Raw genomic sequence first — 225741 nt, 5'->3', positions numbered from 1 at the left:
TACTGGGCCTACTGCTACTCTCGGGGGTCAGCATGGGGAGCATTATAGGCTCCGGGATCTTCTCGACGCCGGGCCTACTAGCGTCTGTCGCCGGGCCTTCAGCGGTGCTGGCAGTGCTGCTCATGGGCTTCCTCACCCTCGTCCTGGGCCTAATTTATGCCGAGCTCGGCTCAATGCTCCCGAGAGCTGGAGGGATATATTATTTCCCGCGGGAGGTTCTGGGGGACTTTGCGGGCTTTATCACCGGGTGGGGCTACTACATCTCGTGCGTCGTGGGCACAGCGGCTATAGTCTACGCCTTCGTGCTCTACTTGTCGTTCTACATCCCCTGGCTCGCATCAGGGCTCACGCTGACGCCGCACGGCGTGGCGGTAGCCCTGGCCATACTGGCCGTCGTCACGTACGCTAACGTTAGGGGGGTTAGGGTTGGCGCGGGCGTGAGCCTCGCCCTGACAGTGGCTAAGATCCTCGCCCTGGCCGCAGTCGCCCTAGCCCTCCTCTCCTCCTTCAAGCCCCAGAACTTCACGCCGGTAGCCCCCTTCGGCCTCCAGGGGGTGGCGCTGGCCATAGCCTTCGGGTTCTGGATGTACGCTGGCGTAGAGTCTGTGACCCTCGTGGGGGAGGAAGTTAGAGACCCTGACAGAAACATCCTAAGGGGCCTACTCTTGACAGTGCTCCTCGTGACGCTCGTCTACGTGCTCGTCTTCACGTCGTTTGTAGGTAGCATAGACTGGGCGCGCCTCGGCCTCAAAGAGGGGGACTGGGGGTCTCTGGCGAACCTCTCGTCACCGCTGGCAGACTTGGCCGGGGCTCTGGGCCTCGAGCCCGTAGCGCACCTAGCGTTCATCGGGGCCTCTCTCAGCACGCTTGGGTGTTTCTCGGCCTGGGTTCTGCTCCAGGGCAGGGTCGCCTTCGCGCTCGCCCGGGAGTCCAGGCTCTGGGGCAGGCTCGCCGAGATCCACGGGAAGTACGGGACGCCCGCCAACGCCATCGTCTTCTCGTCCGCGCTGACTGGGCTGGTGATGCTCGCCGTCCCATCCTTCCCGAACGTCGTCCTCCTCTCAATGATGGCCTCCTTCCTCGCTTACGCCACGGGCTCGCTGTCCCTGCCCGTCTCGCGGAAGACCATGCTGGACAGGAACAGGCCCTTCGCCGCGCCAGCCCCCCTACTCCTAGGGTGGGTGGGCTTCGTGTTCGCAACCCTGTACATGTACTGGGCTTGCTGGCCGTGGACGCTCACGGGGTCACTGTTGATGCTCCTGGGAGTACCAGTGTACCTGGCCTACTCGAAGCCGGAGGGCCGGGCTAGAGAGGCGCTGTGGCTCCCAGCGTACATAGCCTTGGTGCCTCTCTTCTCGCTACTGGGGGACAAGACATTCACGTACAACAACTTCCTGCCCATAGAGCCCCTCGGGATCCTCGCAACGCCCCTAGACGCGCTAGCCCTAGTGGCCGTGGCTTCGGCGTTCTACGCCATAGGCTACTACTCGGCAGTGAAGAGTTCGAGGAAAACGGCCTAGAAAACTAAAGATATTTCTCGTTTAATGCCGTCAGGCCGTGCCGGCGTACTTGTTCAGGACTCTAGCCACGGCTTCGAGGTCTTGCCGCTCTATCTCCCCCATCAGCCCCACTCTAACCACCCTGTCCCTGAGGGCGCCCATCCCCCCGGCCACCGCGTAGCCGTTCGAGGCTAGCTCCCCTATGGCCTCCCGTGCCCTGGCAAGCTCGAACGCTGCCACTGTGCGGCTGCGCGCGGCCACGTCCTTCACGAGGGGCTTAGCCCTGACAAGGGAGTATACCGCCTTGGCCCTCTCGGCGTGTAGCTCCTGGTATCTCGTGACTCCCATCTCGAGTATGTACTCGGTGGAGGCTCTGAGCGCGTAGAGGGTGTTTATGGGCGGCGTGTAGGGGGTCTCGGAGGCAGCCCTGCTCTCGATGAATTTGTCCAGCCTCATGCTCGGAGGTACGCCCTTACTGCTCCTGGGCTTCGCCGAGACGTATAGGATGGACGCGCCGGGTGTAGCGAGCATGGCCTTGTGTGACGCCGTGGCGATGACGTCTATGCCCGGGGGTATTGGCTCTGCCGGGAAGCCCGAAACGCTGTCCACGAGCAGGAGGGCCCCCAGGCCGTGGGCCAGGTCTCTGAGCTTGTCTAGGCACCTTACAGCGACGCCAGTACTGGTCTCGTTGTGTACTACGGCTATGGCCTTCAAGCCGCGTACCCTCAGGGCCTCCTCCTCGACGGCCTCGTACGGGACTGACTCTCCGGGCCTCGACTCGAGGACGAGCACCTCTGCCCCCCTGCTCCCCAGGGCCTCGACGAGCCTCTCCCCGAAGACCCCGTTTACGACGGCCAGGACTTTGTCGCCGGGCTCGACGTAGTTGTACACCATGGCATCCACGGCTAGGGTGCCCGTCCCGGGGATGACTACTGGCTCGCTGCCCGGGTAGAGCTTTGAGAGGTTCTCGAGAACCTCCCCGAATACTCTCCTGAACTCCTCGCTCCTGTGGAACAGGGGCTGTCTGGCTAATGCCTCCAGCACCCGCCTAGGAACCTGTACGGGCCCGGGCGTCAGGAGCTTCATAGCCTCTCCACCGCCTCCCTTATGGCCACGGCGAGCTCCTCGCCTATCCTCTCCTGGGCCTCCAGAGTCTCGGCGCCTATGTGGGGCGTTACGATGACCTTCGGGTGCGCTATAATCCTGAGTAATCGCTCGCTCCTCGGGGGCTCCTCCTCCAGGACGTCTAGTGCCACGCCGCCCAGCCTGTCCAGGTTCGCGAGAAGGGCCTCGGAGTCCACGACCTCCCCCCTGCTCGTGTTGACCAGGAAGGCCCCCTCCCTCATTATCGAGAACTCCCTCCAGCTGATCATGCGGTGCGTCTTCGGGGTCAGCGGGACGTGGAGCGTGACTGCGTGCGACGAGGACAGCAACTCCTCGAGGCCGACCTGCTCCGCCCCCACTTCGCTGGCTTCCCGGGAGACGTCCCTCACGTCTGCCACGAGGACTCTCATGTTCAGGGAGGCGGCGTACCTCGCAACGAGCCTGCCGATTCTCCCAAAGCCAACGACGCCGAGCGTTTTCCCGTGTAGCTCGCGGCCCACGAAAGCCCCTTTGCTCCAGTAGCCCTTCTTGACCGAGTCTACGTGCTGGTAGAGGTTTCTGAAGAGCATTAGTAGGAGGCCTAGTGTCAGCTCAGCAACGCTGACGGCAGAAGAGCATGGTGCGTTCACAACGGCTATACCCCTGCTGACGGCGTAGTCCACGTCGACGTTGTCCAGGCCGACCCCGTACCGCGCGAGGACTCTAAGGCTCGTTGCAGAGTCTATTAGCTCGCGGTTTACCCGTAACCTGCTCCTGAACACGAGAACCTCGTAGCCGTCCAGCATCTCGACCAGAGCCTCCCTGGACACGCCCGGCCTGTAGTCGACACTGAAGCCCAGGGAGCTCAGCCTCTGCAAGAAGCTCTCGGGGACACTGTCCGCTACAAGTACTCTACTGACAAAGGCGAGGCACCACGTCTCCCTCTTTTTAAGAAATTCTATTTAAGCTTTTCTGCCTCTACAATGAAACATTTTCAGGGCTGGTAGGCTCTACGAGAGCCTCCTCCTAGTAGCGAGCATGTAAGAGGCTGTGCCCGAGGCGGACAGGATCGCCGCGGAGGCGAAGAGCAGGGCTCCAGTCACGGCCAGGGCGTTCAGCGAGGCTGTAGCACCTAGCCTGACCGAGAGGCCCCTCGCCAGGCTCTGGCCTGCCGGCGTGAAGAGCACAGCTATTGAGGCTACGGCTAGCAGTAGAGCCGCGAGGAACTGTATGGTGGCGAGCCTCTTGCCCTCCTCGAGCGTGAGGGGGCCTGGCTTGAAGTAGGTGATCGATGGGAGGGAGGCGGCCAGGGCCTTGGCGACTGGCGGGATGAATACCAGCAGGAAGGGGTACTCGGTCGCGAAGAACCACACCCAGAGCCCCGTCGCGAGGAGTAGGAGCGGCTCGGGGGGTAGGGGCGGGATTATCCCGAGTAGCACGATTACGGGGACGTAGAGGAAGGCTACTATGAAGTTCCCGAGGGCCATTGCAACTAGGGATGCCAGGATGAAGCCGCTCCACGTGCTCCTCCTCTTCAGCAAGAGGCCGAAGACGTAGAAGCCTATGAAGTTGCCCGGGACGGCTGCCAGGAGGCTGGGCAGGTATAGCGTGCCGTGCTTCCACGAGTCGGCGATGAGGGTTCCCAGGGCGGCCCCCGCCGAGGCGGCTAGGGGGTCTATTAGGGCGAAGGCTGCGGGTATAGCTACAGCTGGCCGGAACTGCCCGCGGCCCCAGGGGGAGACGATCCAGCCTGTTGCGTACGCCCCTAGGGCGTAGAGCACTGAGCAGACTACCAAGACCGAAAACCTTAGGGATCTTGGGATCCTCTGCGCCACGGGAAAGGAGAGAGCCTGTCCAGGTAAGAACATTGCGCTAAACGTGTTTAACTCTTTTAACACTTCTCCGTCAAGGTACGGGGTTGAAGGCACTAGCTGCTAGTAGGGCTGGAGGCTACTCCTGTTGGCCTGTAGCGCCGGAACTATTCTCCTGAGCGTGGAGGCGTGCACGATTACTAGGGTTCCCCCCGGGGCACTTGGAGTATCAATGCTGGTACGAGGCATTTGGCCCTGAGGAGTAAGAAGCAGTCAGTGTCTGAGTATTCAAGCGCGGCCTCGTTCGCTACTCCCTTGGCGAGCGTGGGTCGGCACTTATTTCCATCCCTTAGAAAAGCGAATGTTTTACGGCCGCCGGGCGCTAGACTACGGCCTCCTGGGCATGGTGCCCGGTTCTGGGGTTTCGACAGAGAGAAAGCCATCGTGCTCCAGCCTTACAACTGCATAGCGGGCTGCAATAACTGCGAGGTCAATTGCCCCCGAGGCGCCATCAGTTCCCCAGGCCTTGAAGTTCTCAGGGGAGGAGCTCTCGAGGGTCAGTCCAGGCACCGTGGCAACAGGGCTCGAGGAGGAGCTTAGGAAACTTAGGGGGAAGCCCGGGGAAAGCAGGCTGGCAGCGTTTAACACCTGTTTGGGTGGGCTTGTGGGAGCTGCAGGCAAAGGTTTATTGTGTGGTTTCCAGCTGTTTAGTTCAGGGCGGCATGGCGCTGGATAAGGCTGTTTTCGTTCTGGGCTCCCCCTCCTACACCTTCGAGTCGGGGGCTTCTAGCGTTGCGCGTGTCCTGGAGTCGTTTAGGGTTGGAGAGGTGGAAGTCTTCTATAGTGGCTTTGCGGAGGCTGACGCTCAGAGGCTGAAGGGCTTCATTAACGGGCTCTTCGGGGTAGACGTCTCGCTCAGGCCCCTGCCGGGCACGCTCTCGGGGGCTATAGATGTCCTCGTCAAGGCGCTCACTGCCGACAGCATCGCGGTGCCGACAGCCGGCTCAGTCCTAGGGGCAGTTGCCCTCACACACGCCGCGGATAGTGTTGGCGCGCGGGTGGCGCACGTGATGTTCCCGTTCGGCCCGTGGAGCGGCTTCTTCTACCCCTACGTCCCCAGGTATCTCCAGCCGATACTTGTCCTTGGCGGCCCCGTAGACACTGCCCTGAGCCGGTTCGATTCGAGGAAAGCTGAGAACTTCCTGGGGACTAAGGACAACACCTATATCAACACGAAGCTCTCACGAGCAATAGCGAGGGTGTGCCTGAAACTAAACGCCTCCCTCCAGGGGCTCTGGGTTAATGACACGAGCACCCCTGAGCTGGCGCTCGAGCTACGGGAGGAGCTCGGCGAGAAGGAAGTCCTAAACTTAGTGTACCTCCGGACGCCGACTTCCAGCGTAAAGATTTGCGAGCTCGCTGAGACCCCGCGCCAGCAGGGCTTGAGAGGGCTCCCCGTGCCCCCCTCGATGCAACAGAGCGTTAGAGCCTCGATAAGCGCTGGCTCCCACTCCCCTGAGGCGCTCCAGCGGCTCCTGCTAGAGGCCTTCTACGTCCTCGCTGGGGGACGCGACGCCTGCCTGTACAGGTACGAGGCCTTCAAGGAAGAGGCCTTCAAGAAGAGCCTCGCTGAGTTCTACAGCCTCCTGGGGTTCGAAGTCCTGAACCTCGACCCTCGCGGCGTCTACGTGGTTGACACGAACATGGTGTACAAGGGCGTGCACAACCTGGCTAGGCCGGGTGGGCCGAGGGTAATGGTACCGTATTGCGTGAGGTACGAGGTGCTCGACAAGCTCGCCCGGAGCAGGTCGCCGTGCGTGAAGTACCAGTTGATCTGCGTCAAGCTCGCGCTCGAGATGCTCGAGAACTACGCGTCGAGGGTGCCAAGCAACCCGGTGAACTGCGACATGGCAATACCAGCAATAGACCCAGAGCTACTCAAGGAGGCGACGATACTGTCTGCGGATCGCCACGCCGTCGACCTCTGGGAGGGCATGGTTCTGAGCAGGTACACAGACATAAAGCACGTTGCTAAGGAGAACTTCAGGCGGGCTACGACCCCCGAGGCACACTACGCAGTTGTACAGCTAGCCGCCATGCTGTGCCACTTGAGGAACTACGCCAGGAAAAAGAAGTAATTTAGGTTTACTCACGGCACGTACACTGCTGTGGCGTAGCCGCCGTTGAGCCAGATGTGGTTGCCTTCAGCCCTGTAGGGCTCGGGGTTATAGAAGTACGCCCAGTCTACGTACACCGTGTAGCCCTTGGAGGAGGCTATCGAGGCCAGGTCTCTCTCGGCGTACTCCGTGTACCCGCTCCAGCTCTCGAGGGGGTATTGGTCGTAGTGCGCCGTGGCTATGACGTACTTGCCCCAGTAGCTGTTGCCCATGTAGTCCGGCGGGTTCGGGGCGTACACGCGCATGTGGAGGTACACGTACTGGTTAAGATAATTCGAGTAGAATACCCCCTTCGTCCCCCTATCTGTGTCCCAAGCCCAGCCCGAGCCGTCGTTGAGGTACGCGTACATCGGGTTTGCGAAGATAGTTACACCCCAGTAGATGTTCTTGACTTTGTCGACGTAGGCGTTCCCGTAGAAGACTAGGCACACAGGCCAGTCTACACTGCCCGGGCTTACATACTGCGAAGTGAAGTCGTAGTTGTAGAACCTGTCCTCGGCGATGGCGAGCACCGTTAAATTGTTCGTAGTGGCCTCGCGGGAAGCTACAGCTACAAGTAGAAAAGGCAAGAGCAGTAGTACGGCAACATGCCTCAGCTTCACATCCATCACTTCTTAATCACAGGCCCGGATGCTTCCCTCACTACGACGCCCCTCGCGACGTCGTAGGAGACTACGTATTCACCCCCCTCGAACTCAATTTGGAAGACTGCAAGCCCTCCAGGGTACTTCCCGGTCTCGTATACTGCTGCTAGGGTCACCTTCAGCGGCTTAACCCCCAGCGACGAGACAAAGCTACTACACCTAGCCTTTGCAGGAGCAACCCATTCAGCGCTGACGACATCAGAGGGGGGCTTAGCCAGTGAGGGGTCTATGGCCTCAACAGTGCCCGAGGCAAAGTTGACTTTCACTGTGATAGTCTGGGTCCATAGGTGTGCCCTCACCTTCTCGCCGTTCATCAGGGTGAACTCGCCTGACAGCTTTACAGGCTCAGAGAGTGACAGTACGAGTACGGCCCCGACTCTAGCCCCACCCTGCACTACTGGGCCGGAATGCAGGACACGCCAGCTAGTCTTGCCGAGAACCTGCGAGAGCACGGGATCCCTCTGGGCTACTTCAAGGGCCTTGGAGAGCTCCGAGCTGTCAAGCTGAGCCGGTGGCTGGCCTCCCTGGGCATAGCTGACAGGCGTAGGCGGTGGGGGAGGTGGTACCGGTTGCTGGGGGGCCTTGAGGCTAACAGCCGCGAAAACTATCGCCAGCGACGCTACAACCCCTAGGACGATAGCTAGCACTCTCTCGGTGATCATCCGAGACAAAACTCGGCGTGTCTCCGTAAAAGCTTTACGCCCAGGCCCCCTTCGCCGGACTTCTCAGGGGAAGAGCTGCGGGACGACCCCCACAACCGTCAGGGGGTTGTTTACAGGCTTCTGGGAGCCGCTCCCCGGCTGTCTCCCCAGTATAGTAGTCTAGCTCCATTACTGCGTCAGTACAATGCTACGTTTGTTGCCTATAAAATATTGCTTTGGGCCTGAGCTACCTGCTTGCGAGAGCGGCTAGCAGTTTCTCAGCTAGGCTCTCTCCGGCTCTCCGGACTCTAGGCGACATGCGGGAGCCGAGCTCGGTGTCCTCGACCTGCACCCCAAGGAGGTAGGCCCTAACGCCCAGGGCCTCGACGAGTAGCGAGAGGGGGATTGCGTGCGTGCTGAGCGGGGGTACCCTAGCCTCGCCGCCCGGGATGGGGGCCACAACCACGCTACCTGGCGGCAGGCCGGCGTCTACGGCATCCAGGAACACGACGAGCTCTGGCTCCCTCGAGGCTATCTCGCGCACGAAGAACTCGGGGTTCGGGCCGGCTACGACCACCTTGTCCTTCAGCCCCCTCTTCGCGAGCCTCCTGGCTATGAACACGCCTACGCCGTCGTCACCCCTCAGGGTGTTGCCGAGGCCGACGAGCACTACTCTCCTAGCAGACCTCACTTCTTCCAGCAGGCTATCCAGGGCTGTCGACATCAACCGGCTGATACAGGTTGGCCGGACTATATAACTTACCGTGCCCCCACGCCTGCTCTCCGTCTACCGTCGTAGTCAAATTTAACTCGTTGCCCAAGATTTGGTTTTTGTGACTGTCCAGGACTGGCTGAGGCTAGCCAGGGTCGGTAACTGCCTTGTAATAGCCCTCGGAGTTCTCACGGGCTACGTGGCCGGAGGGGGCTCTGTCTCGGATCCGCCGTGGCTTCTAGTGGCCTCGGCTCCCCTCATAGCCGCTGGGGGGAACGCACTAAATGACGTCATGGACGTCGAGGCCGACAAAATCAACAAACCCTGGCGGCCTGTTGCCCGCGGCTACATCCGGCGGGAAGACGCACTGGCCTTCTCGGCGGCAACTGTGTTGGGTGGCACTGCTCTAGGGTTTGCCCACAGCCTGCCTGCAGGTATTCTGGCGGCTCTTGCCTCTCTCCTCCTCGTGCTTTACGACGTCTCGCTCAAGGCCACGGGCGTCTCCGGGAACATCACAATAGCTCTTCTCTCGAGCCTGAACATCGTCTATGGGGGCCTCGCGGCGCCAAAGCCCCTCTGGTCGCTACTGCCGGCCCTCTTCGCCTTCCTCCTAGTGCTCGGCAGGGAGTTTATGAAAGGGCTAGAGGACATCTCGGGAGACCTGCGTGCCGGCTACAGGACGCTGGCCTCCACGCGGGGACCCCGAGCGGCATTTACGGCCTCAGCCCTTACGTTGCTGTCCGTGGTGGCCCTCAGCCCCCTACCCCTGCTCTACGGCTACGGCGCCCTGTACCTCTTACTGGCGGTTCTCGGGGTGGACGCGCCGGTAGCTCTTACTCTACTGTACGCGCGCAGAGACCCCGTCTCCAGGGCCTGGCGCTCCACGAGGCTCCTGAAGCTTCCCATACTCATGGGGCTGCTGGCCTTCTCGCTGGGGCGGTGCGCGTGAGGGAGGAGGTTGTAGCCGAGATCAGGAGGAAGTCTATACACGCGATTCCCGGCTTCATGGCCATACCCGTCGTAGTGTGGCTTGGAAACCCCTATGCCACGGCCATCGCTTGCTTCTTCCTGGTGCTCTACGCGCTGAATGAAGCCTCCCTCCGCCTCAAGCTCAACTGGAGGATCCCTATCGCGTGGCACACGTACAGGCTCATGGCTAGGAGAGATGAGCTGGAGAGAGGCTACTTCACTGGCACTGTGTACTTTTGGGCTGTGACTACAGCTGTAGTGTGGCTCATGGAGCCGCACCTCGCTGCCGCCACCGTCATGGTGTCGAGCTTCGGCGACGCCGCGGCCGCTATCTTCGGTAAGGCTCTGGGTGGGCCTAGGGTTCCCCTAAGCAACAAGACGCTCACGGGGTTTGCCGGGATGTTCCTCGCCTCCATGGCCTCTACACTCATTTGTGGCGTCAGGGTAGAGGCGGCTCTTCTAGCTTCTCTACTGTCTGCCGCGGTTGAGCTCGCCACGCCTCTGTCGACCCTAGACGAGCTTACGGTTCCTGTCACAGCAGCCCTCTCGCTCCAACTACTAGCTGGTGCAAGATAGCCCCGGCCACATGCAGGCCTACGGGGTGTGCGCCAGGCCTCGGCGGCTAGTCCTGCCGCTTCACCCTGGAGTCGAGGAAGCTGCGGAAGAAGGGCTTTCCCTGTAGGTAGCTCAGTCTCCCGTCGCGCAGCATTACGTTCAGCTCCCAGCTCCTGAGCGCTGGGCACATATAGCACCCTATCCTGAAGAAGCCGTACTCATAGAGGGGGTTGACGGGAACCTTGTTCAGGGCTAAGTACAGCTGCACGTGCACTGCGCTCCACAGCTTTATGGGGGCCGCCTCCACGTGATCCTCGTGCTCTATGATGGCCGGCCTCTCGAGCCTCGAGGGCGACTCTGCCTCCCTGTCTCCGACCACGACCAGGACTCTACCGCTCCTGGCATACTCCCTTATGAGGCTCTGCACGGCCGAGACCTTGAGCTTCGTGCACCACCTGTCTGTCACCGTCGGGAGAGACGCCCCGGCCTCCAGCGCCTCCCGCACCGTCGCCCGGACGCGTACGGGGTCTACCCCCAGGAGCTGCGAGACACTGTCTACGTGCTTCAGCGTCTCGTCGAACTCCATGCCCGTGTCCACGAACACTGGCGTAGCCTTAGCCCCGAACGCCTTCCTGGCCAGCAGGAGCGCCGCCGTGCTGTCTTTCCCACCACTCCAGGGCACGAGTACGTAGTCCGCGTCGAGGCCCTTCAGGAAGTCGACGCTCCCGCACTCCAGTTTCTCGAGGGCTTCCCGGTTCAGTAGCGCCTGCTCCTCTATGCTCGCGCAATCCGACTCAGCTTGCGAGAGCTTCTCGAAGGGAACCCCTAGGCCCTCGTAGCTCATCTTGACCTTCGCCACCACCCTCGGGCCAGAGTAGAGGTAGTGCTCCCCCTCAAGCCTCTTAAGCACCAGCGTAGGCTTCACGCCGAAGATCCTCCCGGCTAGCTCCCTCATCCCAGCGGTCGCGAGGTAGGCGTCGAACCTCGGGTTCGGCTCCCAGCCCTCGAGGGGCCTGCCGCCCCCAATGGCGTAGGATCTCTTCTCGTCCAGCCACCCTATCGACAGCCTGAAGACGGCTTTCGCCTTCAGGTAGTGCTCTAGCAGCTTGTGTATGTGCTCGTTCCTCGGCTTAGCCTTGGGAACCACATAGAACACGTAGTTGAAGGGGTACTTCCCCTCGAGCACCCTGAGCCTCTCGTCGTCTCTCCCGAGCATGACGATTGTCAGGCCGTTGAAGCCCCGGTCTAGCAGCTTCTCCGCCTCGCTAGGCTCCCTAGCGCCCCCTAGCGTCTCGACTCTAGCTTCCAGGCCGACGTACCGCCCGAGGGCGTGCTCCAGCGCGTCTGCGTCGCTTCTAGCTCTAACGACGACCCTGACGAGCGGGTGGGCTGTACATTCACGCCTAATAGTTCTCTGCCCCAGAGACTCTCTATTAGGGAGTCTCAAAAACATTGCCCGCCCGGCGCCACAAGCCAGACCCGCGGGAACAGGATAAGAGTTATTTAAGGGATTGCTGGAGACCTGATATAGTGGTTGTGCTTGAAGTTTAGGCTGCCGTGGATCGTATCCATGGGCGAGGGCGCCTTCGAGAGCCTCCCCGAGGCCCTACACGACGTGGGTTGCTCCTCGGCGCTGGTAGTCACGGACTCTACCGTCAAGAAGCTCTTCGGCTGGAGAATCGAGGGGCTCCTGGGCGGCAACTCTATCAGGGTAGGCTTCGTGGAAGTAGCCACTAACCACCAGCCCACGCTCGACAAGCTACATGTAGAGATCCCCTGGGGCGACTTCGGCTGTGTGTTGGGCATGGGCGGCGGTAGGCCTGTCGACGTGGGTAAGTACCTGGCCTACAAGTCCTCTAAGCCCTTCGTCAGCGTTCCGACGTCGATAAGCCACGACGGCTTCGCGAGCCCCATCGTAGCCCTCAAGGACGACGGGGGCAACCCCCTCTCCCTCTTCACAGCGCCCCCGAGGGCCGTTATAGTCGACCTGGAGGTAGTCTCGAAGGCCCCCAGGAGGCTCCTCGCGAGCGGTGTTGGGGACATCGTAGCGAAAGTGACTAGCGTCGCTGACGCCAGGCTGGCTATCCGGGAGAGGGGCGAGGATATACCCGAGTCCTCCCTGAGGCTCGCGGAGTCAGCCGCCTCCATGGTGCTAGAGAACATCGAAGAGGTTTCGAGGTGGTCTACGCGGGGGCTACGCGTCCTGGCCGAGGCAGGCCTGATGGCTGGTATGGCCATGTCTGTAGCTGGCAGTAGTAGGCCCTGTAGCGGGGCAGAACACCTCTTCAGCCACGCCGTCGACAAACTCTACCCCGAGAGAGGCGGGCTGCACGGCGAGCAGGTGGGAGTTGGCTCCATCGTGTCGGCCTACCTCCACGGGATTGACTGGAGGAGGCTTAGAGATGCGCTGAAGAGAGTAGGCGCCCCGACGAGCGTAAGGGAGATAGGCCTGTCCGTCGAGGAAGCCGCCCGCGCGCTCCTCGAGGCGCCCAGGCTGAGGCAGAGGTACACAATACTCCACAAGTTGAACCTGAGCGAGCGGGAGGCGCGCGAGGCCATCACGGCGACGGTGGGCTCAGAGTAGCGCTGAAAGGACTACTACAATGCCCAGCGCTACGAAGAGGGCGCCCGAGGCCTTCCCCAGCACGTCTAGGCTTACTCTACGCGATACACGGGACGACACGAGGACACTCATGGCATTTGCGGCGAGGTAGCCCAGCACGCCACCGATTAGCGTGGCGTGGGGGTTTCCAGAGGCTAGAGCCACAGCTATGGTCGCCAGCTGGGTCTTGTCCCCGAGTTCTGAGAGTAGTAGCGCCGTGAAAGTCGCGCCCAGGCTCTCGCACTCAGACGCCCTCACCCTCGAGAAGAGGCTGGCGATTCCTAGTGCGACGAAGAGCGCCCCTGCCAGCACTCTGAGTAGCCAGGCGTAGCTGGATACGAGGGAGACTAGGCTCGACGCGGCAAACACCGGTACAATGTTCGCAAAGGAGTATGCCAGTAGCGACGCGGCGAGTACGTGTACCGGGTTGTGGCGTAGGGCCATAACAGCCGTAGCGAGCATAGTCTTGTCCCCCAGCTCGGCGAGGAATACTGAGACACATGACTCCCCAATAGCCCCGACAAACCTCTCTGACACGGCTCCTGAGAACAAGGCCACCTATATAGGCTTTTATGCGCGAGCCTGCTTCCACATAGAGCTAAGCTTCTAGGTGCGTTGCTCAGGGGTTTTTTCCTTCTTTCTCCTCACCTCCCTGCTGACTAGGTAGCCCCTAACGTAGGCGGCAGCCATAGCCAGCATGTAGCCCCTCCAGTCCCCGTCGTCGGCAAAGAGCCTAACTCCTATCTCGTATGCCTTCTCGGCCTCGTCTACCGTCACCTCGTCGACATTTCTCGACGCCCTAGCCAGAAACTCCTTCACGAACTTCAACTCCTCCTCTGTGAGCGGGTTCGCTCGCGGCAGCAAGGCAAACATCCCCTCGACTCTCTTGACCAGGTACTCTGCCTCACTCCTCTCAAGGAGGCCCTTAAGGGCCAGGAAGTCCACTACCGTCCTGTAAGCCTCACTAGACGCCTTAGACAAGCTACCTATCTTCCTCTCAATGCTCTCGAGCCTCGAGTCAACTTCTTTGAACCTTGAGTCAAACTCTGAAGCTAGCCTCTCGAACTTCGAGTCCACCTCCCTGAACCTGGCATCTATCTCCGAAAACTTCCTCCCGAGCCAGTACGCTAGGGAGACCGTGGATGTGACTACTGTTGCCACGACGCTCAATAAGCCGATCAGGAACTCTAGCTCCATCCCTAACCTAAGAACTGTAACAGGAAGCTTATTAATCTACTTACGAGCAAGACCCTCCCACAGTTCCCCCGCTCCTGAGAGCGGGGGCGTGACTAGATTGCTGTTTGGGGGTCTGAGTAAGGTGGACTGCTGGGGGTGAGACGCTGTGGCCGCCAACTGCTGAGAGAAGCCTGTTGAGTCAGGTGTATGGGCCTGCTGTGGTACTTCTCTTTAGAAGAACCAGCTACCAGCCGGTCGCCCGTAGCTCAACCACTGTGTACTGGTCAGCGTTGAGCAAGACTTTAAAAAACCACGTGTAGTGCTAGGAGTTGTGTGCAGGCTATTCGGCTACATCGCCAGGAGGCCTGTCAACCCTAGTTTCGCGTTCTTCTCCGGGGAGGCCAACCTCTACACTCTATCCCAGATCCACAATGACGGCTGGGGTGTCGCGTGGACTAGTAGCGCTGGCTGGGAGCTCTACAAAGAGGGTGTGGCGCTGTACAAGTCCGAGAACGCCAGGAAGGTGCTACAGCAGGTCAACTCGATGCTCGCCATAGCCCACATACGCAAGGCTAGCCCGGAGTTCGGCGAGGTGAACTACGAGAACACCCACCCCTTCGTAGCCGACGGCTGGGCTTTCGCCCACAACGGCACTGTTAGGAGCTACAGCGAGCTGAGACGGCTACTGGGCGACAGAGCCTCTAGGCTCCAGGGCAAGACAGACTCCGAGGCGTTCTTCCACCTCATCCTCAAGTTTGTCGAGGAGGCCAGGGATCCTGTTGAGGGCGTGGCGCTGGCGGTCTCGGAGGTTGACAGGCTCGAGTACACGAGCATCAACTCTGTATTCAGCGACGGCTCGCGGCTATACGCTCTAAACAAGTTCCGGAGCACGAATACGGAGTACTACACGATGTACATAGGGAGGTTCATGATAGAAGGAGTAGAGCTGGTGGCTGTAGCGTCTCAACCGCTCGGGGGGCTGGAGGGATGGGAGAGGGTTGGCAACGGGAAACTCGTGGTAGTCGACAGAACCCTGACCCCTACTGTCTACCACTTGGGCTGAACTCGCTGAGCCTAGTCTGGCGCCTCCAGAGCATGACGGCGGCAATGTGCGTGCAGATTCCTCTTTCCCGGGAATACCCGTGGGCGTGGTAGAAGCAGTCGCACTTGTACCTGCCGCCAGCCAGCCACACGTTGTAGAAGGGCCTCGAGTCCCCTAGCTCCGGGAACCCTTTCACGAGCCAGTGCCCCTCCCTGAGGGTCTCGACTCCAGCCAGAGCCCTGTAGACGGCCCTGTAGAACCAGCTCTCACTCTTCCCGGGGAACTCAGACCTGAGCTGCCTGTAGGCCAGGGCAAGCGACTCTAGTTCCGGAGGCGGGTTCCCCCTGAGAACCTCCCTGGCCTTCCTGGCTATCTCGTCCACCTCCCACCCCTACAACGCGACTGTGGTTCTAGCAGTCTATTATGTCTTTGTCCCAGCTTGCGGCTTCGCTGGGCCTCTACTCGTGGGCTAGTGCCGACCACAGGTTGTTGGCGTTAACCCCACGGGTGGAGACTTCTCTTGTTCCGGTGGGTTCCCACACAGGTTCTTGGGGTCTTCCCCAAATACAACCACCCCCGCAGAGACAGCTTCTAGGGCTATCTGGTTCCCTAAGGTGAGGGCCCCACAGAACTCCTCCCTGGACATGTACACCACGTTCACGTCGCCGAGTGATAGGCCAAAGGTTCTGGCCCTGCAGGGGGGCTCTCCGGCCGTCACCACCAACACGTCGACGTCGCTGAGCCCGCGCACGTACTTGCCCCTAGCGGCTGAGCCATAGACTGTTATCGAGAGCGCTCCCGAGGAGAGGGATCCGAGCAGCACGGAGAGCTCGCCGACGTCGAGAGACGGGTTTAGCTCCTTAAGCCTGTATATTCCCCTTGACGTACTCAAGGATCCTCACCGCAGCCTCGAGGGCTGCTCTGGCGTCGCTCTCCTTGAGGCGCCTGCTCGGGGAGCCCGACGGCCACGCGTTAGGGTACCTGGAGGGCACGTAGTACCTGTCCAGTAACTCGCCGTAGTCGAGTAAGTCGCCTGGCACGTCCACAGAGCGCCTGACCCTCTCTATTAGCGCGGCTATACTGTGCGTTCTCTCGTAAACGCCCAACCTCTTCATTAGGAGGGCTTTGAGAGCCTTCTCGGCGGCCTGCTGGGCTAGGAAGCACACCTTCGCGTACCTGCCGACTCTGAAGAGCTCCCGCGCGGCGGCTAAGTCGTCCTCGGCATCTTCCAGCCAGTCGACCCAGCGCTCCCAGCTACCCATAGCCTTAGATCTAACGAATCCATCCTAATAACGCTTTGCAGTTTAATTGAACGTTCAAGAAAGCCCTTATAGGGGCTCTGCTACGACAAGTAGCGTATGAGGGCTAGAAGAGCTGTGCTCGTAGCTGAGTCTAGCGTGATGGCCGCTCTCACGGCTGTCGCCACGATGATAGTCCAGATCCCGGTGCCCGAGACGCGCGGCTACATAAACCTCGGCGACACAATGGTCATGCTCTCCGGCGTTCTATTCGGCCCCCTGGTTGGGGCCGTGGCTGGGGGCGTCGGGTCGGCTCTAGCCGACGTGCTCTCGGGCTACTCCTGGTGGGCCCCCTTCACGCTCGTGATTAAGGGCTTGGAGGGCTTCGTTGTTGGCCTCATAGCGCAGAAGGGTGGTAGGTTGAGGACGCTGGCAGGCTGTGCGCTCGGAGGAGCTATAATGGTTCTGGGCTACTTTGCTGTAGAGTATGTCCTGTACGGCGCTGGGGCTTTTGCAGAGCTACCGGGGAACGTATTCCAGGCGCTTGCAGGCATCGCTGTGGCCAGCACTGTTGGTCCCGCGGTTAAGAGGGCTCTCAAGGGGGCGTGACTCCCCTTGTCTCTCCCAATAGGCAAGCTCCCCTATAGCGAGCTCAGGAAGCTTCTTTCTGTCATCTCCAGGCCAGACCCCTCGGTCATCCTCGGCCCAGGCGTGGGGGAGGACGCGGCCCTAATAGACCTCGGGGACCGCGTCCTCGTGGTGCACTCAGACCCTATAACTGGCGCCGTAGAGAGGATAGGCTGGTACTCTGTACACGTCTCCGCAAACGACGTCGCGACTAGGGGTGCCAGGCCCAGGTGGCTTACAACGGTAATCCTGCTACCCGAGGGTTCCACACCAGCGTACGCGCTCGGGATAGCGAGGCAGGCCAGGGAGGCTGCTGACGAGATAGGAGCAGTGGTTATTGGAGGCCACACAGAGGTCACCCCTGGTCTAGGCAGGCCTATAGTCGTGTCGACGGCATTCGGCGTCGCCGAGAAGGGGAGAGTGGTCTCCACGGCCAACGCCCGGCCAGGCGACGTGCTCGTGCTCACGAAGGGGGCTGGAGTCGAGGGCACCGCTATTCTCGCAGCCGAGTTCGGGGACAGGCTCGCGGGAAGAGTCAGCGAGGACACGCTCGAGAGGGCGAAGCTGTTCGTTCGGGAGCTCAGCGTCGTGCGCGAGGCAATGCTCGCTGTAGAGGTGGGGGGAGTCCACGCGATGCATGACGCGACCGAAGGTGGGGTACTCGGCGCAGTGCAGGAGATGGCTATTGCGTCGGGGCTCTCGGCTGTAGTCTTCGAGGAGCAGGTGCCGGTCAGGGCCGAGACCGCCGAGATCTGCCGCGTACTCGGTTGCGATCCTCTCAGGCTGATAAGCTCGGGGTCTCTGCTCATTGCCGTCGAACCCAGCCGTGCCGAGAGACTTCTCGGAGTGCTCTCGGAGGCCGGGGTGCCAGCAGCGACTATAGGGCGCCTCGAGAGGGGTGAGGGGCTTACCCTTGTCAGGAAGGGTGGAGTGGAGGAAAAGATCTTGGAGCCCGTAACGGACGAGCTCTGGAGGCTCCTATCGCAGGGCTAGACCACTTTCCTGGCGAGCCTTCTAGCTCCTAGTAGCTTCCAGGCTAGGAGTGCCAGTAAGGCTCTGCCGTATATGTCCGTGTTCTGGGTCACCCACGCGCCCAAAGCGCCATACATGTCGGCAAGAACCTGCGCTGGGATCGCTCTAAAGAAGACCACCGTGAAGCTATTGATGGCTAGGGGGAGCCAGACGCTACCCATTCCGCGCACAGCACCATAAACTGCGCTACTTACCCCGAGGCCCACTTCACTCGCGGCTGCAAGAAGCAGGTATACCTGGACTAACCTCGCGACCTCCGGGTCGCTCGTGAAAAGGGGGCCGACATAGGGGGAGATCAAGGACAGTAGGAGCGCGGCTAGGCCCATCCAAGAGGCGCCGACCTTGATGCTCTCTTTCAGGCTCCTCTCGGCCTCCTCAACGCTGTCCGACCCCGTGTTCTGGCCTGCCCTAACGAGCGCGGCCAGGCTTATGGCGAAACTCGGCTGTATCACCAGCATCTCGACTGTTATGCCTATGTTGTGCGCGGCTAGCGCTTCAGTCCCGGCCTTGGCTACGGCGCTTATGTAGATGTTCTGGGCTATGCTCGCGACGAGCCTCTCCAGCGCAGTTGGGGCTCCGAGGGCGATAACCTTGAGGCTCAGGAGGCTGGGCCTAGCAACTACTATCTTGAGCGGGGGCCTCCACACAGCGTAGGCCACCAGCCCCGCGTAGCTCGCTAGTGTCATCGCAATCCCCGCCCCCTTCAAGCCCATAGCCTGGATGCCGGGGCCTCCGAGCGTCAATGCAGGTATCAGCAGGGAGCCCGCAGCTACGCTTATTACGGAGGAGTACGCGCTCGGCCACGGCTTGTCCGCGCTCCTGTAAGCCGCACTGAGGCTCACGTTGAGCATCAGCGCGGGTAGCGAGAAGAGGCGCGCCACCGCGTAGTCTAGCGCCATGGCTGCAACCTCTCTGTTGCCTGAGGAGACGGCGGCTAGGTAGTGGGGGAGCCACAGGGACGCTGTCAGCATGAAGGCCGCGGACGCGATTAAGGACAAGGTGATAGTTTCGCCGGTAGCGCGTCCCGCGGTTCCCTCCTCTCCCGCGCCAATAGCCTGCGAGGCCACGACCATCAAGCCTCCAGTGAAGACTGTGGCTAGGGCGTTCACCAGGAAGAACAGGTAGGAGGCGAGGCCTGTGGCGGCAACGGCGGTTGTCGAGAGCCTGGATACTGTACTGAGCGCAACCACGCTTAGTAGCGAGTCTGCCAGGATGCTGATCGTTATGGGTAGAGCCAGGCTTCCGACGCTACGGCTCATCGCCCTAATCGGGGACTCGCAGGATAAAAAAATTTTTAATTTTTCACAGCTCGCGGAGCGCGTAGAGCGCATAGAGCCCGTCGATGTCCTCCCTGAGAGCCTGCAGGACTCGCGGCAGGGCATGCATGATGGAGGTCGCGGTCACCCCGTCTATGCCCCTCCTGGCTGCGACGTAGTCGCCTGCAGCTCCGTGGACAAATACCCCCATCCTGACTGCTACCTCTATCGGGAAGCCCAGACCGTACATGGCGGCAATAGTTCCGACTAGCACGTCACCAGACCCGGCTTTCGCCATGCCGGGGTTCCCGGACAGATTTATGTAGACCCTTCCGTCAGGCATCCCCACTAGGGTGTGAGCCCCCTTAAGAACTATTATCGAGTTGAGATCCCGGCAAGCCCTCCTGAGGACGCCTATCCTGTCCTGCTTTATCTCGTCTACACCCACGCCCGTAAGCCTCGACATCTCGCCGAGGTGGGGTGTGAGCACTGTCGGCTTGCTCCTCTTCCTGAGCACCTCTGGGCTAGCCGAGACAGCAGTCAGCCCGTCCCCGTCGATTACCACGGGCTTGTCCACTCTGGCAACGACTTCTCTCACAAGCCTAGAAGTCTCCTCCTCCGTCGTGAGGCCGGGGCCCACCACGACTATGTCGGCCCACTCTGCAAGTTTTAGTAGCCTCTCCAGGTTGGCGTACGCTACCGTCCCGTTGGCAGTTTCGGCTAGGGGCTCGTACACGACCTCGCTGGCCTTCGAGCCGAGGTGCGGGACGATGGAGGCTACCGTTGCGAGGCGCGAGTAGCCCCCGCCCGCGAGGAGGAAGGACATAGAAGAGAACAAGGGCGCGCCGAGGTACTGCCGGGAGCCTGCGACAAACAGCGCCTTGCCATAGTCACCTTTGTGGGTGTCGGGCCTCCTGGGGGGTATGAAGACAGGGTCGTTCGTCTCTACCTGTATGCTCTCATCCTCTAGCAGTGCCCGCGGGTAGGATATGCGGGAGACGAAGATCTCCCCGGCGTACTCTGCCCCCGGGTAAAGCAGTAGCCCCGGCTTTGGCAGGCCGAAAGTCACAGTATAATCTGCTCTCACGGCCACGCCCATGACCTGGCCCGTGTCGCCGTTCACCCCAGAAGGTATGTCTACGCCCACTATTATGGCGCCCGAGGAGTTTACAGCCTCTATGGCCTTCCTGTAGACCCCCTCAACAGGCTTGTTCAGGCCAATGCCGAACAGCGCGTCGACGACGACGTCCGAGTATTCGAGCTCGCTCCTCAATTCTGATATGTTCTCCTCGGACACGAACTCCACTGGTATGCCGGCGCTCCTCACCCGGGCTAGGTTGATTCTTGCAAGGTCTGTCATCTTGTCCTCCCTACCCACCACGAACACTCTGACCTCGGCTCCGTTGGAGGCGAGGTGCCTGGCCGCGACGAGCCCGTCGCCTCCATTGTTCCCGGTTCCCGCCACGACGGCCACAAGGAGATTCCGGACCCCAGCCACCATGTCCACGACTCTGGCCACGGCCGCGCCTGCGTTCTCCATCAGGATCTCGTGCGAGACCCCGTAGCGCGCGCTGGCTAGCTCGTCTATCCTCTTAATATCGGAGACGCTCGCAACTTTCATAGAGGGCGATAATCCCACCACGCTCAGGCTATTATACCTTCCACGCGTCCTGTTCGCTCCACGGGGTCTTAGTGTATGGCGAAAGTGAAAATGAACAACCTGGCGCGTGTGGTAGCCACTGTAGGGTATTACTCCACATAATTACATATCCTATTTCTAGTAGGAGTAGCCCCATAGAGTTGGTGTATTGCATGAGCTACTCTAGTGTCGGCAAACGCTTAAGGCTTAAGAGGATACTGCCCGACGGCAAGAGCTTGATATTCGCCTTCGACCACGGAGTAGAGCACGGGCCAGCAGACTTCCCAGGCGAGACTATTGATCCGAGGAAGATACTCGAGAAAGTCGTTGACGTGGTCGACGCCGTGATGCTCCTACCCGGGATGGCCTATCTCACGAGCGAAGTGTGGGCCGGTAAGGTTCCCCTGATAGTCAAGGTTACGAGCAAGACGAGCCTGAGGCCCGAGGAGGAGAAGCTCCTGCAGAGCCAGTTCGGCTGGGTGGAGGACGCTGTGAGGCTGGGGGCTGACGCCGTCGCGGCGACAGTCTACTGGGGTAGCAGATACGAGGACCAGATGCTGAGGCAGTGGTTCGCGGTCAAGCGGGAGGCTGAGGAGTACGGTCTACCCTGCCTACAGCTCTCCTACCCCAGGGGCCCCGCTATAAAGAACATGTACGACGTCGAGGTCGTCCGCTACGGGGTTAGAGCCGCAATCGAGAGCGGCGCAGACCTCATAAAGACCTACTACACGGGTAGCACTGAGACCTTCAGGGAAGTGGTCAGAACCGCGTCTGGAGTGCCCGTACTCATGAGTGGGGGTGCCAAGGCGAAGACGCTTCTCGACTTCCTCTACGTGGTGAAGAGCGTCATGGATGCCGGGGCTCAGGGCGTTGTTGTGGGCAGGAACATTTTCCAGCACGAGAACCCCCGCGGGGCGGCTAGGGCTATCTCCGCCGTAGTCCACGGGGGCTTGTCGCCGGAAGAGGCTTTGAAGAGGGCTGAGTAGGAATGTCCCAGGGCCTCTACGACGTGGTCACCGTAGGCCACATCCTCCTCGACTTGAGGTTCTGCGTCGACCGCTTCGCGACGCCGGACAGGGAGAGCGCCATAGTCAGCCAGAGCCACGGTGTAGGCGGCTCTGCGGCGAACGTCGCTATTGGCGTGAGGAGGCTCGGCGGCAGGTCAACGGTCATCGGGAAAGTCGGGTTCGACGACTTCGGTAAAAATGCTCTTGAGGATCTCGTCAGGGAGGGCGTTGACGTCTCGAACGTGAAGATACAGGCTACGAACGGTAGGACGGGGTTCACGATAGTAGTTATCGACGCGACAGGGCAGATATTAATGTACGGCTTTAAGGGGGTTGCAGAGGAGCTCCTGCCAGAGGAGGTTAACACTAACATCTTTGACAGAGCGAGGGCCGTCCACATTGCAAGCCTTAGGCTCGACACGGCTACGCACGCGGCGAGAGCCGCACGCGAGAAGGGAGTCTTCGTCTCATGGGATCCGGGCAGGGTTCAGGCCAGGCTGGGTCTCGAGAAGCTCAGGCCTATAATCTCCCTTGCTGACCTCGTTCTGCCAAACGAGGTCGAGGCACGAGAGATAACGGGGGAGGAGGACGTAAGGAGGGCTGCGGACGTGCTCCACGAGGCTGGAGCCAGGATAGTGGTGGTCAAGCGCGGGAGTAGGGGCGTCTACGTCTCTACGCGGGACGAGGAGTTCGAGGTTCCGGCGTACCTGCCGGGTAAAGTCGTGGACACGACTGGCGCTGGCGACGCCTTGGCGGCCGGGATCCTCGTCGGGTTGAGGAGGTTCCCCTTGCGCGAGGCAGTGAGATTCGCAACAGTTGTCGCGGGGATAAAGGTCACCAGGCTCGGATCCCACGAGATACCGTCGATGCAGGAGGTCGAGGCCGAGCTGAAGAAGATAGGCTTCAGCACTAAAGAATAAATTTCCCTTCTTCTAATTCTACGGCAGGTGCCATATGGAGCCGCAGGCAGGCCTAGCGGAGAAAGCTAGGGTCTACGCCCTGGACGAGCTCTTCGATTCAAGGCTCTACCGTGCCATGGCTGAGCGCGAGCGCGACCCTAAAAACAGGGCTGTCCTACTCAGGATGGCTGAGCAGGAGTACATGCACTACGAGTTCTGGAAGAAGTTCTGCGGGGACGCCGAGTTGAACCCTAGGGACGAGCTCAGGCTCAGGCTCTTCATGCTATCCTCTAGGATCCTCGGTAAAGTGTTCACAATAAAGTTCCTGGAGAGGCACGAGAAGAGCGTAGTAGCGGAGTACACCGAGATTCTAGAGTCTGGGGCTCTAAGCGGGGAGGACTCCGCAGAGCTCAAGAGAATAATCGAGGACGAGAAAGAACACGAAAGCGCCCTCGCAGACCAGATCGAAGAGTTCGCAGTGAGACACTTGGGTGCAATAGCCCTCGGGATGAGCGACGCTATAATCGAGCTCTCAGGCGTCCACGCGGGCTTCCTCGGGTACACTTCCTCCTCGGTATACACGGGGATTGCCGGGCTCATAGTAGGCGTGAGCGCGAGCATGTCCATGGCGGCTGCCGCCTACCTCCAGTCGAAGCAGGAGAAAGGGAAAGCCCCGGGCGCGACCGCAGCAGTGACCGGGGTCATGTACATGTTGACCGTGATCCTCCTGACTGCACCGTTCCTGCTCGGCCTGCCGATACTCAAGGCGCTGACGGCATCGCTCGTGCTGGCATTCATAGTCCTAGCCTTCTTCTCGTTCTACAGCTCCGTCGTGATGGACAGGGCGTTCGCTCGAGACTACCTGGAGAACGTCGGCGTAATATTCCTGGTCGTGGTCATAGGCTACTTATTCGGCGAGCTCGTGAAGAAGCTCACCGGGATAGCCGTCTAAGGCATGAGCTGCGAAGTGAGAGTAGACTGCCGGGGCAGAGCCGGGTTCTGCGCGAGGTGCTGCACAGAAAACCCCATCGTGCCGCTGCTAAAGGAGGACGTCGAGAGGCTCAAGAGGCGCCTGGGGGGGACATCGAGGGGTTACATCACGTGGGTCTACGGCGTGCCTGTACTCAAGACCGCCGATAACGCGTGCATGTTCCTGGACAGATCTACGGGTGCCTGTAAAGTGTACGAGGACAGGCCTCTGGCGTGCAGGCTCTACCCACTCGTATACTCGAGGGGGAAGTGGGTCTACGCCGACCCTAAGTGCCCTAAAGCTGGCACGATACCCCTTGACGTGCTCGTCAAGTGCGCGTCACTCGTCGAGAAGTTCCCCGAGATGCTTGAGAAAGACTGGAGCCCCAGGCGAGAGCCTAGACCCTCACTACAAGCTCGTCCAGGCTTTTCCTCGGCCTCTGTGGAGGCTTCTCCGCTGGGAAGCCAACCGGGAAAATGGCTATCGGGTAGAGGTTGTCAGGCGCCCCCAGGATCCGGCGGATCTCCTGGACAGCGTTAAGAGTGTATACCCAGACCGTAGCCAGGCCTACGCAGTGAAGGGCTAGCCACAGGTAGGTTGCCGCGATAGAGCCGTCTACGACGTGGGACTCGGGGGAGACCGAAGAATCCGAGAACACTACTATTGCGAGCTGGGCGCCCTCTATGGGCTTAGACCACCTGTGTATCTTCGCTAGCTCTGCAAGCTTGGCCTTATCACTGACCACGTAGAACTTCCAGGGCTGCCGGTTGTGCGCGCTGGGGGCGAAACGCGCGATGTCGAGTGCCTTCTCGACGAGCTCCTCTGGTACAGGTTCCTGCGAGAACTTCCTGACACTCCTACGCGAGAGGAGGAACTCTCTGCAATCGTGCATACAAATAACTCGAATAAAGACATATAGATTTAATCCATGTCCCAGTTTGAAAGTGCTTCCGGACTTGCAGCTCCCCTAGCCCTGGCAGAGCCTTATATACCCTGGTCTCCCGTATACAGTCCTTGATGTCTGGGCGCGAGTTCCCTACTTATGCCATCGCTGGCGTAAGCGCCCTAGTCATACGCAACGGGCGGATTCTACTGGTTAAGAGGGGCGGCCAGCCCGGTGCTGGCCTCTGGGCCCTGCCTGGCGGTGCCGTAGAAGCTGGCGAGAGTGTCGCCGAGGCCGCTACTAGGGAGCTCCTGGAGGAGACGGGTCTCTCGGCCCCCGTGCTCGGCGTCGCGGGTGTGGCCGACATCATCGTCCGGGAGGGTGGGGGTGTTAGGTTCCACTACGTCTTGGTCGCCGTGGCTTTCGACTCTTCAGGGCTCTCGGGGGAGCTCAGGCCGGGCGGCGATGCCGTAGACATTGGGTGGTTCGAGATGAGGGAAGTCGTCGGGAGGAGCGACGTTGCCAGGTCTACTAAGATGATTGTTGAAAACGTGATGCGTAACGGTCTAAGGTACGTCCCTATTTTTGGCTGAAAAGTGTTAAATAGTATGTTGAAAAGTATTTAGTGATGCTGGCAAAGAATCCTGTCGAGCTACCCGCTAGGAAGGTTTTCTCAAAGGAGGAACTCGCCCAGGCTTTGAGGCTTGCCATTATAGCGGAGCTAGACGCCATAAACCTCTACGAGCAACTCGCAAGTGCGTCAGACGACCCCCTGGTCAAGAAGGTTTTCCTGGACGTGGCTAAGGAGGAGAAGACCCACGTCGGCGAGTTCCTGTCCCTCCTCAAGAAACTAGACCCCGAGCAGGTTAAAGAGCTCGAGAAAGGGGAGAAGGAGGTTAAAGAGCTCTCCGGGGAAAAGTAACTATTTTTTCTTTCTCAGACTCACTGTTGTAGAGTTGAATACTGGGCCTCCCCCTATAGCCTGCGTCTCGGTGCTAACCAGCGCGTTTTGGGGGACTCCGTTAAGCCCTACGAGCTCCCTAGGGGACCACAAGACGCCTCTCGGGACATCGCTAGTTATGCGGACTCTTAGCTCAACTGAGCCGTTCTCGTTGTAGACTTCAACAGTGTCGCCCTCCGCCAAGCCCATATCCTTGGCGTCATCGGGGTTCACGTAGACTACGGGGGGTATCTCGCCGTACACGTCGCGGAACTGCGTGTGAGTGTAGAGCGAGTGAGCTGTGTTGAGGAGTATGAAGCCCTTGTCGGGCTCCCTGTGTACTGGGAGGGGGCTCATGCCCCGCTCGGCGGCTGTCGTTGAGTAGAACTCTATCCTCCCACTCGGCGTCTGGTACTCTCCGAGGGGCCTGTACTTTAGCCTGAGAACCTTGCCTTCCAGGAGGTCTTCAAAGCTTCCCTCGAGAGCCCCTTCTAGGGCCTCTTTTAGAGCTTCAAGGGGATCCGCACAGACGTCTCCTACACCTAGCTTCTCGGCGAGCCTACAGGTGAGCCAGACCTCATCTCGCGACTCGCCGAGCGGCTGGATTACTCTGCGGGAGTAGATGACGTAGCTGTGGCTATAGGGTATGACTACGTCCTCCTTCTCGTAGAACGTCGGCGCGGGTAGTACCACGTCCGCGAGCCTCGCTGTCTCAGTCCAGTGGGTTTCGTGGACTACGAGGAAGACGTCCTGCCGGGTAAGCCCTCTTACGAGCTTGTCTGCTCTGGGGAGCGTGAGCACCGGGTTGGAGTTGTAGACGTACACGAACTTGAACTCGCCCCTCTCGACGAGGTCTGCGAGCGCGACTTGGCTGACTACCCTTGACGGCTTGTACTTGTCCTCTAGAGTCAGCCTGTCTACTCTCACGTAGAAGCCCCTGCTGTTCGAGTAGTAGAAACCCCTATGAACCCCCACGAGTGCCGGGAGCAGGGAGACTGCCCTGGTGGTCTCGGCTCCGTTCCTGCTCTTCTGAACCCCAAACCCTATGAAAGTTATGCTTGGCTTTAGCGTGCCGTACGCCTCGGCCAGGCTCTTAACATCGGCTGCCCGGACGCCTGTAACCCGTTCTACTCTCTCCGGGGTCCACTTTAGGGCCTCTTCTCTGAAGGCCTCGAAGCCGAGCGTGTACTTCGACAAGAACTCCAAGTCTGCAAAGCCGGACTCGATTATCTCCCGGGCTACTCCATAGGCCAGGGCTACGTCTGTACCGGGCCTCGGCTGCACCCATAGGTCGCTCCTCTTAGCCGTCTCCGACATCCTGGGGTCGACGGCTACGATCTTGGCCCCTTTACTCTGCGCCTCTAGTGCCAGTCGCCAGAGGTGTACAGCGCTCACGGCAGCGTTAAAGCCCCAGAACACCAGGAGCCTGGACTCGGCTATGTCTTCGGGCTGCCTGCCATAACTCAACCCGTAGTGCAGCGATATTGCTTCGTGCCCGCTCTTGCTGCATATGCTGTAGTCTGTCCTGGCTGCACCTATCCTGTTCCACAGCCTCTGGGGGTAGTACCACGTCAACAAGCCCATGTGCCCCGCGTACTCAACGTGGAGGACACTCCCGGGCCCGTACTCTTTGATGACCTGCTCTAGTCTCTTGGCCACTACTTCGAGCGCCTCGTCCCACGTGACGCGCCTGAAGCTCGAGTTCTTGCCCTCGGGCCTTACGTGGGGGTAGAGCACTCTCTCCTTCGAGAAGACTCTAGCCTTATCGCCCCTGCCGCGCGGGCAGAGGAAGCCTTGAGTTATCGGGTTTAGGCTACTGGCTCTAGGCGTTAGCGTGTCCAGGTCGACGTCTATGAAGCAGGTGTCGTAGCAGTCCCTGGGACAGGACACTGTGACTGTCCTGCTGGAGCCCACTCCTTTTACGCCCGGTGGCCTGGCTAAAAAACTTACCTGCACGGCGAGTCCTGAGCCCAGCGGAGGGGGTCAGATGAGTATAATAACCCGGACACGCTTGTATCTCTGCATGGCGGCTATATCTAGTACAGCGGAGCTCATAGGCAAGACCCAGCTCCTCGAGGAGTCTTTTAGGAGGAACGAGCAACTGGCCAAGAGGATTGTAGACATCATACACTTGCGCTTCTCAGAGGTGAGGAGGGTACTCGGCATGGATAGGCTGAAGATAATGGACTTCTGCGGGACTCACGAGTGGACTATCGTCCACTTCGGCCTGCGCAGCCTCATGCCAGAGGGGCTCGAGCTAGTAGCCGGGCCGGGGTGCCCCGTGTGCGTCACGCCGTCTCGCTACATCGAGGAGGCTATCAGGCTGGCGCTAGACGGCGTGAGAGTGTACACCTACGGTGACACCTTCAAGCTGAGGACGATAAACGATGTCAAGGGCGTGTACTCGCTCGAGGAGGCGAGGACGATTGGAGGAGACGTGAAGATGGTTACAGGGCTCCTCGACGCGATAAGGGACGCCAGGAGGCACGGCAGGGACTCTGTGTTCCTGGGGATAGGCTTCGAGACAGTCGCTCCCGGCTACGCCCAGGCAGTGCTGAGCGGGCACGTCCCCGGGAACCTCAAGCTAATGAGCCTTGTCAAGCTCACGCCGCCGGCTATGTTCCACGCACTCGACGTCCTCCGCGAGAAGCCTCCGGAGCCGCCAGTCATGGGCGTAATTGCCCCCGGGCACGTATCCACTATAACGGGCGCTAAGGCCTGGGAGCCCGTCGCCGAGAACTACTCCATCCCCGTCGTGGTGTCCGGGTTTGAGCCGATAGACGTCCTCGCATCGATAGCCGAGGTTCTCAGGCAGCTCGTGGCGAGAGAGGCCGGAGTTAGGATTGAGTACACGCGGGCAGTAAGCTGGGATGGCGACCTCAAGGCACAGGCGATGATACACAAGGCTTTCTACGCCGTGGACGACGCGTGGCGCGGGATAGGCTTCCTGCCGCTGAGCGGGTTGAGGCTCAGGGATTCTTTCTCGGACATAGACGCGTTCAAGCAGTTCGGCGTACAGGAGCTCAAGCCCGAGGACTGGAGGAAAGACACGCCGCCGGGCTGCCGCTGTGCTGAGGTCACCCTGGGCAAGGCCAAGCCCACTGACTGCCCGATGTTTCTCAAGAAGTGCACGCCCGAGAAGCCCTACGGCCCGTGCATGGTATCCCTCGAGGGGACATGTGCTGTATGGGCCAGGTTTGGGGGCGGCGGGGTCGCGGACGAGATAGCCCGCGAGCTCGGACTAAAGTGAGCGCGAGCCCTCTCCACCACGGCTTGAAGTACTTGCTAAACGCTTATTACGTGGGTTGCGTAGAGTACATTGAGAGTGTCTGGGTTGGCTCTCGAGACGCCCCCTGAGCCCCTCGAGGTCAGAAAGCGGATACGCGAGCTCTACGAGGTTCTTTCCGGGCAACTCGGATCAGGGTCTGAGCGCGCAGCAGTGTGGAGTGGGAACCTCCTGGCGAGGTACCTCTGGGGCGAGTGGGGCGGGGAGCTCAAGAAGATGGGCTTCTCCTGGCCGACGTTCCTCTCAGCCCTAAAGGCGTATACAAGCCTGGTTGCCCGCTGGGCGATAACTGGGGATCTATCCTGGGAGGAGCTGGTGGACAGGATACGGGCAGGGCTAGCTTCCCGCACGAGAGGGGGGCTCGAGAGGTTTCTGTCCTAGCTCCTCTTAACAAAGCTCGCGATGAGCTCGCCGTACCTGTCGGGAGTGTAGATGTCTACTATCGACCCGCTGTGCATCCTGGCAACCCTGTTGCAGTGCCAGATTAGCTCTAAGTTGTGGGTAACCATGACTATCGTTATCCCCTTCTCTCTGTCTAGCTTCTTGAAGAGCTCTATTACCGCCTGCGAGTTTGCGGCGTCGAGGTTCCCCGTTGGCTCGTCTGCGAGCAAAACCTTAGGCCTTGCCACTATAGCTCTTGCTATGGCTACCCTCTGTTGCTCGCCCCCGCTCAGCTGGTTAGGGTACTTGTTCTCCACGCCCTCCAAGCCGACCATTCGGAGCGCCTCTAGGGCCATTTTCCTCCTGGCCTCTCTGGGGATCCCCCTCTTAATCAGCGGGAGCTCGACGTTCTCCACGACTCTGAGCCTCGGGACGAGGTAGAAGAGCTGGAAGACGAAGCCCACTGTCTCGTTCCTATACCTGCTCAACTCCGCGTCACTCCTCAGGGACGTGATTTCTACCCCAGCTACAACGATACTCCCCCTTGTCGGCCTGTCTAGACCACCCATCAGGTGCAACATTGTAGTTTTGCCGCTACCGCTCGGGCCTACTATTGCGAAGAACTCCCCCTGCTTCACGTTCATGGTGACTCCTCTAACAGCCACAACTTGCCCTGCCGACCCGTTGTATATCTTCCAGACGTTCTCGAGCCTTATTATCTCACTCATACCTGAGCGCCTCGACGGGGTTTAAGGACGAACCCCTCCTGGACGGGATGTATGCGGCCAGGACGTTCATGGCCAGTGGGAGTAGAGACGATACTGCCAAGACGTGGGGGGCGAGCGTCAGCCCTATCTCGAACGTAAACATGGGTATTTTCACCAGTAGGGATAGTACGAGAGATATTAGAACCCCACCGGCTATGCCTATGGCAGAGACTATAACTACCTCCAGCAGGAATATCAACAGTACGTCTCTACTAGTGTACCCTAGTGCCTTAAGTATGCCGATCTCCTTGGTTCTCTGGACAACGCTTATAGTCGTGCTGTCGAATATCCAGAGCGCTGTAACCCCTATACCTACAGCAGAGATCAGTGCTATAAACATCTGGAGTGCGTTTACTAGTGATGTAAACTGCCTAACCATGGCCGCTGCAGATATGACGTTGGAGCCTGGCGGTGCGAGAGCCCTTACTTCGCTCACTATATCGTCTAGCCTCTTCAAGTCAGACACGAGTATGATTACTCCGCTGTAGCTCCTCGAGTTCGAGATGTAAGTGAAGTAAGTAGAACTATCCATGTATATCTGGTTTGTCACAGCGTGGCCGCCCATTATGGTGGAGGTCTGCCTCATGAGCCCTACCACAACCAACGTGACGTCTTTCGAGCGCACGCGGACTATAAGGGGGGAGCCCAGGTCTAGGAGCTTCTGCCCAGTACTAGGATCCCTCCAGAGGCTGTTCGACACGAGGACACCAAGCCCGCTCGGCCTCAGCGACCCCTCCTCTACTGCTCGGCTCATGTCGGACACGCCCAGGTAGACTGGCAGGTGCTGGGGGTCTATAGCCACGATGGTTACGGGTTGCTCGCCCCCCGCTGTTATAACAGTCCCCGTTGCCGTCGCTATCCCGAAGGCGTCCCTTACGCCCGGCACCTTCTTGAAGTACGCTATATCCGCGTCTGTGAAGCCCCCGGCATACCCGCCCGTCACTATAATGCTGTTAGCCGCTATCGTCCTTTGCAGCTCTTCCACGAAGTTCTCCTGGAAGCTCTCGCCTATGCCCAGAGCAGCGCTGAGTGCGACGACGGCTATCATGACGCCGATGATTGCCCCAATAGCTCTCCCGCGCTTCTCCTTTATACTAGTCAGGGCGAGGTAGAGGTAGTCAGAGGGGTTCACCCGCCGGCACCCCTACTGCGGGTCTTCCTGTAGAAGTAGTACCCCCCTGCGGCCAGTAGAGCTAGTACAGCGACCCACAGGAAAACTCCCCCAGGAATGTAGGATCTACTCTTCAGAGTTTCGGGCGAGGCAGGGATTACTTCGACGACAGCTGTTCTCTCCACGTACGCTGTATTGCCGTAGGCATCTCTATACGTTGCCCTAAACTTTACCTCGTAGCTACCCTCCCTTGCCGCCTTGAACGTGAACGGTATGCTGGTGAGTACTTGGGGGTTTAACTGGCCCAGAAACGTGGAGGGAGACCTTGCGGGAGTAAGCCCCTCTGGGGGGTACGCCGTGACGTTGACAGCGTAGACCGGGTATGTCCCGTCGTTGATTAAGTTAACGGCGAACACTACGTTGGAGTCCACCGTAGCCCTGCTCGGGACGACCTCTATCGACGTTATCGATAGGCTCGAGCGCTGCAGGATGAAGAGAGTGAAAGAGCCTTGCGTAAAGGTAGGGCCGCTGCCCGGTATGTAGTAGATGGTCTGGTAGGAGACAAGCGTGCTGGCTGAAGCCGTGCTGGGTACATCTACGTGTACTGTGAAAGTCTTAACATCACCTGGCTTCAGGTCTCCAGAGTCTATGACTGCGGGGTTGATAGCCAGGGGGCTAGCCTGCAAGTTCAAGACGACCCGTAAATTCTTGGCCTCGACACTCCCAACGTTGACTACTTTGAGGGCCACCTCGCTACGGGTTCCCGCGACAACCGTGGCGGGGTCGGGGACAACTACTATGCTCTGACCAGGACTCGCGTACATCGGTACGTTGTATGACACTGTTTTGAAGTTCCCGGCACAGTCGACGTAAGACACTGTGACTGCGAGCGACGGGAAGCTCGACTGGGGTACGAGTTGGAGAGCTGCTGTGAAGCGTTTCCCGGGCGGGATCTCTCGTAGCTGGTACGATAGAGGCAGGGATGCGTTTATGAGGGTAGCGCCCTGGCCCGAGACTATAATCGTGACCTCCCTCATGCTCGAGGATCCACTGTTCAGCACGTCGAGGAGTACACTGTTGACAGAGTCCACGTATACTATCTGCGGGACGACGCCTACTCGCAAGTCTTCGAACCAGCAAGCCGTAACTGTAGCTTTTAGTGTAGAAGAGCCGCTCAACTGGGTGTTCATGCCGTACGCGTCGTCCCAACTGTCACTCCACGAGACTACGAGCTCTACGGGGCAACGAACCGTAGCCTTACTCGTGTCTACCGTAAACGAGGCAACTTTAACAGTGCCAGGCCTCCAGGAGCCGAGCTGGACAGGCTGATCCGACAGAACCGTCGCGTTACACTGGGGCTGCAGTGAGACAGCCGAGCCGAGGAGAGTATACCTCCCGTAGTAGGAAAGGGAGAGAGTTATAGTCCTCACTGATCCAGGGCCGCCCGACACAGCGACGGACTCCAAGTTGAACACGTAGACGTCCCCGCTTCTCTGGCTTAATGGGGAGGACTGGAGTAGCTGGGTGGAGTAGGTGGCCAGTAGGAGTACAGCAATAGCCGCGATGGAAACTAAACTCTTCCTCATTTGTTTGCAAGCAAGGGCTTGGGTGTACTTATGCTTATTGCAGGGGGCAGAGTAGTCCCTGGAGGTGTGTGATCACCTGGTGCTAGGGCGATAGGCTAAAGAGTGGGTTCTACGATGTTTTCGAGAAACTCGGGTGTAGGTGGTATCTGGGAGTGTACGCTGTCGAGGCTAGAGGTCTAAGAAAGTCGTTTATGACGCGGGAAGGCTCGGCGCTCTTCCGCGGTAGGAAGAGAGTAATTGAGGCTCTAAAGGGGGTGACGTTTGAGGTAAGGACAGGGGAGGTTTTCGGCCTACTTGGGCCAAACGGCGCGGGCAAGACCACTACAATAAAGATCCTAAGTACGCTCTTGCTCCCAGATGCGGGGGAGGCATGGGTAAACGGTTACAATGTAGTCAAAGAGGCCAGGAAGGTTCGGGAGAGTATAGGCGTTAGCCTGTACAGCGATAGGGGGTTTTACTGGAAGCTGAGTGGGCGCGAAAACCTGTTGTATTTCGCAAGCCTCTACCACATAGAGCCGGGGTACGCAAAAGACAGGGTTGACGAGTTGCTAGCCTTGCTCGGCTTGGAGGAGGATGCTGACAGGCTAGTGGAGGAGTACAGTACTGGGATGAAGTCTAAGCTCAACATTGCACGGGCACTTCTACACGACCCTCCTATACTCTTCCTAGACGAGCCGACTATAGGTCTAGACCCGAACTCTGCGAGAAAGGTCAGGGAAATCATCGTCGAGCTGAGAAAGAAGGGTAAGGCAATCCTCTTGACAACCCACAACATGTTCGAGGCTGACATGCTCTCAGATAGGGTTGCCATCATGAGTAGAGGCAGGATAGTGGCCGTCGGTAGTCCATCAGAGCTTAAGAGGAGCATAGCAGCGAACAACGTTGTTGAAATCGAAGTAGTAGGGTTGAGCGGAGACAACTCCCTGCCTCTGCTCGGCAAGATTAAGGGCGTCCTGGGGTACGCCACGCAGGTAGCCGACCCTTCTTCTGGGAGGGGAACTGTGAGAGTAATATTCGAGGGGGATGCAGGGCTCAAGAGTGTGCTTGACGTGCTGGTTGACAATAACTTGAAGATACTTAGCGTCAGAACTGCGGGGCCTACGTTAGAGGACGTTTTCGTGCGCTACGCGGGTGAGAGGCTTGAGGGCGAGAGTTAGGAGTGTACTCCTGGTCTTCACGGGCATCCTTGCCAAAGAGGCTAAACTCCTCACGCGGTATGTTGGCAGTCTGTTCACGATCCTCGCTCTTCCCTTCATGCTCTCGGGCCTCTTCGTAGGGATAGGCTACGCCATTGCAGGCCCATCATATACAGCCAACTTTGCTTCAAATACGGGAGTCCAGAGCCCCGTCCTATACCTAACGCTCGGCGGCGTCCTGATGATCGCGAGCATGGTTATGGTCGAGAACACTTCGAGTGTGATACGCGAGGAACAGTTGATCGGGACGTTCGAGCTACACTACTTGACGCCTAACAGCACTGTCGCGATATGGCTGCTACATGCCCTTGCACAGTCCATCCTCCTGATACTCGTGTTCACCCTAGACCTGACTCTTGCCGTCGCGCTAGGGGGGTCTCTCCTAACACCCTACGAGTGTGCTGAGGCGTCCCTAGTGATACTCCTCGGGCTACTCCCGCTAGCAGGGTTGGGGATGGTTGTTGCAGCTCTCACTATGCGCTTTAAAGAAGTGTGGGCTGTGACAAACACTGTAAATGCTTTCGTAGCGATGCTCTCAGGCTTCTACTACCCGTTGGAGGTTTTCCCCACCGTTGTCCAGGCGGTGTCAAACCTCCTCCCAACGTCGCATGCAGCTCAAATCCTAAGAGCCCTCGTGACTGGCACTGCCTCGGGGCTCGACTTCACGCAGAAAATCCTGGTTTTGGCTGCTCTCGGCTCAGTATACCTCCTCTTGGGCAAGACCGTCTACGAGGGGTGGGAGGATGAGGCGAAAAGGAGGGGGGAGCTCTCAAAGTACTAGGTTTGTCAAGGGGTTTAGGGCGCTAATCGTCGAGGCCACTTGGACTGCTAAAGCCGCCCTGAAGATATACTTCAGGTACTCCGCTTGGCTCGTCTCCGACGTTATAGCAACGCCTGCCTGGCTCGTCTTGCTCCTGTTCCCAGCATTGATGTTCCTGCCGAGGGATCAGTGGAGTAACCCTACTGTACTAAACATGTTTTTCTGGGCTATGATCCTCTGGGACATAGTCTCAGCTGGGCTCTGGGGCTTCGGGATGGCCATAAGGCGTGAACAGCAGACCGGGACTCTAGAGTACATACTCTTAACGAACGCTAACCGGGCTGTCCTCTTCTCCAGGTTTCTCGCCTCCAGGATTGTAAGCCTCGGGCTCACACTCGCCTACACGTACGTGTTCTTCGTACTGCTGTTCAATACCAGTGTGATAGCCCACGACGTGGCTCTTGTCGCCGCAGTACTCCTGGTGGGTTTATTTACGTCGATGGGTTTTGGACTTGTCTACGGCTCGCTCGTACTGAAGTTCAAGAACGTGGGACCTCTAAACAACATACTGCAGTTCGTGTTGCTAGGCTTAAGCGGCATTTTCTTCCCGGTCTCGAGCCTGCCGAGCCCGGTACAGTTGGTCTCGCTTCTAATCCCCTTCACGTACGTGTCAGAGCTCCTCAGATACCATGCGATGAGGTATCCTACGCTACTCCCAGTTAGCCTAGAGTGGTGCATACTTCTAGTGATGACCGTCTTACTGGACTTAGCGGGCGTGACGCTGATACGCGTCGTAGAACATAGACTCAAGAGGACAGGGGAACTCGCGCACTACTAGGCCGGCCTGGCGTGGGGCTCCGCCCTGCACGTCTGGATGGAAAACTTATTACGCGCGGGTTTTAGATTTAAGCCTACGCACGTGGGTAGTCTGGGGCATGGAGGCAAGGTTCCCGTACAAGCCCAGGAGGCACCAGTTGGAGGTCGCGGGGATAATCAGGGAGCAGTTGAGGAGGAGGAACGTTGTCCTAGAGGCGCCTACGGGCTTCGGCAAGACTCCAGTCGTCATCTACGCTCTCCTGCCCTTCTTGGAGCGCGGTGGACGGGTAGTGTGGACTGTCAGGACGGGCAATGAGACCGATAGGCCCGTGGAGGAGTTCAGGGTGTTCAGGGAGAGAAGCGGCGTGAAGCTTGTTGCCCTGAGCCTCAGGGGGAAGAGGGACATGTGCCTGCTCGCCAGGAGGTTTGGCGATAACCTCGACTACGACGACGTGTCCTACATCTGTAGCAGGGAGAAGAACAGGTGCCCCTACTATAGGAGGCTTAGGGAGGGCGTGAACCTACAGCCGTTCATCGATGCTGGGGCGCTCACCTACACGTATGTATACGAGAAGGCCAGCGCTCTGGGGGTCTGCCCCTACTTCCTACAACGAGAGCTCCTTAAGGTGGCTGACGTAGTGGCACTTAGCTACAACTACGTCGTGGACGAGGGGATGAGCTGGAGCATAAGGACAGTGTTCCCCTTCAAGGAGTCGATACTCGTGGTCGACGAGGCACACAACCTGCAGAACCTGAACCTGGGTGGAGACACCATAACAGAGGGGACGATGGAGAGGGCCTACAGTGAGGCGCTAGAAATCGGGGACAGCGACAGCGCCGAACTGGTCAGATACACGCGTGAACGAGTGAAGGAGAAGTACTCAGGGCTCCAGGAGGAGGAGAGCGAGGTCTTCGACCCGGAGGAACTTCTCCCCCAAGGGTTCGAAGATACCCTCGAGAACGCACTCAGATCCGGCGAGGCAATACGCGAGAAGAGGTTTAGAGAGGGGAAGAGGCCGCAATCGAGCCTATACCACTTTGCGAGCTTCTTCAAGGCTGCCGTGGAAGCTGAGGGCATCGACGGCATAGCACTAGTCGTCGAGAGGAACAATGGCAGGCTACACCTGAGTATCTGGGACATGCGCGCAGGCGAGATACTTTCTGAAGTTTGGAAGTCGTTCAAACGAGTGATCTTCATGTCAGGCACTCTTACACCGCTAGAGGCCTTCGCCGAGACTGTCGGTCTAGAGGACTACTACCCTATAAGTGTCCCAAGCCCCTATGACGAGACAAACGCGTCAGTGTACCTGGTGAGGGATCTCACAACTAGAGGGGAGGAGCTCAGCGACGAGATGGCCGAGAAGTATGTGAGAGCCATAGCCAAGACGCTCGGCAGGGTTAGGCGCAACACGGCAGTGTTCACGGCCAGCTACCGCATACAGAACAAGCTCCTGGAGAAAGGCCTGGTCGACACCGCAAGGAGCCTCGGCTACACGGTGTTCCTCGAGCGGCGCGAGATGAGCGGGGTTGAGGCGCACGCTACCCTCCAGAGGTTCAAGTCTCTCGCGGAGACGGGTAGCGGACTGCTCGTAGCGCCAATGGGCGGCAGGTTCGCGGAGGGGGCTGACTACCCGGGGGAAGAGCTCATGTGCGTCTTCCTCGTCGGCGTGCCCTTCGAGAAGCCTACGACCAAGACTAGGCTCTACATAGAGTACTACCAGAGACTGTACGGCGAGGAGAAGGGCAGGCTATACGCGTACGTCTACCCCGCTATCCGCAAGGCGTCGCAGGCCATCGGGAGGGCTCTCAGGGGGCCAAGAGACCAGGCTGTGATCGTACTAGGCGACTACCGGTACCAGCACTACATGCCCCTTATGCCCGACTACGTGCGGGAGCTAGCAAAGCCTATTACCCACGACACCCTAGACAGTATCGAGCCGCCCTGGGAGAGGATAAGACTGTAGGTGGTGTAGGTGTCGTACTACCAGGAACACGCCATAACGAGCGAAGCGGAGAGGCTCGCAGGCAGGCAACTCGCAGACATAGTCTTCGAGTCCCTGCTAAGGGCCGCAATGCTAGGCCTACCAATAGAGCCGGCGAAGACGAGTAGTAGGGGGGTCGTCGTACACTACGGGGGTAGGAAAGCGTTCTTCAGGGTGATCGCCGTCGTGAACCCTAACGGGGGCTACAGCGTGTGTCTCAGGCGCTACACCCTGGACTGCGGGGAAGTGGCAGAGATCAAGAACAGCGGCGAAGTCGAGCTGGTGTTGACGGGGATACCGGCTTACCTAAGCTCCCCGGGAGATCTCTACAACGGCCACGTCGCAGACGTGTGGCAGCGCAGGTTCCATGCCGTGATGACGGGACGGGTTAGAGAAGTCTCAGGGAGCGGTGTGCCGCCCCACCTCTCCCAGGTGATAGATAACGTGTACCGCGACTACGGCATTACCCGCAGGGCTAAGCTGTATTTCTCGCAGGACACACTGGACTATGCTGTCGGCTTACTGGAGCACGGTGTTCTACCTGTGTGGATTAACGCCGTGACGCTCACTAAATCGGTCTCGGCAAAGGCTCTGGAGAAACTCATAGAGGAAGTAAGAGTAGAGTAATTCCTGGGACTTCCCCTAGCCCCATCCACTGTGCCCGTAAGCTAGAGCCATTTAGAGCACAGTAGAGGCAGCAGTGGTGGCACGCAGGGGAACGGTGAAGCCGGGAAAACCAGGGCTTGTAGACTACAGCCTGTAGCCCTAGGAGGCCGAGATGCCGCGCAAACGGTACGTTAGCTTTTCGCCATAACAATTAATTTAATAACAATAGACGTGAATGCACTAACTGATGAAGAAGGCAACCATAGTGGCCATGATTGTTGCAGTGCTACTATTCTCCCTCATAACCCCAGCCCAACCAGCGCTACCGGGCCTCTCCCCGCTAGTTGTGACTGCGTACTCCAGCGACATCAGCCTGGGAAAGCCAGCGGCAGTGACCCCAGGCAGTAGCTTCACGTTCACGCTTACGGGAGGCGTGGGCCAGCCCAGCGCGGCCTACATGGTAACTGTTACGGTAATCGACGGGAAGCTGAGGCTCCTGAACTACTCGCTCAGCGTCAGCTACTCCGCGGGGAAAGTCACTGTCTCCGTGCCGAACAATGTAAGGCCTGGTGTCTACGACCTCGTACTCATAGGGCAGCAGAAACTCGAGATACCGAGAAGCGTCTGGGTAGTTAACGTCACTAAGACTACGCTGAGAGTAGTACACGTCTCTGACCAGCACTACGGGGCAGGGCAACCGGACATCCTCACGGGCGACATGAACCGCGTTGCAGGCTACCTCGTAGCCTCCCTCTTGAACCCCGACCTGATAATCGATACAGGCGACCTCGGAGACACGGCAAACGAGCCCCAGTACCGCTGGGCCTACAGCTACGAGAGAGCCTTCCTCTACGGCTTCCCCATATTCGCCGTACCCGGGAACCACGACACCCCTCCCGGCGCCTGGTCGAAGTACTACGGGAGCACGACGTGGTACAGGCTTATAGCAGACCGACTGCTTGTCATAGGGCTCTACTCCTACGAGCAGGGCTACCCGCCTCTCGACCAGCTCCAGTGGGCGGAGAGCGTTCTTAAGCAGTATTCCGGCACCCCCTTCAAGGTGATCTTTGTTCACCACCCCGTCTTCTACTACCAGGGCGAGCTCAAAACCACGTACGACGATGCGAGTGTAATCGCCCCATACGACCCGCAGAAGAACCCGAACTCGCCCCTCTACTCGTCCTGGAGCGGAAACATGGAGGCGACGAGGTACTTCCTGAGGCTTGTTGAGGGCTACAACGTGAACCTCGTCCTGTCAGGCCACGTGCACCGCGACCTCTACGTCAAGTACATGAGCACTAGAACCGGGAAGACCACATACTTTGTTACGACGACGACTCTCGGCATGGGCTCTGCCATATACGATGGCCTCGCGTTCTTCGAGATAAACCTCGAGAACGGCAACATAACCTTCCCCGTCAGGCCGCCCACCTTCAAAGGCTTCGCATACGACCCTAAGAAGCTAGCCCAGAACTCTATTCCCATAGGCATCTACCCGCCAAAGAACAACCTCGGGGTCTCGAACCAGGTGTTCACCCCATCTGCGTTCTTCATGTGGCCGCGCGCCTACGTGCTCACGGTCGAGAACAAGCTCGGGTACCTCGACCTCGACAACACGGTGGTCTGGTGCCTGCCCTGGTCCGGGGACTTCTCGCCGAAAGTAGTAGAGGCTAGCGGCGGGGCCCGCTTTGACGTCCTGGACGCTCTACGGGTGGGCGACTTGCTCTACGTTGCCGCTAGGGTAAAGCTCCCGCCTGGCGGCAAGCTCGTGGTCGCTCTGTCCAGTGGCCCGGACACCGAGCCGCCTAAGATACGCGTGAAGGTGCTTATCCCCGAGAAGCCTGCACCGGGTGGCCAGTTCCAGGCCTTCGTAGAGGCCAGCGACGGGGGTTGGGGTGTAGCCAACTTCACGGCATCGCTCCTCGTGGACGGGGTGAGGCAGCCGTTAACTGTTAGCCTCTATACTCCAGGCACTCTAGTCGACCCGATAGACAGCATGGCTTTCAAGCTCGTAGGGACTCTGCCCGCTAACGCGGGCAACGCGAAGCTCGTACTAAGCGCCACCGACTACGCAGGCCACTCGACCACGCTGGAGTACACTCTACTAGGGAAAGCCGAGGCCCAACAGCCAGTGCCTCAACCCGTAGCACAGCCAGTAGTGGTGCTGGCAGTACTCGCTGCAGCAGTTATAGCAGTCACAGTATTCTTGGTAGTTCGGAGGAAGAAGCAGAAGAGTTGAGCCTTACTCTAAACAACATAAATATTTATTTCCCCCAACCATTTTTATTCCTTGATGAAACAAAAACTAATAACACTTGGAATAGTGCTCGCAGTTCTCCTGGCCTTCTCCATCCTGAAGGCAACCACCCAGCCCGCTGTTGTCGTTGCCGTCGACTTAGGCCACGGGGAGAGCGACAAGTACCTGAACTACATAATGGGCAACATAACGTTTGTCAATTGGAAAGTAATCAAGGGCCCCATAAATGAATCAGTGCTGAAAGACGTAGACATTCTCTTGCTCGGACAACCGACAGTCGCGCTTAGCCCAGACGAGATGACGGCAATAAAGAACTGGCTTAACTCCGGTAACAAAGTCCTCTACATTGGGGGCGATAGCGACTACGGCCCGGGCGGGAAGACAATCACCCAGATCAACGACCTCCTCGCCGCAATAGGCACTAAGCTCAGGCTCGAGCACGGCGCAGTGTACAGCGACAACCCAGACGTTACTGCAAAAGCCTTCTACAGGATGCTAGTGTTCGTCGAACCCGACCCAGACACCCTGCTCCGCACAGACATGGTCAAGGAGAACATAAAGCTCCCAATCCTGATGCACGGCCCTGGCTGCGTCATCTGGGTTGACGAGCAGGGCAAGTACCACGACCCTGTCAAGGAGACCTACCCCGGGCTCATCAGGCTTGTCTGGGCGCACAAGAGCTATATCGGCGACAACACGCCGCCAACCCCATACCTGTACGACTTGATGACCTACGGGAAGGGTACCGGCGACCACGACTTCGTGATGTACGCCGCGGAGTACTGGCCCGACAAGAACGTCCTCATAGTCCTAGCCGGCGAATCCATCTACGGAGACTACGAGCCGGCGTGGTCGTCGCAGTACTATGGTAAGTCTCTCGACGGCCCGACCTTCGTGACGAACCTCGTTAAGTGGTGGGTATACGTGGTGAGAGAGGTCCCGAGCCAGAGGGCAGCCCAGCAGCAGCAACAGCTGATCCTCTTGACAGTTGGAGCAGTAGTTGTAGTCGCGGCTGTGGTTGTGGCTCTATTCCTAGTGAGAAAGCGGAGACCTCAGGCCAAAGCAGAACAAGCCAAAAGTTAAAAACTTTTTCCTATTTTCCTACCTCACTAAAAATATATAGTTTTGGGTTTCGTAAGAGTGACATGGTGGTAGACGTGAATAAAAGGTTGTTGCTCCTCCTTCTAGCGGTCGTAGTTGTCGTAGCTCTCATAGCCTTCTTCGCAGCTCTAACCCCTAAAGCTCCGCCCACTCAGGGAGTAGCCCCGCCAGCTCAGGGGGTTACTCTCTACGTGATCACGAGACATGAGCAGACAATCCAGGATGTCACGCGGAAAATGTTCCTCAACAGCGAGATCGCCAAGAAGTACAACATCGTGAACATTGTCTTCTTGCCCGTAAACGCGGAGCAGTGGCCCGAGTACATAAAGAACGCTGCGTCTAAGGGCCAGGGCATCGACGTTGCCTGGGGCGGCGGGCCCACGCTTTTCAACATAATCGACGAGCAAGGGCTTATAGAGCCCCTAGACCCCTCGAAGGTTCCCGAGTTCGCCCTAGTGCTCGAGGAGATGAAGAAAATCCCGTCGACAATTGCCGGTGCGCCCACCTATAAGGTTGGAAGCGACGGGCTGGTCCACTGGATCGGCGCTAGTGTGAGTAGCTTCGGTTTCACGGTGAACAAGGATCTGCTCTCCCGTTACAACCTCCCGACCCCCAAGAAGTGGGCAGACCTCGGCAACCCGGTCTACGCGCGTACGCTACCGGCTGTCCCGCTCGTGGGCATCGCGGATCCCACTATGAGCACTAGTAACACTAGGATGTTCGAGATCATCCTCCAGGCATACGGCTGGGATGCCGGCTGGAGGGCCCTCACCCTCATTGCTGCAAACGCGAAGGTGTATAGTGGGAGTAGTGATGTCCGCGATGCAGTCATCAGGGGGGACATAGCAGTTGGGACGACTATCGACTTCTACGGCTACACTGCGCAACAGCAGAACCCTGCCTGCCTCTACATAATACCTGCAAACGAGAGCATCGTTAACGCGGATCCGATAGCCGTTCTTAAGGGTGCGAGGCACCCACGGGAGGCAGCAGTCTTCGTGGCTTGGGTTCTCAACGAGACAGGGGGCCAGCTCGTGTGGTTTGACCCTAACATCAACAGGCTCCCGATTAACCCGAGAGTGTTTAACACGCCTGAGGGCTCAAAGAGGCCTGACCTCAAGGCTGCTCTCGCCGAAATTGAGAAGGCTGGCGGCATAAACTTCAACGAGACTCTCTCCTCACTATGGGTCACGGCAGTCGTCGACTACTTCAAGGCGACACTAGTCGATGTCCACGCTGACCTCCAGTCTGTCTGGGCCCAGATTGCGCAAGCTTACTTGAACGGTAAAATCACCAAGGATCAGTTCGGTAGGCTCATAGACTCGCTAACAGCCCCGATCACATTCACAGACCCTCTCACGAATACTCAGACAACGTTCACGCTTGAGTACGCGGTCAAGATTAGCAAGTACCTAGCCAGCGATCCCTCGATATACCAGAACCTCATGAACCAGTGGAAAGACGCCGCCAGAGCCAGGTACTTGAAGGCCGCAGACCTACTAAAACAGATGACGGGCTCTTAGATCCCACATTTTTAATTATTAAAAATTTAAGAACATGCATGTATTTCCTACTGAGGTTGACATGCGGGCTAGGCCTTGGTTTGTTTGGGTCGTCGGTCTCTCAGTAGCTCTGCTGTACCTTCTCCTCTACACGGCGTACCCGGAGGCCTCGGCCACAGCCGACCCCTTGCTCTGGCTGGCCTGCCTTGCCGCTACTCTAGTTCTTTACAGGCTAGGCTTCGACTACCGGTGGATAAAGTTCAGCTTCGGGCTCAGCTTTCTAGCCGTCTTCTCCCTCCTATACGACTTCTTCACAGTACTCATTGGCGCCGGGGGCGTACCGCGCTCGCTGGCATTCTTCCTAGCCCCCCTGGTCTTCGCGGCAAGCGCAGGCTACCTCTACGAGAGGCTACGTGGCTTCCAGGAGTCCAGGGGGGCGCGCAGAGGGGTTGTCTCGCTTTCCCGTCGCATACGGAGCACCCTCTACGAACTTGACCCGCTGATGTGGTTCTTCCTCGTTTTCGGCTCTGCGTTCCTCGTAGTTTTCCTCCTGACGCCGATTGGTTTCGTGCTCATCAACGCCTTCAGGGCTCCTACTGGGGCGGCTTGGTACTCGAACTTTCAGAGAATCTTCTCGGCCAGGGAGTACGTTAGGCTTGAGAGCCTGCCCGGTGAAATGCCCTGGTTCACTGTTCAGCTGGGGAACTACACGCTCTACGTGATCAAGGGGGTTAACTACGGCATCCTGGCGAATAGCCTAGTACTCTCGACTGCCGTAACCTTCACTGCAACACTTCTTGGCATAGCGATAGCTTTTGTCCTCGCGCGCTACAGGTTCCCCGGGAAGGAGACGCTGCGCATACTCTCGCTCGTCCCACTGTTCGTCACCCCGTTCGTCAACTCCTACGTCGTGAAAATCCTCTTCAGCGAGTACGGCCCCATCTCCATGCTCACACAAGCACTCTTCGGCTGGAGGATCAGGCTAGACGGGCTCGTGGGAGTCGCGCTAGCACAGATAATTTCCTTCTATCCCATAGTCTACCTCAACGCCTACAGCGCTTTCCTGAACGTCGACCCGAGCACCGAGGAGCAAGCCGAGAACCTCGGGGCGAGGGGCTTCAGGCTCTTTAGGACTGTAACGCTCCCACTCGCGCTGCCCGGGATCGTGGCTGGCGCCATTATCGTGTTCATATTCAGCCTCGAGGACGTGGGGGCTCCGCTCATCTTCCAGGAGTGGAACCTCATGAGCGCACAGATCTTCAGGGGGTTCGTGACACAGACTGGTATAGTTTCGCCGGAGTCAGCGGCCCTCGGGGTCGTCATGCTCTTCGTGGCTGTCGTGGGCTTCCTCGCAATCAGGAACTACGTGGGGATGAGGAGCTACGCCATGATCAGTCGCGGGGGACGTATAGCGCCCAGGCAGCGCCCTCTAGGGTTACCCGGCAAGGTGGTCGTCTACGCCGTAATCTTCCCCCTAGTGCTTTTAACATCTTTCCCGCAGCTCGGCGTTGCGCTCTTGGCCTTCAATATCATGCCGCCGAGGGGTTTCGAGATCAACCCGGGCAGATTTACGCTGAGCTATTTCGAGAACCTCTTCCTAGACCCCACGGTATTCACGTACATCAGGAACACTCTCACGTACGCCGCGCTCTCGGTACTCCTGGCCCTGGCGGTAGCAGTGATGGTGGGGTACGGGGTTAGCAGGATACGTGTCGCATGGCTCTCAAACCTGCTGGACACTCTGGCTACAGTGCCTCTGGCCATCCCGGGGCTGGTGATAGCCCTCGGCTACTACTACTTCTTCACGACTTTCTTCGCCGGGACACCTCTCGACCCTGCGTCTATCGGGGCTTTCCAGGCTTGGGTCGTGCTGGTCGTGTCCTACAGTGTGCGGAAGCTACCCTACGTCGTGCGCTCGGTCTACGCCGGCTTCCAGCAGGTTCACGTCGGCCTCGAGGAGGCCGCTATGAACCTCGGGGCCACACGCGCCAGGGTCGTCTTCGGCGTCGTGTTGCCCTACATCATCTCGTACATCTTCAGCGGCGCCGTTCTGGGGTTCATATACATGGCGACTGAGGTTAGCACGAGCATAACTATCGGCAACTTCAACCCCTCCCAGGCGCCTATGACGTACTACATGATGAACGTCTACAAGGGCGGGTCGCCCATAGGAGTGCAGATAGCAGCGGCGATGGGCGTATTGCTGATACTCATACAGCTGGTGGCTATACTAATCGTAGTAAGAGTATTAAAGCAGAGGTACGCGTTTATAGGGGTGTAGGGTATGGTCGGGATCCGGCTGGTCGAGGTTAGCAAGGTCTACGGCCGCGTCAGGGCAGTAGATCACGTCACGCTGGAAGTGAGGGACGGGGAGCTATTCACGATCCTAGGCCCCAGCGGGTGCGGGAAAACGACCCTGCTCAGGATAGTGGCGGGCTTCGAGGTTCCGGAGGAGGGCAGGGTGTACTTCGGCGAGGAAGACGTAACCTTCGTGAAGCCCTACGCGAGAGGGACTGCTATGGTCTTCCAGAACTACGCGCTCTGGCCCCACATGACAGTGTTCGAGAACGTGGCATACGGCCTAAAGGTCAGGCGCAAGCAGCTCAAGCTCACCGACGAGGATATCGAGAGGAAAGTGCGGGAGGCCTTGAGGCTAGTGCGGCTGGAGGGGATGGAAGACCGCTACCCGCTCCAGCTAAGCGGGGGCCAGCAGCAGAGGGTTGCTCTTGCCAGGGCGTTGGTCGTGGAGCCCAGGGTGCTCCTGCTCGACGAACCTCTAAGCAACCTAGACGCGAAGCTCAGGCTCCAGATGAGGGAGGAGATTAGGAGGATCCAGACTGAGCTTAAGATCACGGCCCTCTACGTCACGCACGACCAGGAGGAGGCAATGAGCCTTGCCGACAGGATCGCTGTCATGAACAGGGGCCGCGTCCACCAGGTCGGCCCGCCCAAGGAGGTGTACTCGAGGCCCAGGGACCTATTCGTAGCCACGTTCATAGGGCGGAGCACCCTACTGAGGGGCAGGGTCTTGGAGGTTACAGGCTCAAAGGCGAAGATTAGAGTCGATGGGACAGTAATAGAGGGCAACGTGGCGCACGGCTACAGCATGAGAGAAGGCGATAGCGTCGTCGCCATAATGCGCCCCGAGGACTTCAGTGTAACGGAGCCCCTCGATAACGTGATAGAGGGTACTGTCGAGCTCGCTATGTTCATCGGCATGTTCAACCAGTTGAGGATCGACGTAGGGGGCCAGAAAATAGTGGCCTACACTGACCCGGGGATAGAGTTGCAACCAGGCTCCAGGGTTAAACTCTACATCAGGGCGTCTGACGTGAACATCTACCCATCTACAGGCTGGGAAGAGGAGGAGTTCACCTAGTCGTTGCCCGAGGGGCTAGTTCTAACTCAGGTTTTTCCCAAGGTCCTGCCGGCTCTGAGAGCCCAGCAGGGAAGTGGGTAGAATTTAATATCTGGGCTTTTCTGGCCGCCTATACTGATGGACAAGGAGCTACTGCTCGCCTTAACGTTTGTAACAGTAGCCGCTCTAGCACTGGCTTCGGCTAAACCCTACAAGGAGGCCTTGAACCTCTACATTGCAGACCCCTCGCAAGCCGTGCCCATGCCCGTTTCGCCGGGCGGCGTCTTCAATATAACACTATACTCGGCCAGCAAAATCGCCGGAATACTCGGCGTGTGGGCGGAGGCCCCAGGCTACGTGGTAAACCTCTCGCTCACTCTACCCCCGGTGCAAGTGGGGCATAGCTATGTTATAACGGTTGGCGTGCCTTCTAGCACCAGGCCAGAGCTGTACGACCTCTACGTGAAGGTCTCGTTCGGGAGCAGTTCGCAGGCAGTCTCAGCTTACAGGAGCCTATGGGTCTTGAGCAAGTGGCCGAGGACACTCCGGATAATGCACCTCACAGACGTTCACATCGGGGCAGCGGCCTTCGGAGCACCAGCCGCAGACTGCTTCAAGAAGGCGATAGTACTGGCTAACGCTCTACCAGTCGACGTTGTAGTAATTACTGGAGACGACGTCGAGTACGGTGATGATACTAGAAGCCTCGAAACGCTTTCGAGCCTGCTAGACTATCTCAGGAAGCCGACGTTCATAATCCCAGGAAACCACGACTACTTCGGAGCGGCCGAGGAGAGCTTCGAGAAATACTTCTACGGTAGGTACATAGGGCCCGCCTACTGGTACAGGGCTTTCGGTGACTACTTGATAATTGGCCTGGACAGCGGGCTTGAAGGCTTCCTAGATTCGCAACAGCTTGACTGGCTTGAGTCCGTTCTCTCGAGGTATGCCGGCAAGACTACGGTAGTGTTTATCCATCACCCGCTCTTTAGCTCTTCAGGCGTAATCTCGTCGACCTCCTACGACGTAGCAAGCGACCCCAGCTCCAGGCTACTCTACTTGCTCGACAAGTACAACGCCTGCTTGGTTCTCGCCGGGCACATACACCGAGACACCGTTGCGATCTACAAGAACAAGATATACTTCGTAACGACGACTGCCGCGTGCGCCTGGACGCAGCTGTACCCGGGCTTCCGCCTCGTTACAATATCCTCTAAGGGTGAAGTCCTGGAGCTGACAGCCCCTGGAAAGAGGCCGTTCGACAGGGGGAGTAGCTACAACCTCATGCAGGCCTCTGTGAGCTGGGTCTCAGACGGGAGGGGTACGGCGTCCAGCTACCTTGTATACACCACGGGGAGGTTCGAGGTCAACCTGGCTACTGCCTCCTTCTACTTCTGGCTGGCACCGGGGCCCGGCTACAGCCTCTACGCGAGCGGTATAGACGCCTCCCTGGCCAGAATAGCCCCGTTCCGGGGAGGGCTCCTAGCAGAGGTCAGGGCACCGCTCAGGCCTAACCTGAACGCTACAATGACTGTGGCCTCCTACGTGGACAACGACAACCCGACAATCGAGATAGTAGGGTGGACGCCCGAGACGCCTGTCTCGGGCAGACAGCCGCTCACGATATTCGTAAGAGCCGTAGACAGGGGCTGGGGCATGGCGAGAGTAGTCGTCTACTACTCTACTGGGACATCCAGCGACTATGTGACCGCTACCCCAGTTCAGGGCAACATTTACAAGGCCGACATACCTCCTCTATTCACAAAGGAGCTCTACGTCAGGGCCGTAGCAGTAGACGTAGCCGGGCACACGTCTCAGGTAGAGGCGAAGATAACCTACGCTGTCCCACAGCCCCCGCAACCCCCACCACAGCAGCCCCCGCCCCAGCAGAGCCAGACGCAACAGCCACCGTACCAAGCACCACAGCAGACACAGCAACAAAACCAAACGCCACTAACTACTGCTCCAGCTCCTCCTGCTACGACAGCAAGGCTGGATTACACGCCGCTCGTAGCCGCTCTCGTAGCTGGAGCCGTCGGGGTAGCAGTAGCCCTGGCTCTCGTGGAGGCGGCGAGAAGGAGGCGATAAAAATTTTTCCCGGTTGCTTGATCCAGTCTTTGTGTCGCCCCACAGGCTTGCCGAGCTGTCGTACGTTGAAGTTAGAGAGCTCCTGCAGAGAGGCGTGGACACGGCAATTCTACCCGTAGGGACTGTCGAGCCCCACGGGCCGCACCTGCCGCTCGGGACGGACAACATCATCCCGGAGCTCATAGCCGAGAGGCTCGCCGAGAGAATAGGTGGAGTTGTACTACCAACAGTGAACTACGGAGTAACAAACAGCCTCTACGGCTACCCAGGCTCTATCAGGATAAAGCCAGAGACTTTCGAGAGCTTAGTCTACGAGATACTCTCCAGCCTTGCGTCTCAAGGCTTCGAGCTAGCCGTAATCCTCAACGGGCACGGGGGCAACACTGCCCCACTTGACAGCGCGGCTAGGAGGGCATGGCTGGATCATAGACTCGCAACCTTGCTCGTGGACTGGTGGAGGCTCGCCCGTGAGAGAGGGCTGACGCAGAGAATCCTAGGCAAGGAGGGAGGGCATGCCGCTACGGACGAGACTGTACTCGTAGCTCTCGCGAGCCCCGGGCTGGTGAAGAAGAACCTCTACAGCTCTAGCGAGATATTCGTAGCCTCTTCTGGCGTACAGGGCTACCCGCTCCCTGGGACGATTATAAACTACACTCCAGGCGAGGGTGACGTTTCCTTCGACACTTCGAGAGCGGCAGAATATCTTGACGCGATAGTCGAGGAGATAGCGGGCATATACAGCAAGTTGAGGCAGGCACTAGGATATGTAAAGCACTAAACATAAGCGTTTAAGACCGCGCGAGCTCTCAGTCTATCCGTGAATATAAGAGACTTTGCAGACTTTATCAAGGTTAGGCAGACGTTAATGGCTGTTCTAACTGGTGTAATTGCCTACGCTAAGGCCTCCAACCTGAACATTGACCCACTAGTGTTTATGCTTGTGACAGCGTCTCTGTTTCTCACTGTAGCCGGGTCTACGGGCTTCAACATGCTGTTCGACATGGATATCGACAGCATCATGTCCAGGACAAAACACAGGCCCCTTCCCTCTGGCAGGATGACACAGTTCCAGGCCCTATCGCTCTCCACAGCAACAGTACTTCTCGGCTTACTCTTAGCCGCCTTAGTGAAACTCTGGGTTTTACTCTTTGGGGTTTTAGGGTTCCTTATATTCAGCTTCCTGTACACGAAGGTTATGAAGAGGAGGACACCGTGGAGCGTTATTGTTTGCGGTAGTGCGGGCGCGATGCCTGTCCTCGGCGGGTGGGCGGCAGCGACGGGCAAGCCGTCTGTAGAGGCTGTACTACTCGGTGCCTTAGTTGTCCTCTGGAGCTACCTCCACATCTGGACGGCGGCGACCTACTACTCAGACGACTACAGGAGAGCTGGTGTCCCAATGCTTCCGGTAGTGATGGGCGAGAGAGCTGGAGTGACGGCCTCTTCTGTCGTGCTGTTACTCGTCCTCGCCGACGCGTTCCTACTGCATTTCTATCACGTGTACTCAGCTCCCTCAATCGCCGTCCTAACCGTCATGGCATCAGTCATCATGGCTGTCCTGTTGAGGGGTTTGGCAAGCAGCGAGTATAAGAGGAGTTCCTATGTAGCCTGGAAGCTGGCCACAGCCTACATCGCACTAGCCTTCCTCTTGCTTTTCTTCTAGAAAGCTAAAATACTCCCACGCCGGTTTCTCCGTGGTGATGAAAAGAGGGTCTCCTAACCCCTAGAAGGGATGAGGAGAACCGGCAATACTGATTTCCTTTTCTCCACGTAATCCTTAATAAAAAATAACATTTATTCATTTATTGACATATATGTTTATATGTAGCTTTTGTTGATAATATCATGCTGAGACCAATGTCAAAAGGTTTAGCAATAATAATGTTCTCGGGCACAGCAGACAAGTTCATACCCCTCGGTGTTCTCACGCAGACTGCCGCAAACCTGGGTGTACCCGTCAGGATCTTTGTGACAGGGTTCGCTACACCGTACTTTACGAAGAACAAGCCGAGCCCGCGCTTCCCAAAGGAGTTTGAAGACATGGTTCCGGGCCTTCTCAAGGGCCTGGAGAAGATGAAGGCGCCCAGCTGGTACGACATGATAAAGGAGGCAAAGGAGGTTGGTGACGTCAAAGTGTACGTGTGCTCGCTCATAGCAGAAGCCATGGGCCTCAAGAAGGAGGATCTAGACCCCATCGTAGACGACATTGTAGGCGCAACCTTCTTCATGAAGGAGACGGCGGAGTACGAGGTAATATTCGTCTAGGCGGGTAGCATGCCGGAGATCACGGTTGACGCCCGCGGGATGGCGTGCCCCGGGCCTATCTCTGCCCTCACAAGGGCCTACCGTAACGCCCAGAATGGAGACATTATAATCGTCCTGGCGACAGACCCTGGCTTTAAGCCTGACGTGCAGGCTTGGATCGAGAAAACTAGGAATGAACTCGTTTCCCTGACAGAGGAGGGAGGAGTCATAAAAGCAGTGATTAAAGTCACGGCTAAAAAATAATCCCTTTTTCTCCTGGTGGTGTTTTTTGGCAAATAGGGTTATTATTGTAGGAGGGGGCGGTGGAGGGGCTATTCTAGCTAACCTGCTCCAGCCCCACGGCTTCGACGTGACAGTCATAGACAAGAGCACGAGCCACTTCTTCCAGCCTGGAAACCTCTGGATAGCCTTCAAGGGCGTCTCCCCGGAGAAGTTCCTGAGGCCTATTCCGAGCCTGCTGAAGAAAGGAGTAAACTACGTCAATGACGAGGTCGTGAGCGTAGACCTGAATGAGAGGAGAGTCACGACGAGAAGCGGCAGGAGCTACGAGTACGACTTCGTCGTCCTGGCCAGCGGGGCTGAACTAGACTACAGCGCGGTGCCAGGGCACAGAGAGCTCCTCGAGCGGTTTGGGGACTTCTACTCGAGCCCGGAGAACTCCCTGAAGCTCTGGAACACGCTTAGAGGGTTGAAGGAGGGCAGTTTCGTCATTGGAGTGGCTGACCCTATATACAAGTGCCCGCCGGGGCCCCATAAGGGAGCCTTCCTAGCGAGCGAGCTCCTCAGGAGTAGGGGGCTTGCCGGTAAGGTTAAAGTAGTCCTCGCTGTCCCTGTCCCGCACGCCTACCCATCGAAGACCGTTGCAGACATACTCGAGCCTGAGCTTAAGGAGAGGGGGGTTGAGATACACACCTTCTTCACCGTCAACGAGGTAGACAACCGGGAGAACAGGCTGGTGAGCCTCGAAGGGGAGGATATAAAATTCAACGTGGCCGTCGTCGTCCCACCGCACAGGGGGCCGAGCTACAACATTAGCCCGGCGGAAGTTAAAGACCAGTCTAGCTACGTCAAGATAGACAAGTACACGAGCAACGTACAGGGCTTCGACGACGCGTACGCGATAGGCGACTGCACGAATGCCCCAACCTCGAAGAGCGGGGTGACAGCGCACCTGCAGGCTGAGGTCGTGGCAGCCCGCTTGCTGGGCTATGACGCTAGGTATAGTGGCAGGACTAACTGCCCGATAATCACAGACGGGAAAGGCACTTTCGTGATAAGCGACTATGACCACCCGCCCATAAAGGTTAGGTTGTCGAGGTTCAAGAGGCTAATGGAGGATCTCTTTGTCGCCACGTACTGGAGCGCAGTCAAGTACCCCGAGTTCTGGAGCCCTATCTTCAAGGCGTATTTCGACGCGACTGACGAGTTTATCAGGAGGGGCGAGGGGTGGTAAGTGTGAGCGAGAAGGTTGAGCTTAAACCTGAACACGTGGAGTCGGTAAACAAGGTGCTTGATGTCCTCGCTAGGATGAACGAGCTCGGCATCCTCGACGCAGCCAAGGATATCCTCGACCCAGAGGTTATCGGCAGGCTTTCCTCGCTGTTGCTCACGCCCGGGACTCTCAGGCTACTCGACCACCTCGACGACCTCCTCGACATGTTGGGAAGCGTTGACTACGAGGCGCTAAAGGAGAACCTCCCGCTACTCGTTGACGCGCTGAAGTCTATACCGAAGGAGCCGAAGCCTATCGGGCTAGTAGGCCTCCTCAAAGCCCTAAACGACCCAGAGGTTCAGAGGGGGCTCGGCGTAGCAGTCGAACTGTTGAAGGCCCTGGGCAGGAGGGGCAAGTAGCCTAGCCTCTAACCCTAACTTTTATCTTTTTCTCTGGGAACTCTCTTGGAGACATGGCCGTGAGTAGCTGTGAGACGTTGTTCCTCAGGTCTACGAGTGCTGTGGCTATGCTCTCGAGCTCGCTCTTGTCGTACTCGCGGTTCGGGAAGAGGAGCTTTAGAGCCCCCGACAGTAGCTTTTTAATAGCCTTCTCGTCGCGGATTGTCAGCCTCCCCTCTAGCTCGAATACTTCGTCCACCTCTTGCTCGAGGCTCACGTTCCTGTACTCGTGTAAGACTTCGGCCAGGTAGTCGGCGGCTATGCCGTAGCCTTGAGCCAAGTGCTCGTCGCTCTTCATTATCTTCGGCAACTCCCACCCGTGTAGGAAGCCGTGTATCCTGTCGAGGAATGCCGTGTCGTGCATGAACGCCGGCAGGTAGGACGCTACAGCGAGCGGTCTATAAGCTTCCCCGATGTCAATGTTCCCGATGAAAACCAGGGAGCACGTAGCCGGCCTCTTCGGGTGGTATCCCCCTCGCTCGAAGTAGCCGTCAACCATGTAGTCTTTGAGCTTCGCGACGACCTCGTCCCCACTCGCAAACTTTATCCTGTTTATCTCGTCGAATACTACAACGTCGTTCACTACCAGGTCTCCCGGTATCTTGCTCTTTATGTCGTAGAAGAGCCTCGCTGGGGAGACAGTACCTCCAGAGTGTATCCTCGAGTAGTAGGTGAGCTCTCGATAGGTGTAAGTTTTCCCCGTGGCTCTCGGGCCTAGCTCGAGGAGGTTTACGTTAGACTCGGCCATGGGTATGAGCCTCGCCACAAGCAGAGCTCTCTGCCTCAGAGTGTAGGCCTCGGGGTTTAGCCCCATGCTCCTGACGAGCATGCTGAGCCACTCTTCTAGCGTAAATTCGCCTCTAGCATCGCTGAAGAGCTCGAAGTCTATGTCGTACGCCTGGAACGGTTCAAAGTCGTCCATCACTACGGGCGTCACATCGCGAAGTCTTGACTGGAGCGGGGGCTCGTAGACGAGCACGCCTACGCCCCACAGGCCTGAGTAGAGCCTTTCATTGCCACGTACGATGTCGTCGCGGACGAGCGCGTCAGTTATGTTGAGTGAAGGTATCTGCAAGAAGAAAGCGTTCTTCTTGAGGTTCACCACGACTCTAAACTCGTCCAGTAGCTTCAACCTGCCCTCTTCCTTGAGCCTCCCGAGGAACCTCTCACGAGACCTCGGGTCTGGGTAGAGCTCGCTTACTTTCTGCGCTATATCCTCGAGACACCTGCTATCACCCTCCTGGCAGTACCGCGTAATGAGGTACTCCTTGATGAAAGTAGGGATCCTGGGGATGCTCCCAGACCGGGCCACCCTCTTGTCGACCGCGTACTCCCCGAAAACTCTCTTTATCTTCGCGTCGAGGGCGCTCACCGCTCCCACCTCCTAGAGTAGCCTCTCGATGCGGTTTCTCACGCGCCTCCTAGGAGGTGAGGCCGTCTTCGCCCTGGCTGGCGACTCTCCTCTTTCAGCGCTCTCTTTCCCAGAGCCTGCCAGGCTACTCATGCTGGAGCCTGCTCTACGCCTCTCGGAGAAGGACTCGGGGGGACGGCGAAGTTCAGCAAGCTCAGTGCCCGCTAGGCTCGGATTAAATATGCCGCTCACTTCAAGCCCCTTTCCTACCAGCGACACGCCTGTCCTCTCGCCGTATTTCGCGAAGCCCACACCAGGCCTGTGAGAGAGCTTCTCGACTAGAGCAGGCAGGTTTGACTCCTGAGGGACGCCTCTAAGGGCTATGCTCCCGTAACTAGTCTCCAGTACTAGATCTATATATCTCTTCTTGAAGATCCTGGAGAGCAAGGGGTAGCGGGTTCTTGCACCCGAGATCATGTAGTAGGGTACCTCCAGGGTGGTTATTCGCGGCAACAGCGAGTCACGCCTTATGCTTCTAATTCTTACCCCCGCCTCGGAGAGGACGTATTCCGTGAACGCTCTCTCAACCTCTATTGCTACCAGCATGACGGGTGCCACTACTAGCAAAGACAGGAAGATCGAGCCCTCCATAGTAGAGAAGCCTGTCAGGTATAGCGCGAGCGTGCATGCGTACAGCGTGAATGTGAAGAACCTCTCACTCCAGCCGACTTCAAGTCTTAGCAGGCTGTAGAGGCCGTAGACTACAAGGGGGGCTAGCCAGCTGTGCACCTCTAAAGCCTTAACATTCACCGATAGTAGAACCATGAGCGGGAACAGGTACCTTTGAAGCATCGACAAGCGCGTGGGCCTAGCCAACGCAGTGGTCATGACGACTCTCAGAGAACTTGAGAAGCTCTAGATAATATTCCTTTTTATGCCAGTGTGTTCTGTAAGCCTCTAGGAAGCCCTGCCCCGTAGCCCCTTCAAGGATCTTTCAACAGCCAGCGATAACGGGTAGCCCAAGACTACTATCGATATCACCGACCCTGGCAGAACCCCGGCTATGGAGAGTAGTACTGGGACGTCTGTTCCAAAAGCCCAGAGCAACAAGTACTTAAGGTACGACCCCACGCCCACAGATATCACGAGAACCTGGACTACCAGGGCTATGATCCTGTTACGCTCTCCGCCTTTCCTGGCAATCCTGTAGCCGGCGTAGCCTGCTACGAGGTTCATGAGGCTCCCGAGAAACGCGTCAAACGCGTTGAGGGCCGCGCTCCCCCAGGGAGCTGCCAGGATATTCCCGATGAAACAGCCCACAGTGACGCCTAGCACAGCCGGGTAGCCTAGTACTGTGGTTAGCGCTATGAGCGCGTCGGCTACTCTAACCTGCCACAGCAGGAAAGACATGAATGGCAAGAGGTACACGAGTACAGCGTAGAGCGCGGCGATGATGCTGGCTAAGGCTATTTCCCTTGAGTTCATACACTCTCTCTCCTGTTCTCACCGAATATAATTTTTGGTGGTTAGAAGTCCATGGCCCGGAGTATCTCCTCGGGTAGCTTCATGCCTAGCTGTTGTAGAACTAGCTTGCTGTACTCTACCTGGGCCTGTAAGAGCTCTCTGAACTCGCTCATACCGAGGTATGTTGTAGGGTCTAGCTCCTTCAGCCTATCACCTGGGATTCCCGGGACTTCCGCTGGGACGAGGACGCGCTCGCCCCACACCGGATGTGGCTTCCACTTAACGGCGCCCCGCGTTGCCTGGAGGAGGAATAGCTCCGTCTCCTCTATTGTAGGGCGAGTGCCGCCGACAGGCTTGGGGACTCCATCTCTTACCTCTAGCACTGGTTCAGGTATTCTCACTACTCTGTCCCCAACCTTAACCTCACTCCACTTGTACTGGGCTACTATTCTCCCGGTAGTATTCCACATGTAAACTTCGACCCTGTGGCCCTTCTCCTGCCACTTCTTCAGGAACTCGTAGAACCTTAGAACGTGGGCGTCATCCCCTACGCCTATGGTGAACTCCGAGTAGCGGGGGACAAACCTCACTCTGCCGACAAGTTCCCGTGCTTGCGCCGGGTGGCCTACAGTTCTCCCGTCTGCTAGCGCCTTAGCTATGAACTCCGGCGTGTTTAACTTGACCCACGCGTAGTCTGTGAAGTATCCCGGGGAGAGGAAAACTGCTGTGTTCAGTGGCCCGTCCGAGTCTATTTGGCCGTCGAAGTAGCCCGTGTCTTCGAGGTATATGACGGATCTAGCGTTCCTGTTTGGCATGCCGAAGTACTGGAAGAGCGCTCCCTCGAAGCTGGGGTTTCCGTCGGCGGAGAACTCTGTGTTCTCGTGTAGGGCTCTAGGGCTCATGCAGGCGTTCCAGAGGGCCTCCTGCTCCGGGGTTAAGTCTTCGGTCTTTACCCATGCTCCACGCTCCGAGCCGTAGACCTTGTCCTCGCAAATAGCGATGATGTCGTCATTCCTTATCTTCTGATCCCGGACGTACTCTAGCGGGTTGACAGCAAACTTCTCCACGTACACCTTCGCGTTACTCGGGGTCCACACGTAGAAGCCGTGTGTGGACTTGCCTGAGCCTGTGAGGCCCCATATCACTAGCGTCACTCTCTTCCAAGTGCCTTCAACTGTCTGAACAGTGAATTCCCTGAGGGCGGCGTGCTCCCCTGTACACCCCTTCCTGTACACGTGGTAGATCCAGTGGCGCAGCGACCCCTTCTTTATCTCCCCCTGGTAGCTCGACAGGGTGATTATAGTCAGGTTGTGGTGCGGGAAGACGAGTATAGCCATCAGCCTGTTAGTGCCGGGGATCAGTGGGTTGCCTAGGTAGTGGGGTATGACGAAGAGCTCGGCGTCGGGTTTCTCGTCCGGGGGCGCGGGGAATACTAGTTGCTTCCACCTGTAGGCGAGGTCTGGGAACTGCGGGTCAACGTAAACCGTCGTGTGCATCTGGACTTTAGTTCCCGGCCTCCCGTAGTACCCGTCTACCTTGATCAGGGGCCCTTGAGCCAGTATGTGCTCTAGGACTCTCTGCATGAGTAGCTTGTGCTCCTGCCTTAGCTCGCTGTCGCTGTTGACTACAACAGTGTTCGCCGCAGACCTACTCCATATGTTGCTAGCCCAGCCTAATGCACCGTTCCTGAACTGAGTCGCGTAGAGCTTCGCCCTCTCCAGGAGGTCGGGAGGGTTGTCCAGAATGGCCTTCAAGCCGGCCTTCTCCTTCAGTTCCACGATACGCCTAAAGGCCTCCCTGAATACCCGGGGGTTAAGCTCCTCGAGCGGGGGTATTACCCTATAACTGCTCCCACCCACATCTTTCTATTCGTCAAGTATTTATTAAAGAATTTTTTTATTACAGCGATTAGCCGTCTGAGAGCATCAAGTCGAAGATTGTTTTAGCGTTGTGCAGAGTTGCTCTTGGACATAAATACAGGGTGTCAGGCTCTACCGACGAAACCTTAATGCACTTATCCACGACGACCTCAGTGACATTGATGTTCACCTTCTCAAGAGATCTTAGCACTCTTTCTCCTTTGTCAAGTATTAGACAGGGAACGTGAACCCTACCCGTGAAGCTCACTGGTTTGAGTAACTCGGGCATTTCGAGTAAAAATGGAATCCCAAGGCTATGGGCAACTTCAGGAGACATAGCAACCGGGTCTCTATGCCTAAGGGTCTTCAACACTTTCCTTAGAGAGCTGATTTCAACGCGCCTTCCCTCAGTATAACGCTCTGTAATGCCTCTCACTACTGCGAGACCTAGTCCGTATTTTTCGGCTAGTTTTGTTCCTATGCTCTCTTCTAGGCCCTCAGAAACGACTAGAGTCGGTTTTCCCTCCTTAGCAATCGAGAGAGTTAGTTTAATGGGCGTATCATGAAATGTCTCTGGGAGAGGATAACCTAAAGGACACTCTCGCACGCACCTCCAACATTTTACACACTTCTCCCTCCCGAGATTTATGTTGCGAGAATAGCCTAGTGGGCTCATCGCAAGGTTGCCTGAAGCAAGAAAAGTAGGGCAAGCAGTTAGACATATGCCTGGACAGTAGAGACAGGGGTTCCTGACTCTATGTAAGGGGAGTAACATGAATCTCACTACAAGCGTTGGTGTCAGCCTTACTGCCTTCAGCGTTGCCAAACTCACCACACTCAGACACCCATCCACTTCCCGGGATTCGAAAGACCCCAGGGGTCTAGACATTTCTTTATCTTCCTAAGGTAGTCTAGGCCAGCTCTAAGCTCTTCTCCGACCCACTTGGCTCTCAAAAGGCCGATACCGTGGTGATGGCTTATTGTTGCTCCTGTTTCAAGTAAAGTTCTCATAGCTTCCTCCCACATGTGCCAGTAGGTTTGCTCGTCAGCTTCGTAAGTTAATGTGAAGTATATACATGCACCTGTAGTGTAAAAATGGGAGGCATGGGCCAGTACTGCGTAGACTCCTTTCACCTTCTTGAGCCTCTCCTTGAATACTCTATAGACTCTAGGCAAGTTACTCCAAGTGGCCGAGGTTTCAATAGTGTCGAACCAGAGGTTAAGTGGGACTACTAGCTTCTTCAGCTCAGATATTACGTCGAACCGTTTCTCAAGCCACTTTTCTACGGGATCTGTACCAATCGACAGCCCCCCGTGTTTAGTTATTATCCTTTCAGCCTCGGCAACTTTTGCTTTTAGAATCCCCTCAGAATTCTCCTCATATATTAGTAGGAGAATGTCCCTAGCATCGTGGAACCTTACGGTTGAGTCTTCCTTGTCGTATAATCTAGCAACTGCAGGTGTCGCTTCAGTAAGCATTATCTCACGCATCGCTCTCAATCCCGATTCGAAGTCAGGGAAGAAATAGGAGTTCTTCCATTGGTGCTGTGGTATTGGGAACGCTTTCAAGACAGCCTTTGTTATTATACCTAGCTGACCCTCGCTTCCTATGAACAATCGTTTAAAATCAGGTTCTGTTGCGGCTCTTGGAACTATATTCCTCCTTAAGGGGATAATGCCACCGTCTGGTGCAACAGCCTCTAGGTCAACTATGAGTTCTTCTATTCCCCCGTACTTCGTGCTAAACTGTCCTGTGCTCATTGTAGCTATCAGACCACCTATAGCTGCTTCAGGAAAAGATTGCGGAATATGTCTAAGCGTGAAACCCCTAGAGTTTAAAAACTCCTCCAATTTCTTCAGCATCACCCCGGATTCGACAAAAACCAGAGAATCTTCTTCCGAGAAGCTAAGAATCCTGTTCATTTTCTTTACGTCTATAACGAGGCACCCTTCACATATAGTTCCACCAATCACGCCCGGCCGAGGTTTAGTCTCAGGTAAAGTGCTACAAAGGGGAGCGCTAAAAGATGATGTATTTTCGTCGCAACAACAAGTGTACTCGTTCTAACATACCTAACTCCAAGCCTTTCGGCTACCTGCAATATTTTCTTATTACCATCGCGAGCCATTCTGCTCTTGAGAGATCTAAAGGGTAACTGGACGACGTGAATTATTGCTGCATGAGCCTTTGAAACACCCCAACCAGGCTCTGGATTTGCCTCCAGGACTAGAGCCTTAACCTTGTAGTGAGCCAAGTTATAAGCGATCATCAGGCCTACAATACCACTTCCTACTATGGTAACGTCGTACTCCTGCACGTCTAAAACATCATCGCCAGGTATATTAGGCTTAATGAGGGGTACCAGGATCTACTTACACTAGTTCGTCGGGTATCTCGTCCGGACTATAAGCTACTCTCGGCGACAGGCCTGCTTTCCTCAGGTTCTCGACGACGTGGGGGTACAGGAAGACGTACTCCTCCTCGAAGTCCTTCACGTAGCGGGGGTCTATCTCTCCAAGCCTTTCGAGGAGGCTCCTGTAGGACGCCTCTGATGAGAATGAGAGCATGACTGCGGGGTGCGCCGGGACTCCGTAGTCGGCTAGGTTCTTGAGAGCTGAGAGCTGGTACTCGTAGAACTCCTCTCTAGCCCCCGTTAGCTTGTGGAACTCCTCGTGCGAGGTTCCCTTCAGCGAGACCCGCACGTGCACGTGCGTGAACTTCGAGAGATCGCGCGCCTTGCTCTTGTCGGCGCCTATCTCTATGCCGTTAGTCTCCAGTATGAACGTGAAGAGGCCGTCCTCCTCCACGAGCTCGAGCACGCGTAGGAGGTGCTCCCACGCGAGTGTGGGCTCGTTCCCGGAGATCCTCAGCTGGGTGTAGCCCTTCTTCAGGGCAATCACCCTGATGCGGCCGTAGACTTCTTCGGGCGCGTAGAACCTCCACTTGCCTAGCCACGGCTTCTCCCTCGGCTCCCTGCTCCAGCAGAACACGCACCTCAAGTTGCAGCCGACGCAGTCTGCTGTCGATATGCCTCCGTACCACCTCCCACCCCTGAACCTGTAGTACTTCCTCTCGACCCCTCGGGAGACCATGCGCCTTACGGCCTCGCCGAGGAGTAGGGGGTTGTAGCCAGTACCTGCTGGCATGGACGGTTAAAGAAAGGATGACGAGAAAATAATACTTTTGGGGCCGCTACGGCAGGCCCAGGGCCTTGTTGACCGCTGCTATTGCGTCTACGAGGCCGTAGCCCGTGAAGACGTCGAAGCCTTTAGCGTTGATGTCTACAGCTGTACTCGTGAGTACGTCATACACCTGGCTGGGGGTGAGCAGTGACTTGCCCTGGGCGAGCCTTAAGGCCTGTATCAGCGCGACGACGCCGGACACGTGTGGGGTAGCCATTGAAGTGCCGCTGAGAGTGGCGTAGCCGTTCCTCAGGTACGTTGAGAGGATGTTCACACCGGGCGCGGCTACGTCTACTTCAGGCCCATCGCTACTCCAGGTCGGTACATTGTAGGAGCTGTCTACGGCTGCTACAGCTATCACCTCGGGGTATCTGGCTGGGTACGCGACGTTGTCCGTTGATGGGTCACCGTCGCCACTGTTCCCAGCGGCAGCCACTAGCACTGCGCCGTTCTGGTAGGCCCACTTCACCGCGTCGTACAGGATGTTACTGTCGCTCGAGCCTCCGAGGGACATGCTCAATACCTTTGCATCGTCGGAGGTGCCGACTACGCCGTCTGGGCCTTTAACTGCTTCAATTATCCCCTCTGCTATGTCTGTGTACGTCCCAGACCCTGCGTCGTTCAGAACCTTAATAATGTATATTGAGACGTTAGAGGCTACGCCTGTGACTCCGGCGTTGTTTATCAGCGCCGCGATGATGCCCGCTACGTGCGTCCCGTGGCCGTTCCGGTCAGTGCACTTTGAGAGATCCGTGCCCTTGTAAGTTTTCTTCAAGACGGTGTTTACGCACCAGACTACCCTTCCCTTCAGGTCTGGGTGCGTGTACAGGACGCCCGTGTCGAGAACCGCGACTTTAACCCCCTTGCCCAGCGCGGCGCCGTTGAGCGACGGGTAGTACGTGTCCCACACTTTAGTGGCGTTGATCATCTTCATGTTCCACTGGACGTCAGAGTAGGAGCTCAGCTCCAGCGCAACGGCAATCTTGTCCTCTTCAACGTACCTCAAGCCCTTCCCTACGTGGCCGCGGAGGTCTTCACCTGCGGGAACCAGTAGCACTGCCACCTTTATCTCGGGTATAGTCTTCACGACCGCTGCGGCGTGCTGCGAGGCTATAGTGTGGAGAGTTGAAAGATCTGTGTATCCTACGGCTAGGCGCTTGTACTGTGGCGGAGCCTGGACGAGCGCCGAGAAGCCGGCTACTATCACTAGGAGGGCTAGTAGCAGGGCTGTTGCCCTCATGTTTTTCACCGAACTTTCCAGGGGTTAGTATTTAAATATTATTGCGGGGTTTCCGTAAGAATTTTAGAGCTACCAGAGTTAGAGGTGGGAAAAAACTAGCAAGGTTTTACAGCTTATCCTCTCGTCTGGACGATAAAGCCCAGGATAAACACGGCTACCGCTACGAGCAGTGAGAATGCTGGCTGGACGCCGGCGGCTAGTAGGCCCCTGTAGACCAACCCTGCCCCTAGGAGGGAGAAGCCTAACGCCAGCATCTTCTCCATCAGCGCGTAGATTATAGCTGCAAAGGCTAGTGTTAAGACGAGGATAGCTGTCTCATTGTGTACAACGTATCCCGTGGACATGAGGATCTCCGACACTACGTATCCGGATAGGAGAGATACTACTAGCTTGAAGGCTGAGAAGCCTATCATTGCGCCGACCACGAAGCCTAATAGGAACAGTACTAGCGGGAGTAGTGTAGCTTTGAGGGCTGGCGTCGAGTAGGCGTAGAAGACGTAGCCCATTGCGAGGCCGAAGACGAGGGAGGCTAGCAGCCTCGCAAACTTTACGCCCCAGAAAGCTGTAATAACGCCGAGGAGAACCAGTATAGCGGAGTCCCAGAAGCCTATGGGTGACATCGGCCTCCCCCGTGTAACCGTTGGAGAAGCAAATTAACTTTTCCGCTTAGCAGTAAACCTCCACGCGAGGAAGAGCGCCAGCACGGCTACCACGCCGGCAGAAATAATCAACGGCAAGTTGTCCTGGCTACCTGTCCTCCAGACCGGCAAGGAAGAGTAGTCTACGGCTAGCGGGGCCGGACAGCCCCTCAGGGGCACGTAAATAGAGGACTCGTTGAAGGGCCTCCAGGCGCCGTTGTCGAAGACTAGCCTCCTATCCCACCCGGCTAGCCCTAGGCGTGCCGATAAGACAAGAGAAGACTCTAGTTCTTCGCTCAAGCCCTGGATAACCCCCACGCTTGTGAGCCTGTCCAGCTCTAGCTTTAGAGCCCTCCTCAAGTCTGCATCCGTAACGCCACTAGCACCCGGCAACACTTGGAGGCGTATCACGGGGTACTGCCTGCCTGTTGCCGGCAGTGCTTCGAGGCCTAGCGTGACCGCGATCCTCTCGTCGAATCCACTCCTGTAGGCGAACACGCCGGAGGCCACCTCCTTCACGGCGTAAGCGGCTAGCCTGGAAGCGTCTAGCCTAGCCCCAGGCGTGTTTATGACGGCTTCAAAGGCTCTCGCTTCTAGAGGCTCTGGGCACTGGGCGAGGAAAGTGCATGGAACAAGCACGAGTACAGCGAGTACGAGCAACACCACCCTCATGATGTATATATCAGGCGTTTGAGAGGTTAATATTATTTACATCCGCCTTAGCTCTTTGAACTAAAAGCTTCATATGACAGCTTAAGACGCCTCTAAACTGTGTCAGGCGAAAACATCCCAGAGAGAATAAGGGGGAGCGTAGTAAACCTGGTAGCATGGGTGGCCATCTATATAATCGTCAGCGCCCTGGTCTTCACAACTATACCCACGTTAATCCCCGGGGTGAAGCCCGTACTGGATCCGTATTCTTTGTACATAGCTATAGGCCTCGCCCTAGTCTTCGGCTACATGATAGTCAAGAGCGTCTCAAACCTAGTCTACTGGATGCTCAGGCTCAAGCACCCCCACAGCACTGCAGCCGCCGTGAGGAGTATATTCACCATACTCGGTATTGGAGCCCTGGCAGCCGGGATAGCGGGCGGGGCGGCTGGAGGCGCTGCCGGCGTAGCACTCGGGGGCTTTATAGGCATGGTGATAGGGTTCGCCACCCAGCAGGTATTGGGCCAGGCGATAGCAGGCCTCTTCGTGCTCATTGTCAGGCCCATAAAGATAGGCGACTACGTAGTCGTGGCTGGCGAGCAGGGAGTAGTCGAGGACATCTTAACGCTCTTTACTGTCGTGAAGAAAGACGACGGCACTCTAGTCTTAATCCCCAACAACCAGCTAATCGGCTCGAAAGTATACATCATTAAGAGGGCATGAGCCTACACGGGTAAGTTTTGTTAGAGTACTCTACTAATGATTTCTGAAATTCTGGGTAATAGGTTCTTTCTCTTAACTTCAACTACTGCAAAGGGCTCTCCCCCAAATACTTCCTTAAACATTACTCTTACGGCGTAACCCCTTGACTCCATGTAGGTCTTCAGAGAAGCCGCCATGCTCAGCACATAGCCTCTAAGCGTGCCAGGCCGCGACTTCTTCACTAGCTGGCCTTGAAGGGTTAACAGGAGGCCCATGCCCGAGGCCCAGTCGTACACGAGCCTTAGGGCTTCGCCCCTCGCTCTATGCTCGACAGCTATACCATGCATGCTGGGCTTGAATAGGAGTACGGCTTCAGGACTACGTTTGAGGAGGCTTGCTAGGAGTCTCAGCGGCATTACGAAAACTACGTAGAGTGCATAGCCAGCAATGAGAAGTACCATTCTGAGCGTGTTCGGCAAGGCTCCTCAGTTGCATATCGCCGCTATCCGATAATATTCCTTTCGGGCTAGGTGAATGTTTAATAAGCTAAACATGTTAACTATGTCGTGGAGACCCGCAGGGTAGTGAAGATCGGGGGTAGTTACTATGTTGCTCTGCCGAAAGACTGGGTTCTCGAGAGTGTAGGGGAGAGAGGCGTAGTTATCCTCGAGGCCGAGGAAGACGGGTCGCTGAAGCTAAGCCCCTTAAGGCTCAGCGGGAAGGGGGGAGGAGTTAAGAGTATAAGGATAGCGTGTGACGAGAACCTCTACAGGAACATTGTTTCTGCCTACTTAAGGGGGTTTGAGGTAATCGAGGTGTCTTTTAGCGGCGACTGCAGGGAGGAGGTTCTGAGGGTTATCGAGAGGGCCAGGCAGATACTCCTGGGGCTCGAGATCGTGGGCGAGGAGCAAGATTCCATGGTTCTCCAGTGCTTCACGAGGCCGGACTACGACCTCTACTCCATTGTCCAGAGGATAAATACAATCACGCTGGCCATGCTTAGGGTGGTGTTCCAGGCTGTGGAGACTGGAGACCGTGCTCTCGCTGAAAAAGTCCTGGCTATGGACGACATAGTCGACAGGCTGTACTTCCTCGCCGTGAGGGTGATCAGGAGCAGGGTTTCGGATCCCCTCTACCCCAGCTCCGAGAAGTCCCGGCTCGTCGACATCAGGCTCGTGGTGCGCAACCTCGAGAATATAGGCGACCTATACGAGAGGCTTTTCCGCGGCGAGTTTAGAGCGGAGAAAGTCCCCCACGAGATCTACTGGCTCCTCGAGAGCTTCCAGAGGACTGTCGTGGAAGTAGTTCTAGGCGAGGATGCCAGGCGCAAGGAGGCGTTAGAGCTCTACAACAGGCTAGAGGAGGTGATGGAGAAGGAGAGGCCCAACCTATCGCCCAGACTTGTAGAAGTCTTTGAGGGTGTCGCTACTCTACTCCGGGACATACTAGACCTCACATAACACAACATTTATTTTCCTGAGCAAGCACTCCACCCGTATGCACCACAGGCCCATCATAGTGGCCCACAAGGCTAACAGGAAGAGCTTACTGCTGAAGTACTTGCGCGTAGGCGTCGAGGTGGTCGAGTTCGACGTGACACGGGACGGGAACGGGGAACTCGTGGTCAAGCACGGGATGGAGACGGGGGTCAGGGGGTTGCGGGGGCTTGTGATGGACTATGGCTATTTGCTCATAGAGGGGCGTGACCCGCTTTTCAGGCCGAGCACCCTCGAGGAGCACCTGTCCCTCGTAGGCAGTAAGTGCGGCGTGTGGCTGGACTTAAAGACCAGGGGGATAGAGGTGGAGAGCGTTGCCCTCGCCAGGAAGTTCGGTGTGAGAGATGTTATCGTCAGCAGCGGTTTCCATAACACTATACGCCGTGCCAAGGAGGTAGACGGGAGTGTCACCGCTATTCTCGGCAATGTCCAGTACCGGCCGGCAAACCCTGTCAAGGAGGTCGAGCTCGCATCTGCCGACGGAATTTCTGTACACTACTACTTCGTGGACAGAGAGCTCGTAGAAGAGCTACACTCGGTGGGGTTCAAGGTTGCAGTCTGGACAGTCAATAACCCAGCAAAGGCTTCTGAGCTCGTTGAGCTAGGCGTAGACTACTTGATAACTGACGCCCCAGAGAAACTTCGACTCATAGCGGCTAAAGCTGGGGCTTTAGCCGGACAGGGCTAATTTCTAAGGTGAGGCCTGGACGCGTAATTTTTCAAAGTATACTCCGGGTAGCAGAATAAGTGTCCGAGTATGGATCTCATAGATGCATTGAAGGAGTTTAACTGGGAGAAGTATAACGTTGAGTTTGCAGTGTTCTACGGGTCTCAGGCTAGAGGTGTTTCTGATCCTCTGAGCGATATAGACATAGCGGTTAAGGGTGGCGTGGACTTAGTAGACCTCATACTTGCCTTGTCCGACTACCTGAGCGTACCCGAAGATAGAATCGACGTACCAACTGTAAATGATGAGATACCCTACTCGCTGTTGTATACTATTGCTACTCAAAGCATACTATTGTACGCGAGAGAGTTCCTCCTGGCTGGAGTTTGTTGTCAGAGCTATGGACTTGTACTTGGACTTCAGACTATTCGCGGAGAAAGTATGAGATGAAGTTGGTGAGGAAGTTTGTCGAGAATCATTGAATTGGCTAAGTCTATTAAAGAGTACATAGGGCTACTAGATAGAGCCACTAACATGGGATAACGAGTATATCTACTACTCAGTACTGCATCTACTCCAACTCTCTATCCAAGCACTAATCGATCTAGGAGCCCACGTAGTAATAGCGCTTGGAGGAAAACCGCCAAGCAGGTACTCAGACGTTGCCTTAGAACTCAGATTGGGGTATTATCACAGGCGGAGGGAGACCTCATGAGGAGGCCGATAGGCTTCAGGAATGTATTAGTACACGGGTACTTGCGGGTGAATAGAGAGTATGGAATCGACGTGCCCACTGAGCGTAAGTACAGAGAGATGCTGGACATAGCTAGGTCAATAGTCAAGCACGCCTCGGATAAGGGTCTAGACCCCTAAGGCTGGCACAGAGGACACACCCGTAGTTAGGCTCCCGGTTTGGTTCCTGCGTCGCGTTCGGCTCTTTTGCAGCGCGACTAGCTGCTCCCCTGCTACAGAATGGAGCCCAGGAGTACCCGCAGAAATACGCCCAGCTTTTGCCGTTACCACTTTGGTAACAAAACTTCTTATAGGTCGTGGGCGCCACTTCTGTTACATGTTGGATCACGACGAGTTTAACAGATGGTTGAACATGGCTAAGAGGACGCTAGAGTCTGCTAAGAGGGACATCGAGGGTGGCGACTATAACTGGGCCTGCTTCAAGGCGCAACAGGCCGCAGAGTTTGCGGTCAAGGCTTACCTGTACGGCGTGGGCCAGCCCAGGGCAGGGCACGCTGTTAGTCTTCTGCTCAGTCATGTAGGCGCCCCCGAGGAACTCATCGACAAGGCTAAATACCTCGACAAAATGTACGTGCCCACCAGGTACCCTAACGCGTGGAGTGAGGGTGCCCCCTACCAGTACTACACGAGGAAGGACGCCGAAGAGGCGATAGAAATATGTAAAGAGGTAATAGAGTATATCGAGGCCAGGTGGAGGGCTCTGGGGTCATCAGGAGAAGGATAGAGGAGAGGAAGAGAGTGATCGAGGAGGTTAGGAAGTTTGCTGAGTCACTCAGGGGCAGGTACTCAGTATTCCTGGTGGGTTCCTACGCTAGGGGCGACTTCAACGTGTGGAGCGACGTGGACGTGGTTGTCGTGGGTGAATTTAAGGGCAACCCCCTTCAGAGGCTCAGAGAGCTGGACGCGCCGCCGGGCTTCGAGTTAATACCACTTACAGAGGAGGAGCTCATGGATAGAGTTACGAAAAGAGACCCACTAGCACTCGAGCTAGTAAACTATGGCGTACCCGTGAGAGACGACTTCCACCTCGCCAGAAAACTAAAGCCCTGGGAGAAAACGTGAAGCCGCGCGTCGGGCTCTCTGCTTCCAGTGGGTAAAGCCTGCCCCTACCATTCCTTGTTGCTCAGGCTTCTAGCTATAGCTCTCGAGCTTCAACAGGATCTGCTACAAGTCACTATTCTCAGGCGTGTCCCGGCTCGCTCTAGTAGACCAGTTATTAACAACACATATCTATAACTTAGTTATAAAATATAAAACAAAAGTTTAAATAGATGGAATTTTATCTTTACGAGGAATCCATAACCGGTGATTAGAAAATGGCAGAAGAGTTTAGCATAGAGCCTGTCTCCAAGCGCGGGCTGAGAGCGTTCGACGTGGGGGTTCTCTGGTTTGACTTGAGCATAGGCCTGTTGGTCTTCCAGGCCGGTGCGCTCCTTGCAGGGCTAGGCTTCTGGAACGCGCTACTCGTCTCAATAGCGGGGTCAGTTATCGGTAGCCTAATACTCGCACTCACAGGCATCCCCGGAACCCGGAAGGGCGTGCCCACAATGGTCTCCCTCAGGTTCCTGCTGGGTGACGTAGGCTCATACCTCCCAACAGTACTGAACGTCGTTCAGTTAGTAGGGTGGACGGCTTTCGAGCTCTTCATAATGGGTGAGGCTGCTTACAGGATAACGGGCTTTGACAGGGCTCTTTGGATTGTTGTATTCACTTTGTGGTGCTGGCTTCTAGCAGTGTGGGGGCCTCTTTCGGTGATAAAGCACTACCTAGAGAAGGTTGTTGTGTGGCTTGCTATCACCGCATCGGCGTGGTTGACCCTGCAGACTCTCAAGAAAGTTGGGGCTACGCAGGGCAGTGTTAGCGAAGCCTTGCCCCTGCTCTACGCGCTCGACCTCGTAATAGCAATGCCCATATCTTGGTGGCCACTAGTAGCAGACTACAACCGCTTCGCTGTTAGCAACAAGGAAGCTATCCTAGGAACGCTTGTAGGCTACGCGCTGGGCAACGCGTGGTACTATGCTGTCGGCGCGGCGATGGCTATTGTTACAGGAGAGGTATTAACGCCAGCTTCAATAGCAATGATGTTCTTTGGCACGCTCGCGCTTCTTCCGCTCGTCGTAGACGAGACAGACAACACGTGGGCGGACATATACTCGGCTGCAATCTCGCTCAAGAATATTCTGCCCCGGGCTAGTGGGAGGTTGCTAGCGTCGGCTACCGCGCTGGTAGGGGGTGCTTTGGCTCTAGTCCTCTCGCCTGAAACTTACGAGTGGTTCCTATTGATGATAGGGGCTCTCTTCGTGCCGCTTTCCGGTGCACTCATATCGGACTACATAACCGGTGAAGCCCCTTCAAGGAGGGTGCGCTGGGAGTCGTTGGCTTCGTGGGCTATGGGAGCTGCGGTGTATCTGCTCGTCATTAATTACTGTAGTTGGCTTGGCGCGTCGCTCCCATCGTTTGCAACGGCCTTCCTCTTGCAAATCATCTTCAAGAAGCTTCTTAAGAGGTGAGGGGGCATGAAGGTGATACCCGTTGCCTTGACTATAGCCGGTAGTGACTCTGGAGGCGGGGCCGGCATACAGGCTGATCTGAAGACTTTCGCCGCTCTGGGCGTCCACGGCACCTGCGCGATTACCGCGATAACAGCCCAGAACACGTACTCGGTTACTGGCGTGCAGGAGATAGACACGGCGTTAATAGAGAAGCAGATCGAAGCTGTGGCGGAAGACCTCGGAGTTGACGCTGCGAAGACGGGGATGCTGAGTAGCTCGGGGATAATCACGGCTGTTGCCAGATCCGTGAGGAGGTATGGCTTCCCCCTAGTCGTTGACCCGGTAATGGTCGCCAAGAGCGGCGCGCCGCTGCTCCAGGAGGAGGCTGTAAGCACCCTCGTAAGCGAGCTGCTGCCACTGGCTAAAGTCGTGACGCCAAACATACCCGAGGCTGAAAGGCTCTCCGGCAGGAGGATAGAGGGCGTCGAGGACATGAAGGTCGTCGCGAGGCTACTCGCTGAGGAGTATGGTGCTGAGGCTGTCGTGATTAAAGGAGGCCACTCCGCCTCTGCTACGGCCATTGACGTCCTGTACTACAGGGGGAGTTTCTGGGAGTTCTCTGCCGAGAGGATAGAGACAAAGAACACTCACGGAACCGGCTGTACGTTCTCCGCAGCAATAACAGCCGAGCTCGCTAAAGGCAAGGACATAGTAGAGGCCGTTAAAAAGGCGAAGGATTTTGTTACCATGGCGATAAAGTACTCTTTGCCGCTCGGCAGGGGGCACGGGCCTGTAAACCCAATAGCCGCCCTAGCTATCGATGCAGAGAGATACAGAGTGCTACACAACGTCTCGAGCGCTCTCAGGATCCTCGAGGAGCACGGCAAGAGCGTCGCGAAGCTCGTCCCCGAGTGCCAAATGAACATTGCGATGAGCCTGCCGAAGCACTACGCAAGGGGTGTAGAAGATGTTGCAGGGGTTCCCGGTAGGATAGTAAAGCTCAACGACTCAATCAAAGCTTCAAGCGCTCCTGCGTTCGGAGCATCGCGGCACGTGGCAAGGGCAGTCCTGAAGATAATGGAGTACGACCCAGAGGTGAGAGCGGCAGCTAACATAAGGTTTTCCGAGGAGGTGCTCAGGATCCTGCAAGAGCTCTCGTACTCGGTATCGTACTACGATAGGAGAGAGGAGCCCCCCGAGGTTAAGAGAGTCGAGGGCGCGACTATACCCTGGGGGGTGGAGACTGCTGTGAGGAGGGCTGGGGGAAGGGTTCCAAGAGCCATATACCACACGGGCGATTGGGGGAAAGAGCCCATGATCCTGCTCTTCGGAAAGGACGCTGTCGAAGTGGCGAACATGGTCGTCGAAGTAGCTAAAAGACTAGGGGGTGAGGGTAGTGAGGCTGACAGTTAAGTTGGCTCTCTCCTCTGTACTCGTAGCAGTAGCGGTGGTGCTGTCCCCGCTGTACTTTGTGTGGGGACCTACCAAGGCTTACCCGGCACAGCACATGGTAAATTCAGTGGCAGGGGTAATACTCGGCCCTCTCTGGGCAGCACTTATCGCCGCAGTGGTCGGGACTATCAGAATATCGCTTGGCACAGGAACTATCTTCGCGTACCCCGGCGGGATCCCTGGCGGGATTGTAGTGGGATTAGTTTACAGGCTGGCTACCAGGCTCATTAAGAAGCGCAGGCTAGCAATACTCGCAGCATCCCTCTCGGAGCCCCTGGGCACGATCCTGGTAGGCGGGACGTTCTCCTGGTACATACTGGACCCCCTACTCGGGGGCTCTATGCACGCCAAGTTCGGAGCCATCGTATGGTTCTTGAGCGGCTGGGCTCTGAGCTCTGTTACGGGATGCGTCCTCGGAGCCCTGTGCCTTCTCGCGCTGGACAAAACGGGGCTGCTGAACGTATTGAAGGGATGATCGAGGCCAGGACAGTCCTCGGGAAGAGGACGGTAATAGTCGGCGAGACAGGCAGCGGCAAGACTAGGCTTACGGCAAGGATTCTGGAAGGCTTGCTAGAACTTGTAGACGCTAGTGAAGTAACAGTAATAGATATGGCTCCAACCACAATCCCCGGTCTCGGCTACAGGTTATCGCATTATACGAGTGCGGTGCACAGAGTGAGGTACCTAGCACCTAGGGAGGTGAGAGCGCCCAGGTTGGAGGGGAGAAGCGTCGAAGAAGTCATCCAGTTGGCAGAGTTTAACAGGAATGTGCTCGAATCCCTCCTAGAGCTATTCAGGAAAGACCCCACAAGAGTCTTGGTCGTGAACGACATGACTATGTATTTTCACGCGGGAGACCCGAACAAGCTTGCAGAGTGTGCCCTCCTAGCAGAGACCTTCCTCGCCAACGCCTACTCTGGATTAAAGCTCTCCAACGATAAGGGCTCTGGCCTGACAAGGCGAGAATCAGAGGCGTTGAAATACTTCGTAGAGCGTGTAAATGCAGACGTCTACTACTTGTAAATAAAAGTACTGCTACTGGCATTGGGAAAGGGGAAAAAAGGCTTTAGAGGAATAATGTCTTTCAGAAAGGTAGTACTATTCCTGGTACTCGCGGGAAAGGTTGGACTTCTGCTATGTGGGAGCGTTTTGTAAGCCACAGGACAAGCCTCTCAACTCCTATGCCTGCTCCCGCACTGGGGACGAGTAGACCCCTCCTCGCTAGACCCAGGTAGTACGCGTAGGCGTCCACGCTGACCCCGTCCCGCTTGATCTTGTACAAGATCTTGTCGTACTGCCACTCCCGCTCGGCACCCGAGAGAACCTCGCCATAAGTGGGGAGGTAGAGGTCGTAGTTGCGCCACTCGCCTTTTTCGAGATCCTCGTAGTCGTAGAACTCCCTAGGTATGTCCGTCACCCAGAAGGGCTCCTCCGCTTCCAGGGGGGCCAGCGTCTCCCATCTCTTCCCGTATTTCTCCTCGAGCTCCCTCCTCGTGTAGACTTTGAACGGGGTTCTCGGCTTCTCGGGCTCTACGCCGAGCTGGGAGAACTCCTTCCTGCAACAGTCCTCGAGGTGCTCCACGGTCTCCACTATCACGTCTTCCACGAGCCTGAAGATGTCCTCCCGCTTCGCGCCCCTCACCTCGAAGTCCAGCTGCGTGAACTCGTAGGCGTGCCTCCCGGTCTTCGCGCGCTCGCGCCTCTCGATCCTGATGTTGGGCGAGAGGATGAATATTTTCTCGTACCCGGCAGCCACGAGTAGCTGCTTGTGCAGTATCATGCTCTGCGTGAGCCTCACGTGCTCTCCGTATATCTCGAGTTCCGGCCTGAGCTCTATGCTGGCTCCGGGGTCGGGCCATAGGGGATCCGTGATCTTGCTCGTGATCACCGGTAGTAGCCATGTGAAGCCTCTATCCAGGAATGACGTTGTCAGGGCGCGTAGCGTCTCTGAGAAGACGTGCAGGACTGCCTTCTTCTGAACACCTGCGAGAGACTCGTACACGTCTAAAGCCAATATATTCTCAACGAGGGCTTGCACCTTCATGTTTTTCACCTGCCTGCGAAGTAGTGCTATGAGCATGGTTCATAAAAGTGTTCTGCCAGTATCCCGGAAAACGTTGCACATTTAACAATAGAATTCCAGGAAACTCGAGAAATTTTTACAAATCCCTCTGGGAATGCGTACTAATTTTTCTGGCTTTCAAGCAACCCTATGACAGCGTCCAAGTCCCCCCTTCTCGAGATCGGGGCAAGCACCTCCCTTGGCACGTGACTCGTAGGCTTCCTCGCGACTCTAACCACCCGCACAGGAGCCGCTATGGGCCCGACACCCTCGCGTACCGCCTTTACGAGTACCTCCTCCCCCGCCTCGCCGTAATAGAAGAGTACTGGTGCTTCCAGCCTCTCGGGATCCTTTAGCGGTAGCGCTAGGGCCCACTCCGCGCCGGCGGACACTGCAGCTCTCTCGAGCGCACCTGGGCTGAGCCTGTAGCCGCTAACTTTCATTACCGCGTCTCCCCTCCCGGTAGGGAAGATGTAACCCTCAGAGTTTATGAGAGCAAGATCCCCGGTGTCGTAGTAGCCCCTGCTCCAGGCTCTTTGGAAGTCCTCCGGGGCTTCTATTGGTATGGAGGGCCATGGCTGTCTGATCACGAGTCTGCCGATCCTGCCTCTAATGGGGTTCCCGGTCTCGTCGACGATGTCAACGTGGAAGCCTGGGAATGGTGGGCCGGCAGAGCCTGGTTCGATATGGGTGAAGGTGTAATTGATGAGGTTGCCGGTGAAGAACGTGCCTACCTCGCTCTGTATAAACATGTTTAGCACCGGTATGCTTCCACCTCTCCCAGGGTTCGAGTCTATAATGGGGTAGGGCAGGCTACCTATTGTGTTGTATGCCCAACGCCAGTACTCTGGCTCTAGTGGCTCGGCCGTGACGATTACTCCTCGGAGTGTGTCGTTTTTCCCGTAGAACAGTGCCGGATCCTGTCTCGACATTATCCTTACGGCGCTACTCGTGGTTATGAACAGGGTGACAGCGTATGAGTCTACAATGTCTAGCCACCTACCCCAGTTAGGCCAGTCCGGTGCCCCGTCGTAGAGTAGCAACGTAGAGCCCAGCATTAGCGGCCCGAAGAGCTGGTACGTGACGCCGGTTATCCAACCCGGCCAGACCGTGCAGAAAACGGTGTCCCGGGGCCTCATCCCTATCCACCTAGAGGTAGCCCACGCCTGCACGAGGAAGCCTCCAGTGGGGTGCGTAATGGGTTTGAAGTCGTCTACGTAGCCGCTGTGAAGCCCGAAGAGGGGGTGCGTTGACTCGACGGCTTCGACTGCAGAGTCGCACCCCGTGCTGACGAGCTCCGAGAAGCCCGTAAAACCAGAGTAACCGCCACCTGAGTCGCCGACTATGACTTTTACGCCCTTCTCCGAGAGTCTCTCCAGGTAAACCTTTCCCGTGCTTAGTAGGTCTACGAGCTTGCCTCTCCTGAGGTAGCGTGGAGAGACGAAGAGGGCTCTAGCCCCCCTGCTAACCACTCTGCGCGCCATCTCGGCGGGCGAGAAGCCCGTGAATATGGGCTCGAAGGGCAGCCCCGCCCGCATTGCCCCGAGCATGAAGGCGAAGCTCTCGACGTTGGGTGGGCTGTAGACTGCGACCCACTCACCCCTCTTCAGGCCTAGCCTGAGCAGGCCACAGCTGACTCTCGTGGCCAGTGCGTCTAGGTCAGAGTATGTCAGGGCCGTGCCGTCGCCGTTTTCGTCGACATACAGTATTGCCGTCTTCGACCACGCGCTAGTGTCCCTGTGCCGCAGGATGACGTTCTTGTACGGGCTCAACACGCCGCCGACGAACCACCTGGTGCTAGGCCCCGAGCCCTCGCGTGTCAGAGTCCACTCGCGCTCCCAGACAAGGCTCCTGGCCTCGCGGCTCCAGAAATCCTCGATCCTGTTAATGCTCTCTAAGTACGCCTTGCGGTACTCGCCTAGGGTTATTGCCTTGAACCTCATCGAGGGAGGGACTACTCTCTCCACGCTCACCCGCCCTCCATCAGCACGACTTGGGTGTACGGCTGGGCCAGTCGCTTGAACACACGTAGCCTGGAGATGCCCCCCTCGTGTACTGGTACTGCTATAGCCGGCCTGAGGGTTCTCACGGCTTCTGCCGCCTCCTCCGGGTTCATGACGCTTTGTCCGGAGACAGGTAGGAAAGCCAAGTCTACGCGGCCCCTGAGCTCGACCATCTCGCTTATCAGGTCTGTGTCCCCCGCGTGGTACACGCGTAGTCCAGTCGGGAACTCTACGAGAAACCCCACGCCTGAGCCCCTGGGATGCGCTACGGCCCCTCCAAGACTGATGTTGTAGGCGTGTACAACGGTGAGCCGCACGCCTTTGCCTAACTCGAGCCTCTCGCCGGGGGCTACTATCCTGCCGGCGAAGGGGGAGTACACCGGGATACCCGGTAGAGCGGGGGGAGAGTGCCCTGGGTGGTTGTGCGTGTAAAGCGCTATGCTACAGCCACTCGGATCCACTGAGTCTATGCAAATAGATTCTCCGCCGTACGTGAGGATGGCGCCGGCTAGCCCTCTCCTCGAGATTTTCACGCCCCTGAAAGTTAGCGCCCTCAGGGCCCTCACCTCTCAGCATATCCTCGGAACCAAAACTCCCCTTGGAGGCTCAATAACCCTGAAGCCCCCTACAGGCGTCCTCGAGAGGACATAGCCCTTGTACTTCTCACTCGACTTGACTTCGCCTATTACCCTCGCGTTAACGAACCCCCTCGCGTGGAGCTCTCTAACAAGCTCTTCAGCGACCTCGGGGGAGACGCTTAGGACAGCCACGCCCTCGCTCGCCAGGTAGACGGGGTCTACTCCCAGCATCTCGGTGTACCGCCTGACGTGCTCCCTCACGGGTATCTCGGCGTCCTCGACGACGAGCACCAGGCCAGTTTCCCGCGCCCACTCGTTGAGCACGCCTGCTAGGCCGCCCCGCGTGGGGTCGCGGGCGGCATGGATAAAGCCGTGGAACTTCTCCAGGACGGGGATGAGTGGGGTTAAGGGCCTAGAGTCGCTTTTGAGTAGCCCGCTTGCTATCTCCTCTACGTCTCCCAGCCCTAGCTGTGACATTAGTATGACTGTCCCGTGATCCCCTAGGAAGTCTGTGACAACTATCTTGTCCCCAGGCTTCGGCTCGTCTACGATGGGGTGCTCTGCGATGCCCAGCCCCACTGTAGTTATCACCACTCTGTCGACTTGTCCCTTGGGCATGACCTTGAAGTCTCCGCCTATGAGGGCGATGCCCTCACTCATCAGGACAGAGATGAAGGAGTTAACTATCTCCTCCAGGCTCTTCATCGGGAAGCCCTCCTCGGCTATTATCGAGTCAAGCATTGCCACCGGCCGGCCACCCATCATGACCACGTCGTTTATCGACCCGTGGGCGGCAAGGCTTCCAATGTTCCCGCCCGGAAAGAACGGCGGATTCACTGTGTAGGAGTCGACTGTAGCGACGAGGTAGCGGCCATCTGGCAGAGGTATTAGGGATCCATCGTCTGGCTTGTCTATGCCGAGCCCCCCGGGAACCTTCTTCAGGGGGTCTTCTACTTTCATGAAGAGGAGTCTTTTCAGGAGCTCGAGCGTCTCGTACCCTCCCTGGCCGTGTGCCAGGGTAACAGTTTCCTCGTGGCTCATACGCTCTTCCTCTTCAGCTCTTCCGCTAGCTTTATGACGTTCTCGTACATGCCTACCCAGGCTGAAGCTTCTTCGCCAACCACGCTCTTTATGAACTCTATCTGCTCGGCAACCCCCTCGGGGGTTAGTTTAGTGATTATAACGCCTGCGTGAACCATTACCAGGTCTCCCGGTTCCACCCTCCCCTCAGAGATACCAACGAAGACCTCTCGAATTATGCCGTCACCGTAGTCCACCCTAGCTATAGGGCCTTCCACTTCGACGACGACAGCAGGCGATCCCCAGCACATTCTCGCCACTGTTGAAGTAGATATGACATAATTAATAAAACTTAAGCATAAGACACCTCCTCAGAAGCAGAGAAGGCATAAATAGTGTCAATTGGTACTGAATTTGTGTCAAAAAGCATCTTTATCCTGCGCGACCCCCTCAGGTGTTCTGGCTGCAGGCTATGCGAAGTTGCCTGTACCCTGAAGCACGAGGGTACTGTGTGGCCTGAGACCAGCAGGATTAGAGTCTTCGAGCTCTTCCCGGGAGTAGACGTCCCGCATACGTGCGCGCAGTGCAGGGATTACCCCTGCGTTAAAGCCTGCCCGGAGGGTGCTCTAAGGGTGGACGAGAAGACTGGAGCCGTAGTGGTCAAGGAGGAGAAATGTACTAGTTGCGGGGCCTGTGTCCGCGCGTGTCCCGGCAAGGTCATGCGCCTACACCCCAGAACGAGGAAGGCTATGGTCTGCGACCTATGCGGGGGTGAGCCTGAGTGCGTAAAGGCTTGCGAGAGCGCAGGGTATTTCGCGCTAAGAATTGTTCCGTACGAGAGCGTAGCATACAAGGTGTACTCCGTCTTCCCCGAAGAAGTCTCCAGGAGACTATTTGAGACCATGCTCGGGGGCGAGTAAGGGTGTTGCTGTATGGTCTACGGGTATAACGGCAGGCTCTTGGAGATAGACCTCTCACGCGAGAAAATCTGGACTAGAGAGCTGGAGGAGGACGTCTTGAGGAACTACATAGGCGGGCGTGGGCTGGCTGTATACATACTCATGCGGGAGCTAGGAGAGAGGTGGAGAACTCTCGACCCTCTCGGCGAGGAAAACGTCCTCTTATTCCTCACAGGGCCTCTAACCGGCTACTACCCTGGAGTAAAGTTAGCCGTATCCGGCAAGTCTCCGCAGAGCAACGGCATAATCGGCAGTGTCCTGTCAAGCGAGGTCGCGATAGAGCTTAGAGCAGCTGGGTATGACGGTGTTGTCGTCAGGGGTAAAGCGCGCGACCCAGTCTACGTCTACGTTGAGGGTGAGAACGTCGAGATAAGGAGCGCGGAGCACCTATGGGGGCTTAGAGGGCGGGAAACCTACGAGAAGCTAATGAGGGAGGTGTGGTCTGAGCTCAAGCGCAAGCACCTCGCCAGGGAGGGGCTCACGAAGGAGCCTAGCTTTGTCTATATAGGGCCTGCGGGCGAGAACCTCGTAAGAACCGCCGCAGTCATGGCTAAACTCACGCACGCTGCGGGTTACGGCGGCTATGGCGCCGTTATGGGGTCGAAGAGGCTCAAGGCTCTCGTCGTAAAGGGCTACGGGCCTATGCCTCAGGCAAAACACCCCGACTGGGTGAAGCTACTAATCAGAGAGGCATGGCTCCGCCTCAACAGGAACGTCACGTTCAAGCAGTGGGGTACTGGTGCTGGAGGCTACTCTGTGGGTGCAGTTACGAGTAGCGAGCCTGTCAGGAACTGGCAGGAGGAGTGGCACGACAGACGCTCAATGGGGCAACAGTACTTCGAGTCGCACTGGGTTAAGAGGTTCTGGGGCGACTACGGGTGCCCTAGCACGTGCATGAAGATATCCTACCTCAGGTCTGGCAGTATGAAAGGTTCTCTTACAGACACTCCAGACTACGAGCTACAGGCGTACATGGGGCCAAACCTAGGGGTCTTCGAGCCCCGTGCCTGCATTTACCTATCAGCTGTAGCAGACGACCTCGGGCTCTGTGGGATACAGACCGGGAACCTCCTGGGCTTGGTGGCGGAGCTCTACGAGAAGGGTATCCTGAGCAGAGACGACTTGCACGGCATAGAGCCTAGATGGGGCAACGCAGAGGCCTTTGCTAAACTAATGGAGATGGTTGCAAGGCGGGAGGGCATCGGGAGGCTAATGGCTGAGGGTAGTTTACGCTTCGCCCTGGAGGTCAGCAGGCTCAAGGGGGTCGACGCGACCAAATACGTTGTACACTCCAAGGGTGTGGGGATAGGCGCCCACGGAGTCAGGAGCGGGAAGGACTACCTGCCCCCCTTCTCCTACGCGACCAGCGCGCAGGGTGGAGACCATACATCTGCACCCCGCAAGCCATTTGACAGCCCCTGGAGCGAACTGTGGATGACTTTCCCCGACTCTGCCGTGATATGCGCGTTCAACGCTATTGACGGCCTAATGTTCCAGTTCCTCGAGGCCATAACAGGTTTCGGCGTGACGCGCGAGGAGTGGATGAACAAGCACGCCAAGCGCATACTGGCGCTCCAGCGCATCGCGCTACTCCTGAGTGGCCCCGACTTATACTGGAGGCCTCTGCAGGACGATGACCTGCCGCCGCGTTTCTACGAGCCCCTACCCTCGGGGCCCTTCAAGGGTAAGGTCGTAGATAAAAGCGACCTCGAGAAGGCGCGAGCCGAGTACTTCGCGTTCATGGGGTGGGACGAGTACGGCATACCAACAGCGGCAACACTAGAATCGCTCGGGCTAGACTTTGCGGAGAGACTCTTGGACTCTATAAAAATACCCTAGTATATCATCGGTACTAACCGTTCATTTTCCAACTTTGAGTGCATCTTTAAAATCTCCAGGAAGTCTAGTAAAGTCTGGACTTTTCTCGTGGGGCTTTTCTCCTGCTTAGCGGTAGAGAGAAGACCGAAAATCTCCCTATGCTGGCTAACAAGTGCCTCGATTAACGGATGGCCTGTGAAAAGCGGGAAAACTTTCTCCTCTTCCCACGTGTTGTGAGGAAGGAGTAGGTTCTCGACCCTTGCAATAAGCCTATCCATGTATTGGGCGTACGCACCGGGTTTCTCCCTATACTCACTCAAGACGTTCTCGAGGTACTGTACAACGTTTTCCTCAATCTGTAAGTGCTGCCTGACAAGCTCCTCCTTTAGCTCCTTCCTAGCAGGCCACTGTGAATGGCTCACTGGGGATTCCTCAGAGCTACTGCGCCAAATAAGGGGCTAAAAATTCTTACTTCTTCGAAATATTTTAAGCCTAGAAGACTGATTGTTGTTTACCGCCATCCACGGGTATCATTGCTCCATTGATGTAAGAGGCGTAGTCGCTGGCCAGGAATGCTACGAGGTATCCTATTTCCTCCGGCTTCCCGAGCCGTCCTGCAGGTACGTCCGACGTGAGCTTTTTCAGGGCTTCCTCGAATGTTATGCCCTCCCTCTGTGATGTTGCCCGTGCTAGCTCTTCGACGCGTTGTGTCTGTATTATGCCCGGCATGATGCCGTTCACCGTTACGCCGTACCTCCCAACCTCGCGTGCTAGCGTTCTAACGAGCCCTGCAAGACTTAACCTGACAACGTTACTCAGGGCGAGGTTTGGCATAGGCTCTTTTATCGCGAGACTAGCGAGGTATATTATGCGGCCCCACCTCTGCGAGACCATGTGTGGCAGTATGGCTCTAGTGAGGTAGATTGCAGGGTATACGAGAAGTCTGAAGGCTTCGAGCCAGTCTGGCATGGTTAGATCCTGGAAACCCCCAGGCTTGGGCCCACCCGTCGAGTAGAAGAAGATGTCAGGCATCCCCTCTTCCTCGAGCTTTCTGGCAGTCCTCTCGAGGTCTTCCTCTCTTGTCAGGTCTGCCTGGATAGCCTTCGGCTCCCTCCCTGAAAAGCCCAAAATCTCCTCCTTGGCTTTCTCCAGCTTCTCAGGGTTCCTGGACAGTATAGTCACGTCGGCGCCAGCCAGGGAGAGAACCTTTGCGACGCCCAGGCCTATCCCGCTCGAGGCAGCCGTGACTAGCGCTCTCTTACCCTCCAGCTTTATTTCTAGACCCACATTCAACAATTTAACCGGGAGGAGTATAAATGTGCTCATGAAATCTGCTTAATTACTGTTTTGAGCCTTCGCTTGACGCGCTCGGGGTAGGGGTACTCGGCAATTATCTTCCTCAGTTCGCCTACATTGATCCTGGCGATGAGTTCGTCGAGTACCTCGTCCAGGAACGGGTAGTCGAAGTAGAGCATGTCCGCGAGCGTCTTCTCGGGGGTTGAGATAGGTAGGAGCCAGTGGTTGTGCCTTACGAGCGTGTACGAGCCGAAGAGCTTCCTGGCGATGCCGTGCACTATGACGGGTGTCTCTAGCACTACGTGTATGCCTGTTCTGATCTTCCTGGGGGCCGCGTAGGTGAGTATTTCGGGGTTCGGCACCTGAACCCAGGCCCCGTGCATGTAGGCTGCAAACCCCAGGCCGTAGTAGGCTGTGTGCGGTGGTAGGGTGTATATGAAGGCTAGGGGATCCCTGTGAAAGCTGTACCAGCCCTTCCTGAGCCTAATAATCTCTCCCCTGCGCACCATGTTGTGGAGTAGGAGCTTCGCGTAGCCCGAGGGTATGTTTAGAGCTAGAACCTCATAGTACGAGAACACTGGTTTATCAGGCCTGTTGAAGTACTTCCGGATTTTGCCTACATACTTCATCTCACCACCCCCAGGATTCTCTGCTTCACGGTTTCGAAGCTGGGCGGGAGTCCCCGCAGTATCAGAACTCTGAGCTCGGCCCAGTCTCCCGGAGGTTCGTGAAGGAGCTCAACGAGTTTTCTAGCGTCTTCTCTCATTGTCTCCGGGTCTACGTAGTTCAAGAGGTAGAACACGTCGTAGAGGTCGCGGGCTTTCCTCCTGTCGATGTATGCTTGAATTTTCTCTTTGAGTAGCAAGTCTGGAGGAAGGGTGCGGACGACAATATAGCCCCCGTCTATGAGTTCGAACTCGGCCTCAACGGAGGCATCCAGCACGTTCCTTTTAGTGGCCTCGACTCTGACTTCTCGGCCGTCACTTATGCTAATATAAAATGCATTAGGTGTTTCCCAGAACTTACGCAGGTTCAGTTTAAGGGCTGATAACTCGCTCTCGATGCTCCTCCTGTATAGGCCTACTGACTCGTGGTACAGGTCAATGTCCTCGGAGAAACGAGGGGACTTGTATACCCTCCAAATCACAGTCCCGCCATGCAGGACAGGGGGCGGCTTTAGTACACTGTATAGAGTACTCACGATGATATCTTGGAGTTCGGCTATCTCCCTATGCTCGCGCCTCCTAAGGTACAACCTAAGGCTCATTATATACCTAAGGTTATAAAAAAGTATAACCTAGGTATAAGACTTTCCGAGAAGAGGCTAGGAGTCTTAGTAGAAGGCTAGCGCCCGCTTAGGGCTACAGAGCTCCTGTAATAGTGTTACTGCTGAGAGAGCAGCCAGGTAGCTTGTCCTTGGGTTCTCTGGGGACGGGACGTTTTCGAGGACTATCCTGAGCCTGCCCGCAGGGGACTCTGCCTCGATCTCGTGGATGTTCCTGTCCGTGTTGGGGTCTGCTATGAGCTCTACTTCGGCTTCTACTCCAGCTGCCAGGGAGATTGTTGCAGCGACATTTAGGCTCTTCGGGTAGGCTTTAACTGCCTGGCTAGCCTTGCCTCTGAAGACTACCGTAGGAGTAGTCACTGTTGCGCCGAGGGCGCGGGCAGGCTTCCGCGTCGTGAGCCTGAGCCTCGAAACGCCTGCTCTTGCGTATGCTCTGAGGACGTCAAGCCCGCCGATAGCTCCTGAGGGTATGTATATCCTCTTGCCCGTCCTAGCTGTTACTTCGACTATCTTCTGGTAGACTTCTGCGTCCAGGAGGGCGCCTACGCTGAGGACGACCAAGTCTGAGAATTCAAGCACTCTTTCTGCGTACTGCCCGACAGCTTCCTGGCTAGCGGCTTCTACCACTATGTCGGGCCTCAGGCTTAAAACCTCCTCTATGCTCGTCGCTACAGAGGGCTTCTGCCTAGTGAAGCTTTCCCTCAACTTGGTGCAGGCCTCCGGCTGGGTGTCCATGAGCGATACGAGCTCCGCGTCCACATCCCCTCTGTCTATGCTCCTGGCGATGACGCCCCCGATAGCCCCACAGCCGATAATGGCTACTCTCTTCAACTAGACCACCTCGAGGCTTATGTCAACTGGGAGTGGCCTCATCGTTATGGCGCTGGAGCTAACAACGTCTGGCCCGGCCTTCACGTACGCCGCTATGTTGTCCAGCGTTATGCCACCGCTGGCCTCGACGAGAACTCTACTCCTAAGCCCTTCGGCCTCGAGGAGCTCTACGGCCCTCTCGACTTCTTCTGGGCTCACGTTGTCCAGCATGACTACGTCCACCCCGAGCCTGGCGGCCTTTAGGGCGTCCTCGGCGCTCTGAACCTCTACCTCGACCTTGTGGATGAAACTCTTCCTCGCGAGGGCCCTCCTGACAGCCTCCTCGAGGCCCCCCGCCAGCGTTATGTGGTTGTCCTTGATCAGTATCGCGTCGCTCAGCGAGAGCCTGTGAGTGTCAGCTCCGCCCGCACGTGCGGCCTGCTTTGCTATCTCCCTCAGCCCTGGTGGAGTTTTCCTGGTCACAGCCACTCTGACCCTGGGATCCACCCTCCTGGCAGCCTCGACGAACATTCTGGCAGTTGTCGCCACGCCCATACAGTAGTTCAGGAGGTTGAGTAGGGTTCTTTCCAGGACTAGTATGTCCCTAGCATCCCCCTTTAGGGCCATGACCGAGGCACCCTTCCCCACTAGAGACCCACTTGGCTCGAGCCCCTCTACTTGTATCCCGAGATGCGCCAGTGCTTCAGCTATGTCCTCGGTGCACGCGACGACAGCTTCACTGCTCTTGAGCAGGATGACTGCTCTAGCCACACTGCCCCGGGGCACTACAAAGTCGCTGGTTAGATCGCCTAGGGGGGCGTCTTCTTCTACCCATTTGAGTATCTTCTCGGCTAGAACTCTACTCCTCACCTGCCCTTCACCAGCTCGAGGCTCCTCTCCACGACCTCCAGCGCTCTTGAGGCGAGAGCTCTGTCGAGAGTTACTCGTGGCTCTAGCCTGTCAAGAGACTTTAGTATGTTGTAGGGTGTTATCTTCTTCATGTTCGCGCAGACAGCTATTGGGTTGACTGGGACGATGTCCTTCCCCGGGGCTAGCTTCCTTGCCCGGTAGACCAAGCCCTCCTCCGTGCCTACAAGTATCTTGTCGGCCTGGGTCTCCTGGATGTAGCGCAGCATCTGGCTTGTGCTACCGACGAAGTTCGCCAGCCTCCTGACGTCCCTCGGGGTTTCTGGGTGAACTACTAGCTCGTAGCCCGGGTGCTCTCTGAGCGCTTTCTCGACGTAGTACCTCGAGATTAGAAACTCGTGGACGGGGCAGTGCCCCGACACCGGAACGGGGATCACGTTCTTCTGGGTTTTCTCTGCTACGAAGTCTGCTAGGTTCTTGTCTGGGCCGAACAGGATGGTGTCTGAGTCTAGCTTCGAGATTACTTTCACGGCAGAGGAGCTCGTTACAACGTAGTCTGCGAGGGCTTTTGCCTCGAGTGGAGAGTTGACGTATACTACCAGCGGGGCTCCCGGGTGTTCCCTCCTGTATTCCTCTATGACGCTCTTGGAGAGGAAGTCGGCCAGGGGGCACCCCGCGTCGGGGCTAGGGTGTAAGACTGTCTTGTCGGGGTTTAGGAGGGCGACCATCTCGGCCATGAACCTCACACCAGCCATTACGACGACGTCGGCGTCTACTTCCTGAGCTTTTAACGCTAGCTCGAGGCTATCGCCCACGAAGTCGGCTATGTCCTGAACCTCGGGCAGCTGGTAGTTGTGTGCTAGGACTACAGCGTTCCTAACTCTCTTAAGCCTGTTTATCTCCTCTAGGATCATGTGGATCAAGTTCCCACAGAGCCCTAGCAATATAACAGTTCGCTGCCATGTTTGCATAGAAGTCTAGAGTATTCTCTGCAATTACTGAAACGTATTTTAAAGACTTGGGAGCTCAGTGTATAGGTCTCTACAGTGGAGGCCCAGCTAGTCTACCCTTCGCGCCTCGAGAAGTATGCTAGGAGGCTCCTCGACGAACTGGTTAAGCGTGGCTACTCTGTCTCTGCAAGTGTTCTAGAAAGGATCGAAGAAGCCCAGGCTAAGTTCGTAGTCATCCTGGGGCTTGACAGGGAAATCCTCCAGGCTCTCCACAGCCTCCCCTATGAAACAACGGTTCTGCCAGTGGCTCCCCCGTCTTACACGGGCTACATTGCTTTAACGCCCATGGATAAGTGCGCTCAAGTACTAGAGCTCTTGGAGAGAGGCAGAGTTACACCGCTGAGACTCCCCGTTTTATCCGCTTTCGTCGACGGCACGAAGACTGTGAGAGCCGTGAACGAAGTCGCCGTGTTCCCTAGAAGGAGCGCGACACTGCTGGAGTATGACCTCGAGGTTAATGGAGACTTCCTCTGGCACGACACCTCCGACGGTTTGATAGTTGCTACGCCCCTCGGCTCAACAGCATACGCCCTCTCCGCTGGGGGGCCTGTAGTCCTGCTCGACGCGGAAGCCCTGGTCATAATCTCGGTTAATAGCGTAGAGCCGGGGAGGCGGCCCGTCGTCGCGCACCTGAGGAGTAGCATACGGGTGGGAGGGGTTTCTTCCAGGACATCAGTAGAGGTCATAGCCGACGGCGTTGAGAGGGTTGAAGTAGAGGAGGAGGTTCGGATAGGGGTTGCCGGCTACCTCAACATGGTCGTAGCCGAGGATAGGGGGACTGCGCTGGCTAAGAGGAAGTTCACTTACGAGGAGCTGAGGGAGCTGCCTCCCAGTGCTAAGTTCGTGCTTAAGGTTCTCGAGGACGAAGGCGAGCTCGGAATCAGCGAGATAATTGATCTGACAGGCCTCCCCGAGAGAACCGTCAGGCACGCTCTGGCACTGCTCTCCTCGCGGGGCTTCATAGAGAAGCTCGAGGATCCAGTAAACCCCAAGAGGATCCTGTACCGCGTCTCTCGCAAGTAACGTTAAGTGGGTAAACTAATTAAATGCAGCCTAAATGTCTTTAGCTAGGTATGTCTAGGCTTGAAGTCGACAGCCTCGTAGCACTAGTCGATGGTAACGAGATAGTCAGGGGCGTCAGCCTCACGATGCAGAGTGGAGACAAGGTACTGCTGTTCGGCCCGAACGGAGCCGGCAAGACTACACTCCTCTCGGCTATAGCCGGGTTGCCCAGGGTTCGCGTGGCCAGCGGCAGAGTGCTACTTGACGGGGAAGACGTGACGCCCTTCCCGGCTTTCGAGAGAGCCCGCAGAGGTATAGCACTCGCCTACCAGATCCCACCCGAGCTAACGGGAGTTAGGGTCTCGAGGCTCGCGAGCCTGATAGCAGAGCGCTACGGGACGCATAGCCTTCTGCAACGACTCGTCGATATGCTCGAGATCAGGCACCTTGTTGAAAGGGATGCGTTCAGGGGGTTTAGCGGCGGGGAGCGGAAACGCGTCGAGGTTTTCCTGACGGCATTGATGAAGCCCAGGTTCGCGTTACTAGACGAGCCCGACAGCGGTGTTGACGTTGACAGCGTCAAGTTAATAGCTAGGGCGATAAACTTCCTCGTCCAAGACCTCGGGGCAGGGGTGGTCGTCGTGACCCACACGAGGTTACTGGCCGAATACCTCGGTGGAGGGGCTACAGGCTATGTCTTCAACAGTGGCAGAATAGAGTGCAGAGGCGACACGCTCGAAATTCTAAACAGGCTCGAGAAGAGGGGGTTTGATGGCGCGTGCAGTGAGTAGGGAGGAGATCCTGCAGGCCCTTAACAAGCCTTCACCTCTGGGACCGGACGTCGACCTCGCAGTGTACAAGGCGTTTAGACCCCCGCTACAGGATGGGGTGGGAGTCGAGGAGTCTATACAGAAGAAGGTTGGGGTAACGCCCGATCGGCTGAGCTACCTGCAGGTCGGGGAAACCGTAATAGCCAAGGCTATGGCTGAGAAATTCAGATCCATCGGAGTGATTGTCGAGCCGCTAAACAGAGCGCTAAAGGAGAATAAGCTAGCCCAGGAGCTCTCGTGGAGGCTCATAGACCCGAGGACAGACAAGTACACAGCCCACACATACCTCTATGGCAGTGAGGCAGGGTACTTTGTCTACGTCCCTCCGGGCGTAAAAGTTCCCTGGCCTGTCTACACGTGCCTCAGCCTCTTCACGGGGTACGAGGAAGTGCAGCACGCCCACAACGTTGTTTACGTGGATGAGGGGGCTGAGGTTGTCGTAACGACTGGCTGTTTAGTCCCCCACGGTACTAGAGGTGGCCTGCACATTGGAGTGTCAGAGTTCTATGTGGCCAGCGGGGCTAAACTAGTTTTTACGATGCTTCACAGCTGGGGCGAGGGAACCCACGTGAGGCCTAGGACTGTCGTCAGAGTCGAAGAGGGGGGCCAGTACATAAGCTACTACGCGATATACAGCCCAGTAGCTTCTATCCAGACTGAGCCAAAGGTGTACCTGGCTAGGGGCGCCCATGCGAAGATGGTTTCCGTAATCGCTGGTACAGGCAACGGTGTCTACGATATTGGTGGTGTCGCGGTTCTAGAGGATCGGGGCTCGAGCGCCGAGCTTATCTCGAGAGTCCTGGCCAGCAGGGGGGCAAAGGTGTACTCCCGGGGAAACATCGAGGCGAGGACTGGGGGGACAAAGGGACATATTGAGTGCCTGGGCCTACTGATGGACAACTCGTCCAATATAAATGCGATACCCACACTCTCCTCGAGCGCGCAAGAGGTTGAGCTCACCCACGAGGCGGCTATCGGTATGATTGCCGGGGAGAAGATAGAGTACTTGATGTCCAAGGGGTTCAGCGAGGAGGAGGCTAGAGCCCTGCTCATCAGGGGGTTCCTGTCTGCAGAGGTTTCGGGGATACCCGAGAGCGTAAGGGTTGAAATAGAGAGGATTGTAGACTACGTAGTGCGGCACGCCCTTGGATAACATAGTTACTTTCCAGCAAAACAATGTTATAATCTAATAAAATATTGTTAGCATGAAGTATACTATTGATTACATCCAGAAAAACAATGTTATACTACTCGAAAACTTAATCATGCCAGCACGCCATAGACATAGGAATGAGGGTCGCGAGAATCCAGACAGGGCTTGGAAACGGCGTAGTAGAGTGTGGAGTCTGCGAGAGGAGGTGTAGGATCAAACCGGGCGGTAGCGGCATTTGCGGCAATTACGTCAACGTGGACGGGAAGCTCTACCACTTCGGGTATGGCAGGCTGAGCGCTGTCGAGAGCAGGCCTATCGAGATCAAGCCCCTCTTCCACTACTGGCCTAACAGCACGGCCTTGACGTTCTCGAACTGGGGGTGCAACTTCTACTGCCCCTGGTGCCAGAACTACCACCTCAGCTTCAGGAGGCCCTCGGAGAGTGATGAGGTAGTACCCCCGGAGAGGCTTGTCGAGCTCGCTAGGGCGCGTGGAGACGAGGGGTTCTCGGCGAGCTTCAACGAGCCCACAACGAACTTCGACTACGTGGCCGACCTGGCAGAGCTGGCAGTAAAGGAGGGGTTCTACTTCATGATGGTGACGAATGGCTACCTCACTAGAGCTGCCCTAAAGCTCCTACTCGACCTCGGCGTGGACGGGTGGAGTATAGACTTGAAGGGGTGCCCCGGCATGAGGGTTCTCAGGGGGGTGGATCACGAGAAAGTTCTGAAGAATGCAAGGCTCGTCATCGAGGAGGGGGGCCACGTGGAGATCGTGTACCTGGTGGTCACGGGCGTTAACGACTCTGAGGAGTGCATAGACTGGGTTCTTAGCAGGCACCTAGACGTGCTCGGGCCGAGCGTCCCGCTACACGTGAACAGGTACTTTCCAGCCTACGCTTGGAGAGAGCCCCCTACGCCTCTGGAGAAGCTCCTCGGGGTGAAGAGGAAAGCCGAGAGGCTCGGGCTCGAGTACGTGTACGTGGGGAACCTCCACGACCCAGAGCTCGAGACAACGTATTGCTCCAAGTGTCGCAGGCCCCTCATCAGGAGGGAGGGCTACAGAGTTACTTACTTCAAGCTCTCCAGGGAGAATGGGAAGTACAAGTGCCCTTACTGCGGACACGAGATCCCTATTCGTGGCTCCTACGTGCCCGGGAAGACCCTGCTTTGGCTATGAGTAAGATGGAGAGCTGGGCAGCGAGCGAGGCGAGAAGGTACAGGGCTATCCCCGTTCTCGGGCTGACACTAGAGTTGAGGAAGAGGCTGTAGAGCGGGGAGCCTGCAAAGTATCCCAGAGCCCAGGCTAGGTTAGCCAACCCCGCGCCTGTAGACTCGAGCCCCTTCATAGCCTCAGTGACTTTCGCCTGGGACCTGCTAGCGAGCTGGGCATTAACGAAGCCCAAGACTGCTACGCCTAGCACCACTATGCCTTCGGGGAGGAGTTTGAGTGCCAGCAGGGCTGTTGCTGTAGACATGAAAACGTACTCCTCCCTCATTATGGCCTGCGGGGCCAGCCTAAGCGCTACCTGGCCTAGGAGCCCCGAGAGGTAGTATGCGGAGATAAGTTGTTGCGGGCCAGCCACTGCTCCGTGTGAGGCGAGAACAGGGGAGTATACGATCAAGACGCTCTCGGACAGGCCGACTGTGAGAGCAGCTATGAGCGGGGGGAGGACTACCAGTGCTTTCGGGAAACGAATCCTTACTCTCCCGACTCCCACCGGCTGCTCTCTAGCTAGTGGGAGGGTGATGAGTAGGGACGTTAAAGAGCATAGGGAGTAGACTAGGAACGAGAGCCTTGCCGAGAGCGGCGCCAGGTAACTAGCCACTAGTGGCCCTACGGTGAAGCCGAGAGCTATAGCTGCGTAGATACTGCTCACCCCTAGTAGCCTGTTTTCGCTCCTGGCGGCTAGGCCGAAGACCCCTGTCCAGACAAGGGCTTCAAGTAACCCCTCTATGGCTCTAGCTACTGCGAAGCCTAGAGGGGAGGCCGCCGAGTACATGTACAGGCCCACGGCTATGTTGAAGAAGAACGCTAGGGGGACTGTCCTGTTAGCTCCCAGTTTGTCGGCGAGGACGCCTGCAGGGATGTTCGAGAATAGGTAGGCTAGCCCCCAGACTGTAACGGCCAGGCTGACCTCTACATCGTTGGAGCTGAGCTGCCTCAAGACAACTGGTAGAGTTGCCACAACTGAGCCCACGCCGACCATGAACACGAAGGACGCGGGGACGAGGATCCTCTGAAGCCCCACGCAGACACCTCCAAGTCGCCTGCACTCAAGTTAAAATATTTTCACTTTAACTCTGCGAAGGGTTTTTCAGCAATGCTTATAAATCCTCAACGCGAAACATTAAAGATAAAAATGTCAACAGCAGAAGTCAAGGAAATAACGCCTGCAGGTAAAGCGGTTATCGCGGCTGTTCTCATACCGACAATTGCTGCCCTAAACTACGTTGGCGGAGTTATAGTAGAAGCTCTCAAGGCTCCCATCTGGGGCGATACTTGGGCCACCATACTGGGAACCCTAATAGGCGGGTTCTGGGTTGGGGCGGCAGGAGGCTTCCTCTACAACATTATAATGGCCCTGACGGTGTGGGGCTTGCCGAGCTGGGTCTGGGGTTTCGCCAACGTGGTAATAGCGCTGATCACCTACTTTATGATGAAGATGGGCTGGATGGATCTCAAGAAGCCTATAACCTGGGTTGCCATGATCGCTCTCTACGGCATACTCTACCCTATATTCACCACCGCTGTTTCAATTCTGGTCTTCGGCGGAGGACCCCTCTGGAAGCCTCTCGCCGCTGCTGTCTACACCGCTGTGCTCAGCTCAACCAACAACTTTTGGCTGGCTAACTATGCCCAGAACGCATTCACAGAGATCATAGACAAGCCTGTTAGCTTCATCATTTCAGTAATTATTGCCCAGCGCATTCCAAAGAGGTTTATCCTGGCAAAGTAAACTCTATATAATGAAAACTCTTTTTCCCGATAAGTTGGTTGAGGTAGATGTCTGCAGGAGTCTCTCTATTGAAGAGGGCTACTGTCGATATAGATACTTTTGTCCAGAGACTTGACGGCCGTGTCAAGTTCCTCTACTTTATCTGGGCTACTGCCCTAGTCTATGTATTCTACGACCCGTTCATCAACTTAATTTTCCTGGCTGTAACCCTTCTCATGGCTTTCCACGCGCGGGTCGCCCGGCCTATCCTCACCACGCTTCTAGTAATCGTAGTGCCATGGATATTGATCGCTGTCCCAATACTTTCTCTACCGCTAGGTTTCCCCTGGAACAAGACAGTTATAGGCTACATCGAGGTAATGGGCGTCAAGTACCCGGTGTACCTGGAGGGTTTCGGCTGGGGGTTTACGTGGCCCCTCAGGATCGCCGTCGCCATATCTTCGGCTTTACTCTTCTTCCTCACGACCAATCAAGCTAGGCTCGTGGCCACGCTCTTCGAGATGAGGGTGCCCTTCAAGGCTATCTACGCGATAGTCGCGACTTTCCAGTTTATACCGCTACTGGCCCGCGAGGCCGACGTAATAATGCAGGCCCAGACTGCAAGGGGGTTACGCACAGACGTGGGTCTCGTGGGGAGGGTTAAAAACTACCTGGCGGTGGTTATACCGCTTACTCTGAGTACTCTAAATAGGGTGCAGACTAGAGCTATAGCCTTAGAGTCCAGGGGTTTTAGCTCGCCCGCGAAGAAAACCCTGCTTTATGAAGCCAGGTTGGCTGCCCTAGACTACGCCTTCCTCGCTGGCATGCTCATTGCTACACTCCTCCTAGCACTAGTCTACACGTACATAGGGTATTCCCCAATTGCTAGGCTCCCATGGGTCTGGGGTGGTGGCTAGTGGCCAGCGAAAGCGTAGTCGTTGTGGAGAACTTAACGTATGCATACCCCACGAGCAAAGACTTCGTGTTAAGGGATGTTAGCTTCGATGTGAAGCGGGGCGAAGTTCTCGCCGTGCTGGGACCGAATGGCTCGGGGAAGTCTACACTCTGCAAGTCTCTCAACGGCCTTGTCCCGCACTTCTACGGCGGGAGGTATGGGGGTAGAGTGGTTGTCGGCGGCGAAGAAGTGCTTAAGTCGAGCGTTGCTAAGCTGGCCACGAAAGTTGGGCTTGTCTTCCAGGATCCAGAGGATCAGATGTCGGGCCTGGCTCTAACAGTCTGGGAGGAGGTTGCCTTTGGGCTAATGATGCTTGGATACCCCAGAGAAGAGATAGTGAGGAGGGTTGAGGAGGCAATAGAGTACGTTGGCTTGAAGGGGCTGGAGAAAAGGTCGCCTTTCGAACTCTCCGGGGGGCAGATGCAACGCTTAGCGATAGCTACAGTACTAGCCTTAAAGCCGGAGGTCGTAGTACTCGATGAGCCTACAGCACAGCTAGACCCTATTGGGAAGTTTGAAGTCCTCGCAGTCATAGAGAAGCTGGCACGTGAGGGTTCAACAATCATCATCGCGGAGCACGAGATAGAAGATGTTGCCTACTTCGCAGATAAAGCACTACTCTTGCACAACGGGCGAGTACTCGCTTACGGCCCGTTACGTAACGTTCTGAGAGACGTCGAAAAGTTGAAGAGCGTTGGAGTTGACCCGCCTTCAGTGACAGAGCTAACCCATTACCTTGTGAAGGAGCTAGGGGCAGATTTAGAGTACCCTGTTACACTGGAGGAAGCAGTGAAGATATACTCCGAGCTAGTGGGTGTTGCGTGATGGCTACTGTAATTGAAGTCAGAGACCTGTGGTTCAAGTACCCAGGTGTAGACGACTGGGCTTTGAGGGGCGTAAACTTCACGCTGAGCTCGGGGGAGCTCGTGGCTATAATCGGGCAGAACGGTGGGGGTAAGACAACCCTAGCGAAGAATTTGAACGGGCTTCTTAAGCCTACGAAGGGCGTTGTGCTCGTGGACGGCCTAGATACCCGTTCCACGCCTACGCGCGAGATCGTCAGGAGAGTGGGATACGTGTTCCAGAACCCCAGCCACCAGATATTTGAGAGCAAGGTGTGGGAGGAGGTGGCTTACGGTCCCAGGAACCTTGGCCTACCAGAGGACGAAGTCCGCAACAGGGTAAGATGGGCTCTCAGCCTTGTAGGGCTTGAAGGGTTTGAAGACCACAACCCCTACGACCTTGATTACAGCAAGATGAAGCTTCTAACCATAGCGTCCGTCCTCGCAATGAAGCCTAAGGTTATTGTCCTGGACGAGCCTACAACAGGCCAGGATCACGCAGGTAGGCATGTTTTAGCCAAGCTCGTGAGGCAGCTCAACTCTGAGGGATTCACCATAGTGGTCATCACGCACGACATGCGGTTTGTAGCTGAAGTGGCCAAGAGGGTTGTTCTGATGGCAGATGGCCGTATCCTCCTCGACGGCCCAACACGTGAGGTGCTGTATGCCGTCGATGTCCTGAGGAGAGCGGCTATCAAGCCGCCCCAGATAGTGCAATTGTCACTCGCTTTAAGGGAGATAGGCTTCCCAATGAATGCATTGACTCTCGCAGAGGCTACAGAGGAGGTTGCAAGGATCCTCAGAGGCACTTTAAAATAAAGACTAGCCGTTTTTAGTGTGTGCCTGCAACTAGCCTGCTGTACATTGCCCTGAAGTTTGTCAAGAGAGACATCCTGTTCAAGAAGCTCATAGCGGCGCTGACAATACTTGCGATCGCGAGTGGTGTCGCGACATTCGTCTCATTGAGGATACTGAGCGTTGGGAGCCGCACGGCTGCGCAGAACATCGTCGAGCAAGTCCTGCCGGGCGAGGTTATTGTGTACGGACAGGGGCTGTACGACGTCTCGGAAGACGTGCTTAACGATATCCGGAGGCTGCCAGGCGTTAAGGATGTAACCCCTGTAATTCTCGTAACAGGCTACATTGAGCGGAACGCTGTATTCGTGCTAGGCGTTAGGCCTCAAGACTTGAAGAACGTTGTCTCCCGCTTCACCTCTGGTAGCGGCTTCACGACTATATCGGGATCCTATGCTGTTGCAGATGTGGGCTTAGCTAGGAGGCTGAACCTCAGCGTGGGGGACAGAGTCGCGGTGAAGCCCCCCTTCGGCGGCTTCTTCAGGCAGTATGAGATCATCGGAATAGCCGAGGTTACTATGAAGATCGAGGAGATAGGCGCCGCTGGGGGGTACATTATCCTGCCGCTACGCGAGGCCCAGAACCTCCTGGGCCGCCCGGGCTACGTTAGCATGGCTGTAGTGAAGGTGGAGGACGGCGTAGACCCTGTGGCTGTGAAGAACCTGATATCCATGGTCTACCCTGGCTCGAGGGTCATGCTACGGGAGGAAGTCATAGGAGTAGTCTTCAAGATAATGTCGCTGATAGAGGGCCTTCTCCTGTCCACGACTCTAGTGGGGCTAGCTGTCGCAGTCTTCGGAACCACGAGCACGATTACGTCGACTGTCCGCGAGCACCAGCGCGAGATAGCCATCATGAGAACGCAGGGGGCTAGTAGGGCGAGCGTCGCCGCGATCTTCATGCTAGAGGCCCTCCTCTACGGCGTGTCTGGGGGGCTTCTAGGCCTGCTCTTCGGCGTGGCTGGGGCTCGTATAGGCATAGAAATCGTGTCCTCTTACGGCTTTCTAAACCCGCCGCTGATACTGGAGGCCCAAACACTTGTGCTGGGCGTGGCCCTAGCTACTGCTCTCAGCGTCCTAGCCTCGGTCTACCCCGTGTGGCGTGCTACTTCTATTAGGCCCGTTGAGGTGTTGAAGAGTGAGTGAGCCTGCACTCGAGTTAAAGGACGTGAGGAAGGTCTACAGGACTGCAACAGAGGAGATTGAAGTCCTCAGAGGCATAAACCTTACAGTACCCGAGGGCGAGCTCGCCGTGATAATGGGGCCGTCTGGCAGCGGGAAGAGCACGCTACTCTCAATAGCAGGGGGTCTAGACAAGCCGACTGCGGGACGCGTGGTAGTCGGTGGCGTAGACATAACCGACATGGGAGAAGAGGAGCTCACCAAGATAAGGGCGAGGAAAATAGGCTTCGTATTCCAGTCCTTCAACTTAATCCGCAACTACACAGCCCTCGAGAACGTCATGCTACCCCTCCTCTTCACCGGCATATTCGATGTAAAGGAGGCTAGAGAGATTGCCGGGAAAATGCTCGAAATAGTGGGGCTCAAGGGGCACGAGAACAAGTTCCCCAGCCAGCTCAGCGGCGGGCAGCAACAGAGAGTAGCCATCGCCAGGGCACTAGCCCCGAGCCCCGACGTCGTGTTAATGGACGAGCCTACGGGCTCCCTGGACGTCGACACTGCCGCAAAGGTTCTCTCGCTAGTGAGGTGGCTCAACCAGGCCCTCGGCCAGACAATCATAATCGTCACGCACAACCCTGAGATAGCTGAGCTGGCAACACGCACGTTCTACATAAGGGCCGGGATGATATACGAGGAGCCGCCGAAGAAGATGCTCATCGACACGATAAGAGAGCTGAAAGCTGCGGGTTCGCTCGAAGACATCAGGAAGACGCAAATCAGCATGCTGAGGCTTAAGGCAGAAGCCCTCGAGAGAGCACTGAGAGGGGGAAAGGTAGACCCCAGTATACTCGAAGCCGAGGTCAAGTCGCTTGAACGCCGTATCGAGAGGCTTGAGGCGTACGCTTGAGAAGATGCATTCTACAAATGTCGAAAAAATGCAAATAATAAAGAGTTAACTTTATATATGTGATATACTTACGTATTCTCAGAGTATAATGCGTTGGAGAAACCTCTATGGCATGTTGATCCTCGCCTTGCTTATTCCACCGCTCGTGTACGCTTACCCAGCCGAGGTCGCTAACGTGCGGAAGACGATAATCAGGGAGCTCGAAGTCCTCCCAGGCTACGGCGCGAACACGACGATCGCTGTTACGCTCGTCTTTGACAGGGGCTTTAGCGGCAGTTTCACGGACTACCTTGCATTTGCGACAGGCGAAGGCCTTTCCGCCACTCTCACGCCGTCTAGGGTGGCCTATTCTCACGGCCTACTTGCGTGCTCGTGGGGTAGCGTGGACTTGCGACCTGGTGACGTCGTTAAGTACAGCGTGAGGGGTAGGAACCTCTTTGACGTCAGGGTGTACGTGGAGGCCGACGGGAAGAGGTTGCAGGCTGACTGCTCGAGAGGGTACTGCTACGCCGTCGCTCTGAAGGCTCACACTATCAACTACACCGTTGAGATCGAGGCCGTCGACAGGCTGGTGAGGAAGCAACAGCTCCCAATCTCTATCTCCTGGAGCATCGACCCGATGTACCTATACCCCATAGGCTACAGCGAGAACCCGCAGAGCCTTAGGGAAAGTGGAGCAGAGGTCTCGTTTCAGTGGACCTCCTTCTTCAACGGCAGCTATAGACTTACTGTAGTCTTCGAGGTGAGGGGCGAGAACCCTTGGGGCGAGGTTCTAGTACCGCCCCCCACTATAACCATAAGCCTCGACCCGAGGCTGCAGGCTTCCCTCATAGAGAGGTACAGGTACTTCACCGCTAAACTCCTGGAGGAGAACATTGGGAACATCACGGCTTTCAGGGAGAACGCCACCGCCCTAAGGAACCTGCTCTACAACCTTAGTATAGGCTTTGAGGAGGAAGCCAGGATGCTTGAAAACGCCTCTGCTCTCGCCGACGACGCAGCTACAGCAATGGACAACGCGGCTTTGCAGGTTCTAAGGGGCGTAGAAGTCATGAGCTCTATTGAGGGGAGAATTTCAGGCGAGTTAAACAACGCTTCGCTGGCCGCCGCCAGGGCAAGGGACATCTTGTCGCGCATCAAGAGTAATTTGACACTCCAGGAAGAAGAGCTTAAACGTATTTTAAACAGGCTTAACACTACTGGTCTCAACATAACTACGGCAAACCTCACCTTGTTGCTGGACGAGGCTAGCGCCCAGCTGTCAAAGTTCGAGGGCGAGCTACAGAGTTTTAGAGACCTCGTGAGCGAGTATAACGCGGCGAAACACCAGCTATACGCCGGCGCAGAGAACATGAGAGCGGCTTCAGCTAAGCTCAGGCTCATGGCCAGCGTGCTCCGCGAGTCTGCCTCCAAGCTCCGCGAGCTCGCTAGAGGGCTTAGACAGGCAGCTGAGCTGGTAGACTCTAGCATCCTCAAGCTCTCAAACCTACTCGATAGCCCCCTATACCCTGCTAGCTTCAAGGAGTTCAACTCCACTATACTCTCCCAGCAGACGGTAGCTACTTCAGGGGACAAAGCCTTGAGGACTGACCTCATGGGCGACATTGTCTACGTCTCCCTGCCGCCGTACAAGGTAAAGAGGAGCGAGCCGCAGGTCTCGAACATCGGCCTAGAGCCTCCCACGAAAAGGATACAGACCTACTGGCCTGCAGTTCTAGCAGTTATCGCCGTGGGGGCATACCTGGCACTTAGTAGCAGGAGGGAGGGGCACGTTACGTCAGACAGGGTCGCGGAGCTCCGCAGACGTATAGGGGATTTGAAGAACAAGTTGCAGGCGCTAGAGGTGGGCAGTAATGTCTGATCGGGGGAAAGTTAAGAACGTCGTCATACGGGGGGTTGACGCGTCAGCCTACGAGGAGATGTCCTCACTAGCCAAGAGGATGGGCCTCAGCGTCGGCGCCCTGGCATCCCAGGCCTTTAAGCTTGTGCTAGCACTAGCCGACGCGGGCCCGCAACTCGTGGGCATCCCACAGGACACGCCGGAAATACTGAAGAGGCTCATACCCAGCAGGGTTTTGAAGGGCAGGCCGGTGTTTATACGGCATGTCGGCAGGCTAGTGCTCTCGCGCGAAGACCTCGAGAAGGCTCCCGGGCCCCTCTTCCTCTTCGGGATCGACGAGCTAGTCTTCGACCCTAGCGTGGACACCAGGATATTTGAGGAGAAAGTCCTTAGGATAGTTGATTGTGGTAGAGTCGTAATCCACCGGGGGTTAGACAAGCTAGCCGTCCTCACCAGGTCTCTCTTCATAAAAGAGCTTGTTGAAAAAATCTAGGACATATTTTCCCGCAAGAATACTAGCTTCCCTTACACGTGACCTAACAGGGGTTCATAATGCCCCAGCAATATTCCACTCGGTGGAGCGGCGTGATGGTAAGTAGTAGATTCCACTCTCTAAAGTTGGGCCACAAAGCGAGAAGCGCTAGGGGAAATGAGTAGAGAAGACAGGGTAACACTCACTCCTTATAGAGAAATTCAGCGGAACATCTAAGTCTCTCCTAACCCCTACTCTCTTCCTCCTCTCTATACAATCCGGGCCAGCAGTTCTAAAGTCTAGGATGCACAGTCCACTTGAGGGGTCGTATACTGGCTTCTTGTGAAGCTTCTTGTCGACTAATAAGTACCGCGTCAGACGCCCAGGCCCCTCCACCACCGTATCGCTTACTTTTATCGAGCGTATCAGAACCGCACCGTACTCCCCCTCTTCGTGGGCTACAATGTTCAGCAGCCACTGCCTGTGGACGCCGTAGATGAGCGTGTAGCCTACAGGCCCCCGCATAGTCTCCGCTAGATCCCCCTTCCTGTGCCTTGCCCTACTAGCCGGATCCTCGGGGCCGAAGTAGGCTTCTGTCTCGACTATGACTCCTGCTATCCTGTTGCTGTCTATGACCCTGACGAGCAACTTACCCAAGAGCTCGGCGGCTACAACGTCGGGCCTCCTAGCGTAGAAAGACTGGGGCAGTACTCTACTTGCCTCCATAGCCCTACATCCACGTTAATAACTCTTCTACGCTTTTCCTGGGGCGTGGCGGCGGTGACTCGGCGGGATACCCTGCGGCTAGGATGGCTATTAGAACCTCTCCTGGGGGTATCCCCAGTATCTCGGCGTACCTCGGCTGTCTTAGAGTCTGTATCCAGACTGCTCCAAGGCCGAGGGAGTGCAGGGCTAGCCAGAGGTACGTCGTAAAGATGGCTCCGTCGAGCATAAATGAAACTGGGCTCAGCTCCGGCTTTACGACTACTGCTAGAGCTAGGGGCGCGGATTCTAAGGGCTTAGCCCCAGGTGCTACCTGCGAGAGTTCTCTGAGAGTAGCCCGGTTTCTCACGGCTATCACGCGCCACGGCTGTCTGTTCCTGGCGCTGGGCGCGTGCCTCGCAATGTCGACCGCCTTAACTACTAGCTCGTCCGGGACTTCGCGATCCTGGAATGCTCTTATACTCCTCCGGGTGAGTAGGAGGTCTACGCACACAAGAAATGACAGGCTTAGGCTGTTTTTCTTCTTTTCCTAATATTTTCGGCTATTTTATTTTGATTTTTCACTAAAAACTATAGTTTCACTTAAAACCGCTACAATCCTTATCTAATGAGAAGGCACTGTCATGAGTGGTGAAGGGGGTGGAAAAAGCAGTAGTCGCAACAGCCCTCCTGGTGCTGATACTAGCATACCCGCTAGCGCTCGTCCAGGCACAAGCCCAGAGCCCCCAGGCTGAGAAGATCCAGAGGCTAATATCCGTTCTGCAGAACGAGACGGCAAGGCTCGAGACATTCGTAAAGAATAGAGTCAGTAATGCTACAAAGCAACAGGAACTCCTGGAGCAGTTAGGCCTCGTAAAGGCACTACTAGAGAACGCATCGGCTCTTGCTAGCAGTGAAAAATACAACGAGAGCCTTGCACTCTTACGTGAGGCTAGAGTCGAGCTGGTATCTATTGCTAGGCAGCTTGTACCAGAGATCCTGGAGGCTAGGAAGAAGTTTGTTGCTAGGAGCGTTGAGGCCGAGATACGGGCGCTGAGCAACCAGGTCAGAGCTATTCAGAGGCTTGCAGAGAGGATGCAGGAGAAGGGGGTGGACGCGTCTCAAGTGCTCTCCCTTCTAAGCCAGGCTTCAAGCCTCCTGAACCAGGCCTCCGAGAAACTTAAGGCCAACGATACTGCCTCTGCCGTAGAGCTGGTTAGGCAGGCCTGGGCTAAAGTCAAGGAAGCCGAGAGGCTCGTGTTCTCACTAGCCCTACAGTTGAGGGCTAGGCACGTCTCCAGCGAGCTTGAACGGCTCAAGGCCATCTTTAACCGCACCTACGAGAAGCTGAAGGAGATTAACCCACAAGTAGCTAGTGAGTTTAAGGCGTGGGCCGACGAGAGAATTGCAGAGATAGAGTCTCTGGTAAACTCTGGGAGAGCCCTGGAGGCTCTTGCTAAGCTTAGAGCCACGATGTTTGAGTACCACGAGCACATTGCTTTCCTAGCGGAAGCGAAACGCGTCGAGAACCTCGCCCAGACAGCCAGACAACTAGCAGTCATCATAAGGCCCTGCAACGCAACACTCGCAGACAAGCTAGTCTCCGCCGCGAACACCCTACTGGACGCCGTAAAGGCCAAAGACAAGGCTAAAGTTCTTCAGACGTCACAAGAGCTGAGAGAGCTGATCGCCGAGGCCAGGTTCGCCTGCAAAGCTAGGAGAGCCAGAGGAAAGCCGTAAAAGGAGAAAAAGTTTATTAAAGAAACTTTTTCTGAACATTAACTCTATGTCACTTAATATGGATAGTTCAGCTCCAGCTTACCGGACGTTGGACTTCGAGAGCCTATCCATAGAGGAGGCCCTCAATATTCTTAGGAGTTCTCCTAGTGGCTTAAGCGAGGAGGAAGTCGCGAGGAGGCTGGCAGAGGTGGGCCCCAACGAGGTAGTAGAGAAGAAGGAGAACCCCCTAGTAGAGTATCTGAAGAGGTATTGGGGGCCGCTTCCTTGGCTCATGGAGGTCACGGCCATCCTGTCGTACGTAACTGGTAGATACATCGAAGCCATTATCATGGTAGGCTTGCTCGTGCTTAATGCCTCTCTCGGGCACTTACACGCCCGGTCTAGCAAGAAGGCTGTTGAGGCGTTGAAGAAGAGGCTAAGCATCAGGGTGAGTGTCCTCCGAGGGGGAGTGGGTTGAGAGAGATGCTAGAGAGCTCGTACCGGGGGACATAGTTTTCTTGAGACTAGGCAGTATCGTCCCAGCAGACGCCAAAGTTATAGACGGTAATGTCCTCGTTGATCAGTAGGCTCTTACAGGTGAGAGCCTCCCTGTTGAGAAAAAGAGCGGAGATATCCTTTTCTCGGGATCAATAGTCAAGCGTGGAGAAGCCAAGTGCGTCGTTGTAAACACGGGTAGCAGAACCTACTTCGGCAAGACAGTAGAGCTCGTGAAGGCCGCTAAGTCTAGGTCTCTACAGGAAGAGACTGTCCTTGCAGTGACCCGGTACATGGTTCTTCTCGGTGTTGCAAGCCTAGCTGTGTCACTTGTGCTAGGCGCATACGAGGGGTGGGGCGTTGTTGAGCTAGCCAGCCTGGGAGTCGTGTTCCTCATGTCGTCCGTTCCAGTCGCTTTGCCGGCCGTTCTCACGATACTCCAGGCCTACGGCGCTCTCGAGCTCTCGAGGCGCGGGGCTTTAGTGACGAGGCTTAGTGCCTCCGAGAATCTTGCTTCAATCGACACGGCCTGCTTCGACAAGACGGGGACGATAACTCTGAATAGGCTCCAGGTTGCCCGCGTGGACGCCCTGGGTGTCGATGAGAGTAAAGTTGTCGAGTACGCACTGTACACTACCCGTGAGGAGTCGCTAGACCCCCTAAACCTAGCGATTATCGAGTACTCGAAGAAGATTGGAGTAGACAAGAGCGGGCTTAGGCTTTTGCGCTTTATCCCGTTCGACCCCTCCTTGAAGAGGAGCGAGGCTTTCGTAGAGGAAGATGGGAGAGTGCTGAGGATTGCCCTGGGAGAGCCTCGCACAGTTTTCCAGCTGTGTAGCGGGAGTAGAGACGAGGAGGGGTTCTTCGAGGAAAAACTCGCAGATGTGTCGAAGAGGGGTTTCAGGACGCTGGCCGTAGCTGTAGGCGAAGAGCGTGAAAAAAGCCTGAGACTAATAGGCTTTATCCACTTGATTGACCCACCACGACCAGAAGCGAAGGAGATGATACAGGAGATGAAGGGGCTTGGAGTTAGGCCGGTAATGCTTACTGGCAATAATGAGGCTGCTGCACGGGAGGTTGCTAGGACAATAGGTCTAGGCGAAAACGTCGTGTCTGCGCGTAGAACCGGAGCCGATTTGGACGTCGAGAGTATTGACGGCCTCGCGGAGGTCTTCCCGGAGGACAAGTTCAATATAGTGAAGAAACTCCAGGAGAGAGGCCACGTAGTAGCTGTAACCGGCGATGGCGTCAACGACGCGCCTGCCCTGAGCCAAGCTGAGGTCGGGATTGCCGTCGAGAATGCTACTGATGCAGCGAAGAGCGCGGCAAGCATCGTCCTCGTGAAATCTGGGCTCTCCGTCATCGTTGACGCAGTGAGGATAAGCCGGGTTACCCACGAGAGGGCTCTGACATGGGTAGTGAACAAGGTCGTGAAGACTACTCAGGCAATAGGAGTTGTACTGCTGGCGATGGTGTGGTTCAGGAGAATGGCTCTCACACCACTAGACATGGCTCTACTCCTACTGGCTAATGACTTCCTCACCATGTCCATAGCTACGGACAACCAATACCCGTCGTTGAAGCCTGCAAGGTGGGATATTCGCAGAATCCTGGCATTTTCACTCCCACTAGCCCTCTTCTACCTGGTTCCATCCAGCATAGTGCTGTGGACAGCGTACGTCCACCTAGGCTTGGACTGGAGTACTTCGAGAAGCATGCTCCTCCTATCGCTCGTCTATATGAGCCAGTTTAGGATTCTCCAGGTCAGAGAGAGGAGGTGGTTCTGGAGCTCTAGGCCCTGCCGGGAGCTGATAATATCGATGACCCTGACCACACTGGTATTCACCCTTATGGCCCTCTCTGGCTTCATAGTCACGAGGCTAACTCCCAGGGGAGTAGCGTACGCACTCGTGGCTTCCTCTATGGTTCTGGTCTCCAACCCACTTAAGGTTGCCTTGTCAAAAAGGTTCCTTTAGATAGCTGGAGGGCTCTGGCCCACTCTCTCCCAGAGCCTCTTCCTAACACTGTCGAGCAGTGCTAGCCTGTCGCCGTCTAGCATAGGAGGCTTGTGCTCCCTAAGTATTCTCTGAGCCTCCTCATGAGCCCAGTGTAGCAGGGACGGCTTCTTCTCCTTCCCCCTAGAGCTCACATCCCAGACCCTCGGCAAGTGAAGCTCCTCCCTATACTTTGCTCGCGTATGTTTGTGAGCTAAGAAGTTACCTTTTTTCTCGAGCACCACTTCCCTGATCACCTGCAGGGCCTCTGCGTCTACGCTAAAGCCCCTCGCTACCCTCTCAGCCATCAAGCATACTTCGTTGTCCAGGACGAGCTTCTCGAGGGACTGTACGCTCTCGAACTCCAGCATGCCGGGACCAGACGCAACGTCGAAGCCTGCTACTGCGGCGAGTACGGCTGTGTACGCGGCTTCGCCCCCGGCCTGGTAGTCCACAGCTTTCGCGTCGCTGAGGCCGAGGTAACCGTGTACTGGGAGCGAGAAGTGCCTGGCTATGTCCCTGTATGCTAGCGTCACTAGGACGGCTTCGGGGGCGGTTATGACGGCAGTGCCGAAGTAGGGGTGTATCTGCGTGGGCGAACCACCGTATATCACTGGCGCACCCGGGGATACTAGCTGGCTTATAGTAATGCCACTTAGAACCTCAGCGTGGTGCTGGACTATTGCCCCGTAGACGGTGACGGGAGACGTCCCTCCCAGCCCGGGCATCGATATTATCTCGGCTGGCACGCCAAGCCTGGCAAGGTCTACGAGGTTCCTGGACGTAACTCTGCTCCAGTTTAGAGGCGGAGTAGGGCAGACATCGAATATTGCGAATGGCCTCGCGCGGTAGTCCTCTCTTACGGCTCTGAGCATGTCAACCATTAGAGGTAAATTCTCGACCGTGAAGGCGCCAGTGACTATAGGCTTGGCAGAGTACTTAAGCACGACATAGAGCCTCTCGGCATCCTTGACCTCGTTCGGCACTTCTGAGGGGACGAGCGCCGTGCTCTGCGCCTTGAAGCCCGGCAGTGCGTCGACGAGGACTACTAGGTCTTTCAAGTCCTTTAGCTGGGGGTTCCGCGGCTCGCTTGATCCAAAGTCTAGTATCTTGATTGCGGCCGAGCCCGGGTTGAATATGGTCTTACCCTCGCCTAGAACTGACACGAGGTTGCCGTCTCTGTCGTAGAGGGGGATTTTCCTCGGAGCCTTCGACAAAGCCTCCCTCACCGCATCCTCCCTGAAGAGGACGCGGCCGTTCTTGAGCTCGAGGCCGTTGTCTAGCAGAAACTTCTCAACCTCCTTGTCCTCGAAGAATATCCCGACGCTCTCCAGCAGGCTGATGGCTTTCGAGTGTATTTCTTCGACCTCATCCCTAGACAGAAGCGTAAGGACGGGTCTGGGCATCTACTCCACCCCGAGCATCTTCTTGACTATCCTGACTGCCTCGAAGGCGTCGCGCCCCCATACGTCGGCGCCTATCTCTTTGACCCACTCTTCCGTTACTGGGGCTCCCCCAGCTATGACGATGACCTTGTCGCGTAGGCCCCTCCTCTTCAACTCCTCAATGACGTTTCTCTGCTCGAGCATAGTCGTCGTCATCAGCGCGCTCATCCCAACAATCCTCGCGTTGTGCTCGACGACTGCTTCGGCAAACTTCTCGGGCGGGACGTCAACGCCTAGATCCACTACTTGGAAACCCTCTGCCTCGAAGACGGCGACGGCTAGGTTCTTGCCGAGTTCGTGGATGTCGCCCCTAACAGTGCCGAATACCGCGACCGCCTTCACCGGCATGCCGGATTCCTTGAAGTGGGGTCTGAGTATCTCCATAGACGCCCTGAAAGCCTCTGCAGACATCACGAGTTCCGGTATGAAGTACTCGCCTTTCTCGTAGAGTTCCCCCACTTTTCTCATCGCCGGCACGAGTATCTGGGTGATTATGTCCCGGGGGTCTAAGCCTTCCTCCAGGAGCTTTCTCGTAGCCCCCCTCGAGAGCTCCTCGTCGCCATCTACTATCGCTTTAAAGAGCTTCGCGGCTGTCTCCCCTGCTGTCCCTGACATGTGAGGGAAAGCTTATCTTCTCAGTTTTAAAAGGTTATGCTTGATGACCAGCAGTAATTAGCGTCTGCCTACTAGCATCTCTGCAATGTCCCCCAAGACTGGGAACTTGTACAGCTCGCCACTATAGGCCTTTACTATGCCGACAACCCAGAAAATCACATAGAGAATGGCTATCAGAGCTCTTAAGAGCCGTTCTCCTGGGAAAAACTCTGCGAGCACGTAGAGTACGTAGAGTGCTATGAACGTGACTGTAGACTGTGCGGCGTGAAATCGCACGAAGTAGCTCTTCTGCTCTAGCAAGAGGATTACTATTCCTGTGACGAAGAACAAGAGGTAGGATATTGCTGCTTCAACTTTCTCGTCTAGCCCTAACGTCGTTCCCGACACACCGGGTATAGGGATCCCCCTCTATAAAAAGATGCCTCAGCTTCCAGCCTTCTAAGGCTGAAATTTCATTACGCTATTATATGGTAAAAATTTTCGAAGCTAGGCTGGTAGTAAAACCTTTATCTTGGTTTTAAAATGTAGTATACTGTATGGGCATTACGGTTATAAAGAGAGATGGGAGTAGAGAGGAATTCGCCGTTGAGAAAATAGTTGTGAGTTGCCTCAAAGCCGGGGCGCCTCTTGATGCGGCCAGGAGAATTGGGAAGATTGTTGAGGGCGACCTTCTCAAGAGGAAGGTAACCGAGATAACTACAAAGGAGTTAATGAAGGAGGTTCTCGCGCTCCTAAAGGAGGAGAACGAGGAGTGGTACAGGAACTGGATAATATTCGACAGGGCCGTTAAGAGGAGGGCCACGGAGAAAGAGGTCGGAGGGTGAGGTCAGCCTGTAGCGGTCTCTTCAGCAATCAGCCGCGCTTTGACCCTTCTTCATCCCAGTACTCCTAGCGCGTGCATAAAATTAACTTTTTCCCCTGCTAGCATGTCAGGTGGAATGCCCCCAAAACTTTCTCTCCTTCAGAGACAAGCCTGTTGAATATTTTTACTGCTTCCCCGCTCTTTTCCACAAAGACTCTAATGCTCCTGCTTCTGCAGTAGTCCATGACGTCCTCGCCGACTTTCATGGCCCCGAAGTAGCCGGAACCGACGACGAGTACGTTAGGCCTCACTTGCTCTATGATCCCTCTGATGTCGTCTAGAGAGAGGATGTGCCCCTCCCTCCTCCACCAGTTCTCCACGACGACGCCTTCATTGCTCACTATGATGTCCCTAGTGTAGACTCTCCCCTGAACCTTAATCCTGCCGAAGGAGTACTCTTCGATCATGCTTCTCGAGTAGTACCAGTACCCCCGCGGCCGGATAAACCTTAGGGGCGGTGTTTAGAGATGGGGATTAGTGCTAACCCCGGCACTTTAGCGAAAGCCGCGTCGTCGGAGATTACTGCCTGGTCGAGCCTCAGGGCGGACGCTGCAACAAGGCTGTCGAAGAATGTTAGGCCATAAGTCTCTTCGATTGAACTCTGGAGAACTAGTAGGTTTGCGTCGAGCGTCTTTACTTCTCTAATCCTGTATGCCTCGAAAATGTCTCTGAAAGCGTTTAGTGCCTCGCGGATTTCCCTGGGGCTTCTCCCTCTAGCTCTCAACACTACTACAAATTCGAGGAGGACGACGTCTGGAACCTTGATCCCTCTCATCCTTGAAATAAGTTCTAGCGCTAATTCGTGCTTTTTGTCCTTGGGGTTTAGAGCGAAGAGTAACTCCGTGTCAGCTACTGGCATTCTTCAACCACTCTTCGGCTACCCTCTCATCTCTGTCCTCGCTATACACGTCTCCAATGACATCTTCGAGAACCTTAAACGGGTTTGAACGCTTGGGTTCCAGGACTATTTTTTGGCCCTCGACTCTGAGAAGGAGTAGATCCCCTTCCTTTATGCCTAGCTCCCTCCTAGCGAATTTCGGTATTACAATCGTATACCTTCTTCCAACTCTTATTACTTCTGACATACTCCATCATCAGAATCTTTATATATTCATCAACATAAACTTTCCGATTTAGGACGTGTGGGAGATGGCGGCGCACGGGCAGGCACAAGCACGTAGGCGGATAACGATAGAGGGGGATGAAACTCTTAATACCTCGCTTTATCCCCTAGGGCATGTGGTTAGGAGGATCTCCTCCCTGGTTACTGTTGCAATTGTACTCAGCTCCCTCCTCTTGCAGGCGTACCCGTTGCAACAATTAAGGGTTGTTGGTTCAGCGTGGGTGCTTGCACCGGCAGTATCTCAGACGGAGAGCGGCTACGTTGGCTCGGCTACGAATATTAGCGTCTTTGTGACAGAGGGGTGGGGCGACGTCTACGTCTCGACGTACTCCCTGACCCAAGAGGACTTCCAGGGCGCGGCCACAACGGCGGCAAGGGTCGTCTGCAGTCTACTGGGACTCGACTTTAGCAGGTACAACTTCTACTTCAAGGTGAAGACGGACGCAGTGATCGTGGGCGGCCCCAGTGCAGGCGTCGCCATGGCTGTCGCAGTGTACTCCGCCCTCACAGGCCTGCCTGTGAACAGGTCTGTTGCCGTTACGGGCATGATATCTCCCGACGGCACTGTAGGGCCTGTTGGAGGGGTCTACGAGAAGGCCGAGGCCATGGCTTCTCGTGGCGCTAGGCTGTTCTTAGTCCCGCCGGGACAGGGTATCGTGACAACCTACAGGGTTGTCGTGCGGAGGATAGGCCCATTCGAGATATATTCGACTCAGCCTGTCACCGTAAACCTAACGGAGTACGCTATGAAGAACTGGGGCCTTCGTGTCGTAGAGGTTTCGACGATCGAGGAAGCCCTGCGTTATTTCTTCAACGTGCAGTTTAAGCCGCGCGCGTACGCCAACCCTGCTGTCAGCGACGCAGTAGTGAGGAAAGTTAGCGACATCTGGAGCACCCTTGAAAGGATTGCCGTCGCCGAGCTGAGCAGTGCCAGGTCATATGTGAACAGCTCCCCCCTCACTTCGTTCACCAAGAACGCTCTTCTCAACTACCTGAACACCTATGCTGGTTCGTACCTCGATACGGCGAGAAGGTACAGGAACAACGCCGGGAGCATACTCCTACTGACTTCGAGTATCGCAACGTCGAGGTGGATCAAGTTCATCGTGGACTACTCCACTGGGAGAAAACTTGAAACAGAAGTTGATAACATACGGGAGGATATTTCAAGGTACATGTCCCTCGTAGAGAACTTGGAAGCCCGAAGCTTCGCGGAACTGAACTACAAGGTAATCGCGGGGGATCTCGTAATAAGGGCTTCCAGGCTCTTCAACTCTTCGGCCTCCATGTGGTCGTCGGATCCTCAAGGTGCTCTCCAGAGCCTTGCATATGCCTCCGCGCTCCTCGAGGAGGCAAAGCTCTGGATAGAGGGCCTGCCCCAGGGTAAGCCGGCGAGCGCCTACCAGCAGGCAAGCACTTACGTTGCGATAGCGAGGTCGACGTGGCCCTACGTGTACTCAGTGCTCTCGGAGGCGGGCTCACCCTCGGTGCTGCTGGACTATGCAAGAACGTACTACACTGCGGCAACTTCCCTCTACAGCTCAAACAGGTACTTCCTAGCCTCTGTAGCAGCTACGAGGAGTATTGCCCTGGCCGAGGCGGCGATGCTCGACTTCCAGGAGAGGGCTAGTGGCTCTAGAGTGTACCTGGATATTTCGTCTAGGAGGGCCCTCGAGATAGCGTCTGCAACGCAAGACTTCCTCGTGGCAATATACTTCTACAACCAGAGCCTGCTCGCCTCGTCGGATGCAGATAGACTGGCCTATCTAAAGCTGGCGTCGGAGCTTGGGAGCCTAGTGCTAGACCTCGCAAAGTCGTCCAGCGTTGCGGTTCAGCAGCCCCAGGTACAACAGCCGGGACAGCAGCCCCAGCCATCGCCTCAGCCGACACAGCCTCAGCCTGCGAAGAGCATATGGGACACCATCGCTGAGTGGCTACGCGATTTGTACATGCGGGTAGCCCTGGCACTAGAGGGTCTAGTAAAATTCTTGAAGGGCCTCTTCGGCCGGTAGCCTCGCGCGTAAAACAGCTCAATGTTTATAAGCCTTGGGCGGTGCTGATATTTTGTGACCGTAAAGGAAAAGGCTCTTCTTGGATTCACTCTTTGCTTCTTGCTCTGTACCGTCAGCGTGCTATCCCAGGGGCTACAAGGGGCCGAAAGACTGTATATACTCCCAGGAGGGAGCATTGAGGGCAGCATTACTGCAACGGCTCCACGCGACGGCATATTCACCTTGATGCTTCCGGGCCAGGTTCAAGCCATTAGCGTCTCAAGTAGCCTGGGAGTTGCCCCATTGTACAACTTTACTGGCAACACTCTGACGTTCATGGCCCGGGAAGGCGAGGCCGTGAATATCACGTTCGTGTCGAGGCTCCCGGCGGGCGACCCCGCCCAGCTGGTCATCGAGTCCTGGAACCAGAGCCTTGAGCTATACATTCACAGCAACTACGCGTTGCTAGGCGTGGAGCCCATCCCCGACAGCATCCAGAGAGCAGGCGAATACCTTGTTCTCCGCTACAGCAGGCTTAACGGGGATCTTTCGGTGAGTATCGCTGAAGTACCTTCTGGTGCTCAGCCACAGCAGACGACACCTACCCAGCCGGGCTTAGCCAAGCAATGGCAGGACGTGTTTCTCTTCACAATTGCCGCTATTGCCGCGGTAGTCCTGGGCTACATTACTCTTAGGCGGGGTAAGCGCGGAGCCGATTTGCTCGGCGAGGAGGACAGGGCTATAATCGAGTTCCTGAAGAGCCGTGGTGGCAGGGCATACCTCAGGGAGATACGCGAAGGCCTAGAGCTACCCTCAACAACGGCGCTCAGGCGTGTCAGGAAGCTGGAAGAGAAGGGACTTGTGAAGACCGACAAAACTCCAGAAGGACTCTTAGTCGTCCTAAGCACGTAGCACTCTTGCACAAGATAAATTAACATCTCTTCAAATCCAATTGTTGAATTGTATGTCGCAACAAGAGGTAATATACGTTGGGGAGAAGCCCGCAAGCACTTATATCCTGGAAGTCCTCACGCTCTTGAAGAAAGGTACGAGAAAACTCGTCATTAAAGCCAGGGGGCACAACATCTCGAAGGCAGCCCAAGTGACAGAGTCTGTAAAGCGCATGACGGGCGGTAAGATAGCATACGGGCAGATAAAGATATACAGCGAGGAAGTTGGAGAGGAAACAGAGGAAAAATCCGTCCCAGTTATAGAAATAGAGATCACTTCTCTCCTCTAATCACTCGAGCCCACGAGGTAGAACTTCCCGACGTCGTAGAAGCCTCTCCCCCAGTTGTGTAGAGGCAGGTTCACCTTCTTAAGGTTCCAGCCTCTCTTCTCGTCGAACAAGTTCTCGTCGGCCTCCGCGTGGAGTACTTCGCCGATAAAGAACGTAACGTCCTTTGCCCTGACCTTCTCGAAAACCCTGCACTCTAGCACGCCTATCGAGGCTTCTAGGACGGGAGCCCTCACCTTCACGCCCCTTCTGTAGCTCAGCCTCTGCGACTTATCTACGCCCCGACCGCTCCTGCTACCATAGAAATAAATGTCCTCGACTCTATCTACCGGCAATACATTCACCGTATATTCACCGTAGCTCTCTAGCAGTTCGTGAGTGTAGCTGGTGACATCAATCGCTACGCCGACGAGCGGTGGCTCCTCGGCAATGGGCGACACCCAGCTCGCCGCCATGAAGTTTACTTTCTCGCCTACAGCTCCACTCCCTATGACGTAGGCTGGCCGGGGGTGAAGAATGAGGTAGATGTTCTCAACTTTTCTCATACAAGAGCACTACCAGGAAAACTTTATATATTTATGTAACGTTACGTTACACATGGAAAGCGAGGACTTAAAGCATATTCTTGAAGAAGCCAAGAAAATTAGAGAAGAGACACTAGCCAAGCTAGCAGAGCTTGGAGAAAAACTCTCCTCGATAGAGGCGAGCTACAGGAACGCAGCTTCAGAGGCCGACCTTCTAGCCCTTCTAGTCGAGGCTAGAAAACTCGAGTCAGAACTAAAGAATCTGAAATTTGCGGCAAAGACTAAGGCCAGAGAGCTCCTGCTCCGCGCCGCATCGCGCTATAGCCCTGGGAGCCCCGTGTACTCCGACCTAAAGGACTACATCGAGGACGTAGTGGATGAGGGGATGTTTGACGAGCTAGAGGACAGGCTTGACGACGTTATCGACTCCATAAAGGATAGTCTCAGGGGTAGGAGGGGCCGCAGGAGGTTCCCGGTGGTAGCAGTAGAAGTTCCCGGTGGAGTCAAGGTAGTCAAGGGGGACTTCAGGGTTCTCGACGAGGCCCTGAGGGAAATTGACCGCATTATAAGAGAGGCTCTATCTGGTTCGTGGCTCAGAGCCCCCTCTACCATAATTTCCTCCGTCAGGCTACCTCAGGCCGACTTGAGCGTGATCGACTTGCTGGTCGAAGCCGGGATATTCAAGAGTAGAAATGAGGGGATAGCGTTCTTCGTTCACAAGGGTATTGAGTGTAGCCGTGACTGGCTTGAAAAAGTCCGGAGCAAGGTTGAGGAGATCCACCGGCTCCAGGAGGAGACTCGAAAGGAGCTTGAAGGCATACTGGGCGGACAGGAGGAGGGGATTAAAGAAGAGGATGGAGAGGGGAGCCGGCAGAAACTTTAGACATAAATATGTTATTCTCTTTCTTAATGCTGGAATTGCTAATGTCGAGCGAGGGGGAGGAGAGCTCGTATATAGTTGCCAGGTTGCTTAGTGGCTTGAAAGAGGTTTACACGTTCAAGGAGCTTGAGGAGCTTCTAGGCGTCCCGGCACAGGTCTTGTGGAGGTATACAAGCTATTCCCATTTCCCGGAGAGACAGACTGCTAAGAAGATCCTGGACGCTATACGAGAGAAGAGGCTCGTTGAGAGAGCGCTCAGGGAGAGTCTCGTAAAGGAGGACAGAGTCGTAGAGGAGTGGAGGATACTTTTCAACCCGCGGATACTAAACCTGATAGGCTACGTAGTGTGGAAGTTTTACTCGGGCCTCGAGGTCGACATAGTGCTGACGTATCCCGAGCGCAACGCCGGCCTGGCAGTGGTGGTGGCGGAGTGGCTCCTTGCGGATGTCGCAGTCGCCTCTGAGAGAGCATACGGGAACTGGGGGAAGCTCCTAACAGCGTCCTACACGTCTGGGGAGAGGGGGGAGATCATATACCTACACGTGCCGAAGGACAGCATCGAGAAGGACAGCAAGGTGCTTGTCGTAAAGAGCGTCGTGAACGACTTCCAGTCTCTCTCCGCTCTGGCCTCTATTGTAGAACAGGCTAAAGCGCACCTCGTGGGAGCTGTAGCGGCAGTAGCGCTTTCAAATAAGTGGGTCGAGAGCATGTCAAAGCTGGGCATAAAGAACGTGAGGGTTCTAATGACGAAGGAAGACGCCGGTTTCCGGGTCAACCTCTAGAGGGCTGAGTAGGGAGAGTAGGAGTGGGCTAGAGGTTCTTGGCCCGCTCGACCTCCTCCTCGGCCATGGGCACCCATTTTGAGTCCAGGAGCTTCACGTAGCCACGGGTGTATTTCTCGAAGATGTCCAGAACCCTCCAGCGAATCTCTCTGTGGGGTATGAAGTCGTACCTCGCATTTACGTTGTCGAAGTGTATCATCTCAACGTGCCACACAGGCTCTGTCCGTGGCAGTTTCCACAGCCCGCGCTGGGCTATAAGGTACAGAGAGTGTTTGACGAGGGACTCCTCGAGCCTTACTAAGCCCTTCTCTATCCTCTCGGGTAGAGTTTCCACGTGTTCTTTCTTATACCTTATGAGCGTCGGATCCAAGCCCTCTGCGAGCATCATTAGCAGGACGCCGTTGCACTTGAAGCACGTCCCGCACGGCACCACTGCGCCGTTTTCGATGTGTGTTGAGTGGCAACTTGTCTGAAGTACTGCCAGGTCTGGGTACCTGTTGAACAGTATCCTGAGGACTATTATGGGGCTAATAGGCCTGAGGGGTGACCACTGTTTTACCCCTACTCCACGCCTCTGGAACCACCCTGTCATGTAGGTGTCGAAGTCGAGAGACTGGTCGTAGGTTGCGTAGTAGTGTCTTATCCCCTTGTACTCGAAGGTTAGTCCCGAGGGGTCGTCGAACTCGTTGCCCATTGTGATGTTCCCGACGCTGTTCTTGAGGGCTAGCGGCAAGACGGAGAAGATGTAGTGGGCGTACCAGAAGAGCCGGATGGGGTATATTTCGCGGTTCTTTCTCCAGTAATATGGGACTACTATCCTCATGTTCTTCTCAATGAAAGCGAAGAGCCTGTCGACGTTCGTCCAGACCTTCCTGGTTTTCGGGTCTCTCGCCACTAGCTCCCTGTAAGCCGTGAGGGCAGTATACCAGTGCCTTCCTGACTCGTTTACAAAGTACGGGTATGCCTCGCACCCGGCTTCGCGAAGCAGGCCGTACGTCAGCAGGCTCTCCTTGCCCCCAGAGGACATGACTGCGCACTTCGAGTAGTCGGGCTCGACGTCTAGGCTACTCCCCTGGAAGGTCTCGCTCACCTGTACCTCGGCTCTCGGCCTCGCCATGTCCGGCGTGATCTCGTCTTCACGGGGTATGTACTCCTCCTTAATCAGCCCAGTCCTGTTCACGATCCGGTTTACGAAGATGTCGCGCGCAGTGACGTCCATCATGTTGAGAAAGTACCTGTAGTCGAGCTCGTGGAGGGGGGCTCTGATCTCGATGGTGTCTGTAAATAGCCCATAGTTCACGGCCGGCGTTATCCCGGCTAGAGTTGAGATCTCGTCAAATCCCTTGACGCTCACGTCCTCGGGGTACGACTGTATGAGCACGTACTCCTTCCTGACCCCCTCGAAGAAGAGCTCGTACTTTATCTTCGCCGAGCGCTGTTTAACCGTGACGGGGCCGACGACTATCTTGTCAAAACACTTAAGGCTTTTCGTCGGCCGCCACCCAGTTCCGGGAAGCTCTCAAGCATGAGGTCGACTATTCGCCCCACGCTCTCGAGTAGTGGTATGACTACGGGGATGCCGTACTCTGCCTCAAGCTCTCTCGCAGCCTCTCTAGCCTCGTCGGGCGATAAGTTTTCAGTATTGATTGTTATCGCGAAGACGCGTCTATCAGTTATTATCTCGATTAGTTTGAGGTACTTTTCCAGGGGTGGCACGGGGTACTCGGGGAAGCCGTCTAGCGTCTTCCTGCCTGGAGCGTGCTGTAGTATGACAACTTCGGGCTTTAGTAAGTTCAGTATCTCGTAGCTCCCCGGAAAGACGGGGTGAAGTAGCGAGCCTTGCCCGGGTACGACTATGACTTTAGGCTTCTCCTCTACATAGGCTCTCCAGACAACGTCCTCCAGTACGCCTGGCACAAAGTCGTTTATTACAGAGTCGAGGACGAAGACGTACTTTGCACCCTGCATCCATGCCGTCTGGCCTGTCCCCACGAAGACCGCTTTTACGCCCCTCGCGTTGAGCTCGTCCGTTACCATGTGGGCTACTGTACGCTTCCCAATAGCAGAGTCTGTGCCGATTACAACCACTTTAAGCGCCTTCACCTCCTTTATCCTGCCCGTGTAGAAGATCCTCATGTTGTAGTATATCTTCCTGACGTCAATGATCTCGACTCCTACTTGCCTGGCCAGGGAGCTTAACTCGGGGTCGTCGCTCAGGAACTCGTGGAGGCCGTTCACGATGTTGAGGCCTCGGAGAATAGCTCTCTTGACGATCTCCCGGTATAGGTCTGGAAGCTTGCCGCCAGGTGTCGCGACGCCGATTATTAAGCACTTTGTGTCCGGGTGTTCCTCTAGGGCTTCCTCGAGGCTCGCGTATATCTTTATCCCCCGCGGCCTGCCGTCGAGGACTTCGCCTGCGTCGTGCCCGGCTAGCGTGCTGTCGATCACGCCTGCTATCTTGTAGCGCAGGCTCTTTCTCACGAGGCCGTGAGCAGTCTTCCCGTCTGTTGAGTTGTAGAGGCCCTCGGCGAGAATCAGTGCTTTATCCGTCTCCATCTCCCCGTAATCACCGCCACCAGGGGGCCGTCGACTTCCTCCAGGGACAGGAAACTCTTCAGGGCGAGCACGGAAGAAGCTGAAGCCGGCAGGGAGCTCACTCTCTCGAAGACCCTCAAGAGCATAGCCATTTCAACGAGCTCCTCATCGCTAAACTCGTAAACTCTCCCTTTTGTCGCAACCAGCGCCTCGAGGGCCTCGGCGGCGCTAAGAGACTTGTAGGCCACTAGAGGCTCGTTGACAGGCGTCTCCTTGACTTTAGACCATGACATCGTTACAGGCTCCACCGAGCCCCTCCTCCAGCTCGCCGCGATCTGGTTTCCCAGGGCTGTAGTCCCGGCTATAAGTCTTGGGATCCTCGTTGCCTCGCCCTCGCGATATGCCCTGAGGAAGCCGAGGTATATGCCAGCGAGTGTTGTCCCGTTGCCGACAGGAACTGCTACAGCATAGGGGGCATCCCCGAGCTCGCTCACTATCTCACCGGCTATAGCGCTGTATGCTTCGAAGCTCACTTCATCCGAAGGAGTCCCAGGGTTTGCGTCGTACCATCCGTTGGCCCTGGCCGCTCTAGAGCTGAGCTCTACGGCCTCCTCGTAAGACCCATCGACGAAGACGACGCGTGCGCCGTACCTCTTCATTTCCTCGACTCTGCTGTTCTCGTACGACTTGGGGACAAAAACTACAGAGCGCAGGCCCGCCTGCCTGGCAAAGTAAGAGATAGCGACGCCGTAGTTGCCGCACGTGCCAACAGTGATTGTGTCCATGCCTAGCTCTACGGCTCTAGCAACATGCGCCCTGGCAGCCCTGTCCTTGTGCGTTCCCGTCGGGTTTACACCCTCATACTTCAGGTAGACCGGGATACCATCAAACCCGAGAACCTTGCCGAGAGAGCGGAGGCGGAGGAGGGGTGTCTGGAGCCCCAGCAGTTTAACTACGGGGCGTTTACTAGACGAGTCGTCTTCCACCTCGACCTTTCACCTTCGCTTTAAGTCCAAAACCAGCCTCGGTTTTAAGGTTGGTCTGCACGGGAAAGTAGAAAAATAGCAAGGTGGTGATAGGTAAATGTGGGAATTAAACTCTGGAATGTTTAATTAGAATAGACGAGTAGTGGTGCGATAACTTTTGCCAACCAAGTTTCGCCTAGAAAGCTCGCCAAAGCTCGTGCAGCAAAGTATGTTGGGTGCCGAGAGCCTTTAGAGCGGGTTGCTAGCGAGAACTGCGGAGAGGCGATCAGCTAGACTGTACGAAAAGCCCATAAAGTATTAAACCCCTATATGGTGAGATTGTGGTTACGTGGGTATGGGCCATGTGACTGTCCGGGCAGTCTTTCGCGGGAAGGAGACGTTATCCTTCGACAGTATCCTGGTCGCTACGGGGCGAGTTTCACGGTCTTACCACTCGAGGCCGCCGAAAAACACCTCATAGAGACTCCTTTCAGTGTAGACCTAAAACTCGGCGACGGGAGAAGTATTAAAGCGAGAGTTTTTGTGGCAGAAGCTGAAATAGAAGGGAGAAGGGGGCCAGTAAGGGCGCTCGCTTTCCCCGGAGCTGTCCCAGTGGTGGGGGTTGACACGCTGGAGACGCTCGGGCTAAAAGTAAATCCTATCACGGGAAAAATAGAGAGAACAGAGCTCTACATGTTGTATGTATGAATGTGAGTAGGCTCCAAATAATTTTGCTTTGAAAACCTTTCCAGGTCTTTACAGTGAAGTATATTTGAGACACACCGAAGAGGAAAAGTCGATGCTCGGGACGCTAGTCAACACTGTTGCGGTGCTAGTGGGGTCTACTCTGGGTGTTTTAGCCGGGAAGAGGATTCCGAGTAGAGTTGTGAGCTTCCTCCCGGAGGTCATCGGGCTATTCACGGTATCGCCCGGCATCTCGATGGCTTCTTGCTGGTGGCTTGGTTGTCTACTTCTACCGCTCACACGTGGAAGGGGCTCGTAGAGCACTATTCGTGTCTGATTTTTTCGAAGCTCTCTCCTGGATATCTGGACGTTACCTAGGTTTCTTCCACGAGCGTGTAAGCGGGGCTCCTGGTACGGGTTTAGCTTTTGAAGACGAGCTCAGAGTACTTGATGGTCTAAGGGCTGAGGTTGAGAAGTACTCGGGGTACCTTGCAAGACTTGAAGACCTTCACTCGAGGGGAGAAGTGGATACGGAGACCTATAGTAGGCTCAAGAAGGAGTATGAGGAATCTCTCGCCGAGTTGAATGCCTCTCTGAGTGGCCTCAAAAAGAGGCTTGTTGAAAGCGGTTGGTGGGTTTGTGCTAAGTGCGGGGAGGTCAACCCTCCCGTACTCACGAAGTGTAGGAAGTGCGGGAGAGGCTCCCCCTAGGAGTAGGGGCACTCTTTCCTTACTTTCTCAAGCTCGTCGAGGTATTCCTTCCTGAGCTTGCCGTAGACTTCTGGGTCTAGCTCTCCCTTCATCTCTTCGAGTTTTTTGAGCTTACCCTCTGCTTCATGGATCCTCTCGAGGCAGTAGTCCCTAACGCGCGTACCCTCTACTCCCTCTCCCTTAACTGTAGTCTTCCTCAATGCCTGGAGGAGAGGCACGCGTGCAACGTAACCTTTAGCGGCGAGGAATACAGACAGGGCACCGAGCAGTGAGACGACAGCTAGTATGGTTGCGAGCGGCGTATAGTCCTTCCTCCACTCAGCCTCTAGCTCTTTGGGGGCGTCGACCCTTACGTAGGCAACACCCCTGCTAACTTCTTCAGAGTCATAGGGGCCCAGCCCTCTCCAGCCAGCAAAGACGTCCCGTACGGGAAAGCCTATTGAAGTCTCTTTTACACCAACTTCGATGCTACTGCCCTCAGGGTGCCAGCCCGAGTAGCTCTTACCTAGGTTTCTCATGCAGGTTCCGTCCTCTCTACAGACGTATATTTCCCCTACAGGAGAATATGCAGAGACTTTGTACTCTTTAGCCCACTTTGCCACAGCTACCTTCGGGGAGTTCATGACTATAGGCTCAGACCTCTGCCCCTGCCCCCTGGCATCGCCGCTCCACCCTTGGAAGGCCCACCTACTCTTATCATCAATAGGTATAATTGTTGTGCTGATGGAGGCATAAGCTGTCGCCCCCTCGTCGTACCAGCCTGAGCCTGTTGCACTGCCCTGCTCGCTGACAACTTCAAGGTAGTATTGTTTAGCCGTCAACTTGACGTCGATAGTAATACATGGAAGAATTAAAGGCTCCTTAAGGGCAGGAATGGGTATAGATAACGTTTTAATGAGCTTGTTAATCAGCGAACCATGTAAATCGATGCTCGTTTCATTACTGACGAGGGTTCCATTTACATACCAACCATCAAATTTATACCTCTCAACATCACTTACATGTACGTAAAGTGGTAGTTTTAAAGTATAAGATGCATTACGTACCATGAATAGTAGAGAGTCAAAAACTATAGGATAATAAGTGGTAGGAACATAAGATAAGTTCCTAATAATCCATGAAGGTCTTATTTTAAGAACGAATATATCAGATAACTTGTAAGCGATGGAGTTTGGATCCTTACGTAAGGGCTCTACTTCTGAGTTATGTATAATTAAACTTGACGCATTATATAAGTTCATAGCACTCACGCGTGAATTAATAACTATGCCGATTGAATTCCATAAGCCAGCACTGCAAGTATTTGAAGAATTGATAAAATATATCACGCTTTTACTGGAACCACCCCACATGAGCATCCAGCTATTAATAAAGTACATTGTACTATTGTAACCATCACTACTACCTTTAATACTAGAACTAACTATTGTAACCTCCGAGCTATATGAATCTAGCATTTCAAGCTCCGATTTCTCAATAAATACACCTTTAGAATTTGTTAAAACAATATGATTGAATTTACCCTCCAATTTAACATTATTTAGCTTGTCTGCTACAATATTCCATGTCAAGATAAAACTATTAACATTAGAGATTTTAATATCATTGCATGAGAAACTAGCTGTATAATGTGTTAGCTTAATATTCATTGATTCCGTTTCCTTAAGTATTACGGTGATGCCAGTAATGAGAAAACTATCAGTAATGTCTACAATTCCCTTAAATACTTTTATGGTAGCTCCAAATAGTCCATGCTCTTCCCCATACGGAGTGAGCAGATTTACGATTTTTGAGTTTTTAATGAGTAATTTAGAATCTTGTGATGTTAAAATAATCTTTGAATATGCCTCGTAAATTGCTCTGTGCATACCGGGAACCAGGGGACCAGTATGGTAGAGAGCAAAGGGCTTAAATTCAGGTAATATGACAATGGAATTTTCTATTACTAACTCTCCACCGTCAATTACTATATTCGTGAATATCTCCTGGATATACTTATCATGTTTATAACCAAATTTATATCCAACATAAAGAATCGTATTATTAATAACAACTCTCTCATGTTTGGATAGTTTTAATCCCTGCTCTAAAAACCTGGCTTCCTCCTTATATGGAACAAAAATTTGAGGATCCCCCAACAAATTGTAGGCAAGGAAGTCTCTCAAATACATCTCAAAAATTCTATCTCCCCTCCTACCTGCAACCCAAAAATCGTAAGGACCGAAGTCGTGGTGTATTAAATGTAGCTTTGACTGATATAACGCTTCACCAATAGTATGATTTCTAGATAATAGAAGCGATGCCATGAAGTACTTTGCCATTTGTCCATTAGTCCATACAAGCCTCGTAGCTCCTATGTATGCAACAGCACCATTTTCATGCCTCAATAATGCTTCTCCAAGTGATTCCATTCTCCGGATTTGCTCGTTGAGTGAATTCTCCGTATCAAAGGCCGCCGATAAATATGCATCAGCAAAGAATATAAAAGGTTTGACGCTCAATTTATCAAGATCTCTTATGGAGATGGCATTTGAAAGAGAATCTATGTATCCATGTCCTACATATACCACTAGATGAGGTTTAAGCTCATTTATCGTCTTTATAAATGTCTCTTTATTTAAGGACTCCTCAATAAGGGTTTCTACCTTAACAGACGGGGGGATGAAGCCTTTAATATATGGGATATGTGGGTTTTGCCCTAGTGCAGCAATGAGGAAAGTAATCTTGTCTTCTTTCTTTATATTTTCGAGCCAGCGAATTGTTTTTGAAACCATTATGTGAGCTTCTTCCACATTCCTTGCAGGAAATCTACCAATGAAAACTTCTGGAAAATAATCGAATCTAGTAGGTACTTCAACTTGAATTTCATCAAATGCAGCATAGTAGTAGTCACTTGCAGTGTAGCCAATATTGAAACCGTACCATTCTTCTTCAGGAGAAAGAGGAGCAGGATTAAAGATGTATGCTGTAGGTATTATATTAATATCACCGATTAGTAAAGCATATCTTATTCCATAGATATCATAATATTTCTTTATCAAATTCCTTATTTCTATCTCACTCATTGTTTCCATAGTGATAACTTTAGTAATCGTACCGGTTTTATTTTTATATGAGGCTAATTTCATTGCTGGATCAATAAATTTCGAGGTTGTTATGATAATGTAATCAATCCTCTCCTCACTTGACTTTTTATTTATGCCGAGACCCTGGTCTTCTGTAGGGTATCGTAGCGCCTCACTTGACTTTTCATTTATGCTTTGTACAATACTCAGATCAGTACTAAAGATCAATAAGAGCATTAGTATTATGAAGAGGATCTTCAATGGGTAAGAAGTACATATTTTCATATTTTCTTTCTCGAGGAAGAAATTTAAATATTTTTCTATGGAAGTTCTGTTAAATAGGAATGTTGACTCTTGATGTTGGATTTTGATGAAAAGATCTCCCTAACCGCCTTTGCAGCCGCCGGCATACCTAAGTACGTGGCAGTTGTTGGCTTCATGGTCTTTGACAACCTCCGCTCTTTCGTGAGCCTGGCACTTTACTTAGTGGTTGGAGTCTTCGTCTTCAGAGTAATCTCTGGGAGCCTGCAGTCCTACGCCCTGGCGCTCTCCCTCCTATTAACAGGCTACCAGCCCCCCAGCGCTCAGCGCTGGGGCGTGCTGCTCCTAGGCGTTGGTGTTAACCTCATAGGGGTAAAGAAGATCAAGGTCGGAGACGGGTTGCCGGCCCTAATCTTCGCGTCTATAATCCCGCTGTTCCTGCCCTACTAGTACACTTTAACGTAGTCTACTTCGAGGCATGTCCGCTGCCTGTTCTCCTGAGTCAAGTGCCTGTAAACTTGCCCCGCGTCACGCCTGTTGTAGCCGAACACGGCGTTGTCTATCCACACGTCTGCTCTCGCCTTAAAACCGGCTTTCTTGACGGGGAGGCTCGCCACCAGTCTATCGTCAATGTAGAAGTTTGCTATCCCGCGCCTCCACTCTACCCTGTAGACGTGCCACTCTGTGAGGTCTAAGTCCTGGAGGGCTGGCTTGTGGGAGTATATTATGACTCCTATCGCCCCGCCCGTTGCTCGTGAGACTGCACTCGGCAGTAGAAGAGAGCCCCTGTAGACTTTTACTGGCGTGAAGCCTACCCCCGCCTGTACGAAGAAGCCCTGGAACAGGTACGGGCCCCTGCTCTGGAGGTGTATGAACCATATAGGCATGCTTATGTCGAAGACCATTGAGTGATTCCAGAAACCCCATCCTGCAGAGCCGTAGTGCAGGCCAGACATCCTTATCCTGGCCTCGAAGGTTTTCTCCTCCCAGGGTAGGTCGTCGAACCTGCCGTCGGATATTTCGGCATTCGAGTAGTATAGTGCTTCCGTGGGGCCACTACAGAGGACTGCTTTACTGTCACGGATAGTTATGGACGCATAGTTGTCCGTCCTGTAGTCCCAGTAGGGGGTTTTCTCCTCGAAGTCGTCGAATAGTGTCTTCTCGTCCCTAATAAACCCCTTAGCCAGAGCGCATCACCTCTCGGAGTCAATCCTCTTAACGAACTCTATGTTCTCCTTCTCTGATGGGTCGATTTCCCTCGTGGAGAACCACTCGTCCAGGATTTCCTTCGCTACTTCCTCAGAGAGAAGCCTAGCACTTAGCGCTAGAACGTTTGCGTCGTTCCAGAGCCTAGCCCCTCTAGCTGTCTTTGCGTCAAAGCAGAGAGCGGCGCGCACGCCCCTAACCTTGTTCGCGGCTATACTCACACCAGTTCCCGTGTAGCATATAACTATGCCTGTATTCACCTTGCCCTCTGCCACTAGCTGGGCGACTTCTAGGCCAACCTTAGGCCAGGGGTATGGTTTCCCGGTTGCAAGAGCACCCATCTTCACGACCTCGAAGCCTCTTCTCTCAAGCTCCTGAGCCACGAAGAGAGCAATGTTGTAGACGTCGTCTGAGCCGACGGCGACTCTCATACAATAACCTTACTGGGAGTTTGGGAATTAATCTTTACTGTTCCTCGGGTTGCTCCACCCTGCTAACCCTTGCTATGCGCCCATCCTCTATGTAAACAACCGTCGAGTTTGGGGGCTCGTCTACGTCGACGTGAGTTATGAGGAATATCTGGTCGAAGTACCTTGTGAGCTCACCCGTGAAGAACTTCATTATACGCTCTCTCCTCTCGACGTCTGAAGACCCCAGGGGCTCGTCGAGCACCAGGAACCTCGGGTAGGAGCCCTTAGCGCCCGGTAGCAGAGTTAGTGTGAAGGCTATCCTCATGGCGAGCAGGAACTGGTCGTTTGTGCCCCCGGAGTATATGTCCCTGCGCATCCACCTCCCAGCCTCAGAGTCGTATACCTCTATGTCGTAGTTCTCCGGGTTTAGCTTGACAGCCCTGTACCTCCCATCTGTAAAGTACGAGATAACCCAGCTCATGTAGTTCTCAACGCTTGGCGCGAAAGCCTCGCGCCTCTTCTTAGAGATCTCCCTCATGGCCTCGATTGCCTTTAGCGCGACTGCAATGTCTTCTTCGGCTTGCTGTAACTCGCTACGGAGAGCTTCCGCGTCGCCTCTCAGCTTGTCCAGCTGGGATACCTTCTCTTCGGCCTCTCTAATCCTCTCCCTGAGGTCTAGCATGCGCGTCTCCCACGTGGCGCGAGTCTGCGCAATCTTATTCAGCTCGTCTACCACACGGCCTATCGCGGCTTTAACCGTGTCAAGTGTAGGGGTTTGTGGCGTGAGTGCTCCGCTTTCGGCTAGACTTGCCAATTCCTGAGGGGGGTGTGGTAGCGCTATACCTCTGTACTCTTCCTCTAAGCGCCTCCTCTCTTCCTCCACACGGCCAAGCCCTGACCTTAGCTCCTCGAGCTGCCTCTGGAGGTCTTCGACATCGTTCCTCCTTCTCTTCTCGACATCCTCCAGGGCCTTCTCCTCGGCCTCTAGTTCTGCCAGGCCCCTCCTGAGCTCCTCTTCCCGGGACTTGAGCCTTTCAACCTCTCCCTCCAGAGCATCTATGGCGTCTGCAAGTGACTCTCTGCCAAGCCCATATTCGCCGACAACTCTAGACACCAGTTCCTCGAGTTCTTTGACTCGCGCCTCAAGGGCACTTTTCTCCTTGAGCAGTTCTTCGAGCACGCTTCTCTCTCTTTCGAAGCTCGGGATAAGGGCCTCCCTGGCCTTCAGCTCTGACTCCAGCTTCACAACCTGATCTCTCAGGGAGTGCTGGAGTTTCACCCTCCAGGCAGCAATTAGTGCCAGGGCAATGCCGGGTAGGGACACTAAAGCCGAGACCAGTGGGTTTAGCAGAAGCAGGGATAGAACCGCAACGGACAGTGATACTACAGCTCCTACCTTAACCCAGAGGGGTGTAGAGAGGTGAGAAAGCCTCTCTTCCAGCCTGCTCTTCTGTGCCCTAAGCTCTTCGATTTCAGCACGGGCTGCCTCCAAGCGCTTTACCTCGAGCTCGGAGCTTGAGATCCGCTCGGCAAGCCGATTAATCCTGCTCACAATTTCTTCCCGTTCATTGTAGTACCTCTTCATCTCCAAGAGAAGCTCTGAGCTCTTGCGCAGCATCTCCTGCACCTGTTTGAGCTCGCTACCTATCTTGTCGAGCTCCTGGGCGACGAGAGGCCTCTTCTCGCTGATAGCTTTCAACTCACTCTCGTATTCTCTCAGTCGCCTCTCAGCGTCCTCTATGGCCTGGCGTAGGGTTTTTGCCTGCCCCTCTAGGACCTTAATTTCGCTCTCTATCTTCGACCTCGCCATCAGGGCTTTGTAGAGCTCTTCCAGGTAGTCTCTGGCCAGCTTTAGGGTCTTCTCCCTCTCCAGGAGCTTGGGGAGCTCGTCTTGGATGTTCCTGAGAGCATTTCTCCACTCCACGATCGCCTCCTTGAGCTTCTCGAGCTCTCCAATTTTCCCCTCGAGCTCCCTAATGCTCTTCTCGAGCTCGCTCTTCCTCCTCTCCTTCTCACGCCTCTCCTCGTCTAGAATGGAGATAGCCTTGTTGTAGCTCTCGAGACCCATCATGAGGTTTATAATCCTCTCCCTGTCCCCCTTACTCATCTCAATTATCCTCTCGAGATCCTTCTGCGCCACGATATTCGTAGTCAGCATTTCCCGCCACGAGACGCGGAGGATTCTCTGGACTTCCTCGTTAACGGCCTTGACTCCCGTCGCGATAAGCCTCTCACTACTCGTCACTTCAATAAGCCTAGCACTAGTCTGCTTGATGGAGTCTCCCTCCCTCTCCAGCTCCCGTACAACTCTGTATCTCCTCCCCTCGACCTCAAATTCTACTTCTACGAGGGCGCGCCGCGACCTGTGGTTAACGACTTCTGCATACCCCCTCTGCGGGTTGCCCCTTATGGCTCCAATAGCCTGGTGGTCGCCGTATATGCCGAAGAGTGTAGCCTCTATTAGTGTAGACTTGCCGGCCTCGTTGCGCCCCTTGATTATTATAAAGCCCCTGTCCAGCTGTAGCGGCTCTGGGATATTCAGTCTCCTGAAGTTGATCGCCCTTAGGCTCCTTATGACTACCATGCCCCCACCTCTTGTAGGACTCGTAGCCCAACATTGAGGGCCCTCTTCCAAACACTCAGCTCGTCTGCGCTAGCGTTTTTCATCGCCTCTTCGACGTACTGCTTGTAGGACTCTATCGGAGAGGCTGTGTCGAGCGAGACCCGGATCTCCTTGATGATGCACTTGAGCTCCGAGTCGTCAATCACTGTGTAGAAGAAGCGGTCGCTAAGCCTCTTCAGGATCTCGGCCCTGCTGTACTTCGAGAGCCTCTCTAGCGCAACTCTCCCGGAAACCACGATCCTCAGGATCATCTGGGGGTCTGGGGCCGGCACAGAGGCCAGGACGCGCGCGGTGGGGTTCTCGACGCTCTCGTCGACCTGGACTTCAACAGTCCTCAGGCGCCTAGTAGGAACCTCGTTGAAGCGTAGCACGACGCCCCTTGAGGGATTGATCTCTGTGTAGACGAAGCCTTTCTTCTCGTCCGACTCCTCGTTGAAGCTCCTCCTCTCAGTGCTCCCGGGGTAGACTACGTATGCGTTCTTGATGACAGCGTGAGAGTGCGCGTGTAGGTGGCCCAGCGCGAGGTAGTCGAGGCCCTCGGGTACGTCCTCTGGCGTTATAGTTGGGGCAGCCCAGTTCCTGGGGATGTTGAAGCCCGCAAAATTGTAGTGTAGCATGGCTATGTTCACGTCGCCCTCTAGCGGTATCTTGAGGTTGTAGTACCGGAGCGGGTTAGAAGAGGCCTCCAGCGTGTGGTCGTAAGACAGCCCAGTAACGGCCACATCGTAGCCTTCAACGTTTATGTGCTCTACTCTAAACTGGTTGAGCTCTGAGAAGAAGGTTACGTACCCTGCGGCTTCGAGTTCGCTTAGCGGCGACATCCCCTCCTCCTGCGAGCGCGGCATGTCGTGGTTGCCGCCTATGGCGAAAATCCTGACGCCCTCTGAGCTAAGTCTCCTGAATGCCTGCAAGACCCTCGTCCGTATAGGGTTCCTCGGGTTTACCGAGTCGAACAAGTCCCCGGAGACCAAGAGTATGTGGGGCCTGGTCTCTAGCGAGAACTCGACAACCTTTAGGAATGACTTGTAGAAGTCCAGGCGCCTCTCCTGGGCCTTGGCGCCCATAAAGCCCAATTTGGGGTCAAGGTGGTTATCGGCGGTGTGCACGACTCTTATCATCTCCTTTACACCTCCGAGAAGCTGCCGCTAGGAGGCGGAGGGGCTCTAGGCGTTGCGAGGCCGAGCTCCTCCCTAGTCTTCCTAAGCTCCTCTACGAGGTCTATATCTGCACCGCCCTCTCTCGTCACCCTCTCGCGAACCTTGACTATGACGGGTATACGTGTTAATTCGCCGACGATTATCGCCTCTCCAACGTTGAGCCCCGGGAGATCCTTCATGAGTTCTTCTCCCAGTCTCTCGCTGGACTCTGCTACAGCCCTCTGGTCAAGCGGGTTCGTTATCCTCAGGATTATCTGGCTGTTGCACTGGCTTAAAGTGTCGGCGTCAATCTTGCTCGGCCTCTGGGTCACGAGTATCAGGAAGACACCGAATTTCCTCCCTTCGGCCGCGATCGTATTGATTATCTGGGCAGACATAGTCTTCCTCTTAGCGGCCTTACTCGGGACAAACCTGTGGGCCTCCTCTATCACTACGAAGACCGGCGACGGGAACTGGCCCGTTGACCTCAGAGCGAATACTTCTTCGAGTACCCTGCTGACGATGTAGTCCTGGCTCGCGTCGTTTAACCCCGAGAGGTCTAGTATGGAGACATGGCCCGGACGCAGTATCTCGTCTTTTACCGGTGTAGTCCTGTCGCCGAACACGGTGAACTTGGCTAGACCCCTCAAGTGGGCATATGCTCTTGATGCCGCTTCCCGCTTCTTCCTCTCATCTAGCGTCCTGCTCATTCTTTCGAGCTTTTCTAGAAGGTCTCTTACCGTGTAGCCTGCCTTCTTCTCCTCTCTAAGAGCCTTAACGGCCTCTCTTATAGCGCTCCTAACGTTAGCCCAACCTTCTGGTATGCCTGCAATCTCAGCTACCTCGTCTCCGTCGAGCTCTGAGAACTTGAAGACGAGCTCATGGACATTGTCGAGCTGCTCCGGCGAGTACCTGCCCGTGCTGTTAGGGTTCCTGAAGATCAGTATCCTGTCTGAGAACTCGTGCCTCCTCATGTCGCGCGTCCTGCTCAGGAAAACGTAGTCTGCGTGTGGGTCGATGACTATAGCTGTGCCTCCTAGCCTTAGAAGCTCTTCAAGCATCACTCCTACAGTGTAGGATTTCCCTGCACCGGTCTGGGCTATCACGGCTACGTGCCGCCTAAATCCGTTCAAGCTGAGGTAGACTGGAATAGAGGGTCTCGAGACGAGGCTCCCGATATGGAGCCCCTCGTCAGGGCTATAAGAGAAGAACTCTCTTACCAGCTCGTCTGGGGCGAGGTAGACGGGGTTACCCGGGAAGAGGGCCCTTCTCGGCATGAGGACGGCTTTCCTCCCATCCTCATTCGCCAGAAAACCGAGGGTTCTAGCCATGCAGAGTATGTTCGAGTCATCTATACCTGCACTGTAGACTCTCTCGAGCGTTTCCAGATCGAGCCTCGACGTAAAGGCGCTACTTCTGGACACCACTCCGACGACTTGCGCGAGCACGTAGACTTCCTCTAGGCGCCCCGAAACTCGTTCCCTAGACTTCACGGCCACGTACTCGAACTTCGGGGGGTGTTCCTCCTTTGAGGTGACGAATATGAAGCTCTCGGGCGTCGCCTCCTCTACAATCCTCCCCACAAGCCTAAGGGTAGTGGACACGCCTCTCACCTCTCGAGGGGAGGAAGTACGCGCCGAGCTCTTTCATGAGGATACCACGGTATATCTCAAGACTCCTCTCGGTGATTTTAACCCTGCGGTCAGCCTCCATCAGAAGAATATTATAGTCCTTAACCCCAGCATACATGCTCCTTAGAAGTGAAATAACCCCGGTTATGCCCTTAACGTCACTACTTATAAACTTGCTCGAGTCTAGAGCAAGGCTATTCTTAGCCACTCCTAACTCCTGCAGTTCCCTCGAGACAACGTCGACGCGTATGGGGTCGTCTCCGTGGCCGAGAATAGCATAGAACGTCGCCACGGGAGGATACTCTTTCAGCATAGAGACAAGGGCCTTCACCTTCTCCTCAAACTCTTCGCCCATCTTATCCCTACTCTTTGAGAAAAACCTCCCCAATTTCTCAACCTGGTCGCCTACACTCTCGTCCAGAGCCACCTCTATCTGCCCAGCTTGAACCTTGGAAATCTTCAGGAGCAGAGGTGTCGTGTAGCCTTCACCGGGCCTGGCGTAGAGGAGTATCTTTGAGTCCGGAGTAGAAGACCTCGCCTCCTCGAATAGCTCGTATATCCTAGCCGGGTAAAGACCAGAGCTAGCTCTCTTCCTCACCTCCTTCAAGACCTCCCGGGGTCTACGCTTCAACCAAGCCCAGAGAGCGAGGAGTTCTGAAACGTCGACACCGTTCTCGCGGGCAACCCTCACCACTTCTTCCTTAAGCACCTCCTCCTTGAACAGAGTTGATCTCGAGTCCTTGCTGACGCCCACAACCGTAACCCCTCTGTTCAACGCCTCCCTTAGGAAACTGCTGTACGTCTCGACGTACGTGAACATGAAGTCCTCCCTGTCCTCGAGGTCTAGATCCTTTAGGACGTGAATCATCCTCCCGTACAGCGACCCGTCTACTAGGACGAACCTCGGATCCTCATCTAAGGAATCCAGAGCTACTAGATGCTCGAGGTGTTCCCGCGTGAGGCGGACATAGTGCTCGAAGTCCATTAGGTTTCGCGGGTAGAGAGCGTCAACAGCCAGCCGCCTCTTCTGCTTCCCGCCCACGCTGAGCGAGAGAGCACGGGTTACCAGCAAGACACCCCCGCCGGACACTTCTATCAGGCCACTACTGCTGTCAACGGCGTACACAGCCTCTACTCTGGCGTCTCCCCGGGGAAGACTGTTCCACTTACCCAGTACGAGCCCCCTGTACCACTCGGCTAGGCCAGCAGTAGCCCCTAAAACCTTCTCGATCCACGCCCGGTTAAGCCTAACCTGCTCTACGAGCAGATCTGAAAACTCAGGCACACGCTATAACTACGCTCCGAGGTATATAACCATCTGGCAGGTAAAACTGAAAGTTAAAACAGTTAGTAAAAAAATAGTTTTTTAGATTTTCTTGTGGCAGAACCACCAGTCGTAGCACTCTATCTCCTTCTTGGCGGCTCTCTCCAGCCTCTCCTTCGCTGTTTTCTCGTCAGAGGCCGGGGGTATTATGACGTGGTCGCCTACGAGCTCGTTGTTCGGCCAGTTCGCGGGTATAGCTACACCGTGTTTGTCGGACACCTGTAGCCCTCTAATCATTCTCAGGATCTCGTCTATGTTCCTTCCGAGCTCCTGCGGGTAGTACAGCACCGCCCTCAGAACCCCGTTCGGGTCAATGATAAAGACTGCCCGCACGGTGTTCGTGCCCTTGCCGGGGTGGATCATGCCGAGCTTTCTCGCAACTTCACCCGTGTCGTCCGCGATTATCGGGAACTTAATCTCGACGCCCAGTTTCTCCCTGATCCACTCGACCCACTTGATGTGGCTGAACACCTGGTCTATGCTAAGCCCGATTAACTGGACGTTCAGCTTCTGGAACTCGTCCCACCTTCTCTGGAACGCGAAGAACTCTGTTGTGCACACTGGAGTAAAGTCAGCCGGGTGCGAGAACAGGACGACCCACTTGCCCTTGAAGTCGTCGGGTATCTTCAAGACACCGTGAGTAGTCTTGACCTCCATTGTTGGGATCTTTTCGCCCAACAGGGGTATTCTCCCTTCAGCCATGCCTTCCACCTTTTTTACAAATCCAACTGAATCTTAGAGTTTAATAAACATTTAGTTTGAATATCTAACCATTTACTAGAGTTGTTCTAATTTTTGACTCTTGGAGGCTCCAGCTGAGAGAAAAGTTCTAAACTATTTGAGGGCTTTGTATACTACTGGCAGCACTGTCTGTCAGTAAAGTTGAGGAGGCCCCCAGTTCCTCTTATGGAGGAGATTATTAGTCCTGTCAAACAACCCTGACCGGGGGTGTGTTTCTCGTAAGTGTAGGGGTGTCAATGGGAGGTTTGCCCGTAGTTTCCCAGTATTATGGCTAGGTCTCTGTAGTCGACTATGGAGTCTCTATTTAGATCTATGAAACGGTTAATGGTGGTGTTGCCGTAGTTCGCTATTACTAGTGCGACGTCCCTGTAGTCAACTACGCCATCAGTGTTTACATCGCCGCGTGGGAATACTTGGACGGTCAGGGAGTACCTTGATGGTGGGTAGTCGGCGTAAGTAGCTGTGAACTCTATCTTCACCGAGCCCCTAGCCTTTAGAGGTATAGTAGCCGTGTAGGCGCTTTCACTAGTCTCGTTTAATAACACGGCTGTTCCCAGGTACTTCATCTCTACTCTCGCTCCAGCGAGTCTAGCTCCCGTCAAGTTGCTTACCAGGGCAGTGACAGCTAGTTTTTCGCCCTCTATGAACTTCGTTTCGTTCACCATCACGTTGAGAATGAGCGACTTGAGAGCTAGCGTCACTGGAATGAACGTGTTTAAAACGCCAACTCTTATAACAATAGTACCTGTAAGCACGGGCCTCGCGGCGTCGGTGGGAGCGGTTATATCGTAACTTATGGTTGCAACGCCTCCCTGCTCAACCCGAGGAACGCTAGAGGGCGATACGCGCATAAGACCTGCTAACTCGCCCCGGACTTCGACTCCCAGGTTTGTAACTGGCTGGAGAGCTCTGATCGTGATAGTGCCTGTAACTCTCTCCCCGGGCCTCGCACTCGCCGACACGACCCTCCGGTCTACGACTATACTGGGCCTATACACCACTAGTGTAAAGCTCTCGCCTCCCTGTGGGACTTGGACTCCTCTTACGACGACTCTCCAGAGGCCGGGCTCTGGGTTGTACACGATTACTGACTCGTATCCAGGCATGCTTGTCCTAGCTACGTATGATTCGACGCCTCTAATTACCCTTCCACTCGGGCTAATCAGGGTTAGGTTTATGAGACTCCCCACGTATGAGAGCCGGGCCCCTACGAAGTCCATGTCGCGCGTAACTTCAATTTCTACCTTCTTCTCCTCCCCCTGCTTAACTGTAGACACAAGGTGGTATATCGGGACGCCACCTACAGTTCTAATGGCAAGCATGGAATATATCTTCTTGAGATCCTCGGGGGAGGGCGCGTAAAAGTACAGCGCGTTGGTAATCAACGCTATCCTCTTGAGCAGGTCTTCATCAATGTCTCCCTTCTCACCGAAGCCGAGAGTGAATACGGGGATATTTTTCGCCGACGCTTCGTGAGCCACGTCAACGGGATTATATTGTCCTGCATTGTTTTTGCCATCCGTAAGTAGCACTACTGCTCTGACGCCACTAACTTTGTCGAGCTCGCTCAAAGCCAGCTTCAATCCATCGCCGATCGCAGTCATGCCCTCGGGGGTTAGAGTACCGAGCAACTGGTACAGGGCGGTTTTATCGCCGGTGAGGGGGGCCACCAGCGACGCTGAGTCCGAAAACTTTACAATACCGGCTCTGTCGCTTGGAGATAGCAGCGAGATGAAAGTCTTAGCAGCGTCAATAGCGGCGTCAATCTTCCTAGCACCCCTGAAGCTATCATCCATACTCCCCGAAACATCTACAACCAGCATAACATTTACACCACTACCCGGGACAAGATCTCCTCGCCTCTTAGCCATAATACTCCTGTACCTCTCATACGCGTCGCGAAGACTCTCATAGTACTCGAGCTGCCTCTTCAAGGCCCCAGCGCTAGATGATGAAACAAGAATGCGAGAGAGATCAAATAGACTTTTGACCTGAGCGCAGTACCTCTCAGTTTGTGTCCCTGGAGTCCAGCTAGGAGGCTTGAGCCCTAGGAAATCACGTAGCTCGCCTGGAAGATCATATATATCGCTACAATCCAGCTTACTCAGCCCTTCCCAGTATTCAAGTTCAAGCTCATAGGTTAGGTAATCATAGAACAACAACTTAGACACTAACGAGAGGCTCGGCTCAACCCCGCCCTTGTCTATCTTACTTTTCAAATTAGCCATGGTACCATAGAGAGAAGACAGTAGAGAGGAGTGGATGTAGTGGAAGCCCATAATCTTGTCGCTACCTTTAAAAGCTTCGATTATAAAGTAATCTTTCGCGAACTTTAGTGCCGCTGAAACTCCTATTCTGACGGCGTCGGCGGCTATAATGTTTAAAAGCTTGTCTCCAAGTTCACCTGGATTAATATTGCCGGCATACCAATTCTCCAGCGTATTCAAGAACTCCCGTGCTTTATTATGACCTTCATCGAAGACGTAGAAAGAAATTACTTTCTCCACAGTTTCGGGTTGCATCGTCCCGCTTAGAGCCTTGTATGCGACTATAGTGGAGAGAAGAGTATAGTATTTCGCTAATTCGCGAGAGCCCTCCACGAACATGTTGAAATCTTTAAGACTTTTGACTGTCTCTTTGAATTCCTCATCCGAAATTTTATTTAGTAAGGATTCAAACTCGTCCGAGGCTTCCCTCGCTTTTTCATCCATATTACTCGCAATAAAGGCCAACACGAAATATAGCTTTGGAGAAGTCTCAGGGCCCAGTTTAAAGTTCTCTTCTATTTTAGATAGCGTAGTGATAAAATCAGTGGTAGCAGATAGCGCGAAGAGACAGAGAGCTATTGCTGAAGAAGGGGGAAAGAGGGCAAAGAGAACAGCTACTACGGCTAGTGTAGCCAGTGCTCCTTGAATCTGGCGTTTATTCAGGTATTCTTCCCCTTTTTCGACTCCTCTTTTCCAATGTGACCCTCTCACCCAGTAGTCGTAGGCACTGAGATCTTTGAGGGGTTTCCGGGAGTCGTAGAATGCTATGGCGAAAACGTCTAGGCTTTCGCTTTCAGGCATAAACCATTTCTTTCCGAGGACTACAGAGCCTGTGCCAACGCTGTATAGGAGGTATTCTCCGCTTGAGAGCGTGTAGTTTATAAGCGTTGTATTACCATATTTTACCTCTACCCAACCTGTAACGCTTTCCCCTTTTAGTAAATGCGAGTACACATCGTCAGGTATTGTCTGAGTTTTTATTGTTTTGAGGAAAACCGTTGAGACTAATAGGGAAATTAGAAGGAATGATGTGATGGCTTTCTTTACCATCAATTTCGTTTAAATTAGAAAGCTTATATTTAAGCCTTTTAGACTGCGTGAACCACTGTTTTATACCCCCCGCGTATTGAGTATGGTGTGAACGCCCACAGTAGTGGAGGCGATACCTTTGTCTACGTAGGGGCTCACCTAATACGTAACGGCAGGGGGTGGAAGCTTCACGTAAGAGTGTCTCCAAGAGACCTCCACTCCGTCGGGAGTTTCTGCCTAAGAGTCGCGAAGAGGTATATGGACTTGGGCTATAGGGTTGGTGCAAAGGTCGTGACAGAGAAAAGCTTTGCTAGTTTCACGGGCCTAGACCACCAGTTCTGGAAGTTTGTAACAATATACGTGGATGAGCATTCCTCGGAAGTAGTTCCTCTAATAGTGTACCTGGTAGACTCGTACGTTGAACACGTAGGTGCAGAGTCCGCATTTGACCACTTGAGCGCGAGGGGGATTATACCCAGTAGAATTATCCCTGAACCCTTCCTAGGGAAAACGAAGGCCGTGACAATCCGGTACTCGTCGGCATTCTCCCCCAAGACGAACGTGGAGGAAATTCTAGATGATATTGAGAGGAGGAGGCCACAGCTCGTCCTTGCAGCAGGAGTTAAAACAAGGGAATACCAGGATATAGTCGACACGGTTAACAGGATGACTTATTTTCGGCTTGTCTCCAAAGGGGATGTCTACTCTGCAACTAGGGGTGATTTTATACTCGTCAGCTTAGACAGTACTACCCTCCCCCTACTAGCCCGCATACTAGATGTTGGCAGGGATAGTGTTTTAGCAGTACTAGTAGAGGGCGCGAGGAAAGGCTACGTAATTAGAGTATCGCTGAACCAGATCTCCAAGAACCCCCTTAAGGAAATTTAATTAAACCTCTAACAACCTTTAACCATAGTATGGAGTTGCAGACATTCGTTAAAAAAGTAGTTATTATAGTTGCACTGCTTCTCCTCCTAGTCCTTCCTGGCAAGCTGCGTGCCCAGCCTAGCTACTATGTGGGGAACCAGGTTATAATAAAAAGTTTGCAAAGCGTCGTTGTCATAGCTTACATCTCGCCCATAGGCGTGGATTGGGAGACGTGGAAACAGCAATACTACGTTGGGCACGAGCAGGAATATGCAATAGGCTTAACAAATAGGGTAATTCTCATGTTCGGTGCCAGCGACGTAAAACTTTTGGGAACGGGTGCTGATGACGCCAACCACATAGTCTACAGCATCGTCGAAGTGGACTTACGTAACGCGCGGTACTCAAACCCCCAAGACGGCGTCGTCGTTTTTATAGACCCGTTCAAGGTGGAGGGTAGGGGGTGGTTTGACAAAGTAGAAGTATATGCTGAACGAGGAGTAAAAATCTACTCGGCAAGCCCCTCCCCTAAAGTTTCTTCACCAAGTTATGTCCTGTGGGAAAACCCGAGCTACGAAGCGGCTCCATCCAAGTACACTATCGAGTTAAAACCTAGGGTCACAATTATAGCTTCGGGGCTTCCTCCTGGCCTCACCGCGACAGTCAAGGTCAACGGCTACCCGAAGGGATCCACTTCGTCTTCAGGGCTCACGCTATACCTCGACGAAGGTAACTACCTCATAGAGGTTGAAAAGACTGTATACAAGGATGATTACACAAGGTTTACCTGCAGCAACAATGTCCAGAGTATATACCTGGCATCGGCTCAGACGCTGACTTTCACCTACACGCTTGAAGTCAGGCTGGATATTGTTTCAGGGATACCTGTAGAAGTATACCTGGACAACATTAGGTCGAGAACTCCTGCAACATTCTGGCTAACTAGTGGTACGACATATAGGTTGTCTGCCCAAGCTTCAATTCCTCTTGATGCTACTCCTACCTACAGGAAGAGCCTAGTTTTCTCGCACTGGAGTGACGGGGTGAAAGATAACCCGAGGATTATAGCCCTGCAAAACCCTGCTAAGCTGGAAGCCATATACGCTGAGAAGACCGAGGTTCTCGTAGACGTGAGGTCGCAAGTGGGTGTAGTCGAGGGGGGCGGCTGGTACCCTCTTGGCTCAACAGTGAAAGTAAAGGTTGTGGATAAAGTCGTCCAGGGGGGCAGAGGCGAGAGGTACGTCTTTAAGGGCTGGAGCGGCGATATTTCCTCTAATTCACCGGAGGTGACCTTTACGGCAGACAGGCCAGTAAGGCTTGAGGCCATCTGGGCTAAACAATACTACCTTGAAGTTGTCAGCGAGCAGGGCAGTGCAACAGGCTCAGGCTGGTACGACGAGGGGGCGACAGCTTATGCCTCCATCAACACAACAATTATACCTATTGATGATAAGAGTAGGTGGGCCTTCCAAGGGTGGAGCGGCGATGCCAGGGGGCAGGGGCAGAGGTCTGAGCCTATAGTCATGAACTCCCCGAAGGTAGCTGTGGCAAAGTGGGCTAAAGAGTACAAAGTCTCTGTATATTCTCCTGTAGGGGAAATATACGTCTGTAGGGGGGACGGAACCTGCATGAGAAACCTAGGTAAGAGCTACTCGGGCTGGCACCCTGAGGGCAGTAGCATCGAAGTTGGTGTAAAAGAGACTTCAATAGGCTTTCCCGTACGGGACGTCTTTGCTGGCTGGAGAGGGCTGGGCCCCTACGACTCTGAAGAAGTTAGCAGGGGTGTTGCCTACATAAGGGTCGACGCCCCCAAAGAGCTAGAGGCTGAGTGGAGGAAGGACTATACGCCGCTCGCAACCATACTAGCTGTCATCTCACTGCTCGGTGCCCTGTCTGTATTCCTCGCCGCTAAAGGTTACGTTGCACGCGTGCCTCTCCTCCAGGCATTGAAGAAGACTACAGTTAAGGGAAGGGGAGTAGAGGGTACGCGCGTTAGGGACTACTGCCTCGAGAGGATCCATGAAGCAGAGGGTAAGCTCAAAAAGCTCGAAGAGATGAAGGGGGAGCTAGACCCAGAAGTCTACGGCAAGCTCAGGCAGGAATACCTCGACGAGCTTGAGAAAATAAGGAAAGAGTGCCCCTACTCCTAGGGGGAGCCTCTCCCGCACTTCCTACACTTCGTGAGTACGGGAGGGTTGACCTCCCCGCACTCAGCACAAACCCACCAACCGCTTTCAACAAGCCTCTTTTTGAGGCCACTCAGAGAGGCACTCAACTCAGCGAGAGATTCCTCATACTCCTTCTTGAGCCTACTATAGGTCTCCGTATCCACTTCTCCCCTCGAGTGAAGGTCTTCAAGTCTTGCAAGGTACCCCGAGTACTTCTCAACCTCAGCCCTTAGAAGACCATCAAGCACTCTGAGCTCGTCTTCAAAAGCTAAACCCGTACCAGGAGCCCCGCTTACACGCTCGTGGAAGAAATCTAGGTAACGTCTAGATATCCAGGAGAGAGTTTCGAAAAAATCAGACACGAGTGATGCTCTACGAGCCCCTTCCACGTGTAAGCGGTAAAAGTAGACAACCAAGCCACCAGCAAGAAGCGAGCCGGCATATGTAACGAAGGAAGAAATAAACCAGTGAAAATACAACAAATTGATGGAAAAAAGAAGGAAGAAGAGAAGAGAATAGACCAGTGAAAATACAGTAAATTGTGAGAAAAGATTGAGGAGGAATCTCCTGCCTGTACCGTGAATCGATACATAACTGCTTGCCCACGTCGCAAACAAGATAGGGAGTGAAGCGGAAACTTGTAGTACCTTTATAGGAGATTTAAATAATAGAAAAGGTACTACAAGGTATACTAGAAGGCTTGAGACGAGCAGGCTTCTCCTGTATTTTTCACCCATATGTGAGGCTAGAGGGATGAATGCTACCTCTGCAGGTAGGAGATAGCAGAAAAACATCGCAAATAAAACTGTAACCCCGAGAACAAACCTCTCCACTGAATCAAACTCTACGAGCAACACCACTAGCAAACCTACGAGGAAAATGAAAAGGTAGATGAAGGGTTGAAGCCGTGCTAGAACAGAGAGGATAAACGCAACCGTGTACGCGGTGATAAAAGCCGGGGATAAGTACTCGGTGCGCGTGCTCCCCCGGGACATGCCCCAGCTTCCTCAGGCCCCTCCTGTCCTAAACGTCAAGTTTATCACGCCAGCAGGGCTTATGACGTCGCCATCTTTAAGAGGCTGCAGCCCCGTGCCTTTAATCTGCCTGCCATTCAACAGCGTCCCGTTAGTACTCATAGAGTCCTCTATGAAGAACTGCCCACCGCGAAAGTATATGATAAACTGCGGCTTGCTCTGGCTAATTGCATCGAGCAAGCCCGGCGGGGCAATGCCCTGGAAGTCGCTCCTCCGGAACTCCTGGGTAGGCTCTGTCACAAAGAGAGACCCGCCCGGAGCCTCGAGCCTAGCCAAAACTACTTTAGTTGTGGGAGGGGCGGGAGAAGGAGTAGGGGAGAGTATCCTAGTCGGATAAGACGGAGGAGGAGGGGGTAGAGGAGGGGTTGGTGGCGGTGGAGGCGGTGGCGTTGGAGTTTTCATCGCGTTGTAAGCAAGCATAAATCCGGCAGCGAGAAGGATCAAGCCGAGAACGAGAGGTAAAACTCCCGCGGCACTCCAGGGAGGCCCGGAGGCGAGAAAGATGAGACCCCCTACTGTAGTAATCAGACCTAGGAGGAGGACAATTATTCCGATAATGAGGCTTGAAGCTTTGAAAATGGTAGTCATACGTTTTTTATTACTAGGACGGTTTATTTAAATTTTTTTCTAGCTTATCTCTAGGTTGACTTCACCGTAGTACGGCAGTGGGGCTCTACGCCTCGTGAGAACAACGTACTCCAGGCCCATCAACAGGGTCACTGCAGCAAGTATAAGCACAAACCCAACCCCCCTCAAGGCCCTGATAGAGCCGTCACAAGGAAGAATACCTTCACTCGTCTTCGCCGCTACTAGCCTGACTTCTACGAGTCCAAGGCCAGGATTGAAGGCCTCGCGTAAAAGAATCCAGGGACTGTTAATCTCCTGGGGCTTCGCCCAGTAATAGAACCCACTTGCATTTAGAAGAACCTCTTTAGCCCCTGTTACACTCTCTTTCGTGTATTTAGGTATATGTATAGGTATAGACTTATTCGAGAACCTTATCAGCAATTTAGAGCTATAATTATAAAGAAAATCTTTGCCTTTCACTGTGAATAAAATGGTTACATCTTTCTCTCTCTCCCCAGCTGTGAGGTTAGAAAGACAGGAGCCCCTGCTACAGGCTAGAATCCCGTCCCTGCTCGTAACCCAAACGAGGGCTACATCAGCGTTAGTAACATTAACTCTAGGGCATGCATAGATAGTTTTACTTACGTCTAGGCTATTTCCGTATATGTCCTTAAGCGTGAAGCTCAAGATGTTACGCTGGCAGAGTATAGCTCCGGCCCGCGTAACATTGATAACTATTTTCTTAGTTCCGTTACCGCTTATAATTTGACTGTCTAGAGGTTTATCATTAAGTCTGAGTGACGTGATATTAACAATCTCGTTCGCAGAAATCGTTACACCATCGTTTATGGGGCTAAACCAGTTACTGGGTAGACTTACTCCTGTATCACGTATAACGTTGTATGTGTAAGAATGGGATATGTTAGCATAATTGGTTACGTTTATTTTGACCGTATAATTTCCATCCTCTTTAAGCATAAGCATAAACATACAATCAGTCGCGTTCTTATATTCACAAGCAATGTCACTATTATTGATAGTAATTTTGATTTCCTTGATTCCAAATACCTTATTGCGTACTATAAATGATGGTGTTATAATTTTATTTTTCCCAGTAATTTCTATTGGAGTGGAGTCTTTAATGGGGCTATTATTATATAAGATCTCTGTTTTATCAGTATATCTTTTAAGTGTAAAGCTTTTTCTGTTTATATCACTTAAATTATCCACACGAGTAGTGTTGTAGTAGATACCAGTGGTGTGGATGGCGTAAATAGTAAGGATAAATCTTTTAAATTCCACTTGGCTTAAGTTTAAGTGTCCCGTCTCATTAGTGTTACCTGTTTTTATGATAGGCTCCAGTGGTATGAGTATGATGATTACTTGTGCATTTTTCAAGGGATTCTCACTTGGCTCTAACAATTGAAGGGTTATTTGCTGTGGTTGGGCTTTGAGTGTTGGGAGGGTGTGCGGGAGTAGGACTATGAGACAGATTAACGTAATTAGGGCTACTCTCTGCACATTTTTTCTTAGATCATCCTGTCTAATAAAAACTTTTGGCCTTAAGCAAAGCTTATAAGTTCCTTTTCTTTTTTTACATCTAGGCATGTCAGGGGCTGTTCTCCACGGGGCCCGTGGCTCATACAGGCTTCTCAGGCTATTAAGCCACGGGGGTATGAGTGTTTTGTGGCTGGCTGCGAGCGACTACTCGCGGGACTACTATGTCGTTAAGTTTCCCCGGGAAGACCCTATAGCTGTGGAGAAGCTAAAGTTTGAAATCGACGTCGTCAAGCGTATTGCCCACCCTCATGTTGTACGTTACGTGGATGATGGCGTTTATGGTAGTCTCCCGTTTCTCGTTCTAGAGTACCTCCCAGGTGGGGACTTGGAGTCCGTCATTCGAGGGGTACCTATGGAGGAGGGGAAGGCTAGGTCTGTAATTGCCCAGACTCTGCTGGGCTTAGACTACTTGCACTCCATGAACATTGTACACAGGGATGTTAAACCCAAGAACCTGCTCTCTGATGGCCGTGGCAGCTTTAAGCTTATCGACCTAGGCACGTGCACCTTCTACAACAGGGCTGGTCGTAGGGAGGCCATCATATCTCCTGGGGGCTACACGGCGCCTGAGCAATACCGCTACCTTTCTTCACCGCAGTCTGATGTATGGTCTGCTGGCGCTACGCTCTTCTTCCTTCTGACGGGGCAGCACCCTCTAGTAGCGCTGCCTGGGTACCCCGATGCTAGGCCCCCTAAACCCCCTGACCCCGCTATTTATAACCGCGATGTGAGCCCCGAGATGAGGGGGGTTGTGGCTAAGGCTATGGCTTGGGATCCTACTGAGAGGTTCTTGACGGCGCGCGAGATGCTGGAGGCGGTTGAGGGTACTTATAGGCCTCGGGCCCGTGAGGCGGGCAGGCCTGTTTTAGAAGTTATGGGCAAGGTCATTGAAGTCGATAGGCCTATCCTCAGGTTTGGTAGGCTGGAGAAGAGGGGTGAGATGACGGGGGTTTACAGGGAGGAGGACGGGGTGAAGGGTGGGTGGGTTCACGTGGAAAAGTATGGGGACGTTATAGAGGTTCGTGTGCATGACCCATATAACTGGATTTCTAGGAGGCACTTCGAGATATTCGAGAAGGGAGGCAAGTGGTTTATTAGGGATCTTGGATCTCTTAACAGGACAGCTATCAGGGTGAAAGGTGAGGTCAAGGAGATATGGGCTGGCTATAAGGTCGAGGGTAAGCCCTTTGAGCTTAGTGACAACGCGCTCATCTATGTCGCTTATGGTAGCTCTCTCTCCAGCCCACCTTATATTACACTCTCCTTCAGGCTGGGGCGGTGAGAATGGTTAGGTTTATAGGATTCGGAGAAGAGAGCCGGAGGGCAGAGGGGTTATGGCCTCTACTGGCCGCGCTGACCGCCTGTCTTCTCGCATTTACGGCTTTAAGCCAGCCTGCAGCAGTGGTAGGTTTTCACAAGGATAGGGTAACAGCATCTCAAGTGTTCACCTTAAACCTAGTTATTTTCAGTGCGACAGACCAGATATTATCCGGGGAGTTTAACTTCTCGTATACGAGTAGATGCATAAACCTAACAAGAGTTGAAGCTGGCGGGAACTGGACGGTAAGCAGAGTTCCTGGAAATAAGTACTTGTTCTACGCACAGCCTCTGAAAATGCCCTCAACAACTATAGCATCCATTGAATTCAGAATTTTAAGTGGCTCATGCAAACAACCCATGAGCGTGAACTTAACATTATTTAAGGCTGCTGGTAAAGGGGGACAAGATTTCAACGTAACTGTTAAGAACGCTGTTGTACAGGTTTTCATCCAGCAACAAGCTGAGCAAGTCTTCCCCGAGATTGAAACTACTGAACCAAGCAGAGTTAACTGGCTTCCATATGCTCTTATTCTCATCATTCCTGTTTTGGCTCTCATAGGTGCGGTGGCTTTGCGAGCTAGATTGATTGAGAGAAAAGCTTATTACTTCTTAGTAGGCGAAAACTTTACACTCGAGGTTTCAGCTCGAGATAGAGTTTTTAGCCGTGAAGACTTCGCCCCGTACCTCGGCATGAAAGCCATGTATCTTTCTCGCAGGAGCAGAGGAGGGCAGTTCCGGATAGCAGTCTTGCGAGACGGTGTGTATATACGCGACGATTTTAGCACTAATCCCACGCTTGTTAATGGCGTCCCCATCAAGGGGAAGGGCTGGGTTAAACTAAGTGACGGCGCTGAAATCCGAGTAGCCGATAGTATACGCTTAATCTTTAGGCAAGGTATAAAAACTCCCGAGAAGGGGAAAACTAATGTTTAAGAGGGTGAAATCTCCTCTAGGAAGAGGGCGTGAGCGTCACTCCCTGAGGGTGAGCGGTGCTTCAATTTATTCTATGGATGATCTACTGCTTTTCTCGTTTTCGCTCGACGCATATATTGCGGGAGAGAGGATAAAAGCGTATGTTCAGGCTATCCTCGCGGAGAACACTCTGGCTAACTTGATGAGCAGTATCCTAGACGGGTTACACAAGGGAGAGATTAATCCGCCCACACTTAGGCTTTCACGGGAAGAAGCCATTTTATTTACCAAGTGGGGGTCAATTTACTTTGAGAGTGGCGGTTCCCCATATCTTTACCTGCGACACAGCGGTAGGCTTAAAGAAATCGCGGGAAAGACAAGCCTAAACCTTGATTCAGGAGTGTTGTTACTAGCATCTCAGAGGCTCAACCAGGTTTATGAGACAAAGCTTGGTAAAGTGACTGCGGCAATGCCACCTGACGATTTAGTTGACCAACTGGCACCTGAGGTCGGCGTTGATTTATCGGTGCTCGTGATCCGCGCTCCGCTAGAAGAGAAGTTTAAGCACAGAATGTTCATTACTTCTGGGTGCGCATCTGATGTCGGTAGGAGGAGGAAGAATAACGAGGATTCATGTTTCACCTCAACCGTTAAGATTTCTAGGAGTAGGAGACGAGAGGTCTTTAGGCTTGCAGGAGTTGCAGACGGGGCTGGGGGGCATGGGTATGGCGAGCTGGCAAGCGCTCTTGCAGTGGAGGATGGCCTTAAGCACGCATTGCACGCGATTGTCTCAAGGTTTAGTGTTAGCGCCTCAGATCTTAGGAGTATTGTCCAGCTTGTGAACCAGAGGGTACTTGACGCCAAGCGTAGGATGAAAACAGACATGGCTTCAACTCTCACCCTTGCTACGATTAAGGGTAGGGAGTTGACATATGCCCATGTAGGTGACAGCAGGTTATACATAGTCGACTCTAACATGCGCACTATCCAGCAGTTGACTCGAGATCATAAATACGTTGATGAACTCGTCGAGAGAGGGCTTCTGACGCCTGAGCAAGCAAGAACCCACCCACAGAGGAACATCATAACTAGTGCCATTGGAATGGAGAAACCGAGGATTGACACTTACTCATATCCAGATGTTTTTATACCACCGAGGAAAATTATCCTCTGCAGTGATGGATTGTCTGACGTTGTATTCGAGGAAGAGATACTCAGACTGGTCTCGTCCCACCGTATCCCGGAAATAGCTCTAAATAGCCTTGTCAGTCTAGCGAATAGCCGAGGGGGGCCTGATAATATCTCAGTTTCCTATTTTGGCTATTTCACTTAGCCTCTATGCTTCTCAGTAAGCTTTGAATATTACTTGCCTTTTCTCTGAGTTTTTCGAACGCCTGTACGAAATCCTCTGTTACCATGCCACCTTTGCTTAACTCGAGGAGTTTGTCTTGTATGCTCTTTATACTAGTTGCTATCTCGGGCGATGTTGTGTAAGCCTTAATCTGTGCCTCTAGCCTCTCTACCTCCTGTTTAATAAGCTCAGCCTTCTTCAGCAACTCTTGGTTCGACTCGATAAGCCCCCGAGCTCTATATTCCTGGTACTGTTTCTTCAAAGTTTTTACCCTTTCCTCTAGCCCTACAGAGGGGGGGCTGGGAGACATAGACAGATATTTCTTTATGTTCTCTACTTTGCCTTTGAGAGCACTTTCTATTTCAGTGGGCGTAACACCCCTGATTCTGCTGTCGGCTTTGAGTATTGTCAGCTCTCGCACCAGCGCTGTCAGTTTTCTCTCTGCTACCCTCAGTATTCTCTCAAGTGTCTGGATGTGAGCTTGAAGGTTGCCGGCATACTGCTCTGAAAGTTCCTTATAGACGTCGTCACTAATTTCACCCTTCGAAAGAGATCCCTTACTTTTTTCCAAGAATTCTATACTACTGGCTATATCGGCTAATAGTTGTTTAAAATTAACTTGTGTAAGTGGCTTTAACTTGTTCTCATTGATGCTCTGGGCTAGCTCCGTGAACTTCACTTGGTATTCCTGAGAAGGTATTTCTCCTGCTAAAAACTTGGCATCCAAGTTTTCTAACTCTTCGCGGACATAGTTCACAAGGCCTTTAAGCGACCCAGGGACACTTACGAGTTGAATCTTTCCTTTACGTGCCAGTGAAACTATCGCTGCTTCAAATTCTTCTATAGTTAGGTTTCCATGCTTCTCTGCGAGCTGTTTGAGAAACTGTGGGATCTCAAGGACGACTAATCCTTTCTTATCTCTTCTCTCTATGAGTATGCTTAGGAGCTCTTTTTCTAAGTCTTCCTGAGACATATTTATTGTGCTCTTTTAAATATGAGGTTAAAATAAAGATGGCGGGCTACTCCCAGGGCCTGTTGCAAAGCGTAGGTTTAGAACCCCTGCAACAGATATCGTGTCTCCGTTTTTGAGCGAGACTCTGCCTTTGCCCCTTATGTCTTCGCCGTTTAGATAGGTTCCGTTTTTACTCCCGAGATCCATTATGTAGAAGCTTCCCTGAGTGTAGTCATAGCCTATCTCGAAGTGTCTCCTGCTTATAACGTTGAGAGTTTCACCCGTTACTAGTCCTCGGAAGTCTTCTCTGCCATAAACTCTCGGCAGCCTATCGATGGGAATCATCCTGCCACCTGCCTCAAGATGAGCTACGACCGTTATAGTTTCACCTGAAGGCTGTTTGATCGCAATTGTACCGGGCTCTCTTACGATAACGGTTTCGGCGCCCCCTATCCCCCTAGCTTCGATTTCAGGGAGACCTGCGCCGCCGGTCGGCGGTGTAGGTTTTCTCGTGACGACGACAGCAACTGCTCCAACAGCTAAAATTATTGCAACCGCAAATAGCCAACAAGGAACCCCAAGGATCAAGCACTCAGACCCTACTTCAAACGGTAGTTCTCCTTCAGTGGGCTGGGGGTCGCCTGGACGCCATGCACGAATCCTAACGCTATATGTTCCTTCAATTGCATTCGAAGGCACGTTCCATTGTGTCAAGATCTTTTCAGATTGGAGGTTGACTTGAATTCTAGGAAGGAGAGTTAAGGGTTGTCTACCGCTCCCGGGTGGGAAGATAAGCAGTACTTCTACTTCGATAGTTGCGCCCTGGATTGGCGGGCTTGCGACGACATATACTGTCTCCCCCCTGTTGAACCTTGTTTCCTCTGGAGCAAGAGCGCCTTTTGTTAGGTAGAAGTCAACACCATGTATGTTTATACGGGCAAACACTGGGCTTAGGATGAGTAGAAGAAGAATGAGCGGGAGTATTACTTTGTATGCCTTCATACTAAACAACTATGTTACCTCATGTAATATAAACTTTTTCCAAGAAGAGCACGCCAAAGGCGTGAGAGAACTGTTTTATACCTATTTTGTGAGCTAGTATTACCGTGAACCTGGTGTTAAAAGTTACAGACCAGGCCGTGAAAGAGCATCAAATCGTAGTTAAAGTACTTGGTTCTGGCGTGAGTGAAGCCTCAGCAGGGAGGGTTTGCCCTACTTGTGGCCTGCCAGCAACATACATCAACAGCCTAAACAAGTTCTACTGCTTCAACTGCAAAAAATACGTTGAGTAGGCTCATAAGGGCGAGTAGTTGTGTGAAGAGAATACTTGATCCATAGCACGGGCGGGCGGAAAAAAGAGAAGGAGAAATATTAAAAAGGTAAAAAATGGGATTTTTAGAGCGTGTACATCAGCGCCAGCTACTTGGCCTTGTCGGCGTCCTCCCGCGGGCCCTCACGAGGACTTCGTGCTCGGCCGAGCCGCAGTTGGGGCAGAGGGTGTTGCCCGCGTATATGTTGTGGCACGCCCTGCACTGCCGCACCTCGGCCTCATAGTGCACGTCCTTTCTCCTCACAGCCGCAATTCCTTCTTTATAGGAAGAAGTCAAGAGACAATAGAGAGTCATAGCACAGCTCCTCGCACAGCTCTTTCTCACTTTTATTGCTGAAGAAGTTACGGATATTAGGCGGTCTAGAGGCATTTGTCGTGGCGGCTGTATGGAGTGGCTTGAGCCGGAGGCCGAGTTCGCGGCGTTCCGCTCGTGGTGCGAGAAGAACAGGCCCTTCCTGTACAAGGACAGGGTCTGGGTCTGCAACAAGGCCGCCGTTGTCATACGGGCTGCCCTTGACGCGGCCTACAGGGGCGGGATGGGGAGGGAGGACGCCGTCAGGCACGTCACCAACTGGATTATCGCGAGGCTGGAGGAAATCGGGATAGACCCCTTCGACGTGGACAAGTGCGACTTCCAGGGGCTCAGGGACGACGTGAGAGAGGTTCTCGGCAGGGTCTTCCCGAGGGCCGTCCAGGCCGGGGCGAACCCGCTTATCAGGTGGAAGACGAGGACGCCACTACGCGAGCCGCGCGTGGAGGTGGTAGTTGAGGAGACGAGTGGGCCGCGGCTGCACGGGGTGCCTGTACGGGTCTCGGTGCCAGCGCGGCCCGCGTCGGTAGCCGGGGCGCCTGAGCGCGTCAGGCTTGCCGCAAACCTCCTCGTATTCCTGGCCTCTGTCCTGCTCTTTTACGCCCTGGCGGTGAATCCCCGGATGACGGCCCTCGGGCTCCTGGGGCTTGTAACCACGTATTTCGTTGCCAGGAAGCTTAAGAAGGGAGAGGACTGGGCGTGGCTCGCGGCAGTGTTGCTGTTCGCGCTCCCACTCCCGTTCGTCATCGTGTTCGCGTTCCTGGTCGACCCGCTCTACGCCCTGCTCGCAGTAGGGCCGGCCGTCGGGATTGCCTTTCTCTTAGACCGCGAGTCCCGGGCCTTCTGTGGGGTATTACATGATTCTGGCGAGAGTGTCGTCTCCCCCCGCCACGCGGCGGATAACACCGAGGTACCACTTGGTTCTGGCGTGAGTGAAGCCTCAGCAGGGAGGGTTTGCCCTACTTGTGGCCTGCCAGCAACATACATCAACAGCCTAAACAAGTTCTACTGCTTCAACTGCAAAAAATACGTTGAGTAGGCTCATAAGGGCGAGTAGTTGTGTGAAGAGAATACTTGATCCAGTTACTACGACTAAAAAAGGCCTTAGCCTTTAGAACAGAAGGCGTTTATGGAAGACTTATTCTAGGATCTCTATGCAAGAGGGGGAGCGTCGCGGAAAACAAACCCTAGAGGTGTTCCTGTGTATACCAGAGCTGAGAGGCTGGGGGCTGGTGCGTAGGGCGGGGCTTCAGCTCAGGATTTCCCTTATGGCTTCACTTGCCTTCAGCACCCTGATGAGCCCGGTCGCCCTTATCCCGTAAAAGTGCTTGTCGTTAGATATGAGGGTTGCACCGGTCTTCAGGCACGTTGCATGGTACAAGTCTGCTTTCTCGCTCTCGGGGAAGTAGGGTTTACAAGCCTCCAGGTGCTCCTTGTCTGGCTCCACGGGCCTCATCTTGCTCTTGAGGAGAGAGTAGAGGGCTGTGGCAGGCTCCCGCAGTACTGAATCTTCCAGGCTTAGCTTTAAAACCCATCTTCTGTACTCCTCCAGTAACACAGAGTTGCCTACAAGCTCGTAGTCGGGGTTAGATACTAGCTCCAGTAAAAGCTCTGTAGTTCTAGTCCACCCTGATTTAAATGCGGCAGAAAGACGTTAGTGTCCAGCAAGAATTTCCTCGATCCTCTTTGACGCAACTTCGCTGGCCTCTTTCTCTACTTCGTGCTCAATCCTCTCCAGAGGAACCCCCTTCTCCTTCACCTCCCTGGCTATCTCCTCCAGAACTGTCCTGACGTCCAGCTTCCTTAGAACTATCGTGTCACTGCCAAGTTCCACTAGTAACAGCCTGCTACCTCTGGACAAGCCCAGCCTCTCTCGAACCCCCCTGGGGATGACCACCCTGCCCCTATCGTCGACTACGACTACTTCGACCATGGTTCCCACAATTCCCACAATACAGGACTATTTATTGCTTTGCTTCGAAAGATGCGAAAAGCCTCTACACAACGTGTTCTCCAGGTCTGTAACCTACGGTAGCTTCGTGTGGCGCCGCGTCGTCACGTTCGAGCGGTTTGATAGACTCTCCACTCTAGGTGAGCTTAAGCACCGTGTGTTTATAGTAGACTTGCAGACTGGAGCATGTATAGCGTCGCAAAAGACACCAGCGGGACTGTAATGTTGTCGTCTAGCTTTATGTTCCCGACGTGCTCGAACTGCTCGACAACGCTGGCCGCAAGCGCAGAGAGAACCCCGGGAACGCCGAAGCCGAGAGCAAGGGCCATAGCCGCGCTGACGATAAACATCGCCAGGTTGCCGCTCCAGTGCTTGACTCTCCTCTTGAAGAGGGCGTTCCTTACTATGCCCGTGACTCCGTCTCCGACGGCCATGAATAGGAGTGGTAGGGCGCCGAAGAGGAACGGGCTGTTGTAGCCCAGTTGTTTCCCGGCGAACCAGCCTAGTGTTATGAAGATAGCCCACATTATGCAGAAGTCGACCTCGTATATGTTCTCGGGATCCTGGAACCAGTACATGAGCTTCCCAGTCTTGTGGGGGATGTAGGTGAATACTGCGAAGAGTATTCCCATGATGAACGGCAGGAGCGGTGTTTGGAAGATGGGGTACAGGGCGATTAGCAGGGCTACTACTCCACCGGCTAGGATGTGGATGACTTTCCTGGCGTAGTATATCGCTACCTTGTGGCTCTCGCGCCTGGCAAAGTAGTCGTAGGTGAGACGCGAGATCACCATGACCACGAGTAGAACCCAGAACATCAGCGCTATAGCGTATATTATCTCGTTTATCAGGGGGGTCATTGAGCCCTTACTCTTCTAAGAGGTATATAACGATTGCTCTCCAAAAATACGTTTTTTGTCGAAAGGAGGGAAAAGGATGTACTCCGACTCCTAGTGCTGACGAGCTAGGCAAATCCGGGACACGAAGTGAGCGTGCCACCTGCCTTCCGGCCCTACCTGGGAGAGGAGTGGATACTAACGCCCTCTAGGTGTTCGAGGGCCGGGACGCTAGAAAAGCAGAAATATGCCTAAAGCGACGTATTCATTGCCCCCCCAATGACCGGTATAACCCCGAAAGGGGTGTTTGGGGAGGGGGGCTTTATTTAGAGCCTAGTACTCCTAGACTACCCACTGGGTGCATCCGGCGTGCACAAGCAGGCAATCGTTGTGAAGATAAGCCCTGAAAATCCTGACAGGACGCTTATCGAGAGAGTAGCCGGTATTCTGAAGATGGGGGGGCTCGTAGCCTTCCCGACAGAGACAGTCTACGGCTTAGGCGCAGTAGCGAGCATTCACGAGGCAGTACTGAGGATATTTAAAGTTAAGGGCAGGCCCCCTGACAACCCCCTTATACTGCACCTAGCCTCGCCCGACTGGCTACATAGCGTGGCGCGCGACGTACCCGAGCTGGCGTTCAAGCTCGCCGAGAGGTTCTGGCCAGGCCCCCTCACGCTCATCCTCTACCGGGGGGAGAAGGTTCTAGACGAGGTTACAGCCGGCCTGCCGAAGGTTGCTGTCAGGGTTCCCTCACACCCAGTCGCGCTGGGGCTCATCGAGGAGGTTGGGGAGCCCATAGCTGCCCCGAGTGCTAACAAGTCAGGTAGGCCGTCTCCGACGCGGGCGGAGCACGTTCTCGAGGACTTTGACGGGGAGATCGATGCAGTCATAGACTCGGGGGAGACGTTGCACGGTGTAGAGTCGACGATAATCGACTTGACCGAAAACCCGCCCGTCCTTATACGGCCCGGCGCACTACCCGTAGAGGATGTCGAGAGGCTCGTCGGGCAAAAGATAGTAGTTCCCAGTTTTGCTAGGGGGCTCGGGGAGGCCGAGAGGGCTATAGCTCCCGGGACTAAGTACCGCCACTACGCCCCTAAAGCGGAGATGGTCGTGGTGGAGCTCGATAACTACTCGGATCTCGCCCGGCTCGCCGAGAAAGTCAGGGAAATAGCTGTTGAGAAGGCCTCGAGGGGGCTGAGAGTCGGCATCCTGTGTAGCGACGAGACTCTCCACTACTACGAAGGCTTCAAGGAGGTCTTAAGCCTGGGCCCCCGCGGCAACATGTTCGTGGTAGCGAGGAACCTCTTCGGGGCCCTGCGGGAGCTCGACAGGAGGGGCGTGGACTTCATAGTGGCTGAGGGCTTCGAGGAGAGGGGGCTAGGCCTAACAGTGATGAATAGGCTCAGGAAGGCCGCAGGGTTCAAAATAGTCACGGCCTGACAACAGCGTACTGCTCCCGCCCTGCCTTAACCCGGGTGCGCTCACACCTTTGGAGAAGAGTAGCCATTGATTCAGCGCCTCTGGCAAGGGCGCCTTGACGCCCGTACTTCGTGCCACCCCCTGCCGGCTAGGGCTGGAAGACTACCCTGTAGGGGCGCTGGAGGGTTCCCGTGGCCGCTACAACGGTATATATAGCCCTGTTATCAAAAACAAGATGATGAACCGGGGAAGGGGGCTCCAGGAACTAGTAGCGTTAGGCTCTCTCGTGGCGATTGTCCTGATAGTATTCGCCCCCGCAATAGCACTTTACATCGCTCCAACTACTACAACCCCCCATACAGGTACGGGTTCCCAAGAAGCCAAGACCCCCGCGTACCGACTTCCCGAGGGCTTCAATGTCTATGTCCTGGCCACAGAAGATAAGGTGGAGATGTTCCGCAAAGTCTTCGGCAGGCTTGGAGTACCTGCGAGAGTCTCGACTACACTGGAGCCCGCCCACGCCACGCAGGCTACAGCGCTACTCGTAGACACGGGGTGGGCTCGCCGCCACGGGGCTACTCTGAGAGACACCGTCAGGGAGGCTCTCGCGTCGGGAAAACCAATAGCCGTCATAGGACGTGATGCGGGCAACGCCTTCACTGGAACCATAGGCAGGGACTCAATAGCCTCCCAATTCACACTCTGGGTCGCTAGCGCAGGAGGCCCCGACAGGATCACCAGCTTCAGGTTGAAGCCAGAAGTCACGATATTCGCTGTCCATGCTGAGCGGGATAAGACGGGATACATTCCGTGCTACTTCGTCTTGGAGGGCATGTACCCCCTAGAAAGGCTTGTAGCCGAGTGGTTAGACTGGATTACAGAGGTAGTGGGCAGGAGGGCGGGTTCTACACACTCCATTACGAACATCACCGGTTTCACCCTGATTGGATGGGTTGACTGGAAAACATCCAGTATTGAGTACTACGGTATGAAGGCGGGTAGAATTCATGTGAGAAGCAAGTATTATTACTACAGCTCGCAGGGCGCCAGCGGCAAGCTATACAGGTATTTCCTAGTACGCGTCGCCCATTTAACTACAGTGTATAGCTCTGGGCCGATACACTGGACGTTCAGCAAGGCAGTTACCGAGGTAGACGGGATGACAGACATATTCCCGGGTCAAATCCTCCTTGGCTACGAGCCTGGAATAAATACATCGTGTACAAAGTTTACCGTGAGTGTGAAACCCACTAGGGCGGGTGTGTCAACATCAGCTTCCTATGACCCGAATGCAGTTAGCTACACCACTCTTAAATATTCTTCAAAGGGTATAGTCCGGTGGACTCACGCTCCGTGTCAACACGTCCCCAACGTAACGTGGTGGGTAGAGCCTTCAGCAGTGTTTTACCTGGATCCCGACAGGCCTGGCGGGGTTGAGCCTCTAATCGTAGGCCACTACTTCTACAGTGAAGCCAAGGGTCGGGCTCCCCCGTCACTATATGTAGAGCTGGACGCAGGCTCGACAATAGCTTACGTTGTATACGTCTGGTCTAACGGCACTATATGGGAGAGACCACAGTGGAGGAGCTAGGGCTTCACTGTGGTGTGGAGCTCCTGAGTAGCGACAGTACCTCCTCGTCCGTGACTTCGCTGAAGTCCTCGTAGTACATTCCCACGGCGTAGAGTATCCTGGGCCTCAGAACCCAGACGAGCTGGTCGCAGTACCTGGCAACCAGGCCCGCGACGTCTTCAGCTATCACGGGCGTCGCTACCACGACCTTGGATGCGCCAGCGTTCCTGGCGGCTATGGCTGCAGCTATTACTGTGGCGCCTGTCGCTACCCCGTCGTCTACGATGACTGCAGTTGAGCCTTTCAGGGAGAGGGGGGCTCCTCCCCTAAACTTCAGGACGTACTCCTGAACCCTCTTCTTCTGGTACTCTACCTCCTTCTTAAGGTAGTCTTCTGTAATGCCGAGCTCGTGCACGAGCTCCCAGTTGACGTAGAGCGCGTCGTGCTCGCTCACGGCCCCTATACCGAGCTCCGGGTTGTAGGGGGCGCGTAGCTTGCGTGAGACTATAACACTGAGCGGCGCGTTTACCTGGTCGGCGACGCTCCTAGCGGTGACGACGCCGCCTCTCGGTATTCCGAGAACCATCATGTTCAGCTGGACACCTATAGCCTGGAGGAGCTTCTCAGCCAACAATCTGCCCGCGTGAATCCTGTCACGAAAAATGTCAGCCACGATATCAGAAAGGCAGTAATTCCTAGAAAAAGATTTTAGGTTGAGAGAATGCTGGAAAACGAATGCTGGAAAACGGCCGTAGTCCGCTCTAGTGAATTCTCGCTAGGTGGGGGTTTGGGGCTAAACCCTTCTGTCCAGGCTAGAACTAGGCCTTCAGCCTGCTACCCCTCTACCCCGTTTCCATACATCCCCCCTGAAGGGCAAAGCTTTCAAGTGTAGATTCTCCTCTAGGAAGAAGACTTGGATTTTCATCATTAACAGAAGAAGTAAAGCTTTAATACGCTCTGATTAACATTTCACACGTAGTTGTCATGGTTCGCATAAGGCTGTTCAAAAAACAAAAGCTGAGCCTTCTATACCCTGAAACATCAGTGTTTTCGGCTTCTGGGTTTCTCATTCTGGAAGGCTTTGGTGTACAATTCACACTCCCTTCTAATGGATACCTGATTATTGGAAGGAACCCCGAAAATAATAAAGTCGCACTCTTTGACGGTGGGGGTAGTCTGGTCTTCGAGTTTCCAGTTAAGGATACATACGTAACACGTTACTCCCCCTTGAGGGGCAAGTTTGGCCACGCGAAGATTACATGCCGGGACGGGGAGTGCTTCTGGGAAGATTTAAACCCGACTAACCCTACCTTAGTAAATGGTAACAAAATAAGAGCTGGCGAGCCTTACCCTCTGAAAGAAGGTGATGTGATAGAGGTGGGGTATACCCGCTTAAGGTACGAGAGGCCGTTTCCCATGGTTGAAGAGACTATAAGTGAAGGAACTGTAGCCAGAGAGGAAACACAGATTCGAGAAGGAGCTACCAGTCCAACAGTTTCCCTTGAAGAATTAAACCTCCAAAGTATTGAAGGAGAAAAATCTAATTCGAAAGAATAAGCGTGAGTATTATAAACCAAGGAACTTCCTGAGACGTGCTTTACCGATTCTTAGCTCTCTTTTCTTGTCTTTTATCTTTGAAAAGCTCTTGTACACGGCCTCCAATGCGTCGTATGCGGCCTGCACGGCGTCCCACCCCGAGGAGGAAGCTGAGTGCATGCCTTTGTCCAGTTTTATGGAGGTGGCTACGTCGAACCTGCGCCTCTCGCCGGCCTTCTCCCGTGGCTTGACCACGACAGTCAGGCTCAAGAGGCTTGCCCTCTCAGCCACGTCCTTTGCTGTTTCAAGGGCTTTTTTCATTATGAGGTTCTGCTCTATGAAGTCGAGCCCCTCTATTCCCTCGATCCTCACCGGGAGCCTTGCCTCCTCTACTTGTGGTAGTAGCCTCCGGAGGAAGAGGTAAGGCGATATCACGCCGGCTACCCTCTGGTTCTCCAAGACGACTACACCTTCGGCGAGATCCTCTCTGCTGGGAACCTGGTCTATGGACAGTACCCTGCTTGTTGGGATCATCATCTTCGAGACGGGTTGCGAGAGGAAATACTCGGCCTCACCGCGAACCTCGCCCAGCCTGTCCCTCCTGAGGGGGGTGTTGTAGACGAAGTTTACCAGGTCGTATACTCTCACGACGCCTACAAGCCTGTCCCCGTGCACTACAGGGGCCAGCCTCAAGCCCACCTCAGAGATCACCTTCCTGGCCTTCTCCACGCTGTCTTCTGGTTTTAGCGGCTCAACGGAGTACATGAAGTGCTTAGCAGGGACGCGGGGGGCGAGATTCAGGGAGAGTATCACCCTCCTAGCCGAGACAACACCTATCACCCTGTCCCCCTCGAGGACGGCTAGGCCCGGTAAGCCTGTCTTAGTGAGAAGCCTAGCAGCGTGAACAGGATCAACCGGATAGGTTAGTGTGGGGGCTCTCTCAGCTACGTTCCTGAGCTTCGCTTCACCGTGAGCTCGAGTCTTTAGAATGGTGAATATAGAGACAACACCAAAGTACTTACCCTCGTCGTCGACTACTGGGGTAACAGGTACCTCGTAGCGCCACATCCTTTCAGCAGCCACAGAAACTGTCTGGTTTAACCCGAGGGGCTCCAGCTCTACGAGAAAATCCCTCTGGTGAGAACTGCCCATAGCGTTATAGATGATCGCGGGAGTCTTATAAAAACCTCATTTTCAACTAGTTGTAATCAGATATAATCAGAAAGTATTTTACATGGAGAAGGATTCGACAAGTGTGTCGAGGCTAGTCGTACAGGACGTCAATAAGTGCGTCGGGTGCATGTCGTGCATGTTTGCCTGCTCGAGGCGCTTCGGCGAAGGCGGGCTGGCGAAATCCGCCATACACGTTGCGAGCATCGGGGGAGTCGAGAGAGGCTTTAAAGTAGTTGTCTGTAGGGGCTGCGAGGATCCGTCTTGTGCAGCAGTCTGCCCGACGAGGGCGCTTGTGAGACGCAAAGGGGGAGGTGTCATCCTGAACGCGCAGAAGTGTATTGGCTGTGGGAACTGTGCCAGGGCCTGCCCTATAGGAGCTGTGATGTGGGACTATGAAAGCAACAAGCCTATAATCTGCGTGCACTGCGGCTACTGCACGAGTTACTGCCCGTACAACGTCCTAGCACTTTCAAGGTGATGGGGGTGGCCGTGCTGGGGTCTCTGAGCAGAGTGCTGTACATCGACCTAACGGGTAAGAAGTACTGGGTTGAAGACAGATCCGACCTCTTCGAAGAGTACCTCGGCGGAGTCGGCGTGGCGGTCAAGCTCTTGGAGGAAGAGCTCCCCCGGAACGCGGATCCACTGGAACCGGAGAACGTCATCGTACTTGCTGTAGGCCCCTTCAACGGCTTGTACCCTACTGCCTCGAAGACTGTAGCGCTGTTCAAGAGCCCGCACACCGGCAATCTCGGGGAAAGCCACGCCGGGGGTAGGAGCGCCATCGCAATACGCCTGGCCGGCTACGGCGCAATAGTGATAAAAGGTGCGAGTGACCTCCCCGTGTGGGTCTCCGTACAGGGCGACAGAGTATTCTTCAGGGATGCGCGCGCCCTCTGGGGGATGACTAGTAGCCACACTGTGGGGAGGATTATCCGCGAGGTCGAGCCGGGCTCTGGACTGAGAACGATAATGAGGATCGGCCGCGCAGGGGAGAGGATGGTCAGCTACGCGAACGTAATCACGGAGACTTACAGGCACTTCGGGAGGCTTGGGCTGGGGGCTGTCTTCGGCAGTAAGAAGCTCAAGGCACTCGTCGTCACGGGCAGGTCGTCAATCCCGGTTGCCGACAGGAAGGCCTACCGGGAAGCCTATGACAAGATATTCAAGCTCATAGTGGAGAGCCCCCTCATGAAGAAGTACCACGACATAGGCACGCCTGTGAACGTACTACACTTAAATGAACTCGGGGCCCTGCCGTCCATCAACCTCCTACAGTCGCGCCTCGAGACAGCCGGCAGAATTTCGGGTGAGTACCTAGCCGAGAAATACCTCGGCAGGAGGGTCTCCTGTGCCCACTGCCCCGTCGCGTGCATACACCTGGCAGTCCTCCGGGAGCCGTACGAGGAGGAGCCTTACTTCTACAAGACGACGTTCGTGGGGTACGACTACGAGCCCATCTACGCTCTTGGAGCCATGCTTGGGGCGCGGGAGCCTGAAGGCCTGCTAAAGTTGATTGACGTCGTGGAGGCATACGGCTTGGACGCTATGACCACGGGGGTAGTGCTGGCGTGGGCTACCGAGGCGTACAAGAGGGGAGTTATCACGAGGGAGGATCTAGGCGGGGTGGAACTGGACTGGGGCAACTACGAGGCTTACATCGAGGCCGCGAAGAGGATAGTCGAGCAGCCAACAGAACTCTATAAGGCTATGGCGCGGGGAGTTATGTACGCTTCGGAGCGCTTCGGGGGGAGGGACTTCGCGTTGAGCTTCTCCGGAAACGAGATGGCGGGCTACCACACAGGACCTGCCGCGTACCTTACCTACGCCTTTGGGGCAAGGCACAGTCACCTAGACAGCGCCGGGTACTCGCTCGACCAAAGGACGATAGGCAAGTCACTGCCGCCAGGAGAAGTCGTTAACAGGCTCTACGAGGAGGAGGCGTGGCGCCAGGTGCTATCGAGCCTAGTCGTCTGCTTCTTTGCCCGGGAAATATACAAGCCTGAAGTCGTCGCCGAGGCGCTGAAGCCAGTGGGGTTTGATTTGAGTGTAGACGACCTCGTAAAGCTCGGGAAGAAGATCTTCAGAGAGAAATACAGGCTCAAAATTAGAGAGGGGTTTAACCCCGAGGGCGTCGCATTCCCCAAGAGGATATTCGAGACGCCTACACCCCACGGCTTGCTAAGCCCAGAGTACATGGAGAAGGCGAAGAGAGAGTACGTCGCGCTTATAAAGAGGGTGACTGCTGAGCAGGGCTAGATAACTACTTCAAGTTCTTCCCTATCAAGCACCACTACAGAGGCGTCTGGGTCGTAGTGTATCGAGAAAGCCCTTACTTCAACCCCCAGCTCCACGGCTTTCCCCAACAGGACGCTTACCTCAGGGTCACCCTCCCTATAGGGCTTGAAGGCGCGCACACCGGGGAGTGCCGCAACGAAGACTATCATGGCTTTAATCCCTTTCTCTGCTAGGCCTATCAGCTCGGAGATGTGCCGCCTACCCCTCAGGGTTGGGCAATCTGGGTACATTGCGAAGTCGCCGTCCCTGAGAACTGCGCTTTTTAGCTCAACGTACTTATTGGTGCCCCTACACCTGAGCAAGTAGTCGAGCCTCGAGGAACCAACCCTGGGGGATCTCGATATAATCTCGCAGGGCGCCCACCTCAAAGCACCGGCCCTCAGTGCAGCCTCGAAGCTTTTCATCTGGAGGTCTGTATCTATTAGCGCCGCACCTGCTAAGTCTTCCACAGCTACTAGCCTGTAGTTAGTTTTCCCTCTGTTCGGGAGGCAGTAACCGACTCTGCCCGCTACGAGGTAGTCCCTGAGCCGCCCCGTGTTAGTTATACGTGCCAGGCTGAGCTTGCCTCCTACTCTAACCTCTACGACAAACCTGTTTAGCCTCTCAACTATGGTGCAGGCCTCTGGCCTGTCAAGTTTTAACAGCTCCATAGTCTACCTTCTCGGCTACACTCACTAGGACTCTTATCTTCTTCAAAACTATCTCCTCGTACTCGCGCCCCTTAAGGAAGCCCCTCAGCCCCCCGAACCCGCAGTCAGGCTTGAAGAATAGCAACGTGCCCCCGTATCTATCGACGGCATCCCTAGCCAGCGCTAGAACCTCCTCTTCATGCTCCACGGAAGGCTTTATCGGCGAGACTATCCCGTATGCTAGTTTTTTGTTAGAGCTTGCTAACTCTTCCCTTGTATAGTAGATCCTGTTAGCCGGGAAGTCGCTGTGCTCGTGGTCTAGGAAGTTAGCGTTCTGCAACTTCAAGAGGATCCCCTTCAGGAGGGGTGGCAGTTTACCGCACACGTGCACACCTCTGTACATTCCGCCTAACTCTGCCAGTACAGAATCCAGCGCAGAGCTTATCTCTTCGGGCGTGATCCCGTACATAACGCTACGCGAGCCGACAATTACGGAGAGAACCGGCTCGTCCACGCAGTAGACGTCCCCCCTAACCTCTCTGTGGAGTTTCCTGGCCATCCTCTTCACGTAGGCCACTGCCCCCTCCCGGGCAGACGCGTCGGTGAGCAGGGAGGTTGACATGTCACCCACCCTCCCGCCAGCCAGCGCTATCTTCGAGGCAATGGTGAAAGCGCCTGTGATCGGCACGCGGAACCTAACCCCCAACTCTCTGGCAATGTCAGTGGCCACGAGAATGTCCTCAGGGGGCTCTGGCTCTACCTCCTCTACGTCTCCCTTGAGGCGGAACCCGGGCCCCTCCTGCACAACAACTCTTCCTCTGATCATTGGCTCGACATACATGTAGACAAAGTCCCTTAACTGGGGGAGGACGGGGAAAGTTACCCCTAACTCGGCCTGATCCTCCAGGGCCCTCCTTATGTTAGACTCGGAGTACTCGAGAGGAAAACTCCCCACGAGTGTTGTAGCGACCATGGCCGCGCTCCACTCCAGGGCACCTTTTAAATAAACCTCGTGCCGAGATTACTGGGCTTCATAAAGTGGAAAAGACGCTTAAAGAGCCTCAATACGGCAAGGCAAGAACAGGTCGTGGGGCTCCTCCGGTCAAGCGTCCAGCCTTTACTCGGGGAGTTTCCTTGATAACTCATAAGCCTCTCTGATGAGCATGAGCAGTCTCTCGTCATCTTCCAGCACAACCCCGTACTCGAGGACTTCCTTGACTACGCGCCTACCACTCCTGGCAAAGTCCAAGATTTCGTCGAGGGTGTAGACAAAGGGGTTGACGTCTACGGTAAGCGTGGGGTCGAGGAACTCAGGGATCCTCTCGTGTGGCTTCTTGTCTGATGATTCGAGCACCACTACTACATCAGCATCAGAGTAGGCTGTGTAGTCGCCTCTAGCTAGAGAGCCTACTAGAACCACTAGCAGGGCCCCCTTTCTCAAGGCGTCTCGGGCATACCTCCTAAGCTCTGCAACGACTTTCTCGCGGTCAAGCCTATACAATCTTACTCCTGCAGAACTCCACGATTTCTCTGGCATACCTATTAGCCCTCTCTGCATCTGCCCTAGAGTAGTAATCCATTGGCGCGCCCTCGGGGTGAAAGTTTGGGTAACGCGTTGGTATGTAGTGGCGGTCGAGCTCCTTCGCCTTGTCTACCAAGTCTTCCGGAGGCCTCATGCCCTCTGGGAGGCTTGCGAGAAGACGAGTTATTGAATGCCCCCATACTTCTACGCCGAGCTTCTGGTATAGGGCTCTCACGGCCTTCTCTCCGGCCTGCTGCGCTGCAAAACATGCCCACTCGTAGTCTCCCGCATCGAGAGAACGCTGGGCATGCTCTAGGTCTCTCAGCGCCTGTCTAAGTCAGTCAGCACTCCTCGAAACCATAACACCCATCACGCTAGGTTTGCCGCTGCAATTTCCCGAGTAGAGTATTACTCATTGTTTCTTATTTTTTCCGCTATTTGAAAAGCTACTCTGGAAGTGGAGGGGTAGGGCCACTCCTAGATTGAAACGCTAAGCTCGACTCTCCTAGGGTTTTGCTCAACACCCTTTAGCGTAGCGACGAGCCCCAGAACAACGTTCCTGAAGACGTCTTGGACGAAGGGGTTTAGCTCGACGGGCCTCCCGTCGACTGTGAGCTTTACCCGGCTGGCGAGCACGGTGCACTCTCCATACGTTGCCTCTCCCCGCATTATAGCCTCAGCAAGGGCCAGACAAGAGCCGTACCTGCAGAAGCCGCAATTTAGAGCCGGTAGGGGCTCAATCGACTTTTCCAGAGCAATCTCCACGAGCCTCTCCGGCTCCCTTTCAAAGTCAACAACAGGCGCGGGAAGGCTCGCATCAGTAGCCTGTCTCGCGACACCGCCAGTATATGCTATCACAAGTGAGTCCGAGAGTTGCCTGGCTTCTTCTACGTTCCTTGCAACCACTATCCTGGATCCTGGGAAAACATCCTTGAAGCCCTCGACGACGAGAAAATCGTAGCCCCTGAGCGACGAAATGTACTGCCAGAGAGCTGGCTTCCCGCGCTTGTACTCCACGGCCTCTTCCTCAGATAGGGCCACTGACACGTCAGCGCCAGCCTTGTAAAGCCTGCTCGAATCGTCGTTATATGGGGTTATACCGCCGTGCGCGTGCTTCAGGGCTGCTACACGTAGACCCCGTGCTTTGAGCTCCCTAACGAGAAACTCTGCTACAGTTGTCTTGCCCGAGTTCTTAAAGCCAATGATCGCTACAGCCTTCACGAATGCCCTCTCCGCTACCAGAGCTAAATTATTTACTGTCAAACACTAGATATACAACTGTGGTGCTAACAAGCGAGGAACTAGAGAGGTATGACAGGCAAATAAGGATGTGGGGGGTTGAAGCCCAAGAGAAACTGAGAGGGGCGACGGTAGCCGTTGTAGGCCTGGGGGGCCTGGGTTCGCCTGTCGCGACTTACCTAGCTGCAGCCGGAGTTGGCAGGCTTATTCTCGTGGACTCCGAGCCAGTGGAGCTTAGCAACCTCAACAGGCAGTTCCTCCACTGGACCTCAGATATAGGTCGCTTAAAGGTCGAAAGTGCAGCGGAGAAGTTGAGGAAGCTCAACCCCAATGTCCAGCTAGAGGTATATTCCAAGAGGATAAATACTCTCGAGGACGCCCTTGAAATAGCGAGTAAAGCTGACGTTGTGGTAGACTGCCTCGACAACTGGAAGACGAGGTTCCTCCTCAACGAGGCGTGCGTCGCGCTGAGGAAGCCGCTAGTCCATGCGGCAGTGAGGGGGCTGTACGGCCAGCTCATGGTGGTGAAGCCGGGTGAAGGCCCCTGCCTGCGTTGCGTCTTCCCGACAGAGCCGAGAGAGGAGAGGCCCTTCCCTATAGTCGGCCCGACGCCCGGGGTTTTCGGCTCACTCGAAGCCCAGGAAGTCCTCAAACTGCTCACTGGGTACGGAGAAGTCGCTGTCGGGAAGTTAGTACTAGTAGACGGCGTCAGGCTCTCCTTCGATGTCCTAAGAGTTGAGAGGAGGAAAGACTGCCCGGTTTGCGGCAGGCTAGGCTAGAAGAAGCGTCTCTTCTTTTTCTCTTGTTTCTCGCTAGCCTCTAACTTCTCCGCTACCTCCTTCAATGCCCTCTCCTTGTCCTCTACGCTAGACTTTTCCGCGCTACCACTAGCCTCCCTCCTGATTATATCTGCAGACTCCTTCAAGGCTTTAGCTAGCTCGGGAAGCTTCCTCGGGGCGAACAGGATTATAGCGAGAAGTGTGAGTAGCAACAGTTCAGTGGGGCCAAGCCCTATGGAGTACACGGATATGTGTTGTGAGACGGATATTGCCACGTATAGGGAAGTGTATAAGTTACACATATACTTGTCGGCTTGTAGCGCGTAGAAGCGGCCTAAGTGGTCTACGGCTGTTTACCTCGTGCAAAGATAGGTAAACCCCCTACAATCCCCCGCTGTCATCACAAATCTGGCCAGAGAGCAGCAAACTCCCTACGGGAAATCCTCACGGATGACACCTGGCCCCTTCTCCGCTACTAACTGCAGTCTCCAGCCACCTCAACTTTTCGTACTTAGAAAGTTATGACGGTTTTAGGTGAAGTTATCGTTTTTAGTGAAAGTAAAAGAATATTATGTGAAAAATATTAGAGAGGGAGGACTGTACCTGGTTTGCAATGCCCGATCTTTACGATCGTTACCTTGTCCTTCTAACTCCCTCAGGTTACTTTTTCAGGAAGCATACTGTTACTCGAATAGTTCTGTTGAGAGATATTTTAGCCCGCTGTCTGGCAGCACGGCAACGACGACCTTCCCTTTCCCGAGCTCGCGGGCCTTCCTGACGGCTACTAGCATTATTGCCGCGGCACTCATACCCACCAGCAGCCCTTCCTTGCTTGCAAGCTCTCTAGCTAGCTTGAACGACTCTTTTCTCTGCTCCTCGTCGACCTCGACTACCTCGTCGAAGGCCTCCCGCCTGAAAAGCTTGGTGGGGTTTGGCTCTCGGGGGTGCCTGAGGCCCTGTATCGACAGCCCGAGTTTCGGCGTAACGCCCACGACCCTGACTGATGGCTTCAGCTCTTTGAGACGCATCGAGACCCCTACCCCCGTCCCGGCCGTCCCTATGCCGACGACGACCACGTCTACCCTCCCCTGTGTCTGCTCCCATATCTCGTTGGCCGTCGTGTGGTAGTGGGCTAGGATGTTTGCCGGGTCGCTGAACTGATCCAGGTCGACGTACTTGTCGGGGTTCTCGCTTAACAGCTTCTTCTTGAGCTCTATTGCGCCCGCTGTGCCGAGGTGGCCTGGTGTCAGTATTAGCTCTGCGCCGAAGGCCCTGATGATCTTCCTCCTCTCCACGCTGACAGACTCAGGCATTATTATCGTGCACTTGTACCCCTTTACAGCGGCTATCATCGCAAGCGCTATGCCGGTGTTCCCTGAAGTTGCCTCAAGGATTATCTTGTCCTTTGTCAGCTTCCCAGCCGCCTCGGCATACTCGATGAGATACTTCGCCATCCTGTCCTTGACGGAGCCACCCGGGTTGTACCACTCTAGCTTTGCGTAGAGCTCTGCGTCTTCCGGCGAGACCAGCTTGTTTATCCTGACCATAGGTGTGCGCCCAATTAGATCGATAACGCTCCTAGCCACTATCAACTACATCACCTTAGACTACTAATTGGCAGGTTAACCTCTACTTCAAACTCAGATATATGGACATACCTACTACCAGCTCTGACCATGTGCCGTGAGGTTTTAGGCGGTAGAAGCCTCCCGCTTAGCGCGGCGTAGAGGACGTCTTCCTTGGAGACTCTGGGGGCCCCCGGGTAACTCCACACTTCTATTAGCCCACTACGATAGTCGAAGAGAGTGCAGGGTACGAGCTGGCACCCCAGTAGCTCGAGTGCCTTGAGCCTATGGTGGCCGTCTAGGACAACACGCGTCTCAGAGTCTATTGCCACCGCCCTTCTCAGGACTTGGTCTCTCCGCAGTCTATGGAGGACACTCTCCAGGTTTAATGGGTCTACACTCTCGTGAGGCTTTAGCTCTCGTAAAGGGAGTAGCACCACCCCCTTTACAAGGGAGGCCACTAGACTAGGGCCTTGTACAGGCATGGCACCTTCTGATATGACGTTGTCATATATATATCTTTAACTTGTTATATTTGGAAAAATTTCAGGTGGTTATTTTCCCGACTTTTTTATTTTTGCACAGGATAACTTTTCTTTTTTATTCTTATCGCTGTATTATGCTTCAGATTGAAAATAAGAGTACTTATATCATTGTTTTTACAGATTGTGAATGTATGCCGCTCTTAATAACAGACCCACTAGACACGTGGCTGATGCTTCTCGGCGCAACGCTGCTTGCAGCGGCAACGTTCGTCTACTTTAACTTCATTAGGCCTTTCAAAGAACTCGAGAACCTAAACAGAGGCTATGGCGTGTTCTTCCTTGTTGTTGGCGTCTATGCACTGGCGACTGGTGTCTGGGGCACAATTACTTGGCCGATGCCAGGCCCCTACAACATTGTCATCATGGACGAGTGGCCTATATTCGGCATTGCGTGCCTAGTCCTCGGCTTGGCACTACTGCTACGCTTAGACTTTGCCTTCACTTCAATACCGTTCGCATTCATAGGCATTTTGCCGGTAGTCCACGGCGCAGCCATAATCGCTTTCCGCTTGACCAAGCAACCCGAGGTTGCAGGCCTCATGTATATTTTGACTGGGCTCTCTGTCCTCCTTTCACCACTCCTCTTCTACAAGAAGAGGAGGGAAGTCGCGTGGCTCGCCTTGGTATTCCTAGTAGTAGCAGGACTCATCGCTCTATACATAGGTTACAGCGCAGCTTTCGAGCACATACCTCGCTGGGCTAAGTGGAGGCCCTGGTACGGCGCCGTAGAAATCCCATAAAGTATTCTTTTTTCTTTTAACTGTTCATTGTTTCTTTTGCCCTCAAAGCAAGCAATCCCGAGACTAAAGAAGCTACGCTGAAAAGTGCGAGTATATGTACTGGATCCTTTACTACTAGGCCGAGGCTCTGGTAGACTGCTACGGCCAGGAAGCCCACCATATTTACGAAGGCAAAGGTTGTCCCCGAGAATTCTGGGGGGTAGGCTTCTCTAGCCATTGGCGAGATTACCATGTGTGTGGACGCTACTAGGCCTAGGACGAGCATGTATGCGTTTACCGCGGCTCTAGAGCTGGTAGCCGGCAACAGGATGGCGGTAAACCACGCCGCCGAGTGTAAGAAGCATCCAGCTACCAGGATTGGCTTCCTCTTCTTGAGAATAGAGTCGCTAGTATACCCTACTAGTGGAACTGTAGCGAGGAAGGCTAGTGCTAGTAAGAGGAGTGCCTGCGCCACTTCCTCCTTAGACATTCCAAAGTTCTTCTGCAGGTACTCGTAGGCCCAGTAGGACTGGAAGGCTAGCACTGCTGAGTACGTTCCAGTGTAGGCCAATGCTACAGCTATTGAGTGGTAAGAGGTAGCTGCAATCTTGAGCTGCGAGATAGTCTTCTTGAGGCCTTCTACAACTCCCTTGCTGCCGAGGCCTTCATCCGCGATCGTATGCGTTGGAGCTATTGTTAGCAGGCTCGAGGACACCGCTAGTACCACGAAGAAGTTCGAGAAGCCTAGCGCGTCGATAACGACTCTTGAAGGAAGGGTTGCGAACAAAGCACCTATATTCCCTATTGACAAGGCGAGGCCTGTAAGTAGACCTCCTCTGTCCTGCGAAGCGTAAATCCCGATGACCCGTTGTATCGAGACATACACGGCGGCCGCCCCAGCTCCTATTAAGAGTCGGCCTAGCAGCATTAGTTGAGGCCGTGCAGACGCGAATAGGAACACGCCTGCCGACATTATCCCCGCACTTATGGACACGTACTTTCTGACGCCTAGAGCGTCTGCCAGGACGCCAGCTGGTAGTTGCATCGCAGAGTACGCATAGAAGTATGTGGATGCAAGAGATGATGTAAGAAAGACAGCGTCCAAGCCGTATAGCCCGGCTACCTCTGTTAGCTCTGGCTTCAGGACGCCAGTTATTGTCCTGTGAACGTACACGAGGAAGTACAACGAGTAGAGAGTCGCGAGAGCCAAGTACAGTCTGTTTCTCTCCATGAGCTACCGCTTACTCAAGATGTTAAAGATTTTTTAACTTATTCATCATAAAGGCTCTCAGACCCCTGGCTCTGCTACTCTCCCTGCATTCTCCTGCACCAGGTCTAGAGATCACGGCTCGCTTTCCGCCACCTGCCCCGGGGTTCGCCTATGTAGGCAACGGTCTTCATCTTCACCGCTACCAAAGAGTACAGGGGGTTTCCCCAGCTACTGCGCAACCACACGGGTTCGCCGTAGAGGATATGGCGTGTTGGTCACTGCTAGTATGAGGCTACGTCAGCGTAAAGCACGCCTCTTAGCACTTAATGGCTTGTGGACACGATGTAGGGCCGGTAAAGCTCCGGAAAACAAGTGCCGGAGTTTTAAAGGTTCTGGCTTAGTGCTCGTGCCTGTGCCACTCTTCCGGCTCGTGGAGGTGGAAGAACGCCCTTTCAACTACCTCAGAGAGAGCGGGGTGTATGTGCATACCTCTGAATATGGGTTCTGCGGTCTGGCTTTCAGTGTACATTAGGTTGACTATCTCCTGTATGAGTATAGAGGCCTCAGGCCCGACTATGTGGGCTCCGAGGATCCTAAGTGTCTCCTTGTCTAGGATCACTTTCACAAAGTAGTCTTTCACCATCATTGCCTCGCCTTTAGCAGTCTCGTCGTACATAGCATAGCCTACGAGTATGTCGTACTTCTTTTTCGCCTCCTCCTCTTTCATCCCCACGCTTGCGACCTCCGGTTCAGTGAATGTTGCATGCGGAACAGCGTGGTAGTCTGCCTTGACCTCTTCCCCCAGGAAGGCATTGTAGTACACTATGATGCTCTCGTAATTAGCTTTGTGCTTGTACATCATCCTGCCAGTAGCGTCACCAAACGCCCATATGTCCTCCTTGGAGGTGCGCAGGTACTCGTCGACTATTATCCAGCCCTTCTTGTCTGTCCTCACTCCTGTCTTCTCTGGCCTAGTCACGTCGCTGTACGAGGCCCTTCCAGCAGCGATTAAAATAGCGTCAGCCTCAAACTCTACGTTGTCCCCTGTAAGCTTGTTCTCCGCCACGACAATTTTCCTGTCCCCGTTCTTCCTGAACTCTACGACTTCGTGGTTGGTTCTAATGTCCATGTATTGCGAGAGGTCTCTCTGGAGGAGCTCGGAAACCTCGGGCTCCTCCTCGGGGAGTATTCTAGACCTTCTACCAAGGACTGTTACCTGGCTCCCCATCATCGCCAAGAAGAAGCCTAGCTCTAGGCCAACATAGCCGGCGCCAACGACCACTGTTCTCTTAGGCAACTCCCTGAGTTCGCGGAAGAAGTTGTCGTTTGTGTAGTAGTCGACGAGGTCGATTCCTGGAACTTGCGGGATCCTAGGCTTCGAGCCCGTAGAAAGCAGGACTTTTTCTCCCTCGATCTCCCTCCCCCCTACATCTACCGTGTAGTCCCCCACGAACACCCCGTCGACTTGGTACAGGTCGACGAGGGAGTGGTGCTTCAGCGAGTGTTCTATCTCCTTGCTCTCACGGTATATCCTCCTCCACACCCTCTCCATGACGCCGGTAAAGTCTATGGACTCGATCCTGGCATTTACGCCAAACTTGCCGGCTTCTCTTATCCTCCTAATGTTCCTAGCTACCTCTAACAGTAGCTTCGAGGGTATACAGCCTCTTGTAAGGCAAATTCCTCCGACCATGTTGTTCTCGATAACTGCGAGGCGGAGGTTCGTGCCCCGGTTTATCAACTCAGATACTATGTTCATCGCTGAGCCTGTACCAAAGACTATCACGTCGTAATGCTTCACCATAACCTACAAAGGATATTAGTTGGCGCCGCATATTTTAAGTATGTCTCAGCAGCCAATAGCGAGAAAGGGGGTCAGGCAAAAGCTCCCCCTATTGCTGATAGCCGCTGCAGTAGTGGCTGGCGTACTGCTCTCCGTGTTCTACTCCACCCAGCAAGTGGCCCTAACCCCACGCATCGCCAAGATCGTAATAACCGGCCCAATCACCTACCCTACATCATCGCTATTCGGGGCATCAGTGGGCGTAGAAGAGTACATTAAACTGGTCAAGCAGGCCGAGGACGACCCGACGGTGAAAGCCGTAGTACTGGTCTTCGATAGCCCAGGGGGGACTGTCTCGGCCTCATACGACCTTTACACTGCAGTCAAAGAACTGGCTAGCAAGAAGGTCGTCGTATCGTACGCTAGAGGCACGCTGGCGAGTGGAGCCTACATGGCGGCGTGCCCGTCTGCTAGGATCTACGCGAGCCCGTCGTCACTTATAGGCTCTATCGGCGTCTACGCGTCGGTTCTGAGCGTAGAGGGGCTTCTAGGCAAGCTTGGAGTAAGAGTATACACGGTGAAGACAGGGGAGTTGAAGGATATAGGGTCGCCGTACAGGAATATGACCGCGGAGGACTTGAGGGTCATGCAGGAGATAGTAGACGAGTACTTCAGTCTCTTTAAGAGCATCGTCCTCGAGGGGAGGAAGAACGTGAGCAGCGAGGCTTTCACGGGGAGGCCGTACGGCCCCCAGGAGGCCCTCAAAGCGGGCCTCATAGACGGCATTACCACATTTGAGGAAGCCTTGAATAAGACGAGGGAGCTCGCAGGCCTCCCACCCTACGCCCCGGTCGTCGAGCTCAAGCCACCACAGCCGGGGCTACTCAGTCTGCTGTTTGGGGCGCTTGGTTCTAGGACGCCGCTGAGCGTGCCGAGTGTGGTGTACCTGGCAATGTGGCCAGAGCCTCAGTACATCGTCTTGCCGTGAATTAGAGTTCTAGCCTTAGAAGACTGTATGCTGCTGCAACCAGGTAGGATGCTGAGATTACGAGCGTGTATATGTTCCTTGTTAAAATCGAGAGAGTTGCTCCGAGGAGCGACCACGCGAGTATCAGGAGGGGGGTCTTCTCCTTGGGCAGGGCTCTCTCCTTCTCGCCCTTTGGCGTAACCTCCCACTTGAAGCCAGCCCTGAGGAGCCCCCTCAAGGCGCTTATGGAGAGGTGAGGCGAGAGCACGGCGAGTATGGCCGTGAATCTCCCGAGGTTTACCAGGTAGTGCTTCAACCCGTTCTCGTAGACCTCCGGTGCAAGTCTGAACATCATGTACCCGTACACCGCATTTAGGGCAACAAGGGGAGCAACTAGGACTAGGAGGTTTACGATCTGGATGTTCACAGGATCACTTGCAGTATGAATTAGCGCAATTAATGGCGCAAGGACGAAAGCCATGAAAGCCGGCAGAGTTTGCAACGGCTGCATCATGTAGGCTATCATCTCGAGTCTGGTGCTCCAAGGCAAGCTCGCCTTGAGCAACCGTGGAAGGCTCTTTGAAAGCACCTCGCTTGTGCCGTACGCCCAGCGCGACTGCTGCTTACGTAGAGTGTGTAGCCGGCTTGGCACGAGCACTTCTATTGACCCGTCCTCGAGTAGGGCCGTCCTATGCCCCGACGTGGAGAGTTTCACGCCCATCCATATGTCGTCCTGTATGACATTGTCCCCCCACCCTCCTACCCTAAGAACTGCAGAGCGCTTGTACGCTGTCCCAGAGCCGAGGGGGAATACGTAGAAGCCGGCAAGCCACCGGAGCCTGTAGAGCAACGACGAGCCTAGGTTTACGGAGAAAGCTGCCGCTTCTGCCACTCTCGTCTTCTCGTAAAAGTAGCCCCTCCACGGAATAATGTATGCGTCTGCCTCGCCCAGCTCTCTGCAGAGACCCTCGAGCGCCCTGCTTCCAACAACACCGTCCACGTCTAGAACCAGTATGTAGTCCGAGGAGGAGGAAGCGAAAATCTCGTCGAGCGCTCCTGTCCTGCCGCCTCGTGGGTTATCCCTCCTGACTACCTTTACTAAGCCATTTTCGCCTATCCCCCTCTCCAGTTTCTCGGCGTAGCCCGGGTCGTCGTCCGAAAGTATGACAACTCTCTTCAAGCATCCCGCTGAATTGAAAGCCTGGAGGTTCTTGAGGACAGTGTCTTTAACTACAGCTATGGGCTCGTTCTTTATTGGGACTACTACCTCCAGTGCACAGCCACTGCAGTTACTACTGTCAGACACCCCTCTGCGCTCGCGTGCCCTAAACGCTCTAAAGAGGATTACGAGGTAGTAGGCAGTGAGGAGGTATAGCGGGGCGAAAAACAGTAGGAGGGCCACATAGCTCGGGTTCATGGCCTATCACGCTACTCCGGCGGTATCTCCTGCTCTGCCACCCCTCGCGATAGTGTTTCGCGCCTACGGCTCCTGAGCAAGGCCACAGCCTCCTCTATGTAGTCGCCAAAGAGCGCCCAAAACGAGAAGACGCCTATGAGGAGCCCGACGCCCAAGGCGAGCCCTGCCGTTAGGGCTATCTTCACCTCATTGCTTAGCGCAGCTAAGTCGACGACCAGGATCACCAGCAGGAGAGACGTGAGCATTACGAAGAACCTCTCGGTCTTTCTCTCGAGGCGCATCGACTTAACGACAGCGTCTACCATGACTAGTGCTAGTAGGGCGAGAACGACGACACTACCCGCTCTCGCGAGGTAGCCGACCAACTCCCGGTAGAACGGCGTCCCTTCTGGAACATAGAGCTTTATCAACGTTGCAGAGGAGGCCACGAGTATCGCAGCGTCTGCGAGAGCCGTGAAAATTGTTGTCAACGAGATTCTCGTCCCTTCTGGAACTATTCCGCGGATCACTTCCTCAAGCCTCCCAGCAGAAACGAGCCACTTTACAGCTCTATTTACAAGCCTAAGTATAATAAATGTAGCAAGAATAATCACGGTTGCCAGGAGTACCCTTGGCAGGGCTGACACGACGTCCTGGAGAGCGAGGAGAACCTGCGAAATTATGTCTGCTTCGGGCGGCATTTTACAATCCCACAATTATCCAGCTCAACCTGTATATAATGTATAGCAGGGTCAGTAGCGCCGCGAGGGCAAGGGCTTCTATCGAGGTCTTGAGAAGCTCTCTCGAAGCCTGCACAGTGAATGTATAGCCGAGAATGCTCGTGGAGTATATCATGCGGCTGTACTCGTAAGCCCTCCTCTCCGGGATAACGGCTGTCTCAGGGATAGCGAACATGGCCAGTAGGACGCCGACGAGCTTTAGGAATGCCGCGAGTACGAGCCCGCTAAACGGAGTGAGGAATCCTAGGGACGAGAACGCAGAGGCAACGAGCAAACCAGCATAGTTGGCAGAGACCAAGAAAGCTGACGCGCGGACACGCCCGAGCCTCTCGTTCAGTTCCGCGAACACCTGCATGCCGAGGAGGTTTGCGCCTGCAAATGTAAGTGAGGCCGCGAAGGAGAGAGCGACATGTGCAGGCGGGTACGCGACGTAGGGTATCAGTGCTGTGACGAGGGCGTTAAGAGCTATGGCGACCAGGTAACCCCTGTACGACCTCCAGAAGTAGGCTCCCACGAGGCCCCCAACGTTGCCCGCAACAGAGAGGGCGAGCGGAATATATACAGGGGCTCCGAGCTGTCTCAGGAGAGGGCTCCAGGCTATTCCTACAAGGTTGCTACCCGCGAAGAAGAAGGCGAGCACGATAAACACGACATTGCCTCTTATCCTGGCTTCCTCGTGTGGTGTAACAGTTCTTTCTCTCTCTGGGAGGGCCTGTGGGATACCGGGCGTGAGGATTAGCGTAGCGGAGCTGACTAGACCAGCGAGGAACGCTGTAACGTAGGAAGTCACATATGCCATCGGGGCAGACTGAACCGCCGTAACAAACGTCATGAAGAGAGAGCCTAGGATGCTCGCCGCCGCGCCCGCAGCCGACCTGTGAACCGAGACTTCTATAATTTCCCTTGTCGGGAAGAGAGAGTATATGAGGATGCCGAGCAGTATGCTTACCAGAACCGAAACCACGTTCCCCGCTAGGTAGTCTAGAGAGAGGAGGTAGGGACTTGACAGGAGGACGGGCGGCAGGAGCCAGAGGATTCTCTCAGATACATGTGTTGAGAGAAGGAGAGAGCGGAATTTCCTCGTAATACTCCCAGGCTTCCTGTAAAGCTCGTGGGCCAGGAGTATGCCTCCAAGCCCCGTCGGCACCAACACAGCTGATAGCACGTCTAACCGGTATCCACTATAGGCCAACATTGGTACGAATAGGCCCCTAGTTATGGAGACGTAGAAGCCTCCGAAGAAAGCCTCCGCTACTAGGAGGATCTTGGCTAGTGTCCTCTGCTTCGGCCTCTCCATGAGAGCACCAGAGCATACGTTGGGCGCCGTGTAAAAAATTTTTAGTCTACTTGTCCCCGAGGATCCCTAGAACGTCGGCAACAAGGTTATACCCCCCGCTGTGCTTGAGCGAGAGCACCATTGCCCTGAAGAACGCCTCCCAGGTGCCCACGTCGACCCAGTCGGCTGTAGACTCATACGCGTAGAATTTGAAGCCCCGGCTCAGCAGTATCTGGATAGAGTCCGTAACTTCTATCTCGCCGCGGGGGCTTGGCTTTGTCTCCTCGATCGCCTTGAATATTTCTGGGGGGAAGACGTAGAGGCTTGCGTTCGCGAGGTCGGAGACCGGCTTTGTAGGCTTCTCAACGATCCCTTCAACCTCGTATATTCTTTCTCCGACACTACGCCCTACTATAACCCCGTATTTCCTCGGATCCCTAACGCGCTTGGCGGCGAGCATGGGGGATCCGTGTTTCTCGGAGAAAGAGACTAGCTTTAGGGCAACGTTTTCACCCAGGAATACGTTATCTGCCGCTGCTACTACAAAAAAGTCTTCCCCCACGAACATCCGGGCAGTGTAAACTGCGTGTCCCGTACCGCGTGGGATTGGCTGGTTTACCCACGCTATGTAGGACGACTCGATCTTCCTGTAGAACTCTCGCAAAAGAGCCGCGTACTCTTCCTTGCCTGTTCTTTCGAGGTAGTCTACGAAGCCCCAGTCAGGGGTGAAGTGGTCTTCGATAACTCTCTTACCCCTACCCACCACGAAGCAGAACTCCCGTAGGCCAGCCTCGTAGAGTTGCTCGAATATGACCTGTATAACTGGCTTTAGGAAGACCTTGCCGTTAACCCCCTCGAACACTGGTAACATTTCCTTCGGCATCTCCTTGCTATACGGGATGAGCCTAGTGCCAAGACCTGCTGCCAGCAACACGCCTTTTGCGAGCCTGGGCAACAGTAACACCTACTAGCTTTTGACTACATTCAAGATAAATTTACGTTGTTTGCTAGACAAAAATTTTATTTTCCGCTGCAAACACTATACCCGTGAGGAACATGACAAAAAAGTTTGGAGACCTTATCTACACACCTGAAACCGCGTCCGGCGAGGCCATCTCCAAGGTTGAAACGCACACCCCGAGGATAGAGGCACCCGAGCAAGTTAAAGCCGGGGAGCCCTTTTACATCAAGGTAGCAGTTGGGCCGCACCCCAACACTGTACAACACTCTATCCGCTGGGTAGAAGTGTACTTCCAGGAGGAGGGGCGCCCCTTCAACCCAGTTCTCCTCGCGAGAGTAGTTTTCGAGCCGGAGTACGCAGAGCCGGACATCACACTAAAGGTGGTTTTGAAGAAGAGCGGGGTAATACACGCTGTAGAGTACTGTAACCTCCACGGGCTCTGGGAGGGTAGAAAAGAGATAAAAGTAATCTAAGTTTTCTCTTCCTCTTTTAGAAATCTCTCCTCGATCACCTCGTATAGGGAGTCGAAGACGTTAGCCAGGTATGTGAGATCGCTCTTGTCGAGCTTTCTAAGGATTTTCCTTACATTCTTCTCCTCGATCTTCCCAAATCTGCGATCCAGTCTCAAGACTCTCAGTACAGCCTCTATCAGCCTATCCTTCTCCGGGAACTCCTCATCTACTCTGGGCTTTTCACCCATCTATGTTGGTCTATCCCCGGGGGGCAACTAATTTTTTTCTCCCCTCACGGGTAAGCATCGCTACACCCGCTCCTAAGTGGGCAGCGGTCACATAGCCTCCTGGAGCAATAAGTCTTGTCGTGCACGTAGAACACTGTCTGAACCCAGCCTGCGAGCTCGCCTAGATCCCTCGTTGCACGCCACCTAATACACTTGTCGCGGAGGGGGCAGTCTTCGCACCTGTACTTCGAGCAGTACTCCTTTCTCGGCGGGTGGAGGCCAGCGAACATCCCGAGCTTAGAGGCCATTGTCACGAAGTGCCTGTCGACGGGCGGCGACGTCGGGTCTGCCAGGGCGTAGAGAAGGAAGGCGTCAGCCGTCTTTGGGCCAACGTACGGGCACTGTACGAGCTGTCTCCTAACCTCGTACCTGTCGCCGTTGAATACCTGCGGGAGGCACTCTATGGCTTGCGGTAGTCTCTTCACCTGGAAGCTCGAGAACACCCGTGAGGCCAGCGTAGCCGCCTCGAAGGGGTCGTTTGTCTGGAACCACAGGCGCCTAGTCCACGAGAGAACGTTCGCGTGGTAGTTCGTCGTCTGGCTTAGGAAGACTGCGACGAACACATGTAGGGGGTCGAGTGGGTCGACGGATAAACTCAGGGGGGAGTACACCAGGCGCAGTGTGTCGATAACGCGGCTCATGCTTCTCTTAACGCTTGCCCTCTCGAAGACATCTCTATACCATAGCCCGCTAAGGTAGCTTGTCAGCTCCTCCCCGCACGAAGACACCACTAGTCCGCCTGTCTGCCTCAGCACGCAGCCTCTACTCCTCCCAGCTATCTTTACATAGCCGTCCCCAGTCTCTTGCAGTAAAGAAAGCACAAACGACGGGTAGAGGGTTAGCCTGAGGTCGATGCCCCTGTCCTCTAGTTCGACGTAGGCCTGCATAGGCAGGCTACTCGTCATCGTGGTGCACGTGCTTCTCCGACGGCTCTACGAGCTGGAACATTATGTCGATTACTCTTGCGAACTCTCTTACCCTTATGACTGAGACCTCCCCCTCCCGCTCGACCACTATGTCTCTGGAGGCGTCAACGCCGGTGCACTCGCTGATGCTTTTCGCCCTACAAACCTCCTCCGTTATCACGACTAGCGGCTGAACTCCTGCCTCCAGCAACTTGTTCATCTCACATGGATCTTCAATTGCCGTAACAGCCTCTTCAGCCCTCGTCTCGCGCATGGCCTCCAAGACCTCCTCGGCTCTTGAGAGCGGGCCTACCCCGACGAAGACCACCTCCTCTCCCAGTTGCGATGACAGCACGTCCTGTACGAACTTGTTAGGCGTGAAGTCGAGGGCCCACACGACGATTTTAATGAGGCTCACCCTGTGAGGGATAGGATGTCAACGACTTTCAGGTAGTCGTGGACAACCTGCTTTACGGCGTCCGGGAGGGCCTCCTCCCGGGCAGCGAACTCCGAGAGTATGACGTAGCCCTCCTCGTTCACGTCAACCCTGCTCTTGACGACTTTCTTCATCCTGTACTGGAGTGCCTCGTCTATGGGCGAGAAGTCCCTGGCGTAGATAGGATCAGACTCCACGATGAAGCCGTAGTCCTCCACGAACACTTCAAAGCCCACCCTGAAGTTGTGCCGGGCAAAAGCCCCCGCAACGCTCTCAGCCCCGCCCCAGCTCCTCGGCGCGGCGTAGAAGCCGTGCCCGTTAAGCAACTCTGAGGCCCTCCTGAGGGGCTCCGGGTACGCGGCAGGGTCGAGGGGCTCGAGCCTAACTTCCTCCTCGCCGCCTGCGTGCTCCTCTATGATGCCCAGGATGTAGTGTTTAGGCCCCAAGAGCCACCCCAAGTGTACTACCGGGCCGTATGGCTGGTTCGCCCAGGCGAAGATGCATAGCGCTTTACCCGGTGGCCAGTAGGCCAGCGTGCCGCTCGTGACGCGCGTCGCGGCGTCGCCCATGAAGTCCACGCCTGTTTCGAAGTAGACCTCCTCCTTCCACGTCAGGAGCTTCGAAGTTATGGGTAATAGCCCCCTGATTTTCTCGTAGAACTCGTTGCTCGTCACCACTACAGGCGCCTCGAAACCTTCCCCGAAGACGACCTTCAAGTACATTGTGATTTAAGGGATTTCACGACTAATTAAGAATTTCCCTTATCAGATGCCAGCGTTTTCTGAATTAGAGGCAGAGCCCTTAGCCGTGTAGCCGGTCTTCTCGGAGGACAACATTGATACGTAGTCTAGCAGGTGTGCATAGTAGAGCGGGGCAAGAGCGCTCCCCTCGGCAACTTTTAGGGCGGTCTGCAGGCCTCTATAGTGGTAGAGCACTTCTAGAATGAGCTCCGCGAAGTCTAGTGGTAGGACGTCTATAGGCGGGAGGCTGGGGAACATGACCTCAAACCCCTGCCTGACTGCTCCAGAGTACCCAGCCTCTGCGAGGTTCCTCGCTACCAGGAGCGACAGGTACAGGTCTTCAAGAGCCTCTCCCAGAGGTATTTTCATTGCAAGATCCTTGACACAGGGGGTAGTGGCCTTACCGTATAAAGGGTGCCCCGCCAGCCTGGAAAATAGCACTACTTTCTTCTTGCCATCCCTCAGTCCTCTTATGAACCCGGCTGTGCGCGTGAATAGCCTATAGTCTTCGGGCCTCGCGAGTGCAAGCTCCACGTACAAGGAGGCCCTTCTCGACCCGCTGTAGCTGTCAGCAATGCCCTCGGCTCTGGCGACCATTCTGCACCGCGAGAAAGCTATTGCTAGGCGCGCCTTCCCAGAATACCCAACTGGAGTAGAGTAGTTCTCAGCCACGAAAAGGTAGTGTTTATAGTCCTTTCGGCCGAGAGCGCAGAGTGTTTCTGCCAGCCTGGCTAGGACGTACACTCTCCCAGCATACTTAAGGCTCGGTAGAGCCTCTAGAACCTCCTTTACAGTGGTGTCGAGCGAAGGGGGGTCGTAGAGGGGCATCTCTGCCAGCACGTAAGATCTAAGGTAGGTACTCCTCACCCTCGATGCGAGATCCCTATACCCGTAGCCAAGCCTCCCAGAGGCCCGTGCCAGCGAGGCATAAGCATAGTCCCTGTACCTCGGGGGCAGCTGCGCTATCTCTCTCAGGAGAGAGTCCTCGAAAAACTCCGGCATCGCTGGAAGGCTGCGCCGAGCCGTACATTTATCCGTGATGCTGCTAAAAACATAGGCTACAGGAGTAATCCCCTTATACGACGGGGGCTCAAGCCCTGCCCTCCAGGGCGAGGACTCAGAACCACTAAGGAAATAAAGCCCCGACACGCAGAACCCCCGATGATAAAGCTAGAGGCATGGGTCGTCGAGCTACCGCTGCCGGAGCCCTTCCGGATATCTACGGGCGTCTCCGAGAAGAGCAGGACTGTGGTCGTGAGACTCATAACTCCTGAGGGCCTAGAGGGCTGGGGCGAGGCATGCCCCTCGAAGAGCGTTTTGGGCGAGACTCTCGAGATGGTTGTAGAAGCCGTTAGAAAACTCGGCAGGATAAGCGTTGACTACACGAGCATCGAGGCTATACACGAGTACACCTGGAGCCTCCAGGCCCCAAGCTCTCTGGCCGCTGCCCTGGACATGGCGTTGCTAGACCTCTACGGGAAAACAGTCGGCAGGCCTCTCTGGCGCTTGCTAGGCGGCTACAGAGACAAGATAGAGACAGACATAACCATCGGGATAATGGAGCCCGAAGAGCAGGCCAAGAGGGCTGTTAAGTACGTGGAGGAGGGCTTCAAGATACTCAAGCTCAAGCTCGGGCTCGAGCCGGACAAGGACGTCGAGAGAGTACGGAGAGTCAGGGATGCCGTGGGAGAGGGGGTCAGGATACGCGTGGACGCGAACCAGGGCTGGAGCGCCGAGGAGGCGGTGAGAGTCATAGACCGCATCGCGTCGTACGACGTCGAGCTCGTAGAGCAGCCCACGAGGTGGGACGACTGGGAGGGGCTCAGGAAGATCAAGCGCGAGAGCCCGCTCCCGATAGCACTCGACGAGAGCGTCAAGACGCCAGCAGACGCGCTGAAGGCCGTCCAGATGGAGGCCGCCGACATAATAAACATTAAGCTCATGAAGACGAGGGGGCTTACAGGCGCACTCAGAGTAGCCCACGTGAGCGAGGCAGCAGGCCTGAAGAACATGATAGGCTGCTACGGCGAGACTAGGCTGGGCATGACTGCGCACGTCCACGTCGCCCAGGCACTGCGGAACATAGCCTACTACGACACGGACTGTGACCTACTGACTGTCGGCCAGGCGTTCACGGGCGGGGCCAGCATCGAGAAGGGCATAAGGCGCGTGGGCGAGGAGCCGGGCCTAGGCAGGCTAGCCCCAGTGTGGGACAAGTTTACAAGGGTTCTCTAGGGCCTTTTCAGCCACAGCACAGCCCTGAGCCCCACCTGTACGCTGTCGGGCAGGTATACTGGCTCCACGACGTCTAGGTAGCATGTGCTCGCCGAGCCGGGAAGTGAGGCTGAGAGGTACCAGTAGCCCGCGAGCCAGCTCCCAGACCAGCTTGCGGGCGGGGACATCGAGACCGTGCTTGTAGCCCAGCTCGTGACGCTCGGGCCGCTGACCTGTATGGGCGTAGAAGCCGAGCCACTGCTGTTGTACAGGTAGAGGCTTACCGCGGAGCCACTAACCGTGCAGTTCGTCCCTGCCAGGACGAGCTTGCTCGTGAAGGAGGCTGAAAGATTGCTTAAGACGTTTAGTACTCTCCCTGCAAAACCCCATGAGAATCGATAAACGTCTCCACCGACAACGTCGTCTGTGAACTGTTTACTTATGACTATGTTCCCGTACTCGTCGATTATATCGATGTAACCGCTCTTAACGATGAAGGCATTTACATAACTCGTGATCGTAGGCCAGAGTTGGAGTACTACGCTTCCATCGCTACCGGCTACTCCACTCACGACAGTTTGCCCCGTGCTGTCCCTGATCCTGGCAGTCCACCCTGGTTTTAGCCCGACGACTTTAACCTCCCATGCAGGGTTGTCAACGCTTATCACTAGGTTGTCAAAGTTTGCTTGAACAGTTGTCCCAGTGTCTATGAGGTAGAACCCGACTCCTGCTCTGCTAGGCGAAAACAGGTAGCCCATAGGTGTGGCATATATCCTCGTACGGTTCCACTGTTCAAGAGTCTTAGCTGAGAAGTCCGCCACACTTGCTATCTCGTGGTAATAATCGTACTCAAAACCGAGGCCCGGAGGTGCTACCTGGACGCTCGCTCTCTGAACCCAGTTTGTCCCATCAAAGTAGTATGCTGTAGCATCCGTAATGTCGCCTGTCTGTCCTGGTTGAGGGTAGTTCCAGTAGCCTACAGTGTATATTCTCTGGGTAAGCGGGTCAGTAAAGACAGTATCGTAAAAAGCTCTGATCTGAAGTGGATATCCAGGCCTCCAGGCAACAACGGCAATATAGATTCTTCTCCCCTCAGACACGTATCGAGACAAGTCTATGTTTGCTACAGCCACACACTCCCCGCCGTAGGTTGTGGGACGGCTACTCGTTGAAATATAAATGTACCTCCCTGTGCTACTGTATCTCCATGTGCAGGATAGCTGAGACATTCTTCCCGCAGTGAATGGATTTGTATCAAACGTGTCGTAATATATAGCTCCACGTTGAAGCCTGGTAAGGTTAGCAGTCAGAGTAGCCGTGGATAGAGCTCTGGTGTTTGAGTCATAGAGAGACACAGATACACCTGTAGTTGAGGGATCCCCTAGCCACACTCTCGTCGGGCCCGCGACCACGACCCACACTACCCTCTGCTTCACGCTGGCTACACCTGCCCTGTACGCCAGCCACGTGTAGACTCTAGCGACTTCCTGGCCTGGTGGCACGTAGCACGACGAGCCTGCAAGGGTGTTGAACAGGCCCCTGGAGCCCGCAGGCATGGAGACGGCCGTTCCAGTAGCCTGTACTACCCTGCCGTTCACCACCACGACCTGGGTGGTGGAGTTTAGGTGCAGTGTTAGGTTGAGGCAGGAGGCGTAGCTACCGGTGATGGCCTCGTACTCGAGCCAGGCCTCTACGGGAATCTGCGGTACACCGTAGAGCGCGGGGTTGAAGGTCGCGTTAAACCACTGCCCTGTCATAATACGAAGCCATACAATCGTCGCGTTTAGCCCTGAGTCGGTGGCCCAGGTGGCGCTGGCGCCCTTCACGCCGTATGACAGGTTGCCGGTGTCCCAGCCCTGGTACTTCGTTAGAGGGGCCTGCCTCGCGACCACCGTGAGGACGGCGATGTTTGTCAGCACTACTAGTGCGAAGGATACGGAGGCGACTAGGAGCAGGAGGAGTATTGGTGGCGTGGGCCTAGGCGGCAAAGTTCCTCACCGCGACCTTTAGGCTTTTAACTTGTGCGAGCGGAGAGCCTGTTGTAGTTAGAACTGCGCTACCGTAGTAGGCTGGTGTTGCCGCAGTGCCGCCCGAGAGGTAGTAGTTGTTGCAGAGCAGGACTGTTGCACGGCCAGCATCCCCGAGGAGTTTGACTGGGAGCCTCTGGCAGAGCGTAGCACAAGTAAACTCTACGGTATAGGTTCCGTTGCTGGCCCAGGAAAGGAGGTACCATTCTAGCGCGATACCGGCCCTAATGCTCCCGGGCCACAGGTACGTCAACGTTATGTTTGACCCAGAGTAGGCGGTCATGAAGGCCCTGGAAACATACCCGGAGACGCCGCTCGTCCTGTACTCCCAAATCCCCCTAACGGGGCCAAGGAGAACTCTACTCCAAGCCCCCGGGTCGCTGTAGTACTCTTTCTCGGCTTGGTAGGGCCAGGCTATAGAGCCTGTCAAGTTCACGGTTAAGCTCTTGGAGCTGAAGCCCCACCGGGCGAGCTCGATCTTAACTGCGCCGGTGTCTATAATACTGTTGCTCTCCGAGACTAGGCCTGTGAAGTTCAGCCTCCGAGTACCCCCGGTGTATACGTGGATGAGAGTGGTGTTTGATATGTAGGCCACGAACACTAGCCTGTCGTTGGCCCCCATAGCCTCGCTGGGCTCTAGGAGCCTCACGGGCTTCAAGACGCCAGTAGCCTCTTCGACCCGCCATGCTTCAACTTGGAAGACGAGGGGGTAGTCGACCCCCTTGACCCTCTCTACAACTAGTATGCTCGATGCACTGGCGCCCGCTATTGGGGGGATCCTGCCTGCTAGCTTCCCATTCACGTATACTTCCCCGCCGCCCGTCACCTCGAAGATAGCGTAGCCCTCGCGCGCCACAGTAGGGCTCAGCTCTATTCTCAGGGGGTAGGTGTTGTCGTACCAGTCGGTCAGCCTGATGTCGAGGAGCACTTCACTCCTCGTGGCCTTCTCTTTCTCAGGTGAAGACTTGTCTGCGACAACGAGCCTCGCTACCTGGGCCTTTCCGGCTTTCACGCACACTGTTAGGGAGGCTGAGGAACCCGGGGCTAGAGCCAGGGCTCTAGCCACTGTCTTGTTGCCGCTGACCAGCAGTAGAGTCTCGTTGAGGCCGCGGAGCTCGAAGTAGCCTTCAAAGCCCCTGAGCTCGAACGCCAGAGTGTACGTGAGGCCCGCCCCGCCCAGGTTCCTCACTGTCAGGGCTTGGGGGTAGCAGAAGGCAGTGTAGTTGCCCACTGCCAGCGTCACTGCACGTAGCTGCTTCCCCTGCCACAGGAGCTCTACGTCGTGTACACCGCCTGTAAGTAGGGCTTGGAGCCCGAGAGGGTACTGCGAGAGGAGAACAAGGAAGACTGCGAGCGCAACGCCCACAGGTATGCCTAGTTTAAGCTTGCGGTTCAAGACTGGGCACCTGTTTTCGGGAGAGAGAAAAAAATATTTAAGTTTTCTAGTTCAAACCTAGCCTGTTGACTCGACGTCGACTTCAATGGTTATGAGATTCGTGTTCGTTGGCGCGTCTGGCGTTACGAGTACTTCGACCCCGATGTCGCTGGTGCAGCTGCCAGGGTCTACTGTTCCAAGGGTTATTGAGGTTCCAGGGCTAGTGGTGCTGTCGATTGTTAGCGTTGACGGCGGGCTCGAGCCGGGGTAGAGGATCTTTATGTACTTCACATAATTCCAGTTCCCGCTCAGCAGCGTTTTGTATACCAGCGACACTGATACAGGCTTTGAGTAGTTCTTGTTGCATATCTTGAGCACGCTCGTGTACCTTGTAATGTCTCCCTTGAAGCCGACGACGGTGATCGTAGTCCTGTTCGTGCCGTCGGTTCCTGTGTACGTCCCGACCGCAACGTAGGTGCCGTCGGCGTCACTGCCTGCTACCTTGACCACTGGTGCTCCTTGGGCCTTCACAGTCCACTCAGTGATGTTCGTGATTGTTACGGCTGCGGCGAAGGCTACTATGGCTAGTGCTACTAGTAGCGTCGCTACTATTGTGCGCCGCGCTGTTTCCATGCTTCCACCGACAGTGCACAAGCGTCTAGGGGTTTATAAACTTTTTAGTTCAAAACAAGAAAGGGCTCAGGGGGCTTGTTGGCTTCTAGCTCGTGGATGCCAGCAGGGCTTTGAGTTCCGCCACTGTACAGCCCTTCGCTAGTAGGACACGTATCCTGTACTCGTTCCTCTGGACGTGCTCGGGCCTCACTCTTATCCCCAGCTCCCGCCTGGCGAAGGAGGGTAGCCACTCGTGTAGGGGCGTTTCTGCCGGGTAGTACAGTGCTCTCTTCACTAGGCTGGCCCTGGCTACCAGGCCTACGCGCTCGAGGACTGAGAGGTGCCACTGCACTTCGCCGAAGCTTATCCCGAGCCCCCTGCTTATGGCCCTCGGCCCCACGCCCGGGTTCCTCCTTACGTATTCGTATATTAGCCTCCTCCTGGCGTTCCTGAGGGCGTTCTCGCGGTTCACCAGGGCATACGCTACTGGCACCGAGGCTACCCTGAAGACTATGTCTCTGCCCTTCTCGGTGAGGGACAGGTATGAGGCTGCCCCCACGGCGGCTACCGCTACCAGGAGAGCAGCTGGTAACTGTTCTGTCTGCCCCTGCAGTAGGGCTGCGTGGACGCGTACTTCCACTGACGTGAATTGAGGAGTAGGGTTCACCGCTGACGCGTATATGCAGTAGAGCCCGCCCTCCCTCCTAACCTCTAAGGATAACCCCGGGGCTGTTGCCTCGACACTTGAGGCGTTTGCGATACAGCCTAGGCGTGTCTTCTCTAGTTGCGCGTACGGCGGGAGTGAGAGTACGAGTAGCATGTCTGTCGAGTTGAGGGTCTTGAACAGCGTTACCCGGGAGTCTAGTGGGAGGAAGCTAGGGCTGGCGTATACAGTGGGCTGGTAGTAGAGGACTAGGGCGATGCCGAGAGCTACGGAGGCGAGCAGGGCCAGGGCCGCTTCGTGACCTGGTGCCTTCATTTTTCCGCACCTAGTAACCTATGGGCTACTTATATTCGTGTTAGTTCGAACTCCGGGGAGGCTGACAGGCTTCAGCTCTGGCCACACCTGGTATGCCGCTTTGTGTAGTACGAGCACGAGTCGGAGCGGGTCTCTCTGGAGCAGGAGGTACGGCGCAACGGGTAGGGGTTGTGTGGACACCTCTATATTCACGTCGTGTTTCCTCAGCAGCTCGTATATCCTCTCGGCTAGTAGCGGTAGTGGAAGCTTGCCGCTCTCCTCTAGTAGCGTTGGCGTGTACTTTCTGAGGATGTCGCTCGTCAGGGACGCCAGGATACTAGCCCCGGAGTCTGCCTCCCGCCAGATCCACGGCTGCATTGCTGCCACCAGTTAGTAACGCGCCATGTTAACGTCAAAAAACCGACTTTTTAACTTATCTGGCATGATAAAAGTAATAATGGAAAAATATTTTAAAATATTAATGCCAAAGTCAAGTCCTTGCTTGGCGGTGGATTAGGGGCGTCGAGATTATCGTGACTGCTACGGCCAGGTACGCGGCGAACTGCAGTGGGGGCGGCGCTGCCTTCGCGGCGCGCGTGAGTGCCATGGCGATTGCAAGAGCTAGTAGCGAGAGAGCCGCTCGCCAGGCCAGGCTCGAGGCTGGTTTTACCCTGTCTCGTAGGAGCGGGTACGCAGAGGATCCCGCGAGGACTCCTGCTACCTTCACTATAGTCGGGTCTGGCTGCACCCCGTAGAGGAGGGCAACGAGGAGAGAGTAGAGGAGTACTGCCAGCGACGCCTTCCTCTTGTCCGCCCTCAGCAGCCGTTCTGCTGCGTAGTAGGTTGCCAGTGACACGGCGAGCCCTATAAGGACTCCCCCGACGACGTCCCGGGGGTAGTGGACGCCGAGCTCGAGCCTGGAGACGGATATGAGGGCTACGAGCACCGCGCTGAAGGCAGCTAGCGCCAGGCGCCTGACTGCCAGGCACGCCGCTGACCAGAACGCCGTAGACGTCTGGGCGTGGCCGCTGGGGAAGCCGTAGCCCTCCTCTGGCACCTTCCACTGCTCTGGAGGGGGGCGCGGCATCGCAAGGGCGTTTTTGAGGTAGACGTTCAGCCAGGCTGACGTCAGGAGGGAGAGGAGCGTGTAGTAGCCGAGCTGCGGGGACACTGCCACGAAGATTACTACAGCAAGGGCGACGTAGGCCTCCTCGTAGCCCAGGGCTGTTACGAGCTTCCAGTAGGGTAGCCACAGTCCGGTGAGGTACGCTAGCAGGGGAGACACCAGTAGAACTGCCGTGGCGGCGAGGGCCACCTTGTCTACGAGAAGCTGCTTTTCCACGGGTCTAGCGTTTGTAACACGCCTATATCTTGTTTTTGGCCTGTTGCCAGATCTGGGCCAGCTCTTTCCGAGCCTTCTCGTCTACGTCTACTCCTATCTCCCTCGACCTCCTCGAGGCCTCCTCGACAACCCTCATTAGCGCGGCTTTAACCCCCTCAGACTCGAGCACCGTGAGACCTCTAATCGTTGTGCCAGCGGGTGTTGCCACCTCGTCCCGTAGCTGTGCCGGGTGTACGCCCTCCCGGGCCTTCAGTAAGAGGGCCGTCCCCTCCATGACGTCTAGTATCGCCCTGTAGGCTAGCTCGCGGCTCATGCCCGAGGCCACTGCGCCCATCGCGAGGGCGTCAACTATCTCCGCTAGAAACGCTGGGCCGCTCCCGGCCAGCCCCGTCCACACGTCCAGGTACTCCTCGGGAACCCAGTAGGTGTAGCCGACGAGGCTGAAGAGCTCTTCGACTAAGCTTCTGCTAGAGCCGGAGCCGTTTTCGGCTATAGCTGTCGCCGACTTGCCGACGTAGGCGTTCAAGTTCGGCATAGCCCTGTACACCTCTGCTCCCTCTAGGACGCTCTGGAGGGTTGCCAGCCTGACGCCCGCCATTACGGACACCACTACTTTGCCATCCCACACGTCAAAGCCCGTCTCCCTGAGGAGCTGGGGGAAGTGGTGCGGCTTCACGCTGATTACTACGAGCTCCGCGGATTCTACGGCCCTCCTGTTGTCCCTTGTAGCGTGGGCCCCAAGGCTCTCAACTCTCCTCAGAGTCTCCGCGCTCCTACCCGTGGCCACTACACGCACGTCTTGGGCCCGGCTCACGAGCGCCTTCACGATGGCGCTACCTATCTTCCCAGCCCCTAGGACAGCAACGCCGGTGACTTCGAGCATCCCAGCTCCACTAATAAAACGGGATAAATGCCTTACTGCTCTAAAACTGTAAAAAATGCAGTAGGCCTGCTCTAGTCCCTTGGATTTTTGTAGATGGCTATGACGCAGTAAGTTCCGTCCTTCCTGGTTCCCTCGAGGTCGGGCCTGAGGCCTGCAAAGCCGGACAAGAGCCCGGGAAGGGGGCAGAGGCGCCCCGGGAGCTCTAGGCCCCCTACAGCCTTAGGGCATACCCTGCAAGTCCTCGTGGCCACTCGGACGTAGTAGTGGCCGCCGCGGTCTTCGACCTCTACCCCTCCCGCGAACTGTAGGAGCTCGTGGGCCCGCCTTAGAGCTTCGAGGGGGTCTGGGGGCCTGCCGTACACCAGGGCTAGCCGCTCGCCGGCTTTCTGCATCGAAGACGTGACTAGGGCGTAGTTCAGGACTCCCTCCTCTCTAAACGCCGCTAGGGCAGATGCCACTAGGACGTGGAGGGGTGTTACCCCGCGTTCCTCCAGGCCAGAAGACACAATACATTACGGTTAACGGTTATATAAATTAATAATTTTCGGGAAGGCTCTTCTAGATGCTCTTGAAGGAGTTCACTGATTCTCTGTCAAGCCTCTTGATGAGCTCTACCACGAGTTTGACCGCGTTCTCGACGTCTGCGAGGCTTACTATGCTTACATGGCTGTGTATGTGCCTCGTCGGCACTCCTATGACAATGCTAGGCCTCCCGCCGCGGTAGAGGTGGAGCCTCCCGGCGTCCGTCCCGCCCGACACGGCTGAGAGCTGGTACGGGATCTTGCACTCCTCCGCTACCTGTATTACGAACTCCTTCAGCTTCTGGTTCGGTATCATCGACCTGTCGTAGGTCACTATGGTCGGGCCTTTGCCGAGCTTGGCCTGCGCCTCGTTCGGCTTTATCCCCGGCACGTCCCCTGCTATGTCGACTTCCGCAACTATGGCGACGTCGTGGTCTACGACCCAGCCCACAGTCTCGGCTCCTCTCAGGCCCACTTCTTCTTGGACAGTGGCCGCAGCGTAGTACGTGTTCGGGTGGTCTATGTTCTGCTCTCGTAGGACTTTCAGGACTTCCATCGCGATGAATGCCCCAATTCTGTCGTCGAGCGCTTTGGCCATTATGCGGTCGTCGAACTTCGTCCTGGTGAAAGGCGACCACGGGGCTACGGGGTCTCCCACCCTTATCCCCAGCTTCTCGACCTCCTCCTTGCTGGTCGCGCCGACGTCGATGAACATCTGGCTGAACTGGACGACTTTCTGCCTCTCCTCCGGGGTTAGCAAGTGTGGGGGCTTGCTCGCGATGACGCCGGGGACTTCGCCGTTCTTCGTCTTGATAACAACCCGTTGTGCCAGTAGTACTTGCTCGAACCACCCGCCCAGCGTCGTGAAGTTCACGAAGCCCTCGTTTGTTATGCCTGTTACAAGGAAGCCTACCTCGTCTACGTGGCCTGCCACGAGGACGCGTGGCGTCTCGCTAGAGCCTCTCTTAACGAGTACGAGCGAGCCGAGGTTGTCTCTCCTGACTTCGTCGGCGTACTTCGAGTAGTGGTTTTTGAAAAGCGCGAGGACAGGTTCCTCGAAGCCCGAGGGGCCTACTGCTTCCGTTGCCTCTTTTAGGAAGGAGAAGGCTCTATCATCTATTTTGTAGTTTATCACGGTTCAATTCACGCGTGAAAGTTTATTAATCTATCTACGTAGCGCTCCTCACTTCAGGAGCTGTGCGTTTAAGACTACTATCACGTCGCTCATGCTCATTAGCAGTGCTCCCATAGCAAGTGATACTACAACCCCCACTGAGCTCAACACGCCTGCTGCGAGAGGCACTGTTACAGCGTTGTAGCCGGCAGCCCATGCTAAGTTCTCCTTCATTTTCCTATAAGTCTTCTTCATCAATTTGAAGAACTCTGGTACAAGCATAGGGTCGTCCCGGACGAGTACTACGTCAGCACTCTCTATCGCGATGTCTGTTCCAGCCCCCAACGCTATCCCGAGATCCGCCTTTACGAGCGCAGGCGCGTCATTGACGCCGTCGCCAATCATTGCTACTACATGGCCTTTCGACTGCAACTCACTGATGATGCTCACCTTGTCCTCCGGGAGCAGCTCCGCGAAGTACCCGTCTAGTTCAAGCTCCTCTGCTACTCTACGTGCCACCTCCTCCCTGTCGCCAGTAAGCATGTACACTCTATACCCCATCTTCTTGAGTTCACCTATAGCCTCAGCGGCCCCGGGCTTTACCTGGTCTCTGAGCACTATAACTCCAGCCTCAACGCCGTCAACGGCTACGACGACTGCAGTCCCGCTCGTATCTACCCACGGGTCGACGCCGGAATATCTTGGACTAGAGACCGTGACTGTCCTGCCGGCCACGCGCCCTCTTACGCCTACACCGGGGACAGATGTAAACTCCTCAACGCTTAGCAGTGCAATGCCCCTCTCCCTGGCTTCGCTGACTATGGCCTTTGCTATCGGGTGGGGTGAGAAAGCCTCCAGTGAGGCGGCCAGTCTAAGAACTTCATCGGCAGCGTGGCCGTTCGCGGGTGCAATTTGGACGACTTTGAACGCCCCCGTCGTTAGAGTGCCAGTCTTGTCGAAGACTATTGTGTCTACTCTTGGGGAGACGTCGAGTACTTCCCGCTTCTTAATGACGATGCTCCTCACCGAGGACAATGTGCTCACGCGGTAAGCCACCATTGGAATCGCCAGACCCAAGGCGTGCGGGCACGCTACCACGGCGACTGCGGCCATCCTCTCAACGGCGAAACTAAGGGGGGCGCCGCTCATCAGCCAAGCAATGAGGGTGAGGGCAGAGACACCTATTATCGAAACTGTAAGCCAGAAGGCCACCCTGTCGGCTAGCCTCTCGATGCCAGATTTCGACAGCCTGAGCTCCTCCATCAGCCTGGAGACGCGCGCTACATAGGTGTCTTCCCCAGATGCATGGACTACCACTTTTAGGGCACCGTCTATGTTCAGGGAGCCGCCCACTACTCTCGACCCAGGTTTTTTCGGGACGGGTTGAGACTCGCCAGTGAGTAGAGATTCGTCGACGCTAGACTCCCCCTCGAGTACAACGCCATCCGCCGGTACTCTCTCACCGGGCTTGACTAGAACTATTGACCCCTTAGTAAGCGAGCGGGCCGGCACGTCCTTGACTTCGCCACCGTGCACTAGGTGTGCGGTATCTGGCAACAATTGTATAATTGAGCCTAGTGAGGACAGGGCTCTAGAGAATACTTTAGACTCGATGTAGTGGCCTAGGAGCATCACGTCTATCAACATTGCTAGTTCCAGGAAGAAAGTCTCCCCCATACCGGACAGCAAGGAGTAGCTACTATAGAAAAAAGACACGGTTATGCCCAGTGACACTAGAACCATCATTCCAGGGCTACGCCTCTTCAACTCTCCTACTGCACCCCTCAGGAAGGGCTCTCCGCCCACGAGGAATAGTAGCGTGGAGAAGAGGAGGAGCGCAGCATCCTTCGATGGGACGTCTATGCGGACACCTAGCTGTTGCACTAGGGGCGAGAAAAGGACTATGGGTACTGTCAGTAGGAGCGAGTAGAAAAGCCTCTTCCTGAAGTCTGCATGGTGGTGCTCGTGGGCGTGCGTCTCCGCCTTCCCCGCTGAAGTGTACTTCTCCGGGTTTTTCGAGAACTCTTCGAGGCAGTGTTTCGAGCAGAAGTAGTAAACCCGCCCCTTGTACTCTAGCTTGTGCTCAGCTTTCTCCTCGTCGACTTTCATCCCACAGACGGGATCGATAGCCATTTCCTATCAATTTCAGATAATCGCTTTTCCTAGTTTTTATGAAAAACTATTTCCAGAATGGAAGATTATTGGTGGCCGCTTTTCCTAACTTTGTCAACGAATGCCTGCTTGCACACGGGACAGCAGAAGTAGTGTTTCCTGTTACCGTGCGTGTATGTAAACGGAGTGCCCCTTATTAGAGTGCCGCAGGTTTCACAGTGAATAGTGGCCTTCCCACTGGCGATGATCCTCTCAATACTCCTGTCTACCCGGATAATGGAGGTTACGAGTCTGAGCTCCGCGAGGGGGTCAAGTTTCTTAGCGAAGTCCAGGATGTTTGCCAAGAAGTCTATATCGCTGGCGTGCAGGAATACTAGGAGATTCTGTTGTCCGGGCGAGACGTAGACCTCGTATACCCCGCCGAAGCCAAGGATTTCCTTTATAGCTTCGTCGGCGTTCTTCACTGACAGTGTGAGCAGGAACGTCCTGCTACCCATCTTCTCTTCGTCTAGTTCTATACGGAAACCCTTCACTATCCCGCTCTCGAGTAGCTTTTTTAGCCTCGCCCGTACTGTAGGCCTGCTAAGGCCTGTCTCCTTGGAAATATGGGATATCGGTGCACGGGGATCGTGAAGAAGAACCTCTAGTATCCTGATATCGAGCTCGTCCAGCATATTCCAGTAGATTAAAAGTTAGTTGCAAATATTTATCTTTGTGCATTAGGAAAAGTATAAATCTATTTTTTTATCACTTGAGCCTTGTGATAGCAGAAGTCCTACAAGCTTTGTTAGCTGTAGTCATTGCCTTCCTAGGGCTCCTCGTGGTTATATCGTACATTGCTTCGAGTAAGATGCTGAGGCCGACGAGGAAGGTGGGCTCGTGGAGTCCCCACGACCTCGGATTTGAATACGAGAAAGTAGAGGTTAGGACTCAGGACGGCGTCATCCTCAGGGGCTGGCTGGTGAAAGGTGGGTCTGACAAGACTGTCCTGGCTATCCACGGATACACTTCAAGCAAGTGGGACGAGGGATATATGAAGCAGATCCTCGAAATGTTAGCGAGGAACAACTTCAACGTTGCAGTTTTCGACATGCGGGCACACGGCGAGAGTACCGGTGAGTACACGACGCTGGGTTTTAGAGAGAGTGAGGATGTTATGCGTATAATCGACTGGCTGGAGGAGAGAGGACTCGCCTCTAAACTCGGCCTCATCGGATACTCTATGGGCGGGGCTATAACGCTGATGGTCTCTTCGATGGATCCGAGAGTGAAGGCTGCTGTTGCCGACAGCCCGTACATCGACATTAGAAGCTCTGGTAAAAGGTGGATTGCCAGAGTTAGAGGTGTAACGGGCTTACTGTTACGCGCCTCCTACCCGCTAATCGTGTGGCTTACTGCGAAGAGGGCCCGCATCGACCCCGAAAAACTCGTCATGTACGGTTTCGCCGACAAGATAAGAATACCCCTCCTGATCGTGGCAGGCGAGGGGGACGACTTGGTTCCGTTGGAGGAGATCAAGACGTTCTACGAGAGAGTTAGAAAGGTCAACGAGAAGGCGGAGCTCTGGATTACTCCTTCACGGCACGTCTCTACTATTACCGACAGCCCGAGAGAGTACGAGAGTAAAGTATTAGAGTTCTTCAATAGGTGGTTAGCATGAGCGGGAGACGCAGTATAGGCCTAGTCATTGCTTCTCTCTCGCTACTCGTCCTCTCCTACTTCATGGGCTACTACATGCTTAACCCCATCATGCGCACACTACACGAGGAGGGCCTTATCCCCGGTGCCACTGAAGAGGAGTGGAGGTACTACGGCGGCCTGGTAGCCACTGCATTGCAGGGTGTAGGCCTTGTCCTGTCATTCGCGTGGGGCGTTCTAGCAGACAAGTACGGGAGAAGGCAGGTGATATTCCTCCTGGCCCTCATCATGGGGGCTGGGATGATCCTGGTCTCAACGGCTACGAACTATACACAGCTGTTAAGCTTCTTCCTCCTCTTTGGAGTGGGCTATGTCGGAGTAGGGCCGGCGATATATGCCTTTATCTCGGACGCCGTCCCTCCCGAGAGTAGGGGGAGGGGCTATGCCTCCTATTACGTCTCTAGTGTTCTGGCAATGATCGTGGCTATAATCACAGCAGGCGTTCTTCTCCCGTGGAGATTTGCCTACACGATCTCTGGGGCTCTGGTTCTCGTCACGGCCACTATACTGTATTTCTCTTCAAGAGGGATAACCGTAGGGTTCTCGGAGGCGGGAAGAGAGATTAGAACTTACAAGTTCAGAGAGGCTCTGCCGAGCCTGAAGAAGAAGACTGTCTTACTAGTTCTTCTGATGATTGTTCCGTGGACGATACCCTGGGGGATGCTCAGCGTATGGTCCATAGACTACATTCAGACCAGGTGGGGCGTGACTAAGGGGACAGCCTCCCTAGTAATTGCACTAGCAACTCTCTCCATAGCAATTGGACATATCGTCGGCGGGAGCCTCAGCGACAGGCTAGTAAAGAGGGGCGACTTGGGCGGCAGGACTAAAGTATCAATCTTAGGCGTTGCTCTCGGCTATGTAGCCATGTTATCGATGATCTGCTACCCTTACCCCCATGGAGACGCTAATTTTACAGCCCTCCTGTTACCTGCAAGCTTAGCAGTGTTCGGAATGACGTTCACCACCTTCGCGTACCCGAATATAAACACTATCCTCAGTGAAGTTGTAGTTCCGGAGCATAGGGGCACAGTCTTCGCCGTCTACAGTATCCTAAACAACCTTGGGTGGACACTGGGCCCCACGTTCTACCCCTGGCTCATGGGGGCACTGTTCAAGACAGGGGACGTTGTTGTCTCGATGACTCTCGCTGCCTCTGCCACGGTGTCTCTATGGCTCCTTGCACTACTGATGTGGGTTCTAATTCACAAGTTCTACCCAGGCGATAAAATCTAGGTTCCACTACTGAAAAACTCACGTCAGTCTTTCTACTTCGACTATCTCCAGTCTGCTCTCCCACTCGTCGTAGTATAGGTTCCTGTCGTCGCACTCTACCTCCCCTTGCTGGTTGTCGACGGGGTCAGACCTGAAGTGCTTCTTCGGGGGGTAGAACTGCGTCGAGACATCGATGTTTGCCGCGAGCCTGTAACCCTCAATTGACCCAAAGTAGAAGGTGTTGCGCCACTCCTCCCCTCTCCTCTTGTTCCCGAAGCTCGGGTCAACGTAAACCCACCCATACGGCTCGATGTACATCTGCGCCCAGTCGTGCATGCCTGGCCTAACTGGATTCATGTACCACCCAGACTGCCAGCGGGCAGGTATACCGGCGATCCTAGCCATTGTTATGAAGAGGATTGCTTGCATCCCACAGTCGCCTCGCCTGTTCCTCGCCACGTATTCGCTTATGTTGTCGTAGAGTGCGTAGTCCTGGGCATAAGTGTATCGCACATTTGTGGTTATCCACTCCCATATCTTCTTGGCCTTTAGTAGCGGGTTTTTCTCGTCGCCCACAATACTCCTGGTTAGGCTCACGAGGTAGCCCGTGAAGACAATGTGCGGCGGCTTCTCTACAGTGTACTCCTTGAACACCTCGCTCGACTCGTCAACGTACGCCTTGTTGGAGTCGAGCTTCGCGTTGAAACCATAGGATGTGTACTCGTACGTTAGGACGACACTATACTCGTCCTCCAGCTCGAAATAGGCAGTTCTCTGGGGGTGGTCTGGGGGCGCTATAGCTTTAGGCCGGGGCTCAGCCTCCAGTATTCTCACTTCACGGTTGATGGAGTCCTCCCTAGGAATTGGAACCCACACTCTCAGCTTCCCGCTGCAACGCTCGCGGGGCTTGACTCTCAAGGCGAATCTCACCGTGTATTTCAGCGGTAGAACATACTGAGGCTCGCCGCTAGAGGCTTCTGCAACCCGCTGCGCCCTGTTTCTCAACGCCTCTCTGGCGATCTCCTCTAGCTCACTTGTTTTCCGCCTCCTCCTCTCTTTAAGTTCTGGGCAAAGCCAGAACATGTTGGGGATGAAGCGCCGGAATACCAGGAGGTGGCCGTCTACTCTCATGTTATCAACGCAGCCCCTAGATATGAGGGACTCGAACTCCTCACGCGAGAGCGAGGGTACCTCCTCCGAGGCAAGGGCGAATGCCTCGTGGAACGAGTACGGGTACTCTCTCCCGAGCCTCTTCATCCTGTCAAGCTCGTACAACAGCCTTAGCCGCTTGGATCCCTCTACTTCTGGTAGGATCTTCTTTATCTCTTCAGAAGCTCTAGTGAACTCGCCCGATTCTATGAGCGACGCTATGCGAGGGGGTAGTTTCTCGGTCATGAAATACAGGATATTCCATTCATCTACTGTTTTCACGTTTCCTACAATTTAGACTCCGTCTTTTTAACCTAGCTTGAAACGTTTACAGATGCCCGAACACAACCCTTATTACTCCGCGTTAGGACACTTAACTAAAGGGTGGAAAGGATAAGGCTAACTCTCCTAGGACCACCCGGTGTTGGAAAGGGCACGTACGCGGCGAGACTCTCTCAGCTATTCGGCATCCCCCATATCTCCACCGGTGAACTGCTCCGGCGTGAAGTTGCAAAGGGTTCTCCTCTAGGAGAGGAAATTTCGCGTTTTATGTCCCAGGGGGCTCTCGTCTCAGACGCTATCGTAAACATGATTCTATTCGAGAGGTTGGCAATGCCGGACTGCAAGCGCGGTTTCGTCCTCGACGGTTACCCACGCACGCTAGCCCAGGCCGAGGCCCTCGAGGAGAGGTTCCCCGTAGACCTCGCCATCTTCCTCTGGGCCCCGCTGGAAGTTGTAGTGGAACGGCTTTCCGGCAGGCTCTACTGCCCGGCGTGCGGTGAAGTATATCACGAGAAGTGGAGGCCTCCGGTAAAGCACGGAGTTTGTGACAAGTGTGGGGGCACGCTCACCAGGAGAACTGATGACAGCCCTGAAATTATAGCGAAGAGGTATAGGGAGTACCTTGACTCCTCTAGGACTCTCGTAGAGTTTTACGAGAAAAGGGGGAAGTTCATCTTCTTCGACGCGAGCGGGGATTCCCGGGCCCTTTGCCCGCTCCTAGTAGAGAAGGTAAGTAGAGCCCTGCGTGAAGGCGCGATATCAAGGTTATAAGGTCTTGAGAGGTTGCATTTTATGGGTCAGCCTATGGCCGCCGAGTCCAGGTTGGGGAGGTTCCAGGTGATGGCACTGCTCCAGGCAGCCAGGTACTTCGTGCTAACCGGGGATAAGGAGAAGGCTTTTTCCTTCGGGCTTAATAGGGCAATATTCTACGCGTGGGCAAAGCGCAGGGGTGTTCCCGTTGCTGCTTCGCGCGAGAGGGTATCTAGGGGGGTTGAGGTCACCCGCGAAGAGAATAGAATTGTGGCTTACGTCGGGGACGAGCAGGCTTATGTCAGTAGCAACGGGTGGTTTACGATAGGTGATGAGGAGCAGAGGCCGGAGGACTTCGAGAGGGAGGTTATAAGGAGGGTCGAAGCTGTCATGCCGTTTGAGGAGGCTTGGAGGCTTGCCGTGGAGTATGTCTCGAGCTTTGATAGGAGAGTGCTGCTCTCCCAGAGGGACTTCTACGAGAAGGTTTACTTGCCCGTAAGGGATCTTTTCCCGAATATTAATATTAGGAAGAGCGGAAAACAGACGACACTATTCTAGCTTTCAGCCTCCGCCGTAAGCCTCACCCATCGGCCCTAGCAAACTTCATCCTCAACGTTTAGCAACAATGACTAGATTAAATGTATTTCCTCGTCGTCCTCGTCCATCTTAAAGAGGTTCAGGAAAGCGCCCCAAATGAGTAGGTTCTTCTTGGCCTCTTCTACTCTCCCAGGGTAATACTTCTCAACGATGCTCTCGAATTCCTCGACGCCGATTTTCCTCCTGTGTTTTAGTATGGTTACCAGCTCTGTAAGTGGTTCAGTTCTTGCAATAGCGTTCTTCAGGAGATACTTCAAGCTCTTTGGGTCACTTCTAGCAACCCTCTTCCCAAGATCCGTGAGAGTCAGATTCCCCTGCTCGGATCTTATTAGACCCAGGGCTTCAGCCACGTCTATAGCTTTTGGTAAGATGTCCACTCTCTCGAATATGGCGTCACCCACGTACATAGAGTCTATACTACCCCCTAGGCTATTCAAAGCCTCAACAAGCCCGAGGACGTGGTCGGGGGTAACGTCAACAGGCAAGAGTATTTTCTTCTTCTGTTGACTGCTACTGGGATCCTCGGACACTTACCTGAGTCACCTACCTATTACTGTCTAATTATGAGCTACATTTTTTAAGCTTTCTATTTCTTAAATCCCAAAGCAATATTAGGTGGGTGGCGTGCCCCTATGGATAGACCTGCTGGCCTCCCTTGCAGCGAGCCTCAATAGGATGGTTGCAGCATACGCGGTCTCAGCTATAGTGGCCCTCACTCTCGGAAGTACTATGGCTAAAAATAGAACGGTCGAGAGCATCCTTCTACCGATCCTCGACGTGCTCCAGTCCATCCCGATTTTAGGTTTCTTCCCCGCGGCACTCGTTCTATTCGTGACTTATTTCCCCGAAAGGATTGGCGTAGAGCTCGCGTCCATATTCCTGATAGTTACAAGCCTTGTATGGAACATGATCTTCGGCGTGTACTCGTCTGTAAAATCCCTAGACCCCCAGTTCGACGACATGGCTAAGGTATACAGGTTCGGGCACGCCGCCCGCTTCTTCTACATCTACACGCCCGCCTCGAGGAACTCTCTCGTCTCGAACAGCCTGGTATCCTGGGCTGGAGGGTGGTTTTTTCTCACATCTGCAGAAGTTATCTCGCTCGGATCCGCGGAGTATAAGTTGAAGGGGCTAGGCAGTTTCATCTTGGACAGCTTTAACAGCGGGAACCTTCTCGGATTCTACTTGGGCGTGGCTACGCTTCTCTCCACTATTCTCGCGACGTACGTCCTGATATGGAATCCAGCTACCTCCATTGTCCTTGGGAGAGCCCTCCCAAGCGTGACTCGAGTCTACGAGACAGTGCACTCGACAGTGGCTCTTATCTGGGGTAGCCTAGGCGAGCTACTAGTGGCCTTCGAGAGAAGAGCGTCAAAATACAGGGTGCTGTCAGGGCCTGTCAAGTGGCTTGCCGTACTTGCTCTCGTCTTCGCACTAGCACAGGTTTTTGCAGGGGCCAGGTTTCTGCTCGGTGAGAAATTGCCTCTAGAGGTTGTCTCCATATTTGCTGAGCTGCCGCTGAGCCTCTCACGCGTGGCCCTAGTTGTAGTGTTCTCATTTGCTATTTCCATGGTTGTTGCGTATTTCTCCTACAGGTCGCGTTTATTCAGCACAGCCATGACCGTCGTAGGAGAGTTGCTGGCATCAATTCCCGCGATAATCTGGTGGCCGCTTCTCTTGGGGATAGCGCTCGGGAGCGTCTTAGGGCAGTACATCGTCTCCTTTATCGTCTTCCTCCAGGGGTCATTCTGGTACCTTTACTTCAACATCCTCGTGTACGGTTTAGGTAGCATCAGGAGGGATTTTGAAGAGCTTGCCACGGTTTACCGTCTTAGGGGGTGGACGTTCTTCCGGCACATCTTCATACCCTCTCTCCTACCGTCTGTCGCAACAGGGGCTTTGAGTGCCTGGGGGGGCGCGTGGAATGCGAGCGTTGTCGCGGAGTATGTCCAGGTAGGAGATAGGACGATAGACTTGGGCGGGGTGGGAGCCCTGCTCAATAGGTTTGCACTTTCTGGGAACACTATTGGTCTGACAGTCTCTGCGCTGGTTCTCTCGATAGTCATTGTCGTAATCAACAAGACTTTGTGGTCGAGGATCTTCGGGTATATTGAGGGGAAGTATGGGGGTGAGTGAAGAGATGGAAGTTCCCAAAAACTCCAGAAATATTATCCTTGAGTTGAGGAACATCGAGAAGACATTTGTTGAGGATTCGAGGAGGCTCAAGGTGCTCGATGGGATCTCGCTTGATATTGGCGAGGAGTTTGTCGCTATTCTCGGGCCGTCTGGCTGCGGGAAGACCACTCTTCTGAGGATCATTGCCGGCCTAGAGAAGCCCGACTCAGGCGAAGTAATAGTACGGCAGGAGAACGCCAGGATAGGCTTCATCTTCCAGAGCCCTACACTTTTGCCGTGGATGACTGTTCTCGAGAACGTAGCACTGCCACTGCGCGTTAATGGCCTCTCGTGGGAAGAGGCTAAGGACAGGGCCCGAAAGTACCTGACGCTTGTGGGTTTACAGTCTTTCGAGGACTTCTACCCGCGTGAGCTCAGCGGCGGGATGAAGCAGAGGGTGAACGTTGCGAGGGCACTTGCAGTGGAGCCTGCTATCCTCCTCATGGACGAGCCTTTCTCAGCCCTCGACCCGCTCACTGCCGAGACCCTCCGTTCAGAGGTTCTCGACCTCTGGATGTGGGGCGTGACGACAGTGAAGACCATAATGATGGTTACTCACAGCGTAGACGAGGCGATTTTTATGGCCGACAGGATCGTTGTCTTTACACCTAGACCTGCTAGGATAGCAGGCATAGTCGAAGTCAACCTCCCGAGGCCTAGAGACAGGAGGTCTCCCGACTTCCAGAAGCTAGAGGACAGGGTTTACGAGCTCATAAGCGCGTGAGCTCAGCGACCAGAAACTTCCTCACCGCTCGAGACGGGGAGTTCATTCATCATTGCCTTTGATTTCTCAAGCCGGAGCGTTAAAAAGCTACTCTTCGCGACAAGGGAGTGGCGGTTCGATCGATAAGTACTCTGTTTCTATGTCTGGTGCCTCGATCACTAGGGCTTTCCCGGGCCTCCCTCTAGGCCTGTACGCGTTGTGCCACTCTTCTACGATGTATATTTTCCCCGGTTCCATGGGCACTTCCTTTATTTCTAATCCGTCCTCGGAGAGAACTAAAGTTATCTCTCCTTCAATGAGTATGAAGAGCTCCGGCCTGTTGTGCTTCTCTAGGACAACTATTTCTCCAGGCGAGGAGTTCTCGGGGATGTATACGCCAGCCCTCCAGTAGGCCCCGTCCGAGAACACTACACTCCATCTATCTCTGTACCCCTTAACGTCTATAACATTCATCGTCCTGTTAACGCGGGAGCGGAGATAATACCTTTTTGCCCTAGAGCTCTTCTTCCCAGGCGCCCGGCTCTTTCTCGAGAAGGCTTTTCCCGAGACTCCTTACAAGCTCTCTAGACCTGCTCTCAAGCTCATCCATCTTTTCCGAGAGTTCTTCAGGGGTAGAAGCGTAGACGGTAAAGACTAGGGGCACGCCCCTTGTCCCCATGAACCGCGCATCTAGCCGGATGAACGCTCCTTCTGCTTGCCCTGAGAGAGTATTAACGACGTGCTCGGCTTCCTCAACTGATGCGTCTAGATAGAGGACGAAGGTAGCAGAGTACTTTTTGCCAGTTTTTTCCCTGAAGAAGTCCTGTATCCCCGTCTCAAAGCACTCTACGGCCTCCTCGAATTTCGGTGGAGTCGCGGCAATGAAACTGTCGTCTGATAGGCTGAAAGCTACGAAGCCAGGGGTCGGGCCTCTCTCGTTTGGTATGACGTAGCTAAACTCGGGCATGAGGGCCTTGTCCTCTAAATCTGGGGGGACGTTTATCCTGTCTGAGTAATATAACCGAAGGGCCTCCAGAGCCTCACTGTTCACCTCTACTCCCAGTCCTAGGGCCTCGGCTATCTTCTTCACAACCTCCTTGTTGCCAGCGCCCCCAATAACTATAAGCGCGTCGTTTTCAGACAGCAGGCGAGAGAGCATACCTAGATCCTCGTTTTTCAGCAGGTAATGGTTAACTTCCACGCCTATTGCTCTGAGATAGCCTGTGAGCCATCTCCGGGTAGGGCCCGGGTTGGTAACAGTGTCCAGGAGAACTAAACCCACTCTCAACAGTGACCCCCTAGATTAGACCCTTAGCGGCGAGTTTTTCAACAGCCTCGCTAGGTTCTCCGTAGTCTACTAGGTAGAAATTCTCCCACGTAATGCCCCGTATGAGCGACGACAAACTGTCCATCCTCTCGTGCTTTACTAGGGCTACGGTCTTCTTCCCCCTTAGTAGTGCGTAGGCTATTTCGAACCCTACACCCAGGCTGGGATAGGATACTTCCGCTATCAACATGTCCGCTTCTTCCAGAAGCCTGACGTCCCTCTCGAATACTTCCCTGTGGGAAAGACCTCTATCGGTGTCGAGGGTTTCTTCAGCAACATGTTTTGTTAGGACTACGTGACCTCTGCTCTCTACGAGCCTTATAAGTTCCCGTACTTCTTTTAGCGCTTCTCGCACGCCTCTCATGGGGGCTGCGAAGTAGATTTTTGCCACACGCTACCACCCCACTTGTAACCCACAGGTAGCTTTGTCGTCTCCTTTATGCTCTCGAGGACAACCGATGTATATGTCTTTTCCACGCCTTCGACATTCCTTAGCTTGTTGACGACAAAATCCCCGAGCTCGTCTACGCTTTCAACCCTAACTTTAACAAGTATGTCCCACTCGCCCGTTATTATGTGCACTTCTTGAACCTCGGGAAACTTGGAGATAATTTCAGCAACTTTCCTCTGGTCGATCCCTTGAGTCTTAGCAAAACTTACGAATATGAATGCTATTGTCGGGAAGCCGAGCTTCTTCGGATCCAAGATAGCCCTGTAAGCCTTTATATAACCCTCCTTCTCGAGGCGCTTCAGGCGTGCGTGCGCGGTAGTTATAGGGGAGCCTATCTTCTTGCTAAGCTCCTTAATTGTTAGTCTAGCGTTTTCCTGTAGAGCCTCAAGTATTGCTATGTCTTTTTCATCGAGCATCTTTTTCTGGCAGGCAGAGAGCTGGTACAAAATATATTTTTTGTTACTCTATATTTTAGAAAACTTTTTCTGAAGAGTTTATAAGCCGTACTTGTTGAATATCTCCTCGAGCCGGTCTAAGAAGCTAGCCCTGGTCTCGTGGTTTCCACTCCTCTTGAGGATCTTCTTTATCTCCCGAAGAGCCAGAAGCGCGGCCTGGTACTCTGCTTCGTTTTCGAAACAGAAGAGGATTTTCTTGACAACATTTATCGCCTTAAAAATTGTCATGTCTCCAGGTAGATTTATCCTGAAAGAGGCGAAAAACGTGTCGTCGGCGAAGTCAATGTATAGGTCATCGATGTAGCCCGCGTCCTCGGCCTCCTCCAGTACTGTGGAGAGAGCTTCCATGTAGGCGTAGAAGCCTATGTAGTCTCCCCACCACCGGGCCCACTCATCGAGCTCTACTAGTGCATGGTCTCTGCCCATTTTCACGAGGAAAGACAGTTTTGAGGAGTAGCGGAGCGTGTGAACAATGTTCTCGTGAATGCTCTCTGCGGGCTCTATGTAGACGTCCTTGGGGATTTCTTTAAGCCTTAGCCTCCTCAGCCTCCACAGAGGCACAGGAACAGTATCACCTATCCCCTCGTATACGCTCCCGTCGATGTCGAGGTAGAGTACGTCGCCCTCCTCCGAGAATAGGACTTTTATTTTCCCGCTAGCTACCAGTTTCGAGGGACTTTGGTGGAAATCCTCCATGCCAGTATCAAACCTGCCTTTCCAAAATAAAGAGGTGATAATAAGGCTTTTTCTCCAAGATGAAGACATATATACCTAGTGACTCTGGGGCTAACCTGCCATGAGTCGGAGCCCGCGTGCAGTTTTCTTCGACATGGGCGGGACGCTAGTCTTCGATAGGGGTTTCGGGCAAGCACTCGCCAGAAGACTGTCGAGTCTTGTAGACGTAGAACTCGGTATTACAGTAGAGCCCAGCCAGGTCTTAAGTGTATGGGAGAGAGTGGGATCCCAGTGGGGGAACCTTGAACTCTGGGATCTAGTGAGGGTGATGCTCCTGCTGAGAGAGTTAGGTGTAGTTCCGAGGCCTGAGCTTGCTGAGAGAATCTACAATGGAGTAATCGAGTCGTATGTGGAGGGTTTTAGGCTTGAAGAGGGCGTGCACAGTGTTTTTTCAGAATTGAAGGGCATGGGGCTACTAGTCGGTGTGATAACAAACGTTGGGAGCTATGATGTTGTGTACAGGAGGCTTAGGGAGGAGGGGCTACTGGAATACGTTGACGTGCTGGTGGCCTCCCAGGCAGTAGCCTGGAAGAAGCCCTCTGAAGAGATCTTCAGGGTGGCGTGCCGGCTGGCAGGATTCGAGCCCCCGGGATGCGTGCACGTTGGAGACGACCCTATTGCAGACGTACTAGGGGCTAAAAGAGTGGGTATGAGGGCTATACAGGTCTTAAGAGACGCTAAGCATAGGTCGGATCTAGCGGACGCCTACGTCGAATCTGTCCTGGAGGTTCCCCAGGTTATAGAGTCTTGGCTTAGTTCGCCGTAGTACCTGCCTTCTAGTAGGCTTATAAACCCGGATAGAGCGTCTACCAGCTTATCTCCGAAGGTTGCTATGATGAGCGCGTTTTCCTCGAGACTCTTTCTCCTCGTTATCTCGCGGCAGAGATTACTGGCGTACTCACAGAGGTCGACGTCAGCTGGAGGTAGCTTTAATGAGCCACCGCGGTAAACTGATATTATGGCGCCAAGAGCCCCTCCTCTAACCGCGTCGTCTCTCAACCCCAGGACATTGATCTTCGACGCCTGAACGCTCCTAGCTATGCCTACAACAACCACAGCGGCGTTCAGCTCCGTGGCGTCGCTGAGAAAGAGCTCGTTTATCCCCTTCCGGAGCAGGGCATGCTCGACTTCCCGCCTGCCTCTAGCGGAGATCTTAACCCCGGCCCTTTTCCTCACAATTAACCCTGTTTTTAGGAGCTCGGAGAGTATCCTCCTGACTCTGCCTTCACCGATTCTTAGCTCACTGGAGATCCTGAACCTTCCAACGAACGACGGTGTAAAATACAGAAAAAACAGCACGAGAAGGTACTCCCTAGAATTTCCAGTGCTCATACCTCCAGACTATCGTCTCCCCACTTGCCAATTTATACTTATCAGCGGCTACTTCGCCGAGGACGAGGGCCTTCTTGGCCTGATCGTACCTATACCACATCCACGAGTACCCTTCATTCTTAGAGATTATCTTCTCTTGCACCGAGTTAACGGAGGTTACGTAGGCTCCCCACGAACCCAGCTTGTACTCGACTTGAGCCACACTCACAAGTGCAGTTAGTGCTGTAGATCCCCTAGGTAGAGCTGTGCTATTAAACCATGCGATAGTCCCGTTGCCGTAGTCTATCCCAACATTGACTATTACAACTCTACCGCCCAGATAGCTAATCTCCCGCGAAAGACGGTTGTTTTCGAGGTAGAGGTAGCTAGCTAGGGTTGTCGCGATTATAGCCCAAGCAAGTACTGCTACGAGCAAGTAATTTTGCTTCTGCGGCATATCCTATAGGATATTTATCCAATATTTAAATATTTCTCCGTTTCAACTCCTCTATCAGCATAATTGTTAGGAGAGATGTGGAGGTCTCGGTAAGGGGGCCTATGCCTACAAGGTAGCCACCCATTACCGGGAAAAAGAGGCCGACGAGGCCCACTATAAAGGCCTCGAGAACACTTACCCCGAACAAAACATACAGTAAGCCCGATGTTAGTATGTCGAACGCGAATACGAGGAGGAATGTTGCTACAAAGTTGAATGCTCTTCCAGCCTCAGGGGTGTACACCCACCTGTACAGGGTTGCTATAAGGCCTGCGAGAATACCATTCACTATTGACCAAACTCCTGGAAAGATAAGCACGTCCGAGAAAATGTACGAGAGTAAGCCTACTAGAAACCCTACCCGAGCGCCGTAGAGAATAGCAGATGTCAGAGCTAGAGCGAGTGGGATGTTAACGAGCTGTATGGGCGTGGCTATGTTTTTCAAGACGCGGAACACAACAGCCAGCGATGTGAAAACTGCGACTGTGGCTATTTCCCTAGACTTCATCCTGAGTCTGGATAAATGTCCATTTTATAAGCTTTTCTATGTATTTAAAACAGGGTTTTAAGAGGCAGGAGAAAATCAGTATTGCTATTAGTAGGCTAAGCAAGGCCTGTAGCACGGTGATTAGAACACTGTACGCACGTAGATAGAACTCCGAAAACCCGGCAGTGTGGGAGCCTACTAGTAGCTCAGCTGTATTAATCAGGCTTACTACAAGTACAATAGTAAAGGCAAAGAAGGAGATTATCAGCAGAAACTCGGCCAGGAGTCTCACGCAACTATCCCCGTGACTCTAGCCACGACAGTATGGATGAAAGCTGCTCCTGGGTAATGCACGGTTGCAACTGGAGGCAACCCTCTATCACCAGCCCCTTCCTGTTCAGCTTGTTCCAGAAAACCAGCGTCGGCGTTCCAGTATACCCGAGGTTTGCGAGACGTTCCGACACCTGCTGAGCGTGGGCAACACTGCTGTTGGCGCACGCCTGGGCCTCCTCTATCACGCTCGCTGGAAGATACTTCGCAGCTATTCTTTTCGCGTCATTGAGGGTAGTTGCCGTGCCGCTTGCGTAGAGTTCTCGAGTAATGTTGAAGTATACCTCAGGGTTTCGCGTAAGGTTGTATATGCACCTCGTGAATGCATGCATGCCTGCTACCTCCGGGTGTACTATGAGGTCGACAAAGACGAGCCGAAGCCTGTTCTGGCTTACTAGTTTCTGAAGGTAGTTACCTAGGTTGTTCATCAGGTTAGCACAGAACGGGCAGTGGTAGTCCTCTAATACGTAGAGGGTCGTGGGGGCATCCGCACCGTAGGAGACGCCACTTTCCAATAGGGGGTCTGGCGGGTTCCGGGTCTCGTATGCGGCGATATTCAGGTATTGAGCCAATGAACTCAGCGTCTTGTTAGTAAGCCCGTAAATGTTGTCGCGAAGCTTTACTAGGTATGGTACTCCCTCTGAAAGGTTGTAGTCGGATCTGAACACTACTGTCGGCAGGGTTTGAACTGTTAGCCCTAGATCCTCTGGCTTTAGCTTAGAGACCTTCGTAATGTTAGCCAGCGCCACCTGGGTAAGGAGGTCTTTAAGAGCCTGCTCGCTTACGTTGAGCTTTGCGAAGGGAGCAGAGCCTTCCAAGACTATGGCCTCAGCCGCAACCCCGAAGACTACGTTGGCCCCCTGGTAGTAGGCTAGGAGAGCTGATATGGAGGGTGATATCAGCTTGTACTCGCCGACTCTACCTACAGTAAACTGCGTTAAAGCTGGGATGTCGCCCTTGTAGAGTAACGCAGGGTATACCCTGAGCTTCTGGGATAGTGACTGGGCTGGTAGAGAGCACACGGGCACGTTAATTATGTTTATGCCGTAGTGCCTCTCTAGGATAGACTTGAACGTTGAGGTGATAGAATCCATAGCATTCCTCTGCTGGTCATTCGCATAGACGTAGACTAGCGAGGGCGCCGGACAACTTTGCGCGGAACCCTGGGTTGGAACTAGAGGTATGAAGCCTTTAAGGGCTAGAATCGCGACAGCTCCTACAGTAGCCAGTATGGCTACTGCGACTACTAGCAGGTTCTTCCTATCCATTAGGCCTTCATGCCTCACTCGAAATACACGAGCCTAGAAATAAATCTGTCTCAACAACTACACGGGTTCGATGGGGGAAAATTATATAAATTATTTTCAAAAGGTTTTTTACGTGAGTAAAGGTCTAAGACTATCCGAGAGGATAGGGAGACTGGACTATCCCATTAGAAAGTACAATGCTCTCGCAAGGAGCCTCGAGGAGAAAGGGGAGAGAGTAATATACCTCAATATTGGCGACCCTTTAAAGTACGATTTCCAGACGCCCCGAGAACTCGTCGAAGAAGCCTATAAGGCGATGCTCGAAAACCACAATTACTACGCCTCTTCGGAGGGTGTCAAGGAGCTACAGGAAGCAATAGCATACAAGGAGAAGACTTGGAACCGCGTCGAAATAGAGGGCAGGAATGTCCTCGTCACGAGCGGGGTTTCAGAGGGCATAAATGCTCTGTTCGCGGCGCTAGTAGACGAGGGGGACAGAGTTCTTATCCCAGACCCCAGCTACCCCCTCTATATAAACTTCGCGGACTTTTATAACGCGGATAAAGTGTTCTATCCCATGTTGGAGGATGAAGGGTGGATCCCCGACGTAGACGGTCTTAGGAAACTCGTCGATGACAGGGTAAAGTTCATTGTCATAAACAACCCTCACAACCCTACGGGTGCAGTATACCCTAGAAAGGTTCTCAAAGAGATACTCGACATCGCTGCTGAGTGGGATATCCCAGTAGTCAGCGACGAAATATACGACGCACTAGTATTCGAGGGAGAGTTTGTCAGCGCTGCAAGTATAGCGAGTAAGGATAACGTCATCATCGGGCTAAACGGTTTCTCAAAGACGTTCCTAGTCACGGGGTGGCGCCTCGGGTACATTTACCTGAAGGGGCCCGAAGAGAAGGTTTCCCAAATACGCTCCGCAATTCTCGGCTTCCTCATGACGAGGCTCTCTGCTGTCACACCACTGCAGGTAGCTGTTGCAAGATTTGCACGGAGAAGGCCGACTTTCCTGGAGGAGGTCAAGAGGAAAATGGACGAGAGGAGGAGGTTTACCTATAAGCGTTTAAACGAAATACCCGGCTTCCGCATGCCTGTGGCACCTCTAGGCGCGTTCTACGCCTTCCCGCGCGTCGACGTCAAGATGGGCGACGAAGAGTTTGCAAGGCGTTTACTCGTAGAGGAGAAGGTTTTCGTCGTGTATGGTTCAGGGTTTGGTCCAAGCGGGACTAACCACGTCAGGCTTGTATACCTGCCTCCAATCGAAGTTCTAGAGGAGGCGTTCAACAGGATTGAGCGGTTCGTGAGGAGGAGCGTAGGACTCTAAGGCGTAACTTGTACACCTCTTTTCCTGGCGATTTCTTTGAGTTCAGAGTCGTAGGTTGCGAGCATAGCGCCTAGGCGCTGCGCGAGAACCAGTATTATGTAGTCGTTTATCATCGTAGGATCCGCGTTGTCTTCCTTCATCCACTCAAGGGCCTTCAGGAATACTTCGCTGTTCTCAGTAATGTATATGAAGCGGGCGTCGCTGAAATACTCCTCTAGCTTCTCCCTAACAATGTCCAAGTCTATTTTAAACTTCGTGAGCAGCAGCCACAGGTACTCGTGTACAATAATGGAGGCCATGTAGATTCTGTCGGCTTCGTCGAGAAGCTCCGAGGCCTCGGCGTGCTTCTCGCTATCCTCGAAGGTGTCGTGCAACAGTATATCCGTGTCCACAACCAGCCTAGTTACGTCTCCCATCTCGCCACCACCAGTTCATCAAGCGCCTCTTTTATCAGCCTCTCCATTTCTTCTGTTGTAACCTGCCTCCCAAGTTTAAGGGGTACCCGCTTGCTCCTAAACCTCAGGAAGAGGCCCGAGCCTTCACGTGTTATCGTTACATAGGAGCCGGGGGGTACTCCTAGCTCTGCCAGTAGAGAGGCTGGTATCTTCAGCGTGCCGTCCTCTCCAAGCTTAACAATATAGCGTTTACGTGCTGGCACAAGCTAGCCTTAGGCTTAGGGCTTTTATACTTAGCTCTCTAGGCGGCTACCCGGGACAACTTTCTACGAGAAATATTTTAATGCTCAGTTAGGGTAGGTTGTATCAGGTTTATACAGGATGTCTGCAGACAGGACGTTCGAGATCGAAGGGGTAAAATTCACAATACTGGAGGGGTTTAGGGATCTACACAGGGTGTTAAGCTCCCAGCCTCCCAATGCCCGGTGGGACGTGCTCGTTCTAGACAGGTACATGACTGCTGAGATAGTTTCACTCGGCAATAGAGTGAGGGTCGCCCTCTACGCAGAGGTAGAAACCGAGAAAACTCCAGAAAGTATGCCTGCCGACCAGGACATCGACTTCGAGGTTGAGCCAGGTAAGGTGAAGCTACGCTTCCTGGGCGACTACACTTTCCAGGGCAGGACAACAGTCATAGCCATTATAAACAGGATAAATAAGTTCCGGGAAGTGCTATCGCGAATTCTCACCTGAGCTCCAGCATCCCCCGCATAAGTCAACGACGAAAGTTTCGCGGAGAAATTCCTGCGTCATTAGATAGAAAAGAACTAAATCCTTTTTTAACACCAACTAAAAACGAAGTTTATGCGTCAAAACTAGAGCGCTCTGCAGATTTTCTTATATACCATACAACTCCCGCTACTCCAGGTGTCGTCGGTTTGCCCAGAATACGCTACACTGTTGCCGGCGACGTGGAGAGCCTTGCCCGAGACATCATAGAGAAGCTCGGGATGAAGTGGATCAAGGCCGAGCACGTGCGTTTCCTGAGGAGTAGCGGCTCAAAGACCAGTGCCGTTGCTAGGATTTACGGCCTTCCCAGGACGTTTCAAGTAGCATTCAATCTACCTCCACTCTATGTTATTGAAATAGTCTCCGAGAAGTTTGATGCCCTTACGCCGGAGGAGAAGGTGAGAGTTATCGTCCACGAGCTACTCCACATTCCCAAAAGCTTTTCCGGGGGTCTTAGGCCGCACGGGAAGGCTGTGAACAGTAAGGTGGTCAGCAAGCTCGTGGAGAGGTACTTTTCGGCTAAACCTAAACGATGATGTCTGCCTCTAGGGGTAAGCTCCTGCCTTCACTTCTAAGAATGCTTACGAGCTCCTTTACTCCGTCAATAACTCCTTCGATATAGTCGAGCTCTGGGCAACTTTTAGGCGCGTAGTTCACCTCTAGTCCTACCAAGCTACCGTCTACCCTTATAACTTCAAGGGATGTAGGCTTCGGGGTAAACCCTTCAAGAACACCCCTAATCTGTTCAATGTCAGCCTCCTGGAATATAAGCGGGATGAGGACGCGGACACCCTCTTCCTCGACTCTTACGAGCAGTGTTGGACAGAGCCCTCCACACCAGTACAGTATTATTGTCTTCGCGTCCTCGGATATAACGTTAGAGTACCCCTTACTCTCAAGTTCTAAGCTGAGCCTCCGGGCAACTTCCTCTGGCTGACAGCCTGACACATGATTTAATACAGTTAGTTATTAATAAAAGTTTTTCTACGAGCCCATAGGGAAGAACTCTTCCTCCGGGTCAGGGTATTCTCCTCTAGCCCTGTAGTACTCAATTACCCGTGCTGAGAGCCAGGGGTACTCGTGCTCGTCTACGGCGAGCAGGGCGCCAAAGGGCATTTCGGGAGCTGTAAGGTAGATTACTTCATAAATTAAACGTTCAAGATGGCTGGGGGACTGCCCGAGAATAACAGCGCTAGACTCTCCTACGAGCGCCTCGTGCATGTATGGCGCTTCTATTAGCGTTCTGGCGGCAGACTCTCCCTCCTTCCCGTTGAATATGTAGACCTTTAAGGGGGCTAGCTCTGGATTGAGTCTGAAGTTTATCTTGTTGTGGGACCAGAAGTTGACAACGTGGGTGCGGTAGTGATAGCTCATTAATTGCCTGCTAGGTGGCTCGATCCTGAAGTTCTCCCTAACTAGGTTTGTCATGTCGCTGAGCTTGGTATACACGTACTTCATCTTGAAGTAAAGCACTACTAGGTCGACCCAGTCTACCCATTTCCTCTCCCTAGGCTTTCTCGGCACTCTTGACTCAGCTAAAACCTCGCCTAGTTTTTCCATCGTAGGGACTACTATGTTGAGGCCGGGTAGGTACTTTGTAAGCCTGCCGCTGGGCATCCAGTGTCTAACTTCGTATGTTCTGAGCGTGTACAGCGGCTCTCGTCGAAAAGCAGAGATATAGTCGGGTACTCGTGTCTCAGGCACTAGTGCCTTGACGCCGATATAGCGCCTTCTCCCGAGTAGCTTGTATACAGCCTGCGTGAAAACGGGAAACTGCTTGATTTCATAGTCCTCGAAGAGCAGGAAGACGTGCTGGAAGCCCAACATGTCATGGTGGGGTACGAACGACACACCCAGGTTCAGCCTGCCAAGCCTCTTGACCACGTCAATGACAGTACTATAGGAAAGCGAGGCTATCTCCGAGATCTTCGCAACAGTCAGTGCCCTTGTCGCAGCAGATATAACCCGCCACTCATTAGGGTTTAGTTTTAGTGAAAGCCCGCCTCGAGAGATAGCCCCTAGTGAGGCCTCGCTTATATACATACACACCCCCTATTGGAGGGGGTCGTAAAAGTAATTAATAAAATTATCTTTTTTATTAAACGAAAGACCGAAAATATAAAGTGAGATCAGGCTCTGAGTTTCAAGAAACGTTTATCAAGGTAGCGAGCGATATTTTCCTTAGTGGAATGAGCCAGAAGGCCTCCAAGAAGATGTGCCCCCAAGGGTACTTCGTCAACAGAGTAGCTGAGGTTATAGTTAAGGGGCCTAGCATGGAGGAGTTGCAGGAGGTTGCCCTCGAGTTGGTAGTCAGCGAGGTTCGTTTGAGAAGTCTACTGGAGAGTGGCCTCGGGGAGGCTCAGGAAGACATCCTCCCTCTTCTCGACGAGATAGATAGGGCTAAGAGGATGGTTTATAGGGCGTACATGGTTTTGGTTCTCGAGAGTAGGAAGTCTAGGGTGGTTAAATGGAGGTAGAGAGAGGTGTTGAGAAGATTCTAGCGGAGACCTCGAGAGATATCAAGAACAACCTCATCGACCCCCAGCAGATGCGCAACGTCGGGATGGTACTGCTGTCTATGGGCCTTTTAACCGAGGAAGGCTACTTCTACGTATTGAGCAACGCCCTTTACACGCTTGCCGACGCGATGAGTTCATTCCTGAAGGTCTCATCGATGCCCTTATCCCTAGAGTACCGCGGCCGCACAGAAAAAGTGCTCGAAGACGTGAAGAACGAGGTCTCCCAGGCTCTCCAGAGCATGTCTGAAGCTATAAGGGAGCACGACTCGTGTAAAGCGATGAGTTCTGCGGCTGTTCTGTTAAAGCTGTCCTACATGATTAACAACCTCGCGGAAAACCTTAAGAACATCGTCATAGTGGGCCCTGAGGAATGAGCACGAAACCAGTAGAGGTTGAAGTAAAGTTTAGATTCAGAGATCACGGCAAGCTTAAGGAAAGGCTCAGAGAGCTGGGGGCAAAGCTTGTTGATGTTGTCGACATGGTAGACGTCTACTTACAGCACCCCTGCAAGAATTTCGCGGTGACAGATGAAGCTTTAAGGGTTCGTTTTTACCGCTCCTCTCTTAGACACGGGGAGAATATCGAGCTGGCGTACAAGGGGCCCCGCCTCGAAGGCTGGGCTAAGTCTAGAGTTGAGCTGGTGGTTAGAGTGGGAGACTTCGAGGGGATCCTTAAGGTTTTGAACAGCATAGGTTTCACAGAGGTCGCGCGTATTGTAAAGCACAGGGAGTTTTACGAGCTTGACAATGTGGAGATTTCACTGGATAGAGTCGAGGGGCTAGGAGATTTCGTCGAGCTTGAAGACAGGGGGGCTGGAGCTGAAGGGCTACGTAGAGTCGCTGAGAAACTTGGACTTAGTGAGGTTGTGCACGAGACCTATCTAGAATTATATTTGAAAAGTAGAGCTTCGCACTCTACTTGACTACTTTCCTGACAGTATCGTAGAAGTTTAGTAGTATTAGAACAGTGAATACGGCATCGTAGACCACGCTCGCATTCGCTGAGTCTAGAGCGAGAGTCAGCACGTTCAAACTCGTCCTTTTAAGTGAGAAATATGCCACAACAAGGTAGATAAACCGCAGGAAGCCTTGTAGTAAAACTGATACTTTCTTGACGTCGACGTGTAAGCCTAGCGACACAACAGCGGAGAACGGTGAAACTAACTTCTCGGATTTCCGGATGAATAAGGCAACTAAGATGACTATGATTATGTCACTGATTTGAAGTCTCGACGTTTGGGGAATCGATATCCACAAGCTTGTTGAGAACAGGAAAAGTAGAACAGCTAAGATGACAAGAGAGGTTAAACCTTCGATCGTTAGACCCTTAGCACTCTTAATTTCCGCGGTATACGCCATACCGCTGAACCCCCTCTACATGTTCAGTTGGGGACAGTGCCAGCCGTATTTATTAATGTAGTCGATGAGCCCCGAGATGCTCCTCTCCAGGAAGCCTCTAGCCAGCATTTGATCCCGCGTTGATAGCAGGGCAAGCCCCCTCCTGTACTCCTCGTCATTCCGTAGGAGCTCTAGTAGTTCTCCCGCATCCCCCGAGTGGGCCGACGCTAGACACAGTGCAGTGAGTAGTTTCGCTTTGTACCGCTCGCACAGGCGGCTGTCGCCGTCGTAGACGCCAAAGTGTGGTATTGCAAGGCGCTTGGGTTTAAGCCTAGCTATGCGGTCTAGTGAGGCTAGAGCCTCGCTAGCAATAAAGGGCGGAGGGGTCAGCAGTAAGATACTCCCCTCATAAACCTCTCCCAGCGCATCGCCGGGAAACATAGTCCCGTTAGGGAGATAGTAGCACACTTGGTGGCTCGCGTGACCCTCACAGTTTACCACTTCTACAGCAAGATCTCCTGCTTTCACCGTCATCCCGCCTCTAACCCCCTCAATGATGGCAGGGTCTACTGGCTTTGGTTTGCCCCAGGCAACGGCTTTCTCCCCTAGGACTGAGAGGCTGGACTCCCAAAGCCTCTCAGGGTCTACAAGGTGTTTTACGCCTCTCTCGTGCACGAAGACTCTCTCAACTCTAACTAGCTCGAGCAGGTGCCCTAATCCACCGGCATGATCCAGGTGGACGTGCGTTACGAAGACGTAGATTCTTCTCCCGGGGCTAGGGGTTAAATGCGAGTACAGCGTTTCTATTGTCGAGGCTGGGCCTGGGTCGAATACCAGTATGCTCTCATCAGCCTCCACGATATAGCTCGCTAGAACCCCAGGGTGTTCTCTGTCAAGATCTACCTGTCTAAGGTTCATACCCCCTTAGGGAGAGAACTCTGAGGATATTAACTTTATTTTTATAAGCACCAACGTCTTCTACGGTGAGAGAGAACATGGCGCGGTATGATGTAGTTATCGTTGGAGCAGGAATAGCCGGTCTAACAGCTGCACTGTACGCGGCTAGGCAGAGGCTCTCGACGCTAGTTATTAGCGCTGATCTAGGCGGACAACTACTCTTGACCTCTGAGATCCAGAACTTCCCCGGTTTTATGAGTATAAGTGGACTCGAGCTCATAAGAAAGGTTGAGGAGCAGGCACGCGCCTACGGCGCCCACATAATCTTCGATGAAGTCGTGGGCATCGAGGAGAAAGACGGAGTATTTTACGTCAAGACGGCGGTAGGTAACGTCTTCGAGGCCGAAGCCGTAATCCTCGCCTTTGGGAAATCCCCGAGGGAGATGGGTGTTCCAGGTGAAAGAGAGTTTAAGGGCCGCGGCGTGTCTTACTGCGTTATATGCGATGCACCCCTGTATCGCGGCAAGACAGTAGCGCTCGTGGGCTGGGGCTTGCACAACTACGAGAACGTTATCAGGTTGAGGGATTACGCGAGCAAGGTTTACTGGGTCTTCCCGGGAGAGAAGCCGCTCGAGGATGAGGAGCTACTGCAGGAGGCGCTGAGCAAGGGGAATGTGGAATTGGTAGCCAATTCTACCCCTGCTGAAGTACGGGGGTCTAGGAAAGTTGAAGCCCTCGTCGTGAAGAACAAGAACACCAGCGAGCTTAGAACACTACAGGTTGACGGAGTATTCGTCGAGATGGGCTATGTGACCAGGACAGAGTTCCTGAAAGGCTTCGTAGAACTAAACGAGAATGGCGAGATAATTGTCGACAGAGAGTGCAGGACTTCTAGACCCGGCGTGTTTGCCGCTGGAGACGTGGCCGGAATGCCCCACAAGCAGGCAGTGATCGCGGCAGGTATGGGGGCTTGTGCTGCGCTAAGCGCTTACGCATACATAATGTCTAAGCGTGGGAAAAAAGTTGCAAGCGTATCAGACTGGAGGCACCTAGAGATTCCAGGCAAGAAGGAGGGCAAGGGGCTTGTGCTGAAGATATCCTAGAAGAAGTACTCGAACTCCCAGCTTCTCTTTCTGTACACCCCCTTGATGTTCAACTTGTAACCGCATTTGGGGCAGCGGTTGTCTTCTGTTAAGTTCCACTTAGTTATGAAAAAACCCCTCCTCTCGATGACCTTGTAGCCGCACCTGGGACAGTACGTGTGCTCAAGCGGGTGCCCCCATACGTTACCTACGTAGACGTGTTTTAGCCCCTCTTCTCTAGCAATCGACGCCAACGAGTCTAGCTTCTGAAGATCGGTGGGAGGGTAGTCTATCATCTTGTAGTGCGGGTAGAAGCGTAGCAGGTGGAACGGCGTTTCATCGCCGAGGTTATCGGCCACCCAGCGGGCAAGTTTCCTCAAGTCGTCTTCGTCGTCGCCAACGAGGGGAACTACGAGGTTAGTTACTTCGACGTGCATCCCTTTCTCCTTCATCGCTAGAAGCGTATCGTAAATTGGACTCGGGTCGGGGACGCCCATAAACTTCCGGTAGAATTCCGGGTTACCCCCACCCTTGAAGTCTACGGTAGCGGCATCCATGTACTTGTACAGTTCTTCCAGGGCTTCTAGCGTCATGTAGCCATTCGTAACCATAGTATTGAAGAGGCCGTGCTGCTTCGCCAGTTTAGCCGTGTCCAACATGAACTCGTAGAATATAGTCGGCTCGTTGTAGGTGTAGGAGACCCCGTCGGCCTTTAGCCGTAATGCCTCCTTTACTACTCTCTCAGGTGTGTACTGCATTCCATAGAGGCCTTTTTCGAGCCTACTCTGACTTATCTCCCAGTTCTGACAGAACTGGCAGAAAAAGTTACACCCAGGGGTGGAGATAGAGAAGACGGCGCTACCAGGATTATAGTGTGAGAGAGGCTTCTTCTCTATCGGGTCTAGATTAGCCGCGGTGAGCATCCCGTAAACGTATGTATAGAGCGTTCCGTCGATATTTCTCCTAACGCCGCACACGCCAAAGCGCCCTGGAGCTATAGTACAGCGCCTGTAGCAGAGATTACAGCGCACGTAACCAGATCTGCCTGCAACGGGTTCCCAGAACAAGGCCTCTTTCACGTTAGGTTTAGATTCAGCCACCATTCTAAGCTGAAGAGTCGGCCCGGATTTCTTTAAATCTTACTACGCGTCCCGGCCCGCTGGGTTTACTCGAAGACCTCCACGACGTCCAGAACTCCTCTCAAGTGCTGGCTGCTCTCAACGAATTTTCTAAGCGAGGCAACTAGCCCTCCGCTAGTCTTGAAGCCGTTTAGGAGAATGTAGACCCTCCCCTCCCGGTTTTCCAGGCCGATGTACAGGCCCTCGCCCTCAAAAACATTCCCGAGGAGCTCTGCCACTCCGACTACCTCGGAGATGGCGCCGCTAGAGTCCATCAACTCGCACAAACGCCTGCTTGACGCCCAGAAGCTTCCAGGTGTAAGCGATTTGAGGAGGCACTCGAAGAGCTCCTCGAATGTCCTAGAACCTTTAGCAATGCCCAACTCGGTAAAAATATCGAGTGCTAAGTTAACTCTGGAAGATATTCTATCGGCGTCCGGCCAGTTTAACTTCGAGAGAAGCCCGGAGAAGAACAGATACTTGCTGTACCCTAAAGCAGCGAGATTCCTTTCAAACCACTTCAGGGAGACAAACTGTGCCGGGACTTGAGGCCCTCCACCGAGCTTCTTCACTCTGCTTAAAGCCCCTTCGAGCGTCAAACCGTCTAGGGCTACGAGTAGCATGGCAGCAAGAGTCCCGCTCCTACCAATACCCCCCATGCAGTGTAGTAGCACGCTCCCCCCGCCTTCAACTTCTTCCTTCACTGGCTCTATAACGCTGTGGAAGACTAATTCCGGGGATCTGAACGAGAAATCCGGTATAGGGAAGGCAAGCTTTCTAACACCTTCGGGGACTTGATAGTAGCACTCGTCTTCAGTTAAATCCACCACTAAGCTTAAGCCCTGCTTTAGCAGAGCTTTCAAATCCTCGGTCGAGGGACAGGAAGACCAGTACACGCGCGGTCTGAGCACCCTAAACCTGGACACGCGGATAGAGACGTGCTAAAGTATATAACCTGTTTCCAGCCAATGATCTTGTGTTCGAAGACCTGGCAGAGTTTATCCTACAGAGAGCAACAGCATCGGGTGTCAGTTTTGCAGAAGTCCGGTTTGAGGACACTACACGTGAATTCATACAATTCGTCAACGGGCGCATCGTAGCGCTGAGTAACTCCACTTCAAGGGGGGCCGCGGTACGCGTTATTTTAAACGGCAACATAGGCTTCTCCTCCACTACTGAGTTGACGAGGGAGGGCCTTGAGAGGGCCTTAGTTAATGCGATCAAGGCTGCGAGAGCTTTGGGAGAGGGGAATAAGAGGGTCGCAGAGGTGGCGGTCAAGAGGGGAGACTATAGGCTCGACTCGGTGAAAAAACACCCATCACGTGTGGCTATAGACGAGAAAATCGACCTGGTTAAAAGAGCGTACAGCGTTGCCAGCGAGAGCGGCGCGTCTTCTGCCACTTCCAGGTATGGGGCTTATTACGGCTTCGTAGAAATATACTCTCTGGACGGCGTCCGGGTGGTTTCAGAGAGGCTCGTGACAGGAATCTCTGCCTCTGCCGTGTTCCGCGAGAACGGGAAAACAGGCGACGGTTTCGAAACGTTTGGAGCCTCCAAGGGTCTGGAGTATTTTACGGGCGATAAGGCCCCCGAGAGAGCCGCCGAGAAAGCCGTGGAGATGGCCCGCTTAGCCCTGAGGGCCAGACGCCCTCCTGCAGGCGAACACACGGTCATAACTAGGCCAGAGCTAACCGGCGTCTTCGCCCACGAGAGCTTCGGACACCTCACTGAGGCAGACGGCGTTTTCGCCGGGACGAGCCCCCTCACCGGACGGCTGGGCGAGAAGATAGCGAGCGAGCTCGTAACGATAGTCGACTCTGGCTTCGACCCTAGAGGTGGGTACGTTTTATTGGTGGACGACGAGGGAATGCCCACGCAACGGACAGTACTTGTTGAGAAGGGGGTTCTCGTAGGCTACCTCCACAGCCGTGAAAGCGCAGCCCTGCTGGGGATGAGACCCACAGGGAATGGGAGAGCCCAGAGTTTCGCCCACGACGTCATAGTCAGGATGAGGAACACCTACTTCGAGGAGGGCGATTGGAAAGAAGACGAGATAATAAGAGAGACCCGACACGGCATCCTACTCGACAAGCCAGCCGGCGGGCAAGTCGAGGAGGACGGCACATTTACTTTTAACGCTCGGATAGGATTCATCATTGAAAACGGAGAGCTCAAGGAGCCTGTTAGGGACGCCGTACTAGCTGGGAATATACTCGAGATGCTGAAGTACATTGACGCCGTTGCCGACAACGTTGAAATTTCGACTAGCCCGTTTGGGGGCTGCGGCAAGTACGGCCAGATGGTTCATGTAGGTGACGGGGGACCAACTTTAAGAGCTACAAGACTGCTTGTTGGAGGTGAGAAGTAATGAGTGAACCAACTTACCTTTTAGATAGGGGTCTAAAACGCGCTTTGGAGCTAGGGGCCAGCGAGGCTGAGATAGGCATCACGTACACGGAATCGAGGACAGTAAAGTCTGAAGGCCCGTACCCCAAGATCCTCTCGCGCTTTGCATCAGACGTATGGGTTAGAGTGGCGGTTGGGAAGAGGGTCGCAATTGCTACAGCGACGTCTTTCGACTGGGACACTCTCGAGAGAACAATCTACAGCGCCGTCGAGATAGCCAGGAGAGCAGAAGAAGATCCCCACTGGGAGGGTCTTCCAGACCCCAGACCCGCTACGCATGGCTGGATGGGGTATGATGAAGGGGTAGCGTCGCTAGAGTTAGAGCAGCTGGCGGGTCTCGTGAAGGACTTGATTGAAGAGGCGAAGAGCATCGACCCCAGGGTGAAAGTAGGGGCGGCTGGTGGGTTCTCCTCAATATATAGAGTCTACACGTATAATACTAGGGGTGTAAAGGCAGAGGATAAAGGTACTTCTATGGGGCTATTCCTGTGGCTCAAGTCTTCTGATGGCGGTAGAGAGGGTACGGGTGGAGCGTCGATAGAGGCCAGGAGCATGATCTACGATACTACGCCCCTTATCGAAAGAGCTAAGAGGTTAGCGCTGGACAGTTTAAAGGCGGAGAAACTGGGACAAGTGATAACGGGGAACTCGCTATTCAGGGCAGAACCCCTGGCGAGCCTCATCGAGTACCTTGTTGTACCAGCACTTAACGCCATGAACGTGCTTGAAGGCTTCAGCCCCCTGCGTGGCAGGATTGGAGAGAAGGTTCTAGGCGAGCTTACAGTAATAGATGACGGGAGTATGCCCGGAGGCCTTGCCACTTCTCTCTACGATGCTGAGGGGGTTCCGAGGCAGAGAACGCTTCTCGTTGAGAAGGGAGTGTTGAAATCCTACCTCCATAATAGCTACACGGCCAGAAGAATGGGGGTTCCATCGACTGGGAATGCTTCCCGTGGTAGGGGAATAGTGGGAGTCTCGTCATCAAACCTGGTCATAAAGGGAGGAGTTAGGAAGGAGGAGGATCTTATAGAAGATGCAAGCATCGTGGTCGACGGGTCGCTCCTAAGCGTACACACTGTCAACTACATTACTGGTAATTTCAGCGTCGTGGCTTCAAACCCGTACCTCGTGAAGAGCGGAGAACTAATACCTGTCCGGCCCGTAACAGTCTCGGGTAACCTCTACTCGATTGCAAGCACGCTGGAGCCAGCTGTACATGTAAAGAACACGTTCAGCGGCATATACACTCCTGATATTCTGTTTAGAGGAGTTACAGTCTCCGGTTAGCTTATTCGCTTTGTCCTGCAGGGGGCAGTTTTTCTCCACTCGCGATCAAATCGAGCTTGAATGTCCAGAGGTCATAGAGTCTTCTCGGAATCTCCTGGCCAGCTACACGTTCATCCACGACCTTCCAGTACCTTCCACACACATGGCACACGTTGAGGACGAATCTCCCATCTCTCTCCACGGGTATCGAAGTTACTGCCTCGCCTCTCTCGTTCCCACAGTACGGACACTTGTCTGTTGGGAAGCCCCACTCGGTGCCGCAGAACTGGCACTTTAAGCGCGCCGAGCCGTCAGGCTCTATGAACTCCAGCCTCGTAGACCCGCCACACACGGGGCACCTGCCCAGGCTCCACGTTGTGAAATCAAGTTTACCGCTCAGCTGAGATGCCAGAGCCTGAAATAGTACCTGCATAACCCATGCAGAAACGGCCTCCAAAACCTCGTGGTCGACCCCGAGCTCCTCTGCTTTCCTATGGGCGTAGTCAACGTTGCCTGCAAGGAGGCTATTGCCGAGATCCACCAGGCTCAACTTTCTGCTTTTCCAGGCCTCTTCTAGCTTCTCCAGAGATCCGGTCAAATCGGGCAGCTCAGACTTTAGTAACTCTGTTATTTTCAGCATTGCCTCTCCGAGCTCCTCCTCGTCGAGATCTAGGTTTACAGCCAAGAACGCCGGTTTACCCTCCCTAAGAGTAGAGTTTATGCTCTCCACGTCAACGTTCGAGTACTTTCCCTCGAAGGCTTTCTGCAAATCCTCCTGAAGTTGCATCAATTTCACGTATGTCTCAAGAGAAGACGGGTCTATTGGGATGTCTTTGTATATCTTCCTCGCTTTCCCAACTAAATCTTCACTTTGCATTTATACCCATCGCTTTTTGCAGAAAAGATAGTGACGTTCACAGAGAAATACTTAGCGGTTATAGGAAGACTACTGGAACTTCAGTAAATTTGGTGCTCCTCGCAAGTAGAAGGCTGCAGCTTCGCCTCTTCTTATGCCAATGGATTGTGCTATCGGGTCGCACTTCGCCACGAGCATTATGAAAGTTGGTTTCTCCGGTGACTGGATCAGGAAGGTCTCATAGTTTGCCATGCCCTTCGAGATTATCACGTCAGCCCATCTTAATGCGTCTAGGGCCTCTCCTGAAACATATCCTGGAAGGATTCCAGGGAAGTCGCTACCCGTACTAATAACTTCGCCTATCTTGTTAAAGCCGTGTTCTAGCGCCTCGTGGTAGGTTATGTCGTTCTGGTATGGCTCTCCCTTCACTACTATCTTTATCTCTAAGCCCATTTCAGAGATCTCCTTTAGCAACAAAGAGTCGAAAACTGCTTCACCACAGTTGTCGAGGACGTAAGTGACCCTACTGCTTCGGAGTAAATTGAGGTATAGCCTCTCGCTTTCATCGACCCCAAACCTGAGCTTGACCAATTTCTCCAGAAGCTCCTCCGGGCTACTCCCCAGAGGCGACCCTGGGTCAATGAAATTAGCTGCAAGGCTTGCCCGAATCGCATAGTGAAACCTTTCAAATCCCACTTTAGACTCAAGCTCGCTTGAGACACTCTTTAGCAGTTCTAGAGCCACTTCGTGGGACTTCCTTTTGAAAGTCAAGTAGGGGTCGCCGTCGCCGAGAAGGTCTTTTACCTTCCTGAACGCCTTCCACGCCAGCATTACGGTTGTGTCGTTGTCCTCCAAGAGAGAATTATAAGACTTCAGTAATTCCCTTAGGGCCCGCATCTTCTCTTCATCGTTAATACTCGAGCTTAGGATCTCCCGAATCCTTACATTGAGTATACACTGTACACACTCGGGGGCTAGACGCATAAGCCTTGAACACTTGCTCCCTTAATAAATTTTAGAAGTTTAGAGTGTTGCTGGGATCCTTTGCGCCTGTATGCGTACAGTTTATCTAGGTGGGTAAGCTGTGTTGGCCTGTGGAAGACGAGTACTTGTTGCGGCGCAAGATCGTTGAAGCATTCCGGTACTTAGAGTCTATTGGAGTAAATTTTGGCTACAGTGGTAACATTAGTGCAAGACTTAGCGAGGGGGAAATACTCGTCTCTCCCAGTGGCGCTAGAAAGAGTAACCTACAGCCCGAGGAATTAATAGTAGTAGATTTGAGCGGCAGAGTGGTGAGGGGCCCGGGAAAGCCTAGCGTCGAGTTACCTACCCACCTCGCAATATACAAGGCCAGGAGGGACGTAAATGCTATCGTACACGTGCACCCTGTCTATGCCTCCGTGTTCGCAGTCTTGCGTGAAGACATCCCACCAGTCCTGGAAGAAACTGTCATCTACATAGGAGGCGAGATAAGAGTAGCGGACTACGCTCCAACGGGAACAGCTGAGCTCGGTGAGAGAGTAGTTGAGGCTCTCGGAGACAGGAGTGCAGTAATTCTTGCAAATCACGGAGTCATAGCCGTCGGCAGGAGCATTGACGAGGCTGTCGATATCGCAGTGTACGTGGAGAGAGCCGCTAAAGTCTACCTGCTCGCGCGCTTAGCCGGTACTCCGCATTACCTCCCCGATGCCGCATATAGAACAGAGAGAGAAATATACCTTCAACGTATCAAGGCATCGCTCCTCTAGCAATAAGTTTTTGAGCCAAGGTAGTGCCATCAAAGGTGGTTCGCCCTGGGGCAATTGAAGGTAATTGAAAAACCGGCAGCTAAAGTCGTTCTAACGAGGCTCCGGGATAAAACAACGCCTAGGTCGGAGTTTAGGCGTCTAATGTACAAGGCGGGTATTATAGCGGCTTACGAGATCTCGAGTGAGGTGCAATTACACAAGTACAGGGTAAGGACGCCTCTTGACGTTGAAGCAGAAGGCTACACTTACTGTTGCGGGGTGAGCATAATAGCAGTTCTCAGGGCAGCCCTACCGATGGCTTGGGGTATGCTGGAGATCTTTGAAGACGCTAGTGTGGGATTCGTGGCCGCGAGGAGAGAGGAAGTTGGCAATGCAGAGGAGAGGGGGTTTAACCTCAATGTCCACGTAAACTACATGTCCATTCCCATAAACTCCGGGGTAGTGATACTCGTGGATCCCATGCTAGCGACGGGATCCACGCTATCAAGTATTCTTCGCAGAATAGGAGGGAGCCTAGAAGCAGAGAGACTTATCGTCTCGACCCTGATAGCGACAAAGGAAGGCGTACGGAGAGTCTTTGCAGAACGTACTGACGCGACAATATACGCGTTTTCAGTAGACCCGGGGCTAAACTCGAGGGCCTTCATAGTCCCTGGGCTTGGGGACGCCGGTGACAGGGCTTTTGGCTAGTAGCCTGCATGCCTCTAAAGCTAGTTTCTTCGGATCACCGATAATCCTTACCTCGGAGTATGCCCTGGAGTCAACATATGGAGAGAAGACTTCAAGCTTGTCTGTTGCAAAGCCCGTGCCGCCTAGGACTAGTACGGGCTTGCCTTCGAGGTAGGCTGTGACGACCTCCTGTACAGTCCCCGCTTCGCCACCCAGAGCTACGAGCACGTCCACACTGCGCACAAACACTACGCTCCTCAGCCTGAAACCCGTGCCCGTCCGTATCACTATGGCCCCTTCGGGAAAGTGCTCGTTTTCGCGCTCTAGGGGAGGAAAAAGGACAACAGGTAACCCGCTAGACAAGGCCTCGTCCACGACAACTCTCATGAGCCCCCAGTATCCGCCTAGAGCTAAGGAAAACCTCTCCGCGCAGCTTTCTCTTAAACCGCGTACAAAGACCCTTGCTTTTTCAGCGAGATCTTCCGGAGGTTCCGTGCCCAGGCAAGCTACGCCGATAAGCTTCATTCTCAATTCACCCTACTGGGCGAGTGTACTCAACGTTCTACAAAGATTTTTCACGTCATACATGGCTACGCCAATGGGTAGCTCCGAGTAAACCAGCACTACAGCTCCGTCAAAGCCGAATTTTCCATAGGAAACGCCAAAGCCCTCCCCCTCCGCCACAAAGTACCTAGGAGGCCCTGCGAGGAGCCTCCGGAAGGCTGTGTCGATCAAGCTTACCACATCCCTAACTGCTCTCCCGAGCTCGCTTGGTGACTCGCCAACAACGATCGAGTCCCCGCGTAGCAATATAATAGCTCCTTTGTAGCGGTTATTTGACCTTATAAATTTCTCAACTTCAGCCCTCACTTTCCCGGAAATGTTCTCCATACATCAGTCTAGTCTTGCCCCCTGAAATATAACCACTGTGTCAGACAATCAAGCTCTCCTCACGATTCGGAACCAGAAACCCTCATCACCATAAAGTGCTACGAGGTAATACTTGATATATGTATTGCCTGAACCTTCCCAGCCGGGCAGATTTGTGGGAAAAACTACCTCTTATAGAGGATTAGCCCGAGGGCCGAGACTAGGGCCGTGCTTAGCCATACTATCCAGTCGTTGAAGCTTAAGGCAATAAAGACCACTATAAGTGCGTCTGCGATTAGAGGCAGTACTGGGACATTACCCACACTAAGAGGTACTCTGAAAAACCTTTCCCGGCTGTTCTCCGAGAGCCTCAGCACTACAACTGAGAGGTTAACGAGTATGAAGGCCAGTAAGACAGATAGACTTGCCGTCTTGCCGACAAGGTCTATTAACTCGTAGCGATACTCTCCGAAGGCCAGCCTCCAGCCCGTAGCCCGTGGCAGGTAGTCGGTGAGCAGAACCAGCAGAATGGATAGGCCTCCGGAGAATATGACAGATACATAGGGTGTTCTGCGCCACTTGTCGACCCTGCCGAGAACGGGAGACACGACACCTTCTTCAGCAAGGCCATAGGCTAATCTAGACGCCGATACAAGGAACCCCAGAACCGTGTTTGTTGTTGCAAAGAGTGCTATGAAGGATAGGAGGGCGTAAGACGGCCTCCATACCCTTGAAGCGGCATCGGCCAGTGGGGCTTTGCTATGGGCCAGCTCTTCCCAGCTCATCAGCCTTACTACGGCTAGCGCTACAAGCAGGTATACCACTGTAGTCACGAGTATTGCCAGAACTATTGCCTTGGGGACAGTTTTCTCTGGATTTTTTGTCTCCTCGCTAAGTGTTGGCTGAAACTCGAAGCCGGTATATGCGAAGTAGAATATTGCGGCACCAACCATTGTGGCAAGTAGCGGGTCGACGTTTGGGTTGAATGAGAAGTAATTGGGCTGTCGCATGGAGAATAGGAAGCCCAGAGCTATTACGAAGAGGAGCCCTGATGCTTCTATAACTGTAAATACTGCTGACAGAGAAGCTGATTCCTTTATGCCCCACCAGTTCAGGAATGAAAGCAACACTAAGAGCGTTAATGTAACAGGTACAATGAAGCCGGAGCCCAAACCCGATATGCTCACAAAATAGCCCGCAAAACCCAGGGCGGCTGTTGCCGCTCCGGCGACTCCTCCAAAAAATATCAGCCACGCCGAAATGAAGGCCAGGATTCTGAGATTCGGAAAAGCCTTCTCGATATAAGTATGCGTGCTGGCCGCTTTTGGGAACATTGAAGCTAGCTCCGCATAGGAGAAGGCCGTAGAAAGCGCTATTATGCCTGCGAATGCGACGCTAAGCCACACGGCATCTCCCACTAGCCCAGCAGCTCTGCCGACTAAAACGTACACGCCGGCCCCGAGGATAAGCCCTACCCCGAATAGCGTGGCATAGCCCAGTCCGAGCTCTCTTTTAAGCTCTCCCATACTTGGAAGAGATATTTTACGGTGTTTATAGTCTTTTCTGAAGAAAATCCAAGTTTCTATAAGGACATGCTAGAAACAAAATTTAACTTATTCTTTAAGCTCTACTGTAACGGTTTCGGGGAAAGCCCCTGTTTCCTGCCAAACTTTTAAATCCTTAGCCGATATTTTAACGGGCTTACCGTTATTCAGCTCGAGGACAATCTTCCCTGTGATGAGTTTGTTCGAGCCGATTTTCTCCTCTAGCGTAAAGCCTAGCCTCTGTACGAGCCTTGTAAGCTCGCGCTTGTACTCTTGTAGAACAGTCCTATTTCTCGCGCCTATGGCGCCCCAGAGATACTTTATAAAGCTGATACCAGCCGGGTTAACTGGCCTTATAACTTCCACTTCTATCGTTTCGCTCATCGATTATTGTTTTAAAAAAGATCTAGATATATGTTGTGTAGTTGTCGTCTCACCAGAGAACCCTTGTAATTCTAACCTTGCTGCTAGCCTCCTCTATCTTCAGCCAATCCTCGTAGCTCATACGCCACCCGGCGCCTCCCGCGTTGCTTCTGACCTGCTCTTCGTTCTTGGCTCCTGGGATAGGCACAACGACGGGGCTAGCTGTTATGAGCCAGTTGAGAGCTACCTGTGCCGGTGTTTTCCCGTACTTATTCCCAACATCAGCCAACACTTCTACAACCTTGTAGACCTGGACGAAGTTCTCTGGATGGAATATGGCTTCCCCGCTCCTAACGTCCTGGAACTTTGGGAGGTTTTCAGGCGTATATTTTCCGCTGACAGCGCCCTTAGCCAAGGGGCTCCAGGCAAGGAGTGTAAGCCCTTCCCGCTCTGCGTAGGGTATAATCTCCTTCTCGGCATCCCTCTCGATGACGTTATAGCGAACCTGTATCGAGACAACGTCCTCCGTGGATAGGCAGTACCTAGCCTCATCGATCAAAACAGGCGGGAAGTTGCTCAGCCCTATGTACCTAATCTTACCCATGTGGACTAGTTTCTCCAAGGCCCGCATGTACTCGCAGGTTGGTATGTTGTGCCAGCAGGGGGGCCAGTGAACCTGCATTAAGTCGACCGAGTCAACCTGTAGCCTTTTCAGGCTTCTCTCAACAGCCCTATAGACGTCGTGTTCAGCGAGGAAGTCTCCAGGTATCTTAGAGGCTATTAGGAAGCTCTCCCTGAGCCCTAGTTCTTTAAGAGCCTTACCGACGAACTCCTCGCTCATGCCTCTCCCGTAGACTTCTGCTGTGTCGATGAGGTTTATTCCCTGGCTTGAGGCCTCTTGTATGACCTTCTTTGCAGCTTCATAGTCGGTGACGCCCCAGCTCTCACTGAACTGCCACGCGCCTAGGCCAATTCGAGAAATTTTCTCACCAGTATTTCCCAGGAAGGTGTACTCCATCGCCTCTTCAAGAACTGCTGGGTTAAAATACTTTTTTTTATCTCAGGGCCTAGCGAGTATTGGGTACTCGGTTCCGGCTGAGGTTACAACTCTAATGTCGTAGAGCGCACTGTTCGCCTCTACGTTTAGCGTCACTGTAGCTGTTCCACCTGGCTGGATATACAGGTTCTGGGGGTATGGCCGGCCATTTACCTTGACTAAAGTTACTGTGGTGGGCCGTGTCCCAAGATTCCTGAAGTATAGGGTGACAGTGCCGTTTCCACTAATAGAGTATTGGATGTCTAGCAACTCTATATTCGTGGCCGAGAAGACAAAGTCTGATACAAAGAACGCGAATGCTATGGCTAGCACTAGGACTACCCCTACGAGTACTGCCGCCTCTGCCAGCTCCACAGCAATACAAGACGTAACGTCGTTTTTATCCATTTCCCGCGCTCAGAGAGAGGGGTGAATAAAGTGAAAGTTCGTCGGTGAAACTCTAATTTTTCCGGGCATATTTTCCCCACGCTTATTTAAGACTTTTCTAGAAAAGTATATATATAGGCTTGATATATGTAAAACTTGACCTAAAAATGTCTTCATACCTCGAGTGGATGTTGAAAGTCCTTAGAGAGTCCGTTGAACTGGCAGGGCTACCAGAGGAAGTCTACGACTACCTCAGCAAGCCCGACAGAGTATTGATGGTTAAGATCCCCGTGAGAATGGACAACGGCAAACTCGTCGTCTTCGAGGGCTACCGGGTACAGCACAATAATGCTCTGGGACCCTACAAGGGAGGAATCAGATTCCACCCAGAAGTTACGCTTGAGACGGATATAGCACTAGCCATGGGCATGACCCTGAAGAATTCACTTGCAGGCATCCCATACGGCGGGGGTAAAGGTGCCGTCAGGTGTGACCCGAAGAAGATGAGCATGCGCGAGCTTGAGCAGCTGAGCCGCGGCTACGCGAGGGCTATAGCGGCGATAATCGGCCCCGAGCAGGATATACCCGCCCCGGACGTGAACACTAACCCGCAGATAATGGCCTGGATGGTCGACGAGTACAGCAAGTTGAAGGGATACAACGTCCCCGCAGTCTTCACAGCTAAACCACCGGAACTCTGGGGGAACCCCGTCAGGCTCTACTCTACGGGGTACGGCACGGTTATAGCGGCTAAAGCCGCCGCCGAGAGGTGGATGGGCAGCTTCGAAGGCAAGACCATCACTATACACGGTTTCGGCAACGCCGGGCAGTATGCCGCCCTGTGGGCTACTAGGCTCGGCGCAAAAGTCGTAGCTGTAAGCGATACATCCGGGACTGTTTACGACCCCAATGGCATAGACCCGGAGCTCGCAATAAAGGTCAAACACGAAACAGGAAAGGTCATCAACTACCCAAGGGGGAACAAGATAAACGACCCCGAGGCCTCCCTTTACGTTGAAGCTGACATACTGATCCCAGCTGCTATTGAGAACACAATCACTGATAGGAACGCCGGGAAGGTGAGGGCGAGGCTCATCGCTGAGGCAGCCAACGGGCCGACGACCCCAGAAGCCGAGAAAATACTCTACTCGAGGAAAGACTTCATAGCTGTCGTGCCGGACATACTCGCAAACGCTGGCGGAGTCATAATGTCCTATCTTGAGTGGGTAGAGAACCTCCAGTGGTGGTTCTGGGATGAAGAAGAGACGAGGCAGAGGCTCGCCTCAATTATGGAGAAGAACTTCAAGAGGACTGCAGACAGGTGGGAGAAGCTCAAGGAGCAGAGGCGTGACAGGCCTGTCACGATGCGTGACGCGGCGTTTGTCCTAGCAGTTGAGAGAGTTTACACTGCTATGAAGCTTCGAGGATGGATTTAAAGAGGTTTAAAAAATTATTTATTTAAGTGAGCTAACTACTTTCTTGTGACTGAAGCACCTTCTTCGCTTAAACCGAGGGAGAGGCCCTTAGGAGTAACAATTCTCGCCGTCCTCGGCTTCCTCTTCTCGGCTCTAGCGATCCTCTCGGGTATAGCCTTGATGGCTTTCGGGCTTATTGGCGACATGATATTTAGGAAAGCCCCGCTGCCTCTATTGTTCCCGCTTGTGGCAGGCGCTGTCGGTTTACTGATGTTAGTGCTAGGCGGTATTACACTAGTAGTGAGCTGGGGGCTGTGGACAGGCCAGAGCTGGGCGTGGTGGATTGAGGTCATCCTTCACGCGTTGAACGCACTGTTTTCCCTAGCAGAGCTACCCCGTGGAATAATAAGCCTAGTGATTAGTGCACTAATCCTCTACTACCTCTTTAAACCACACGTAAAAGAGTACTTCGGCGTCAAGGTGTCATTTTCGACATAAGAAACCTTAAGAAAACTTTTTTCCTCTGAGATACAGGTAGACGGGGGACAACAAGTACCCAAGACACTAAGCCAAGTACCCCCAAGCTCCCCCCTCGATGTCGCTGAGCCCTGATGCAGCCGCTACTGTGAGATCCCGCCAAGCGTTAACGGCCCCGTGGAAGCTCACCGCTGGGAGGATGTTGCCAGAGGTTTCTCGAAGGTAGAACAGAGGTAAGACATCAAGATTATGAGAACAGGGAACAGGAGAGCGCCTTCTATGCGGTGCACGGGATAGTTGCGTACGAGCCAGACTGTCGCAGTGGCGTGCCCATAACAAGCCGACGACTACGACAGTCCTAATACACCCTATCTCAGGAGCCAGCACGTGGTACAGGCAGCCTCTCCATCCAGCCTCTTCACCTAGAGCAAAGATAGCATTTACAGTTAAGGCTGCAAGGTAGCCTGAGAGTACCGTTAACAGGACTGTAGCTAGGAGGCCGAGTCGAACTATACCGGCACGCGTGATTCCTGTGAAGTCAAGTTTCCCGGCTAGCGCCTCCAGCAGGAGACATATTAGTAGCGCCAGCGTCACAAGTAACGGGGCAAGTATGTATGTTGTTGCTGACTCCTGCACTGGAACTTTTAACCAGAGCATTTCGAGCATACTTTCACTCCTCTCAGTGAACAGGAGTGCGAGTAGAGCGCTTAGCATCGGCACATACGTCCTGAGTAGCCCCCACAGGAGCTACAGAAACGACCTGCTACGAGGGACGCGGAGGAAGGAAAAATCGAGTAGCGCGGCCAGCACGAAACTAGCCACAACATACACCACGAGCCCTTAAACCAGTCCCCCCTACCACACATGCTTACACACCGCCCAACTAGATTTACACACCAAAACACTCACAGTGGTTATGGAGCCTCCTGCCTACCCGGCTGGATTTCCCAGGCCAGCTACACTACTCATACACGGCGTGTCTCCTACAGAGCCTGAACACTCTGAAGGACTACTCGGATACTAGGGCGAGACTCCTACCCTCTCTCAGGATTTTGACCAGAACCCCCTGTATTATCCTGCAGGCCTCCCTGAGTTCCGGGTACCGGATCTTGTAGTACACTCTATTCCCCCTCCTCTCCGAGGAGACTATGCCGAGCTGCTGCATGTAGGCGAGGTGCCTCGAGACGACGGGCTGGGGCTCGCCAGTGAGCTCGGCTAGCTCCGAGACGCTGCGCTCTCCTTTCTCGAGTAGCTCGAGCAAGCGGAGCCTCAGGGGGTGGCTCATAAACTTGCAGAGACGCGCTTGGAGCTGGTAGAGCTCCTCCTTCGGTATCTCCTCGACACTACTCATGACTTTAAAAAAATGTGAATATATTAAAATAGATTTCTACTGGGCGTGCCGCCTCTCGCCTGCATAGACAGCCGGTTTAATGTCGGCGCCCAGCCTGACTATCGAAGGCATACTGTAGCCTGCGCGTGG

General features: G+C 54.5%; 243 protein-coding genes and 3 pseudogenes (2 of these 246 running past the window's edge). 109 read left to right on the top strand and 137 right to left on the bottom strand.

The features are described 5' to 3' along the window. Window positions 1–1520, top strand: partial view of an APC family permease gene (locus IG193_RS08525; protein ID WP_192818749.1) — the 3' portion only. Its footprint begins 22 nt before the window's first position; only the last 1520 of its 1542 coding nucleotides appear in the window; its start codon lies off the left edge, out of view; the stop codon is at window positions 1518–1520. Window positions 1521–1550: 30 nt separating this feature from the next. On the opposite strand, the gene IG193_RS08520 is transcribed toward IG193_RS08525, so the two are convergent. The 4 genes from IG193_RS08520 to IG193_RS08505 all read right to left on the bottom strand — a co-directional run bounded on the left by IG193_RS08520 (window position 1551) and on the right by IG193_RS08505 (window position 5074). After that, a complete protein-coding gene (locus IG193_RS08520; RefSeq protein ID WP_192818748.1) occupies window positions 1551–2585 on the bottom strand; it encodes a pyridoxal-phosphate-dependent aminotransferase family protein in 1035 nt (344 codons plus the stop codon). Further along, window positions 2582–3544, bottom strand: a complete 963-nt coding sequence (locus IG193_RS08515) for an NAD(P)-dependent oxidoreductase (RefSeq protein WP_192819783.1) — start codon at window positions 3542–3544, stop codon at window positions 2582–2584. The genes IG193_RS08520 and IG193_RS08515 overlap by 4 nt, the downstream gene beginning before the upstream one ends. Window positions 3545–3592: 48 nt before the next feature. Continuing rightward, a complete protein-coding gene (locus IG193_RS08510; protein ID WP_192818747.1) occupies window positions 3593–4450 on the bottom strand; it encodes a hypothetical protein in 858 nt (285 codons plus the stop codon). 330 nt (window positions 4451–4780) lie between these two features. Further along, window positions 4781–5074 (bottom strand): hypothetical protein, encoded by a 294-nt coding sequence (locus IG193_RS08505; RefSeq protein WP_192818746.1) that lies wholly within the window; start codon window positions 5072–5074, stop codon window positions 4781–4783. 41 nt (window positions 5075–5115) lie between these two features. Between IG193_RS08505 and IG193_RS08500 the strand changes: the two genes are divergently transcribed. Further along, window positions 5116–6531 carry a hypothetical protein gene (locus IG193_RS08500; RefSeq protein ID WP_192818745.1) on the top strand — a complete coding sequence of 472 codons (1416 nt, stop codon included), beginning with the start codon at window positions 5116–5118 and terminating at the stop codon, window positions 6529–6531. A gap of 11 nt (window positions 6532–6542) precedes the next feature. On the opposite strand, the gene IG193_RS08495 is transcribed toward IG193_RS08500, so the two are convergent. The 3 genes from IG193_RS08495 to IG193_RS08485 all read right to left on the bottom strand — a co-directional run bounded on the left by IG193_RS08495 (window position 6543) and on the right by IG193_RS08485 (window position 8579). Beyond that, window positions 6543–7172 carry a hypothetical protein gene (locus IG193_RS08495; protein WP_218042139.1) on the bottom strand — a complete coding sequence of 210 codons (630 nt, stop codon included), beginning with the start codon at window positions 7170–7172 and terminating at the stop codon, window positions 6543–6545. Between the two features lie 5 nt (window positions 7173–7177). Beyond that, on the bottom strand, window positions 7178–7876 hold the full coding sequence (locus IG193_RS08490) for a hypothetical protein (protein ID WP_192818744.1): 699 nt from the start codon (window positions 7874–7876) through the stop codon (window positions 7178–7180). A gap of 226 nt (window positions 7877–8102) precedes the next feature. Then, window positions 8103–8579 (bottom strand): hydrogenase maturation protease, encoded by a 477-nt coding sequence (locus tag IG193_RS08485; protein ID WP_192818743.1) that lies wholly within the window; start codon window positions 8577–8579, stop codon window positions 8103–8105. 109 nt (window positions 8580–8688) lie between these two features. On the opposite strand from IG193_RS08485, the gene IG193_RS08480 reads away from it, so the two are divergent. Together IG193_RS08480 and IG193_RS08475 are read left to right on the top strand one after the other, a co-directional pair. Beyond that, window positions 8689–9516 carry a geranylgeranylglycerol-phosphate geranylgeranyltransferase gene (locus IG193_RS08480; RefSeq protein ID WP_192818742.1) on the top strand — a complete coding sequence of 276 codons (828 nt, stop codon included), beginning with the start codon at window positions 8689–8691 and terminating at the stop codon, window positions 9514–9516. Next, window positions 9513–10112: a diacylglycerol/polyprenol kinase family protein gene (locus tag IG193_RS08475; RefSeq protein ID WP_192818741.1), complete on the top strand. Its 600-nt coding sequence runs from the start codon at window positions 9513–9515 to the stop codon at window positions 10110–10112. Before IG193_RS08480 ends, IG193_RS08475 begins: the two co-directional genes overlap by 4 nt. Window positions 10113–10158: 46 nt before the next feature. On the opposite strand, the gene IG193_RS08470 is transcribed toward IG193_RS08475, so the two are convergent. Beyond that, window positions 10159–11538 (bottom strand): phosphoadenosine phosphosulfate reductase domain-containing protein, encoded by a 1380-nt coding sequence (locus tag IG193_RS08470; RefSeq protein WP_192818740.1) that lies wholly within the window; start codon window positions 11536–11538, stop codon window positions 10159–10161. Between the two features lie 93 nt (window positions 11539–11631). Between IG193_RS08470 and IG193_RS08465 the strand changes: the two genes are divergently transcribed. Then, window positions 11632–12675, top strand: a complete 1044-nt coding sequence (locus tag IG193_RS08465) for an iron-containing alcohol dehydrogenase (protein WP_192818739.1) — start codon at window positions 11632–11634, stop codon at window positions 12673–12675. On the opposite strand, the gene IG193_RS08460 is transcribed toward IG193_RS08465, so the two are convergent. Both IG193_RS08460 and IG193_RS08455 read right to left on the bottom strand, forming a co-directional pair. Beyond that, a complete protein-coding gene (locus IG193_RS08460; RefSeq protein WP_192818738.1) occupies window positions 12667–13230 on the bottom strand; it encodes a TMEM165/GDT1 family protein in 564 nt (187 codons plus the stop codon). The genes IG193_RS08465 and IG193_RS08460 overlap by 9 nt on opposite strands. Window positions 13231–13299: 69 nt before the next feature. Then, on the bottom strand, window positions 13300–13890 hold the full coding sequence (locus IG193_RS08455) for a hypothetical protein (protein WP_192818737.1): 591 nt from the start codon (window positions 13888–13890) through the stop codon (window positions 13300–13302). A gap of 310 nt (window positions 13891–14200) precedes the next feature. On the opposite strand from IG193_RS08455, the gene IG193_RS08450 reads away from it, so the two are divergent. After that, complete coding sequence (locus tag IG193_RS08450; protein WP_192818736.1) at window positions 14201–14932, top strand: class II glutamine amidotransferase; 732 nt, start codon at window positions 14201–14203, stop codon at window positions 14930–14932. Here IG193_RS08450 and IG193_RS08445 read toward each other — a convergent pair. The 3 genes from IG193_RS08445 to IG193_RS08435 all read right to left on the bottom strand — a co-directional run bounded on the left by IG193_RS08445 (window position 14910) and on the right by IG193_RS08435 (window position 16173). Further along, entirely contained in the window at window positions 14910–15293 is a 384-nt protein-coding gene (locus IG193_RS08445; protein ID WP_192818735.1) for a hypothetical protein, read from the bottom strand. The genes IG193_RS08450 and IG193_RS08445 overlap by 23 nt on opposite strands. Window positions 15294–15380: 87 nt before the next feature. Further along, window positions 15381–15803 carry a nucleotidyltransferase domain-containing protein gene (locus IG193_RS08440; protein ID WP_192818734.1) on the bottom strand — a complete coding sequence of 141 codons (423 nt, stop codon included), beginning with the start codon at window positions 15801–15803 and terminating at the stop codon, window positions 15381–15383. After that, window positions 15772–16173: a HEPN domain-containing protein gene (locus IG193_RS08435; protein WP_192818733.1), complete on the bottom strand. Its 402-nt coding sequence runs from the start codon at window positions 16171–16173 to the stop codon at window positions 15772–15774. The genes IG193_RS08440 and IG193_RS08435 overlap by 32 nt, the downstream gene beginning before the upstream one ends. Before the next feature lie 96 nt (window positions 16174–16269). On the opposite strand from IG193_RS08435, the gene IG193_RS08430 reads away from it, so the two are divergent. Both IG193_RS08430 and IG193_RS08425 read left to right on the top strand, forming a co-directional pair. Further along, window positions 16270–16758, top strand: a complete 489-nt coding sequence (locus IG193_RS08430) for an ECF transporter S component (RefSeq protein WP_192818732.1) — start codon at window positions 16270–16272, stop codon at window positions 16756–16758. Between the two features lie 6 nt (window positions 16759–16764). Beyond that, a complete protein-coding gene (locus IG193_RS08425; RefSeq protein WP_192818731.1) occupies window positions 16765–17769 on the top strand; it encodes an AIR synthase family protein in 1005 nt (334 codons plus the stop codon). Here the strand turns inward: IG193_RS08425 and IG193_RS08420 are convergent. Further along, the gene (locus IG193_RS08420; protein ID WP_192818730.1) at window positions 17766–19067 is read right to left on the bottom strand and encodes an MATE family efflux transporter; all 1302 of its coding nucleotides are present in this window, start codon (window positions 19065–19067) and stop codon (window positions 17766–17768) included. The genes IG193_RS08425 and IG193_RS08420 overlap by 4 nt on opposite strands. 43 nt (window positions 19068–19110) lie before the next feature. Beyond that, on the bottom strand, window positions 19111–20685 hold the full coding sequence (locus tag IG193_RS08415; protein WP_192818729.1) for an NAD(P)H-hydrate dehydratase: 1575 nt from the start codon (window positions 20683–20685) through the stop codon (window positions 19111–19113). 191 nt (window positions 20686–20876) lie between these two features. Here IG193_RS08415 and fba point away from each other — a divergent pair, with 191 nt between their 5' ends. The 4 genes and pseudogenes from fba to IG193_RS09290 form a co-directional block, all read left to right on the top strand. Further along, on the top strand, window positions 20877–21689 hold the full coding sequence (fba, locus tag IG193_RS08410; RefSeq protein ID WP_192818728.1) for a class I fructose-bisphosphate aldolase: 813 nt from the start codon (window positions 20877–20879) through the stop codon (window positions 21687–21689). Window positions 21690–21691: 2 nt separating this feature from the next. Beyond that, window positions 21692–22630, top strand: a complete 939-nt coding sequence (locus IG193_RS08405) for a carbohydrate kinase family protein (protein WP_192818727.1) — start codon at window positions 21692–21694, stop codon at window positions 22628–22630. A gap of 34 nt (window positions 22631–22664) precedes the next feature. Then, window positions 22665–23561: a VIT1/CCC1 transporter family protein gene (locus IG193_RS08400; RefSeq protein WP_192818726.1), complete on the top strand. Its 897-nt coding sequence runs from the start codon at window positions 22665–22667 to the stop codon at window positions 23559–23561. A 3-nt stretch (window positions 23562–23564) separates the two neighbouring features. Beyond that, a pseudogene (locus IG193_RS09290) lies at window positions 23565–23861 on the top strand (YkgJ family cysteine cluster protein); the annotation flags it as partial. A 115-nt stretch (window positions 23862–23976) separates the two neighbouring features. On the opposite strand, the gene IG193_RS08395 reads toward IG193_RS09290, so the two are convergent. Further along, the gene (locus IG193_RS08395) at window positions 23977–24471 is read right to left on the bottom strand and encodes a nitroreductase family protein (RefSeq protein WP_192818725.1); all 495 of its coding nucleotides are present in this window, start codon (window positions 24469–24471) and stop codon (window positions 23977–23979) included. A gap of 125 nt (window positions 24472–24596) precedes the next feature. Here IG193_RS08395 and IG193_RS08390 point away from each other — a divergent pair, with 125 nt between their 5' ends. After that, window positions 24597–25055, top strand: coding sequence for an NUDIX hydrolase (locus IG193_RS08390; protein ID WP_192818724.1), 459 nt, complete (start codon window positions 24597–24599; stop codon window positions 25053–25055). Between the two features lie 35 nt (window positions 25056–25090). Then, complete coding sequence (locus IG193_RS08385; RefSeq protein WP_192818723.1) at window positions 25091–25384, top strand: ferritin family protein; 294 nt, start codon at window positions 25091–25093, stop codon at window positions 25382–25384. Here IG193_RS08385 and IG193_RS08380 read toward each other — a convergent pair whose 3' ends face one another. After that, window positions 25385–27316 carry a molybdopterin-dependent oxidoreductase gene (locus IG193_RS08380; RefSeq protein ID WP_225876088.1) on the bottom strand — a complete coding sequence of 644 codons (1932 nt, stop codon included), beginning with the start codon at window positions 27314–27316 and terminating at the stop codon, window positions 25385–25387. A 109-nt stretch (window positions 27317–27425) separates the two neighbouring features. Here IG193_RS08380 and hypD point away from each other — a divergent pair, with 109 nt between their 5' ends. Then, on the top strand, window positions 27426–28652 hold the full coding sequence (gene hypD, locus IG193_RS08375) for a hydrogenase formation protein HypD (RefSeq protein WP_192818722.1): 1227 nt from the start codon (window positions 27426–27428) through the stop codon (window positions 28650–28652). A gap of 75 nt (window positions 28653–28727) precedes the next feature. Then, on the top strand, window positions 28728–29069 hold the full coding sequence (locus IG193_RS08370; protein WP_192818721.1) for a hypothetical protein: 342 nt from the start codon (window positions 28728–28730) through the stop codon (window positions 29067–29069). Here IG193_RS08370 and IG193_RS08365 read toward each other — a convergent pair. From IG193_RS08365 to IG193_RS08355, 3 genes are read right to left on the bottom strand one after another with little or no spacing between them, the layout of a single operon-like run. Beyond that, a complete protein-coding gene (locus tag IG193_RS08365; protein ID WP_192818720.1) occupies window positions 29066–29797 on the bottom strand; it encodes an ABC transporter ATP-binding protein in 732 nt (243 codons plus the stop codon). The two genes, IG193_RS08370 and IG193_RS08365, sit on opposite strands and share 4 nt — an antisense overlap. Continuing rightward, the gene (locus tag IG193_RS08360) at window positions 29790–30968 is read right to left on the bottom strand and encodes an ABC transporter permease (protein ID WP_192818719.1); all 1179 of its coding nucleotides are present in this window, start codon (window positions 30966–30968) and stop codon (window positions 29790–29792) included. The genes IG193_RS08365 and IG193_RS08360 overlap by 8 nt, the downstream gene beginning before the upstream one ends. Continuing rightward, complete coding sequence (locus IG193_RS08355; RefSeq protein ID WP_192818718.1) at window positions 30965–32533, bottom strand: COG1361 S-layer family protein; 1569 nt, start codon at window positions 32531–32533, stop codon at window positions 30965–30967. The genes IG193_RS08360 and IG193_RS08355 overlap by 4 nt, the downstream gene beginning before the upstream one ends. A 152-nt stretch (window positions 32534–32685) precedes the next feature. On the opposite strand from IG193_RS08355, the gene IG193_RS08350 reads away from it, so the two are divergent. The 17 genes from IG193_RS08350 (at window position 32686) to IG193_RS08270 (ending at window position 52312) form a co-directional block, all read left to right on the top strand. Beyond that, window positions 32686–33690 (top strand): ABC transporter ATP-binding protein, encoded by a 1005-nt coding sequence (locus tag IG193_RS08350; protein WP_225876087.1) that lies wholly within the window; start codon window positions 32686–32688, stop codon window positions 33688–33690. After that, entirely contained in the window at window positions 33674–34510 is an 837-nt protein-coding gene (locus IG193_RS08345; RefSeq protein WP_192818717.1) for an ABC transporter permease, read from the top strand. Before IG193_RS08350 ends, IG193_RS08345 begins: the two co-directional genes overlap by 17 nt. Then, entirely contained in the window at window positions 34473–35327 is an 855-nt protein-coding gene (locus IG193_RS08340; protein WP_192818716.1) for an ABC transporter permease, read from the top strand. Before IG193_RS08345 ends, IG193_RS08340 begins: the two co-directional genes overlap by 38 nt. Window positions 35328–35424: 97 nt before the next feature. Beyond that, window positions 35425–37269 carry an ATP-dependent DNA helicase gene (locus tag IG193_RS08335; protein WP_192818715.1) on the top strand — a complete coding sequence of 615 codons (1845 nt, stop codon included), beginning with the start codon at window positions 35425–35427 and terminating at the stop codon, window positions 37267–37269. A 9-nt stretch (window positions 37270–37278) separates the two neighbouring features. Beyond that, complete coding sequence (locus tag IG193_RS08330; protein ID WP_192818714.1) at window positions 37279–37914, top strand: hypothetical protein; 636 nt, start codon at window positions 37279–37281, stop codon at window positions 37912–37914. Window positions 37915–38140: 226 nt separating this feature from the next. Beyond that, window positions 38141–40132 (top strand): metallophosphoesterase family protein, encoded by a 1992-nt coding sequence (locus IG193_RS08325; RefSeq protein ID WP_192818713.1) that lies wholly within the window; start codon window positions 38141–38143, stop codon window positions 40130–40132. Window positions 40133–40186: 54 nt separating this feature from the next. Next, window positions 40187–41233, top strand: a complete 1047-nt coding sequence (locus IG193_RS08320; protein ID WP_192818712.1) for a motility-associated ABC transporter substrate-binding family protein — start codon at window positions 40187–40189, stop codon at window positions 41231–41233. 62 nt (window positions 41234–41295) lie between these two features. After that, window positions 41296–42774 (top strand): ABC transporter substrate-binding protein, encoded by a 1479-nt coding sequence (locus IG193_RS08315; RefSeq protein WP_192818711.1) that lies wholly within the window; start codon window positions 41296–41298, stop codon window positions 42772–42774. A gap of 61 nt (window positions 42775–42835) precedes the next feature. Beyond that, window positions 42836–45034, top strand: coding sequence for an ABC transporter permease (locus tag IG193_RS08310; RefSeq protein WP_192818710.1), 2199 nt, complete (start codon window positions 42836–42838; stop codon window positions 45032–45034). A gap of 3 nt (window positions 45035–45037) precedes the next feature. Beyond that, window positions 45038–46132 (top strand): ABC transporter ATP-binding protein, encoded by a 1095-nt coding sequence (locus IG193_RS08305; protein ID WP_192818709.1) that lies wholly within the window; start codon window positions 45038–45040, stop codon window positions 46130–46132. Window positions 46133–46249: 117 nt separating this feature from the next. Further along, a complete protein-coding gene (locus tag IG193_RS08300) occupies window positions 46250–48199 on the top strand; it encodes a metallophosphoesterase family protein (protein WP_192818708.1) in 1950 nt (649 codons plus the stop codon). Window positions 48200–48230: 31 nt separating this feature from the next. Continuing rightward, window positions 48231–48977, top strand: a complete 747-nt coding sequence (locus tag IG193_RS08295; protein WP_192818707.1) for a creatininase family protein — start codon at window positions 48231–48233, stop codon at window positions 48975–48977. Between the two features lie 39 nt (window positions 48978–49016). Next, window positions 49017–49859 (top strand): protoheme IX farnesyltransferase, encoded by an 843-nt coding sequence (locus IG193_RS08290; protein WP_192818706.1) that lies wholly within the window; start codon window positions 49017–49019, stop codon window positions 49857–49859. A 194-nt stretch (window positions 49860–50053) separates the two neighbouring features. Next, entirely contained in the window at window positions 50054–50461 is a 408-nt protein-coding gene (locus tag IG193_RS08285) for a DsrE/DsrF/DrsH-like family protein (protein ID WP_192818705.1), read from the top strand. Window positions 50462–50470: 9 nt separating this feature from the next. Continuing rightward, a complete protein-coding gene (locus IG193_RS08280) occupies window positions 50471–50704 on the top strand; it encodes a sulfurtransferase TusA family protein (RefSeq protein ID WP_192818704.1) in 234 nt (77 codons plus the stop codon). A gap of 25 nt (window positions 50705–50729) precedes the next feature. Continuing rightward, window positions 50730–51914 carry an NAD(P)/FAD-dependent oxidoreductase gene (locus IG193_RS08275; RefSeq protein ID WP_192818703.1) on the top strand — a complete coding sequence of 395 codons (1185 nt, stop codon included), beginning with the start codon at window positions 50730–50732 and terminating at the stop codon, window positions 51912–51914. A 2-nt stretch (window positions 51915–51916) separates the two neighbouring features. Beyond that, window positions 51917–52312 carry a DUF1641 domain-containing protein gene (locus tag IG193_RS08270; RefSeq protein ID WP_192818702.1) on the top strand — a complete coding sequence of 132 codons (396 nt, stop codon included), beginning with the start codon at window positions 51917–51919 and terminating at the stop codon, window positions 52310–52312. Window position 52313: 1 nt separating this feature from the next. Here IG193_RS08270 and brxL read toward each other — a convergent pair whose 3' ends face one another. The 11 genes from brxL to IG193_RS08215 form a co-directional block, all read right to left on the bottom strand. Further along, on the bottom strand, window positions 52314–53723 hold the full coding sequence (gene brxL, locus IG193_RS08265; protein WP_192818701.1) for a BREX system Lon protease-like protein BrxL: 1410 nt from the start codon (window positions 53721–53723) through the stop codon (window positions 52314–52316). 12 nt (window positions 53724–53735) lie between these two features. Next, entirely contained in the window at window positions 53736–54590 is an 855-nt protein-coding gene (locus IG193_RS08260) for a hypothetical protein (RefSeq protein WP_192818700.1), read from the bottom strand. A 69-nt stretch (window positions 54591–54659) separates the two neighbouring features. Next, the gene (locus IG193_RS08255) at window positions 54660–55187 is read right to left on the bottom strand and encodes a QueT transporter family protein (protein WP_192818699.1); all 528 of its coding nucleotides are present in this window, start codon (window positions 55185–55187) and stop codon (window positions 54660–54662) included. A gap of 41 nt (window positions 55188–55228) precedes the next feature. Continuing rightward, window positions 55229–57025: a phosphoenolpyruvate carboxykinase (ATP) gene (locus IG193_RS08250; RefSeq protein ID WP_192818698.1), complete on the bottom strand. Its 1797-nt coding sequence runs from the start codon at window positions 57023–57025 to the stop codon at window positions 55229–55231. A 49-nt stretch (window positions 57026–57074) separates the two neighbouring features. After that, window positions 57075–57860, bottom strand: a complete 786-nt coding sequence (locus IG193_RS08245) for a hypothetical protein (RefSeq protein ID WP_192818697.1) — start codon at window positions 57858–57860, stop codon at window positions 57075–57077. A 2-nt stretch (window positions 57861–57862) separates the two neighbouring features. After that, on the bottom strand, window positions 57863–58999 hold the full coding sequence (locus IG193_RS08240) for an FAD-binding oxidoreductase (RefSeq protein ID WP_225876086.1): 1137 nt from the start codon (window positions 58997–58999) through the stop codon (window positions 57863–57865). Beyond that, on the bottom strand, window positions 58996–59343 hold the full coding sequence (locus IG193_RS08235; RefSeq protein WP_192818696.1) for an FAD-dependent oxidoreductase: 348 nt from the start codon (window positions 59341–59343) through the stop codon (window positions 58996–58998). The genes IG193_RS08240 and IG193_RS08235 overlap by 4 nt, the downstream gene beginning before the upstream one ends. 55 nt (window positions 59344–59398) lie before the next feature. Next, window positions 59399–60172 (bottom strand): radical SAM protein, encoded by a 774-nt coding sequence (locus tag IG193_RS08230; protein WP_192818695.1) that lies wholly within the window; start codon window positions 60170–60172, stop codon window positions 59399–59401. A gap of 46 nt (window positions 60173–60218) precedes the next feature. Next, window positions 60219–61448, bottom strand: a complete 1230-nt coding sequence (locus tag IG193_RS08225) for a S8 family peptidase (RefSeq protein ID WP_192818694.1) — start codon at window positions 61446–61448, stop codon at window positions 60219–60221. A gap of 113 nt (window positions 61449–61561) precedes the next feature. Next, window positions 61562–62068 (bottom strand): hypothetical protein, encoded by a 507-nt coding sequence (locus IG193_RS08220; protein WP_192818693.1) that lies wholly within the window; start codon window positions 62066–62068, stop codon window positions 61562–61564. Between the two features lie 33 nt (window positions 62069–62101). Then, complete coding sequence (locus tag IG193_RS08215) at window positions 62102–62758, bottom strand: hypothetical protein (protein ID WP_192818692.1); 657 nt, start codon at window positions 62756–62758, stop codon at window positions 62102–62104. A gap of 99 nt (window positions 62759–62857) precedes the next feature. Between IG193_RS08215 and IG193_RS08210 the strand changes: the two genes are divergently transcribed. Next, window positions 62858–63460: a mechanosensitive ion channel domain-containing protein gene (locus IG193_RS08210; protein ID WP_192818691.1), complete on the top strand. Its 603-nt coding sequence runs from the start codon at window positions 62858–62860 to the stop codon at window positions 63458–63460. A gap of 20 nt (window positions 63461–63480) precedes the next feature. On the opposite strand, the gene IG193_RS08205 is transcribed toward IG193_RS08210, so the two are convergent. Beyond that, window positions 63481–63918 (bottom strand): hypothetical protein, encoded by a 438-nt coding sequence (locus IG193_RS08205; RefSeq protein ID WP_192818690.1) that lies wholly within the window; start codon window positions 63916–63918, stop codon window positions 63481–63483. Between the two features lie 87 nt (window positions 63919–64005). On the opposite strand from IG193_RS08205, the gene IG193_RS08200 reads away from it, so the two are divergent. The 10 genes and pseudogenes from IG193_RS08200 to IG193_RS08155 all read left to right on the top strand — a co-directional run bounded on the left by IG193_RS08200 (window position 64006) and on the right by IG193_RS08155 (window position 71322). After that, window positions 64006–64899 (top strand): PhoU domain-containing protein, encoded by an 894-nt coding sequence (locus tag IG193_RS08200; protein WP_192818689.1) that lies wholly within the window; start codon window positions 64006–64008, stop codon window positions 64897–64899. Between the two features lie 37 nt (window positions 64900–64936). Beyond that, on the top strand, window positions 64937–65623 hold the full coding sequence (locus IG193_RS08195) for a glycerophosphodiester phosphodiesterase (protein WP_192818688.1): 687 nt from the start codon (window positions 64937–64939) through the stop codon (window positions 65621–65623). Window positions 65624–65692: 69 nt separating this feature from the next. Continuing rightward, window positions 65693–66052 (top strand): nucleotidyltransferase family protein, encoded by a 360-nt coding sequence (locus IG193_RS08190; RefSeq protein WP_192818687.1) that lies wholly within the window; start codon window positions 65693–65695, stop codon window positions 66050–66052. 70 nt (window positions 66053–66122) lie between these two features. Further along, window positions 66123–66475, top strand: a pseudogene (locus IG193_RS09285) (DUF86 domain-containing protein). A 196-nt stretch (window positions 66476–66671) separates the two neighbouring features. Next, window positions 66672–67079 carry a HEPN domain-containing protein gene (locus IG193_RS08180; RefSeq protein ID WP_192818685.1) on the top strand — a complete coding sequence of 136 codons (408 nt, stop codon included), beginning with the start codon at window positions 66672–66674 and terminating at the stop codon, window positions 67077–67079. Continuing rightward, window positions 67046–67417, top strand: a complete 372-nt coding sequence (locus IG193_RS08175) for a nucleotidyltransferase domain-containing protein (RefSeq protein ID WP_218042138.1) — start codon at window positions 67046–67048, stop codon at window positions 67415–67417. Before IG193_RS08180 ends, IG193_RS08175 begins: the two co-directional genes overlap by 34 nt. A gap of 254 nt (window positions 67418–67671) precedes the next feature. Beyond that, entirely contained in the window at window positions 67672–68865 is a 1194-nt protein-coding gene (locus tag IG193_RS08170; protein WP_192818684.1) for a purine-cytosine permease family protein, read from the top strand. Window positions 68866–68871: 6 nt separating this feature from the next. Further along, window positions 68872–70260 carry a bifunctional hydroxymethylpyrimidine kinase/phosphomethylpyrimidine kinase gene (locus tag IG193_RS08165; protein ID WP_192818683.1) on the top strand — a complete coding sequence of 463 codons (1389 nt, stop codon included), beginning with the start codon at window positions 68872–68874 and terminating at the stop codon, window positions 70258–70260. Then, window positions 70244–70774 carry an energy coupling factor transporter S component ThiW gene (gene thiW, locus IG193_RS08160; protein ID WP_218042137.1) on the top strand — a complete coding sequence of 177 codons (531 nt, stop codon included), beginning with the start codon at window positions 70244–70246 and terminating at the stop codon, window positions 70772–70774. Before IG193_RS08165 ends, thiW begins: the two co-directional genes overlap by 17 nt. Further along, on the top strand, window positions 70723–71322 hold the full coding sequence (locus tag IG193_RS08155; RefSeq protein WP_192818682.1) for a helicase HerA domain-containing protein: 600 nt from the start codon (window positions 70723–70725) through the stop codon (window positions 71320–71322). The genes thiW and IG193_RS08155 overlap by 52 nt, the downstream gene beginning before the upstream one ends. Window positions 71323–71383: 61 nt before the next feature. On the opposite strand, the gene IG193_RS08150 is transcribed toward IG193_RS08155, so the two are convergent. From IG193_RS08150 to IG193_RS08130, 5 genes are all read right to left on the bottom strand, one after another. Continuing rightward, window positions 71384–72343 carry an asparagine synthetase A gene (locus IG193_RS08150; protein WP_192818681.1) on the bottom strand — a complete coding sequence of 320 codons (960 nt, stop codon included), beginning with the start codon at window positions 72341–72343 and terminating at the stop codon, window positions 71384–71386. A gap of 140 nt (window positions 72344–72483) precedes the next feature. Further along, a complete protein-coding gene (locus tag IG193_RS08145) occupies window positions 72484–74328 on the bottom strand; it encodes an AMP-binding protein (protein WP_192818680.1) in 1845 nt (614 codons plus the stop codon). 2 nt (window positions 74329–74330) lie between these two features. Further along, a complete protein-coding gene (locus IG193_RS08140) occupies window positions 74331–74930 on the bottom strand; it encodes an MBL fold metallo-hydrolase (RefSeq protein ID WP_225876085.1) in 600 nt (199 codons plus the stop codon). Window positions 74931–74933: 3 nt separating this feature from the next. Further along, a complete protein-coding gene (hypE, locus tag IG193_RS08135; protein ID WP_192818679.1) occupies window positions 74934–75983 on the bottom strand; it encodes a hydrogenase expression/formation protein HypE in 1050 nt (349 codons plus the stop codon). After that, complete coding sequence (locus tag IG193_RS08130; RefSeq protein ID WP_192819776.1) at window positions 75980–76273, bottom strand: HypC/HybG/HupF family hydrogenase formation chaperone; 294 nt, start codon at window positions 76271–76273, stop codon at window positions 75980–75982. Before IG193_RS08130 ends, hypE begins: the two co-directional genes overlap by 4 nt. 105 nt (window positions 76274–76378) lie before the next feature. Here IG193_RS08130 and IG193_RS08125 point away from each other — a divergent pair, with 105 nt between their 5' ends. After that, window positions 76379–76882 carry a 4Fe-4S dicluster domain-containing protein gene (locus IG193_RS08125; RefSeq protein ID WP_225876084.1) on the top strand — a complete coding sequence of 168 codons (504 nt, stop codon included), beginning with the start codon at window positions 76379–76381 and terminating at the stop codon, window positions 76880–76882. Window positions 76883–76894: 12 nt separating this feature from the next. Beyond that, window positions 76895–78760, top strand: coding sequence for an aldehyde ferredoxin oxidoreductase family protein (locus IG193_RS08120; protein WP_192818678.1), 1866 nt, complete (start codon window positions 76895–76897; stop codon window positions 78758–78760). Here IG193_RS08120 and IG193_RS08115 read toward each other — a convergent pair. The 7 genes from IG193_RS08115 to nadA form a co-directional block, all read right to left on the bottom strand. Beyond that, on the bottom strand, window positions 78757–79161 hold the full coding sequence (locus IG193_RS08115; RefSeq protein ID WP_192818677.1) for a hemerythrin domain-containing protein: 405 nt from the start codon (window positions 79159–79161) through the stop codon (window positions 78757–78759). The genes IG193_RS08120 and IG193_RS08115 overlap by 4 nt on opposite strands. A 70-nt stretch (window positions 79162–79231) precedes the next feature. Continuing rightward, window positions 79232–80065, bottom strand: a complete 834-nt coding sequence (locus IG193_RS08110) for an SDR family oxidoreductase (RefSeq protein WP_192818676.1) — start codon at window positions 80063–80065, stop codon at window positions 79232–79234. After that, a complete protein-coding gene (locus tag IG193_RS08105) occupies window positions 80062–80664 on the bottom strand; it encodes a type IV toxin-antitoxin system AbiEi family antitoxin domain-containing protein (RefSeq protein WP_192818675.1) in 603 nt (200 codons plus the stop codon). Before IG193_RS08105 ends, IG193_RS08110 begins: the two co-directional genes overlap by 4 nt. Next, the gene (locus tag IG193_RS08100; protein WP_192818674.1) at window positions 80661–81302 is read right to left on the bottom strand and encodes a nucleotidyl transferase AbiEii/AbiGii toxin family protein; all 642 of its coding nucleotides are present in this window, start codon (window positions 81300–81302) and stop codon (window positions 80661–80663) included. Before IG193_RS08100 ends, IG193_RS08105 begins: the two co-directional genes overlap by 4 nt. A gap of 66 nt (window positions 81303–81368) precedes the next feature. Next, the gene (gene nadX, locus IG193_RS08095; RefSeq protein WP_192818673.1) at window positions 81369–82151 is read right to left on the bottom strand and encodes an aspartate dehydrogenase; all 783 of its coding nucleotides are present in this window, start codon (window positions 82149–82151) and stop codon (window positions 81369–81371) included. Further along, window positions 82152–83000, bottom strand: a complete 849-nt coding sequence (gene nadC, locus IG193_RS08090; RefSeq protein ID WP_192818672.1) for a carboxylating nicotinate-nucleotide diphosphorylase — start codon at window positions 82998–83000, stop codon at window positions 82152–82154. Next, the gene (nadA, locus tag IG193_RS08085) at window positions 82997–83911 is read right to left on the bottom strand and encodes a quinolinate synthase NadA (protein WP_192818671.1); all 915 of its coding nucleotides are present in this window, start codon (window positions 83909–83911) and stop codon (window positions 82997–82999) included. The genes nadC and nadA overlap by 4 nt, the downstream gene beginning before the upstream one ends. Window positions 83912–84043: 132 nt before the next feature. Between nadA and IG193_RS08080 the strand changes: the two genes are divergently transcribed. From IG193_RS08080 to IG193_RS08065, 4 genes are all read left to right on the top strand, one after another. Next, the gene (locus IG193_RS08080; protein ID WP_192818670.1) at window positions 84044–85030 is read left to right on the top strand and encodes a helix-turn-helix domain-containing protein; all 987 of its coding nucleotides are present in this window, start codon (window positions 84044–84046) and stop codon (window positions 85028–85030) included. Window positions 85031–85080: 50 nt separating this feature from the next. Continuing rightward, entirely contained in the window at window positions 85081–85800 is a 720-nt protein-coding gene (locus tag IG193_RS08075) for an ATP-binding cassette domain-containing protein (RefSeq protein WP_192818669.1), read from the top strand. Continuing rightward, the gene (locus IG193_RS08070) at window positions 85781–86992 is read left to right on the top strand and encodes a SufB/SufD family protein (RefSeq protein ID WP_192818668.1); all 1212 of its coding nucleotides are present in this window, start codon (window positions 85781–85783) and stop codon (window positions 86990–86992) included. Before IG193_RS08075 ends, IG193_RS08070 begins: the two co-directional genes overlap by 20 nt. A 137-nt stretch (window positions 86993–87129) precedes the next feature. Continuing rightward, the gene (locus IG193_RS08065; RefSeq protein ID WP_192818667.1) at window positions 87130–88170 is read left to right on the top strand and encodes a radical SAM protein; all 1041 of its coding nucleotides are present in this window, start codon (window positions 87130–87132) and stop codon (window positions 88168–88170) included. Here the strand turns inward: IG193_RS08065 and IG193_RS08060 are convergent. Next, window positions 88124–89242 (bottom strand): MFS transporter, encoded by a 1119-nt coding sequence (locus tag IG193_RS08060; RefSeq protein WP_192818666.1) that lies wholly within the window; start codon window positions 89240–89242, stop codon window positions 88124–88126. The two genes, IG193_RS08065 and IG193_RS08060, sit on opposite strands and share 47 nt — an antisense overlap. Before the next feature lie 111 nt (window positions 89243–89353). Between IG193_RS08060 and IG193_RS08055 the strand changes: the two genes are divergently transcribed. From IG193_RS08055 to IG193_RS08020, 8 genes are all read left to right on the top strand, one after another. After that, complete coding sequence (locus IG193_RS08055) at window positions 89354–89950, top strand: hypothetical protein (RefSeq protein WP_192818665.1); 597 nt, start codon at window positions 89354–89356, stop codon at window positions 89948–89950. Between the two features lie 47 nt (window positions 89951–89997). Beyond that, on the top strand, window positions 89998–90846 hold the full coding sequence (locus IG193_RS08050; RefSeq protein ID WP_192818664.1) for an energy-coupling factor transporter transmembrane component T family protein: 849 nt from the start codon (window positions 89998–90000) through the stop codon (window positions 90844–90846). Beyond that, window positions 90846–91709 carry an energy-coupling factor ABC transporter ATP-binding protein gene (locus IG193_RS08045; RefSeq protein WP_218042136.1) on the top strand — a complete coding sequence of 288 codons (864 nt, stop codon included), beginning with the start codon at window positions 90846–90848 and terminating at the stop codon, window positions 91707–91709. Before IG193_RS08050 ends, IG193_RS08045 begins: the two co-directional genes overlap by 1 nt. Then, window positions 91709–92545: an energy-coupling factor ABC transporter ATP-binding protein gene (locus IG193_RS08040; protein ID WP_192818662.1), complete on the top strand. Its 837-nt coding sequence runs from the start codon at window positions 91709–91711 to the stop codon at window positions 92543–92545. Before IG193_RS08045 ends, IG193_RS08040 begins: the two co-directional genes overlap by 1 nt. Window positions 92546–92565: 20 nt before the next feature. Next, the gene (locus IG193_RS08035) at window positions 92566–93726 is read left to right on the top strand and encodes an ABC transporter permease (protein ID WP_192818661.1); all 1161 of its coding nucleotides are present in this window, start codon (window positions 92566–92568) and stop codon (window positions 93724–93726) included. Continuing rightward, window positions 93719–94609 carry an ABC transporter ATP-binding protein gene (locus IG193_RS08030; RefSeq protein ID WP_192818660.1) on the top strand — a complete coding sequence of 297 codons (891 nt, stop codon included), beginning with the start codon at window positions 93719–93721 and terminating at the stop codon, window positions 94607–94609. The genes IG193_RS08035 and IG193_RS08030 overlap by 8 nt, the downstream gene beginning before the upstream one ends. Before the next feature lie 88 nt (window positions 94610–94697). After that, the gene (locus tag IG193_RS08025; protein ID WP_192818659.1) at window positions 94698–96470 is read left to right on the top strand and encodes a DNA repair protein RecN; all 1773 of its coding nucleotides are present in this window, start codon (window positions 94698–94700) and stop codon (window positions 96468–96470) included. After that, complete coding sequence (locus tag IG193_RS08020) at window positions 96463–96942, top strand: hypothetical protein (RefSeq protein WP_192818658.1); 480 nt, start codon at window positions 96463–96465, stop codon at window positions 96940–96942. The genes IG193_RS08025 and IG193_RS08020 overlap by 8 nt, the downstream gene beginning before the upstream one ends. 147 nt (window positions 96943–97089) lie before the next feature. Here IG193_RS08020 and IG193_RS08015 read toward each other — a convergent pair whose 3' ends face one another. Together IG193_RS08015 and IG193_RS08010 are read right to left on the bottom strand one after the other, a co-directional pair. Next, window positions 97090–97647 carry a DNA-3-methyladenine glycosylase gene (locus tag IG193_RS08015; protein ID WP_225876082.1) on the bottom strand — a complete coding sequence of 186 codons (558 nt, stop codon included), beginning with the start codon at window positions 97645–97647 and terminating at the stop codon, window positions 97090–97092. Between the two features lie 4 nt (window positions 97648–97651). Further along, window positions 97652–98137, bottom strand: coding sequence for a nitroreductase family protein (locus IG193_RS08010; RefSeq protein WP_225876081.1), 486 nt, complete (start codon window positions 98135–98137; stop codon window positions 97652–97654). Between the two features lie 146 nt (window positions 98138–98283). On the opposite strand from IG193_RS08010, the gene IG193_RS08005 reads away from it, so the two are divergent. The 3 genes and pseudogenes from IG193_RS08005 to IG193_RS07990 all read left to right on the top strand — a co-directional run bounded on the left by IG193_RS08005 (window position 98284) and on the right by IG193_RS07990 (window position 101813). Then, window positions 98284–99363 (top strand): coiled-coil domain-containing protein, encoded by a 1080-nt coding sequence (locus IG193_RS08005; protein ID WP_192818657.1) that lies wholly within the window; start codon window positions 98284–98286, stop codon window positions 99361–99363. Between the two features lie 58 nt (window positions 99364–99421). Next, window positions 99422–99820, top strand: a complete 399-nt coding sequence (locus tag IG193_RS08000) for a cation-transporting P-type ATPase (RefSeq protein ID WP_192818656.1) — start codon at window positions 99422–99424, stop codon at window positions 99818–99820. Beyond that, window positions 99795–101813 (top strand): annotated as a pseudogene (locus IG193_RS07990) (HAD-IC family P-type ATPase). Before IG193_RS08000 ends, IG193_RS07990 begins: the two are co-directional and overlap by 26 nt. On the opposite strand, the gene IG193_RS07985 reads toward IG193_RS07990, so the two are convergent. The 3 genes from IG193_RS07985 to IG193_RS07975 are packed head-to-tail and all read right to left on the bottom strand — an operon-like array spanning window position 101810 to window position 104278. Beyond that, window positions 101810–103237, bottom strand: coding sequence for a trimethylamine methyltransferase family protein (locus IG193_RS07985; protein ID WP_192818654.1), 1428 nt, complete (start codon window positions 103235–103237; stop codon window positions 101810–101812). The pseudogene IG193_RS07990 and the gene IG193_RS07985 sit on opposite strands and share 4 nt — an antisense overlap. After that, a complete protein-coding gene (locus tag IG193_RS07980) occupies window positions 103238–103891 on the bottom strand; it encodes a cobalamin B12-binding domain-containing protein (RefSeq protein ID WP_192818653.1) in 654 nt (217 codons plus the stop codon). Between the two features lie 57 nt (window positions 103892–103948). Further along, the gene (locus tag IG193_RS07975; RefSeq protein WP_218042135.1) at window positions 103949–104278 is read right to left on the bottom strand and encodes a DUF4870 domain-containing protein; all 330 of its coding nucleotides are present in this window, start codon (window positions 104276–104278) and stop codon (window positions 103949–103951) included. Between the two features lie 149 nt (window positions 104279–104427). On the opposite strand from IG193_RS07975, the gene IG193_RS07970 reads away from it, so the two are divergent. After that, window positions 104428–104715: an ATP cone domain-containing protein gene (locus IG193_RS07970; protein ID WP_192818652.1), complete on the top strand. Its 288-nt coding sequence runs from the start codon at window positions 104428–104430 to the stop codon at window positions 104713–104715. Window positions 104716–104812: 97 nt separating this feature from the next. Here the strand turns inward: IG193_RS07970 and IG193_RS07965 are convergent, their stop codons facing one another. From IG193_RS07965 to IG193_RS07955, 3 genes are read right to left on the bottom strand one after another with little or no spacing between them, the layout of a single operon-like run. Continuing rightward, a complete protein-coding gene (locus IG193_RS07965) occupies window positions 104813–105160 on the bottom strand; it encodes an Mth938-like domain-containing protein (RefSeq protein ID WP_192818651.1) in 348 nt (115 codons plus the stop codon). A gap of 41 nt (window positions 105161–105201) precedes the next feature. Continuing rightward, entirely contained in the window at window positions 105202–105612 is a 411-nt protein-coding gene (locus IG193_RS07960) for a PIN domain-containing protein (protein ID WP_192818650.1), read from the bottom strand. Continuing rightward, window positions 105599–105838 (bottom strand): AbrB/MazE/SpoVT family DNA-binding domain-containing protein, encoded by a 240-nt coding sequence (locus IG193_RS07955; protein ID WP_192818649.1) that lies wholly within the window; start codon window positions 105836–105838, stop codon window positions 105599–105601. Before IG193_RS07955 ends, IG193_RS07960 begins: the two co-directional genes overlap by 14 nt. A gap of 154 nt (window positions 105839–105992) precedes the next feature. On the opposite strand from IG193_RS07955, the gene IG193_RS07950 reads away from it, so the two are divergent. The 3 genes from IG193_RS07950 to IG193_RS07940 are packed head-to-tail and all read left to right on the top strand — an operon-like array spanning window position 105993 to window position 109107. Then, window positions 105993–107888 carry a S16 family serine protease gene (locus IG193_RS07950; protein ID WP_192818648.1) on the top strand — a complete coding sequence of 632 codons (1896 nt, stop codon included), beginning with the start codon at window positions 105993–105995 and terminating at the stop codon, window positions 107886–107888. Window positions 107889–107942: 54 nt separating this feature from the next. Next, a complete protein-coding gene (locus IG193_RS07945) occupies window positions 107943–108779 on the top strand; it encodes a helix-turn-helix transcriptional regulator (RefSeq protein ID WP_192818647.1) in 837 nt (278 codons plus the stop codon). A gap of 52 nt (window positions 108780–108831) precedes the next feature. Next, window positions 108832–109107 (top strand): DNA-binding protein, encoded by a 276-nt coding sequence (locus IG193_RS07940; protein WP_192818646.1) that lies wholly within the window; start codon window positions 108832–108834, stop codon window positions 109105–109107. Here IG193_RS07940 and IG193_RS07935 read toward each other — a convergent pair. Beyond that, window positions 109104–109649, bottom strand: a complete 546-nt coding sequence (locus IG193_RS07935; protein WP_192818645.1) for a flavin reductase family protein — start codon at window positions 109647–109649, stop codon at window positions 109104–109106. The genes IG193_RS07940 and IG193_RS07935 overlap by 4 nt on opposite strands. A gap of 52 nt (window positions 109650–109701) precedes the next feature. Here IG193_RS07935 and IG193_RS07930 point away from each other — a divergent pair, with 52 nt between their 5' ends. Further along, the gene (locus IG193_RS07930; protein WP_192818644.1) at window positions 109702–110511 is read left to right on the top strand and encodes a hypothetical protein; all 810 of its coding nucleotides are present in this window, start codon (window positions 109702–109704) and stop codon (window positions 110509–110511) included. Window positions 110512–110552: 41 nt separating this feature from the next. Beyond that, the gene (locus IG193_RS07925) at window positions 110553–111290 is read left to right on the top strand and encodes a hypothetical protein (protein WP_192818643.1); all 738 of its coding nucleotides are present in this window, start codon (window positions 110553–110555) and stop codon (window positions 111288–111290) included. 28 nt (window positions 111291–111318) lie between these two features. Here IG193_RS07925 and IG193_RS07920 read toward each other — a convergent pair whose 3' ends face one another. The 3 genes from IG193_RS07920 to IG193_RS07910 form a co-directional block, all read right to left on the bottom strand. Further along, window positions 111319–112671 carry a hypothetical protein gene (locus IG193_RS07920; RefSeq protein WP_225876080.1) on the bottom strand — a complete coding sequence of 451 codons (1353 nt, stop codon included), beginning with the start codon at window positions 112669–112671 and terminating at the stop codon, window positions 111319–111321. A gap of 80 nt (window positions 112672–112751) precedes the next feature. After that, a complete protein-coding gene (locus IG193_RS07915) occupies window positions 112752–113846 on the bottom strand; it encodes a DUF1611 domain-containing protein (protein ID WP_192818642.1) in 1095 nt (364 codons plus the stop codon). Beyond that, the gene (locus tag IG193_RS07910; protein WP_192818641.1) at window positions 113825–114811 is read right to left on the bottom strand and encodes a pyridoxal-phosphate dependent enzyme; all 987 of its coding nucleotides are present in this window, start codon (window positions 114809–114811) and stop codon (window positions 113825–113827) included. Before IG193_RS07910 ends, IG193_RS07915 begins: the two co-directional genes overlap by 22 nt. Window positions 114812–115120: 309 nt before the next feature. Here IG193_RS07910 and IG193_RS07905 point away from each other — a divergent pair, with 309 nt between their 5' ends. From IG193_RS07905 to IG193_RS07895, 3 genes are all read left to right on the top strand, one after another. Further along, window positions 115121–115498, top strand: coding sequence for a hypothetical protein (locus tag IG193_RS07905; protein ID WP_225876079.1), 378 nt, complete (start codon window positions 115121–115123; stop codon window positions 115496–115498). A 64-nt stretch (window positions 115499–115562) separates the two neighbouring features. Next, a complete protein-coding gene (locus tag IG193_RS07900; protein WP_192818640.1) occupies window positions 115563–115793 on the top strand; it encodes a DUF554 family protein in 231 nt (76 codons plus the stop codon). A 10-nt stretch (window positions 115794–115803) separates the two neighbouring features. After that, entirely contained in the window at window positions 115804–116184 is a 381-nt protein-coding gene (locus IG193_RS07895; protein WP_192818639.1) for a hypothetical protein, read from the top strand. Here the strand turns inward: IG193_RS07895 and IG193_RS07890 are convergent. Further along, window positions 116181–119534, bottom strand: a complete 3354-nt coding sequence (locus tag IG193_RS07890) for a C25 family cysteine peptidase (protein ID WP_192818638.1) — start codon at window positions 119532–119534, stop codon at window positions 116181–116183. The two genes, IG193_RS07895 and IG193_RS07890, sit on opposite strands and share 4 nt — an antisense overlap. A 72-nt stretch (window positions 119535–119606) precedes the next feature. On the opposite strand from IG193_RS07890, the gene IG193_RS07885 reads away from it, so the two are divergent. Continuing rightward, window positions 119607–119960, top strand: coding sequence for a hypothetical protein (locus IG193_RS07885; RefSeq protein ID WP_192818637.1), 354 nt, complete (start codon window positions 119607–119609; stop codon window positions 119958–119960). On the opposite strand, the gene IG193_RS07880 is transcribed toward IG193_RS07885, so the two are convergent. From IG193_RS07880 to IG193_RS07845, 8 genes are all read right to left on the bottom strand, one after another. Further along, window positions 119957–120466 (bottom strand): LamG domain-containing protein, encoded by a 510-nt coding sequence (locus tag IG193_RS07880; RefSeq protein WP_192818636.1) that lies wholly within the window; start codon window positions 120464–120466, stop codon window positions 119957–119959. The two genes, IG193_RS07885 and IG193_RS07880, sit on opposite strands and share 4 nt — an antisense overlap. Before the next feature lie 237 nt (window positions 120467–120703). After that, window positions 120704–121147: an RpiB/LacA/LacB family sugar-phosphate isomerase gene (locus tag IG193_RS07875; RefSeq protein ID WP_192818635.1), complete on the bottom strand. Its 444-nt coding sequence runs from the start codon at window positions 121145–121147 to the stop codon at window positions 120704–120706. Between the two features lie 34 nt (window positions 121148–121181). Further along, window positions 121182–123710, bottom strand: a complete 2529-nt coding sequence (locus IG193_RS07870) for an AAA family ATPase (protein ID WP_192818634.1) — start codon at window positions 123708–123710, stop codon at window positions 121182–121184. Beyond that, window positions 123704–124867 carry a metallophosphoesterase family protein gene (locus IG193_RS07865; protein WP_192818633.1) on the bottom strand — a complete coding sequence of 388 codons (1164 nt, stop codon included), beginning with the start codon at window positions 124865–124867 and terminating at the stop codon, window positions 123704–123706. The genes IG193_RS07870 and IG193_RS07865 overlap by 7 nt, the downstream gene beginning before the upstream one ends. A 5-nt stretch (window positions 124868–124872) precedes the next feature. Next, complete coding sequence (locus tag IG193_RS07860) at window positions 124873–126489, bottom strand: ATP-binding protein (protein ID WP_192818632.1); 1617 nt, start codon at window positions 126487–126489, stop codon at window positions 124873–124875. Further along, window positions 126473–127801: a DNA double-strand break repair nuclease NurA gene (locus IG193_RS07855; RefSeq protein ID WP_192818631.1), complete on the bottom strand. Its 1329-nt coding sequence runs from the start codon at window positions 127799–127801 to the stop codon at window positions 126473–126475. The genes IG193_RS07860 and IG193_RS07855 overlap by 17 nt, the downstream gene beginning before the upstream one ends. A gap of 81 nt (window positions 127802–127882) precedes the next feature. Continuing rightward, entirely contained in the window at window positions 127883–128542 is a 660-nt protein-coding gene (locus tag IG193_RS07850) for a peroxiredoxin (RefSeq protein ID WP_192818630.1), read from the bottom strand. Between the two features lie 272 nt (window positions 128543–128814). Beyond that, window positions 128815–131898, bottom strand: a complete 3084-nt coding sequence (locus IG193_RS07845; RefSeq protein WP_192818629.1) for a VWA domain-containing protein — start codon at window positions 131896–131898, stop codon at window positions 128815–128817. Between the two features lie 87 nt (window positions 131899–131985). Between IG193_RS07845 and IG193_RS07840 the strand changes: the two genes are divergently transcribed. Both IG193_RS07840 and IG193_RS07835 read left to right on the top strand, forming a co-directional pair. Then, window positions 131986–132765: a hypothetical protein gene (locus IG193_RS07840; RefSeq protein WP_192818628.1), complete on the top strand. Its 780-nt coding sequence runs from the start codon at window positions 131986–131988 to the stop codon at window positions 132763–132765. Window positions 132766–132794: 29 nt separating this feature from the next. Beyond that, a complete protein-coding gene (locus tag IG193_RS07835) occupies window positions 132795–134894 on the top strand; it encodes an InlB B-repeat-containing protein (RefSeq protein ID WP_192818627.1) in 2100 nt (699 codons plus the stop codon). On the opposite strand, the gene IG193_RS07830 is transcribed toward IG193_RS07835, so the two are convergent. From IG193_RS07830 to IG193_RS07820, 3 genes are read right to left on the bottom strand one after another with little or no spacing between them, the layout of a single operon-like run. Beyond that, window positions 134891–135907, bottom strand: coding sequence for a hypothetical protein (locus IG193_RS07830; protein WP_192818626.1), 1017 nt, complete (start codon window positions 135905–135907; stop codon window positions 134891–134893). The two genes, IG193_RS07835 and IG193_RS07830, sit on opposite strands and share 4 nt — an antisense overlap. A gap of 12 nt (window positions 135908–135919) precedes the next feature. After that, a complete protein-coding gene (locus IG193_RS07825) occupies window positions 135920–136534 on the bottom strand; it encodes an FHA domain-containing protein (RefSeq protein WP_192818625.1) in 615 nt (204 codons plus the stop codon). A 39-nt stretch (window positions 136535–136573) separates the two neighbouring features. Next, window positions 136574–138034 carry a hypothetical protein gene (locus tag IG193_RS07820; RefSeq protein ID WP_192818624.1) on the bottom strand — a complete coding sequence of 487 codons (1461 nt, stop codon included), beginning with the start codon at window positions 138032–138034 and terminating at the stop codon, window positions 136574–136576. 85 nt (window positions 138035–138119) lie between these two features. Between IG193_RS07820 and IG193_RS07815 the strand changes: the two genes are divergently transcribed. The 3 genes from IG193_RS07815 to IG193_RS07805 are packed head-to-tail and all read left to right on the top strand — an operon-like array spanning window position 138120 to window position 141638. Next, entirely contained in the window at window positions 138120–139355 is a 1236-nt protein-coding gene (locus tag IG193_RS07815; RefSeq protein WP_218042134.1) for an FHA domain-containing serine/threonine-protein kinase, read from the top strand. A gap of 2 nt (window positions 139356–139357) precedes the next feature. Then, a complete protein-coding gene (locus IG193_RS07810; protein WP_192818622.1) occupies window positions 139358–140326 on the top strand; it encodes an FHA domain-containing protein in 969 nt (322 codons plus the stop codon). After that, complete coding sequence (locus tag IG193_RS07805; RefSeq protein WP_192818621.1) at window positions 140319–141638, top strand: PP2C family protein-serine/threonine phosphatase; 1320 nt, start codon at window positions 140319–140321, stop codon at window positions 141636–141638. Before IG193_RS07810 ends, IG193_RS07805 begins: the two co-directional genes overlap by 8 nt. Here the strand turns inward: IG193_RS07805 and IG193_RS07800 are convergent. Beyond that, a complete protein-coding gene (locus IG193_RS07800) occupies window positions 141631–142629 on the bottom strand; it encodes a hypothetical protein (protein WP_192818620.1) in 999 nt (332 codons plus the stop codon). The genes IG193_RS07805 and IG193_RS07800 overlap by 8 nt on opposite strands. Window positions 142630–142656: 27 nt before the next feature. Next, entirely contained in the window at window positions 142657–143610 is a 954-nt protein-coding gene (locus tag IG193_RS09200; RefSeq protein ID WP_225876078.1) for an FHA domain-containing protein, read from the bottom strand. 104 nt (window positions 143611–143714) lie between these two features. Between IG193_RS09200 and IG193_RS07790 the strand changes: the two genes are divergently transcribed. Then, window positions 143715–143900 (top strand): hypothetical protein, encoded by a 186-nt coding sequence (locus IG193_RS07790; protein WP_192818619.1) that lies wholly within the window; start codon window positions 143715–143717, stop codon window positions 143898–143900. A 117-nt stretch (window positions 143901–144017) separates the two neighbouring features. Here IG193_RS07790 and IG193_RS07785 read toward each other — a convergent pair whose 3' ends face one another. Further along, window positions 144018–144182 (bottom strand): hypothetical protein, encoded by a 165-nt coding sequence (locus IG193_RS07785; protein WP_192818618.1) that lies wholly within the window; start codon window positions 144180–144182, stop codon window positions 144018–144020. 142 nt (window positions 144183–144324) lie between these two features. On the opposite strand from IG193_RS07785, the gene IG193_RS07780 reads away from it, so the two are divergent. Beyond that, window positions 144325–145287 carry a hypothetical protein gene (locus IG193_RS07780; RefSeq protein ID WP_192818617.1) on the top strand — a complete coding sequence of 321 codons (963 nt, stop codon included), beginning with the start codon at window positions 144325–144327 and terminating at the stop codon, window positions 145285–145287. A gap of 210 nt (window positions 145288–145497) precedes the next feature. Here the strand turns inward: IG193_RS07780 and IG193_RS07775 are convergent, their stop codons facing one another. From IG193_RS07775 to IG193_RS07765, 3 genes are all read right to left on the bottom strand, one after another. Beyond that, complete coding sequence (locus tag IG193_RS07775; protein ID WP_218042133.1) at window positions 145498–145806, bottom strand: hypothetical protein; 309 nt, start codon at window positions 145804–145806, stop codon at window positions 145498–145500. Between the two features lie 96 nt (window positions 145807–145902). Then, window positions 145903–146181, bottom strand: a complete 279-nt coding sequence (locus IG193_RS07770) for an AbrB/MazE/SpoVT family DNA-binding domain-containing protein (RefSeq protein ID WP_192818616.1) — start codon at window positions 146179–146181, stop codon at window positions 145903–145905. A gap of 179 nt (window positions 146182–146360) precedes the next feature. After that, window positions 146361–147059 carry a dolichol kinase gene (locus IG193_RS07765; protein WP_192818615.1) on the bottom strand — a complete coding sequence of 233 codons (699 nt, stop codon included), beginning with the start codon at window positions 147057–147059 and terminating at the stop codon, window positions 146361–146363. A gap of 345 nt (window positions 147060–147404) precedes the next feature. Here IG193_RS07765 and IG193_RS07760 point away from each other — a divergent pair, with 345 nt between their 5' ends. Next, entirely contained in the window at window positions 147405–148478 is a 1074-nt protein-coding gene (locus IG193_RS07760) for an L-threonylcarbamoyladenylate synthase (RefSeq protein WP_225876077.1), read from the top strand. A 217-nt stretch (window positions 148479–148695) separates the two neighbouring features. Next, window positions 148696–150048, top strand: coding sequence for a type 1 glutamine amidotransferase family protein (locus tag IG193_RS07755; RefSeq protein ID WP_192818614.1), 1353 nt, complete (start codon window positions 148696–148698; stop codon window positions 150046–150048). Window positions 150049–150052: 4 nt separating this feature from the next. Here IG193_RS07755 and IG193_RS07750 read toward each other — a convergent pair whose 3' ends face one another. Further along, the gene (locus IG193_RS07750) at window positions 150053–150700 is read right to left on the bottom strand and encodes a phosphoribosyltransferase (protein WP_192818613.1); all 648 of its coding nucleotides are present in this window, start codon (window positions 150698–150700) and stop codon (window positions 150053–150055) included. Between the two features lie 311 nt (window positions 150701–151011). Between IG193_RS07750 and IG193_RS07745 the strand changes: the two genes are divergently transcribed. Continuing rightward, complete coding sequence (locus tag IG193_RS07745) at window positions 151012–151584, top strand: FHA domain-containing protein (RefSeq protein WP_192818612.1); 573 nt, start codon at window positions 151012–151014, stop codon at window positions 151582–151584. A gap of 9 nt (window positions 151585–151593) precedes the next feature. On the opposite strand, the gene IG193_RS07740 is transcribed toward IG193_RS07745, so the two are convergent. After that, window positions 151594–152715 carry a CBS domain-containing protein gene (locus tag IG193_RS07740; RefSeq protein ID WP_192818611.1) on the bottom strand — a complete coding sequence of 374 codons (1122 nt, stop codon included), beginning with the start codon at window positions 152713–152715 and terminating at the stop codon, window positions 151594–151596. Window positions 152716–152818: 103 nt separating this feature from the next. Between IG193_RS07740 and IG193_RS07735 the strand changes: the two genes are divergently transcribed. Then, the gene (locus IG193_RS07735) at window positions 152819–153214 is read left to right on the top strand and encodes a 4Fe-4S dicluster domain-containing protein (RefSeq protein ID WP_218042132.1); all 396 of its coding nucleotides are present in this window, start codon (window positions 152819–152821) and stop codon (window positions 153212–153214) included. Between the two features lie 5 nt (window positions 153215–153219). After that, window positions 153220–154992: an aldehyde ferredoxin oxidoreductase family protein gene (locus IG193_RS07730; RefSeq protein ID WP_225876076.1), complete on the top strand. Its 1773-nt coding sequence runs from the start codon at window positions 153220–153222 to the stop codon at window positions 154990–154992. Here the strand turns inward: IG193_RS07730 and sfsA are convergent. The 5 genes from sfsA to mobB form a co-directional block, all read right to left on the bottom strand. Beyond that, window positions 154989–155681, bottom strand: coding sequence for a DNA/RNA nuclease SfsA (sfsA, locus tag IG193_RS07725; protein WP_192818609.1), 693 nt, complete (start codon window positions 155679–155681; stop codon window positions 154989–154991). The genes IG193_RS07730 and sfsA overlap by 4 nt on opposite strands. Then, window positions 155662–156633 carry a uroporphyrinogen decarboxylase/cobalamine-independent methonine synthase family protein gene (locus tag IG193_RS07720; protein ID WP_192818608.1) on the bottom strand — a complete coding sequence of 324 codons (972 nt, stop codon included), beginning with the start codon at window positions 156631–156633 and terminating at the stop codon, window positions 155662–155664. Before IG193_RS07720 ends, sfsA begins: the two co-directional genes overlap by 20 nt. Before the next feature lie 144 nt (window positions 156634–156777). Continuing rightward, window positions 156778–157161, bottom strand: a complete 384-nt coding sequence (locus tag IG193_RS07715; protein WP_225876075.1) for a nucleotidyltransferase domain-containing protein — start codon at window positions 157159–157161, stop codon at window positions 156778–156780. Then, complete coding sequence (locus IG193_RS07710; protein ID WP_225876134.1) at window positions 157154–157507, bottom strand: HEPN domain-containing protein; 354 nt, start codon at window positions 157505–157507, stop codon at window positions 157154–157156. Before IG193_RS07710 ends, IG193_RS07715 begins: the two co-directional genes overlap by 8 nt. A 152-nt stretch (window positions 157508–157659) precedes the next feature. Further along, a complete protein-coding gene (gene mobB, locus IG193_RS07705) occupies window positions 157660–158403 on the bottom strand; it encodes a molybdopterin-guanine dinucleotide biosynthesis protein B (RefSeq protein WP_192818606.1) in 744 nt (247 codons plus the stop codon). Window positions 158404–158462: 59 nt separating this feature from the next. Between mobB and IG193_RS07700 the strand changes: the two genes are divergently transcribed. Beyond that, a complete protein-coding gene (locus tag IG193_RS07700) occupies window positions 158463–159200 on the top strand; it encodes a HesA/MoeB/ThiF family protein (protein ID WP_225876074.1) in 738 nt (245 codons plus the stop codon). Here IG193_RS07700 and IG193_RS07695 read toward each other — a convergent pair. The 3 genes from IG193_RS07695 to IG193_RS07685 all read right to left on the bottom strand — a co-directional run bounded on the left by IG193_RS07695 (window position 159197) and on the right by IG193_RS07685 (window position 161250). Continuing rightward, on the bottom strand, window positions 159197–159475 hold the full coding sequence (locus tag IG193_RS07695) for a twin-arginine translocase TatA/TatE family subunit (protein ID WP_218042131.1): 279 nt from the start codon (window positions 159473–159475) through the stop codon (window positions 159197–159199). The genes IG193_RS07700 and IG193_RS07695 overlap by 4 nt on opposite strands. Window positions 159476–159883: 408 nt before the next feature. Further along, window positions 159884–160786 (bottom strand): PLP-dependent cysteine synthase family protein, encoded by a 903-nt coding sequence (locus tag IG193_RS07690; protein ID WP_225876133.1) that lies wholly within the window; start codon window positions 160784–160786, stop codon window positions 159884–159886. Between the two features lie 11 nt (window positions 160787–160797). After that, window positions 160798–161250, bottom strand: coding sequence for a ParB N-terminal domain-containing protein (locus IG193_RS07685; protein ID WP_192818602.1), 453 nt, complete (start codon window positions 161248–161250; stop codon window positions 160798–160800). 191 nt (window positions 161251–161441) lie between these two features. On the opposite strand from IG193_RS07685, the gene IG193_RS07680 reads away from it, so the two are divergent. Beyond that, on the top strand, window positions 161442–162050 hold the full coding sequence (locus IG193_RS07680; RefSeq protein WP_192818601.1) for a DUF981 family protein: 609 nt from the start codon (window positions 161442–161444) through the stop codon (window positions 162048–162050). 16 nt (window positions 162051–162066) lie between these two features. Here the strand turns inward: IG193_RS07680 and IG193_RS07675 are convergent, their stop codons facing one another. Both IG193_RS07675 and IG193_RS07670 read right to left on the bottom strand, forming a co-directional pair. Continuing rightward, window positions 162067–163260, bottom strand: a complete 1194-nt coding sequence (locus tag IG193_RS07675; protein ID WP_192818600.1) for an MFS transporter — start codon at window positions 163258–163260, stop codon at window positions 162067–162069. Window positions 163261–163636: 376 nt separating this feature from the next. Then, window positions 163637–165043: a dihydrolipoyl dehydrogenase gene (locus tag IG193_RS07670; protein ID WP_192818599.1), complete on the bottom strand. Its 1407-nt coding sequence runs from the start codon at window positions 165041–165043 to the stop codon at window positions 163637–163639. A 40-nt stretch (window positions 165044–165083) separates the two neighbouring features. On the opposite strand from IG193_RS07670, the gene sppA reads away from it, so the two are divergent. Then, the gene (gene sppA, locus IG193_RS07665) at window positions 165084–166010 is read left to right on the top strand and encodes a signal peptide peptidase SppA (RefSeq protein ID WP_192818598.1); all 927 of its coding nucleotides are present in this window, start codon (window positions 165084–165086) and stop codon (window positions 166008–166010) included. A gap of 1 nt (window position 166011) precedes the next feature. Here sppA and IG193_RS07660 read toward each other — a convergent pair whose 3' ends face one another. From IG193_RS07660 to IG193_RS07645, 4 genes are read right to left on the bottom strand one after another with little or no spacing between them, the layout of a single operon-like run. Then, window positions 166012–167406: a glycosyltransferase gene (locus IG193_RS07660; protein ID WP_192818597.1), complete on the bottom strand. Its 1395-nt coding sequence runs from the start codon at window positions 167404–167406 to the stop codon at window positions 166012–166014. A gap of 11 nt (window positions 167407–167417) precedes the next feature. Beyond that, window positions 167418–168086, bottom strand: coding sequence for a hypothetical protein (locus IG193_RS07655; RefSeq protein ID WP_192818596.1), 669 nt, complete (start codon window positions 168084–168086; stop codon window positions 167418–167420). Window position 168087: 1 nt separating this feature from the next. Next, window positions 168088–169422: a hypothetical protein gene (locus tag IG193_RS07650; protein ID WP_192818595.1), complete on the bottom strand. Its 1335-nt coding sequence runs from the start codon at window positions 169420–169422 to the stop codon at window positions 168088–168090. A 46-nt stretch (window positions 169423–169468) separates the two neighbouring features. Then, the gene (locus IG193_RS07645) at window positions 169469–170356 is read right to left on the bottom strand and encodes a UTP--glucose-1-phosphate uridylyltransferase (protein WP_192818594.1); all 888 of its coding nucleotides are present in this window, start codon (window positions 170354–170356) and stop codon (window positions 169469–169471) included. A gap of 101 nt (window positions 170357–170457) precedes the next feature. Here IG193_RS07645 and IG193_RS07640 point away from each other — a divergent pair, with 101 nt between their 5' ends. After that, window positions 170458–170835, top strand: a complete 378-nt coding sequence (locus IG193_RS07640) for a class II SORL domain-containing protein (protein ID WP_192818593.1) — start codon at window positions 170458–170460, stop codon at window positions 170833–170835. Here IG193_RS07640 and IG193_RS07635 read toward each other — a convergent pair. The 5 genes from IG193_RS07635 to IG193_RS07615 are packed head-to-tail and all read right to left on the bottom strand — an operon-like array spanning window position 170832 to window position 174184. After that, window positions 170832–171062, bottom strand: coding sequence for a hypothetical protein (locus IG193_RS07635; protein WP_192818592.1), 231 nt, complete (start codon window positions 171060–171062; stop codon window positions 170832–170834). The genes IG193_RS07640 and IG193_RS07635 overlap by 4 nt on opposite strands. Window positions 171063–171106: 44 nt before the next feature. Beyond that, window positions 171107–172006 (bottom strand): DNA lyase, encoded by a 900-nt coding sequence (locus tag IG193_RS07630; RefSeq protein ID WP_192818591.1) that lies wholly within the window; start codon window positions 172004–172006, stop codon window positions 171107–171109. Continuing rightward, window positions 171996–172424 carry a hypothetical protein gene (locus IG193_RS07625; protein ID WP_192818590.1) on the bottom strand — a complete coding sequence of 143 codons (429 nt, stop codon included), beginning with the start codon at window positions 172422–172424 and terminating at the stop codon, window positions 171996–171998. Before IG193_RS07625 ends, IG193_RS07630 begins: the two co-directional genes overlap by 11 nt. Beyond that, window positions 172421–173164, bottom strand: coding sequence for a cyclophilin-like family protein (locus tag IG193_RS07620; protein WP_192818589.1), 744 nt, complete (start codon window positions 173162–173164; stop codon window positions 172421–172423). Before IG193_RS07620 ends, IG193_RS07625 begins: the two co-directional genes overlap by 4 nt. Window positions 173165–173206: 42 nt before the next feature. Beyond that, window positions 173207–174184, bottom strand: a complete 978-nt coding sequence (locus IG193_RS07615) for a hypothetical protein (RefSeq protein WP_192818588.1) — start codon at window positions 174182–174184, stop codon at window positions 173207–173209. 159 nt (window positions 174185–174343) lie between these two features. Here IG193_RS07615 and IG193_RS07610 point away from each other — a divergent pair, with 159 nt between their 5' ends. Next, the gene (locus IG193_RS07610; protein WP_192818587.1) at window positions 174344–175417 is read left to right on the top strand and encodes a mandelate racemase/muconate lactonizing enzyme family protein; all 1074 of its coding nucleotides are present in this window, start codon (window positions 174344–174346) and stop codon (window positions 175415–175417) included. Here the strand turns inward: IG193_RS07610 and IG193_RS07605 are convergent. From IG193_RS07605 to IG193_RS07555, 11 genes are all read right to left on the bottom strand, one after another. Then, entirely contained in the window at window positions 175414–177384 is a 1971-nt protein-coding gene (locus IG193_RS07605; RefSeq protein WP_192818586.1) for a hypothetical protein, read from the bottom strand. The two genes, IG193_RS07610 and IG193_RS07605, sit on opposite strands and share 4 nt — an antisense overlap. Further along, window positions 177374–178819, bottom strand: coding sequence for a hypothetical protein (locus tag IG193_RS07600; RefSeq protein ID WP_192818585.1), 1446 nt, complete (start codon window positions 178817–178819; stop codon window positions 177374–177376). The genes IG193_RS07605 and IG193_RS07600 overlap by 11 nt, the downstream gene beginning before the upstream one ends. A gap of 57 nt (window positions 178820–178876) precedes the next feature. After that, window positions 178877–179431 carry a hypothetical protein gene (locus tag IG193_RS07595; RefSeq protein WP_192818584.1) on the bottom strand — a complete coding sequence of 185 codons (555 nt, stop codon included), beginning with the start codon at window positions 179429–179431 and terminating at the stop codon, window positions 178877–178879. An 85-nt stretch (window positions 179432–179516) separates the two neighbouring features. Continuing rightward, entirely contained in the window at window positions 179517–180389 is an 873-nt protein-coding gene (locus IG193_RS07590) for a winged helix-turn-helix transcriptional regulator (protein WP_192818583.1), read from the bottom strand. Between the two features lie 18 nt (window positions 180390–180407). Next, window positions 180408–180746, bottom strand: a complete 339-nt coding sequence (locus IG193_RS07585) for a hypothetical protein (RefSeq protein ID WP_192818582.1) — start codon at window positions 180744–180746, stop codon at window positions 180408–180410. Between the two features lie 112 nt (window positions 180747–180858). Beyond that, window positions 180859–181710: a phosphatase PAP2 family protein gene (locus tag IG193_RS07580; protein WP_192818581.1), complete on the bottom strand. Its 852-nt coding sequence runs from the start codon at window positions 181708–181710 to the stop codon at window positions 180859–180861. A gap of 22 nt (window positions 181711–181732) precedes the next feature. Next, window positions 181733–182593, bottom strand: a complete 861-nt coding sequence (gene proC, locus IG193_RS07575) for a pyrroline-5-carboxylate reductase (protein WP_192818580.1) — start codon at window positions 182591–182593, stop codon at window positions 181733–181735. Window positions 182594–182664: 71 nt separating this feature from the next. Continuing rightward, the gene (locus IG193_RS07570; RefSeq protein ID WP_192818579.1) at window positions 182665–183099 is read right to left on the bottom strand and encodes a hypothetical protein; all 435 of its coding nucleotides are present in this window, start codon (window positions 183097–183099) and stop codon (window positions 182665–182667) included. Window positions 183100–183151: 52 nt separating this feature from the next. Then, on the bottom strand, window positions 183152–184249 hold the full coding sequence (locus tag IG193_RS07565) for a M42 family metallopeptidase (RefSeq protein ID WP_192818578.1): 1098 nt from the start codon (window positions 184247–184249) through the stop codon (window positions 183152–183154). A gap of 48 nt (window positions 184250–184297) precedes the next feature. Continuing rightward, window positions 184298–186361: a heavy metal translocating P-type ATPase gene (locus IG193_RS07560; RefSeq protein ID WP_192818577.1), complete on the bottom strand. Its 2064-nt coding sequence runs from the start codon at window positions 186359–186361 to the stop codon at window positions 184298–184300. Between the two features lie 65 nt (window positions 186362–186426). Next, complete coding sequence (locus tag IG193_RS07555; RefSeq protein WP_192818576.1) at window positions 186427–187014, bottom strand: winged helix-turn-helix transcriptional regulator; 588 nt, start codon at window positions 187012–187014, stop codon at window positions 186427–186429. A gap of 86 nt (window positions 187015–187100) precedes the next feature. Here IG193_RS07555 and IG193_RS07550 point away from each other — a divergent pair, with 86 nt between their 5' ends. After that, on the top strand, window positions 187101–188000 hold the full coding sequence (locus IG193_RS07550; protein ID WP_225876073.1) for an alpha/beta hydrolase: 900 nt from the start codon (window positions 187101–187103) through the stop codon (window positions 187998–188000). Further along, window positions 187997–189274: an MFS transporter gene (locus IG193_RS07545; RefSeq protein WP_192818574.1), complete on the top strand. Its 1278-nt coding sequence runs from the start codon at window positions 187997–187999 to the stop codon at window positions 189272–189274. Before IG193_RS07550 ends, IG193_RS07545 begins: the two co-directional genes overlap by 4 nt. Window positions 189275–189292: 18 nt before the next feature. On the opposite strand, the gene IG193_RS07540 is transcribed toward IG193_RS07545, so the two are convergent. Continuing rightward, window positions 189293–190684: a transglutaminase-like domain-containing protein gene (locus IG193_RS07540; RefSeq protein WP_192818573.1), complete on the bottom strand. Its 1392-nt coding sequence runs from the start codon at window positions 190682–190684 to the stop codon at window positions 189293–189295. Between the two features lie 102 nt (window positions 190685–190786). Here IG193_RS07540 and IG193_RS07535 point away from each other — a divergent pair, with 102 nt between their 5' ends. Both IG193_RS07535 and IG193_RS07530 read left to right on the top strand, forming a co-directional pair. Further along, window positions 190787–191455, top strand: a complete 669-nt coding sequence (locus IG193_RS07535; protein WP_192818572.1) for an adenylate kinase family protein — start codon at window positions 190787–190789, stop codon at window positions 191453–191455. 21 nt (window positions 191456–191476) lie between these two features. Next, window positions 191477–191992 carry a hypothetical protein gene (locus tag IG193_RS07530; protein WP_225876072.1) on the top strand — a complete coding sequence of 172 codons (516 nt, stop codon included), beginning with the start codon at window positions 191477–191479 and terminating at the stop codon, window positions 191990–191992. 71 nt (window positions 191993–192063) lie between these two features. Here IG193_RS07530 and IG193_RS07525 read toward each other — a convergent pair whose 3' ends face one another. Continuing rightward, window positions 192064–192561, bottom strand: coding sequence for an AAA-associated domain-containing protein (locus tag IG193_RS07525; protein ID WP_192818571.1), 498 nt, complete (start codon window positions 192559–192561; stop codon window positions 192064–192066). Between the two features lie 85 nt (window positions 192562–192646). On the opposite strand from IG193_RS07525, the gene IG193_RS07520 reads away from it, so the two are divergent. Then, window positions 192647–194167 (top strand): ABC transporter permease subunit, encoded by a 1521-nt coding sequence (locus IG193_RS07520; RefSeq protein WP_192818570.1) that lies wholly within the window; start codon window positions 192647–192649, stop codon window positions 194165–194167. A 4-nt stretch (window positions 194168–194171) separates the two neighbouring features. Beyond that, window positions 194172–194930: an ABC transporter ATP-binding protein gene (locus IG193_RS07515; protein WP_192818569.1), complete on the top strand. Its 759-nt coding sequence runs from the start codon at window positions 194172–194174 to the stop codon at window positions 194928–194930. An 87-nt stretch (window positions 194931–195017) separates the two neighbouring features. Here the strand turns inward: IG193_RS07515 and IG193_RS07510 are convergent, their stop codons facing one another. The 5 genes from IG193_RS07510 to IG193_RS07490 form a co-directional block, all read right to left on the bottom strand. After that, window positions 195018–195383 (bottom strand): cupin domain-containing protein, encoded by a 366-nt coding sequence (locus IG193_RS07510; protein ID WP_192818568.1) that lies wholly within the window; start codon window positions 195381–195383, stop codon window positions 195018–195020. 40 nt (window positions 195384–195423) lie between these two features. Continuing rightward, entirely contained in the window at window positions 195424–196197 is a 774-nt protein-coding gene (locus IG193_RS07505; RefSeq protein ID WP_192818567.1) for a molybdopterin-binding domain-containing protein, read from the bottom strand. A gap of 10 nt (window positions 196198–196207) precedes the next feature. Further along, window positions 196208–196627, bottom strand: coding sequence for a nucleoside 2-deoxyribosyltransferase (locus IG193_RS07500; protein ID WP_192818566.1), 420 nt, complete (start codon window positions 196625–196627; stop codon window positions 196208–196210). Continuing rightward, complete coding sequence (locus IG193_RS07495) at window positions 196597–197103, bottom strand: Lrp/AsnC family transcriptional regulator (protein WP_192818565.1); 507 nt, start codon at window positions 197101–197103, stop codon at window positions 196597–196599. Before IG193_RS07495 ends, IG193_RS07500 begins: the two co-directional genes overlap by 31 nt. 78 nt (window positions 197104–197181) lie before the next feature. Further along, window positions 197182–197838 carry a hypothetical protein gene (locus IG193_RS07490; protein WP_192818564.1) on the bottom strand — a complete coding sequence of 219 codons (657 nt, stop codon included), beginning with the start codon at window positions 197836–197838 and terminating at the stop codon, window positions 197182–197184. A gap of 100 nt (window positions 197839–197938) precedes the next feature. Here IG193_RS07490 and IG193_RS07485 point away from each other — a divergent pair, with 100 nt between their 5' ends. After that, the gene (locus IG193_RS07485; RefSeq protein WP_192818563.1) at window positions 197939–198643 is read left to right on the top strand and encodes an HAD family hydrolase; all 705 of its coding nucleotides are present in this window, start codon (window positions 197939–197941) and stop codon (window positions 198641–198643) included. On the opposite strand, the gene IG193_RS07480 is transcribed toward IG193_RS07485, so the two are convergent. The 4 genes from IG193_RS07480 to IG193_RS07465 all read right to left on the bottom strand — a co-directional run bounded on the left by IG193_RS07480 (window position 198583) and on the right by IG193_RS07465 (window position 201769). Then, window positions 198583–199209, bottom strand: coding sequence for a DUF4443 domain-containing protein (locus IG193_RS07480; RefSeq protein ID WP_192818562.1), 627 nt, complete (start codon window positions 199207–199209; stop codon window positions 198583–198585). The genes IG193_RS07485 and IG193_RS07480 overlap by 61 nt on opposite strands. Further along, the gene (locus IG193_RS07475) at window positions 199190–199645 is read right to left on the bottom strand and encodes a DUF4430 domain-containing protein (RefSeq protein WP_192818561.1); all 456 of its coding nucleotides are present in this window, start codon (window positions 199643–199645) and stop codon (window positions 199190–199192) included. The genes IG193_RS07480 and IG193_RS07475 overlap by 20 nt, the downstream gene beginning before the upstream one ends. 25 nt (window positions 199646–199670) lie before the next feature. Beyond that, on the bottom strand, window positions 199671–200192 hold the full coding sequence (locus IG193_RS07470) for an ECF transporter S component (protein ID WP_192818560.1): 522 nt from the start codon (window positions 200190–200192) through the stop codon (window positions 199671–199673). 275 nt (window positions 200193–200467) lie between these two features. Continuing rightward, entirely contained in the window at window positions 200468–201769 is a 1302-nt protein-coding gene (locus IG193_RS07465; RefSeq protein ID WP_192818559.1) for a DsbA family protein, read from the bottom strand. Between the two features lie 112 nt (window positions 201770–201881). On the opposite strand from IG193_RS07465, the gene IG193_RS07460 reads away from it, so the two are divergent. Further along, complete coding sequence (locus tag IG193_RS07460; protein ID WP_192818558.1) at window positions 201882–203087, top strand: aminotransferase class I/II-fold pyridoxal phosphate-dependent enzyme; 1206 nt, start codon at window positions 201882–201884, stop codon at window positions 203085–203087. Here IG193_RS07460 and IG193_RS07455 read toward each other — a convergent pair. Together IG193_RS07455 and IG193_RS07450 are read right to left on the bottom strand one after the other, a co-directional pair. Further along, on the bottom strand, window positions 203084–203503 hold the full coding sequence (locus tag IG193_RS07455; protein ID WP_192818557.1) for a PIN domain-containing protein: 420 nt from the start codon (window positions 203501–203503) through the stop codon (window positions 203084–203086). The genes IG193_RS07460 and IG193_RS07455 overlap by 4 nt on opposite strands. After that, window positions 203491–203745, bottom strand: a complete 255-nt coding sequence (locus tag IG193_RS07450) for an AbrB/MazE/SpoVT family DNA-binding domain-containing protein (RefSeq protein WP_192818556.1) — start codon at window positions 203743–203745, stop codon at window positions 203491–203493. The genes IG193_RS07455 and IG193_RS07450 overlap by 13 nt, the downstream gene beginning before the upstream one ends. A 118-nt stretch (window positions 203746–203863) precedes the next feature. Here IG193_RS07450 and IG193_RS07445 point away from each other — a divergent pair, with 118 nt between their 5' ends. Next, window positions 203864–204235 (top strand): hypothetical protein, encoded by a 372-nt coding sequence (locus IG193_RS07445; protein ID WP_192818555.1) that lies wholly within the window; start codon window positions 203864–203866, stop codon window positions 204233–204235. A gap of 185 nt (window positions 204236–204420) precedes the next feature. Next, window positions 204421–204807 (top strand): putative metallopeptidase, encoded by a 387-nt coding sequence (locus IG193_RS07440; protein ID WP_192818554.1) that lies wholly within the window; start codon window positions 204421–204423, stop codon window positions 204805–204807. Here the strand turns inward: IG193_RS07440 and IG193_RS07435 are convergent. Both IG193_RS07435 and IG193_RS07430 read right to left on the bottom strand, forming a co-directional pair. Next, a complete protein-coding gene (locus IG193_RS07435) occupies window positions 204797–205219 on the bottom strand; it encodes a hypothetical protein (protein WP_192818553.1) in 423 nt (140 codons plus the stop codon). The genes IG193_RS07440 and IG193_RS07435 overlap by 11 nt on opposite strands. Before the next feature lie 36 nt (window positions 205220–205255). Continuing rightward, window positions 205256–206314, bottom strand: coding sequence for a hypothetical protein (locus tag IG193_RS07430; protein WP_192818552.1), 1059 nt, complete (start codon window positions 206312–206314; stop codon window positions 205256–205258). A 146-nt stretch (window positions 206315–206460) separates the two neighbouring features. On the opposite strand from IG193_RS07430, the gene IG193_RS07425 reads away from it, so the two are divergent. From IG193_RS07425 to cyaB, 3 genes are read left to right on the top strand one after another with little or no spacing between them, the layout of a single operon-like run. Continuing rightward, window positions 206461–206748 carry a hypothetical protein gene (locus IG193_RS07425; RefSeq protein WP_192818551.1) on the top strand — a complete coding sequence of 96 codons (288 nt, stop codon included), beginning with the start codon at window positions 206461–206463 and terminating at the stop codon, window positions 206746–206748. Next, on the top strand, window positions 206739–207164 hold the full coding sequence (locus tag IG193_RS07420) for a hypothetical protein (protein WP_192818550.1): 426 nt from the start codon (window positions 206739–206741) through the stop codon (window positions 207162–207164). Before IG193_RS07425 ends, IG193_RS07420 begins: the two co-directional genes overlap by 10 nt. After that, window positions 207161–207712, top strand: a complete 552-nt coding sequence (gene cyaB / locus IG193_RS07415; protein WP_192818549.1) for a class IV adenylate cyclase — start codon at window positions 207161–207163, stop codon at window positions 207710–207712. Before IG193_RS07420 ends, cyaB begins: the two co-directional genes overlap by 4 nt. On the opposite strand, the gene IG193_RS07410 is transcribed toward cyaB, so the two are convergent. Continuing rightward, window positions 207705–208148 carry a hypothetical protein gene (locus IG193_RS07410; protein ID WP_192818548.1) on the bottom strand — a complete coding sequence of 148 codons (444 nt, stop codon included), beginning with the start codon at window positions 208146–208148 and terminating at the stop codon, window positions 207705–207707. The two genes, cyaB and IG193_RS07410, sit on opposite strands and share 8 nt — an antisense overlap. 15 nt (window positions 208149–208163) lie before the next feature. Then, window positions 208164–209045 carry an MBL fold metallo-hydrolase gene (locus IG193_RS07405; protein WP_192818547.1) on the bottom strand — a complete coding sequence of 294 codons (882 nt, stop codon included), beginning with the start codon at window positions 209043–209045 and terminating at the stop codon, window positions 208164–208166. A 77-nt stretch (window positions 209046–209122) separates the two neighbouring features. Between IG193_RS07405 and IG193_RS07400 the strand changes: the two genes are divergently transcribed. Next, a complete protein-coding gene (locus IG193_RS07400) occupies window positions 209123–210127 on the top strand; it encodes an NAD(P)/FAD-dependent oxidoreductase (RefSeq protein ID WP_192818546.1) in 1005 nt (334 codons plus the stop codon). Here the strand turns inward: IG193_RS07400 and amrS are convergent. After that, window positions 210124–211206 carry an AmmeMemoRadiSam system radical SAM enzyme gene (gene amrS / locus IG193_RS07395; protein WP_225876071.1) on the bottom strand — a complete coding sequence of 361 codons (1083 nt, stop codon included), beginning with the start codon at window positions 211204–211206 and terminating at the stop codon, window positions 210124–210126. The genes IG193_RS07400 and amrS overlap by 4 nt on opposite strands. A 65-nt stretch (window positions 211207–211271) precedes the next feature. Continuing rightward, window positions 211272–212150, bottom strand: a complete 879-nt coding sequence (locus IG193_RS07390; protein WP_192818544.1) for a protein-tyrosine phosphatase family protein — start codon at window positions 212148–212150, stop codon at window positions 211272–211274. Between the two features lie 50 nt (window positions 212151–212200). Here IG193_RS07390 and IG193_RS07385 point away from each other — a divergent pair, with 50 nt between their 5' ends. Both IG193_RS07385 and IG193_RS07380 read left to right on the top strand, forming a co-directional pair. Continuing rightward, on the top strand, window positions 212201–213592 hold the full coding sequence (locus tag IG193_RS07385; protein ID WP_192818543.1) for a TldD/PmbA family protein: 1392 nt from the start codon (window positions 212201–212203) through the stop codon (window positions 213590–213592). Continuing rightward, window positions 213592–214917, top strand: coding sequence for a TldD/PmbA family protein (locus IG193_RS07380; RefSeq protein ID WP_192818542.1), 1326 nt, complete (start codon window positions 213592–213594; stop codon window positions 214915–214917). The genes IG193_RS07385 and IG193_RS07380 overlap by 1 nt, the downstream gene beginning before the upstream one ends. Before the next feature lies 1 nt (window position 214918). Here the strand turns inward: IG193_RS07380 and IG193_RS07375 are convergent, their stop codons facing one another. Continuing rightward, window positions 214919–215773: a formate dehydrogenase accessory protein FdhE gene (locus IG193_RS07375; protein ID WP_192818541.1), complete on the bottom strand. Its 855-nt coding sequence runs from the start codon at window positions 215771–215773 to the stop codon at window positions 214919–214921. A gap of 69 nt (window positions 215774–215842) precedes the next feature. After that, window positions 215843–216736: a damage-control phosphatase ARMT1 family protein gene (locus IG193_RS07370; protein WP_192818540.1), complete on the bottom strand. Its 894-nt coding sequence runs from the start codon at window positions 216734–216736 to the stop codon at window positions 215843–215845. Between the two features lie 110 nt (window positions 216737–216846). Between IG193_RS07370 and IG193_RS07365 the strand changes: the two genes are divergently transcribed. Both IG193_RS07365 and upp read left to right on the top strand, forming a co-directional pair. Further along, window positions 216847–217500: a class II aldolase/adducin family protein gene (locus IG193_RS07365; RefSeq protein ID WP_192818539.1), complete on the top strand. Its 654-nt coding sequence runs from the start codon at window positions 216847–216849 to the stop codon at window positions 217498–217500. A gap of 54 nt (window positions 217501–217554) precedes the next feature. Next, window positions 217555–218190: a uracil phosphoribosyltransferase gene (upp, locus tag IG193_RS07360; protein ID WP_192818538.1), complete on the top strand. Its 636-nt coding sequence runs from the start codon at window positions 217555–217557 to the stop codon at window positions 218188–218190. Here upp and IG193_RS07355 read toward each other — a convergent pair. The 6 genes from IG193_RS07355 to IG193_RS07330 all read right to left on the bottom strand — a co-directional run bounded on the left by IG193_RS07355 (window position 218128) and on the right by IG193_RS07330 (window position 222390). Beyond that, window positions 218128–218694, bottom strand: a complete 567-nt coding sequence (locus IG193_RS07355; protein WP_192818537.1) for an SLOG cluster 4 domain-containing protein — start codon at window positions 218692–218694, stop codon at window positions 218128–218130. The two genes, upp and IG193_RS07355, sit on opposite strands and share 63 nt — an antisense overlap. A gap of 12 nt (window positions 218695–218706) precedes the next feature. Beyond that, a complete protein-coding gene (locus tag IG193_RS07350) occupies window positions 218707–219060 on the bottom strand; it encodes a hypothetical protein (RefSeq protein WP_192818536.1) in 354 nt (117 codons plus the stop codon). Between the two features lie 164 nt (window positions 219061–219224). Continuing rightward, entirely contained in the window at window positions 219225–220565 is a 1341-nt protein-coding gene (locus IG193_RS07345; protein ID WP_192818535.1) for an APC family permease, read from the bottom strand. Between the two features lie 87 nt (window positions 220566–220652). After that, window positions 220653–220967, bottom strand: coding sequence for a hypothetical protein (locus IG193_RS07340; protein WP_192818534.1), 315 nt, complete (start codon window positions 220965–220967; stop codon window positions 220653–220655). Between the two features lie 49 nt (window positions 220968–221016). Further along, window positions 221017–221964, bottom strand: coding sequence for an aldo/keto reductase (locus tag IG193_RS07335; protein WP_192818533.1), 948 nt, complete (start codon window positions 221962–221964; stop codon window positions 221017–221019). Between the two features lie 42 nt (window positions 221965–222006). Beyond that, window positions 222007–222390 carry a phospholipase domain-containing protein gene (locus IG193_RS07330; protein WP_192818532.1) on the bottom strand — a complete coding sequence of 128 codons (384 nt, stop codon included), beginning with the start codon at window positions 222388–222390 and terminating at the stop codon, window positions 222007–222009. A 146-nt stretch (window positions 222391–222536) separates the two neighbouring features. Here IG193_RS07330 and IG193_RS07325 point away from each other — a divergent pair, with 146 nt between their 5' ends. Together IG193_RS07325 and IG193_RS07320 are read left to right on the top strand one after the other, a co-directional pair. After that, window positions 222537–223805, top strand: a complete 1269-nt coding sequence (locus IG193_RS07325; protein WP_192818531.1) for a Glu/Leu/Phe/Val family dehydrogenase — start codon at window positions 222537–222539, stop codon at window positions 223803–223805. 45 nt (window positions 223806–223850) lie between these two features. Further along, window positions 223851–224282 carry a hypothetical protein gene (locus IG193_RS07320; protein ID WP_192818530.1) on the top strand — a complete coding sequence of 144 codons (432 nt, stop codon included), beginning with the start codon at window positions 223851–223853 and terminating at the stop codon, window positions 224280–224282. A gap of 66 nt (window positions 224283–224348) precedes the next feature. Here the strand turns inward: IG193_RS07320 and IG193_RS07315 are convergent, their stop codons facing one another. Then, entirely contained in the window at window positions 224349–224927 is a 579-nt protein-coding gene (locus IG193_RS07315; protein WP_192818529.1) for a CPBP family intramembrane glutamic endopeptidase, read from the bottom strand. Between the two features lie 16 nt (window positions 224928–224943). Between IG193_RS07315 and IG193_RS07310 the strand changes: the two genes are divergently transcribed. Continuing rightward, window positions 224944–225105 (top strand): hypothetical protein, encoded by a 162-nt coding sequence (locus IG193_RS07310; protein WP_192818528.1) that lies wholly within the window; start codon window positions 224944–224946, stop codon window positions 225103–225105. 165 nt (window positions 225106–225270) lie between these two features. On the opposite strand, the gene IG193_RS07305 is transcribed toward IG193_RS07310, so the two are convergent. Both IG193_RS07305 and IG193_RS07300 read right to left on the bottom strand, forming a co-directional pair. After that, window positions 225271–225612: an ArsR/SmtB family transcription factor gene (locus IG193_RS07305; RefSeq protein ID WP_192818527.1), complete on the bottom strand. Its 342-nt coding sequence runs from the start codon at window positions 225610–225612 to the stop codon at window positions 225271–225273. A 36-nt stretch (window positions 225613–225648) separates the two neighbouring features. Next, a protein-coding gene (locus IG193_RS07300; protein WP_192818526.1) for a hypothetical protein crosses the window boundary here: on the bottom strand, window positions 225649–225741 show its final stretch. It continues 285 nt past the right edge of the window; 93 of the gene's 378 nt are visible here — the last part of the coding sequence; its start codon lies off the right edge, out of view; its stop codon occupies window positions 225649–225651.

It is taken from the genome of Infirmifilum lucidum (genome assembly GCF_014876775.1).
GTDB classification, from domain to species: domain Archaea; phylum Thermoproteota; class Thermoprotei; order Thermofilales; family Thermofilaceae; genus Thermofilum; species Thermofilum lucidum.
This window is presented reverse-complemented; position numbering and strand designations above follow the sequence as displayed.

Bases quoted from the DNA above. Each gene is read 5' to 3' on its own strand.
- IG193_RS07590 (WP_192818583.1), bottom strand. From the start codon at position 180,389: ATGAAGGCACCAGGTCACGAAGCGGCCCTGGCCCTGCTCGCCTCCGTA.
- IG193_RS07480 (WP_192818562.1), bottom strand. From the start codon at position 199,209: ATGAGCACTGGAAATTCTAGGGAGTACCTTCTCGTGCTGTTTTTTCTG.
- IG193_RS08070 (WP_192818668.1), top strand. From the start codon at position 85,781: ATGGCGCGTGCAGTGAGTAGGGAGGAGATCCTGCAGGCCCTTAACAAG.
- IG193_RS08415 (WP_192818729.1), bottom strand. From the start codon at position 20,685: ATGAAAGTTGCGAGCGTCTCCGATATTAAGAGGATAGACGAGCTAGCC.
- IG193_RS07890 (WP_192818638.1), bottom strand. From the start codon at position 119,534: ATGAAAATATGTACTTCTTACCCATTGAAGATCCTCTTCATAATACTA.
- IG193_RS07960 (WP_192818650.1), bottom strand. From the start codon at position 105,612: ATGCCAGTAGCTGACACGGAGTTACTCTTCGCTCTAAACCCCAAGGAC.
- IG193_RS08000 (WP_192818656.1), top strand. From the start codon at position 99,422: ATGGATAGTTCAGCTCCAGCTTACCGGACGTTGGACTTCGAGAGCCTA.
- IG193_RS08510 (WP_192818747.1), bottom strand. From the start codon at position 4,450: ATGTTCTTACCTGGACAGGCTCTCTCCTTTCCCGTGGCGCAGAGGATC.
- IG193_RS08335 (WP_192818715.1), top strand. From the start codon at position 35,425: ATGGAGGCAAGGTTCCCGTACAAGCCCAGGAGGCACCAGTTGGAGGTC.
- IG193_RS07490 (WP_192818564.1), bottom strand. From the start codon at position 197,838: ATGGAGGATTTCCACCAAAGTCCCTCGAAACTGGTAGCTAGCGGGAAA.
- IG193_RS07755 (WP_192818614.1), top strand. From the start codon at position 148,696: ATGAACCGGGGAAGGGGGCTCCAGGAACTAGTAGCGTTAGGCTCTCTC.
- IG193_RS07595 (WP_192818584.1), bottom strand. From the start codon at position 179,431: ATGGAAACAGCGCGGCGCACAATAGTAGCGACGCTACTAGTAGCACTA.
- IG193_RS08315 (WP_192818711.1), top strand. From the start codon at position 41,296: ATGGTGGTAGACGTGAATAAAAGGTTGTTGCTCCTCCTTCTAGCGGTC.
- IG193_RS07430 (WP_192818552.1), bottom strand. From the start codon at position 206,314: ATGTATATAAGCGAGGCCTCACTAGGGGCTATCTCTCGAGGCGGGCTT.
- IG193_RS07765 (WP_192818615.1), bottom strand. From the start codon at position 147,059: ATGACCCCCCTGATAAACGAGATAATATACGCTATAGCGCTGATGTTC.
- IG193_RS08110 (WP_192818676.1), bottom strand. From the start codon at position 80,065: ATGAGCACATTTATACTCCTCCCGGTTAAATTGTTGAATGTGGGTCTA.
- IG193_RS07615 (WP_192818588.1), bottom strand. From the start codon at position 174,184: ATGCCGGAGTTTTTCGAGGACTCTCTCCTGAGAGAGATAGCGCAGCTG.
- IG193_RS08280 (WP_192818704.1), top strand. From the start codon at position 50,471: ATGCCGGAGATCACGGTTGACGCCCGCGGGATGGCGTGCCCCGGGCCT.
- IG193_RS07345 (WP_192818535.1), bottom strand. From the start codon at position 220,565: ATGGGAGAGCTTAAAAGAGAGCTCGGACTGGGCTATGCCACGCTATTC.
- IG193_RS07940 (WP_192818646.1), top strand. From the start codon at position 108,832: ATGTCGCAACAAGAGGTAATATACGTTGGGGAGAAGCCCGCAAGCACT.
- IG193_RS07800 (WP_192818620.1), bottom strand. From the start codon at position 142,629: ATGTCTCAGGAAGACTTAGAAAAAGAGCTCCTAAGCATACTCATAGAG.
- IG193_RS07875 (WP_192818635.1), bottom strand. From the start codon at position 121,147: ATGAGAGTCGCCGTCGGCTCAGACGACGTCTACAACATTGCTCTCTTC.
- IG193_RS07845 (WP_192818629.1), bottom strand. From the start codon at position 131,898: ATGGTAAAGAAAGCCATCACATCATTCCTTCTAATTTCCCTATTAGTC.
- IG193_RS07355 (WP_192818537.1), bottom strand. From the start codon at position 218,694: ATGAAGCTTATCGGCGTAGCTTGCCTGGGCACGGAACCTCCGGAAGAT.
- hypD (WP_192818722.1), top strand. From the start codon at position 27,426: ATGGCGGCTATATCTAGTACAGCGGAGCTCATAGGCAAGACCCAGCTC.
- IG193_RS08300 (WP_192818708.1), top strand. From the start codon at position 46,250: ATGGACAAGGAGCTACTGCTCGCCTTAACGTTTGTAACAGTAGCCGCT.
- IG193_RS07530 (WP_225876072.1), top strand. From the start codon at position 191,477: ATGGGTCAGCCTATGGCCGCCGAGTCCAGGTTGGGGAGGTTCCAGGTG.
- IG193_RS07680 (WP_192818601.1), top strand. From the start codon at position 161,442: ATGCCGCTCTTAATAACAGACCCACTAGACACGTGGCTGATGCTTCTC.
- IG193_RS07670 (WP_192818599.1), bottom strand. From the start codon at position 165,043: ATGGTGAAGCATTACGACGTGATAGTCTTTGGTACAGGCTCAGCGATG.
- IG193_RS07865 (WP_192818633.1), bottom strand. From the start codon at position 124,867: ATGATAAGAGTCGTGCACACCGCCGATAACCACCTTGACCCCAAATTG.
- IG193_RS07650 (WP_192818595.1), bottom strand. From the start codon at position 169,422: ATGGAGAGGCCGAAGCAGAGGACACTAGCCAAGATCCTCCTAGTAGCG.
- IG193_RS07640 (WP_192818593.1), top strand. From the start codon at position 170,458: ATGACAAAAAAGTTTGGAGACCTTATCTACACACCTGAAACCGCGTCC.
- IG193_RS08355 (WP_192818718.1), bottom strand. From the start codon at position 32,533: ATGAGGAAGAGTTTAGTTTCCATCGCGGCTATTGCTGTACTCCTACTG.
- IG193_RS08435 (WP_192818733.1), bottom strand. From the start codon at position 16,173: ATGGGTAGCTGGGAGCGCTGGGTCGACTGGCTGGAAGATGCCGAGGAC.
- IG193_RS07620 (WP_192818589.1), bottom strand. From the start codon at position 173,164: ATGTACTTGAAGGTCGTCTTCGGGGAAGGTTTCGAGGCGCCTGTAGTG.
- IG193_RS08040 (WP_192818662.1), top strand. From the start codon at position 91,709: ATGGCTACTGTAATTGAAGTCAGAGACCTGTGGTTCAAGTACCCAGGT.
- IG193_RS07885 (WP_192818637.1), top strand. From the start codon at position 119,607: ATGTTGGATTTTGATGAAAAGATCTCCCTAACCGCCTTTGCAGCCGCC.
- IG193_RS07375 (WP_192818541.1), bottom strand. From the start codon at position 215,773: ATGCAAAGTGAAGATTTAGTTGGGAAAGCGAGGAAGATATACAAAGAC.
- IG193_RS08500 (WP_192818745.1), top strand. From the start codon at position 5,116: ATGGCGCTGGATAAGGCTGTTTTCGTTCTGGGCTCCCCCTCCTACACC.
- IG193_RS07825 (WP_192818625.1), bottom strand. From the start codon at position 136,534: ATGACTACCATTTTCAAAGCTTCAAGCCTCATTATCGGAATAATTGTC.
- IG193_RS07815 (WP_218042134.1), top strand. From the start codon at position 138,120: ATGTCAGGGGCTGTTCTCCACGGGGCCCGTGGCTCATACAGGCTTCTC.
- IG193_RS07510 (WP_192818568.1), bottom strand. From the start codon at position 195,383: ATGAATGTTATAGACGTTAAGGGGTACAGAGATAGATGGAGTGTAGTG.
- IG193_RS08150 (WP_192818681.1), bottom strand. From the start codon at position 72,343: ATGAAGGTGCAAGCCCTCGTTGAGAATATATTGGCTTTAGACGTGTAC.
- nadA (WP_192818671.1), bottom strand. From the start codon at position 83,911: ATGATCCTAGAGGAGATAAACAGGCTTAAGAGAGTTAGGAACGCTGTA.
- IG193_RS08165 (WP_192818683.1), top strand. From the start codon at position 68,872: ATGAAGGTGATACCCGTTGCCTTGACTATAGCCGGTAGTGACTCTGGA.
- IG193_RS07330 (WP_192818532.1), bottom strand. From the start codon at position 222,390: ATGGATAAAAACGACGTTACGTCTTGTATTGCTGTGGAGCTGGCAGAG.
- IG193_RS07465 (WP_192818559.1), bottom strand. From the start codon at position 201,769: ATGGATAGGAAGAACCTGCTAGTAGTCGCAGTAGCCATACTGGCTACT.
- IG193_RS07780 (WP_192818617.1), top strand. From the start codon at position 144,325: ATGGAGTGGCTTGAGCCGGAGGCCGAGTTCGCGGCGTTCCGCTCGTGG.
- IG193_RS07475 (WP_192818561.1), bottom strand. From the start codon at position 199,645: ATGCCGCAGAAGCAAAATTACTTGCTCGTAGCAGTACTTGCTTGGGCT.
- IG193_RS07370 (WP_192818540.1), bottom strand. From the start codon at position 216,736: ATGCGTCTAGCCCCCGAGTGTGTACAGTGTATACTCAATGTAAGGATT.
- IG193_RS08310 (WP_192818710.1), top strand. From the start codon at position 42,836: ATGCGGGCTAGGCCTTGGTTTGTTTGGGTCGTCGGTCTCTCAGTAGCT.
- IG193_RS07410 (WP_192818548.1), bottom strand. From the start codon at position 208,148: ATGGCGTATACCGCGGAAATTAAGAGTGCTAAGGGTCTAACGATCGAA.
- IG193_RS07810 (WP_192818622.1), top strand. From the start codon at position 139,358: ATGGTTAGGTTTATAGGATTCGGAGAAGAGAGCCGGAGGGCAGAGGGG.
- IG193_RS07455 (WP_192818557.1), bottom strand. From the start codon at position 203,503: ATGGGAGACGTAACTAGGCTGGTTGTGGACACGGATATACTGTTGCAC.
- IG193_RS08490 (WP_192818744.1), bottom strand. From the start codon at position 7,876: ATGATCACCGAGAGAGTGCTAGCTATCGTCCTAGGGGTTGTAGCGTCG.
- IG193_RS08400 (WP_192818726.1), top strand. From the start codon at position 22,665: ATGGAGCCGCAGGCAGGCCTAGCGGAGAAAGCTAGGGTCTACGCCCTG.
- IG193_RS08130 (WP_192819776.1), bottom strand. From the start codon at position 76,273: ATGTGCTGGGGATCGCCTGCTGTCGTCGTCGAAGTGGAAGGCCCTATA.
- IG193_RS08365 (WP_192818720.1), bottom strand. From the start codon at position 29,797: ATGAGTGAGATAATAAGGCTCGAGAACGTCTGGAAGATATACAACGGG.
- IG193_RS07965 (WP_192818651.1), bottom strand. From the start codon at position 105,160: ATGATCGAAGAGTACTCCTTCGGCAGGATTAAGGTTCAGGGGAGAGTC.
- IG193_RS08195 (WP_192818688.1), top strand. From the start codon at position 64,937: ATGCACCACAGGCCCATCATAGTGGCCCACAAGGCTAACAGGAAGAGC.
- IG193_RS07720 (WP_192818608.1), bottom strand. From the start codon at position 156,633: ATGGTCGCTACAACACTCGTGGGGAGTTTTCCTCTCGAGTACTCCGAG.
- IG193_RS07955 (WP_192818649.1), bottom strand. From the start codon at position 105,838: ATGTCAGAAGTAATAAGAGTTGGAAGAAGGTATACGATTGTAATACCG.
- IG193_RS07925 (WP_192818643.1), top strand. From the start codon at position 110,553: ATGTCGAGCGAGGGGGAGGAGAGCTCGTATATAGTTGCCAGGTTGCTT.
- IG193_RS08390 (WP_192818724.1), top strand. From the start codon at position 24,597: ATGTCTGGGCGCGAGTTCCCTACTTATGCCATCGCTGGCGTAAGCGCC.
- IG193_RS07870 (WP_192818634.1), bottom strand. From the start codon at position 123,710: ATGGTAGTCATAAGGAGCCTAAGGGCGATCAACTTCAGGAGACTGAAT.
- sfsA (WP_192818609.1), bottom strand. From the start codon at position 155,681: ATGGAGCTGTTAAAACTTGACAGGCCAGAGGCCTGCACCATAGTTGAG.
- IG193_RS08015 (WP_225876082.1), bottom strand. From the start codon at position 97,647: ATGGAGGCAAGTAGAGTACTGCCCCAGTCTTTCTACGCTAGGAGGCCC.
- IG193_RS07495 (WP_192818565.1), bottom strand. From the start codon at position 197,103: ATGCTCGATGAAAAAGACATAGCAATACTTGAGGCTCTACAGGAAAAC.
- IG193_RS07980 (WP_192818653.1), bottom strand. From the start codon at position 103,891: ATGTCAGGGACAGCAGGGGAGACAGCCGCGAAGCTCTTTAAAGCGATA.
- IG193_RS07545 (WP_192818574.1), top strand. From the start codon at position 187,997: ATGAGCGGGAGACGCAGTATAGGCCTAGTCATTGCTTCTCTCTCGCTA.
- IG193_RS08065 (WP_192818667.1), top strand. From the start codon at position 87,130: ATGAGGGTCGCGAGAATCCAGACAGGGCTTGGAAACGGCGTAGTAGAG.
- IG193_RS08405 (WP_192818727.1), top strand. From the start codon at position 21,692: ATGTCCCAGGGCCTCTACGACGTGGTCACCGTAGGCCACATCCTCCTC.
- proC (WP_192818580.1), bottom strand. From the start codon at position 182,593: ATGCTCGAAGTCACCGGCGTTGCTGTCCTAGGGGCTGGGAAGATAGGT.
- IG193_RS07630 (WP_192818591.1), bottom strand. From the start codon at position 172,006: ATGACGAGTAGCCTGCCTATGCAGGCCTACGTCGAACTAGAGGACAGG.
- IG193_RS07400 (WP_192818546.1), top strand. From the start codon at position 209,123: ATGGCGCGGTATGATGTAGTTATCGTTGGAGCAGGAATAGCCGGTCTA.
- IG193_RS08025 (WP_192818659.1), top strand. From the start codon at position 94,698: ATGCGTTGGAGAAACCTCTATGGCATGTTGATCCTCGCCTTGCTTATT.
- IG193_RS07350 (WP_192818536.1), bottom strand. From the start codon at position 219,060: ATGGAGAACATTTCCGGGAAAGTGAGGGCTGAAGTTGAGAAATTTATA.
- IG193_RS07935 (WP_192818645.1), bottom strand. From the start codon at position 109,649: ATGAGAAAAGTTGAGAACATCTACCTCATTCTTCACCCCCGGCCAGCC.
- IG193_RS07585 (WP_192818582.1), bottom strand. From the start codon at position 180,746: ATGCAGCCGTGGATCTGGCGGGAGGCAGACTCCGGGGCTAGTATCCTG.
- IG193_RS07340 (WP_192818534.1), bottom strand. From the start codon at position 220,967: ATGAGCGAAACGATAGAAGTGGAAGTTATAAGGCCAGTTAACCCGGCT.
- IG193_RS07515 (WP_192818569.1), top strand. From the start codon at position 194,172: ATGGAAGTTCCCAAAAACTCCAGAAATATTATCCTTGAGTTGAGGAAC.
- IG193_RS07740 (WP_192818611.1), bottom strand. From the start codon at position 152,715: ATGGGCAGTTCTCACCAGAGGGATTTTCTCGTAGAGCTGGAGCCCCTC.
- IG193_RS07770 (WP_192818616.1), bottom strand. From the start codon at position 146,181: ATGGTCGAAGTAGTCGTAGTCGACGATAGGGGCAGGGTGGTCATCCCC.
- IG193_RS07745 (WP_192818612.1), top strand. From the start codon at position 151,012: ATGGTTCGCATAAGGCTGTTCAAAAAACAAAAGCTGAGCCTTCTATAC.
- IG193_RS07655 (WP_192818596.1), bottom strand. From the start codon at position 168,086: ATGCCGCCCGAAGCAGACATAATTTCGCAGGTTCTCCTCGCTCTCCAG.
- IG193_RS07405 (WP_192818547.1), bottom strand. From the start codon at position 209,045: ATGAACCTTAGACAGGTAGATCTTGACAGAGAACACCCTGGGGTTCTA.
- hypE (WP_192818679.1), bottom strand. From the start codon at position 75,983: ATGAGCCACGAGGAAACTGTTACCCTGGCACACGGCCAGGGAGGGTAC.
- IG193_RS08420 (WP_192818730.1), bottom strand. From the start codon at position 19,067: ATGAGCCGTAGCGTCGGAAGCCTGGCTCTACCCATAACGATCAGCATC.
- cyaB (WP_192818549.1), top strand. From the start codon at position 207,161: ATGAGCACGAAACCAGTAGAGGTTGAAGTAAAGTTTAGATTCAGAGAT.
- IG193_RS07305 (WP_192818527.1), bottom strand. From the start codon at position 225,612: ATGAGTAGTGTCGAGGAGATACCGAAGGAGGAGCTCTACCAGCTCCAA.
- IG193_RS09200 (WP_225876078.1), bottom strand. From the start codon at position 143,610: ATGAAGGCATACAAAGTAATACTCCCGCTCATTCTTCTTCTACTCATC.
- IG193_RS07915 (WP_192818642.1), bottom strand. From the start codon at position 113,846: ATGGAGACGGATAAAGCACTGATTCTCGCCGAGGGCCTCTACAACTCA.
- IG193_RS08305 (WP_192818709.1), top strand. From the start codon at position 45,038: ATGGTCGGGATCCGGCTGGTCGAGGTTAGCAAGGTCTACGGCCGCGTC.
- IG193_RS08455 (WP_192818737.1), bottom strand. From the start codon at position 13,890: ATGGAGCTAGAGTTCCTGATCGGCTTATTGAGCGTCGTGGCAACAGTA.
- IG193_RS07660 (WP_192818597.1), bottom strand. From the start codon at position 167,406: ATGAACCCGAGCTATGTGGCCCTCCTACTGTTTTTCGCCCCGCTATAC.
- IG193_RS08100 (WP_192818674.1), bottom strand. From the start codon at position 81,302: ATGAGCCTTAGGTTGTACCTTAGGAGGCGCGAGCATAGGGAGATAGCC.
- IG193_RS07445 (WP_192818555.1), top strand. From the start codon at position 203,864: ATGTCTGCAGACAGGACGTTCGAGATCGAAGGGGTAAAATTCACAATA.
- IG193_RS07380 (WP_192818542.1), top strand. From the start codon at position 213,592: ATGAGTGAACCAACTTACCTTTTAGATAGGGGTCTAAAACGCGCTTTG.
- IG193_RS08325 (WP_192818713.1), top strand. From the start codon at position 38,141: ATGAAGAAGGCAACCATAGTGGCCATGATTGTTGCAGTGCTACTATTC.
- IG193_RS08320 (WP_192818712.1), top strand. From the start codon at position 40,187: ATGAAACAAAAACTAATAACACTTGGAATAGTGCTCGCAGTTCTCCTG.
- IG193_RS08260 (WP_192818700.1), bottom strand. From the start codon at position 54,590: ATGACCACTGCGTTGGCTAGGCCCACGCGCTTGTCGATGCTTCAAAGG.
- IG193_RS07850 (WP_192818630.1), bottom strand. From the start codon at position 128,542: ATGGCTGAAGGGAGAATACCCCTGTTGGGCGAAAAGATCCCAACAATG.
- IG193_RS08485 (WP_192818743.1), bottom strand. From the start codon at position 8,579: ATGTCGACAGCCCTGGATAGCCTGCTGGAAGAAGTGAGGTCTGCTAGG.
- IG193_RS07880 (WP_192818636.1), bottom strand. From the start codon at position 120,466: ATGTCTGGCCTGCACTACGGCTCTGCAGGATGGGGTTTCTGGAATCAC.
- IG193_RS08220 (WP_192818693.1), bottom strand. From the start codon at position 62,068: ATGTCACCCATAGGCTTCTGGGACTCCGCTATACTGGTTCTCCTCGGC.
- IG193_RS07335 (WP_192818533.1), bottom strand. From the start codon at position 221,964: ATGGAGTACACCTTCCTGGGAAATACTGGTGAGAAAATTTCTCGAATT.
- IG193_RS08395 (WP_192818725.1), bottom strand. From the start codon at position 24,471: ATGCACGATTGCAGAGAGTTCCTCCTCTCGCGTAGGAGTGTCAGGAAG.
- IG193_RS07325 (WP_192818531.1), top strand. From the start codon at position 222,537: ATGTCTTCATACCTCGAGTGGATGTTGAAAGTCCTTAGAGAGTCCGTT.
- IG193_RS07470 (WP_192818560.1), bottom strand. From the start codon at position 200,192: ATGAAGTCTAGGGAAATAGCCACAGTCGCAGTTTTCACATCGCTGGCT.
- IG193_RS08430 (WP_192818732.1), top strand. From the start codon at position 16,270: ATGAGGGCTAGAAGAGCTGTGCTCGTAGCTGAGTCTAGCGTGATGGCC.
- IG193_RS07425 (WP_192818551.1), top strand. From the start codon at position 206,461: ATGAGCCAGAAGGCCTCCAAGAAGATGTGCCCCCAAGGGTACTTCGTC.
- IG193_RS08340 (WP_192818716.1), top strand. From the start codon at position 34,473: ATGAGGCGAAAAGGAGGGGGGAGCTCTCAAAGTACTAGGTTTGTCAAG.
- IG193_RS08520 (WP_192818748.1), bottom strand. From the start codon at position 2,585: ATGAAGCTCCTGACGCCCGGGCCCGTACAGGTTCCTAGGCGGGTGCTG.
- IG193_RS08230 (WP_192818695.1), bottom strand. From the start codon at position 60,172: ATGCCAGCAGGTACTGGCTACAACCCCCTACTCCTCGGCGAGGCCGTA.
- IG193_RS08180 (WP_192818685.1), top strand. From the start codon at position 66,672: ATGTTGGATCACGACGAGTTTAACAGATGGTTGAACATGGCTAAGAGG.
- IG193_RS07805 (WP_192818621.1), top strand. From the start codon at position 140,319: ATGTTTAAGAGGGTGAAATCTCCTCTAGGAAGAGGGCGTGAGCGTCAC.
- IG193_RS07685 (WP_192818602.1), bottom strand. From the start codon at position 161,250: ATGCCTGTACAAGGCCCTAGTCTAGTGGCCTCCCTTGTAAAGGGGGTG.
- IG193_RS07905 (WP_225876079.1), top strand. From the start codon at position 115,121: ATGGTGAGATTGTGGTTACGTGGGTATGGGCCATGTGACTGTCCGGGC.
- IG193_RS07675 (WP_192818600.1), bottom strand. From the start codon at position 163,260: ATGGAGAGAAACAGACTGTACTTGGCTCTCGCGACTCTCTACTCGTTG.
- IG193_RS08255 (WP_192818699.1), bottom strand. From the start codon at position 55,187: ATGAACTCAAGGGAAATAGCCTTAGCCAGCATCATCGCCGCGCTCTAC.
- IG193_RS08105 (WP_192818675.1), bottom strand. From the start codon at position 80,664: ATGAAGTATGTAGGCAAAATCCGGAAGTACTTCAACAGGCCTGATAAA.
- fba (WP_192818728.1), top strand. From the start codon at position 20,877: ATGAGCTACTCTAGTGTCGGCAAACGCTTAAGGCTTAAGAGGATACTG.
- IG193_RS07485 (WP_192818563.1), top strand. From the start codon at position 197,939: ATGAGTCGGAGCCCGCGTGCAGTTTTCTTCGACATGGGCGGGACGCTA.
- IG193_RS08120 (WP_192818678.1), top strand. From the start codon at position 76,895: ATGGTCTACGGGTATAACGGCAGGCTCTTGGAGATAGACCTCTCACGC.
- IG193_RS07930 (WP_192818644.1), top strand. From the start codon at position 109,702: ATGGAAAGCGAGGACTTAAAGCATATTCTTGAAGAAGCCAAGAAAATT.
- IG193_RS07610 (WP_192818587.1), top strand. From the start codon at position 174,344: ATGATAAAGCTAGAGGCATGGGTCGTCGAGCTACCGCTGCCGGAGCCC.
- IG193_RS08020 (WP_192818658.1), top strand. From the start codon at position 96,463: ATGTCTGATCGGGGGAAAGTTAAGAACGTCGTCATACGGGGGGTTGAC.
- IG193_RS08055 (WP_192818665.1), top strand. From the start codon at position 89,354: ATGTCAACAGCAGAAGTCAAGGAAATAACGCCTGCAGGTAAAGCGGTT.
- IG193_RS07830 (WP_192818626.1), bottom strand. From the start codon at position 135,907: ATGTCCCGGGGGAGCACGCGCACCGAGTACTTATCCCCGGCTTTTATC.
- IG193_RS08385 (WP_192818723.1), top strand. From the start codon at position 25,091: ATGCTGGCAAAGAATCCTGTCGAGCTACCCGCTAGGAAGGTTTTCTCA.
- IG193_RS07315 (WP_192818529.1), bottom strand. From the start codon at position 224,927: ATGCTCGAAATGCTCTGGTTAAAAGTTCCAGTGCAGGAGTCAGCAACA.
- IG193_RS07970 (WP_192818652.1), top strand. From the start codon at position 104,428: ATGGGCATTACGGTTATAAAGAGAGATGGGAGTAGAGAGGAATTCGCC.
- IG193_RS08215 (WP_192818692.1), bottom strand. From the start codon at position 62,758: ATGAGGGTGGTGTTGCTCGTACTCGCTGTACTCGTGCTTGTTCCATGC.
- IG193_RS07560 (WP_192818577.1), bottom strand. From the start codon at position 186,361: ATGGCTATCGATCCCGTCTGTGGGATGAAAGTCGACGAGGAGAAAGCT.
- IG193_RS07420 (WP_192818550.1), top strand. From the start codon at position 206,739: ATGGAGGTAGAGAGAGGTGTTGAGAAGATTCTAGCGGAGACCTCGAGA.
- IG193_RS08170 (WP_192818684.1), top strand. From the start codon at position 67,672: ATGGCAGAAGAGTTTAGCATAGAGCCTGTCTCCAAGCGCGGGCTGAGA.
- IG193_RS08190 (WP_192818687.1), top strand. From the start codon at position 65,693: ATGGATCTCATAGATGCATTGAAGGAGTTTAACTGGGAGAAGTATAAC.
- IG193_RS07985 (WP_192818654.1), bottom strand. From the start codon at position 103,237: ATGCCCAGACCCGTCCTTACGCTTCTGTCTAGGGATGAGGTCGAAGAA.
- IG193_RS07635 (WP_192818592.1), bottom strand. From the start codon at position 171,062: ATGGGTGAAAAGCCCAGAGTAGATGAGGAGTTCCCGGAGAAGGATAGG.
- IG193_RS08050 (WP_192818664.1), top strand. From the start codon at position 89,998: ATGTCTGCAGGAGTCTCTCTATTGAAGAGGGCTACTGTCGATATAGAT.
- sppA (WP_192818598.1), top strand. From the start codon at position 165,084: ATGTCTCAGCAGCCAATAGCGAGAAAGGGGGTCAGGCAAAAGCTCCCC.
- IG193_RS07835 (WP_192818627.1), top strand. From the start codon at position 132,795: ATGGAGTTGCAGACATTCGTTAAAAAAGTAGTTATTATAGTTGCACTG.
- IG193_RS07555 (WP_192818576.1), bottom strand. From the start codon at position 187,014: ATGCTGGACGAGCTCGATATCAGGATACTAGAGGTTCTTCTTCACGAT.
- IG193_RS08225 (WP_192818694.1), bottom strand. From the start codon at position 61,448: ATGAGGGCAACAGCCCTGCTACTAGCCCTCCTAGTGATAGTAGCCGGC.
- IG193_RS08285 (WP_192818705.1), top strand. From the start codon at position 50,054: ATGTCAAAAGGTTTAGCAATAATAATGTTCTCGGGCACAGCAGACAAG.
- IG193_RS08075 (WP_192818669.1), top strand. From the start codon at position 85,081: ATGTCTAGGCTTGAAGTCGACAGCCTCGTAGCACTAGTCGATGGTAAC.